Annotated in this window: 194 protein-coding genes, 5 tRNA genes and 1 pseudogene (2 of these 200 running past the window's edge); 136 read left to right on the top strand and 64 right to left on the bottom strand. The window is 70.8% G+C overall.

All coding sequences use genetic code 11. From position 1 onward, the window contains the following. The 4 genes from tig to clpX form a co-directional block, all read left to right on the top strand. A protein-coding gene (gene tig / locus ACZ3ZD_RS07465; RefSeq protein ID WP_467394511.1) for a trigger factor crosses the window boundary here: on the top strand, positions 1 to 855 show its 3' portion. It extends 522 nt beyond the left edge of the window; the window shows 855 of its 1,377 coding nt (coding positions 523-1,377); its start codon lies beyond the left edge, outside the window; the stop codon is at positions 853 to 855. Between the two features lie 332 nt (positions 856 to 1,187). Next, the gene (locus ACZ3ZD_RS07460; RefSeq protein WP_143632556.1) at positions 1,188 to 1,793 is read left to right on the top strand and encodes an ATP-dependent Clp protease proteolytic subunit; all 606 of its coding nucleotides are present in this window, start codon (positions 1,188 to 1,190) and stop codon (positions 1,791 to 1,793) included. Between the two features lie 67 nt (positions 1,794 to 1,860). Further along, positions 1,861 to 2,526, top strand: coding sequence for an ATP-dependent Clp protease proteolytic subunit (locus ACZ3ZD_RS07455; protein ID WP_467394509.1), 666 nt, complete (start codon positions 1,861 to 1,863; stop codon positions 2,524 to 2,526). A gap of 171 nt (positions 2,527 to 2,697) precedes the next feature. Beyond that, positions 2,698 to 3,984 carry an ATP-dependent Clp protease ATP-binding subunit ClpX gene (gene clpX, locus ACZ3ZD_RS07450; RefSeq protein WP_014672712.1) on the top strand — a complete coding sequence of 429 codons (1,287 nt, stop codon included), beginning with the start codon at positions 2,698 to 2,700 and terminating at the stop codon, positions 3,982 to 3,984. A 73-nt stretch (positions 3,985 to 4,057) separates the two neighbouring features. On the opposite strand, the gene ACZ3ZD_RS07445 is transcribed toward clpX, so the two are convergent. Beyond that, the gene (locus ACZ3ZD_RS07445) at positions 4,058 to 5,032 is read right to left on the bottom strand and encodes a hypothetical protein (protein ID WP_467394507.1); all 975 of its coding nucleotides are present in this window, start codon (positions 5,030 to 5,032) and stop codon (positions 4,058 to 4,060) included. Between the two features lie 138 nt (positions 5,033 to 5,170). Here ACZ3ZD_RS07445 and ACZ3ZD_RS07440 point away from each other — a divergent pair, with 138 nt between their 5' ends. The 11 genes from ACZ3ZD_RS07440 (at position 5,171) to ACZ3ZD_RS07390 (ending at position 20,603) form a co-directional block, all read left to right on the top strand. After that, a complete protein-coding gene (locus ACZ3ZD_RS07440; RefSeq protein ID WP_467394505.1) occupies positions 5,171 to 7,795 on the top strand; it encodes a valine--tRNA ligase in 2,625 nt (874 codons plus the stop codon). 103 nt (positions 7,796 to 7,898) lie between these two features. Beyond that, positions 7,899 to 9,410 (top strand): bifunctional tetrahydrofolate synthase/dihydrofolate synthase, encoded by a 1,512-nt coding sequence (folC, locus tag ACZ3ZD_RS07435; RefSeq protein ID WP_467394503.1) that lies wholly within the window; start codon positions 7,899 to 7,901, stop codon positions 9,408 to 9,410. Between the two features lie 9 nt (positions 9,411 to 9,419). Further along, positions 9,420 to 9,782: a DUF4233 domain-containing protein gene (locus ACZ3ZD_RS07430; RefSeq protein WP_467394501.1), complete on the top strand. Its 363-nt coding sequence runs from the start codon at positions 9,420 to 9,422 to the stop codon at positions 9,780 to 9,782. Positions 9,783 to 9,847: 65 nt separating this feature from the next. Further along, positions 9,848 to 10,261, top strand: a complete 414-nt coding sequence (gene ndk, locus ACZ3ZD_RS07425) for a nucleoside-diphosphate kinase (RefSeq protein ID WP_104780585.1) — start codon at positions 9,848 to 9,850, stop codon at positions 10,259 to 10,261. A 270-nt stretch (positions 10,262 to 10,531) separates the two neighbouring features. Further along, on the top strand, positions 10,532 to 11,551 hold the full coding sequence (locus ACZ3ZD_RS07420) for a rod shape-determining protein (protein WP_020940056.1): 1,020 nt from the start codon (positions 10,532 to 10,534) through the stop codon (positions 11,549 to 11,551). A gap of 167 nt (positions 11,552 to 11,718) precedes the next feature. Next, positions 11,719 to 12,654 (top strand): rod shape-determining protein MreC, encoded by a 936-nt coding sequence (gene mreC, locus ACZ3ZD_RS07415; protein ID WP_467394498.1) that lies wholly within the window; start codon positions 11,719 to 11,721, stop codon positions 12,652 to 12,654. A gap of 12 nt (positions 12,655 to 12,666) precedes the next feature. Next, the gene (gene mreD, locus ACZ3ZD_RS07410) at positions 12,667 to 13,344 is read left to right on the top strand and encodes a rod shape-determining protein MreD (protein ID WP_467394496.1); all 678 of its coding nucleotides are present in this window, start codon (positions 12,667 to 12,669) and stop codon (positions 13,342 to 13,344) included. A gap of 161 nt (positions 13,345 to 13,505) precedes the next feature. Continuing rightward, positions 13,506 to 15,758, top strand: coding sequence for a penicillin-binding protein 2 (gene mrdA / locus ACZ3ZD_RS07405; RefSeq protein ID WP_467394494.1), 2,253 nt, complete (start codon positions 13,506 to 13,508; stop codon positions 15,756 to 15,758). Then, positions 15,755 to 16,951 carry a rod shape-determining protein RodA gene (gene rodA / locus ACZ3ZD_RS07400; protein ID WP_467394492.1) on the top strand — a complete coding sequence of 399 codons (1,197 nt, stop codon included), beginning with the start codon at positions 15,755 to 15,757 and terminating at the stop codon, positions 16,949 to 16,951. The genes mrdA and rodA overlap by 4 nt, the downstream gene beginning before the upstream one ends. A 52-nt stretch (positions 16,952 to 17,003) precedes the next feature. Beyond that, complete coding sequence (locus tag ACZ3ZD_RS07395) at positions 17,004 to 18,542, top strand: CYTH and CHAD domain-containing protein (RefSeq protein ID WP_467394490.1); 1,539 nt, start codon at positions 17,004 to 17,006, stop codon at positions 18,540 to 18,542. Positions 18,543 to 18,641: 99 nt separating this feature from the next. After that, a complete protein-coding gene (locus tag ACZ3ZD_RS07390; RefSeq protein WP_467394488.1) occupies positions 18,642 to 20,603 on the top strand; it encodes a TIGR03960 family B12-binding radical SAM protein in 1,962 nt (653 codons plus the stop codon). Between the two features lie 216 nt (positions 20,604 to 20,819). Here the strand turns inward: ACZ3ZD_RS07390 and ACZ3ZD_RS07385 are convergent, their stop codons facing one another. The 3 genes from ACZ3ZD_RS07385 to ACZ3ZD_RS07375 form a co-directional block, all read right to left on the bottom strand. Continuing rightward, positions 20,820 to 21,050 carry a hypothetical protein gene (locus ACZ3ZD_RS07385; protein ID WP_467394486.1) on the bottom strand — a complete coding sequence of 77 codons (231 nt, stop codon included), beginning with the start codon at positions 21,048 to 21,050 and terminating at the stop codon, positions 20,820 to 20,822. A gap of 96 nt (positions 21,051 to 21,146) precedes the next feature. Further along, positions 21,147 to 21,788 carry a hypothetical protein gene (locus ACZ3ZD_RS07380; RefSeq protein ID WP_467394484.1) on the bottom strand — a complete coding sequence of 214 codons (642 nt, stop codon included), beginning with the start codon at positions 21,786 to 21,788 and terminating at the stop codon, positions 21,147 to 21,149. Positions 21,789 to 22,002: 214 nt separating this feature from the next. Next, complete coding sequence (locus ACZ3ZD_RS07375) at positions 22,003 to 23,247, bottom strand: alpha/beta hydrolase family protein (protein ID WP_467394482.1); 1,245 nt, start codon at positions 23,245 to 23,247, stop codon at positions 22,003 to 22,005. Between the two features lie 233 nt (positions 23,248 to 23,480). Between ACZ3ZD_RS07375 and ACZ3ZD_RS07370 the strand changes: the two genes are divergently transcribed. The 16 genes from ACZ3ZD_RS07370 (at position 23,481) to ACZ3ZD_RS07295 (ending at position 46,199) form a co-directional block, all read left to right on the top strand. Next, positions 23,481 to 24,092, top strand: coding sequence for a DUF3159 domain-containing protein (locus tag ACZ3ZD_RS07370; protein ID WP_467394480.1), 612 nt, complete (start codon positions 23,481 to 23,483; stop codon positions 24,090 to 24,092). Between the two features lie 64 nt (positions 24,093 to 24,156). After that, a complete protein-coding gene (locus ACZ3ZD_RS07365) occupies positions 24,157 to 25,248 on the top strand; it encodes a hypothetical protein (protein WP_467394478.1) in 1,092 nt (363 codons plus the stop codon). Positions 25,249 to 25,294: 46 nt separating this feature from the next. Further along, complete coding sequence (locus ACZ3ZD_RS07360; protein WP_467394476.1) at positions 25,295 to 26,071, top strand: TIGR03936 family radical SAM-associated protein; 777 nt, start codon at positions 25,295 to 25,297, stop codon at positions 26,069 to 26,071. Between the two features lie 262 nt (positions 26,072 to 26,333). Further along, complete coding sequence (locus ACZ3ZD_RS07355; RefSeq protein WP_467394474.1) at positions 26,334 to 30,926, top strand: Rne/Rng family ribonuclease; 4,593 nt, start codon at positions 26,334 to 26,336, stop codon at positions 30,924 to 30,926. 265 nt (positions 30,927 to 31,191) lie between these two features. Beyond that, the gene (rplU, locus tag ACZ3ZD_RS07350; protein WP_009188585.1) at positions 31,192 to 31,512 is read left to right on the top strand and encodes a 50S ribosomal protein L21; all 321 of its coding nucleotides are present in this window, start codon (positions 31,192 to 31,194) and stop codon (positions 31,510 to 31,512) included. A 14-nt stretch (positions 31,513 to 31,526) separates the two neighbouring features. Further along, a complete protein-coding gene (rpmA, locus tag ACZ3ZD_RS07345) occupies positions 31,527 to 31,781 on the top strand; it encodes a 50S ribosomal protein L27 (protein ID WP_023550764.1) in 255 nt (84 codons plus the stop codon). A 143-nt stretch (positions 31,782 to 31,924) separates the two neighbouring features. Then, the gene (gene obgE / locus ACZ3ZD_RS07340) at positions 31,925 to 33,373 is read left to right on the top strand and encodes a GTPase ObgE (RefSeq protein WP_467394471.1); all 1,449 of its coding nucleotides are present in this window, start codon (positions 31,925 to 31,927) and stop codon (positions 33,371 to 33,373) included. 528 nt (positions 33,374 to 33,901) lie between these two features. Next, positions 33,902 to 35,449 carry an alkaline phosphatase D family protein gene (locus tag ACZ3ZD_RS07335; RefSeq protein ID WP_467394469.1) on the top strand — a complete coding sequence of 516 codons (1,548 nt, stop codon included), beginning with the start codon at positions 33,902 to 33,904 and terminating at the stop codon, positions 35,447 to 35,449. Between the two features lie 440 nt (positions 35,450 to 35,889). After that, positions 35,890 to 37,386, top strand: coding sequence for a D-ribitol-5-phosphate cytidylyltransferase (locus ACZ3ZD_RS07330; protein ID WP_467394467.1), 1,497 nt, complete (start codon positions 35,890 to 35,892; stop codon positions 37,384 to 37,386). 191 nt (positions 37,387 to 37,577) lie between these two features. Further along, a complete protein-coding gene (locus tag ACZ3ZD_RS07325; protein ID WP_467394569.1) occupies positions 37,578 to 39,668 on the top strand; it encodes a hypothetical protein in 2,091 nt (696 codons plus the stop codon). A gap of 243 nt (positions 39,669 to 39,911) precedes the next feature. Further along, positions 39,912 to 41,084 (top strand): glycosyltransferase family 2 protein, encoded by a 1,173-nt coding sequence (locus tag ACZ3ZD_RS07320; protein WP_467394567.1) that lies wholly within the window; start codon positions 39,912 to 39,914, stop codon positions 41,082 to 41,084. A gap of 153 nt (positions 41,085 to 41,237) precedes the next feature. Then, positions 41,238 to 42,344 (top strand): glutamate 5-kinase, encoded by a 1,107-nt coding sequence (gene proB, locus ACZ3ZD_RS07315; protein ID WP_467394565.1) that lies wholly within the window; start codon positions 41,238 to 41,240, stop codon positions 42,342 to 42,344. A gap of 169 nt (positions 42,345 to 42,513) precedes the next feature. Next, the gene (locus ACZ3ZD_RS07310) at positions 42,514 to 42,939 is read left to right on the top strand and encodes a hypothetical protein (protein WP_467394465.1); all 426 of its coding nucleotides are present in this window, start codon (positions 42,514 to 42,516) and stop codon (positions 42,937 to 42,939) included. Positions 42,940 to 43,060: 121 nt separating this feature from the next. After that, a complete protein-coding gene (locus ACZ3ZD_RS07305; RefSeq protein ID WP_467394463.1) occupies positions 43,061 to 44,347 on the top strand; it encodes a glutamate-5-semialdehyde dehydrogenase in 1,287 nt (428 codons plus the stop codon). A gap of 120 nt (positions 44,348 to 44,467) precedes the next feature. Next, entirely contained in the window at positions 44,468 to 45,040 is a 573-nt protein-coding gene (locus tag ACZ3ZD_RS07300) for an SCO2584 family spore wall biosynthesis protein (RefSeq protein ID WP_467394461.1), read from the top strand. Positions 45,041 to 45,128: 88 nt separating this feature from the next. Continuing rightward, the gene (locus ACZ3ZD_RS07295) at positions 45,129 to 46,199 is read left to right on the top strand and encodes an SCO2583 family membrane protein (protein ID WP_467394459.1); all 1,071 of its coding nucleotides are present in this window, start codon (positions 45,129 to 45,131) and stop codon (positions 46,197 to 46,199) included. 51 nt (positions 46,200 to 46,250) lie between these two features. Here the strand turns inward: ACZ3ZD_RS07295 and ACZ3ZD_RS07290 are convergent, their stop codons facing one another. Beyond that, a complete protein-coding gene (locus ACZ3ZD_RS07290; RefSeq protein ID WP_467394457.1) occupies positions 46,251 to 47,336 on the bottom strand; it encodes a M48 family metallopeptidase in 1,086 nt (361 codons plus the stop codon). A 100-nt stretch (positions 47,337 to 47,436) separates the two neighbouring features. Here ACZ3ZD_RS07290 and ACZ3ZD_RS07285 point away from each other — a divergent pair, with 100 nt between their 5' ends. From ACZ3ZD_RS07285 to ACZ3ZD_RS07245, 9 genes are all read left to right on the top strand, one after another. After that, entirely contained in the window at positions 47,437 to 47,601 is a 165-nt protein-coding gene (locus ACZ3ZD_RS07285; RefSeq protein ID WP_467394455.1) for a hypothetical protein, read from the top strand. Between the two features lie 167 nt (positions 47,602 to 47,768). After that, positions 47,769 to 47,933 (top strand): hypothetical protein, encoded by a 165-nt coding sequence (locus ACZ3ZD_RS07280; RefSeq protein WP_030345028.1) that lies wholly within the window; start codon positions 47,769 to 47,771, stop codon positions 47,931 to 47,933. A gap of 56 nt (positions 47,934 to 47,989) precedes the next feature. Next, positions 47,990 to 48,679: a nicotinate-nucleotide adenylyltransferase gene (gene nadD / locus ACZ3ZD_RS07275; protein ID WP_467394452.1), complete on the top strand. Its 690-nt coding sequence runs from the start codon at positions 47,990 to 47,992 to the stop codon at positions 48,677 to 48,679. 16 nt (positions 48,680 to 48,695) lie between these two features. Further along, complete coding sequence (locus ACZ3ZD_RS07270; RefSeq protein WP_467394450.1) at positions 48,696 to 50,456, top strand: LCP family protein; 1,761 nt, start codon at positions 48,696 to 48,698, stop codon at positions 50,454 to 50,456. A 129-nt stretch (positions 50,457 to 50,585) separates the two neighbouring features. Continuing rightward, the gene (gene rsfS, locus ACZ3ZD_RS07265) at positions 50,586 to 51,029 is read left to right on the top strand and encodes a ribosome silencing factor (RefSeq protein WP_467394448.1); all 444 of its coding nucleotides are present in this window, start codon (positions 50,586 to 50,588) and stop codon (positions 51,027 to 51,029) included. Further along, on the top strand, positions 51,029 to 51,697 hold the full coding sequence (locus tag ACZ3ZD_RS07260; protein WP_467394446.1) for a histidine phosphatase family protein: 669 nt from the start codon (positions 51,029 to 51,031) through the stop codon (positions 51,695 to 51,697). Before rsfS ends, ACZ3ZD_RS07260 begins: the two co-directional genes overlap by 1 nt. Positions 51,698 to 51,789: 92 nt before the next feature. Further along, positions 51,790 to 51,862: transfer RNA gene (locus ACZ3ZD_RS07255), tRNA-Ala, on the top strand. A 333-nt stretch (positions 51,863 to 52,195) separates the two neighbouring features. Continuing rightward, entirely contained in the window at positions 52,196 to 52,369 is a 174-nt protein-coding gene (locus ACZ3ZD_RS07250) for a hypothetical protein (protein ID WP_014672673.1), read from the top strand. Positions 52,370 to 52,372: 3 nt separating this feature from the next. Further along, positions 52,373 to 52,606: a hypothetical protein gene (locus ACZ3ZD_RS07245; RefSeq protein WP_030653820.1), complete on the top strand. Its 234-nt coding sequence runs from the start codon at positions 52,373 to 52,375 to the stop codon at positions 52,604 to 52,606. On the opposite strand, the gene ACZ3ZD_RS07240 is transcribed toward ACZ3ZD_RS07245, so the two are convergent. Continuing rightward, positions 52,596 to 53,798: a glycosyltransferase 87 family protein gene (locus tag ACZ3ZD_RS07240; protein WP_467394444.1), complete on the bottom strand. Its 1,203-nt coding sequence runs from the start codon at positions 53,796 to 53,798 to the stop codon at positions 52,596 to 52,598. The genes ACZ3ZD_RS07245 and ACZ3ZD_RS07240 overlap by 11 nt on opposite strands. Before the next feature lie 117 nt (positions 53,799 to 53,915). Here ACZ3ZD_RS07240 and ACZ3ZD_RS07235 point away from each other — a divergent pair. Next, positions 53,916 to 53,988: transfer RNA gene (locus ACZ3ZD_RS07235), tRNA-Ala, on the top strand. 150 nt (positions 53,989 to 54,138) lie between these two features. On the opposite strand, the gene ACZ3ZD_RS07230 is transcribed toward ACZ3ZD_RS07235, so the two are convergent. Further along, positions 54,139 to 55,749, bottom strand: a complete 1,611-nt coding sequence (locus ACZ3ZD_RS07230; RefSeq protein WP_467394442.1) for an NADH-ubiquinone oxidoreductase-F iron-sulfur binding region domain-containing protein — start codon at positions 55,747 to 55,749, stop codon at positions 54,139 to 54,141. After that, the gene (locus ACZ3ZD_RS07225; protein WP_467394440.1) at positions 55,746 to 57,029 is read right to left on the bottom strand and encodes a cytochrome b/b6 domain-containing protein; all 1,284 of its coding nucleotides are present in this window, start codon (positions 57,027 to 57,029) and stop codon (positions 55,746 to 55,748) included. Before ACZ3ZD_RS07225 ends, ACZ3ZD_RS07230 begins: the two co-directional genes overlap by 4 nt. A 413-nt stretch (positions 57,030 to 57,442) precedes the next feature. Here ACZ3ZD_RS07225 and leuS point away from each other — a divergent pair, with 413 nt between their 5' ends. The 7 genes from leuS (at position 57,443) to holA (ending at position 67,760) form a co-directional block, all read left to right on the top strand. Next, complete coding sequence (leuS, locus tag ACZ3ZD_RS07220) at positions 57,443 to 60,325, top strand: leucine--tRNA ligase (RefSeq protein WP_467394438.1); 2,883 nt, start codon at positions 57,443 to 57,445, stop codon at positions 60,323 to 60,325. A gap of 137 nt (positions 60,326 to 60,462) precedes the next feature. Further along, positions 60,463 to 61,140, top strand: a complete 678-nt coding sequence (locus ACZ3ZD_RS07215) for a hypothetical protein (RefSeq protein ID WP_467394436.1) — start codon at positions 60,463 to 60,465, stop codon at positions 61,138 to 61,140. A gap of 72 nt (positions 61,141 to 61,212) precedes the next feature. Beyond that, positions 61,213 to 62,058, top strand: a complete 846-nt coding sequence (locus ACZ3ZD_RS07210; protein ID WP_467394434.1) for a DegV family protein — start codon at positions 61,213 to 61,215, stop codon at positions 62,056 to 62,058. A 151-nt stretch (positions 62,059 to 62,209) separates the two neighbouring features. Then, entirely contained in the window at positions 62,210 to 63,337 is a 1,128-nt protein-coding gene (locus tag ACZ3ZD_RS07205) for a ComEA family DNA-binding protein (RefSeq protein ID WP_467394432.1), read from the top strand. Next, positions 63,334 to 66,084 carry a ComEC/Rec2 family competence protein gene (locus ACZ3ZD_RS07200; protein WP_467394430.1) on the top strand — a complete coding sequence of 917 codons (2,751 nt, stop codon included), beginning with the start codon at positions 63,334 to 63,336 and terminating at the stop codon, positions 66,082 to 66,084. The genes ACZ3ZD_RS07205 and ACZ3ZD_RS07200 overlap by 4 nt, the downstream gene beginning before the upstream one ends. 243 nt (positions 66,085 to 66,327) lie before the next feature. Beyond that, positions 66,328 to 66,573, top strand: coding sequence for a hypothetical protein (locus tag ACZ3ZD_RS07195; RefSeq protein WP_467394428.1), 246 nt, complete (start codon positions 66,328 to 66,330; stop codon positions 66,571 to 66,573). Between the two features lie 197 nt (positions 66,574 to 66,770). Further along, on the top strand, positions 66,771 to 67,760 hold the full coding sequence (holA, locus tag ACZ3ZD_RS07190) for a DNA polymerase III subunit delta (protein ID WP_467394426.1): 990 nt from the start codon (positions 66,771 to 66,773) through the stop codon (positions 67,758 to 67,760). Positions 67,761 to 68,219: 459 nt separating this feature from the next. Here holA and rpsT read toward each other — a convergent pair whose 3' ends face one another. Next, a complete protein-coding gene (rpsT, locus tag ACZ3ZD_RS07185) occupies positions 68,220 to 68,486 on the bottom strand; it encodes a 30S ribosomal protein S20 (RefSeq protein ID WP_467394425.1) in 267 nt (88 codons plus the stop codon). Between the two features lie 225 nt (positions 68,487 to 68,711). Between rpsT and lepA the strand changes: the two genes are divergently transcribed. The 4 genes from lepA (at position 68,712) to hemW (ending at position 75,946) form a co-directional block, all read left to right on the top strand. Next, positions 68,712 to 70,586 carry a translation elongation factor 4 gene (gene lepA / locus ACZ3ZD_RS07180; protein WP_467394424.1) on the top strand — a complete coding sequence of 625 codons (1,875 nt, stop codon included), beginning with the start codon at positions 68,712 to 68,714 and terminating at the stop codon, positions 70,584 to 70,586. A gap of 261 nt (positions 70,587 to 70,847) precedes the next feature. Continuing rightward, entirely contained in the window at positions 70,848 to 72,722 is a 1,875-nt protein-coding gene (locus ACZ3ZD_RS07175) for an AMP-dependent synthetase/ligase (RefSeq protein WP_467394422.1), read from the top strand. Between the two features lie 115 nt (positions 72,723 to 72,837). Then, positions 72,838 to 74,658: a SpoIIE family protein phosphatase gene (locus ACZ3ZD_RS07170; protein WP_467394563.1), complete on the top strand. Its 1,821-nt coding sequence runs from the start codon at positions 72,838 to 72,840 to the stop codon at positions 74,656 to 74,658. Positions 74,659 to 74,713: 55 nt separating this feature from the next. Beyond that, the gene (gene hemW / locus ACZ3ZD_RS07165; protein WP_467394420.1) at positions 74,714 to 75,946 is read left to right on the top strand and encodes a radical SAM family heme chaperone HemW; all 1,233 of its coding nucleotides are present in this window, start codon (positions 74,714 to 74,716) and stop codon (positions 75,944 to 75,946) included. Positions 75,947 to 76,047: 101 nt separating this feature from the next. On the opposite strand, the gene ACZ3ZD_RS07160 is transcribed toward hemW, so the two are convergent. Further along, positions 76,048 to 76,863 carry a DUF3097 domain-containing protein gene (locus tag ACZ3ZD_RS07160; protein WP_467394418.1) on the bottom strand — a complete coding sequence of 272 codons (816 nt, stop codon included), beginning with the start codon at positions 76,861 to 76,863 and terminating at the stop codon, positions 76,048 to 76,050. Between the two features lie 68 nt (positions 76,864 to 76,931). After that, the gene (locus ACZ3ZD_RS07155; protein ID WP_467394416.1) at positions 76,932 to 77,654 is read right to left on the bottom strand and encodes an MBL fold metallo-hydrolase; all 723 of its coding nucleotides are present in this window, start codon (positions 77,652 to 77,654) and stop codon (positions 76,932 to 76,934) included. 163 nt (positions 77,655 to 77,817) lie between these two features. Here ACZ3ZD_RS07155 and hrcA point away from each other — a divergent pair, with 163 nt between their 5' ends. The 17 genes from hrcA to ACZ3ZD_RS07070 all read left to right on the top strand — a co-directional run bounded on the left by hrcA (position 77,818) and on the right by ACZ3ZD_RS07070 (position 95,595). Continuing rightward, a complete protein-coding gene (gene hrcA / locus ACZ3ZD_RS07150) occupies positions 77,818 to 78,834 on the top strand; it encodes a heat-inducible transcriptional repressor HrcA (RefSeq protein ID WP_467394414.1) in 1,017 nt (338 codons plus the stop codon). Then, on the top strand, positions 78,835 to 79,971 hold the full coding sequence (dnaJ, locus tag ACZ3ZD_RS07145) for a molecular chaperone DnaJ (protein ID WP_030344981.1): 1,137 nt from the start codon (positions 78,835 to 78,837) through the stop codon (positions 79,969 to 79,971). It begins immediately after the preceding gene. Between the two features lie 99 nt (positions 79,972 to 80,070). Beyond that, positions 80,071 to 81,201: a nitronate monooxygenase gene (locus ACZ3ZD_RS07140; protein WP_467394411.1), complete on the top strand. Its 1,131-nt coding sequence runs from the start codon at positions 80,071 to 80,073 to the stop codon at positions 81,199 to 81,201. Next, positions 81,198 to 81,944 (top strand): 16S rRNA (uracil(1498)-N(3))-methyltransferase, encoded by a 747-nt coding sequence (locus tag ACZ3ZD_RS07135; RefSeq protein ID WP_467394409.1) that lies wholly within the window; start codon positions 81,198 to 81,200, stop codon positions 81,942 to 81,944. The genes ACZ3ZD_RS07140 and ACZ3ZD_RS07135 overlap by 4 nt, the downstream gene beginning before the upstream one ends. 16 nt (positions 81,945 to 81,960) lie before the next feature. Then, positions 81,961 to 82,353 (top strand): VOC family protein, encoded by a 393-nt coding sequence (locus ACZ3ZD_RS07130; protein WP_467394407.1) that lies wholly within the window; start codon positions 81,961 to 81,963, stop codon positions 82,351 to 82,353. A gap of 69 nt (positions 82,354 to 82,422) precedes the next feature. Continuing rightward, positions 82,423 to 82,959 carry a hypothetical protein gene (locus tag ACZ3ZD_RS07125; protein WP_467394406.1) on the top strand — a complete coding sequence of 179 codons (537 nt, stop codon included), beginning with the start codon at positions 82,423 to 82,425 and terminating at the stop codon, positions 82,957 to 82,959. Positions 82,960 to 83,006: 47 nt separating this feature from the next. Further along, the gene (locus ACZ3ZD_RS07120) at positions 83,007 to 86,225 is read left to right on the top strand and encodes a S41 family peptidase (protein ID WP_467394404.1); all 3,219 of its coding nucleotides are present in this window, start codon (positions 83,007 to 83,009) and stop codon (positions 86,223 to 86,225) included. 97 nt (positions 86,226 to 86,322) lie between these two features. Continuing rightward, positions 86,323 to 86,676, top strand: a complete 354-nt coding sequence (locus ACZ3ZD_RS07115) for a histidine triad nucleotide-binding protein (RefSeq protein WP_467394402.1) — start codon at positions 86,323 to 86,325, stop codon at positions 86,674 to 86,676. Between the two features lie 6 nt (positions 86,677 to 86,682). Further along, complete coding sequence (locus tag ACZ3ZD_RS07110; RefSeq protein WP_467394400.1) at positions 86,683 to 87,588, top strand: ribonuclease Z; 906 nt, start codon at positions 86,683 to 86,685, stop codon at positions 87,586 to 87,588. Between the two features lie 20 nt (positions 87,589 to 87,608). Beyond that, entirely contained in the window at positions 87,609 to 88,613 is a 1,005-nt protein-coding gene (locus tag ACZ3ZD_RS07105; protein WP_467394398.1) for an adenosine deaminase, read from the top strand. Positions 88,614 to 88,718: 105 nt separating this feature from the next. After that, positions 88,719 to 89,675 (top strand): 5-dehydro-4-deoxyglucarate dehydratase, encoded by a 957-nt coding sequence (locus tag ACZ3ZD_RS07100; RefSeq protein WP_467394396.1) that lies wholly within the window; start codon positions 88,719 to 88,721, stop codon positions 89,673 to 89,675. Then, a complete protein-coding gene (locus ACZ3ZD_RS07095; RefSeq protein WP_467394394.1) occupies positions 89,672 to 90,961 on the top strand; it encodes a glucarate dehydratase family protein in 1,290 nt (429 codons plus the stop codon). The genes ACZ3ZD_RS07100 and ACZ3ZD_RS07095 overlap by 4 nt, the downstream gene beginning before the upstream one ends. 74 nt (positions 90,962 to 91,035) lie before the next feature. Then, complete coding sequence (locus ACZ3ZD_RS07090; RefSeq protein ID WP_467394392.1) at positions 91,036 to 92,193, top strand: carbohydrate kinase family protein; 1,158 nt, start codon at positions 91,036 to 91,038, stop codon at positions 92,191 to 92,193. A gap of 154 nt (positions 92,194 to 92,347) precedes the next feature. Further along, entirely contained in the window at positions 92,348 to 93,427 is a 1,080-nt protein-coding gene (locus ACZ3ZD_RS07085) for a PhoH family protein (protein WP_467394390.1), read from the top strand. 12 nt (positions 93,428 to 93,439) lie between these two features. Next, on the top strand, positions 93,440 to 93,937 hold the full coding sequence (gene ybeY / locus ACZ3ZD_RS07080; protein ID WP_270083898.1) for an rRNA maturation RNase YbeY: 498 nt from the start codon (positions 93,440 to 93,442) through the stop codon (positions 93,935 to 93,937). Between the two features lie 9 nt (positions 93,938 to 93,946). Continuing rightward, positions 93,947 to 95,239: a hemolysin family protein gene (locus tag ACZ3ZD_RS07075; RefSeq protein ID WP_467394387.1), complete on the top strand. Its 1,293-nt coding sequence runs from the start codon at positions 93,947 to 93,949 to the stop codon at positions 95,237 to 95,239. Beyond that, on the top strand, positions 95,236 to 95,595 hold the full coding sequence (locus ACZ3ZD_RS07070) for an MmcQ/YjbR family DNA-binding protein (protein WP_467394385.1): 360 nt from the start codon (positions 95,236 to 95,238) through the stop codon (positions 95,593 to 95,595). The genes ACZ3ZD_RS07075 and ACZ3ZD_RS07070 overlap by 4 nt, the downstream gene beginning before the upstream one ends. A 91-nt stretch (positions 95,596 to 95,686) precedes the next feature. Here ACZ3ZD_RS07070 and ACZ3ZD_RS07065 read toward each other — a convergent pair whose 3' ends face one another. Then, positions 95,687 to 97,117 carry an MFS transporter gene (locus tag ACZ3ZD_RS07065; RefSeq protein WP_467394383.1) on the bottom strand — a complete coding sequence of 477 codons (1,431 nt, stop codon included), beginning with the start codon at positions 97,115 to 97,117 and terminating at the stop codon, positions 95,687 to 95,689. Positions 97,118 to 97,265: 148 nt separating this feature from the next. Between ACZ3ZD_RS07065 and ACZ3ZD_RS07060 the strand changes: the two genes are divergently transcribed. The 5 genes from ACZ3ZD_RS07060 to ACZ3ZD_RS07040 all read left to right on the top strand — a co-directional run bounded on the left by ACZ3ZD_RS07060 (position 97,266) and on the right by ACZ3ZD_RS07040 (position 101,820). Beyond that, the gene (locus ACZ3ZD_RS07060) at positions 97,266 to 98,087 is read left to right on the top strand and encodes a helix-turn-helix transcriptional regulator (RefSeq protein ID WP_467394561.1); all 822 of its coding nucleotides are present in this window, start codon (positions 97,266 to 97,268) and stop codon (positions 98,085 to 98,087) included. Positions 98,088 to 98,115: 28 nt separating this feature from the next. Next, positions 98,116 to 98,469, top strand: coding sequence for a cytidine deaminase (locus tag ACZ3ZD_RS07055; RefSeq protein ID WP_467394381.1), 354 nt, complete (start codon positions 98,116 to 98,118; stop codon positions 98,467 to 98,469). Between the two features lie 281 nt (positions 98,470 to 98,750). Continuing rightward, positions 98,751 to 99,227, top strand: coding sequence for a hypothetical protein (locus tag ACZ3ZD_RS07050; RefSeq protein ID WP_467394379.1), 477 nt, complete (start codon positions 98,751 to 98,753; stop codon positions 99,225 to 99,227). A 171-nt stretch (positions 99,228 to 99,398) separates the two neighbouring features. Beyond that, positions 99,399 to 100,727: a beta-xylosidase gene (locus tag ACZ3ZD_RS07045; protein ID WP_467394377.1), complete on the top strand. Its 1,329-nt coding sequence runs from the start codon at positions 99,399 to 99,401 to the stop codon at positions 100,725 to 100,727. A 58-nt stretch (positions 100,728 to 100,785) separates the two neighbouring features. Continuing rightward, complete coding sequence (locus ACZ3ZD_RS07040) at positions 100,786 to 101,820, top strand: DUF916 domain-containing protein (RefSeq protein WP_467394375.1); 1,035 nt, start codon at positions 100,786 to 100,788, stop codon at positions 101,818 to 101,820. On the opposite strand, the gene ACZ3ZD_RS07035 is transcribed toward ACZ3ZD_RS07040, so the two are convergent. Beyond that, entirely contained in the window at positions 101,714 to 102,052 is a 339-nt protein-coding gene (locus ACZ3ZD_RS07035) for a P-II family nitrogen regulator (protein WP_467394373.1), read from the bottom strand. The genes ACZ3ZD_RS07040 and ACZ3ZD_RS07035 overlap by 107 nt on opposite strands. Further along, positions 102,049 to 103,359 (bottom strand): ammonium transporter, encoded by a 1,311-nt coding sequence (locus ACZ3ZD_RS07030; RefSeq protein WP_467394371.1) that lies wholly within the window; start codon positions 103,357 to 103,359, stop codon positions 102,049 to 102,051. Before ACZ3ZD_RS07030 ends, ACZ3ZD_RS07035 begins: the two co-directional genes overlap by 4 nt. 175 nt (positions 103,360 to 103,534) lie before the next feature. Between ACZ3ZD_RS07030 and era the strand changes: the two genes are divergently transcribed. After that, the gene (era, locus tag ACZ3ZD_RS07025; RefSeq protein WP_467394369.1) at positions 103,535 to 104,488 is read left to right on the top strand and encodes a GTPase Era; all 954 of its coding nucleotides are present in this window, start codon (positions 103,535 to 103,537) and stop codon (positions 104,486 to 104,488) included. Positions 104,489 to 104,513: 25 nt separating this feature from the next. Here era and ACZ3ZD_RS07020 read toward each other — a convergent pair whose 3' ends face one another. Then, on the bottom strand, positions 104,514 to 105,368 hold the full coding sequence (locus tag ACZ3ZD_RS07020) for a helix-turn-helix transcriptional regulator (protein WP_467394367.1): 855 nt from the start codon (positions 105,366 to 105,368) through the stop codon (positions 104,514 to 104,516). Between the two features lie 154 nt (positions 105,369 to 105,522). Here ACZ3ZD_RS07020 and ACZ3ZD_RS07015 point away from each other — a divergent pair, with 154 nt between their 5' ends. Continuing rightward, positions 105,523 to 106,371: an NAD-dependent epimerase/dehydratase family protein gene (locus ACZ3ZD_RS07015; protein ID WP_467394365.1), complete on the top strand. Its 849-nt coding sequence runs from the start codon at positions 105,523 to 105,525 to the stop codon at positions 106,369 to 106,371. Positions 106,372 to 106,393: 22 nt separating this feature from the next. On the opposite strand, the gene ACZ3ZD_RS07010 is transcribed toward ACZ3ZD_RS07015, so the two are convergent. Genes ACZ3ZD_RS07010 through ACZ3ZD_RS06995 form a run of 4 tightly spaced genes read right to left on the bottom strand, consistent with a single transcriptional unit; the run spans position 106,394 to position 110,377 of the window. Beyond that, positions 106,394 to 107,650 carry an MFS transporter gene (locus ACZ3ZD_RS07010; RefSeq protein WP_467394363.1) on the bottom strand — a complete coding sequence of 419 codons (1,257 nt, stop codon included), beginning with the start codon at positions 107,648 to 107,650 and terminating at the stop codon, positions 106,394 to 106,396. Further along, positions 107,647 to 108,960, bottom strand: coding sequence for a GH1 family beta-glucosidase (locus ACZ3ZD_RS07005; protein ID WP_467394361.1), 1,314 nt, complete (start codon positions 108,958 to 108,960; stop codon positions 107,647 to 107,649). Before ACZ3ZD_RS07005 ends, ACZ3ZD_RS07010 begins: the two co-directional genes overlap by 4 nt. Before the next feature lie 57 nt (positions 108,961 to 109,017). Then, positions 109,018 to 109,284, bottom strand: a complete 267-nt coding sequence (locus ACZ3ZD_RS07000) for a protealysin inhibitor emfourin (protein WP_467394360.1) — start codon at positions 109,282 to 109,284, stop codon at positions 109,018 to 109,020. Between the two features lie 22 nt (positions 109,285 to 109,306). Next, positions 109,307 to 110,377, bottom strand: coding sequence for a M4 family metallopeptidase (locus ACZ3ZD_RS06995; RefSeq protein WP_467394559.1), 1,071 nt, complete (start codon positions 110,375 to 110,377; stop codon positions 109,307 to 109,309). 340 nt (positions 110,378 to 110,717) lie between these two features. Between ACZ3ZD_RS06995 and leuA the strand changes: the two genes are divergently transcribed. The 3 genes from leuA (at position 110,718) to ACZ3ZD_RS06980 (ending at position 114,575) form a co-directional block, all read left to right on the top strand. Beyond that, positions 110,718 to 112,439, top strand: coding sequence for a 2-isopropylmalate synthase (gene leuA, locus ACZ3ZD_RS06990; protein WP_467394358.1), 1,722 nt, complete (start codon positions 110,718 to 110,720; stop codon positions 112,437 to 112,439). 186 nt (positions 112,440 to 112,625) lie between these two features. After that, on the top strand, positions 112,626 to 113,321 hold the full coding sequence (locus ACZ3ZD_RS06985; RefSeq protein ID WP_467394356.1) for a TerB family tellurite resistance protein: 696 nt from the start codon (positions 112,626 to 112,628) through the stop codon (positions 113,319 to 113,321). A 78-nt stretch (positions 113,322 to 113,399) separates the two neighbouring features. After that, positions 113,400 to 114,575: a sialidase family protein gene (locus tag ACZ3ZD_RS06980; protein ID WP_467394354.1), complete on the top strand. Its 1,176-nt coding sequence runs from the start codon at positions 113,400 to 113,402 to the stop codon at positions 114,573 to 114,575. Here ACZ3ZD_RS06980 and ACZ3ZD_RS06975 read toward each other — a convergent pair. The 6 genes and pseudogenes from ACZ3ZD_RS06975 to ACZ3ZD_RS06950 all read right to left on the bottom strand — a co-directional run bounded on the left by ACZ3ZD_RS06975 (position 114,536) and on the right by ACZ3ZD_RS06950 (position 119,885). After that, positions 114,536 to 115,516: a dihydrodipicolinate synthase family protein gene (locus tag ACZ3ZD_RS06975; RefSeq protein WP_467394352.1), complete on the bottom strand. Its 981-nt coding sequence runs from the start codon at positions 115,514 to 115,516 to the stop codon at positions 114,536 to 114,538. The genes ACZ3ZD_RS06980 and ACZ3ZD_RS06975 overlap by 40 nt on opposite strands. Continuing rightward, positions 115,517 to 115,723 (bottom strand): annotated as a pseudogene (locus tag ACZ3ZD_RS06970) (hypothetical protein); the annotation flags it as partial. Between the two features lie 192 nt (positions 115,724 to 115,915). Then, positions 115,916 to 117,070: an LLM class flavin-dependent oxidoreductase gene (locus ACZ3ZD_RS06965; protein ID WP_467394350.1), complete on the bottom strand. Its 1,155-nt coding sequence runs from the start codon at positions 117,068 to 117,070 to the stop codon at positions 115,916 to 115,918. Positions 117,071 to 117,224: 154 nt separating this feature from the next. Continuing rightward, positions 117,225 to 117,824 (bottom strand): AAA family ATPase, encoded by a 600-nt coding sequence (locus tag ACZ3ZD_RS06960; protein ID WP_467394348.1) that lies wholly within the window; start codon positions 117,822 to 117,824, stop codon positions 117,225 to 117,227. Positions 117,825 to 117,900: 76 nt separating this feature from the next. Next, positions 117,901 to 118,605: an AAA family ATPase gene (locus ACZ3ZD_RS06955; RefSeq protein ID WP_467394346.1), complete on the bottom strand. Its 705-nt coding sequence runs from the start codon at positions 118,603 to 118,605 to the stop codon at positions 117,901 to 117,903. 278 nt (positions 118,606 to 118,883) lie between these two features. Continuing rightward, complete coding sequence (locus tag ACZ3ZD_RS06950) at positions 118,884 to 119,885, bottom strand: ScbA/BarX family gamma-butyrolactone biosynthesis protein (protein WP_467394344.1); 1,002 nt, start codon at positions 119,883 to 119,885, stop codon at positions 118,884 to 118,886. A gap of 134 nt (positions 119,886 to 120,019) precedes the next feature. On the opposite strand from ACZ3ZD_RS06950, the gene ACZ3ZD_RS06945 reads away from it, so the two are divergent. From ACZ3ZD_RS06945 to ACZ3ZD_RS06935, 3 genes are all read left to right on the top strand, one after another. Further along, positions 120,020 to 120,661, top strand: a complete 642-nt coding sequence (locus ACZ3ZD_RS06945; RefSeq protein ID WP_467394342.1) for a ScbR family autoregulator-binding transcription factor — start codon at positions 120,020 to 120,022, stop codon at positions 120,659 to 120,661. A gap of 32 nt (positions 120,662 to 120,693) precedes the next feature. Further along, positions 120,694 to 121,077, top strand: a complete 384-nt coding sequence (locus ACZ3ZD_RS06940; protein ID WP_467394340.1) for a hypothetical protein — start codon at positions 120,694 to 120,696, stop codon at positions 121,075 to 121,077. 75 nt (positions 121,078 to 121,152) lie between these two features. Then, positions 121,153 to 121,905: an SDR family NAD(P)-dependent oxidoreductase gene (locus ACZ3ZD_RS06935; RefSeq protein WP_467394338.1), complete on the top strand. Its 753-nt coding sequence runs from the start codon at positions 121,153 to 121,155 to the stop codon at positions 121,903 to 121,905. 400 nt (positions 121,906 to 122,305) lie between these two features. On the opposite strand, the gene ACZ3ZD_RS06930 is transcribed toward ACZ3ZD_RS06935, so the two are convergent. Beyond that, entirely contained in the window at positions 122,306 to 122,908 is a 603-nt protein-coding gene (locus ACZ3ZD_RS06930) for a TetR family transcriptional regulator (protein WP_467394336.1), read from the bottom strand. 339 nt (positions 122,909 to 123,247) lie between these two features. Here ACZ3ZD_RS06930 and ACZ3ZD_RS06925 point away from each other — a divergent pair, with 339 nt between their 5' ends. After that, complete coding sequence (locus tag ACZ3ZD_RS06925; protein WP_467394334.1) at positions 123,248 to 124,213, top strand: helix-turn-helix domain-containing protein; 966 nt, start codon at positions 123,248 to 123,250, stop codon at positions 124,211 to 124,213. Between the two features lie 18 nt (positions 124,214 to 124,231). On the opposite strand, the gene ACZ3ZD_RS06920 is transcribed toward ACZ3ZD_RS06925, so the two are convergent. Continuing rightward, positions 124,232 to 124,654, bottom strand: a complete 423-nt coding sequence (locus tag ACZ3ZD_RS06920; RefSeq protein WP_467394332.1) for a MarR family winged helix-turn-helix transcriptional regulator — start codon at positions 124,652 to 124,654, stop codon at positions 124,232 to 124,234. Between the two features lie 243 nt (positions 124,655 to 124,897). Here ACZ3ZD_RS06920 and ACZ3ZD_RS06915 point away from each other — a divergent pair, with 243 nt between their 5' ends. The 11 genes from ACZ3ZD_RS06915 (at position 124,898) to ACZ3ZD_RS06865 (ending at position 134,545) form a co-directional block, all read left to right on the top strand. Further along, complete coding sequence (locus ACZ3ZD_RS06915; RefSeq protein ID WP_467394330.1) at positions 124,898 to 126,340, top strand: MFS transporter; 1,443 nt, start codon at positions 124,898 to 124,900, stop codon at positions 126,338 to 126,340. Between the two features lie 204 nt (positions 126,341 to 126,544). Next, a complete protein-coding gene (locus ACZ3ZD_RS06910; RefSeq protein ID WP_467394328.1) occupies positions 126,545 to 127,405 on the top strand; it encodes an MBL fold metallo-hydrolase in 861 nt (286 codons plus the stop codon). 203 nt (positions 127,406 to 127,608) lie between these two features. Next, positions 127,609 to 128,256 (top strand): AAA family ATPase, encoded by a 648-nt coding sequence (locus ACZ3ZD_RS06905; RefSeq protein WP_467394326.1) that lies wholly within the window; start codon positions 127,609 to 127,611, stop codon positions 128,254 to 128,256. A 53-nt stretch (positions 128,257 to 128,309) separates the two neighbouring features. Then, a complete protein-coding gene (locus tag ACZ3ZD_RS06900) occupies positions 128,310 to 129,125 on the top strand; it encodes an HAD family hydrolase (protein ID WP_467394324.1) in 816 nt (271 codons plus the stop codon). Further along, positions 129,122 to 130,468, top strand: a complete 1,347-nt coding sequence (locus tag ACZ3ZD_RS06895) for a class I adenylate-forming enzyme family protein (RefSeq protein ID WP_467394322.1) — start codon at positions 129,122 to 129,124, stop codon at positions 130,466 to 130,468. Before ACZ3ZD_RS06900 ends, ACZ3ZD_RS06895 begins: the two co-directional genes overlap by 4 nt. Further along, positions 130,465 to 131,226, top strand: a complete 762-nt coding sequence (locus ACZ3ZD_RS06890) for an SDR family NAD(P)-dependent oxidoreductase (RefSeq protein ID WP_467394320.1) — start codon at positions 130,465 to 130,467, stop codon at positions 131,224 to 131,226. The genes ACZ3ZD_RS06895 and ACZ3ZD_RS06890 overlap by 4 nt, the downstream gene beginning before the upstream one ends. Then, positions 131,220 to 131,507, top strand: a complete 288-nt coding sequence (locus ACZ3ZD_RS06885) for a phosphopantetheine-binding protein (protein WP_467394318.1) — start codon at positions 131,220 to 131,222, stop codon at positions 131,505 to 131,507. Before ACZ3ZD_RS06890 ends, ACZ3ZD_RS06885 begins: the two co-directional genes overlap by 7 nt. Before the next feature lie 2 nt (positions 131,508 to 131,509). Next, on the top strand, positions 131,510 to 132,538 hold the full coding sequence (locus ACZ3ZD_RS06880) for an AvrD family protein (RefSeq protein ID WP_467394316.1): 1,029 nt from the start codon (positions 131,510 to 131,512) through the stop codon (positions 132,536 to 132,538). A 102-nt stretch (positions 132,539 to 132,640) separates the two neighbouring features. Then, positions 132,641 to 133,033, top strand: a complete 393-nt coding sequence (locus ACZ3ZD_RS06875) for an acyl carrier protein (protein ID WP_467394314.1) — start codon at positions 132,641 to 132,643, stop codon at positions 133,031 to 133,033. Next, entirely contained in the window at positions 133,030 to 133,791 is a 762-nt protein-coding gene (locus tag ACZ3ZD_RS06870; RefSeq protein ID WP_467394312.1) for a 4'-phosphopantetheinyl transferase family protein, read from the top strand. The genes ACZ3ZD_RS06875 and ACZ3ZD_RS06870 overlap by 4 nt, the downstream gene beginning before the upstream one ends. Before the next feature lies 1 nt (position 133,792). Further along, positions 133,793 to 134,545: a thioesterase II family protein gene (locus tag ACZ3ZD_RS06865; RefSeq protein ID WP_467394310.1), complete on the top strand. Its 753-nt coding sequence runs from the start codon at positions 133,793 to 133,795 to the stop codon at positions 134,543 to 134,545. A gap of 64 nt (positions 134,546 to 134,609) precedes the next feature. Here the strand turns inward: ACZ3ZD_RS06865 and ACZ3ZD_RS06860 are convergent, their stop codons facing one another. Continuing rightward, a complete protein-coding gene (locus ACZ3ZD_RS06860; RefSeq protein ID WP_467394308.1) occupies positions 134,610 to 135,713 on the bottom strand; it encodes a Gfo/Idh/MocA family protein in 1,104 nt (367 codons plus the stop codon). Between the two features lie 40 nt (positions 135,714 to 135,753). After that, positions 135,754 to 136,260, bottom strand: coding sequence for a flavin reductase family protein (locus tag ACZ3ZD_RS06855; protein ID WP_467394306.1), 507 nt, complete (start codon positions 136,258 to 136,260; stop codon positions 135,754 to 135,756). A 199-nt stretch (positions 136,261 to 136,459) separates the two neighbouring features. On the opposite strand from ACZ3ZD_RS06855, the gene ACZ3ZD_RS06850 reads away from it, so the two are divergent. The 3 genes from ACZ3ZD_RS06850 to ACZ3ZD_RS06840 are packed head-to-tail and all read left to right on the top strand — an operon-like array spanning position 136,460 to position 138,343. Next, entirely contained in the window at positions 136,460 to 136,675 is a 216-nt protein-coding gene (locus ACZ3ZD_RS06850; RefSeq protein ID WP_467394304.1) for a hypothetical protein, read from the top strand. A gap of 29 nt (positions 136,676 to 136,704) precedes the next feature. Further along, entirely contained in the window at positions 136,705 to 137,451 is a 747-nt protein-coding gene (gene recO / locus ACZ3ZD_RS06845) for a DNA repair protein RecO (RefSeq protein ID WP_467394302.1), read from the top strand. A gap of 43 nt (positions 137,452 to 137,494) precedes the next feature. Beyond that, positions 137,495 to 138,343: an isoprenyl transferase gene (locus ACZ3ZD_RS06840; protein ID WP_467394300.1), complete on the top strand. Its 849-nt coding sequence runs from the start codon at positions 137,495 to 137,497 to the stop codon at positions 138,341 to 138,343. 39 nt (positions 138,344 to 138,382) lie between these two features. Here the strand turns inward: ACZ3ZD_RS06840 and ACZ3ZD_RS06835 are convergent, their stop codons facing one another. The 4 genes from ACZ3ZD_RS06835 to ACZ3ZD_RS06820 form a co-directional block, all read right to left on the bottom strand. Then, a complete protein-coding gene (locus tag ACZ3ZD_RS06835; RefSeq protein ID WP_467394298.1) occupies positions 138,383 to 138,793 on the bottom strand; it encodes a Fur family transcriptional regulator in 411 nt (136 codons plus the stop codon). Between the two features lie 62 nt (positions 138,794 to 138,855). Next, positions 138,856 to 139,758, bottom strand: coding sequence for a metal ABC transporter permease (locus ACZ3ZD_RS06830; RefSeq protein ID WP_467394296.1), 903 nt, complete (start codon positions 139,756 to 139,758; stop codon positions 138,856 to 138,858). Further along, complete coding sequence (locus ACZ3ZD_RS06825) at positions 139,758 to 140,528, bottom strand: metal ABC transporter ATP-binding protein (protein WP_467394294.1); 771 nt, start codon at positions 140,526 to 140,528, stop codon at positions 139,758 to 139,760. The genes ACZ3ZD_RS06830 and ACZ3ZD_RS06825 overlap by 1 nt, the downstream gene beginning before the upstream one ends. A gap of 11 nt (positions 140,529 to 140,539) precedes the next feature. Continuing rightward, positions 140,540 to 141,517, bottom strand: coding sequence for a metal ABC transporter substrate-binding protein (locus ACZ3ZD_RS06820; RefSeq protein WP_467394292.1), 978 nt, complete (start codon positions 141,515 to 141,517; stop codon positions 140,540 to 140,542). Positions 141,518 to 141,677: 160 nt separating this feature from the next. Between ACZ3ZD_RS06820 and ACZ3ZD_RS06815 the strand changes: the two genes are divergently transcribed. Beyond that, on the top strand, positions 141,678 to 143,060 hold the full coding sequence (locus ACZ3ZD_RS06815) for a glycine--tRNA ligase (protein ID WP_467394290.1): 1,383 nt from the start codon (positions 141,678 to 141,680) through the stop codon (positions 143,058 to 143,060). Positions 143,061 to 143,145: 85 nt separating this feature from the next. On the opposite strand, the gene ACZ3ZD_RS06810 is transcribed toward ACZ3ZD_RS06815, so the two are convergent. After that, entirely contained in the window at positions 143,146 to 144,189 is a 1,044-nt protein-coding gene (locus tag ACZ3ZD_RS06810; protein WP_467394288.1) for a chitinase, read from the bottom strand. A 184-nt stretch (positions 144,190 to 144,373) separates the two neighbouring features. Between ACZ3ZD_RS06810 and ACZ3ZD_RS06805 the strand changes: the two genes are divergently transcribed. Together ACZ3ZD_RS06805 and ACZ3ZD_RS06800 are read left to right on the top strand one after the other, a co-directional pair. After that, positions 144,374 to 145,384, top strand: coding sequence for an aldo/keto reductase (locus ACZ3ZD_RS06805; RefSeq protein WP_467394286.1), 1,011 nt, complete (start codon positions 144,374 to 144,376; stop codon positions 145,382 to 145,384). A 25-nt stretch (positions 145,385 to 145,409) separates the two neighbouring features. Then, positions 145,410 to 146,009 (top strand): TetR/AcrR family transcriptional regulator, encoded by a 600-nt coding sequence (locus ACZ3ZD_RS06800; protein ID WP_467394284.1) that lies wholly within the window; start codon positions 145,410 to 145,412, stop codon positions 146,007 to 146,009. Between the two features lie 69 nt (positions 146,010 to 146,078). Here the strand turns inward: ACZ3ZD_RS06800 and ACZ3ZD_RS06795 are convergent, their stop codons facing one another. After that, positions 146,079 to 147,233 (bottom strand): serine hydrolase domain-containing protein, encoded by a 1,155-nt coding sequence (locus ACZ3ZD_RS06795; RefSeq protein ID WP_467394282.1) that lies wholly within the window; start codon positions 147,231 to 147,233, stop codon positions 146,079 to 146,081. 128 nt (positions 147,234 to 147,361) lie between these two features. After that, complete coding sequence (locus tag ACZ3ZD_RS06790; protein ID WP_467394280.1) at positions 147,362 to 148,789, bottom strand: MFS transporter; 1,428 nt, start codon at positions 148,787 to 148,789, stop codon at positions 147,362 to 147,364. A gap of 175 nt (positions 148,790 to 148,964) precedes the next feature. Here ACZ3ZD_RS06790 and ACZ3ZD_RS06785 point away from each other — a divergent pair, with 175 nt between their 5' ends. Further along, positions 148,965 to 149,849: a helix-turn-helix transcriptional regulator gene (locus tag ACZ3ZD_RS06785; RefSeq protein ID WP_467394278.1), complete on the top strand. Its 885-nt coding sequence runs from the start codon at positions 148,965 to 148,967 to the stop codon at positions 149,847 to 149,849. 92 nt (positions 149,850 to 149,941) lie between these two features. Here the strand turns inward: ACZ3ZD_RS06785 and ACZ3ZD_RS06780 are convergent, their stop codons facing one another. Then, positions 149,942 to 151,393, bottom strand: coding sequence for an MFS transporter (locus tag ACZ3ZD_RS06780; RefSeq protein WP_467394276.1), 1,452 nt, complete (start codon positions 151,391 to 151,393; stop codon positions 149,942 to 149,944). A gap of 141 nt (positions 151,394 to 151,534) precedes the next feature. Between ACZ3ZD_RS06780 and dusB the strand changes: the two genes are divergently transcribed. Continuing rightward, a complete protein-coding gene (gene dusB / locus ACZ3ZD_RS06775) occupies positions 151,535 to 152,668 on the top strand; it encodes a tRNA dihydrouridine synthase DusB (RefSeq protein ID WP_467394274.1) in 1,134 nt (377 codons plus the stop codon). 89 nt (positions 152,669 to 152,757) lie between these two features. Here the strand turns inward: dusB and ACZ3ZD_RS06770 are convergent, their stop codons facing one another. The 3 genes from ACZ3ZD_RS06770 to ACZ3ZD_RS06760 all read right to left on the bottom strand — a co-directional run bounded on the left by ACZ3ZD_RS06770 (position 152,758) and on the right by ACZ3ZD_RS06760 (position 158,269). Then, a complete protein-coding gene (locus ACZ3ZD_RS06770) occupies positions 152,758 to 154,542 on the bottom strand; it encodes an alkaline phosphatase family protein (RefSeq protein ID WP_467394272.1) in 1,785 nt (594 codons plus the stop codon). Between the two features lie 80 nt (positions 154,543 to 154,622). Beyond that, on the bottom strand, positions 154,623 to 156,560 hold the full coding sequence (locus tag ACZ3ZD_RS06765; protein WP_467394270.1) for an amylo-alpha-1,6-glucosidase: 1,938 nt from the start codon (positions 156,558 to 156,560) through the stop codon (positions 154,623 to 154,625). Next, positions 156,557 to 158,269: an MGH1-like glycoside hydrolase domain-containing protein gene (locus ACZ3ZD_RS06760; RefSeq protein WP_467394268.1), complete on the bottom strand. Its 1,713-nt coding sequence runs from the start codon at positions 158,267 to 158,269 to the stop codon at positions 156,557 to 156,559. Before ACZ3ZD_RS06760 ends, ACZ3ZD_RS06765 begins: the two co-directional genes overlap by 4 nt. A gap of 132 nt (positions 158,270 to 158,401) precedes the next feature. Between ACZ3ZD_RS06760 and ACZ3ZD_RS06755 the strand changes: the two genes are divergently transcribed. Both ACZ3ZD_RS06755 and ppdK read left to right on the top strand, forming a co-directional pair. Next, a complete protein-coding gene (locus ACZ3ZD_RS06755) occupies positions 158,402 to 159,622 on the top strand; it encodes an ROK family transcriptional regulator (protein ID WP_467394266.1) in 1,221 nt (406 codons plus the stop codon). A 419-nt stretch (positions 159,623 to 160,041) separates the two neighbouring features. Then, positions 160,042 to 162,762 carry a pyruvate, phosphate dikinase gene (gene ppdK / locus ACZ3ZD_RS06750; RefSeq protein WP_467394264.1) on the top strand — a complete coding sequence of 907 codons (2,721 nt, stop codon included), beginning with the start codon at positions 160,042 to 160,044 and terminating at the stop codon, positions 162,760 to 162,762. Between the two features lie 304 nt (positions 162,763 to 163,066). On the opposite strand, the gene ACZ3ZD_RS06745 is transcribed toward ppdK, so the two are convergent. The 8 genes from ACZ3ZD_RS06745 to ACZ3ZD_RS06710 all read right to left on the bottom strand — a co-directional run bounded on the left by ACZ3ZD_RS06745 (position 163,067) and on the right by ACZ3ZD_RS06710 (position 171,215). Next, positions 163,067 to 163,834: an SDR family NAD(P)-dependent oxidoreductase gene (locus ACZ3ZD_RS06745; RefSeq protein ID WP_467394262.1), complete on the bottom strand. Its 768-nt coding sequence runs from the start codon at positions 163,832 to 163,834 to the stop codon at positions 163,067 to 163,069. Positions 163,835 to 163,922: 88 nt separating this feature from the next. Continuing rightward, on the bottom strand, positions 163,923 to 164,510 hold the full coding sequence (locus ACZ3ZD_RS06740) for a TetR/AcrR family transcriptional regulator (RefSeq protein WP_467394260.1): 588 nt from the start codon (positions 164,508 to 164,510) through the stop codon (positions 163,923 to 163,925). A gap of 50 nt (positions 164,511 to 164,560) precedes the next feature. Further along, entirely contained in the window at positions 164,561 to 164,911 is a 351-nt protein-coding gene (gene nirD, locus ACZ3ZD_RS06735) for a nitrite reductase small subunit NirD (protein WP_467394258.1), read from the bottom strand. Further along, complete coding sequence (nirB, locus tag ACZ3ZD_RS06730) at positions 164,908 to 167,517, bottom strand: nitrite reductase large subunit NirB (RefSeq protein WP_467394256.1); 2,610 nt, start codon at positions 167,515 to 167,517, stop codon at positions 164,908 to 164,910. Before nirB ends, nirD begins: the two co-directional genes overlap by 4 nt. Further along, complete coding sequence (locus ACZ3ZD_RS06725; protein WP_467394571.1) at positions 167,518 to 167,817, bottom strand: hypothetical protein; 300 nt, start codon at positions 167,815 to 167,817, stop codon at positions 167,518 to 167,520. Between the two features lie 142 nt (positions 167,818 to 167,959). Continuing rightward, on the bottom strand, positions 167,960 to 168,667 hold the full coding sequence (locus tag ACZ3ZD_RS06720; protein ID WP_467394254.1) for a class F sortase: 708 nt from the start codon (positions 168,665 to 168,667) through the stop codon (positions 167,960 to 167,962). A gap of 120 nt (positions 168,668 to 168,787) precedes the next feature. Next, positions 168,788 to 169,297 carry a hypothetical protein gene (locus ACZ3ZD_RS06715; protein ID WP_467394252.1) on the bottom strand — a complete coding sequence of 170 codons (510 nt, stop codon included), beginning with the start codon at positions 169,295 to 169,297 and terminating at the stop codon, positions 168,788 to 168,790. 268 nt (positions 169,298 to 169,565) lie between these two features. Next, positions 169,566 to 171,215, bottom strand: a complete 1,650-nt coding sequence (locus ACZ3ZD_RS06710; RefSeq protein WP_467394250.1) for a M4 family metallopeptidase — start codon at positions 171,213 to 171,215, stop codon at positions 169,566 to 169,568. Positions 171,216 to 171,354: 139 nt separating this feature from the next. On the opposite strand from ACZ3ZD_RS06710, the gene ACZ3ZD_RS06705 reads away from it, so the two are divergent. Further along, positions 171,355 to 171,795: a gamma-glutamylcyclotransferase family protein gene (locus ACZ3ZD_RS06705; RefSeq protein ID WP_467394248.1), complete on the top strand. Its 441-nt coding sequence runs from the start codon at positions 171,355 to 171,357 to the stop codon at positions 171,793 to 171,795. 1 nt (position 171,796) lies between these two features. Here the strand turns inward: ACZ3ZD_RS06705 and ACZ3ZD_RS06700 are convergent, their stop codons facing one another. Together ACZ3ZD_RS06700 and ACZ3ZD_RS06695 are read right to left on the bottom strand one after the other, a co-directional pair. Next, positions 171,797 to 172,660, bottom strand: coding sequence for an arylamine N-acetyltransferase family protein (locus tag ACZ3ZD_RS06700; protein ID WP_467394246.1), 864 nt, complete (start codon positions 172,658 to 172,660; stop codon positions 171,797 to 171,799). A gap of 88 nt (positions 172,661 to 172,748) precedes the next feature. Further along, complete coding sequence (locus ACZ3ZD_RS06695; RefSeq protein ID WP_467394244.1) at positions 172,749 to 173,426, bottom strand: SanA/YdcF family protein; 678 nt, start codon at positions 173,424 to 173,426, stop codon at positions 172,749 to 172,751. A 168-nt stretch (positions 173,427 to 173,594) separates the two neighbouring features. On the opposite strand from ACZ3ZD_RS06695, the gene ACZ3ZD_RS06690 reads away from it, so the two are divergent. The 5 genes from ACZ3ZD_RS06690 (at position 173,595) to ACZ3ZD_RS06670 (ending at position 180,355) form a co-directional block, all read left to right on the top strand. Beyond that, positions 173,595 to 174,380, top strand: coding sequence for a sirohydrochlorin chelatase (locus ACZ3ZD_RS06690; protein WP_467394242.1), 786 nt, complete (start codon positions 173,595 to 173,597; stop codon positions 174,378 to 174,380). 59 nt (positions 174,381 to 174,439) lie between these two features. Next, positions 174,440 to 175,714 (top strand): deoxyguanosinetriphosphate triphosphohydrolase, encoded by a 1,275-nt coding sequence (locus ACZ3ZD_RS06685; RefSeq protein WP_467394240.1) that lies wholly within the window; start codon positions 174,440 to 174,442, stop codon positions 175,712 to 175,714. A gap of 103 nt (positions 175,715 to 175,817) precedes the next feature. Then, positions 175,818 to 177,089, top strand: coding sequence for an NAD(P)/FAD-dependent oxidoreductase (locus tag ACZ3ZD_RS06680; RefSeq protein ID WP_467394238.1), 1,272 nt, complete (start codon positions 175,818 to 175,820; stop codon positions 177,087 to 177,089). 40 nt (positions 177,090 to 177,129) lie between these two features. Further along, a complete protein-coding gene (gene dnaG / locus ACZ3ZD_RS06675) occupies positions 177,130 to 179,034 on the top strand; it encodes a DNA primase (protein ID WP_467394236.1) in 1,905 nt (634 codons plus the stop codon). Between the two features lie 133 nt (positions 179,035 to 179,167). After that, a complete protein-coding gene (locus ACZ3ZD_RS06670) occupies positions 179,168 to 180,355 on the top strand; it encodes an RNA polymerase sigma factor (protein ID WP_467394557.1) in 1,188 nt (395 codons plus the stop codon). A gap of 32 nt (positions 180,356 to 180,387) precedes the next feature. On the opposite strand, the gene ACZ3ZD_RS06665 is transcribed toward ACZ3ZD_RS06670, so the two are convergent. The 4 genes from ACZ3ZD_RS06665 to ACZ3ZD_RS06650 all read right to left on the bottom strand — a co-directional run bounded on the left by ACZ3ZD_RS06665 (position 180,388) and on the right by ACZ3ZD_RS06650 (position 185,994). Beyond that, positions 180,388 to 182,316 carry an ABC transporter ATP-binding protein gene (locus tag ACZ3ZD_RS06665; RefSeq protein ID WP_467394234.1) on the bottom strand — a complete coding sequence of 643 codons (1,929 nt, stop codon included), beginning with the start codon at positions 182,314 to 182,316 and terminating at the stop codon, positions 180,388 to 180,390. Further along, positions 182,316 to 184,049, bottom strand: a complete 1,734-nt coding sequence (locus ACZ3ZD_RS06660) for an ABC transporter ATP-binding protein (protein WP_467394232.1) — start codon at positions 184,047 to 184,049, stop codon at positions 182,316 to 182,318. The genes ACZ3ZD_RS06665 and ACZ3ZD_RS06660 overlap by 1 nt, the downstream gene beginning before the upstream one ends. Before the next feature lie 114 nt (positions 184,050 to 184,163). After that, the gene (locus ACZ3ZD_RS06655) at positions 184,164 to 185,603 is read right to left on the bottom strand and encodes an FGGY family carbohydrate kinase (protein WP_467394230.1); all 1,440 of its coding nucleotides are present in this window, start codon (positions 185,601 to 185,603) and stop codon (positions 184,164 to 184,166) included. A gap of 85 nt (positions 185,604 to 185,688) precedes the next feature. Then, positions 185,689 to 185,994 carry a YtxH domain-containing protein gene (locus tag ACZ3ZD_RS06650; RefSeq protein ID WP_467394228.1) on the bottom strand — a complete coding sequence of 102 codons (306 nt, stop codon included), beginning with the start codon at positions 185,992 to 185,994 and terminating at the stop codon, positions 185,689 to 185,691. 159 nt (positions 185,995 to 186,153) lie between these two features. Between ACZ3ZD_RS06650 and ACZ3ZD_RS06645 the strand changes: the two genes are divergently transcribed. The 3 genes from ACZ3ZD_RS06645 (at position 186,154) to ACZ3ZD_RS06635 (ending at position 186,569) form a co-directional block, all read left to right on the top strand. Further along, a tRNA-Asn gene (locus ACZ3ZD_RS06645) sits at positions 186,154 to 186,226 on the top strand. A gap of 6 nt (positions 186,227 to 186,232) precedes the next feature. After that, positions 186,233 to 186,305 (top strand) — tRNA-Asn (locus ACZ3ZD_RS06640). Positions 186,306 to 186,492: 187 nt separating this feature from the next. Then, positions 186,493 to 186,569, top strand: a tRNA-Ile gene (locus ACZ3ZD_RS06635). Here ACZ3ZD_RS06635 and ACZ3ZD_RS06630 read toward each other — a convergent pair. Next, positions 186,526 to 188,559: a tyrosine-type recombinase/integrase gene (locus ACZ3ZD_RS06630; protein WP_467394555.1), complete on the bottom strand. Its 2,034-nt coding sequence runs from the start codon at positions 188,557 to 188,559 to the stop codon at positions 186,526 to 186,528. The two genes, ACZ3ZD_RS06635 and ACZ3ZD_RS06630, sit on opposite strands and share 44 nt — an antisense overlap. A gap of 560 nt (positions 188,560 to 189,119) precedes the next feature. On the opposite strand from ACZ3ZD_RS06630, the gene ACZ3ZD_RS06625 reads away from it, so the two are divergent. Continuing rightward, positions 189,120 to 190,097, top strand: a complete 978-nt coding sequence (locus ACZ3ZD_RS06625; protein ID WP_467394227.1) for a recombinase family protein — start codon at positions 189,120 to 189,122, stop codon at positions 190,095 to 190,097. Here the strand turns inward: ACZ3ZD_RS06625 and ACZ3ZD_RS06620 are convergent. Continuing rightward, a complete protein-coding gene (locus tag ACZ3ZD_RS06620) occupies positions 190,048 to 190,863 on the bottom strand; it encodes a hypothetical protein (RefSeq protein ID WP_467394226.1) in 816 nt (271 codons plus the stop codon). The two genes, ACZ3ZD_RS06625 and ACZ3ZD_RS06620, sit on opposite strands and share 50 nt — an antisense overlap. A 1-nt stretch (position 190,864) precedes the next feature. Continuing rightward, positions 190,865 to 191,398, bottom strand: coding sequence for a hypothetical protein (locus ACZ3ZD_RS06615; protein ID WP_467394224.1), 534 nt, complete (start codon positions 191,396 to 191,398; stop codon positions 190,865 to 190,867). Between the two features lie 857 nt (positions 191,399 to 192,255). Here ACZ3ZD_RS06615 and ACZ3ZD_RS06610 point away from each other — a divergent pair. From ACZ3ZD_RS06610 to ACZ3ZD_RS06585, 6 genes are all read left to right on the top strand, one after another. After that, complete coding sequence (locus ACZ3ZD_RS06610) at positions 192,256 to 193,404, top strand: ParB/RepB/Spo0J family partition protein (RefSeq protein WP_467394222.1); 1,149 nt, start codon at positions 192,256 to 192,258, stop codon at positions 193,402 to 193,404. Between the two features lie 208 nt (positions 193,405 to 193,612). Then, complete coding sequence (locus tag ACZ3ZD_RS06605; protein WP_467394220.1) at positions 193,613 to 194,026, top strand: DUF488 family protein; 414 nt, start codon at positions 193,613 to 193,615, stop codon at positions 194,024 to 194,026. A 31-nt stretch (positions 194,027 to 194,057) separates the two neighbouring features. Beyond that, complete coding sequence (locus tag ACZ3ZD_RS06600; protein ID WP_467394218.1) at positions 194,058 to 195,494, top strand: putative antirestriction adenine methyltransferase; 1,437 nt, start codon at positions 194,058 to 194,060, stop codon at positions 195,492 to 195,494. A gap of 2 nt (positions 195,495 to 195,496) precedes the next feature. Further along, on the top strand, positions 195,497 to 196,399 hold the full coding sequence (locus ACZ3ZD_RS06595) for a ParB N-terminal domain-containing protein (protein ID WP_467394216.1): 903 nt from the start codon (positions 195,497 to 195,499) through the stop codon (positions 196,397 to 196,399). Positions 196,400 to 196,424: 25 nt separating this feature from the next. Beyond that, positions 196,425 to 196,958, top strand: a complete 534-nt coding sequence (locus tag ACZ3ZD_RS06590) for a hypothetical protein (protein ID WP_467394214.1) — start codon at positions 196,425 to 196,427, stop codon at positions 196,956 to 196,958. Then, the gene (locus tag ACZ3ZD_RS06585; RefSeq protein WP_467394212.1) at positions 196,955 to 198,448 is read left to right on the top strand and encodes a terminase large subunit domain-containing protein; all 1,494 of its coding nucleotides are present in this window, start codon (positions 196,955 to 196,957) and stop codon (positions 198,446 to 198,448) included. Before ACZ3ZD_RS06590 ends, ACZ3ZD_RS06585 begins: the two co-directional genes overlap by 4 nt. 116 nt (positions 198,449 to 198,564) lie before the next feature. Here ACZ3ZD_RS06585 and ACZ3ZD_RS06580 read toward each other — a convergent pair whose 3' ends face one another. Together ACZ3ZD_RS06580 and ACZ3ZD_RS06575 are read right to left on the bottom strand one after the other, a co-directional pair. Continuing rightward, positions 198,565 to 199,032 (bottom strand): hypothetical protein, encoded by a 468-nt coding sequence (locus ACZ3ZD_RS06580; protein ID WP_467394210.1) that lies wholly within the window; start codon positions 199,030 to 199,032, stop codon positions 198,565 to 198,567. A gap of 416 nt (positions 199,033 to 199,448) precedes the next feature. After that, positions 199,449 to 200,219, bottom strand: a complete 771-nt coding sequence (locus ACZ3ZD_RS06575; protein WP_467394209.1) for an uL30 family ribosomal protein — start codon at positions 200,217 to 200,219, stop codon at positions 199,449 to 199,451. 536 nt (positions 200,220 to 200,755) lie between these two features. Here ACZ3ZD_RS06575 and ACZ3ZD_RS06570 point away from each other — a divergent pair. The 6 genes from ACZ3ZD_RS06570 (at position 200,756) to ACZ3ZD_RS06545 (ending at position 205,607) form a co-directional block, all read left to right on the top strand. After that, the gene (locus ACZ3ZD_RS06570; protein ID WP_467394207.1) at positions 200,756 to 202,525 is read left to right on the top strand and encodes a hypothetical protein; all 1,770 of its coding nucleotides are present in this window, start codon (positions 200,756 to 200,758) and stop codon (positions 202,523 to 202,525) included. A gap of 90 nt (positions 202,526 to 202,615) precedes the next feature. Further along, on the top strand, positions 202,616 to 203,320 hold the full coding sequence (locus ACZ3ZD_RS06565; RefSeq protein WP_467394205.1) for a hypothetical protein: 705 nt from the start codon (positions 202,616 to 202,618) through the stop codon (positions 203,318 to 203,320). A gap of 107 nt (positions 203,321 to 203,427) precedes the next feature. Next, positions 203,428 to 203,844 carry a head decoration protein gene (locus ACZ3ZD_RS06560; protein ID WP_467394203.1) on the top strand — a complete coding sequence of 139 codons (417 nt, stop codon included), beginning with the start codon at positions 203,428 to 203,430 and terminating at the stop codon, positions 203,842 to 203,844. A 15-nt stretch (positions 203,845 to 203,859) separates the two neighbouring features. Beyond that, the gene (locus ACZ3ZD_RS06555) at positions 203,860 to 204,909 is read left to right on the top strand and encodes a major capsid protein (RefSeq protein ID WP_467394201.1); all 1,050 of its coding nucleotides are present in this window, start codon (positions 203,860 to 203,862) and stop codon (positions 204,907 to 204,909) included. Continuing rightward, the gene (locus ACZ3ZD_RS06550; protein ID WP_467394199.1) at positions 204,909 to 205,196 is read left to right on the top strand and encodes a hypothetical protein; all 288 of its coding nucleotides are present in this window, start codon (positions 204,909 to 204,911) and stop codon (positions 205,194 to 205,196) included. Before ACZ3ZD_RS06555 ends, ACZ3ZD_RS06550 begins: the two co-directional genes overlap by 1 nt. 69 nt (positions 205,197 to 205,265) lie before the next feature. Beyond that, entirely contained in the window at positions 205,266 to 205,607 is a 342-nt protein-coding gene (locus ACZ3ZD_RS06545) for a hypothetical protein (RefSeq protein ID WP_467394197.1), read from the top strand. A 667-nt stretch (positions 205,608 to 206,274) separates the two neighbouring features. On the opposite strand, the gene ACZ3ZD_RS06540 is transcribed toward ACZ3ZD_RS06545, so the two are convergent. Then, on the bottom strand, positions 206,275 to 206,790 hold the full coding sequence (locus ACZ3ZD_RS06540) for a VUT family protein (protein WP_467394195.1): 516 nt from the start codon (positions 206,788 to 206,790) through the stop codon (positions 206,275 to 206,277). 540 nt (positions 206,791 to 207,330) lie between these two features. Between ACZ3ZD_RS06540 and dpdE the strand changes: the two genes are divergently transcribed. Genes dpdE through dpdD form a run of 8 tightly spaced genes read left to right on the top strand, consistent with a single transcriptional unit; the run spans position 207,331 to position 225,042 of the window. Next, on the top strand, positions 207,331 to 210,642 hold the full coding sequence (gene dpdE, locus ACZ3ZD_RS06535; protein ID WP_467394193.1) for a protein DpdE: 3,312 nt from the start codon (positions 207,331 to 207,333) through the stop codon (positions 210,640 to 210,642). Further along, a complete protein-coding gene (gene dpdF, locus ACZ3ZD_RS06530) occupies positions 210,632 to 213,268 on the top strand; it encodes a protein DpdF (RefSeq protein WP_467394191.1) in 2,637 nt (878 codons plus the stop codon). The genes dpdE and dpdF overlap by 11 nt, the downstream gene beginning before the upstream one ends. Continuing rightward, positions 213,268 to 214,176: a protein DpdG gene (gene dpdG, locus ACZ3ZD_RS06525; protein WP_467394189.1), complete on the top strand. Its 909-nt coding sequence runs from the start codon at positions 213,268 to 213,270 to the stop codon at positions 214,174 to 214,176. The genes dpdF and dpdG overlap by 1 nt, the downstream gene beginning before the upstream one ends. Beyond that, positions 214,169 to 217,303, top strand: a complete 3,135-nt coding sequence (gene dpdH / locus ACZ3ZD_RS06520; protein WP_467394187.1) for a protein DpdH — start codon at positions 214,169 to 214,171, stop codon at positions 217,301 to 217,303. Before dpdG ends, dpdH begins: the two co-directional genes overlap by 8 nt. Positions 217,304 to 217,323: 20 nt before the next feature. After that, entirely contained in the window at positions 217,324 to 217,986 is a 663-nt protein-coding gene (locus tag ACZ3ZD_RS06515; RefSeq protein WP_467394185.1) for a hypothetical protein, read from the top strand. Further along, positions 217,983 to 222,479, top strand: a complete 4,497-nt coding sequence (gene dpdJ / locus ACZ3ZD_RS06510; protein ID WP_467394183.1) for a protein DpdJ — start codon at positions 217,983 to 217,985, stop codon at positions 222,477 to 222,479. The genes ACZ3ZD_RS06515 and dpdJ overlap by 4 nt, the downstream gene beginning before the upstream one ends. Further along, positions 222,476 to 222,997: a phospholipase D-like domain-containing protein DpdK gene (gene dpdK / locus ACZ3ZD_RS06505; protein WP_467394182.1), complete on the top strand. Its 522-nt coding sequence runs from the start codon at positions 222,476 to 222,478 to the stop codon at positions 222,995 to 222,997. Before dpdJ ends, dpdK begins: the two co-directional genes overlap by 4 nt. Beyond that, positions 222,994 to 225,042, top strand: a complete 2,049-nt coding sequence (gene dpdD / locus ACZ3ZD_RS06500; RefSeq protein WP_467394180.1) for a protein DpdD — start codon at positions 222,994 to 222,996, stop codon at positions 225,040 to 225,042. The genes dpdK and dpdD overlap by 4 nt, the downstream gene beginning before the upstream one ends. Positions 225,043 to 225,101: 59 nt before the next feature. On the opposite strand, the gene dbpB (ACZ3ZD_RS06495) is transcribed toward dpdD, so the two are convergent. Genes dbpB (ACZ3ZD_RS06495) through ACZ3ZD_RS06480 form a run of 4 tightly spaced genes read right to left on the bottom strand, consistent with a single transcriptional unit; the run spans position 225,102 to position 229,435 of the window. Beyond that, positions 225,102 to 226,196 carry a DGQHR domain-containing protein DpdB gene (gene dbpB, locus ACZ3ZD_RS06495; protein WP_397948894.1) on the bottom strand — a complete coding sequence of 365 codons (1,095 nt, stop codon included), beginning with the start codon at positions 226,194 to 226,196 and terminating at the stop codon, positions 225,102 to 225,104. A gap of 48 nt (positions 226,197 to 226,244) precedes the next feature. Further along, entirely contained in the window at positions 226,245 to 227,501 is a 1,257-nt protein-coding gene (gene dpdA, locus ACZ3ZD_RS06490; protein ID WP_467394178.1) for a tRNA-guanine transglycosylase DpdA, read from the bottom strand. Next, entirely contained in the window at positions 227,498 to 228,640 is a 1,143-nt protein-coding gene (dbpB, locus tag ACZ3ZD_RS06485; RefSeq protein WP_467394176.1) for a DGQHR domain-containing protein DpdB, read from the bottom strand. Before dbpB (ACZ3ZD_RS06485) ends, dpdA begins: the two co-directional genes overlap by 4 nt. A gap of 3 nt (positions 228,641 to 228,643) precedes the next feature. Next, positions 228,644 to 229,435 carry a hypothetical protein gene (locus ACZ3ZD_RS06480; protein ID WP_397948890.1) on the bottom strand — a complete coding sequence of 264 codons (792 nt, stop codon included), beginning with the start codon at positions 229,433 to 229,435 and terminating at the stop codon, positions 228,644 to 228,646. 204 nt (positions 229,436 to 229,639) lie between these two features. Between ACZ3ZD_RS06480 and queC the strand changes: the two genes are divergently transcribed. Then, positions 229,640 to 230,350 (top strand): 7-cyano-7-deazaguanine synthase QueC, encoded by a 711-nt coding sequence (gene queC / locus ACZ3ZD_RS06475; protein WP_467394174.1) that lies wholly within the window; start codon positions 229,640 to 229,642, stop codon positions 230,348 to 230,350. Positions 230,351 to 230,352: 2 nt separating this feature from the next. After that, on the top strand, positions 230,353 to 230,686 hold the 5' portion of the coding sequence (gene queE, locus ACZ3ZD_RS06470; protein ID WP_467394172.1) for a 7-carboxy-7-deazaguanine synthase. Its footprint extends 302 nt past the window's final position; the window shows 334 of its 636 coding nt (coding positions 1-334); it begins with the start codon at positions 230,353 to 230,355; the stop codon falls past the right edge of the window.

The following is a 230,686-nucleotide window of genomic DNA, read 5'->3' as shown; positions in this document are numbered from 1 at the left end:
GGCGAGGTCCTGGAGGACGGCATCGCCAACGGTGTCTCGTACACCATCGGTTCCGGCGAGCTGCTGGACGGCATCGACGACGCCGTGAAGGGCCTGTCCGCCGGCGAGGAGGCCACCTTCACCTCCGAGCTGAAGGGCGGCTCCGCCGCGGGCAAGGAGGCCGAGGTCACCGTCAAGGTCTCCCAGGTCGCCGCCCGCGAACTGCCCGAGCTGGACGACGACTTCGCGCAGCTCGCCTCCGAGTTCGACACCCTGGAGGAGCTGAAGGCCGACAGCCGCAAGCGCCTCGCGAACATGAAGCAGTTCGACCAGGCCACCCAGGCCCAGGAGCGCGTCCTGGAGAAGCTGCTGGAGCTGGTCGAGGTCCCGGTCCCCGAGAAGCTGCTCGAGGACGAGATCAACACCCGCAAGCACAACCTGGAGCACCACCAGCTCGGCCAGATGGGCCTCACCCTCGACAAGTACCTGGAGATCCAGGGCAAGACCGCCGAGGAGTTCGAGACCGAGACCCGCGAGGCCGCGGTCAAGGGCATCAAGACCCAGTTCGTCCTGGACGAGCTGGTCAAGAAGGAGAACCTCAACGTCAACCAGGAGGAGCTCACCGAGCACCTCATGCGGCGTGCGGCCTCCTCCGGCATGTCCCCCGACCAGTTCGCCCAGGCCGTCGTCGAGGGCGGCCAGGTGCCGCTCCTGGTCGGCGAGGTCGCCCGCGGCAAGGCCCTGGCCGTCGTGGTCGAGGCCGCCACGGTCAAGGACACCAACGGCGAGATCGTCGACCTGGACGACGAGGAGGAGACCGAGGCCGCCCAGGCGTCGGAGACCTCCGAGGAGAACGCCGAGAACGCCGAGGGCTGAGCGGTCCCACGGCGCCGGTAAGGCACGTACGACGGGCCCCGGGGAACTTTCCCCGGGGCCCGTTTGCCGTACCGGAAGAGGGCAACGAGCCTGAGGGGGCGCGGGGAACCGCGGGAGCGGCCACGGCCGATCCGCACCCGCCCGCGCACCGCACCCGCCGACGGCGACCGGCCACCCGCCCCCGAGCGGAGCGCTACGCCCCCGGCGAACACCCCCATCTCCGGGATTCCCCGAAGGGACCCTCGCGTTAGGGTCCATGAAAGGCAGAACAAGCAGAACTGAGACGGCCCGGCGCCGTCGTAAGACGAGCAGGTGGATACGTGACGAATCTGATGCCCTCAGCCGCCGGCGAGCCTTCCATCGGTGGTGGCCTCGGCGACCAGGTCTACAACCGGCTGCTCAACGAGCGGATCATCTTCCTCGGCCAGCAGGTTGACGACGACATCGCCAACAAGATCACCGCACAGCTGCTGCTCCTTGCCGCCGATCCGGACAAGGACATCTACCTCTACATCAACAGCCCCGGCGGCTCGGTGACGGCCGGCATGGCGATCTACGACACCATGCAGTTCATCCCGAACGACGTGGTGACGATCGGCATGGGCATGGCGGCCTCGATGGGCCAGTTCCTGCTCACCGGCGGCACCGCCGGCAAGCGCTTCGCCCTGCCGCACACGGACATCATGATGCACCAGGGCTCCGCGGGCCTCGGCGGTACGGTCTCGGACATCAAGATCCAGGCCCAGTACCTGCTGCGCACCAAGAAGACCATGACCGAGCTGACCGCGTTCCACTCCGGTCAGTCCGTCGAGACGATCCTGCGCGACGCCGACCGCGACCGCTGGTTCACCCCGGAAGAGGCCAAGGAGTACGGTCTCATTGACGAGATCATCAGGAACGCCTCGGGTGTTCCGGGAGGCGGCGGCACCGGTGCCTGACCGGCCCGACCACGCCACGCACCGCCGAGACACCAGCCCCCCGAACGCCACCAGGACGGTGAACCCCATGAGCAACTTCCCCGGCGCCGCCAACGGCATGTACGAAGGGCCCCGCCCCGACAGCCGCTACGTCATCCCGCGCTTCGTCGAGCGCACCTCCCAGGGCATCCGCGAGTACGACCCGTACGCGAAGCTCTTCGAGGAGCGCGTGATCTTCCTGGGCGTCCAGATCGACGACGCCTCCGCCAACGACGTCATGGCGCAGCTGCTGTGCCTGGAGTCGATGGACCCCGACCGGGACATCTCGATCTACATCAACAGCCCCGGTGGCGACATGACCGCCCTGACGGCGATCTACGACACGATGCAGTTCGTCAAGCCCGACATCCAGACGGTCTGCATGGGCCAGGCGGCCTCCGCCGCGGCCATCCTGCTCGCCGCCGGTACGCCCGGCAAGCGCATGGCGCTGCCGAACTCCCGCGTGCTGATCCACCAGCCGGCGGGCTCCACCGGCCGCGGCCAGCTCTCCGACCTGGAGATCATCGCCAACGAGTTCACCCGGATGCGTGAGCAGCTGGAGAACATGCTGGCCAAGCACTCGAACCGGCCGATCGAGCAGGTCCGCGAGGACATCGAGCGCGACAAGATCCTCACGGCCGAGGAAGCGCTGGAGTACGGCCTGGTCGACCAGATCATCTCCACCCGCAAGCTGAACAACAGCGAGGTCCGCTGACAGCGGATCCGCACACGTCCGGCCCCTCTTGGCTTGATTCACTCCCAAGTGAACCCTGCCAAGGGGGGCCCGGACACCGGGCCCGGCAAGGTACCGTCGGACATAAGGCAGCACCAGGAGCCGCTGGACTCGTAGCGTCCAGGCGTCTCCCAGGCGAAGGGGAAGCACACCGTGGCACGCATCGGTGACGGCGGCGATCTGCTCAAGTGCTCGTTCTGCGGCAAGAGCCAGAAGCAGGTCAAGAAGCTCATCGCAGGGCCCGGTGTGTACATCTGCGACGAGTGCATCGATCTCTGCAACGAGATCATCGAGGAAGAGCTGGCGGAGACCAGCGAGGTGCGCTGGGAGGAACTGCCCAAGCCCCGCGAGATCTACGAGTTCCTCGAGGGGTACGTGGTCGGCCAGGAGGCCGCCAAGAAGGCGCTCTCCGTCGCGGTGTACAACCACTACAAGCGGGTCCAGGCGGGCGAGAACGGCGGCGCGAGCGGCCGTGACGACGCCATCGAGCTGGCGAAGTCCAACATCCTGCTGCTCGGCCCCACGGGCTCCGGCAAGACCCTGCTCGCGCAGACGCTGGCGCGGATGCTGAACGTCCCGTTCGCCATCGCCGACGCGACGGCGCTCACCGAGGCGGGGTACGTCGGCGAGGACGTCGAGAACATCCTGCTGAAGCTGATCCAGGCGGCGGACTACGACGTCAAGAAGGCCGAGACCGGGATCATCTACATCGACGAGATCGACAAGGTCGCCCGCAAGAGCGAGAACCCGTCGATCACCCGTGACGTCTCGGGCGAGGGCGTGCAGCAGGCCCTGCTGAAGATCCTGGAGGGCACGACGGCCTCGGTCCCGCCCCAGGGCGGCCGCAAGCACCCCCACCAGGAGTTCATCCAGATCGACACGACGAACGTGCTGTTCATCGTGGGCGGTGCCTTCGCAGGCCTGGAGAAGATCATCGAGGCCCGGGCCGGCGCCAAGGGCATCGGCTTCGGCGCGACGATTTTGTCCAAGCGGGAGCTGGAGGCCAAGGACGTCTTCGAGGACGTCATGCCGGAGGACCTGGTCAAGTTCGGCATGATCCCCGAGTTCATCGGCCGCCTGCCCGTGATCACGAGCGTGCACAACCTGGACCGCGAGGCCCTGCTCAAGATCCTGGTGGAGCCGCGCAACGCCCTGGTCAAGCAGTACCAGCGGCTCTTCGAACTCGACGGCGTGGAGCTGGACTTCGAGCGCGAGGCCCTGGAGGCCATCGCCGACCAGGCCATCCTCCGCCAGACCGGCGCCCGCGGCCTGCGCGCCATCATGGAGGAGGTCCTCCAGGGCGTGATGTACGAGGTCCCGTCCCGCAAGGACGTCGCCCGGGTCGTCATCACCGCCGACGTGGTCCTCTCCAACGTCAACCCGACCCTGATCCCCCGCGACGCCCGCGGCCGGGGTTCGGGGGAGCAGAAGACGGCGTAGGCACGAGCGACGCACGAAGGGCCCCGGTCGACCGACCGGGGCCCTTCGCCGCTTGGAGTGCCGGGCGGGCGCGTCAGGCCTTGACGCGGACCTCGGCGCGGAGCTTGGCGGTCAGCTCGGCGTCGGCGGCGGGGTCGCTGCTGCGGCCCGCGACGAGGTTGGCGTAGTCCATCGGCATGACGAACCCGATGGTGCTGTGGTCGCCCCAGACGCAGATCGAGAGCGTCACGTTTTTCGGGCCCCCCTTGTTCGCGCCGGTGGGGGCGCTGGCCTGCTGGCACTTGAGGACCGCGCCGTCGAGCCCGGCCGGCGTGTACGTCTTCGGCTCGCCCTTCAGGGACGTCTGGGAGTCGGCCCCGTTCTTCTGCGACTCGGACTTGAAGTACGCGAACATCGCGTCCACGGTCTTCTCGGGGTCGTCGATCGTGCCGTAGACACCACCGAAGTTGATCTGCTTCTTGCTCAGCGGATTGTCCGGGTCCCCGGACTCGTACGCGGCGCTGACGTCCTTGGGGTCGTGCACGCCCCACTTCTCGGCGTCCTTCAGGTCGCTCGGCGTCATGGTGCCGCTGTCACTCTTGGACTTCTTGTACTCGGACAGCACCGTCGCCGGAGTCGTCAGCTTGTGCGGCCCGTCGTCCGCGACGCTGCTGCCGCCGCCACCCAGTGCGAAGTAGGCGCCCACCGCCACGACGGCCACCACGGCCACCGCGCCGATGATCAGACCCGTCTTCTTCTTCCCGCCGGCCGGCTGCGGAGCCTGCGGCATGCCGTAGGGCTGCGGCTGGCCGTAGGGGGCCGGCTGCTGGCCGTACGGGTTCTGCTGCTGCGGGACGCCCTGCTGCGGGTGGCCGTAGCCCTGCGGCGGGGGCGGAGGGGCCTGCTGGGGGTAGCCGTAGCCGGGCTGCGGGGCCTGCGGCTGCTGGCCGTAGGGGCCCGGCTGGCCGTAGGGCCCCGGCTGGCCGTACGGACCGGGCTGCCCCTGCTGGCCGTACGGTCCCGGCTGCTGGGGCGGTCCGCCGTACGGGCCCGGCTGGTTGTTGCTCATTTCTGGGTTCCCCTCCAGATGCCTTATGTGTTCCTGACATCCTGGCCCAGGCCCGGGAACCGCACGGCACCGGGGGCCGCACCGTTACACAACAAACGCGTTTCGGGACCGCCCCGTGACACCCCTAAACTGACCCCCGTGACCGAGAACGCTCAGCAGCAGCCACCCGCGCCCGACACCGAACTGCCGACCCAGTACGCGCCGGCCGATGTAGAGGGGCCGCTGTACGAGCGCTGGGTAGAGCGGGGTTACTTCGAGGCGGACGCGAAGAGCGACAAGCCCGCGTACACGGTCGTCATCCCGCCGCCGAACGTCACGGGCAGCCTGCACCTCGGGCACGCCTTCGAGCACACCCTCATCGACGCCCTGACCCGCCGTAAGCGCATGCAGGGTCACGAGACGCTGTGGCAGCCCGGCATGGACCACGCCGGCATCGCCACGCAGAACGTCGTCGAGCGTGAGCTGGGCAAGGAGGGCAAGTCCCGCCACGACCTGGGCCGCGAGGCCTTCGTCGACCGTGTCTGGCAGTGGAAGGCCGAGTCCGGCGGGCAGATCTCCGGGCAGATGCGCCGCCTCGGTGACGGCGTCGCCTGGTCGCGTGAGCGCTTCACCATGGACGAGGGCCTGTCCCAGGCCGTCCAGACCATCTTCAAGAAGCTCTACGACGACGAGCTGATCTACCGCGCCGAGCGCATCATCAACTGGTGCCCGCGCTGCCTGACCGCGATCTCGGACATCGAGGTCGAGTACCAGGACGACGACGGCGAGCTGGTCTCCATGCGCTACGGCGACGGGGACGAGTCCATCGTCGTCGCCACCACCCGCGCCGAGACGATGCTCGGTGACACGGCCGTCGCCGTCCACCCCGACGACGAGCGCTACCGGCACCTCGTCGGCAAGCTCATCCGGCTCCCGCTCACCGACCGCTCCATCCCGGTCGTCGCCGACGCCCACGTCGACCCCGAGTTCGGCACCGGCGCCGTCAAGGTCACCCCGGCCCACGACCCGAACGACTTCGAGATCGGCCAGCGGCACGACCTGCCGTCCATCACCGTGATGGACGAGCACGCGGTCATCACGGTCCACGGCCCCTTCCAGGGCATGGACCGGCTGGAGGCCCGCTCGGCGATCGTCGCAGCGCTGCGCGCCGAGGGCCGGATCGTCGCCGAGAAGCGGCCGTACGTCCACTCCGTCGGCCACTGCTCGCGCTGCAAGACCACGATCGAGCCGCGCCTGTCCATGCAGTGGTGGGTCAAGGTCGGCCCGCTGGCGAAGGCCGCGGGTGACGCCGTCCGCGACGGCCGCGTCAGGATCCACCCGCAGGAGATGGAGAAGCGGTACTTCGACTGGGTCGACAACCTCCACGACTGGTGCATCTCGCGCCAGCTGTGGTGGGGCCACCGCATCCCCGTCTGGTACGGCCCGAACGGCGAGGTCGTCTGCGTCGGCCCCGACGAGGAAGCGCCCACCGGCGAGGGCTGGCACCAGGACACCGACGTCCTCGACACCTGGTTCTCCTCCGGCCTGTGGCCGTTCTCCACCCTCGGCTGGCCCGAGCAGACCGAGTCGCTCGCGAAGTTCTACCCGAACTCCGTCCTGGTCACCGGCTACGACATCCTCTTCTTCTGGGTCGCCCGGATGATGATGTTCGGGCTCTACGCGATGGACGGCACCCCGCCGTTCCACACCATCGCCCTGCACGGCATGGTCCGCGACCAGTTCGGCAAGAAGATGTCGAAGTCCTTCGGCAACGCGGTCAACCCGCTGGACTGGATGGACAAGTACGGCTCCGACGCCCTGCGCTTCACCCTGGCCCGCGGCGCCAACCCGGGCGTCGACGTCCCGATCGGCGAGGACTGGGTCCAGGGCTCCCGCAACTTCGCCAACAAGATCTGGAACGCGACCCGCTTCGCGCTGATGAACGGCGCGACGGTCCAGGGCCCGCTGCCGGACCCGTCCGCGATGTCCGCGACCGACCGCTGGATCCTCTCCCGCCTCAACTCGGTGGTCGCCGAGGTCGACGCGTACTACGAGGACTTCCAGTTCGCCAAGCTCTCCGACGCCCTCTTCCACTTCGCCTGGGACGAGGTCTTCGACTGGTACGTCGAGCTGTCCAAGACCGTCTTCCAGGCGGGCGGCGAGCCGGCCGAGGTCTCCAAGCGGGTCCTCGGCGAGGTCCTGGACGTCACCCTCAAGCTGCTGCACCCGGTCGTCCCGTTCGTCACGGAGGCCCTGTGGACCACCCTGACCGGCGGCGAGTCCGTCGTGATCGCCGAGTGGCCGACGGACAGCGGCTTCCGTGACACGGCGGCCGAGCAGGAGATCGAGACCCTCCAGTCCGTCATCACCGAAGTCCGCCGCTTCCGCGCCGACCAGGGTCTCCAGCCCGGTCAGCGCGTCCCGGCGCGCCTGACGCTGGACGGTACGGCCCTCGCCCCGCACGAGACCGCCATCCGCCAGCTGCTGCGCCTCCAGCCGGAGGGCGACTCCTTCACGGCCACGGCCACCCTGCCGGTCGCCGGCGCCGAGGTCGCCCTCGACCTGTCCGGCACGATCGACGTCGCCGCGGAGCGCAAGCGCCTCGCGAAGGACCTCGCCGCCGCCGAGAAGGAGAAGGCCCAGGCCACGGCCAAGCTCGGGAACGAGGCGTTCCTGGCGAAGGCCCCGGAGAACGTGGTGGACAAGATCCGCACGCGCCTGGCCAAGGCCGACGAGGACATCGCGCGCATCACCGCCCAGCTGGAGCGGCTGCCGCAGGCGTAGGCGTACGCGGTGAAGGCCCCGGTGCCGCACGGCACCGGGGCCTTCGTCCGGGCGCAGCCAAGCCACCGCACGCGTTGTCGGTCCCGCTCCGTAGACTGGCCCCGTGAGCGACATCCCCGGCAACGAGCAGCCCGACCCCCTCGACGCCTTCGAAGAGCTGATCGCGGAGGAGACGGACCGCGACCCCGACCTCGCGGTGATCGAGGCCGGCAGCCGTACCCTGCGCACCCAGGGCGGCCGGCCGCAGCCCGACGTACCCGCGCGCCCCGAGGACCCCGAGGTCGACAGGGCGTTGCGCGAGGTCGAGGCGGAGCTGGCCACCCGCTGGGGCGAGACCAAGCTGGAGCCCTCGGTCAGCAGGATCTCCGCCCTGATGGACGTGCTCGGCGAGCCCCAGCGGTCGTACCCCTCGATCCACATCACGGGCACCAACGGCAAGACCTCCACCGCCCGCATGATCGAGGCCCTGCTCGGCGCGTTCGAGCTGCGCACCGGCCGTTACACGAGCCCGCACGTGCAGTCGATCACCGAGCGGATCAGCTTGGACGGCGCCGCGATCTCCGCCGAGCGGTTCATCGAGACGTACCAGGACATCAAGCCCTACGTCGAGATGGTCGACGGACAGCAGGAGTACCGGCTGTCCTTCTTCGAGGTGCTCACCGGCATGGCGTACGCGGCCTTCGCGGACGCCCCCGTGGACGTCGCCGTGGTCGAGGTCGGCATGGGCGGCTCCTGGGACGCCACGAACGTGATCGACGGCGATGTCGCCGTCGTGACCCCCATCGACCTCGACCACACCGACCGGCTCGGCGGGACGACCGCGGAGATCGCCGGCGAGAAGAGCGGCATCATCAAGCAGGACGCGACCGTCATCCTGGCCCAGCAGCCGGTGGACGCGGCGCAGGTGCTGCTGAAGAAGGCCGTCGAGGTGGACGCCACCGTGGCCCGCGAGGGCCTGGAGTTCGGCGTCGTCGCCCGGCAGGTCGCCGTCGGCGGGCAGCTGGTCACGCTGCGCGGCCTCGGCGGCGAGTACCCCGAGGTGTACCTGCCGCTGCACGGCGCTCACCAGGCGCACAACGCGGCCGTCGCGCTCGCCGCCGTGGAGGCGTTCTTCGGCGTGGGCGCGCAGCGCGCGGAGCCGCTGGACATCGACACCGTCCGCAAGGCCTTCGCGGCCGTGTCGTCCCCGGGCCGGCTGGAGGTCGTACGGCGCTCTCCCACCGTCGTCCTGGACGCCGCGCACAACCCGGCGGGCGCGCGGGCCACCGCCGAGGCCGTGCGGGAGGCGTTCGACTTCACCCGGCTGATCGGGGTCGTCGGCGCGAGCGCGGACAAGAACGTGCGCGGGGTGCTGGAGGCCTTCGAGCCGATCTTCGCCGAGGTCGTCGTCACACAGAACTCCAGCCACCGCGCCATGGACGCGGACGAGCTGGCCGCGATCGCCGTCGAGGTGTTCGGCGACGAGCGGGTCCAGGTGGAGCCGCGGCTGCCGGACGCCCTGGAGGCCGCGATCACGCTGGCCGAGGAGGAGGGCGAGTTCGCCGGCGGCGGGGTGCTGGTCACCGGTTCGGTCATCACGGTCGGCGAGGCCCGGCTGCTGCTGGGGAAGGGCTGAGAGTCGAGGATGCGTACGCTCTGTGCATCGACCCTGATCGGCGAGTTCTTCGTCATCGGGTTCGCCGGGCTGGTCGCCATGAAGGACCCGGACCTGGCGACCTCCACGGTGTGGCTGGTCAGCGGTGTCGCCATGCTGCTGTGCGTGCTGCTGTGCGGCATGGTGACCCGGCCCGGCGGGGTGGCCCTCGGCTGGGCCCTGCAGCTCGCCCTGATCGCCTCCGGGGTGTTCGTCCCGACCATGTACTTCATGGGTGCGGTGTTCGCGGCGCTGTGGTGGGCGTCGGTGCACTTCGGGAGAAAGGTGGACGAGGCGAAGGCGAGATTCGCCGCCCAGGCCCAGTCCCCCTCCTCCACGGCTGACGCTGCGTAACAAGGGCCCCGACACGCCCTGTAACCTCGTCCCACCGCACCCGTAAGTCGTGTAAGGAGCCCCTCGTGAGCCAGCGCACCCTCGTCCTCCTCAAGCCCGACGCCGTCCGTCGAGGCCTGACCGGCGAGATCATCAGCCGTATCGAGCGCAAGGCCGGCTGGCAGATCACCGCGCTGGAGCTGCGCACCCTGGACCAGGACACGCTGGAGCAGCACTACGGCGAGCACAAGGGCAAGCCGTTCTACGAGCCGCTGGTGGAGTTCATGGCCTCCGGTCCGGTCGTGGCGCTGATCGTCGAGGGCGAGCGGGTCATCGAGGGACTGCGCGCGCTGGCCGGCCCCACCGACCCGATCGCCGCCGCGCCCGGTTCGATCCGCGGTGACTACGGTGTGATCGTGCGCGAGAACCTGATCCACGCCTCGGACTCCGAGGAGTCCGCCGAGCGCGAGGTGAAGATCTTCTTCCCGGGGCGTGCGTAACCTCCGTGGCCGCGGTGGAGGGTTCGGGGGCACGCCCCCGGACCTCGGTTTTCCTGGCATGAGTACCGGCGATCGAGGGAACGGGCATCCCCGAACGCCCGTCTCCACAAGCGAGGCGGCACGCCATCTGGTGACAATGGCGGAGACCCTCGCGCAGTGTTCGTGCAGGCGCGTTTACGATGGAAGCCTTCACGTCACAGCACCCGCCTCGCCGACCTGACATGCCCTCAAAAGCTCGGGAAGGCCAGATGAATCCGGATGGGGAACTCAATGTCGTTCATCGGCCGTGACATGGCTGTCGACCTCGGGACCGCCAACACGCTGGTGTACGTCAGGGGTCGCGGAATCGTACTGAACGAGCCGTCCGTCGTGGCGATCAACACCAACACGGGTGGGATCCTCGCGGTCGGTGCCGAAGCGAAGAAGATGATCGGTCGGACGCCGGGCAACATCGTGGCCGTCCGCCCGCTGAAGGACGGCGTGATCGCCGACTTCGAGATCACCGAGCGGATGCTCCGCTACTTCATTCTGAAGATCCACAAGCGGCGGTACCTGGCCCGGCCGCGGGTCGTCGTCTGTGTGCCCTCCGGTATCACGGGCGTCGAGCGCCGCGCGGTCATCGAGGCGTCCTCGCAGGCGGGCGCCCGCCAGGTGCACATCATCGAGGAGCCCATGGCCGCCGCCATCGGCTCCGGCCTGCCGGTCCACGAGGCCACGGGCAACATGGTGGTGGACATCGGCGGCGGCACCACGGAGGTCGCGGTCATCTCGCTGGGCGGGATCGTCACCGCCCAGTCCATCCGCGTCGCCGGCGACGAACTGGACAACGCGATCATCCAGTACATCAAGAAGGAGTACAGCCTCCTGCTGGGTGAGCGCACGGCGGAGCAGATCAAGATCACGATCGGTTCGGCGTACGACCTCGACAGCGACGAGCACACCGAGGTGCGCGGCCGGGACCTGGTGTCCGGGCTGCCGAAGACCGTCGTCATCTCGGCGGCCGAGGTCCGCAAGGCGATCGAGGAACCGGTCAACGCGATCGTGGACGCCGTGAAGACCACCCTCGACAAGTGTCCGCCGGAGCTGTCCGGCGACATCATGGACCGAGGAATCGTCCTGACCGGCGGCGGAGCCCTGCTGCGCGGGCTGGACGAGCGGCTGCGGCGGGAGACCGGCATGCCGATCCACATCGCCGAGGACCCGCTGGACAGCGTCGCACTCGGCTCCGGCAAGTGCGTCGAGGAGTTCGAGGCGCTGCAGCAGGTCCTCGACGCCCAGCCGCGCAGATGACACAACGCTTCGATTCCGCCGTACGAGACGTTCTCCTCTCGTGCGGCGGATCGTTGATATAGAGGCATAAGCTCCCACAAACGGTCCTTTTGGGGCGCGTCGCAGCATGCGCGTTTTCCCAGGGGGCCTGACGAATTCCTACTTGAGGAAGGGCACGGCCGCCGCACGTGAGGGACACGAAAGAGAGCCGGCTGCTCCTGGTCCTGCTGGTCGCCATCGCGTTCGCGCTGATCACGGTGGACATCCGGGGAGGCCGGAACTCCCCGGTCGACGGTGCCCGGCACGCCGCCGCGGCGGCGTTCGGCCCGGTCGAGAACGGGCTGTCCTCCGCGGTCGACCCGGTCGGAGAGGCCGTCTCCGCGGTCCGTGACTCCGGCAGCCGGCACGACCGGCTCGCCGTACTGGAGCAGCAGAACGCGGCCCTCAAGGCCAAGCTCGGCAGCGACGACCGCAACCGCAGCCGCCTCAAGCAGCTGGACAAGCTGCTGAAGATCGCCGGCGAGGGGCAGTACGGCATCAAGGGCGCCCAGGTCATCGCCATAGGGTCGGCCCAGGGCTTCTCCTGGACCATCACCATCGACGCCGGCGCCGACGACGGCATCCAGCGGGACATGACCGTCCTCAACGGCGACGGCCTGGTCGGCCGGGTCACCACCGTCGGCCCCAGCACCTCCACCGTGCTGCTCGCCAACGACCCCGACTTCACCGTCGGGACCCGGATGGAGGGCGACGACGAACTGGGCTTCGCCTCCGGACAGGGCGACCGCCCGCTGCGCGTGGAACTGCTCAACGGCAAGGCGGAGGTGAAGAAGGGCGACCGGCTCGTCACGTTCGGCTCGCAGGCCGACAAGCCGTTCGTGCCCGGCGTCCCGGTCGGCGTGGTCTCCCGCGTGGACCCCTCCGGCGGCGGCCTGACCCGCACCCTCTACGTCACCCCGTACGTCAGCTTCACCAAGCTCGACATCGTCGGCGTGGTCGTCCAGGCACCGAAGAAGGACCCGCGGGACACGGTGCTCCCGGCCCAGCCGAAACCGGTCCCGACACCGACGGTGACCGTCACGGTCACCCCGTCGGCCGACGCCTCCGCCACAGCCGAGCAGTAGGAGCCGAATCCCATGCGTGTCAACCGGATCCTGCTCTCCACCGCGCTGGTCGTCGTGGCCCTGGTCATCCAGGTGAGCGTCCTCGCCCGGCTGCACCTGCCGGGTGCCGTCCCCGACCTGCTGCTGCTCACCGTCCTTGGCCTGGCGATGGTGTACGGCCATGTCGGCGGCGCCCTCGTCGGTTTCGGCGCCGGTCTCCTCGCCGACCTGGCCCCGCCCGCCGACCACGCGGCCGGACGGTACGCGCTCGTGCTGTGCGTCACGGGCTATTTCGCCGGGCTCATCCGGCCGGAGAACGGCCGGCTGAAGTCGGCGACCGGCCCCATGGCCGTCGTGGTCGCCGCCGCCATCGGCTCCACCCTGCTCTACGCCGGGGTGGGCGCCCTGGTCGGTGACACCGCCGCCCGCCATGTCGGCCTGCCCGGGCTGCTGTTCTCGGCCGCCCTGTACGACCTGCTGCTCGCCCCGTTCGTGGTGCCCGGCGTGATGTGGCTGGCCCGCCGCTCCGACAACGACCCGCTCACCGACAGCGGGGCCGCCGCCAAGGCCGGGGACATCTCCTCCGGCTGGCTCTCCTCCGGCACCGGGCTGCGCATCGGCGGCCAGCGCGGCGGCCTCGGCGCGCTGAAGGCCAAGGCGCGCACCCGCTCCGCCAAGGTCGGCCGTATCAAGGGGGTCAAGCGGCTGTGAGCGGCGGCGAGTTCCACCCCGGCGAGTTCACTCGAACGGGTCAGCCGTCCCGGAACGCGGGCGCACAGGCTGGTCGTTCATCATTCGTACACGCACAGGCGGTTCGCACAGACGACCGCCGCGCCCAGACGTCCGCACACTGAGAGGGGGAGGCAGCCGCAGTGACCAACATCCCCGAGACCGGTCGGACGCCACGCGTCCAGATCCGGCTCGTCGTGATCCAGATCCTCGTCCTCTCCCTCCTCGGCACGCTCGGCGGCCGGCTGTGGTACCTGCAGATCCGCGAGGGCGCCGCGTACCAGAAGGAGGCGTCCGGCAACCACGTGCAGCAGGTCGTCGACCCCGCCGTGCGCGGCGACATCCTGGACGCCCGCGGTGTGCCCCTCGCGGACAACGAGACGCGCCTGGTCGTCTCCGCCTCCCGCACCGACCTGCTGAAGCAGAAGGACGACGGCAGGGCCGTCCTGACCAAGCTGGCCGGCGTCCTCGGCATGAGCCCCGAGGACGTCCTGCAGAAGGTCCGGCTGTGCGACGCCAAGACCCCCCAGCCCTGCTGGAACGGCTCGCCGTACCAGCCGATCCCCATCACCGACGAGGCCACGCCCAAGCAGGCCCTGCAGATCCGCGAGCGCTCCGAGGACTTCCCCGGCATCACCGCCGAACCCGAGGCCGTCCGTCGGTACGCGGCCCCGGGCAAGTCCAACACCGCGCAGGTGCTCGGCTATCTCTCGCCCGTCACCGACGACGAGATCCAGAAGGCCAAGGACACCGACTCGCCCTACCTGCGCTCCGACATGGTCGGCCGCTCCGGCCTGGAGCGGACCTACGACAAGGTGCTGCGCGGCAAGGCCGGCGTCACCCGCTACGAGGTGGACAACCTCGGCCGGGTCATCGGCAAGGCCAAGTCGGACGCGGCCGAGCCGGGTTCGAACCTGGTCACCAGCATCGACTCCCGCGTCCAGCGGGTCGCCGAGTACGAGCTGGACAAGGCGATGAAGGCCGCCCGCCAGCAGTACGACAAGATCACCGGCATGAACTACAAGGCCGACTCCGGCGCCGTCGTCGTGATGGAGGCCAAGACCGGCCGGATCGTCGCCATGGCCTCGGCGCCGACGTACGACCCGAACGTCTGGGTCGGCGGCATCTCGGCCAGGGACTACAAGGCCCTCACCGGCAAGAACTCGGACTACCCGCTGCTCAACCGGGCCATACAGGGCCAGGCAGCGCCCGGCTCGACCTTCAAGGTGGTCTCCACGGCCGCCGCGGTCGAGGCCGGCTACCCCTTCGACGGCCGCTACCCGTGCACCAGCTCCTACTCGGTGGGCAGCCAGGTCTTCAAGAACTTCGAGGGCGAGAACTTCGGCCCCATCTCCCTCGGCCGCGCCCTGGAGGTCTCCTGCGACACCGTCTTCTACGGTCTCGCCGACCGGGAGTGGAAGAAGGACGGCGGCATCAACCCCAAGAAGGGCCGCCCGAAGGACTACTTCTACAAGGCCGCCCACCAGTTCGGCCTCGGCAAGGAGACCGGCATCGACCTGCCCAACGAGGTCACCGGCCGCGTCCCCGACCGCCAGTGGAAGGAGGCCTACTGGAAGGCCAACAAGGACGCCTGGTGCAAGAGCGGCAAGAAGGACGGCTCCTACGTCGAGAAGATCGCCTACGAGAACTGCCTCGAAGGCAACAAGATGCGCGAAGGTGACTCGATCAACTACTCCATCGGCCAGGGCGACACGCTCGTCACGCCGATCCAGGAGGCCGTGATCTACGGCGCCGTCGCCAACGGCGGCACGATGTACCAGCCGACCATCGGCAAGGCGGTCATCAGCGCCGACGGCAAGAGCGTGCAGGAGATCAAGCCGAAGAAGCGCGGAAAGCTCCCGGTCAGCCAGGCCACCCTCAGCGGCATGAACGACGCCTTCGCCGGCGTCGTCACCCGCGGTACGGCGGCCTGGAAGTTCGGCGGCTGGCCGCAGAACAAGATCCCGCTGCACGCCAAGACCGGCACGGCCGAGGTCTACGGCAAGCAGACCACGTCCTGGCTCGCCACCTACTCCAAGGACTACACGGTGATCATGACGATCGCCCAGGCCGGTACGGGTTCCGGAGCCTCCGGTGAGGCCGTGCGCAACATCTACAGCGCGCTCTACGGCGTCCGCGCCGACGGCTCCATCGACAACAAGAAGGCGCTGCTGCCCCAGCCGCAGACGGGCCTGCCCAAGGTCCGCACGGACGGCACCATCGCCGCCCCCAAGATCACCGGTGACCCGGCCAAGGAGGCCGAGGCCGCCCAGAAGGACAACCCCACCAACGGCGACAACCAGCAGCCCGCGGGGACCACCCCCTCGCCCACGACGGGCAACCGCAACACCCGCAGGCGGCCGCGCAGGCGGGGGAGCCGGAGGATGCCCTCATGACCGGCGCGAACAGCTTCTCCGTCTCCGGGTACGGCCCCGAGCGGGCCGGCTGGACCAGGATCTTCGCCCGCGACTCGCTCACCCGTCGGCTGGACTGGCCCATCCTGTTCGCGGCCACCGCCCTGTCCCTGCTGGGCTCGCTGCTGGTGTACTCGGCGACCCGCAACCGCACCGAGCTGAACCAGGGCGACCCGTACTTCTTCCTGGTCCGGCACCTGATCAACCTCGGTATCGGCATCGCCCTGATGGTCGCCACGGTCTGGCTCGGCCACCGCGCCCTGCGCAACGCCGTGCCGATCCTCTACGGCCTGTCGGTGCTCCTCGCCCTGGTGGTCCTCACCCCCCTCGGCGCGACGATCAACGGCCAGCGCAACTGGCTGGTCATCGGCGGCTTCTCGCTGCAGCCCGCCGAATTCCTCAAGGTCACGATCATCCTGGGCATGGCCATGATGCTGGCCGCCCGGGTGGACGCGGGCGACAAGCCCCACCCCGACCACCGGACGGTGTTCCAGTCCCTGTGCCTGGCCGCCGTACCGATCCTGATCCTGCTGCTCATGCCCGACCTCGGTTCGGTGCTGGCCATGGTGGCGATCATCCTCGGCGTGCTGCTCGCCTCCGGCGCCTCCAACCGCTGGGTCTTCGGCCTGCTCATCGCCGGGGTGATCGGCTGCATCGCGATCTGGCAGCTGCACATCCTGGACCAGTACCAGATCAACCGGTTCGCCGCCTTCGCCAACCCGGACCTGGACCCGGCCGGCGTCGGCTACAACACCAACCAGGCCCGCATCGCCATCGGCTCCGGCGGCCTCACCGGGGCCGGGCTCTTCCACGGCTCGCAGACCACCGGCCAGTTCGTGCCCGAGCAGCAGACCGACTTCGTGTTCACGGTCGCGGGGGAGGAGCTGGGCTTCGTCGGCGCGGGCTTCATCATCTTCCTGATCGGAGTCGTCCTGTGGCGCGCCTGCCGGATAGCGCGTGACTCCACCGAGCTGTACGGGACGACCGTCGCCGCCGGGATCGTCGCCTGGTTCGCCTTCCAGTCCTTCGAGAACATCGGCATGACCCTCGGCATCATGCCGGTCACGGGCCTGCCCCTGCCGTTCGTGTCGTACGGCGGCTCCTCGATGTTCGCGGTATGGGTCGCGGTCGGCCTGCTCCAGTCGATCAAGGTGCAGCGCCCGATGTCGGCGTGAGCCACCCGGGCGCCCTCTGCCGTGGCGGAGCCCCGGAGACTAGATTCGGTGCATGGCGGAGACGAAACGCGAGATCGAGCGCAAGTACGAATCCGACGCCGGCGGGCTGCCCGACCTGACCGGCGCCGGCGGGGTCGCGGCCGTCCTCGACAGAGGCCTCGTCGAGCTGGACGCCACGTACTACGACACCGCCGACGAGCGACTGGCCGCCGCCTCGCTCACGCTGCGCCGCCGCACCGGCGGCGCGGACGCCGGCTGGCACCTGAAGCTCCCGGTCGCCCCGGGAGTCCGCGACGAGATCCGGGCCCCGCTCTCCGACACCGTCCCCGAGGAGCTCGCCGCCCTGGTCCGCTCCCGCGTCCGGGACGCCGAGCTGATCCCCCTGGTCCGGCTGCGCTCCACCCGCGATGTCCGGCACCTGGCCGACGCCGACGGCGGCCTGCTGGCCGAGGCGAGCCTCGACACCGTGACCGCCCAGCGGCTCACCGGCGAGAAGCGGACCGCCCAGTGGACCGAGATCGAGGTGGAACTCGCCGACGACGGGGACCCCGCCGTCCTCGACCAGCTGGAGAAACGGCTGCGCAAGGCGGGCGTCCGCCCGGCCGCCTCGCCGTCGAAACTGGCCCGCGCCCTGGAACTGACGGCCGACCGCCGCCCCGCCGGGAAGTCCGGCCCGACGCGGCCGGTGACGGCGGGCGATCATGTCCTCGCCTATCTCCGCGCCCAGCGCGACGCCCTGGTCGAGCTGGATCCCGCCGTCCGCCGGGGCCTGCCCGACACGGTCCACCGTATGCGGGTCGCCACCCGCCGAGCCCGCACCACCCTGCGCACCTTCGGCACCGTCCTGGACCGCGCCGTCACCGACCCCGTCGGCGCCGAGCTGAAGTGGCTCGCCGGCGAGCTGGGCGTCCACCGCGACCAGGAGGTGCTGGCCGACCGGCTGAGGACCGCCCTCGCCGCGCTCCCGCCCGCCCTGGTCACCGGGCCCGTCCGCGAACGGATCACCGCCTGGGCCGAGGCCCGGCAGCACGGCGCCCACGGCCACCTCACCGGTGTCCTGGACTCCCGCCGCTATCTCACCCTGCTGGACACCCTGGACGCCCTGCTCGCGGACCCGCCGCTGCGCGAGGCGGCCGCCAAGAAGCCGGGCAGCAAACCGGGGAAGAAACCGGGCAGGAAACCTCAGAAGGCGCTCGGCAAGGCCGTTCGCAAGGCTGAGAAGAAGCTGACGGCTGTCATGGAGCACGCGCTGGAGCTGCCACCGGGCCGGGACCGCGACCTCGCCCTGCACGAGGCCCGCAAGAAGGCCAAGCGCACCCGCTACGCGGCCGAAGCCGTCACCCCCGCCCTCGGCGCCCCCGCCCGCGGCCTCACCAAGGCCATGAAGTCCCTCACCACCCTCCTCGGCGACCACCAAGACAGCGTCATGGCCCGCCGCACCCTCCTGGAACTGTCGGCGGTGGCCCACGCGGCCGGCGAGAGCACGTTCACGTACGGGGTGCTGTACGGCAGGGAGGAGGCGCGGGCGGCCGCGCTGGAGGCCGAGCTGCCCGCCCGCTGGAAGAAGGCCGGGGGCGGGGCGACCGGCTGAGCGTTCGGGGGAGGCCGCCGGTCGGGTTACGCTTGATGGTCACCCCGCCCCCAGCCTCCGGCCGGGGGTACCCCCAGTCAGCTCATGAAGGTTCGCGAGATGCCTGTCGAGTCGGTTTTCCCGCAGCTCGAAGCTCTGCTCCCGCACGTGCAGAAGCCGATCCAGTACGTCGGCGGAGAGCTCAACTCCACGGTCAAGCCGTGGGACGAGTGCGATGTCCGCTGGGCGCTCATGTACCCGGACGCGTACGAGGTCGGACTGCCCAACCAGGGCGTGATGATCCTCTACGAGGTCCTCAACGAGCAGCAGGGCGTCCTCGCCGAGCGCACCTACAGCGTGTGGCCGGACCTGGAGGCGCTGATGCGCGAGCACGGCGTCCCGCAGTTCACGGTGGACAGCCACCGCCCGGTGAAGGCCTTCGACGTGTTCGGCCTCAGCTTCTCCACCGAGCTCGGTTACACCAACATGCTCACGGCCCTGGACCTGGCGGGCATCCCGCTGGAGTCGAAGGACCGGGGGCTGGACGACCCGATCGTCCTGGCCGGCGGCCACGCGGCCTTCAACCCGGAGCCGATCGCCGACTTCATCGACGCGGCCGTGATCGGCGACGGCGAGCAGGCCGTGCTCGACATGACCCGGATCATCCGCGAGTGGAAGGCTGAGGGCCGCCCCGGCGGCCGCGAGGAGGTCCTCTTCCGCCTGGCGAAGACGGGCGGGGTCTACATCCCGGCGTTCTACGACGTCGAGTACCTCTCCGACGGCCGTATCGCCCGCGTGGTCCCCAACAGGTCGGGCGTGCCGTGGCGCGTCTCCAAGCACACGGTCATGGACCTGGACGAGTGGCCGTACCCCAAGCAGCCCCTCGTGCCGCTCGCCGAGACGGTCCACGAGCGGATGTCCGTGGAGATCTTCCGCGGCTGCACCCGCGGCTGCCGCTTCTGCCAGGCCGGCATGATCACCCGTCCGGTGCGCGAGCGCTCCATCACCGGCATCGGCGAGATGGTCGACAAGGGCCTGAAGGCCACGGGCTTCGAGGAGGTCGGCCTCCTCTCCCTCTCCTCCGCGGACCACTCGGAGATCGGCGACATCGCCCAGGGCCTCGCGGACCGCTACGAGGACGACAAGATCGGTCTCTCCCTGCCGTCCACCCGCGTCGACGCCTTCAACGTCGACCTGGCGAACGAGCTGACCCGCAACGGCCGCCGCTCCGGCCTGACCTTCGCGCCCGAGGGCGGCTCGGAGCGCATGCGCAAGGTCATCAACAAGATGGTCTCGGAAGAGGACCTGATCCGCACGGTCGCCACGGCCTACGGCAACGGCTGGCGCCAGGTGAAGCTGTACTTCATGTGCGGCCTGCCCACGGAGACCGACGACGACGTCCTCCAGATCGCCGACATGGCGACGCGGGTGATCGCGAAGGGCCGCGAGGTCTCGGGCTCGAACGACATCCGCTGCACGGTCTCGATCGGCGGCTTCGTCCCCAAGCCCCACACCCCCTTCCAGTGGGCCCCGCAGCTCTCGGCGGAGGAGACGGACGCCCGCCTGGCGAAGCTGCGCGACAAGATCCGCGGCGACAAGAAGTACGGCCGCTCCATCGGCTTCCGCTACCACGACGGCAAGCCCGGCATCGTCGAGGGCCTCCTCTCCCGCGGCGACCGTCGCATCGGCGCCGTCATCCGCGCGGTCTACGACGACGGAGGGCGCTTCGACGGCTGGCGCGAGCACTTCTCCTACGACCGCTGGATGGCCTGCGCGGACAAGGCGCTGGCCCCGTTCGGCGTGGACGTCGACTGGTACACCACCCGCGAGCGCACCTACGAGGAGGTCCTCCCGTGGGACCACCTCGACTCCGGCCTGGACAAGGACTGGCTCTGGGAGGACTGGCAGGACGCCCTCGACGAGACGGAGGTCGAGGACTGCCGCTGGACCCCGTGCTTCGACTGCGGTGTGTGCCCCCAGATGGACACGTCCATCCAAATCGGCCCGACCGGCAAGAAGCTGCTGCCTCTGACCGTCAAGAACGGTGGCCCGACACCGGCTGCGAGCGGTCACACGCACTGAGGTGAGCGAGGAGGCCGGCGGCCTGCACCTGGGACGGTGGCAAGAAGTCGCCCCCGCTGACCGTCAACTACGCGGGCCCGGCACCGGCTTGGGGTGGGCACGCACACTGAGTGGGCGGTCGGGGTGAGGGTTCTGCCCTCTTGCCGACCGCCCTGGGTGGATATGTGCGGTTGTGTGGTTGAGCCGTTCATGGGCTGGACCGCCGGTCTCTGCCCGTCAGTTGCAGAAGTTGAGGATGGGCAGGAGGCCGTTGCCGCACTGTTCGCCGCCTCCTCCGCCGCCGTGGGCGGGGGTGGCCTTGGTGGCGAGGTGCGTGGCGGGCGTCGCGGCCACGGCGGAGGTGGCGGTCGCCATCCCCGCCACACAGGCGATGCTCACGACTGCGCTGACCGCGAGGACGCGCGGGATCCGGGAAACGACCCTCTTGGGGTGCGGTGTTGTGTTCATGAACTCACCTTGCACACTCCCGCGACCAGTTGCCCGCCGAGCGCATCCAAGGGGGTGAGTCGCCCCCAGGGTTGGTCCGACGCGGGCTGACGGCGGTCAGTGCAGGATGCTCACGGCGCGCGCGATCACGAGGAGCGAGGTCAGCAGGGCCGAGATGCTCTGCACGGCCATCAGGAGCTTGGCTCGGGTCGACAGCGGCATGGTGTCGGTCGGGCTGAAGGCCGTGGAGTTGGTGACGGACACGTACAGGTAGTCGATCAGGGTGGGAACCCAGTCCGAGGCGCCGCTGGCGCCGTCGGCGACCTCCTGTACGGCGTCGTCGTTCTCGTCCTGCGAGAAGCGGAAGTCCGCCAGCGGCAGGGCGGAGCGGGGTGACTGGGTGCGGCTGACCGGGCCGCCCCGGTCCAGCTCCCAGTAGGCCAGGCCGAAGACGATGATGTTGGTGAGCCAGACCTGCAGCGCCGCCACCAGCAGCGAGCGGCCGTCCTTCACCCCGGCGTACACCAGCTCGTGGACCAGGATGACCAGCGACGCGAGGTTGCTGACCGCGATGACGGCCACGAGCGTCAGCGACAGCACCCGGAAGGCCTTCGTCTGCCGGGTCAGGCGCTTGGGGTTGATCGCGATGAGCGGGACGAGCAGCAGGCACTCCAGGGCGGGCAGCACGTAACGAGGAGCGATCAGCAGCTTCTGCGGCAGGAGCAGGTACAGGGCGATCGCCACGAGCGTGGCGATCACCGCCGGCAGCCGTGCCTCCCCCCTGCGCTCATGCCGAGGATGCCTGGTCCTCGCCTCCGCACGCGTACGCGCCATACCCCGGCCTTCCGGTCGCCCGCCACCGACAACGCACGGCACCCTCGCATCCGTGAGCGATGCGGGCCGCCGGGCACCTCCAGCATGTACCCCCGGACACGCGGGTCAGCCGGAGGCGCACCCCGTGGGCAGCGCGCTCCTACGACCGGTTCGGCGGGGCAAAGTCCCCCGAGGCGCCGTCCGGCCGGGCCAGGCGGTCGTCCAGCCAGTCGAAGACCCGCTGCTCGAACAGCGCGCGGCCCATCGGCTCGCAGTGCAGGTGCGCCCCCTCCGTTTCGGTGAAGCGCACGAGTTGCTTCGGGCCGGGCAGGAGGTCGTACAGCTCCCGTGCGGCGCCCGGCCAGAAGTGTTCGCCGTCCGGATCGGTGATCAGCAGCGGGGTGGTGATCCGGCCGGCGACCGGCGTGACGTCGTACCGGGAGACCTCCGTCAGCAGGTCGAACGGCGAGGCGATGCCGTACGGCTTGGCGCGCCAGCGCCACGTCGCGGCCAGTGCCGGTTCCCGGCGCAGGCCCTCCGCCATGAAGCCGTCGAAGGCGGCCCGGTCGCCGGACTCCCACAGGGCGCGCAGGTCGGGGCCGAGGTGGTGCCACCAGCTGTCCACCACCCGGACCACCCCCGGGTCGGCCACCGCCGCGGCGATCCGGTGCTCGAAGGCGAGCGCCCGCGGAACCCAGTACCCGGCCTGGCTGATGCCGGCCAGGGCGAGCCGCCGGGGGTCGACGTCGGGGCGGGCGAGGAGGAAGTCGACGACCGGTGTGATCACGTTCTCCCAGTCCGGCCGGAAGGGCACGCCCCGCTCGAAGAGCATCGACTGCTGGCCGGGGCCGTCGAAGAGCAGGACGCGGTAGCCGCGGGCCACCGCGGGGGCGCCGAGCAGCGTCCAGGCGGAGCTGATCGGGCCGTCGCTGCCGTTGTTGACGATCAGCGTGGGCAGCGGGCCGGATCCGCCCGCCGGGCCGATCAGGTAGCCGGGCAGGGACGTGTCCTCGTACGGGATCGACACCGGCCCGGCGGGCGGGTCCCAGGCCCCGAGGAAGCGGTCGAAGCACGCGCGGTGCTCGGGGAACACCTCGGCCAGCCGTCGGTCGGGATCGGCGGTCGCGTCCACGCCCACCAGCGCGGTGCCGGCGTACCCGGCGGCGCGCAGCCAGCCGTCCCGCGCGCTCACCGTCCGCCCCTCGGCCGCGGCGCGTTCGGCCCGCTCGCGGACCCCGCGGGCCAGCTCCACCCAGGCAGTGCACCAGGCCTCGCCGTCCCCGTCCGCCACGACGGAGGCGGTGGCCAGCACCTCGCCCACGTCGGCGCCCTGCCGCCAGGCCGAGCCCAGGGCGAGCCGGATCTCGTAGTCGAACTGGACGTTCGTGCTGAAACGGTAGGTCATGGCGGCTCCCGGACACATCCCGGTCAGGCTCCGGACAGGTCGTACGCCCCCTTCGACCGCCCGCACCGCACCGAACGCACCGCACCGCACCGCACCGCACCGCACCGCACGTTCACGCTAGGCGGCCTCCGCCTGCCCCGCACGTCCGCCCGCCCCCTACGACAGGCGGCACCGGGCCCCGCGGCGGCACGATGGGAGAGGAGCCGGCGTGCGAGCCGACGGGAGGAGCTGCCATGGCTCAGCGGACGGAGACGAGGGCACCCACGCGGAGGCCCGCCCGCACCGGCGGTGTCTTCCTGTCGTTCGCACCGTGGATCATCTTCGGGGTGGTCGCGAGCCCCAGTACCTGGGAGTACGCGGCGCTCGCCGCCCTGGTCGCCTTGATCGTCCTGTCGGGGCAGGACATGCTGCACGGCAGGATCCGCGTCCTGGACGTGACCGGCATCGTGTTCTTCGCCGTGATCTCCGTGCTCGCGCTGGCCCTCGGCCGCGGGCAGCTCCTCTGGCTGGAGACGTACGCCCAGGTCATCTCCAACGGGCTGGTCGCCGTCGTGGCGCTCGGCTCGCTCTTCGCCGACCCGTTCACCGCGCAGTACGCCCGCGAGCAGACGCGCCGCGAGCTGTGGGACTCACCCGTCTTCCGGCACGTCAACCAGGTGCTGACGGCCGTGTGGGGGCTGGCGTTCGCCCTGATGACGGTCTCGACCTGGCTGGCCGTCCGGTACCCCGGCCAGGACGACTGGTTCAACTGGGTCGTCCCCGTCGCCCTGCTGGTCCTGGCCGTGAAGTTCACCGAGCGCTACCCGGAGTCGTACAAGGAGCGCGTAGCGCCGACGCGCGCGTGACGGCGGGAACACGTCGGCGCGGCGGGCCGGGATCCGGACGGGCGTCCCGTGCGTCCAGCACGGTATGGACCTCAGGAAACCGCCACCCGCGCCGCCCCCGCCCGAGGGCTGCCTCGTCGTCGCCGTCCGCCTGCCGGTGCGGATCGTCATCCTGGTGCTGGTCGTGCCGGTGCGGATGGTCTGGGACGCGCTCGTCGTCACCGGGCGGTTCCTGCGGGACACCGTTCTCCGGCCGCTCGGGCGGGCACTGCTGTGGGCCGCCGAGGCCGTGTTCGTGTGGCCGTTCGCGGGGCTGTGGCGGTACGTCCTGGTCCCCGCCGGCACCGTGCTCCTCGTCGTACCGGCCGTGTGGCTGTACCGGTACGTGCTCACCCCCGCCGGACACGCCCTCGCCCGGCTGGCGCGCGGGGCGGGCGCAGGGTGCGGGTGGGTGTGGGCGCGCGTGCTCACCCCGGTCGGGCTCGCGCTGGCCTGGCTGCTGAGAGGCGCCGGCACGGTGCTGGCCGCCGTCGGGCTCGGCGTGTACACCGCCGTCGCCTGGCTGGCGAGGTATCTGCTCGTCGTGCCCGCGCGGTGGCTGCACGCCTGGTTCCTCGCGCCCGTCGGCCGGGCCGTCGCCCGGTGCGTACGGGGACTCGGGTGGCTGCTGGGCGTGCTCGGCACCGGCGTCGGCGTCGCCCTGTACCGGACGGGCCGCGTCCTGCTCGTGCTGCCCGCGCTCGCGCTGTGGCGCCGGGTGCTGGTGCCCGTCGGCCGGTTCCTCGCGGTCGTCGCGCGCGAGGCCGGCGACGCGCTCGGACACGCCTGGCGGGTCGCCGGGCGGATCTCCCGGGCCGTGGGGCGGGTGCTCGGGACCCTCTTCCGGTGGATCCTCGTGGAGCCGGTGCGCCGGGTGTACCGGACCGTCCTCACCCCCCTCGGACACGTCGTACGGGACACGGTCCTGCGGCCCGTCGCCGACGGTGTGCGCGCGGTGCGCCGGATCGCGCGCGAGGCCCTGGCCTCGGCCCGCGACACGGTGCGGCAGACCCGCGCCGACGTGCGGCGCGTGCTGTTCGGCGAGACCCGGCAGCAGGTGCCGGTGGACCGGCGGGAACCCTCGGGCCGCGACACACGTACTCTTGGTAGGAGTACGACCGCTCTCACGAAGGACTAGGACACTGGGCAAGCGACAGCCCGAAGGCCCGCCGCCCGCACCCGCGGTGCAGCGCATCCGACTGCGCTACACCAAGCGCGGCCGCCTGAGGTTCACCAGCCACCGAGACTTCCAGCGCGCCTTCGAGCGGGCGCTGCGCCGCGCCGAGGTGCCCATGGCGTACTCGGCCGGGTTCACGCCCCATCCGAAGGTGTCCTACGCCAATGCCGCACCCACCGGCACGGGCAGTGAGGCGGAGTACCTGGAGATCGCGCTCACCGAAGCGCGTGACCCCGAGACCCTGCGCGTCCTCCTCGACGAGTCGCTGCCCGCCGGGCTCGACGTCGTCGACGCGGTCGAGGCGCGGACCTCGGGCCTCGCCGACCGGCTGACGGCCTCCGTGTGGGAGCTGCGGCTGGACGGCGTCGACCCGGCCGACGCCCGGCGCGCGGTCGAGGCGTTCACCGGAGCCGGCACCGTCGAGGTGCAGCGCACCACCAAGAACGGCGTCCGCACCTTCGACGCCCGCCCGGCCGTGGTGAGCCTGGAAACGCACGGTTCGCCGGCTGATAGGCCGAGCGACCAGCCCTGTGCGATACTGCGGCTGGTTGTTCGGCACGTGACGCCTGCCGTACGACCCGACGACGTCCTGTCCGGTCTCCGCGCCGTGGCCGACCTGGCGCCGCCGGTCCCCGCTGCGGTGACCAGGCTGGCGCAGGGGCTGTTCGATGAAGAGACCGGCACGGTGACCGACCCGCTCGCGCCCGACCGCGAGGCTGCCGGGGCCCTGACGGCCCAGCCGGCCGCCGCCGCGACGGCGCCGATGCCGGAAGGTCCCGCGTAGGGACGGACGTCGTAGCGCCGCCCTGGTACTCGGGAGCCACCTGGGTCGGGCAGCGCACCCACCAGAAGACTTTCGCCAGGCCGTACCGACAAGGCGTACGGAACCGGCGAGACAGGACACAGAGTGCTCCCGTGCGGCGCCCGCGCCCCGGACGGCGGCCATCGCGCATCGCGCGGGCCGCGGACGTCAACGGCGGACGGTCCCCAGAGACCGTCGCCGGACCAGGTGCGGCGCCCGGGAGCCTGACGGGAGAAACGCCCGCATGCTCGAGCCGACCGAACCCACCGAGGGTTCCGAACTCAACACCCCCAGCGACACCCTGCCGCCGCGCAGGCGTCGCCGTGCCGCCTCCCGCCCGGCGGGGCCGCCCTCCGCGGCCGCCGAGGCGCCCGCCGAGGTCACCGTGCCGGCCATACCGGCCGCCGACGCCGACGAGGTCGCCGACGTGACCGAGGAACCGGCCGCGGAAGCGCCTGCCGCCGCCGAGACCGCTGTGGCCGAAGCGCCTGCCGCCGAGGAGGCCGCCCCGGCCGCGCGTCCGCGTCGCCGTGCCGCCCGCCGGGCCTCCGCGCCCGCCGGTGCGCCCACGTCCGCCGAGGCCGCCGAGACCGTCGTACCGGCCGCGTCCGCCGCCGAGCCGGAGAAGACCGCCGTGGCCGAGGCCGGCGCGGTCGTCACCGGCGAGGAGGCCGCACCCCGCCGCACCCGGCGCCGGGCCACGCGCAGCGTCGCCGCGCCGACCGAGGCCGCCACCGCCGAGAGGGGTGCGACTGCCGAGGCCGCGGAAGCGCCTGCCGCCGCCGAGACCGCTGTGGAGACCGCTGTGGCCGAAGCGCCCGCCGCCGAGGAGGCCGCCCCGGCCGCGCGTCCGCGTCGCCGTGCCGCCCGCCGGGCCTCCGCGCCCGCCGGTGCGCCCACGTCCGCCGAGGCCACCGAGACCGTCGTACCGGCTGCCGCCGCGTCCGCTCCGCAGGACCAGGCCGCCACCCCGGCGCCTGCTGCCGAGTCCGCCACGACGGCCGAAGAGGTCGAGGCCGCGCGTCCGCGTCGCCGTGCCACCCGCCGGGCCTCCGCGCCCGCCGGGGCACCGAAGGCCACGGAGGAGGCCCCGGCCGCTGTTCCGGGCGCCGCGCCGAAGGCCGCCGACGAAGCTCCCGCCGCCGCCGCTGCCGTCGCCGCGGAGCCCGAGGCGCCCGCTGCCGAGGAGGAGGCCGCTCCGCGTCGTACGCGTCGTCGTGCCACCCGGCAGGTGGCCGCGCCCGTGGCCGGTGAGGGCGAGCAGGCCCCTGCCGCCGCTCCCGAGCCCGAGGAGGCGCCGGCCGAGGCTGCCACTGAGGAGGCCACTCCGCGTCGTACGCGCCGTCGTGCCACCCGGCAGGCGGCCGCGCCCGGTACCGAGGAGGCCGTGGCCGCCGAGGCCGAGGAGGCGCCGGCCGAGGCTGCCACTGAGGAGGCCACTCCGCGTCGTACGCGTCGTCGTGCCACCCGGCAGGTGGCCGCGCCCGGTACCGAGGAAGCCGTGGCCGCCGAGGCCGGGCAGGAAGAGGAGGCCGCGGTGACCCCCACCCCGGAGGTCCCCGCGACCACGACCACCGAGCCGGCCGCCGAGGCCGCCGCGCCGCGCCGGGGCCGCCGCCGGGCCGTCCGCGCCGCGTCCGGGTTCGCCGAGCCCGCCCGCCCGGCCCGGTCCGCCGCCGCGGAGGCCGACGAGGCCGACGCCCCGCGCCGGCCGGCCCGCCCCGCCGTCGCCGTCTTCCAGCCGCCGGTCTTCACCGAGCCCAGGTTCCAGACCCCCGAGCGGGCCGCGGCCGAGGCCGCCGCCTCCACCACCGAGGCGGAGGAGCCCGAGGAGCAGGCGGAGTACGCGGAGGAGCGCGCCGAGGCCGGTGGCCGCCGGCGCCGGCGCCGCCGTGCCGCCGCCGAGGAGACCCGCCCGGTCGAGGTCGCGGCCGAGGAAGAGGAGGAGGCCGAGGAGGCCCCCGAGTCCGCCGAGGACCTCGCCGAGGGCGAGGAGGGCGACGACACCGAGGGCGCCGAGGGTTACGAGGAGGGCGGCTCGCGCCGCCGGCGCCGCCGTGGCGGACGCCGTCGCCGGCGCGGTGACGCGGCCGACGGCGAGTCCGGCGAGGGCGCGGACGCCGAGGCCGACGACCTGGCCGCCGAGCAGGCCGCGCAGGACGCCGAGGACACCGCCGAGCAGGACGAGGAGGACACCGAGGAGGGCCGCTCCGAGGACTCCGGCGCCTCCAGCACCAGCAGCCGCCGGCGTCGCCGCCGCCGGCGCCGGGCCGGTGACACCGGTGGCGAGGCCGAGTCGTCCGAGGACGACCCGGAGCGCACGGTCGTCAAGGTCCGCGAGCCGCGCAAGCCCAGCGAGCCGTCCGACGAGGTGCAGTCCATCAAGGGCTCGACCCGTCTGGAGGCCAAGAAGCAGCGCCGCCGGGAAGGCCGGGAGCAGGGGCGCCGGCGCGTTCCGATCATCACCGAGGCCGAGTTCCTGGCCCGCCGCGAGGCCGTCGAGCGCGTGATGGTGGTCCGCCAGCACGGCGACCGTACGCAGATCGGCGTCCTGGAGGACGGCGTGCTCGTCGAGCACTACGTCAACAAGGAGCAGTCGACCTCGTACGTCGGCAACGTCTACCTGGGCAAGGTCCAGAACGTGCTGCCGTCGATGGAGGCCGCCTTCATCGACATCGGCAAGGGCCGCAACGCGGTGCTGTACGCCGGTGAGGTCAACTTCGAGGCGCTCGGCATGGCCAACGGACCGCGCCGGATCGAGTCCGCCCTGAAGTCCGGCCAGTCCGTCCTCGTGCAGGTCACGAAGGACCCGATCGGGCACAAGGGCGCGCGTCTGACCAGCCAGGTCTCCCTGCCGGGCCGTTACCTCGTGTACGTCCCCGAGGGCTCGATGACCGGCATCAGCCGCAAGCTGCCCGACACCGAGCGGGCCCGGCTGAAGACCATCCTCAAGAAGATCGTCCCCGAGGACGCGGGCGTCATCGTGCGCACCGCCGCCGAGGGCGCGAGCGAGGACGAGCTGCGCCGTGACGTCGAACGGCTCCAGGCGCAGTGGGAGGACATCCAGAAGAAGGCCAAGAACGGCGGCAACGCGCCCACGCTGCTGTACGGCGAGCCGGACATGACCGTCCGGGTCGTGCGGGACATCTTCAACGAGGACTTCTCCAAGGTCATCGTCAGCGGTGACGAGGCCTGGCAGACGATCCACGGCTACGTCTCGCACGTCGCCCCGGACCTGGCCGGCCGGCTGTCCCGGTGGACGAGCGAGGTCGACGTCTTCGCCACCTACCGGATCGACGAGCAGCTCGCCAAGGCGCTGGACCGCAAGGTCTGGCTGCCCAGCGGCGGTTCGCTGGTGATCGACCGGACCGAGGCGATGGTCGTCATCGACGTCAACACCGGCAAGTTCACCGGCCAGGGCGGCAACCTGGAGGAGACGGTCACCAGGAACAACCTGGAGGCGGCCGAGGAGATCGTGCGCCAGCTGCGGCTGCGCGACCTCGGCGGCATCATCGTGATCGACTTCATCGACATGGTGCTGGAGTCCAACCGGGACCTGGTGCTGCGCCGGCTGCTGGAGTGCCTGGGCCGCGACCGTACGAAGCACCAGGTGGCCGAGGTGACCTCGCTGGGCCTGGTGCAGATGACCCGCAAGCGGGTCGGCCAGGGCCTGCTGGAGTCCTTCTCCGAGACCTGCGTCCACTGCAACGGCCGCGGTGTCATCGTCCACCTCGAGCAGGCCACCGCCAACGGTGGCGGCGGCAAGCGCAAGAAGCGCGGTGGCCGCGGCGAGGCGTCGGAGCCCGCGCACGAGCATGTGCACGAGACCGCCGCCGTGGCCGTGGAGACCGGCGAGGCCGTCGAGCCCGAGGTGGAGACCGCAGCGGAGGTGGCCGCCGAGGTCGCCGAGCCGGTGTCCCTGCCGGCGCCCGAGTTCACGCCGGACGAGGAGCTGTACAGCAGCGTCGCCGAGGCGGAGGCGGCGGCCGGCCGTGGCCGCACGCGGCGCCGGGCGAGCCGCCGGGCGTCGGCTCCGGCGGGCGCGCCGAAGGCGGAGCGTGCGTCCCGGGCCGACCGGGCAGCCAGGGCGGAGCAGGCTCCGGTGGCCGAGCAGGCCCAGGTGCCGACCGCCCAGGACGTCACCGCCGAGGAGGCGGCGACGCGCCCGGTGCGGCCGGAGCCGGCCGCACAGGCGCTGGCCGAGCCGACGGCCGCCGAGGACCAGGTGGTTCCGGCGCCGCAGGCCGAGGCACCGGCCGAGGAGGCCGCGCCCAGGGGCCGTACGCGCCGTCGGGCCACCCGGAAGGTGTCGGCCCCGGCCGGCTCTCCCGAGGGCGCCGAGGCGGCCGTGGTGACGGTGCCGGAGACCGCGCACGCGGCCGAGGCACCGGCGGAGCAGCCCGCTCCGGCCGCCGAGGCCCCGGCCGAGCAGCCGGCGCAGGCCGACAGCGCCGCCGCCCCGGCCCGCCCGCGCCGCCGTGCGGTGCGCAAGGCCACCGCGCCGACCGCGTCCGAGGAGGCGGCCGTCGTGGTCGTCCCGTCGGCCGCGCCGGAGGCCGCCGAGGCGGCCCCGTCCGAGGCGGCCGCGCAGGCCCCGGCGGACGAGGTGACGGCCGAGGAGGTGGCCGAGGCGACGGCTCCGGCCAAGAAGGCGGCCCGTAAGACCGCCGCGAAGAAGACGGCGGCGAAGAAGACGGCCGCCAAGAAGACCGCGGCCAAGAAGACGACCGCGAAGAAGACGACGGCCAAGAAGGCGGCCAAGACCGCCAAGACGGCCGCCGCGAAGTCGACGGCGAAGAAGACCACCACGGTCTCCACCGCCGGCGACGAGGGCTGACACCCGCGGTGTGCGGCCGGTTCACGTGACCGGCCGCACACCGGTGGGGCCGGTCCGAGTGACCGGCCGCACACCCCCGGGGCCCGGTTTGACCCCCTCGCCCGTGGCCCCGTAACCTTGACCGTCGGCGTGTCCACTGAACACGCCACATCCCCGTAAACCTCTTCCTCCCGGGCGCAAGGCGGGCCGGGAGAGGTCGCCCGCGGTCTTTCCTGGGTGACTGGCCTGCGGGGGTGCCGTTTCTTCGAGCGAAAGTGAGATCCGCGTGTACGCCATCGTGCGCAGCGGTGGTCGCCAGCACAAGGTTGCTGTCGGCGACATCGTTGAGGTTGACAAGATTTCCACCGCCAAGGTTGGCGACACGGTCGAGCTCTCGACCCTGCTCGTTGTCGACGGCGACGCTGTGACCAGCGACCCGTGGGTGCTGGCCGGCATCAAGGTCCAGGCCGAGGTCGTGGACCACCACAAGGGCCAGAAGATCGACATTCTGCGCTACAAGAACAAGACCGGCTACCGCCGTCGGCAGGGCCACCGCCAGCAGTACACGGCGATCAAGGTCACGTCGATCCCCACGGCTGCGAAGTAAGGGACTGAGGAGAAATGGCACACAAGAAGGGCGCATCGTCCACCCGGAACGGTCGCGACTCCAATGCCCAGCGGCTCGGCGTGAAGCGCTTCGGCGGTCAGGTCGTGAACGCGGGTGAGATCCTGGTCCGCCAGCGCGGCACCCACTTCCACCCCGGCGCCGGTGTCGGTCGCGGCGGCGACGACACGCTGTTCGCGCTGCAGGCCGGTGCGGTGGAGTTCGGTACCCACCGCGGCCGCAAGGTCGTGAACATCGTTCCGGTCGCCTGAATCGCCTGATTCACGCGCCGAACGCTTTCGCGAGGCGGACCTCACTTCCCGTTCGGGAAGGCGGGTCCGCCTTTCGCGCGTTATCCCCACAGCACATACCCGTACGCCCCCGGTCCCGGGGGAACCACCAGGAGGCACCCACCATGACCACCTTCGTGGACCGCGTCGAGCTGCATGTCGCCGCGGGTAGCGGAGGCCACGGCTGTGCCTCCGTCCACCGTGAGAAGTTCAAGCCGCTCGGCGGCCCCGACGGCGGCAACGGCGGCCGGGGCGGCGACGTCATCCTGACCGTCGACCAGTCGGTCACGACGCTGCTGGACTACCACCACTCCCCGCACCGCAAGGCCACCAACGGCAAGCCCGGCGAGGGCGGCAACCGCTCCGGCAAGGACGGCCAGGACCTGATCCTGCCGGTGCCGGACGGCACGGTCGTCCTGGACAAGGCGGGCAACGTGCTCGCCGACCTGGTCGGCCACGGCACCTCGTTCATCGCCGCGCAGGGCGGCCGGGGCGGTCTCGGCAACGCGGCGCTGGCCTCCGCCCGGCGCAAGGCGCCCGGTTTCGCGCTGCTCGGCGTGCCCGGGGACGTGCAGGACATCGTCCTGGAGCTGAAGACCGTCGCCGACGTGGCCCTCGTCGGCTACCCGAGCGCCGGCAAGTCCTCGCTCATCTCCGTGCTGAGCGCGGCCAAGCCGAAGATCGCCGACTACCCGTTCACCACGCTGGTGCCGAACCTGGGCGTGGTGACCGCCGGCTCCACCGTCTACACCATCGCCGACGTGCCCGGTCTGATCCCGGGTGCCAGCCAGGGCAGGGGCCTGGGCCTGGAGTTCCTGCGGCACGTGGAGCGGTGCAGCGTGCTGGTGCACGTGCTGGACACGGCGACGCTGGAGTCCGACCGCGACCCGGTCTCCGACCTCGACATCATCGAGGAGGAGCTGCGGCAGTACGGCGGGCTCGACAACCGTCCCCGGATCGTCGTCCTGAACAAGGTGGACGTGCCGGACGGCAAGGACCTCGCCGAGATGGTCCGCCCCGACCTGGAGGCCCGCGGTTACCGGGTCTTCGAGGTGTCGGCCGTGGCGCACATCGGGCTGCGCGAGCTGTCCTTCGCCCTCGCCGAGCTGATCGCCGCCGCGCGCGCCGCCAAGCCGAAGGAGGAGGCGACCCGGATCGTCATCCGGCCCAAGGCCGTGGACGACGCGGGCTTCACCGTCGTACGCGAGGAGGCCGGCGGCGAGCCGCTGTTCCGGGTGCGCGGCGAGAAGCCCGAGCGCTGGGTGCGCCAGACCGACTTCAACAACGACGAGGCCGTCGGCTATCTCGCCGACCGGCTCAACCGCCTCGGGGTGGAGGAGCAGTTGATGAAGGCGGGCGCCCGCTCCGGCGACGGCGTCGCCATCGGCCCCGAGGAGAACGCGGTCGTCTTCGACTGGGAGCCGACGGTCATGGCCGGCGCCGAGATGCTGGGCCGCCGCGGCGAGGACCACCGCTTCGACGCGCCCCGGCCCGCGGCCCAGCGCCGCCGGGACAAGGACGCGGAGCGGGACGAGGCGCTGCGGGAGTACGGCGACTTCGACCCGTTCGAGTAGGAACCGGCGGGCGCCTGCCCGGCCGGGATGTTCCGACGGCGCGGCGCGGAGAGGACCCCGGTCCTCTTCGCGCCGCGTTGTCGTGGTGGGGGAGCGGCCGGTCATCGGCGGCTGCGGGCGGCCCTTCCCCGGCCGGCTCGCTTTCACTCGCCTTTTCCGGACAACCGGTGACCCGGCCACAGGCGGGGGTTCGCTGGGGGCCGGCGGGGGGTCGCTCGTCGCTCGGGCCGGGTCGGGTGCCGATCCGCTCGCCGCTCGCGCCGAATCACAGACTCCGCCCGGTGGCTGACGGTCCCTCGGGAAGGTGTGCGACACGCCGGTGGGCTTCCGCGATGGGGCGGATTCCGGCCTACCGTCGGATCCGTTGCGGCGGGACGGTTTTCTCGTGCCGCGACCGGTCTTCTGTTGTCTCCCCATTTGTCATGCCCGCGATGGGCTTGGTTCAGCAGGCGGACCGTCCGGCCGTGGGAGCTTCCGACTGTCCGCTCCACCTGTCCAAGTGGCCACTGTGGCAAAGGGAGTCAGCGCATGACCGCACCATCGCCCGACCGCCGCCGCTTTCTGACCGCCGGGACCGCCGTCCTCGGGGCCGCGGCCTCCGCCCAGTTGTGGCTGCCCGGCACCGCCCGCGCCGCCGGCACCCCGCTCCCCGACGGCGTCTTCACCCTGGGCGTCGCCTCCGGCGATCCGCTGCCCGACGGGATCGTGCTGTGGACCAGACTCGCGCCCGACCCGCTGAACGGCGGCGGCATGCCCGACGCCGTCTTCCCCGTGGAGTGGGAGATCGCCGAGGACGAGCGGTTCCGCAGGACCGCCCGCCGGGGCACCGCCGAGGCCCGCCCGGAACTCGGCCACAGCGTCCACGTCGACGTCCGCGGCCTGCGCCCGGACCGCCCGTACTGGTACCGCTTCCGGGCCGGCGGCCGGCTCTCGCCCACCGGCCGCACCCGCACCGCGCCCCACCCGCACCAGCGGGGCGGCTCGCTGCGCGTCGCCCTCGCCTCCTGCCAGAACTGGCAGCACGGCTACTTCACGCCGTACGCCGACATGCTCGCCCAGGACCCCGACGTCGTGCTGTTCGTCGGCGACTACATCTACGAGTCCGCGCCCACGGCGACGGCCGTACGGCGGCACGAGGGCAAGGGCGAGCCGTACACCCTGGTGCAGTACCGCAACCGGTACGCGCAGTACAAGACCGATCCCGACCTCGCCGCGATGCACGCGAGCGTCCCCTGGGTGGTCACCTTCGACGACCACGAGGTGGACAACGACTGGGCCGGCGAGATCCCGCAGGACCCCGACAAGCAGCCGCACGACGCGTTCGTGGCCCGGCTGACCGCGGCCTTCCAGGCGTACTACGAGCACATGCCGGTGCGCGCCACCGCGATCCCGAACGGCCCGCACATCCGGATGTACCGCCGCCTGGAGTTCGGCCGGCTGGCCCGGCTCAACGTGCTCGACACCCGGCAGTTCCGCAGCGACCAGGCCACCACGCAGGAGGGCGCCGAGGCACCGACGCAGACCATGCTCGGCGCCGGGCAGAAGGCGTGGCTGCTCGACGGGCTGCGGGACTCCCCGGCCCGCTGGAACCTCGTCGCCTCGCAGATCATGATGGCCGAGACCGACCTGCTGCCCGGTGACGGCAAGCTCTGGTACTACGACGCCTGGGACGGCTACCAGGTCGAACGCAACGCCCTGCTCCGGGACTTCGCCGACGTCCGCAACCCGGTCGTGCTGAGCGGCGACCGCCACCTGACGATGATCAGCGACCTGAGGACGGACTACGCCGACCCGGACTCGGAGGTGGTCGGCGCCGAGTTCGTCGGCACCTCCGTCTCCAGCAGCGGCGACCAGGACCAGGACGCCTTCCACCGGCAGTGGGACCCGCTGAAGGCGGACAACCCGCACTGGAAGTTCATCGACGCCCACCGCGGCTACCACCTGTTCGACATCCGCCGCGACGGCATCGACGCGCGGGTCCGGGCCGTCGACACGGTGCTGAAGCCGCAGGCGACGGCGAGCACGCTGGCCCGGCTGCGGGTGGAGTCGGACGAACCGGGCGTCCGGCTGGTGTGAGGTTCCCGAGCCCGGGACCCGTCCGGGTCCCGGGCTCCGCCATGACCCGCTTCGGGTGAGACTCTTACCGTCCTTTAATGATGCGGAATCCCGACGCGGAATTCCGCGGCAATGGACCGCCGGACGATCGGTATTCCCGTCCCGTCCGCACCGGTGCCGTGCCGCATATGCCGTGCCGCATATGAAGAACACGTGCAGCCCCGCGCCCCGGGACGTGAAGATCCTGCCCCCCCCCCGCCGGTCACCCCGCCTCCACGGGCACCTGTGGACTTACTCACAGCAAATTCACGGGCGTTCATGCGACCTGCTGCCAATCACCGGGAGTGCAAGGTGAATGACAGGTTGCGCGCACATATGCAGCGAAGGTCACTCACCTTGCACTGCGGTAACCGGAAGTGGGACCATTTCCCGGTTCCCTGTCGCCCCAAGGTAGGTCACCTGTGTCCCAGCACATAGCCAAGCCCCGTACCACCGCAGTGATCCTGGCCGGTGGCACCGGTCAGCGGGTGGGTCTGTCGATCCCCAAGCAGCTGCTGAAGATCGCCGGCAAGGCAGTCATCGAGCACACCCTGACCACCTTCGAGAACGCCGACTCGATCGACGACATCATCGTGCTGATGGCGCCGGGCTATGTGCCGGACGTCGAGAAGATCGTCGCCAAGGCGGGCTTCACCAAGGTGAAGAAGGTCATCGAAGGTGGCTCGACGCGGAACGAGACCACCGAGCGCGCCATCTCCGCGCTCGGCGAGGGGCTGGCCGAGGGCGAGGACCTGAACGTCCTGTTCCACGACGCGGTACGCCCGCTGCTCTCGCAGCGCGTCATCGACGACTGCGTGGCCGCGCTGGAGCGCTACCAGGCCGTGGACGTGGCCATCCCGTCCGCCGACACCATCATCGTCACGCGTACGCACGGCGAGGACGGCGAGTTCATCACCGAGATCCCGGACCGCTCCCGGCTGCGCCGCGGCCAGACCCCGCAGGCCTTCAAGCTGTCCACGGTCCGCCGCGCCTACGAGGTCGCCGCCGGCGACCCCAACTTCCAGGCCACGGACGACTGCTCGGTGGTCCTCAAGTACCTGCCGGACGTGCCGATCCACGTCGTCGCGGGCGACGAGTACAACATGAAGGTGACCCAGCCGGTCGACGTCTTCATCGCCGACAAGCTGTTCCAGCTCGCCTCCACCGCCGCGCCCGAGCAGAACGGCGAGGAGGCCTACCGCGAACTCCTCACCGGCAAGACCGTCGTCATCTTCGGCGGCTCCTACGGCATCGGCAAGGACATCGCCGAACTCGCCGAGTCCTACGGCGCGAACGTCTACGCGCTGGGCCGCTCCACCACCGGCACCCACGTGGAGAACCCGGAGGAGGTCGACGACGCGCTGTCCAAGGCGTACGCGGAGACCGGCCGGATCGACTACGTCGTCAACACCGCGGGCGTGCTGCGCATCGGCAAGCTCGCCGAGACCGACAACGCCACCATCGAGGAGGCGCTGAAGGTCAACTACCTGGCCCCGGTGCAGATCGCGCGCTCCTCCTACAAGTACCTCGCGGAGACCAACGGCCAGCTGCTGCTCTACACCTCCAGCAGCTACACCCGCGGCCGCGCCGAGTACTCCCTGTACTCCTCCACCAAGGCCGCCATGGTGAACCTCACCCAGGCGCTGTCCGACGAGTGGGCCGGTGACGGCATCCGGGTCAACTGCATCAACCCCGAGCGCACCGCGACCCCGATGCGCACCAAGGCCTTCGGGCAGGAGCCCTCGGGCTCCCTTCTCTCCTCCGAGGCCGTCGCCCGTACCTCCCTCGACGTGCTGCTCTCCGAGCTGACCGGGCACGTCATCGACGTCCGCCAGCAGGACCCCACCGCGGGGGCCGCCACAGCGTCCGGCTTCGAGCAGGCGCTGGCGACGGTGCTGGACCGTCAGGACGGCGTGTAATAATCAGAGGTAATCAAGCTTTTGGGAATTCAGGCCTCTGCGGGTGCCCGTTCACCGGGTATTCGCGGGGGCCTGTATCCGTAACCCCCACAGGAATTACCGGCCTCTCCCGACATTCCTGAACAAAACCGGCACTCCCCCCTCCCAGAGCAGGTTTCTCCGTGATATCCACCGCTATTCGCGTCGCCCGGGTGGGCAGCGCGGCCGAGCTGGCCGCGGCGGCCCTCGTGATGCTGGGCTTCCCGGCCCTCATGCTGGCCGCGCTCGTCCCGAGCGTTCCCGCCTTCGCGGCCCTGGCCGCCGTGACGTACCTGGCGGACCACTATCTGCACCGCAAGGGCAGCTACCTGATCAACCGCCTCAGCAAGGTCCGGGCGGGCCTGTCGATCCGCTTCCTGATCCGCCAGCTGCTCCTGATCCTGCTGCTGGCCCGCCTGTCCCTCTCGGACAACCTGATCTTCTACGGCGCGGTCGCCTGCTTCATCGCCTTCTACGGCCTTCAGGCCCCGCACGGCGCCCTGGTCACCCTGATCCGCAACCGGCGCCGGATGCCGGTCGCCACCCGCAACATCGACCTCAAGTCCCGCATCCGCATCCCCGACGCCCCGCCGCGCGTGCTGCTGCACCGCTCCGCGGAGAAGATGCTCCACCTCGACCTGTTCGCGGTCGTCGGCATCCTCGTCTCCGCGCAGCTGGGGTCGGCCGGGTTCGCCTTCCTCGGCATCGGTCTCACCGTCGGCCTGGGCACGGGGTACATCCTGCGCCTGCTGCCGTACCTGCGCGGGCGGCGGACCCCGCCGAAGGCCGAGACCGTCCTCGCCGCCGTCGACGACTGGCTGACCGCCTACAAGCCCGAGACGGTCCTGTACTTCTCCGGCTCCAAGGACTCCGCGTACCAGGTCAACATGTGGCTGGAGACGATGGAGCAGCTGGAGACCCGGCCGCTGATCATCCTCCGCGAGCGCGTCATCCTCGGCAACCTCGCGCCCACCACGGTCCCCGTCATCTGCGTGCCCGGAGGGGTGCACCTGATGAACCTGGACCTGTCCACCGTGCGGGTCGCCCTGTACGCGGCCAACGTCGGCAAGAACATCCACCTGCTGCGCGTGCCCACCATGAAGCACGTCTTCATCGGCCACGGCGACAGCGACAAGCTGGCCAGCGTCAACCCGTACAGCAAGGTCTACGACGAGGTGTGGACCGCCGGCCGGGCCGGCCGCGACCGGTACGCCATCGCCGACGTCGGCGTCCGCGACGAGGACATCGTGGAGGTCGGCCGCCCGCAGCTCGCCCCCATCCAGGGCCGGCGGGACCTGCCCGCGGACGGCGTCCCCACCGTCCTGTACGCGCCCACCTGGGAGGGCTGGGACGGCAACCCCGGCAACACCTCGATCGTGCTCGCCGGCGAGAACATCGTGAAGAAGCTGGTCGCGGCCGACCCGCCGGTGCGCGTCCTGTACAAGCCGCATCCGTTCACCGGCACCGTCAGCCGGGACGCCAAGGCCGCCCACGAGCGCATCACCGCCCTGGTCGAGAAGGCCGCCACCGAGCGCGCCGCCGACTCCCGGTTCACCGCCGACAGCGCCGCCATGGAGCGGGCCAAGGCCGAGCTGGCCCGCATCGAGGCCAGGCTCGACGAGCTGACCGTCGCCGGTGGCACCAGGGGTGACGAGGCCGAGGCCACCCGCGACGGCGTCGTGGACGTCCAGCGGCACGAGGAGATCGCCCGGCTGCGCGGCGAGTGGAACGACGCCTACTGGCGCTCCTTCCCGTCGTACGAGCACCGCGTCATCACGGGCGCCGAGCCGCGCCTGTACGACTGCTTCAACGTCTCCGACGCGATGGTCTCCGACATCTCCTCCGTGGTGTCCGACTTCATCGCGAGCGGCAAGCCCTACGCCGTCACCGACTCCGGCGAGCTGGGAGCCGAGGAGTTCAAGCAGCAGAACACGGCCGTGCGCGCCGCGGTGATCCTGTCCAACAGCGCGGCCGAGCTGGGCGGCCTGCTGGACGCCGTGCGCGACCCGGCGGGCGACCCGCTGGCGGCGGACCGCGTGGAGCTGAAGCAGTACCTGCTCGGCCCGGACGAGCCGACGTCGATCGACCAGTTCAACGCCGCGGTCGCCGGCCTCGCCCTCAAGGCCGAGGTCCGCAACGTCGGCCAGCAGTCCCGGGTGGGCGCGGCGAACGCCGACCCCGCCGAGGCGGCCGAGCTGACCAACGCGGTACCGGGCCAGCGCACCGCGTCGGCCGGCGAGACGGACGGCATCGCCGCGGGCTGACCCGCCCCGGCGCGCGCACCAGGCCCCCGAGGAACCCCCTTCGGGGGCCTTTGTGCGCCTCAATCCCGGGTACGCGTGTGAGGTGAAGCACTCTTTACCGACCCCAGGGCAACCGCTTCCCCCGATCGCCCGTCTAACACCTTGCGATTGAGGTGATACGGGGGAAATATTCCGTGACTAGGGGGAAGAGTGACCGTCGTGACGCAGCCTGATGTGAGCGTGATCACCGGGGCGTACGAAGCGATGCCGTACCTGGTCGAGTGCCTGGCATCCGTCGAGGCGCAGACCATCGATCCGGCGCGCCTTGAGGTCATCGCGGTCGACGACGGCTCCACCGACGGCACCGGCGAGTGCCTGGAGGAGTTCGCCGCCCGCGCTCCCATGCGGGTCACCGTGATCCGCCAGGAGAACTCCGGCGGCCCCAGCGGCCCGCGCAACGTCGGCCTCGGCAAGGCGGCCGGACGCTTCGTCTTCTTCCTCGACGCCGACGACCGGCTCGGCCCCGAGGCCCTGGAACGCATGGTCGCCATGGCCGACAGGAACGGCACGGACGTCGTCCTCGGCCGGGTCGAGGGCGTCAACCGCACCGCGCCGAAGTCCATGTGGGGCAAGAACCTCGACCGGGCCGACGTCTTCACCTCGAACATCAAGTTCACGCTCAGCGCGCAGAAGCTGTTCCGCCGCTCCCTGCTGGAGCAGCACGGCATGCGGTTCGACGAGTCGCTGTTCACCGGCGAGGACGCCCTGTTCACGCTGGAGGCGTACCTGCGCGCGGCCGGTGTCTCCGTCCTCGCCGACTACACCTGCTACTACCTGGTCGGCCGCGACGACGGCAAGCACGTCACCAAGAGCGGCAGCTACACCCTGCGCTTCGACTCCGCGCGCGCCCTGATGAAGCTGATCGCCGACATGGTCCCGGCCGGCGACAAGCGCGACCTGCTCATGGTCCGGCCGTTCCTCATCACGCTGCTGCCGCAGTTCGGGCCCAAGTTCCTCACCGACAGCGAAGAGGTCCGCCGGCACAAGTTCGAGCTGGCCAAGCCGCTGATGGACGCCTACTGGACGCCCGGCGTGGCCCGCCGTCTCAAGGTGCACGAGCGACTGCGGCTGCACCTGGTCGCCGTGCAGCGCGCCGACCTGCTGCTGGACGTCGTCACGTTCGTCAAGGCGAAGAAGCAGGCCGCGGCCGTGCTGGAGAAGCGCGGCACCCGCCTGTACCTGATCTACCCGCACTTCCGGTCCAGGACGGCCCGCATCCCCGACGAGATGTACCTCGCCGACCCCCGCGAGGCCCGCGCCTTCGAGGGCTACCGCGAGGCGGCCGCCAACTCCGTCCCGCGCCGCGCCCTGCGCAAGGCCCGCCGGACCCTGCGCCGGGTGCTGCCCCGCAAGCCCTTCGGCGCGGCGGCGGCCTGAGTCCGCCGCTCGCCGAGGGTGAGCGGATGACCACGCCCGCAGTCCGGGGGCTGGACCGGTGCGCACCACCCGATCCCCTTCGCGTAGATTGCCGGACAGGCAGCCGGTGACGCGCGAGGGGACCAGGGCAAGGTGGCAAGGGCAAGGCAGGCCGTGGGCGAGGCCCGCAGGATCGTCGTCAAGGTGGGCTCCTCCTCGCTGACCACCGCCACGGGCGGTCTGGACGCCGACCGCGTCGACGCCCTCGTCGACGTCCTCGCCAAGTTCCGCGGCGGCGGCGACAAGGAGATCGTGCTCGTCTCCTCCGGCGCCATCGCCGCCGGTCTCGCCCCGCTCGGCCTGCGCCGCCGCCCCAAGGACCTGGCCCGCCAGCAGGCCGCCGCCAGCGTCGGCCAGGGCCTGCTCGTCGCCCGCTACACCGCCTCCTTCGCCCGCTACGGCGTCCGCGTCGGCCAAGTCCTGCTCACCAGCGACGACATGAGCCGCCGCGCCCACCACCGCAACGCCTCCCGCACCCTCGACAAGCTGCTCGCCATGGGTGCCTTCCCGATCGTCAACGAGAACGACACCGTCGCCACCGACGAGATCCGCTTCGGCGACAACGACCGCCTCGCCGCCCTCGTCGCCCACCTCGTCCACGCCGACCTCCTCGTCCTCCTCTCCGACGTCGACGGCGTGTACGACGGCGATCCCGGCAAGCCCGGAACCTCCCGGATAGCTGAGGTGCGCGGCCCGGAGGACCTCGCCGGCGTCGAGATCGGCAGCGCGGGCAAGGCCGGCGTCGGCACCGGCGGCATGGTCACCAAGGTGGAGGCCGCCCGGATCGCCGCCGCCGCCGGCATCCCGGTGGTGCTGACCAGCGCCGTCCACGCGGCCGAGGCCCTGGCCGGCGGCGACACCGGCACCTACTTCCACCCCGCCGGCAAGCGCTCCGCCGACCGGCTCCTCTGGCTCCAGCACGCCTCCACCCCGCAGGGCGCCCTGACCCTGGACGACGGCGCGGTGGACGCCGTGGTGAAGCGGCGCACCTCGCTGCTGCCCGCCGGAATCGCCGCCGTGGAGGGCGACTTCAGCGCCGGTGACCCCGTGGAGCTGCGGGACACCGCCGGCCGCGCGGTGGCCCGCGGACTCGTCAACTTCGACGCCAAGGAGATCCCCCGGCTGATCGGACGGTCGACCCGGGAGCTGGCGCGTGAGCTGGGACCGGCGTACGAACGCGAGGTCGTACACAGGGACGACCTCGTGCTCCTGCACGCCTGACGCCCGCGGAACAGCTCGTAAAACAGGGCGTAAGGAACGCCCCCGGTGGGGGACGTTCCGTAAAAGCACCACGCGGAGCCCTGCGGCCTGCTCAACTTTCTCTCGGGGACATGTTGAAAGGACACGTTCCGTCAAGGGGTCAAGCGAGCCATGCGTGAAGGAGGCCGTCGTGAGACGAGTGCGCCCTGGGGCGGCGTCCCGCGGTGCTCTGACGAGCGTCGCGGCCGGGGACACCTATGAGGAGCCCGACGACCTGCCCAGGCTGTGGCACGTCACCCTCAGCGTCTCCGGGAAGAAGGTCCCCCTGCCCGACCTGCGGCGGGCCCTGGAACAGCTCGCCCACGACCACCCCTTCCTGCTGACCAGCAGATACGCGACCGACCACGCCGAGATCCGGTACTGGGAAGAGGCCCGCGACCTGCACGACGCCGCCGCGGTGGCGCTGCGTCTGTGGGGCGAGCACCGGCAGACCGCCGGCCTGCCGGCCTGGGAGATCGTCGGTCTGGAGGTCATCGACCGCGAGACCTACCACCACCGCATCGCCGAGGGCTACGGCCCGGCACCGGCGACACCGGTGGGAGTGCATCCGTTCTGAGACGGCGGTGCGCCCGAGGCGCGCGCCGCGCGCCGGGGCGGTGCGGGTTCACCCGTTCCGGGATGTCTCGGGGTGTGGGACGACCGCTGAACCGCCGTGCCCCGCGCACTACCCTTCCCCCATGACCACGCTCTCGCCGTACGACTCGATGTCCCCGGTCACCCAGGCCGCCTACCGGGCCAAGGCCGCCGCCGCCGACCTCGCGCCGCTCCCGCGCGCCGTGAAGGACGACGCGCTGCTCGCCATCGCCGACGCCCTGGAGGTCCGGACCGCCGAGATCGTCGAGGCCAACGCCAAGGACGTGGTCAAGGCCCGGGAGAGCGGCACCAGCGAGGCCATCGTCGACCGGCTCACCCTCACCCCCGAGCGGATCCGCGCCATCGCCTCCGACGTCCGTGACGTCGTGAAGCTGCCCGACCCGGTCGGCGAGGTCGTCCGCGGCTCCACCCTCCCCAACGGCATCGACCTGCGCCAGGTCCGCGTCCCGCTCGGCGTCGTCGGCATCATCTACGAGGCCCGCCCGAACGTCACCGTCGACGCCGCCGCCCTCTGCCTGAAGTCCGGCAACGCCGTCCTGCTGCGCGGCTCCGGCTCCGCCTACGAGTCCAACACCGCCCTCGTCCGGGTGATCCGCGACGCCGTCGGCGGCGCCGGCCTGCCCGCCGACGCCGTCCAGCTGGTGCCGGGGGAGAGCCGCGACTCCGTCCGCGAGCTGATGCGCGCCCGCGGCCTGGTCGACGTCCTCATCCCGCGCGGCGGCGCCTCCCTGATCCAGACCGTGGTCAACGAGTCCACGGTCCCCGTGATCGAGACCGGCACCGGCAACTGCCACGTCTACGTCGACGCCCAGGCCGACATCGACACGGCCGTCGAGATCCTGATCAACTCCAAGGCCCAGCGGGTCAGCGTCTGCAACGCCGCCGAGACCCTCCTCGTCCACCAGGACATCGCCCCCGAGTTCCTGCCGCGCGCCCTGGACGCCCTCGCCGAGGCCGGTGTCACCGTCCACGCCGACGAGCGGGTCATGGCCTACGCCAAGGACTCCCAGGCCACCGTGGTCGAGGCGACCGCCGAGGACTGGGAGACCGAGTACCTCTCCTACGACATCGCCGCCGCGGTGGTGGACTCGCTGGACCGGGCCGTCGAGCACATCCGGCTGTGGACCTCCGGCCACACCGAGGCCATCGTCACCACCTCCCAGCAGGCCGCCCGCCGCTTCACCCAGCTGGTCGACTCCACCACCGTCGCCGTGAACGCCTCCACCCGCTTCACCGACGGCGGCCAGTTCGGCTTCGGCGCCGAGATCGGCATCTCCACCCAGAAACTGCACGCCCGCGGCCCGATGGGCCTGCCGGAACTGACCAGCACGAAGTACATCGTCACCGGCGACGGGCACGTACGCCGCTGAAGTTCACCCGTCCGGCCGAGCGCCCAGCTGTCCGCAGGGCGTGGCCGGAAGGCGTCTCGCCAGGCAGACGAATTTCCATACCGTCTGCCCAAATTGACCCCCCAGGTCTACTCTGGACCCGTGCCGGAGGACGTGGGGGGCACGCCGTTCCCTGACGGCTGGGAGCCCGACGACGACCACGACCGCGGGGTGTCGGACGAAGAGTTCGCCTCCGTGGTCTTCGACGAGGCCTTCGTACGGGCGGCCACGGTGCACGAGCCGACCGCCGTCGAACGCCTCCTCGCCGCCGCCCAGGCCAGAGCCGAGGCCTCCGAGGCGGAGGCCCGCCGCGCCCACGCCCGAGGCGAGCGCTACGACGACGGCTACGGCGCCGACGGCCTGGGATTCGGCCAAGATCACGACGATGACGGGCCGGACGACGCCTACGTCCTCGGCGACCGCCACGGCGTATTCGGGCCCTACGGCAAGCAGGTCCGCTGGCACCGGCCCGTGGCCTGGGTCCTCGCCGTCGTGATGGGCGTCGGCATGGTCGCCCTGGCCTTCGCCGCCGTCTACCGGGGAGGCTCCTCGGGTACCCGCGACCGGATGCCCGCCCCCGCCTCGACCGGCCTCGAACAGGGCGGAGCCTCCGCGTACCAGGTCCCCGCCCACCCCTCCCGGCCGGCCGTCCCGGCCATCCCGCCCTCCCCCTGAAAACCCCCGCCCGAACCTGGTGAGAACCTGTCAAAACTGTCGGGCGGCGGGGCGTTTACCCGAGCCCCACGAGACCTACCCTGAAAGTATGGGCGGGCCTGGAGACCCACCGGAGGGGACACCCGAGGGCGGCCCCGGCGGTGCGGAGGACGAATACCGATCCGTCGTCTTCGACGAGTCGTTCGTCCGCGCTGCCCGCCTCCAGGAGTTCTCCGCCGAGGAGCGGATGACCGACCACGCGCCCGCCGTCCGCCGCCGCCCGCCCCCGCACCGCGGACTCACCCGGCAGGCCCTGATCCTCGTCATGCTGATCGCCGTCGCCTTCGGCACCGCGATCTACATGGGCGTCCGCCATCCCTACGGCTCCCCGCCGGCCCGCCGGCCCGCGCAGGCCCTGCGGATGACGGTCATCCCGCTCGTCCCCCAGGACAAGGTGCCCGGCGCCGCCGACGCCGAGAGCCTGTACGCGCGCAGCCCCGCCGCCCCGTTCGACGTCGGCGCCGAGGGGATACCGCTGCCGGCCGCGCGCGGCACCGCCCACTTCTCCGACAGCCAGGTGGTGACCGCCCTCACCACCGTCAAGGACTACCTCGTGCGCTCCTCGCTCTACCCCGAGGTGCTCACCGGCCGCGAGGTGCGTCCCGCCCGGGCCCTGATCGACGCCGACCAGCTCGACCAGTTCGACCGGAGCTTCGACCACCCGGCGGCGGACGGCCGGCACGCGCCCACGGGCTGGGTGGTCCGCATCGACCCGGCCCGGGCCAGGCTGGCCGACGACAGGATCCGCGTCTCCGGCAGCCTGGAGGCCACCGAGGCCGACGCGGCGACGCTGGAGGTCACCGCCGACCACACCTTCGTCTACGCCCTGCGCCCCACCGGCGCCGCCTCCGACGCCCCCGCCTCCCTCTTCACGGTCCGCCGCGCGCTCACCTTCCACCTCGACCGTGACGACCTGCGGACCCACCAGGTCCAGCTGATCACGTCCTCCGTCCAGGCGGGCCCCCTCGCCTGCGCCGAGGACTCCTCCGCCTACCTCCGCCCCCTCCTGGCCGGCCAGACGGCCAGGCCGGGCGGCCCCGCCGGCACCGACCCCTACGACACGGACAGCGCCCCGGCCCTGTGCGGAACACTCGCCACCGGGGCCCAGCCGAAGGTCTGAGCCCGCGCGCCGGCCCGAGCCCGCCCGCCCGGGCCCGGTGATGCTGCTCGCCTACTCCTCGGCGCCGCCCGGGGTGTCCCCCTTGGCCGGCGGCGGGCTCCGGAAGCCGTCGAAGCCCCGGCGGACCCGGTCGCCCAGGTCGCCCGCGCCGCCCGCGAGGTCCGTGACCAGCTTCATCAGCGGGTCCTTGGAACCCTTCACATCGCTCGCGTAGCTGGCCGCCGACTCGCGGAAGGAGTCGCCGACGGAGGTGTCCTTGTCCTCACTGCGCCGCGCGTAGTGGCCGTCCATGATCCGCTGGTAGTCCCGGGACTCGGCCCACTTCTTCAGCTCGGCGGCCCGCACCGTGGTGAACGGGTGCGAGCGGGGCAGCACGTTGAGGATCTTCAGCACCGAGTCGCGCAGATCGCCCCCCGACTCGTACTCCTCGGCCTGCTCCAGGAACGCGTCCACGTTCATCTCGTGCAGATGGTTGCCGCCCGCGATCTTCATCAGGCCCCGCATCGAGGCCCGGACGTCCTGGCCGACCAGCAGGCCCGCCCGGTCGGCGGACAGCTCCGACTTGCGGAACCACTCCCGCAGCGCCGTGACGATCGCCATGACCGCGAGGTTGCCCAGCGGGATCCAGGCGACCTTCAGCGCGAGGCTCGTCAGGAACAGCAGGACGGTCCGGTAGACCGCGTGTCCGGACAGCGCGTGCCCCACCTCGTGCCCGACGACCGCCCGCATCTCCTCCTCGTCGAGCAGCTCCACCAGGCCCGTGCTGATCACGATGATCGGCTCGTCCAGGCCGATGCACATCGCGTTCGGCTGCGGGTCCTGGGTGACGTACATCGGCGGGACCTTCTCCAGGTCCAGGATGTAGCAGGCGTCCAGCAGCATGGCGTGCAGGTGCGAGAACTGCCGCTCGGAGACCCGCACCGAGTCCGACAGGAACAGCAGCCTGAGACTCCGCTCCGGAAGGAGCCCGCTGAGCGCCTTGAAGACCGTGTCGAACCCGCTCAGCCTGCGCAGCGCCACCAGGGCCGAGCGGTCGGCCGGGTGCTCGTACGCCCGCGTGGAGATCCCGGGGAAGCGCCTGCGCTGCCTGCTCGGCACCGACTCGTGCCCCGTGTCCCGCCGGCCGTCGTCGGACATGTCTTCCCCCATGTGTGTATGAGTGCCCACCGTGCCCCCGAGGCGAGGCCCAGCCTAGGCGGAGATACCGTGGACGGGCAGTACACCCGAAGGAGTCCACATGGAGCACCACCCCGCAGCCGCATGGCTGACCGAGGCCGCCTCGAGCGCCGTCCAGCAGCACGGAACGGGAAACCTGCTCCGGATCGTGCTGATCGTGATGGTCCTCGGCTGTGTACTGACCGCGTGGTTCCTGCTGCGCGGCTACAAGCGGAAAGACGACTGACGCGCGGGGAAAGTTCCCCTCCGGCACACGGCCGGTGATCTCCGCCGCGGCCGGGCCGCCGGCGTCCCCGGTCCCCAACGGCGGAGTCGGCGTGATCGCCGTACGACCGCCCGCTTACGATGAGCCGACATTCTTGTTCCGCCCACACGCGATAGGTCCTGCCGAAGATGAGCTTCCACAGCGCCGCAGCCCAGTTGGTCACCCTCGCCGCCGAGGGCGGGGAGCACGGCGGAAACCACAACAGCCTGAACCCGGCCGTCACCGGCGGCGGCGCCCTGGTCATCCTGCTCCTGCTGCTGTGGATCACCACGCGCTTCAACCGCGACCGCTGACCGGGGACCCCGTCCCCGGCCGGACGCCCGAGACCGGGCCGGTAGGGTCTGCACGCATGGGAGAGCAGGACATGCCTACCGGTCCGGCGCACGAGACGCCCGACGACACGGTGACGCACCCGCAGTACGGCCCGGGCAACGGCCCCGCCCACACGGGCAAACGGCGCCTGGGCGTCATGGGCGGAACGTTCGACCCGATCCACCACGGGCACCTCGTGGCGGCCAGCGAGGTCGCCGCGCAGTTCCAGCTGGACGAGGTGGTGTTCGTCCCCACCGGCCAGCCCTGGCAGAAGTCCCACCGCAAGGTCTCCCCGGCCGAGGACCGCTACCTGATGACGGTCATCGCGACCGCCGAGAACCCGCAGTTCTCCGTCAGCCGCATCGACATCGACCGCGGCGGCCCCACCTACACCGTCGACACCCTGCGCGACCTGCGTGCCCTCAACCCGGACACCGACCTCTTCTTCATCACCGGCGCCGACGCCCTCGCCCAGCTGCTGACCTGGCGCGACTCGGCGGAACTGTTCTCCCTCGCGCACTTCATCGGCGTCACCCGCCCCGGCCACCACCTGACCGACCCCGGCCTGCCGGAAGGCGGCGTCTCGCTCGTGGAGGTGCCGGCGCTCGCCATCTCCTCCACGGACTGCCGGGCGAGAGTCGCCAAGGGAGACCCCATCTGGTACATGGTGCCGGACGGAGTCGTGCGCTACATCGACAAGCGCGAGCTGTACCGCGGCGGCGAGTGAGCCGAGAGGGGCACCGGTGAACGACCGATACGACGCGGGTGACGCAGGCTACGGCGCCGGCCCGTACGAAGTCGTCGGCTACGACGAGTACGGGCAGCCCGTGTACCGGCAGGTCCCGGCACAGCAGGCTCCCCAGGCCCAGCAGGCCGCCTACGACCCGTACACCCAGCAGCAGGGCTACGGCTACGACCCCTACACCACCGGCCAGCAGCCGTCGGACTCCCCCTACACCACCGGCCAGCAGCAGGCCGCCGCCTACGACTCCGGCCGGCCCGCCTACGACCCCTACGGCGCGCAGGCCCCGTACGACCCGTACGCCACCGGCGCCCAGGACACCACGGCCTACGACCCCTACGGGCAGGCCGCGAACAGCGGACAGCAGCCCCGGGTCGCCGAGCAGACCGCCTACATCCCGCAGCAGGCCGGCCCGCCCGCGGACACCCGGGCCCCGCAGGACACCGAGCCCCCGCAGGACACCGGGCCGGCGTCGGGCGAGGCGGACTACCGCACCGAGCAGTTCGCCTTCGTCGAGGAGCCGGACGGCGACTCCGAGGACGTCATCGACTGGCTGAAGTTCACCGAGAACCGCACCGAGCGCCGCGAGGAGGCCCGCCGCCGCGCCCGCAGCCGGATCGTCGCCCTCCTTGTCGTCGTCGCCCTCGTCGCGGTCGGCGGTGCCGGCTACCTCTGGTTCGCGGGAAAGCTGCCCGGCCTGTCCTCCTCCGGCAGCAAGGCCGGCAGCGCCACACCCGTCGCCGCCCAGAAACGCGACGTACTCGTCGTCCACCTGCACAACACCGGCAAGGGCGGCACCTCCACGGCGCTGCTGGTCGACAACACCACCACCAAGCAGGGCACCACGGTCCTGCTGCCCAACTCCCTCGCGCTGACCGACGACGACGGCTCCACCACCACCCTCGCCAAGTCCGTGGACGACGACGGCACCTCCGGCACCCGCGACCAGCTCGACACCGTCCTCGGCACCAGCATCCAGGGCACCTGGCGCCTCGACACCCCCTACCTGCAGAACCTCGTCGAACTCGTCGGCAACATCGAGATCGACACCAACACGGACGTGCCCGACCCGGACGCCGGGAAGAAGGGCGCCGCACCGCTCGTCCACCAGGGCCGGGACCAGACCCTCAGCGGCAAGATGGCCGTCGCCTACGCCACCTACCGCGCCGCCGGCGAGTCCCAGAACGCCCAGCTGGAGCGGTTCGGCCAGGTCATGCAGGGCGTGCTGCGCAAGATGTCCTCCGACCCGTCGTCCGCCACCACCACCGTGCAGACCCTCGCGCAGATCCTCGACCCACCGCTCACCGACAAGGACCTCGGCGCCTTCCTCGCCAAGCTCGCCGACCTCGCCAAGAGCGGCGACTACAGGACCGCCCTGCTGCCCGTGCAGTCCGACGGCACCCTCAGCGCGCGGACCAGCGACAGCGTGGTGAAGGACATCCTCGGCGGCACCGCCAGGAGCCCCGCCGCCGGCTCCGCGGTCCGGGTCTCCGTGCAGAACGCCACCGGGGTGAAGGACGACACCGAGAAGGCCCGCGTCGTGCTCCTCAACGGCGGCTTCACCTTCCTGGAGGGCGGCAGCGCCCCCGGCACCCGGGCCACCTCGAAGGTGCTCTACGCGGACACCGCCGACAAGGCGAACGCCACCGAGGTCGCCAAGACCCTCGGCCTGCCCGCCGGCTCCGTGGCCAGGGGCAGCGTCTCCTCCGGCGCCGACGTCTCGGTGGTCCTCGGCAGCGACTACAAGCCGTCCTCCTCCTGACCCCGAGCCGCCTCCCCACGCGGGAGCGCGGCCGGGGGGCACCCCACGTGCCCGGTGTATTCACGTGGGGTGCGCCGTGCGGGCCGTGAGACCCTTGATGTCAAACGACCGCCGACGGAAAGCCATGTAGTGACCGCCACCGACCGTTCCCTTGAGCTCATCACCACCGCCGCCCAGGCGGCGGCCGACAAGCTCGCCCACGACGTCATCGCCTACGACGTGAGCGACGTACTGTCGATCACGGACGCCTTCCTGCTGGCCTCCGCGCCGAACGACCGCCAGGTCAAGGCCATCGTCGACGAGATCGAGGAGCGCCTGCAGAAGGAGCTCGGCGCCAAGCCGGTCCGCCGCGAGGGCGACCGCGAATCCCGCTGGATCCTGCTCGACTACGTCGACATCGTCGTCCACGTCCAGCACAGCGAGGAGCGGGTCTTCTACGCCCTGGAGCGGCTGTGGAAGGACTGCCCCGAGCTGGACCTGCCCGCCGACGCCAAGGCCACCCGCGGCAAGGCCGAGGAGCACGCCAGGACGCAGGCCGCCGAGGCCGACCAGGAGCCGGACGGGGAGTGGTGATGAGCGCCACCGGCGAGGTGACCGACCGCAGGGGCCGGGGCCGCCGCATCATCCTCTGGCGGCACGGCCAGACCTCGTGGAACGTTCAGCGCCGCTTCCAGGGCACCACGGACGTCGAGCTGACCGAGACGGGCCTGGGCCAGGCCCGCCGCGCCGCGCGGCTGCTCGCCTCCCTGCGGCCCGACGCGATCATCTCCTCGGACCTGCAGCGGGCCGCGGACACGGCTGCCGAGCTGGCCGCCCTCACCGGGCTGGAGGTCACCCGCGACGAGGGCCTGCGGGAGACCTACGCGGGCGTCTGGCAGGGGCTGACGCACGAGGAGATCATCGCCCGCTTCGGCGGGGAGTACGCCGCCTGGAAGCGCGGCGAGGCCGTCCGCCGCGGCGGCGGCGAACTGGAGACCGAGGTCGCCGACCGCGCCGCCCCTGTCGTGCTGCGGCACGTCGACAAGCTGCCCGAGGACGGCACCCTCGTCGTCGTCAGCCACGGCGGCACCATCCGCACCACCATCGGCCGCCTCCTCGGCCTGGAGGCCGGGCACTGGGAGAGCCTCGGCGGCCTCTCCAACTGCTGCTGGTCCGTGCTCGGCGAGGGCGCCCGCGGCTGGCGCCTGCTGGAGCACAACGCGGGCACCCTCCCCGAGCCGGTCCTCGGCGACGACGACTGAGCGTCCCGCGGCTCCCGACCCCGGATTTCACTTTCCGGCAGGTCACAGGCTAAAGTTCTTCTTGTTCGCCCCGCCGAGCGGGAAGAACGCGAGGGGCTATAGCTCAGTTGGTAGAGCGCCTGCATGGCATGCAGGAGGTCAGGAGTTCAATTCTCCTTAGCTCCACTGATCGACACTCTGTCGAGTTGTCAAGGATCGGTGATGAAGATCCCGTCCCCGCAGGGGGCGGGATCTTCTGTGTTCGGCCGGCGGCGGTCGCCCGACTCGGGCGGCTGATCGGGGTGGCGGCCTCCGGCACACTGTTCCCGAACCGTCTTGAGTCGTTCGGCGTCCGGCACGCGTATACGTCCGCGGAGGCGTTCCCGGCAAGCGCCTGGGCGCCGGCTGCGACGGGGGCCGTGTCCGGACTGGTACTGAGGCGTCGCTGACCGTATTGGTCCGGCCGTGGCAGAATCAAACGGCCGGAAGGGGACGCGGCCCGACGGGAGGGAGTAAGCGATGCCTGCGAGCATCCTCGAGGAGGTCGGCCACCTCCTCGGTGCGGCTTTGATACGGGATACGACCACCCGGCTCAGCTGCCCTTCCTGCGGTTCCGCGCACGTGGCGCAAGTCCTCGGCGACAACGGCGGAATCTCCTACGTGTGCACGGCCTGCGGCCACAGCTGGAGCTGATCGATGGGTGCACACAGGCGAAAGTGCGACTGGTGCGGGAGCGGTACTCCGATCGTCCGCGACATGGAGCCGATCAATCCCGACTACCAGTACTGGTGCGAGGAGTGCGCGCGGGCGCTGATCATAAAAGGCGACCCGATCGAGACGTACCGGGAGCTGGAGGGCGAGCCGATCTACGGCCGCCTCCTGGAGGAGCACTGCACGCTCAAGAGGTTCTACCAGTTCGTCACGGCCTGACACGGACCTCGCCGTCGGTCCTCGGCAACGATGTCCGGGCCAGCGCGAGGAAGAGCGCACCGATCCCTCCGTAGACGGCCGAGAGCCCCAACTCCGCCCCCGTGAGGTGCAGTTCCGGCCGGTCGGGGCCGTGCGGCACCCACCACGGGGCGTACGAGCAGAAGACCAGCAGGGTGCACAGGGCCGCCGTCCGGTGCCCGCGCGTCCACAGCAGCGGCACCAGCGGTACGCACCACACCCAGTGGTGGGTCCAGGACACCGGGCTGATCAGCAGGGCGGTGACCGCGCACGCGCACACCGCCCAGGGCCGCCGCCCGCACAACTCCGCCCGCACGGCCACGCCGAGCCCCAGGACGGCCGTCAGGGCCGCGCAGACCCCCCAGAGGGCTCCCGGGTCGGGCGTGTGCAGGAGGCGGGCCAGAACGCCGCGCAGAGCCTGGTTGGCGGTCTCCTCGGCGTATCCGGCCCGGTCCGCGCGGAACACCATGTCCGTCCAGAACCGCCAGGAGTCGTACGGCAGTACGGCCGCCGCCAGCAGCGTGGCCCCGGTGAACGCGACGGCCGCCCCGCGCGCGTGGCGCAGCCACGGCCTGCCGTCGCCGCCCCCGAGGCGGGCCGTGACACCCGTGGCGAGCAGGAACACCGGGAACAGCGCGGGCGTCAGCTTGACCGCCGCGGCGAGTCCGAGACCGGCCCCCGACCAGCGGTCGTACCCGCCGGCGGGGCGGCGGGTCAGGTCCCACAGCACCAGGACGGCCAGCAGCAGGTTGATCTGGCCGTAGCGCAGGGTCGTCCACACCGGTTCGCACCACACGGCCGACGCCGCGACCCACCAGGCGGCCTCCCCGCGCGCGTGGCCGACGAGTTTCAGCGACAGCCGTACGAAGACCACCAGCAGCGCCAGGTTCCCGGCCGTCGCCAGCACGCGCAGGAGCGCGGTGTCCAGCAGGGGCAGCGGGGTGAACAGCAGGGCGGCGAACGGCGGGTAGGTGGTGGGCAGGTGCGCGGCCGTCGCGCGCAGCGCGTACAGGTCGCCGCCCGCGCGCACGGCGGCTCCCTCGGCCCGGTAGACCATCAGGTCGACCATCGACACGCGTGCTGCCCGCTGAGCGGCGCAGAACGCCGTGAACGACAGCAGGCACGCCCCCAGGGCGACCGGCGTCCGGCGGAGGGCGGCGGGGAACGCGATCATGGGCACGAAAGGTGACATTAGCGCCCTGATCGGGGCGAGGAGGGAATCGATTTGGTGCTGCACTGGAGGCCCTGTAATGTTTACGTCGTCGCCGGGGGAACCCGGGGGACACAACGAGGGGCTATAGCTCAGTTGGTAGAGCGCCTGCATGGCATGCAGGAGGTCAGGAGTTCAATTCTCCTTAGCTCCACAGACATCGAAGGCGGATCATCCTGCGGATGGTCCGCCTTCGGCGTGTTGCGGGACAGTGTTGCGGGCGACGCCTCCGGAACGCGTGCCACGCGCGCGTGAGCGGAACGGCGGGCCACCCGAAACCGGGTGGCCCGCCGCGTCCTCGCGTTCAGCGGCCCAGGGCCCGCCGGCCGCGGCCCTGGGAGAGGACCGGCAGGTTGCGCGACGGCGCCTGGCCGCGCGTGTCCTCCTCGAGCCGCAGGGCGAGCGCCGGGCAGCGGCGCACCGCGCGCAGCGCCTTCGCCTCCGCGTACCGCGGCACCTGCGCCTGGGCGACGGTCGGGAAGCCGTCGGCGCCGAGCTCGAACACCTCCGGCAGGATGTCCGCGCACAGCCCGTGGCCCCGGCACAGCGTCCAGTCGACGTGGATCTTCTGGCGGCTCGCGCCGCTCTGCTCGGGCTCCGCGCCGCCCGGGACGCCCGTGGGTGCCCTGCCCCCCTCGAAGAGCGGCAGAACGCCCTCCACGGGCCGTCCGCAGCCGTTTCCGAGGACGTGTGCGGCCAGGTCGTCGGTGAACGCCTTGATGGTCGACTCCAGGAACATCGCCGAGCCGTCCGGGTGCGAACACGCCCCGCGCCGCTTCACGTTCTTCGCGACCTGCTTCAGCGCCTCCAGGGCGGCCGGTCCGCCGCCGCCCAGGATGTCCTCCAGGCCGCGCGCGGCGGCGGGCAGGCCGAGGTAGCAGGGCCCGCACTGGCCGGCGCTCTCCTCCGCCAGCCACTGCGCGACCCGCAGCGACTCGCCCAGCGGGCACGTCTCCTGGCTGATCGGCAGGATCGCGCCCGCGCCCAGCGAACCGCCCACCGCGTCCAGCGAGTTGCGGGAGACGATCGCCTCGTTGACGGTCGCCGCGTCGATCCACTTGCCGTGGTAGCCGCCGGTCAGCACGCCCTGCGGCACCGGCGGGGCGCCCGCCAGCTGCAGTACGTAGCGCAGCGGCACGCCCGTGGGGACCTCGATCACCATCGGGCGGGCGACCGCGCCGGACACGGTCAGCATCACGGTGCCCGGCTCGTCGTACAGGCCGGTGTTGCCGTAGCGCTCCGGGCCGATGCGGGCGGCGATGGCCAGCTGCGCGAACGTCTCCGCGTTCGACAGCAGCGTGGGCGCGCCGCCGACGCCGCTCTGCGAGGCGCTGATCTTGCGGCCGGGCGGGATCGCGGGGCCGCCGTCGACGGAGCGGATCAGCGAGGCGGCGGCGCCGGTGACCATGCGCACCGGATTGCGCTGCACCCACGCGCGGAGCGCCGACCTACGGCTGTTGCTCAGACCTCGCTCGGCGAGCGCGGCCTCCATCGAGCGCTGGGTGGACTCCCGGGTGACGCCGATGACGAGGGTGCGCGCGCCGAGCGCCTCGGCGCACAGCAGCGCGCCGTCCAGGATGAGGTGCGGGGCACGGTTGATCAGCACCGTGTCCTTGCGGCAGGCGGGCTCGTCCTCGCTGCCGTTGACCACGACGACCGGCCGTACCCCGCGCTTGATCGCCGACTCGGCGACCGAGCGCAGCTTCCTGTGGAAGGGGAAGCCGGCGCCGCCGCGGCCCTTGAGGTTGATGCTTTCGGCGAGCTGGGCGAGCTGTTCGCCGCCCAGCGGGTCGAGCGGCCCGTGCACCTTCAGGTGCATGGGCAGATCGAGCCGCTCCACAAGGTCGAAGCCCGACGTGAGCTGGGGAAGTCCGACGACGCGGACTTCGGGGACGTCGGGCAGGGCCTCGTTCACTTAAAGCCTCCGGAAGGCGTGTTCCAAGGTTCGCCCGAGCCCGGTGCCTCGTAGGACGAGCCGGGCAGCGTTTCGGTGGCGGGACCGCTGTTGAACGTGTCAGTCGGGTTGTACGTGCCATAGAGGCCGTTTGTCTCACCGGTGTCGTACACGTCACTTCCGCCGTATCCGGCGGCGCCCGGATTGCCATAGACCGGGATGGTGTATCCGGTGTCCTGGAGCGGGTCGTACGCGGACGGCGGGGCCTCGCCGACCGGCGGCGGGGACGGGATCGGCCAGCTGCCCGAGGTGCTGGAGGGGCCGTCCACGCGCGGGAGGGCCTCGGTGGCCAGCAGATCCGTCGTGAGGTCCATGCGGGCGGTCTGGTCGGGCGCGAAGGGCTGCTGCGGGCGGCCCGGCGTGGAGACCGCGCGGTAGGCCGCCGCGAAGCCGGAGGCGGGCTCGCCGGCCGGGGCGGCCGGGGTCTGGTAGAGCGGGGCCACCCGTGTGTCCGCCGGGGCCTGCCTGGGCTCGCGCCGGCTCTCGAAGCCGGGCAGCGCCGACTCGGCCACCCGGGAGCGGCTCGCGTCCAGGTCGTCCAGCACGGACCGCTCCGAGCTGCCGAACAGGGCCACCAGGCGGTCGGCGACCCTGCGCTTGACCGGGCGCGGTGCGGCCCGCAGCGCGAGGGCGCCCATCACGCCGAGCAGGGACAGGCTGTAGAGGATCACGAAGACCGGCTTGGCGGAGCGACCCGCGTAGAGTCCGTGGATCAACGCCGCGCACCAGGCCGGGTAGGCCAGCATGTGCATGGCCCGCCAGCGGGCGGCGACCGGGGCCGGGGTGGCGAAGTTGCTGCGCAGGGCGCCGGTGATGCCGACGAAGACCATCAGCAGGCCCGCGAGCGAGCCCAGTCCGATCAGGCCGGCGATCCCGGTGACGCCGAGCGAGAACGGGATGATCGCGGCGATCAGCTGCGTGTGCCCGAGCGCGATCTTGGTGGTGATGTGCAGCAGCAGGAACGCGATCGAGGCGACCGCGGTCGTCCGGTGCACCGCCTGACCGATGATCCGCTGCCGCGTGTTCAGGAAGATCCGGTCCTGTGCGAACAGGCCCCAGATCACCGAGCAGCTGAGCGAGACGAGGGACAGCACGCCCGCGCCGAAGTTCAGGAAGTCGCGGAACTGGCTGCCTCCGACCAGGACGGCCACGGGTATGAGCAGCAGGATGACAGCGGACGCCACCCCATAGGCCGAGCGGCCGGGTTTGGGGAGCGAGCTGGTACTACGACGAGGGTTCATGGGGGCAACTCCGAGCAGTTTCGGGAAAGCGGTCCCGCTGCCGCACTCTAAGTGGAGCCATACCGATCAGTACGGGGTTTGAGTTATTGCGTTGTTATCAACGGACAATGCGACTGAGGGCGGTGTCCCGTTAGGGGACGGTACGCGAAGTAATTGCTGACCTCTGTTCAGTTCCGGGCGGGCTTCGTGACATGTCCATCAGGGATACGGAAGCGCGTCGCCGCTTGCTCAAGGGCTGCGGTACCCTAGCGCCATGCGTGCCGTACGCCTTCTGCTTAGCGGGCCGCGCTGATCAGTACCGACCCCGGTCCAGCCGTGAGGTCGACATCGGCGCGGCGTCCCCTCCTGTGCGAGGGGATTTTTCGTTTCTTCGACAGCCGCAGGCAGAGACGATCGATGGAGCTTTGAGGATCATGAGCGAGACGAACCCCGCTGCCACCGCCGCCACGTCGGCGGAGGCCGCGCCGCACCGCTACACGGCCGCCATGGCAGCCCAGATCGAGGCACGCTGGCAGGACTTCTGGGACGCCGACGGCACCTACGCGGCGCCGAACCCCAAGGGTGACCTGGCGGGCGACCCCGAGCTGGTCGCCAAGCCCAAGAAGTTCATCATGGACATGTTCCCGTACCCCTCGGGCGCGGGTCTGCACGTCGGCCACCCGCTGGGCTACATCGCCACCGACGTCTACGCCCGCTTCCAGCGCATGACCGGCCACAACGTCCTGCACACCCTGGGCTTCGACGCCTTCGGCCTGCCCGCCGAGCAGTACGCCGTGCAGACCGGCACGCACCCGCGCGTGTCCACCGAGGCCAACATCGAGAACATGAAGTCCCAGCTGCGCCGGCTGGGCCTGGGCCACGACAAGCGCCGGTCGTTCGCCACGATCGACCCGGAGTACTACAAGTGGACCCAGTGGATCTTCCTGCAGATCTTCAACTCCTGGTACGACGAGGAGGCCCGCCGGGCCCGCCCGATCTCCGAGCTGATCGCCCGGTTCGAGTCCGGTGAGCGCGCGATTCCGGGCACCACGCGCGCGTGGAGCGAGCTGACCGCCGCCGAGCGCGCCGACGTCCTGGGCGAGTACCGCCTGGCCTACGCCTCCGACGCGCCCGTCAACTGGTGCCCGGGCCTGGGCACCGTGCTGGCCAACGAGGAGGTCACCGCCGACGGCCGTTCCGAGCGCGGGAACTACCCGGTCTTCAAGGCCAAGCTGCGCCAGTGGAACATGCGCATCACCGCCTACGCCGACCGGCTGCTGGAGGACCTGGAGGAGCTGGACTGGCCCGAGGCCATCAAGCTGCAGCAGCGCAACTGGATCGGCCGCAGCGAGGGCGCCCGCGTCGACTTCCCGATCGACGGCGAGCGCATCACGGTCTTCACCACCCGCCCCGACACCCTGTTCGGCGCGACCTACATGGTGCTGGCGCCCGAGCACCCGCTGGTCGACAAGTTCACCCCCGAGGCGTGGCCCGAGGGCACGCACCAGGTGTGGACCGGCGGCCACGCCACCCCGGCCGAGGCCGTCGCCGCCTACCGCGCGCAGGCCGCCTCGAAGTCCGACGTCGAGCGGCAGGCCGAGGCCAAGGACAAGACCGGCGTCTTCACCGGCGCCTACGCGACCAACCCGGTCAACGGCGAGCAGGTCCCGGTCTTCATCGCCGACTACGTCCTGATGGGCTACGGCACCGGCGCGATCATGGCCGTCCCGGGTCACGACTCCCGCGACTTCGCCTTCGCGCGCGCCTTCGAGCTGCCGATCCGCTGCGTGGTCGAGCCGACCGACGGCCGCGGCACCGACCCGGCCACCTGGGACGACGCCTTCGTCTCCTACGATGCGAAGATCGTCAACTCCGACAGCGACGATGTACGGCTGAACGGCCTGGGCGTGGTCGAGGCCAAGGCGCGCATCACCGAGTGGCTGGAGCGCCGGGGCATCGGCGAGGGCACCGTCAACTTCCGGCTGCGCGACTGGCTGTTCAGCCGTCAGCGGTACTGGGGCGAGCCCTTCCCGATCGTCTACGACGAGGAGGGCACCGCCCACGCGCTGCCCGAGTCGATGCTGCCGCTGGAGCTGCCCGAGGTCGAGGACTACAGCCCGCGCACCTTCGACCCCGACGACGCCGACACCCAGCCCGAGACGCCGCTGTCGCGCAACGAGGAATGGGTCAACGTCACCCTGGACCTGGGCGACGGCCCCCGCAAGTACCGCCGCGAGACCAACACCATGCCCAACTGGGCCGGGTCCTGCTGGTACGAGTTCCGGTACCTGGACCCGCACAACGACCGCAAGCTGGTCGACCCGGAGGTCGAGCGGTACTGGATGGGCCCGCGCGAGGGCCTGCCGCACGGCGGTGTCGACCTGTACGTCGGCGGTGCCGAGCACGCCGTGCTGCACCTGCTGTACGCGCGTTTCTGGTCCAAGGTCCTGTACGACCTGGGGCACGTCTCCTCCGCGGAGCCGTTCCACAAGCTGTTCAACCAGGGCATGATCCAGGCCTACGTCTACCGCGACAGCCGTGGCATCGCGGTGCCGGCCGCCGAGGTGGAGGAGCGCGACGGCGCCTACCACCACCAGGGCGAGCAGGTCTCCCGGCTGCTGGGCAAGATGGGCAAGTCCCTGAAGAACGCGGTGACTCCGGACGAGATCGCCGCCGAGTACGGCGCCGACACGCTGCGCCTGTACGAGATGGCCATGGGCCCGCTCGACGTCTCCCGCCCGTGGGACACGCGCGCGGTGGTCGGCCAGTTCCGGCTGCTGCAGCGGCTGTGGCGCAACATCGTCGACGAGGCCACCGGCGAGGTCACCGTGACCGACGCCGAGCCCGACGAGGAGACCCTGCGCGCCCTGCACAAGGCGATCGACGGCGTGCGCCAGGACCTGGAGGGCCTGCGCTTCAACACCGCCATCGCCAAGGTCACCGAGCTGAACAACCACCTGACCAAGGCCGGCGGTGCGCTGCCGCGGTCCGTGGCCGAGCCGCTGGTGCTGATGGTGGCCCCGCTGGCCCCGCACATCGCCGAGGAGCTGTGGCGCAGGCTGGGCCACACCGACTCGGTCGTCCACCGGGACTTCCCGGTCGCCGACCCGGCCTACGTCGTGGACGAGACCGTGACCTGCGTCGTCCAGATCAAGGGCAAGGTCAAGGCCCGGCTGGAGGTGCCGCCGGCCATCTCCGAGAAGGAGCTGGAGAAGGTGGCGCTGGCCGACGAGAAGGTCGTCGCGGCACTGGACGGCGCGGGCATCCGCAAGGTGATCGTGCGGGCGCCCAAGCTGGTCAACATCGTTCCCGCATAGGAACCGGCTGCTTTCCACCGGCTCGGGGTAGTCCCCTACGGGCAGGTTCGGGGTTCTTCCGGAACTCCGGGCCTGCCCGCAGCGTTTACCGTGGAGAGCACAGCGGCTTGTGCCGTACCGGCCGGAGGAGGAGCGTCATGGACGTAGTGTTGGCCGTCTTCGCCTTGCTCTTCCTGCTCTTCGTCGGGCTCGGCGCGTACGCCACGGTCAAGGCCGTCGGCGCCGCCAAGCGCAATGTGGACCGGACCATCGCGCAGGCCCGCCGCACGGTCGAGGACCACACCCTGCGAGCCAGGTCCTTCGCGCAGACCGGGCCGGCCGGCGAGATCGCCCAGCTGCGGCTCGCGCTGCGGACCTCCATGCGCGCCACACAGGACGCGCTGCACGCGGGCGCGGCCGAGGACGAGTCGCTGAAGGAGTCCCTCGCCCTCTTCGAGCGCCTCAGCGCGCACGGCCACGAGCTGGACGCCGACCTCAAGCGCCTGGAGTCCGAGCCGGACCGGGCCACGCTCGCCGAACGCCTGCCCGGGCTGCGCGGCCGCACCGAGCGGATCACCTCATCCGCGGACTCCCTGCGCTGGGCCGTCCACGACCGGGCCCGCCGCTTCGCCGACGACGATCTCGGCTCCCTCAGCGCCCAGATCGACATCGAGGCCGGCGCCCTGCGCCACTGGACGCGGGCCGACGCCGGCCAGACCCGGCCCGGGACTTCCGGGCCCGGCGCCGCGCAGCCCGCTCCCGACGCGATCGCCCCGCCCGCCTGGCGCCCCGCGTATCCGTGGCAGAAGAAACCCCGTCCCGAGAGCACCACATGAGCGGGTCGCTCCTCCACCACGGCGCAGGGGCCGGGCTGCCGCACGGGTACTACGCCAGGTAACCTCCAGCTCATGTCCCGCCATGTCGCGATCATTACCGATTCAACGGCCTACCTGCCGCCCCGGACGATGGAACGCCATGGCATCACCGCGGTCCCGTTGACCGTGGTCCTCGGCGATCAAGCCCTCGAAGAGGGCACCGAGATCTCCACCCGCTCCCTGGCCCAGGCGCTGCAGAAGCGGCGCTCCGTCACCACCTCCCGCCCCAGCCCGCAGGTGTTCGCGGAGACCTACCGCAGGGTCGCCGAGTCCGGCGCGGAGGGCATCGTCTCCCTGCACCTGTCCGCCGAGCTGTCCGGCACCTACGACGCCGCGGTCCTCGCGGCGCGCGACGCACCGGTGCCCGTGCGGGTCGTGGACACCGGGATGGTCGCCATGGCGCTCGGCTTCTGCGCGCTCGCCGCGGCCGAGACCGCCGAGGCGGGCGGCACGATCGACGAGGCCGTCGCGGCCGCCGAGAAACGGGCGGCGGGCACGTCCGCCTACTTCTACGTCGACACCCTCGACTATCTGCGCCGCGGGGGCCGCATCGGCGCCGCGCAGGCGCTGCTGGGTTCCGCGCTCGCCGTCAAGCCGCTGCTCCAGCTGGAGGGCGGCCGGATCGAGCTGCTCGAGAAGGTCCGTACGGCGTCCAGGGCGATCGCCCGCCTGGAGGAGCTGGCCGCGGAGCGGGCGGGCAGCGCCGGGGTCGACATCGCCGTCCACCACCTCGCCGCCCCCGACCGCGCCACCGCACTCGCCGACCGTCTGCGGGCACGTGTCCCGGGCCTGGCCGACCTGCACGTCAGCGAGGTCGGAGCGGTGATCGGGGCGCACACCGGGCCCGGACTGCTGGGCGCGGTCGTCTCGCCCCGCTGACACCGGCAATCCCCGGCCCGGCCCGGCCACTTGGTCCCCGGCGTCCACGGGCTTCACTCGTACGGGTGGCGGAGTTTTCCGCAACCGGCCGGTCATCCACGGAAATCCACCAAGATCATCGCGATGTGGCGACATGTTCCATCCTCGTCGCATGGCACTTCGATCCCGCTCACGCACGGCAACGCCGACCAGTGGCCCCGGCCGTGGCATCACCTCCGACGGCCGCCTCCGTCACCACAGGCACACCCCCCGCCCGCGCGGTGCCCGCCACCGCCCGCCCGCACCGGCGGAGGAACTGCGCCGCCGCGCGGACCTCCTCTTCGGTGAACGCGCCGTGCAGTGGCGGGAGTCCGGGAACGCACCGCCGGTCCCGGAGCGGCCGGCGAGCACACCGACGGCGACGGTGACGGACCCGGCACCGGGGCCGAGCACGACGAGGACGCTGACCACGGCACCGCCGACCGCGCCCCCGGGCGGGGCAACGACCGCGAGTGCCCCGGATCCGGACGGCATCGCGCGGTCCGAACCGGCCGGCACGGTGCGGCCGTCGGATCCGGAGGCACCCGCGAGTCCGGACTGGCGGGAGCGGGCCGGGCTGGCGCTGCGCGAGCGCATGCCGGTGTGGCTGCAGGCACGGTACGGGGTCGAGCGGCGCTCAGTCGTGGCGCTCGCGGTGGTCCTCGTGGCCGCCGCCGTCCTCGCCGTGCAGCACTTCTGGGCCGCTCGGCCCCAGTCGGTGAGCGCCCCCCAGGCGGTGCACGCCCAGACGCCGTTCGCCGGGAAGGGCAAGGGGGCGAAGACCGGACCGGCCGTGAGCACGCCGGCGACACCGGGCGCGGAGATCGTCGTGGACGTCAGCGGAAAGGTCCGCGAACCGGGGATCCGACGGCTGCCGGCCGGTGCCCGGGTGGCCGACGCGCTCCGGGCGGCGGGCGGGGTCCGGCCGGGCGTGAACACGGAAGGGCTCAACCGCGCCCGGTTCCTGGTCGACGGCGAACAGGTCGTCGTCGGCACCCCCGCCGGGGCCGCCGCTCCGCCCGGCCCGGCGGCGGCCCCGCTCTCCGGATCCACCGGCACCGGTCCGGCAGCGCCGGTCTCCCTCAACACGGCCACCGTGGACCAGCTCGACACCCTGCCCGGAGTGGGACCGGTACTGGCCCGGCACATCATCGACTACCGCACCCAGCACGGCGGTTTCCGCTCGGTGGACGAGCTGCGCGAGGTGAACGGCATCGGCGACCGCCGGTTCACCGACCTGCGCGAACTGGTACGGCCATGAGCCGCGCGCTCGACCACGCCGAACCGCGCTCCTCAGCCGGGCAGGGCGGGCCACCGCACACCGGCGCGGACGGCCCCATGGACCTGCGCCTGGTGCCACCCGCGCTCGCGGCCTGGGCCACGGCGGCCCTGACCCTGGACACCTCCGCGACCTGGACCGCCGCGACCGCCGTCGGCTGCCTGGTCAGCGGGCTGGCCCTGCTGTCGGTGCGGCGACCGGCAGGGGGCGGGCAGGGTGTGCGGGGCGGGTGGCCGGGCCGGTCGAGACGCCCTGCTCGCCAGGGCGCGGTGAGCGCCGGGCAGGCCGTGACCGGACCCGGGGTAGCCGTCGGAGGCGTGCGGCGAGAGGGCTGGCCGGGACGGCCCGGGTGGGCGCGTGGTCGCTTCCGGTGGGCGCGGCCCGCCGTCGCCGCGGTGCTGCTCTGCGTCGCCGCCGCAGCCGCCTCCGCCGGACTGCACGGGGCCGACGTCCGGCGCGGGCCGGTGCCCGAGCTGGCCCGGCGGTTCGCGACCGTGACCGCCGAGATCGAGATGACCGGTGATCCCTGGCTGAGCAGGCCCCACGTGAGCGGCGATCACGCGGCGCCCGTGGCGGTGCTGGCGCGGGCCGAGGTGCGGAACGTCGAAGAGGCCGACGGAAGGCGGATGCGGACCCGCACGCCCGTGCTGCTGATCGTCGACCCGGACGTCCCGGCCCCGGAAGAGAGGGGAACGGCTGGAAGCCCCGGGGGTCCGCCGGCCCCCGCCGGACAGGGACCGACGGCCGGGCGGGCCGCCTGGCTCGGGCTGCTGCCGTCCACACGGCTGAGGGTGGCCGGTCGGCTGGCCCCCGCGCTGACGGGCGGTGACCGGACCGCGGCCGTGCTGCGGGTGCGCGGCCGGCCGGAGCCACGGATCGTGGCGGGACCGAGCGGACCGCAACGGCTGGCGGGACGGCTCAGAGCGGGCCTGCGGGAAGCGACCGAAGACCTGCCCGGCGACGCACGGGCGCTGCTTCCCGGCTTGGTCGTCGGGGACACCTCGCGGATCACGCCCGAGCTGGACCACGCCTTCGAGGAGACGGACCTGGCGCACACACTGGCCGTCTCCGGCAGCAACCTCACCGTCCTGCTCGCGCTGCTCATCGGGCCGCCCGGCCTGGCCCAGCGGGTCGAGCGCCGGGGCCTGGCCCCCCGCCTGGGACTCTCCCTACGGGCGACGGCGCTGCTCGCGGGCGCGCTGACGCTGGGCTTCGTGATCGTCTGCCGGCCCGACCCCAGCGTGCTGCGGGCCGCCGCCTGCGGTGCGGTGGCGCTGCTCGCCCTGGCCACCGGACGCCGCAGGTCCCTGGTACCGGCACTGGCCACGGCCGTCCTGCTGCTGGTGCTGTACGACCCGTGGCTGGCCCGCAGTTACGGCTTCCTGCTGTCCGTGCTGGCCACCGGCGCGCTGCTGGTGATCGCGCCGGGCTGGAGCGAGGCGCTGAGGCGGCGCCGGGTGCCCCCGCGGCTCGCTGAGGCACTGGCGGCGGCCGCAGCCGCGCAGGTGGTGTGCGCGCCGGTTGTGGCGGTGCTGTCGGCCCGGGTGAGCCTGGTGGCGGTGCCGTGCAACCTGCTGGCCGAGGTGGCGGTGGCACCGGCGACGGTGCTGGGGTTCGCGGCGCTCGCGACGGCACCGTGGGCGATGCCGGCGGCCAAGGGGCTCGCCTGGTGCGCGAGTTGGCCGGCCGGGTGGATCGCCGGGGTCGCCCGGGCCGGCGCGGCGCTGCCCGGCGCGGGAGTGGACTGGCCCGGGAGCTGGCCGGGGGCGCTGGCGCTCGCGGTGGTCACCGTGGCCGTCGTCCTGACCGGCCGGAGACTGCTGCGGCGCCCGGTGTGGTGCGGGTTGCTCGGTGTGCTGGTCGTGCTGCTGGTGACACGGCCGGCGCCGCTGACGCGGGTGATCACGGGCTGGCCGCCACCGGGCTGGCGGTTCGCGATGTGCGACGTCGGTCAGGGGGACGCGACCGTGCTGGCGGCGGGTGAGGGCGCCGGGGTGGTCGTGGACGCCGGACCCGATCCGGCGCTGGTCGACCACTGCCTGCACCGGCTGGGCATCACCCGCATCCCCCTCCTCGTCCTCACCCACTTCCACGCCGACCATGTAGCGGGTCTGCCCGGTGTCCTGCGGGGCCGCTCGGTGGCCGCGATCGAGACGACGGGACTCGCGGAGCCGGCGGACCAGGCGGAGTCCGTCCGCAGGCAGGCGGCCGCACGGCACATCCCGGTCACGACGGCCGTAGCGGGCGAGGAGCGGCGCACCGGACCCCTGACCTGGCGTGTCCTGTGGCCCCCGCGGCAGCGCACCCAGCCGGGTGCCCTCCACCAGCCTGGTGCCCTGTACGAGCCGGACGGTCCGAACGATGCCAGCGTCGCGCTGCTCGTCCGCACCGGTGGGCTGCGGCTGCTGCTGCTCGGGGACCTCGAACCACCGGCCCAGGAGGCGCTGTTGCGGACCCCGGCGGCGGCCGACCTGGCCGGAGTGGACGTTCTGAAGGTGGCCCATCACGGCTCGGCCTTCCAGAGCCCGGAGCTGATACACCTCGCGGCACCCCGGGTGGCACTCGTCTCCGCCGGCGCCGGCAACCCCTATGGCCACCCGGCACCGGCGACCATGGCCGCGCTGCGGGCCGACGGCGCGACGGTCCTGAGCACCGACCGCGACGGCGCCCTCGCGGTCACCGGGACGGGAGGGAGCGGGGGCCGGATACAGGTGACGAGGGAGGACTAGGTCCCGCGACGCCGGCCGGAGCCGAAAGAGGGAGCTGCTCGCGGGACGGTGCCCGGGAGACACGGGAGCCGGAGACGGACGACGAGGTACTGACGGCCTACCGGGAGAACTTCGGGACCGGGCTGAGCCGTGTGCCCACGGTGCGCAGCCCCGACGTGCCCGGCTGATACGGCCTGGTCCCGGCGTGGCCTCCGGCTCTGCGACGGCTGCTTCGCCGTGTTCCCGGTGCCGGAGAATGGGCCCGTGAGCGATGTGAGACATGTGCTGGTGCTGCCCGACCGCGATGCCGCCGAGGAGGCGGCCGAGGCGCTCCGGGAGCGGTTCGGGGTCGACGAGGAACCCCGGCTCGTCCGGGACGCCCTGGCCGGTGAGGACGACGCCGAGGACGCCCAGTGGCTCGTGGTCCTGCGGGACGAGGACGAGCGGCTGGACCCCGCCGAGCTGGACGCGTTCGCGGGGGAGTGGGACGGCTGGCGCGAGGAGCCGTGACCCCCGAGCCCGATCTGCGCCCGTGCTGGGTCCTGTGACCCGACCTCAGCCCGATCCTCGTCCCCTGAACTCGGGCTCGCGCCCGCCGGTCCAGGGCTCGCGCCCGCCCGTCTGCCCGCCCCCTAAGGCCCACCTCAGGGACCGGTCAGGGTGCCGGGGCCGCTTCGATGTCAGTGTCGCGTGGGATGCTGTAGGCGATGGCCAGGAAGACTGCGAATGACGACCCTCTCGCCCCGGTGACGCTCGCCGTGGGCCAGGAGGACCTCCTGCTCGACCGTGCCGTGCAGGAGGTGGTGGCCGCCGCCAAGGCCGCCGACGCCGACACGGACGTACGTGACCTGACCCCGGACCAGCTGCAGCCCGGCACCCTCGCCGAGCTGACCAGCCCGTCGCTCTTCGCGGAGCGCAAGGTCGTGGTCGTACGCAACGCGCAGGACCTGTCCGCCGACACGGTCAAGGACGTGAAGGCGTACCTCGGTTCGCCCGCCGAGGAGATCACGCTGGTGCTGCTGCACGCCGGCGGTGCCAAGGGCAAGGGGCTGCTCGATGCCGCGCGCAAGGCGGGGGCGCGGGAGGTGGCCTGCCCGAAGATGACCAAGCCGGCGGACCGGCTGGCCTTCGTGCGGGGGGAGTTCCGCTCCTCCGGGCGGTCGGCCACACCCGAGGCGTGCCAGGCGCTCTGCGACGCCATCGGCAGCGACCTGCGGGAGTTGGCCTCGGCGGTCTCGCAGCTCGTCGCCGACGTGGAGGGGACGATCGACGAGGCGATCGTCGGGCGGTACTACACGGGCCGGGCCGAGGCCTCTAGCTTCACGGTCGCCGACCGGGCCGTGGAGGGGCGCACCGCGGAGGCGCTGGAGGCGCTCAGATGGTCGCTGGCGACGGGCGTGGCGCCGGTGCTGATCACCAGCGCGCTGGCGCAGGGCGTGCGGGCGATCGGGAAGCTGTCCTCGGCCCGGGGCGGCAGGCCGGCCGATCTGGCACGCGAGCTGGGCATGCCGCCCTGGAAGATCGACCGGGTGCGGCAGCAGATGCGGGGATGGACTCCGGACGGGGTCGCGGTGGCGCTCAGGGCCGTCGCCGAGGCGGACGCGGGAGTGAAGGGAGGGGGCGACGACCCGGAGTACGCCCTGGAGAAGGCGGTCGTGACGATCGCCCGGGCCGCGCGGTCCAGAGGCCGGGGCTGATCGAGGGCCGTGGCGGCGGGGCCGCCGACGAGGCGAAGCCCAGGCGGCGGTCGTACGGGGCCGACGGATCGGCGCGGGGTTGATCACCGTGGCCGCACCCGCACCCGCACCCGCACCCGCACGCGACCCTCGTCCGCCACGCGTCTCCTGCCCGGCACACGCACCGGCTGCCGGGTGACTTCAAGGGGCTGGACGCGATCACCGACACGCGCCAGCGCCGTCGAGCAGGCGTCGGTCTCTTCGCGCAGGCGTCGGCGTCTTGGAGCAGGCGTCGGGGCCGGTCATGCCGAAGGCCCCGCCGCCCACCCTGGGGAAGGGAGGGCGCCGGGGCCTCGGACCAAGCTGGTGAGCCCGTTCCCGCGTGGCGAACGCAGGCCGCGAACAGGCTCGTGGGCGCCGGACGGGAGCGGATGAGAGAGGGCCCGCTCTGGGTCCTTCCGGCGATCAGATCAGAGAGGTTCAGCCCTTGAGGGAAGCGACCTTGGAAGCAAGCGCCGACTTCTTGTTGGCGGCCTGGTTCTTGTGGATGACGCCCTTGGAGACGGCCTTGTCGAGCGCACGCGCGGCAGCGCGCTGCAGCTCGGTGGCCTTCTCGAGGTCACCCGCGGCAGCGGCCTCACGGGCCTTGCGGACCGCGGTCTTCAGGGAGGACTTGACGGCCTTGTTGCGCAGCCGGGCCTTCTCGTTGGTCTTGATCCGCTTGATCTGGGACTTGATGTTCGCCACGAAGGAGCCTTTTCAGGTTCAGGCACGGGGCCGCTCGGGTCCCGTACCGGTGATTCAGACTTTTCTGTCGCGCCTCGCGCTGAGAGGGCATGAGGCACAGCCATCTACAGTACCAGTGGCCCTCCGGACGGCCCAAAACGGCCCCCGGTCCCTGCCCGTGGGACCATGGAGACTACGTAACGATCCGACCCGAGGCATAAGGCGCCTCAAGAGACAGGACCCTGCGTGCCCGCGACCCCTAACCATGTGCCCGAGCCGAGCCGTACCGACCCGGCTCTGATCCGCAACTTCTGCATCATCGCGCACATCGACCACGGCAAGTCCACGCTCGCCGACCGGATGCTCCAGCTGACCGGTGTGGTCGAGCAGCGGCAGATGCGTGCTCAGTACCTCGACCGGATGGACATCGAGCGCGAGCGCGGTATCACGATCAAGTCCCAGGCGGTGCGTCTGCCCTGGGCCCCGTCCGAGGGCCCCGACCAGGGCACGACCCACATCCTCAACATGATCGACACCCCGGGGCACGTCGACTTCACCTACGAGGTCTCGCGGTCGCTCGCCGCCTGCGAGGGGACCATCCTCCTCGTCGACGCCGCCCAGGGCATCGAGGCGCAGACCCTCGCCAACCTCTACCTGGCGATGGAGAACGACCTCACGATCATCCCGGTGCTGAACAAGATCGACCTTCCGGCCGCCCAGCCGGAGAAGTTCGCCGAGGAGCTGGCGAACCTGGTCGGCTGTGACCCGGAGGACGTGCTCAAGGTCTCCGCGAAGACCGGTCTCGGTGTGGACGCGCTGCTGAACAAGGTCGTCAAGGAGATCCCGGCGCCGGTCGGGGTCGCCGACGCGCCCGCCCGCGCGATGATCTTCGACTCGGTGTACGACTCCTACCGCGGTGTGGTGACGTACGTCCGTGTCATCGACGGCCAGCTCAACAGGCGCGAGCGCATCCGGATGATGTCGACCAACGCCACCCACGAGCTGCTGGAGATCGGCGTCAGCTCGCCCGAGATGCTGCCGGCGGACGGCCTCGGCGTGGGTGAGGTGGGATACCTCATCACCGGTGTGAAGGACGTCCGCCAGTCCAAGGTCGGTGACACCGTCACCAGCCAGCACAAGGGCGCCACCGAGGCGCTCGGCGGTTACAAGGACCCGAAGCCGATGGTCTTCTCGGGCCTGTACCCGCTGGACGGCTCGGACTATCCGGAGCTGCGCGAGGCGCTGGACAAGCTGCAGCTCAACGACGCCGCGCTGGTCTACGAGCCGGAGACCTCCGCCGCCCTCGGCTTCGGTTTCCGCGTCGGCTTCCTCGGCCTGCTGCACCTGGACGTGATCCGGGAGCGGTTGGAGCGCGAGTTCGGCCTCGACCTGATCGCCACCGCCCCCAACGTGGTCTACCGCGTGATCATGGAGGACGGCACGGAGGCCACGGTCACCAACCCGAGCGAGTTCCCCGAGGGGAAGATCGACGAGGTGTACGAGCCGGTCGTGCGGGCGACGATCCTGGCGCCCACCGAGTTCATCGGCGCGATCATGGAGCTGTGCCAGACCCGGCGCGGCACGCTGCTCGGCATGGACTACCTCTCCGAGGACCGCGTCGAGATCCGCTACACGCTGCCGCTCGCGGAGATCGTCTTCGACTTCTTCGACCAGCTGAAGTCCAAGACGCGCGGATACGCCTCGCTGGACTACGAGCCGACGGGCGAGCAGTCCTCCAGCCTCGTGAAGGTCGACATCCTGCTGCACGGCGACAAGGTGGACGCCTTCTCGGCGATCACCCACAAGGACCAGGCGTACGCGTACGGCGTGCGGCTCGTCGCCAAGCTCAAGGAGCTGATCCCGCGGCAGAACTTCGAGGTGCCGGTGCAGGCCGCCATCGGCTCCCGGGTGATCGCCCGCGAGACCATCCGCGCCATCCGCAAGGACGTCCTCGCCAAGTGCTACGGCGGTGACATCTCCCGTAAGCGGAAGCTGCTGGAGAAGCAGAAGGAAGGCAAGAAGCGGATGAAGATGGTGGGTTCCGTGGAGGTTCCGCAGGAGGCCTTCATCGCGGTGCTCTCCAGCGATGACAGCGCGGGGTCGGTCAAGGGCAAGAAGTAACCGGAGGTAACAACCGGTCACGCCCGCAAACCGGGCATGTGGGGGCCCGTCGTGCGAAAGTGCGGCGGGCCCCCGCGCGTACGCGGCGTCACGCTGAGGGGAAAGTGACAGGCGGAAGCCCCTTACGCAGCGGCCGGCCGGCCCTTACCCTGATCCCTGCTCGTTAGTTACTCGCGAGTTAAACAACTGCCTGAGTCCCCACCGTGAGTGAACCCAGCCGCACCGAGTCATCCGCACCGTCGCGGGCCCCCGGAGGATGTCGTGAGCGACACACAGACCCTGATCGAGAACCGTCCGCCGTCCGTGGCCGCCCTCTTCCTGGAGCGCGTGGCGGCCACACCGGACGCCGAGGCCTACCGCCACCCCGTGCCGCCGGCCTCGGGGCAGGGCCCTGACGACTGGAGGTCGCTCACCTGGGGCCAGGCGGCCGAGCGGGTGTACGCGATCGCGGCCGGACTCATCGAGCTGGGCGTCCAGCCCGAGCAGCGGGTGGCGCTCGCCTCCTCCACCCGGGTGGAGTGGATCCTCGCCGACCTCGGCATCATGTGCGCGGGCGGCGCCACCACGACCGTCTACCCGCAGACCAACGCGGACGAGTCGGCGTACATCCTCTCCGACTCCGAGAGCCGGGTGCTGATCGCCGAGGACGCGGCCCAGCTCGCCAAGGCCGTGGAGAAGCGTGCCGAGCTGCCCGCGCTGACCAAGGTCGTGGTCATCGACCCGGCCGGCGTCGAGAGCGGCGACTGGGTGCTCACCCTCGCCGAGCTGGAGGAGCGCGGCGCCGCCTACCTGGAGCGGCACCCGCAGCTGATCAAGGAGCGGGTCGGCGCGATCACCCGGGACCAGCTCGCCACCCTCATCTACACCTCCGGCACCACCGGCCGCCCCAAGGGCGTGCGCCTGCCGCACGACAACTGGGCCTACATGGCGAGGGCTATCGCCTCGACCGGCCTGATCAGCACCGAGGACGTGCAGTACCTGTGGCTGCCGCTGGCGCACGTCTTCGGCAAGGTGCTCACCTCCGGGCAGATCGAGGTCGGGCACGTCACCGCCGTGGACGGCCGGGTCGACAAGATCATCGAGAACCTGCCGGTGGTCCGGCCGACGTACATGGCGGCCGTCCCGCGCATCTTCGAGAAGGTCTACAACGGCGTCGCCGCCAAGGCCCGCGAAGGCGGCGCGGCGAAGTACAGGATCTTCCAGTGGGCCGCCGAGGTCGCCCGCGAGTACGCCAAGGCGAGCCAGGACAACTTCCGGCGCACCGGCACCGCCTCCGTGCCGTTCGGGCTCGCCACCCGGCACAAGGTCGCCGACACCCTCGTCTACGGCAAGCTCCGGGACGCCTTCGGCGGCCGGCTGCGCGCCTGCGTCTCCGGCGCCTCCGCGCTCGCCCCGGAGATCGGCTACTTCTTCGCCGGCGCCGGCATCCACATCCTGGAGGGCTACGGCCTCACCGAGACCTCCGCGGCCTCCTTCGTCAACCCCGGCGAGGCCTACCGCACCGGCACGGTCGGCAAGCCGCTGCCCGGCACCGAGGTCCGCATCGCCGACGACGGCGAGATCCTGCTGCGCGGCCCCGGCGTCATGGAGGGCTACCACCAGCAGCCCGAGAAGACCGCGGAGGTGCTGGAGTCCGACGGCTGGTTCCACACCGGCGACATCGGCGAGCTGTCGCCCGACGGCTACCTGCGCATCACCGACCGCAAGAAGGACCTCATCAAGACCTCCGGCGGCAAGTACGTCGCCCCGGCCGAGGTGGAGGGCCAGTTCAAGGCGGTGTGCCCGTACGTCTCCAACATCCTGGTGCACGGCGCCGACCGGAACTACTGCACCGCCCTCATCGCCCTGGACGAGCCGACCATCCTCGACTGGGCGAAGGAGAACGGGCTGGAGGGGAAGTCGTACGCCGAGGTCGTCGCCGCGCCGCAGACGGTCGAGATGGTCGACGGGTACGTGCGGGAGCTCAACGCCGGGCTGCAGAAGTGGCAGACGATCAAGAAGTTCCGGCTGCTGCCGCGGGACCTCGACGTGGAGCACGGCGAGATCACGCCGAGCCTGAAGCTGAAGCGTCCCGTCGTCGAGCGGGAGTACCGGCACCTCATCGACGAGATGTACGCGGGGACCAGGGAGAAGTAGGCCCGGGAAAAACCTCACTTCCTGCTCGCCCCTGCCCGAAAGGTTGCCTCTTCTGGTCACTTCGGTAACTCAACGCTGGTAGTCGCCTGCGGTCTGTCACCCTGGCCGCATGGACATGGCGGCCATACCGACGCAGCGGGAGAGCGGCGGCACCCACCCCGGTGAACCGCGGGGGTGGGCCACGCTGCCCGGCAGTCCCCTCGCCCCGGGTTCGGCCCGCGCGCTGGTGCGGGCCGCGCTGGCCGAGGCGCCCGGGGTCCCCGCCCGGCTCGCCGACGACGCCATGGCCGTCGTCAGCGAGCTGGTCACCAACGCCGTCGTGCACGCCGGTACGGATGTGCGCGTCGAGTGGCGGCTGGAGCAGACCGGCGCGTTCGTGGTCGAGGTGCACGACCAGCACCCCTCCCGGGCCCCGCGAGACGCCACGGCCGGCGAGGGGACGTACGACACGCCCGAGTACGGGCGCGGTCTGCGCCTGGTCGCCACGCTCGCCGAGTCCTGGGGCGTCACCTACCGTGCCGGCACCAAGACCGTCTGGGCGCGGCTGCCCCCCGGCGGCAGCGAGGCCCTGGACGGCCCCGGCCCCGAGCCCGCCCTGGGGATCGCCGAGCACCTCGCCCCGCAGCCGCAGCGCGCCGAGGGCGACCGGGACTGGCTCGGCCGGGGCGCCCTGTCCTTCCTCGCCGAGGCCTCCGACCTGCTCGCCGGACAGCTGGACGAGAACCTGGTCGCCGCGCTCACCGGCCAGCTGATCGTGCCCCGGCTCGCCGACTGGTGCGCGGTCTGGCTGGAGGACGAGGCGACCGTACGCGGCGGCGCCGGCGGCGCGCCCGCCCGGGTCTGGCACGCCAGTGAGGCCCGGACGGAGGAACTGCGGTGCGCGCTGGAGAAGGAGCCGCCGTGCCCGCCGGACGGACCGCGCTCCGGCCCCGAGCCCTACCCCTGGCCCGGCCACGCCCTCGGCCCGCAGGGCGCCCACGGGACGGCGCTGTCGTACCGGCTGATCGCGGGCGGCCGTCCGCTCGGCACGCTGGTCATCGGCCGGTGCGGGATCAGCGGCTTCCCCGACGAGGTCACCGGGCTGGTGGAGGACCTCGGCCGGCGGGTCGCCCTCGCCATCGGAGCGGCCCGCCAGTACGCCCGCCAGGCCACCATCAGCGCCGTCCTGCAGCGCGGCCTGCTGCCCGGCGCGGTCGCCGAGATCCCCGGCGTGCGCAGCGCACTCGTCTACGAGCCCTGCGACAAGGGCGGCCCGAGCGGCGACTTCTACGACCTGTTCCCGGCGGGCGACGGCCGCTGGTGCTTCGCCGTCGGCGACGTCCAGGGCAAGGGCCCTGAGGCCGCCGTGGTGATCGGCCTGGCCCGTCCCTGGCTGCGCCTCCTGGCCCGTGAGGGCTACCGGGTCGCCGACGTCCTGGACCGCCTCAACCAGCTCCTGCTGGACGACGCCACCGAGGCCGCCGACGCCGCCGCCCGCGCCCTGGTCGCCGGCGGCCGGCCGATGGCCGCCGGGGACGGCCCGCAGACCCGGTTCCTCTCCCTCCTCTACGGCGAGCTGAGGCCGTACGACGGCGGGGTCCGCTGCACGCTGGCCTCCGCCGGCCACCCGCTGCCGCTCGTCCTCGGCCCCGACGGCACCGTGCGCACCGCGGCCCGCCCGCAGACCCTGCTGGGCGTGGTCGAGGACGAGACCTACACCAGCGAGACCCTCGACCTGCGGCCCGGCGACAGCCTGCTGTGCGTCACCGACGGGGTCACCGAGCGGCGCTCCGGCTCCCGCCAGTTCGACGACGGCGACGGGCTCGCCCGCGCCCTGTCCGGATGCGTCGGGCTGAGCGCCGAGCTGATCGCGGAAAGGATCCGCCGCCTGGTGCACGACTTCGGCGGGGGCCTGCCGGAGGACGACCTGGCGCTGCTGGTGCTCCAGGCGGAGTGACCGCCGTCGTACGGGGCAGGCGGAGTGACCGCCGTCGTACGGGACAATGGAGTACATGCCTTCCGCACTCCCCGACGGCGAGCCCGTCCCCGCCGACGGCGCGCTGCCCGCGTCCGCGCTCGCCGGGGCCGCCGAGCGCCCCCTCGGCTTCTACCTGCACGTCCCGTACTGCGCGACCCGCTGCGGGTACTGCGACTTCAACACCTACACCGCGACCGAGCTGCGCGGCACGGGGGGCGTCCTGGCCTCCCGCGACAACTACGCGGACACGCTGACGGACGAGGTCCGCCTCGCCCGGAAGGTGCTCGGCGACGACCCGCGCCCGGTCCGCACGGTGTTCGTCGGGGGCGGTACGCCGACGCTGCTGGCCGCGGACGATCTCGTACGGATGCTGGGGGCGATCAGGGACGAGTTCGGCCTGGCGGAGGACGCCGAGATCACCACGGAGGCGAACCCGGAGTCCGTCGACCCGGCCTACCTCGCCACCCTCCGGGAGGGCGGCTTCAACCGGATCAGCTTCGGTATGCAGAGCGCGCGGCAGCACGTGCTGCGCGTCCTCGACCGGACGCACACGCCGGGCCGCCCCGAGGCGTGCGTGGCGGAGGCGCGGGCGGCGGGATTCGCGCACGTGAACCTGGACCTGATCTACGGCACCCCGGGCGAGAGCGACGACGACTGGCGGGCCTCGCTGGACGCGGCGATCGGGGCGGGGCCGGACCACGTCAGCGCGTACGCGCTGATCGTCGAGGAGGGCACGCAGCTGGCCCGCCGGATCCGCCGGGGCGAGGTCCCGATGACCGACGACGACGTCCACGCCGACCGCTACCTGATCGCCGAGGAGACGCTGGGCGCGGCGGGCTTCGACTGGTACGAGGTCTCCAACTGGGCCACCTCCGAGGCGGGCCGCTGCCTGCACAACGAGCTGTACTGGCGCGGCGCCGACTGGTGGGGCGCCGGCCCCGGGGCGCACTCGCACGTGGGCGGGGTGCGGTGGTGGAACGTCAAGCATCCGGGGGCGTACGCGGCGGCGCTGGCCTCCGGCCGTTCGCCGGGGGCCGGGCGTGAACTGCTGTCCGACGAGGACCGTCGGGTGGAACGGATCCTGCTGGAGCTGCGGCTGCGCGAGGGGGTGCCGCTGTCGCTCCTGAAGGAGCGGGGGCTTGCGGCTTCGCGTCGGGCGCTGGGGGAGGGGCTGCTCCAGGAGGGACCGTACGGGCAGGGGCGGGCGGTGCTCACGCTGCGGGGCCGGCTGCTGGCGGACGCGGTGGTCAGGGACCTGGTGGACTGATCACCCGGGTGGGTGAATCCCGCTCCGGAACGCCGGTCCGGTCCCCGGCCGGGACCCCGTGGTCGAGGGCTCCCTCCAGGCGGGCGGGACCTTCCCCGGCGTCAGGCCCCACCGCTCCCCGTGACGAAGTCGATCAGTTCCTCCACGCGGCCCAGCAGCTCCGGCTCCAGGTCCTTGTAGGAGTGCACGCGCTTCAGGATCGCCTGCCACACCGCGCCGGTGTTCTCCGACGGCCAGCCCAGTGCCCGGCACACCCCGGTCTTCCAGTCCTGCCCGTGGGGGACGCGCGGCCACGCCTCGATGCCCAGTGCGGCCGGCTTCACCGCCTCCCAGACGTCGATGTACGGGTGGCCGACCACCAGCGCGTGCTCGCTGGTCACCGACTGCGCGATCCGCCACTCCTTCGTGCCCGGCACCAGGTGGTCCACGAGCACGCCCAGCCGCGCGTCCGGGCCCGGCGCGAAGGAGGACACGATCGACGGCAGGTCGTCCACGCCCTCCAGGTACTCCACGACCACGCCCTCGACGCGCAGGTCGTCACCCCACACCTTCTCGACCAGCTCGGCGTCGTGCCGTCCCTCCACGTAGATCCGGCCGGCGCGGGCCACGCGCGCGCGTGCCTGGGGGACGGCGACCGAACCGGAGGCCGTACGGGTGGGCCGTACCGGGGCCGTCGCGGACGGCCGGACCAGGGTCACCACCCGCCCCTCCAGCAGGAAGCCCCGCGGCTCCAGCGGGAACACCCGGTGCTTGCCGAAGCGGTCCTCCAGCGTCACCGTGCCGGCCTCGCAGCGGATCACCGCCCCGCAGAACCCGGTGCCGGGCTCCTCCACCACCAGGCCGGGATCGGCCGGGACCTCGGGCACCGGCTTCGGCTTCTTCCACGGCGGGGTCAGGTCGGCGGAGTACTGGCGCATTCGGATGACGATAGGAGAAGCCGCGCGCCGAGGCGTCCGACACGCCGGGACCGGCCGGGAAGAGCCGCTCAGCTCACGCCGAACCGCCGTGCGAGGGCGTCCCGTTGGCGCCGTACGAACCCCGCGTCCACCACCGCTCCGTGCCCGGGCACGTACAGCGCGTCCTCGCCGCCCAGGGCCAGCAGCCGGTCGAGGGCGTCCGGCCAGCGGGCCGGGACCGCGTCCGCGCCCGCCTGGGGCTCGCCGGACTCCTCCACCAGGTCGCCGCAGAAGACCACCTCCGGATCCCCCGGCACCAGGACCGCGAGGTCGTACGCGGTGTGGCCGGGGCCCACGTTGGCCAGCAGCGCCTGCCGGCCGCCGCCGAGGTCGAGGGTCCACTCGCCGGACACCAGGTGGCCGGGCGCCACCAGCGCGTCCACCGCCTCGTCCGCGTCCGCCACCGGCAGCCCGTTCCTGACCGCGTCCAGGCGCAGCTCCTCGCGCTCGTACGCCAGCGCCGCGTCCAGGCCGACCGCCCCGTACACCTCCGCCCCGGCGAACGCGGCCGCGCCGAACACGTGGTCGAAATGGGGGTGGGTGAGCGCGAGATGGGTCACACGGCCGCCCGCCGCCCGTTCGGCCCGCGCGCGCAGCCGGGCCCCCTCCGCCAGGCTCGACCCGGCGTCCACGAGGAGCGCCGTGCCCTCCCCGACGACCAGCCCCGCCGTGCAGTCCCAGCCGGGCAGCCGGCACCGCCCCACCCCCGCGGTCAGCCGTTCCCACCCCGGCTCTTCCCAAGTCACGCTCATACCGGCGACGCTAGCGGTACGACCCGGTGCGGCGGCCCGACCTTGCCCAGTGTGCACCCGACAGCCGTACACTGGGCCGGGGAACGTTGGCACTCCCATGCGAAGAGTGCCAGGCCGATCACCCGAAGGGACGATGGGGACGACATGCTGGAGGTGCGCGCGGATGCTGAGTGAACGCAGGCTTCAGGTGCTGCGCGCCATCGTCCAGGACTATGTCGGCACCGAGGAGCCGGTCGGGTCGAAGGCCCTGACCGAGCGGCACAACCTCGGGGTCTCCCCGGCGACCGTCCGCAACGACATGGCGGCCCTGGAGGACGAGGGGTACATCGCCCAGCCGCACACCAGCGCCGGGCGGATCCCCACCGACAAGGGCTACCGGCTGTTCGTCGACAAGCTCGCGGGCGTGAAGCCGATGACCGCGCCCGAGCGGAGGGCCATCCAGAACTTCCTGGAGGGCGCCGTCGACCTCGACGACGTCGTGGCCCGCACGGTACGGCTGCTCGCGCAGCTGACCCGGCAGGTCGCCGTGGTGCAGTACCCGTCGCTGACCCGGTCCACGGTCCGGCACGTGGAGCTGCTCTCGCTGGCCCCCGCGCGGGTGATGCTCGTGCTGATCACGGACACCGGCCGGGTCGAGCAGCGGATGGTCGACTGCCCGGCGCCGTTCGGCGAGTCCTCGCTGGCGGATCTGCGGGCGCGGCTGAACAGCCGGGTCGCGGGCCGCCGGTTCGCCGATGTGCCCAAGCTGGTCGAGGACCTCCCGGACGCCTTCGACCCGGAGGACCGCGGTACGGTCTCCACGGTGCTCTCCACTCTGCTGGAGACACTGGTGGAGGAGAACGAGGAGCGGCTGATGATCGGCGGTACGGCCAATCTCACCCGCTTCGGGCACGACTTCCCCCTCACGATCCGGCCCGTCCTGGAGGCCCTGGAGGAGCAGGTCGTGCTCCTCAAGCTCCTCGGCGAGGCGAAGGACCCGGGCGTGACCGTGCGCATCGGCCACGAGAACGCCCACGAGGGACTCAACTCCACCTCCGTCGTGTCGGTCGGCTACGGTTCGGGCGGCGAGGCGGTTGCCAAGCTCGGCGTGGTCGGACCGACCCGCATGGACTACCCGGGAACGATGGGAGCGGTACGCGCAGTGGCACGGTACGTCGGACAGATCCTGGCGGAGTCGTAAGTGGCCACGGACTACTACGCCGTTCTCGGCGTGCGCCGCGACGCGTCGCAGGATGAGATCAAGAAGGCGTTCCGTCGGCTCGCGCGCGAGCTGCACCCGGACGTCAACCCCGATCCGAAGACCCAGGAGCGGTTCAAGGAGATCAACGCCGCTTACGAGGTGCTGTCGGACCCGCAGAAGAAGCAGGTCTACGACCTCGGCGGCGACCCGCTGTCCCAGTCGGGCGGCGCGGGCGCGGGCGGTTTCGGCGCCGGCGGCTTCGGCAACTTCTCCGACATCATGGACGCGTTCTTCGGTACGGCGTCGCAGCGCGGGCCGCGCTCGCGCACCCGGCGCGGCCAGGACGCGATGATCCGCATCGAGATCGAGCTGGACGAGGCGGCCTTCGGGACGACCAAGGACATCCAGGTCGACACCGCGGTCGTCTGCAACACCTGCAACGGCGAGGGCGCGGCGCCCGGCACGTCCGCGCAAACGTGTGACATGTGCCGCGGCCGCGGCGAGGTCTCCCAGGTCACCCGGTCCTTCCTGGGCCAGGTCATGACCTCGCGCCCCTGCCCGCAGTGCCAGGGCTTCGGCACGGTCGTGCCGACGCCGTGCCCGGAGTGCGCCGGCGACGGCCGGGTCCGCTCGCGGCGCACGCTCACCGTGAAGATCCCGGCCGGTGTGGACAACGGCACCCGGATCCAGCTCGCCGGCGAGGGCGAGGTCGGCCCCGGCGGCGGTCCGGCCGGCGACCTGTACGTCGAGATCCACGAGCTGCCGCACCCGATGTTCCAGCGGCGCGGCGACGACCTGCACTGCACGGTGACGATCCCGATGACGGCGGCGGCCCTCGGCACGAAGGTGCCGCTGGAGACGCTGGACGGCATGGAGGAGGTCGACATCCGGCCCGGCACCCAGTCCGGCCAGTCGATCCCGCTGCACAACCGGGGCGTCACGCATCTGCGCGGCGGCGGCCGGGGCGACCTGATCGTGCACGTCGAGGTGACCACGCCGACCAAGCTGGACCCCGAGCAGGAGCGACTGCTGCGCGAGCTGGCCAAGCTCCGCGGCGAGGAGCGCCCGCAGGGCCAGTTCCAGCCGGGCCAGCAGGGCCTGTTCTCGCGGCTGAAGGACGCCTTCAACGGGCGCTGACACCGGGCGCGCGCGGGCCCAGGACCCCGGTATGCCGGGGGCCTATGCCGGGCGGCGCCCGGATTCGGACTTGTCCGGGGGACGTGACACCATGCCGTCATGTCCTCCGCGCTGACCGATCTCTTCCCTCACCCGATCGTGCAGGCCCCCATGGCGGGCGGTGTCTCCGTCCCGCAGCTCGCCGCCGCCGTCTCCGAGGCCGGGGGCCTCGGGTTCCTCGCCGCCGGGTACAAGACCGCCGACGGCATGTACCAGGAGATCAAGCAGCTGCGCGGACTGACCGGCCGGCCCTTCGGGGTGAACGTGTTCATGCCGCAGCCGGAGCACCCCGGCGCGAGCACCGGCTCCACCGGAGCGGCCTGCGCCGCGCCCCCCTCCGGCGCGGTGGAGGTGTACGCGCACCAACTGGCCGGCGAGGCCTCCTGGTACGAGACCGAGCTGGGCGACCCGGACAGCGGCCGGGACGACGGCTACGACGCCAAGCTCGCCGTCCTCCTCGACAACCCGGTGCCGGTGGTCTCCTTCCACTTCGGGGTGCCCGCCCCCGAGGTGTTCGACAGGCTGCGCCGGGCCGGGACCTTCACCCTGGTCACCGCCACCACCGCCGAGGAGGCCCGCGCGGTCGAGCGGGCCGGCGCGGACGCGGTGATCGCCCAGGGCGTGGAGGCCGGCGGACACCAGGGCACCCACCGGGACCTCCCGGAGAACGACGGCTCCGGCATCGGACTGCTGTCGCTGGTCGCGCAGATCCGGGAGGCCGTCCGCATCCCCGTGGTCGCCGCCGGCGGCATCATGCGCGGCGGCCAGATCGCCGCCGTCCTCGCGGCGGGCGCGAGCGCCGCCCAGCTGGGCACCGCCTTCCTCGCCACCCCCGAGTCCGGCGCGCACGCCCTGCACAAGCAGGCGCTGACCAACCCCCTGTTCACGCGCACCGAGTTGACCCGCGCCTTCTCCGGCCGCCCGGCCCGCGGCCTGGTCAACCGCTTCCTGCGCGAACACGGCCCGTACGCCCCCGCCGCCTACCCGGAGGTCCACCACCTCACCGCGCCGCTGCGCAAGGCCGCCGCCAAGGCCGGGGACGCGCAGGGCATGGCGCTGTGGGCGGGGCAGGGCCACCGGATGGCCCGGGAGCTGCCCGCCGGGCGGCTGGTGGAGGTGCTGGCGGCCGAACTCGCCGCGGCCCGGACAGCGTTGTCGGACCTGCCGTGGCCCGGAGGTGACCCGCGATGACCGCGCCCGTCTTCGTCGTCGACCGTTTCGACCCGGACGGCCACCGGTACGTCCTGGACGGCCCCGAGGGCCGTCACGCCGTCTCCGTGAAGCGGCTCCAGCCCGGCGAGGAGGTCGTCCTCACCGACGGCTCCGGACGCTACGCGGTGTGCGAGGTGATCGGCAGCGAGGGCAAGGACCGGCTCATCGTCCACATGAGCGGGATCCGCGAGGAGCCGGCGCCCAGCCCGCGCATCACCGTCGTCCAGGCCCTTCCCAAGGGCGACCGGGGCGAACTCGCCGTCGAGACCATGACCGAGGTCGGCGTCGACGCGATCGTGCCCTGGCAGGCCGCCCGGTGCATCACCCAGTGGAAGGGCGACCGCGGGCTGAAGGCCCTCGGCAAGTGGCGGTCCACCGCCCGCGAGGCCGGCAAGCAGTCCCGCCGGGTCCGCTTCCCCGAGGTCGCCGACGCGGCGACCACCAAGCAGGTGGCCGCGCTCCTCGCCGAGGCGGACTTCGCCGCCGTGCTGCACTCCGACTTCGAGCACGGCAGCGAGCCGCTGGCCACCGCCGGACTGCCCGCCGAGGGCGAGATCGTGCTCGTCGTCGGCCCCGAAGGAGGCGTCTCCCGGGACGAGTTGGCGCTGTTCGAGCAGGCCGGCGCCGGGACGTACGTCCTCGGGCCCACCGTGTTGCGCACATCCACCGCCGGCACCGCCGCCGCGGCCCTGCTGCTGGGCCGTACCGGCCGCTGGTCCTGACTCCCCGGGGGACACCGTGGAACTCGCCCAAGTACGGCTGCTCGTCACCGACTTCGCCGCCTGCTACCGCTTCTACGCCGACGTCCTCGGCCTCAAGCCGCAGTCCGGGGCGAGCGGGGGACCGTACGAGAAGTTCAGCCCGCACACCGGTTCCGCCGGGATCGCGCTGCAGGACCGGGCGATGATGGCCGAGGTCCTGGACGAACTCGGCGACACCGCCACCGGCCACCGCTCCCTGGTCGTCCTGCGCGTCGACGACCTCGACGCCTACTGCGCCGAGATCACCGGCCGGGGCGCGGTCCTGCTGCACGGCCCGGCCCCCATGACCGACCGGATGCGGGTGGCCCACCTCAAGGACCCCGAGGGCAACCTGGTCGAACTCCAGGAGTGGCTGCTGCTGCGCGGCTGATGCCGCCGAACGGGTGAGTGGCCGTAACCGGGCTTCCCCGCGAGGGGGGCCGGTGGCACGCTGCCCGGTATGGGGGCTTCGAGGCGGACACGGCGGTGGGCGCGGCTGGTCGCCCTCACGGGATCGGTCGCGGTGGCCGGCGGGGCCCTCGCGGCCTGCCGGCCCGGAGGGGGACTCGGGTCGGCGAGCGTCGCGTACACCACCGACCGGACCGCGACCGCCGCGCTGGAGCACCGGCACGTGCACGTCGACTGGCTCTCCTGCACCGGCGGTGACGGCCGCGACGCCACGCGCGCGGGCTCGCCCGCGCCGTCCCGGAGCACCGTCGTCTCCGTCGACTGCCGGGGCGAGACGGACGACGGACGGAAGATCGTCGTCACCGGGCGGGTGACCAAGGCCGTCGACGGCGCCTGCGTGCGCGGTGACCTGACGGCGGAGGTCGGCGGCCGGCGGGTGTTCCGCGTCGACGGGCTCGGCGACTGCTCGGCCACGCGCGGGCCGACGTACCGGCCGTCGTACCGGCTGCCGACCGCCGGGCAGCCGAAGCCGGGCGTCACCGTGACCGTGACCGTGACGCGGACCGTCCGGCCCGTGCAGGGCAAGTGATCCCAAACCGGGAGCGGGGCACGCCGGTCGCTGCGTAGAGTGACGGCGTGACTCAGGGTGCTTCGACGGGAACCACGGAAACCGGAACGTCCGCCTACCTCCGATTCCCCCATCTGCACGGCGACTTGGTGGCCTTCGTCGCCGAGGACGACGTGTGGCTCGCCCCGCTGGACGGCGGCCGGGCCTGGCGGGTCAGCGCCGACAACACGCCGGTGACCCGGCCCCGGATATCGCCGGACGGACGACACCTCGCCTGGACCTCCACCCGGGACGGCGCCCCCGAGGTGCATGTCGCCCCGGTCGACGGGGGCCCCGCCCGGCGGCTGACGTACTGGGGCAACCGCCGTACCGAGGTGCTCGGTTGGACCCCGGACGGACGGGTGCTCGCGCTCGGCGCGCAGGGCCGGCCCAGCTTCCGGCAGAGCTGGGCGCACGCCGTCCCGCTGGACGGCGGACCGGCCGAGACCCTGCCGTACGGCCCGGTCGGCGACGTGGCGCCCGGCCCGGCCACCGTGCTGCTGTCCGCGCCGATGGGCCGCGAGGCCGCCCACTGGAAACGCTACCGGGGCGGCACGGCGGGCAGGTTGTGGATCGACCGCGACGGCGACGGCGGGTTCGTGCGGCTGCACGACGACGTCGACGGCAACATCGAGTGCCCGGTGTGGGCGGGGGACCGGATCGCGTTCCTCTCCGACCACGAGGGCACCGGCGCCCTGTACTCCTCCCTCGCCGACGGCTCCGACCTGCGCCGGCACAGCCCGCTCGGCCGCTTCTACGCCCGGCACGCCTCCGGCGACGGCACCCGGGTCGTCCACGCCTCGGGCGGTGAACTGTGGCTGCTGGACGACCTGGAGGGCGCCGAGCCGCGCCGGCTGGACGTACGGCTCGGCGGGCCGCGGACCGATCTGCGGGCCCGCCCGGTGAACGCCGCCCGCTGGTTCGACGCGGCCTCCCCCGACCACACCGCGCGCGGCAGCGCCGTCTGCGTGCGCGGCGGCATCCACTGGGTCACCCACCGCTCCGGCCCCGCCCGTGCCCTGGCCGCCGCCCCCGGCGTCCGCGCCCGGATGCCGCGCGCCTTCCGCGCCGACGGTGAGGAGTGGGCGGTGTGGGTCACGGACGCCGAGGGCGAGGACGCCCTGGAGTTCGCGCCCGCCACCGGCACCGTGCCCGGCGCCCCACCGCGCCGGCTCGCCGCGGGACAGCTGGGCCGGGTCCTGGAGCTGGCCATGGCCCCCGACGGCGGCCGGGCCGCCGTGGCCACGCACGACGGCAGGCTGCTGCTGGTCGAACGCGAGACCGGCGAGGTCCGCGAGGTCGACCGCGGCGACGACGGCGAGGTCTCCGGCCTCGCCTTCTCACCCGACTCCGCCTGGCTCGCCTGGGCCCACCCCGGCCCCCGCCCGCTCTCGCAGCTGCGCATCGCCCACACCACCGACCTCTCGGTCACCGAGGCGACCCCGCTGCGCTTCCAGGACTACGCGCCCGCCTTCACCCTCGACGGCAAGCACCTCGCGTTCCTCTCCCACCGCGCCTTCGACCCGGTCTACGACGAGCACGTCTTCGACCTCGCGTTCGTGGCCGGCGCCCGCCCGCACCTGATCACCCTGGCCGCCACCACCCCCTCGCCGTTCGGCCCGCAGCGCCACGGCCGCCCCTTCGAGGCCCCCGACAAGGACGAGACCCCCGACAGCGAGGGCACCCCGGCCACCCGGATCGACCTCGAAGGACTCGCCGACCGGATCGTGCCCTTCCCGGTGGAGGCCGGCCGCTACACCACCCTGCGGGCCGCCAAGGACGGCGTCCTCTGGCTGCGCCACCCCGTCGAGGGCGTCCTCGGCGCCTCCCGCGCCCACCCCGACGACCCCCACCCGCACAGCGAGCTGGAGCGCTACGACCTGGCCCAGCGCCGCCTGGAACACCTCGCCGCCGCCGACCACTTCGAGGTCAGCGGCGACGGCAGACGCGTCCTGCTGTGGAGCGACGGCCGGCTGCGGGTCGTCCCGAGCGACCGCCGCACCGGCACCGACGACGACGGCGACACCAGCGTCACCGTCGACCTCGCCCGCGTCCGGCAGACCGTCGACCCGGCCGCCGAGTGGCGGCAGATGTACGACGAGACCGGCCGGCTCATGCGCGACCACTTCTGGCGCCCCGACCTCGGCGGCACCGACTGGACCGGCGTCCTCGACCGCTACCGCCCGCTGCTCGCCCGGCTCGCCACCCACAGCGACCTGGTCGACGTGCTGTGGGAACTGCACGGCGAACTCGGCACCTCGCACGCCTACGTCATCCCGCGCGGCGGCTCCGGCGGCCCCCGCCAGGGCCTGCTCGGCGCCGACATCTCCCGCCACCCGGACGGCAGTTGGCGCATCGACCGGATCCTCCCCTCGGAGACCTCCGACCCCGACGCCCGCTCCCCGCTCGCCGCGCCGGGGGTCGCGGTCCGCCCCGGGGACGCGATCATCGCGGTCGCCGGCCACCCCGTCGACCCGGTGACCGGCCCCGGCCCGCTGCTCGTCGGCACCGCGGGCCACCCCGTCGAGCTGACCGTCTCCCCGGCCGCCGGCGGCGAACCCCGGCACACCGTCGTCGTCCCGCTCGCCGACGAGGAGCCCCTGCGCTACCACGCCTGGGTCGCGGACCGCCGCGCCCACGTCCACGCGGCCTCCGCCGGCCGGCTCGGCTACCTCCACGTCCCCGACATGCAGGCACCCGGCTGGGCCCAGATCCACCGCGACCTGCGCGTCGAGGTGGCCCGGGAGGGTCTCGTGGTCGACGTCCGGGAGAACCGAGGCGGCCACACCTCCCAGCTCGTGATCGAGAAGCTGGCCCGCCGGATCATCGGCTGGGACCTCCCGCGCGGCATGCGCCCCACCAGCTACCCCCTCGACGCGCCGCGCGGTCCGGTCGTCGCCGTCGCCAACGAGTTCTCCGGATCCGACGGCGACATCGTCAACGCGGCCATCAAGGCCCTCCGCATCGGCCCGGTCGTCGGCACCCGCACCTGGGGCGGTGTCATCGGCATCGACAGCCGCTACCACCTGGTCGACGGCACCCTGGTCACCCAGCCGAAGTACGCGATGTGGCTGGAGGGCGTCGGCTGGGACGTGGAGAACCACGGGGTGGACCCCGACGTGGAGGTCGTACAGACCCCCCGGGACTGGGCGGAGGGCCGCGACGCCCAGCTGGACGCGGCCGTCCGGATCGCCCTGGAGGCGCTGGAGACCAGCCCCGCGAAAACCCCGCCGGGCCTGCCCGCGTAAGGGGTGCGGGGAACGGCGTGACGGGCCGCGGACCCAGCCGCGGCCGAGCGACTACCATGCGAACCGTATTGATCATCGGTGAAAGCGAGTGCAGCGTATGGCCGGAGAACCGCAGGACGACTGCCTGTTCTGCAAGATCGTCAAGGGTGAGATCCCGGCGACGATCGTCCGCGAGACCGAGACCACCGTGGCCTTCCGGGACATAAACCCCCAGGCCCCGACCCACGTCCTGGTGATCCCCAGGGCCCACTACGAGAACGCGGCCGAACTCGCCGCGGGCGCCCCGCGGATCGCGGCGGACGTGCTCGCCGAGACGAAGGCCGTCGCCGACGAGGAGAAGCTCGACAGCTACCGCCTCGTCTTCAACACGGGCGGCGGCGCCGGCCAGACCGTCTGGCACGCCCACGCCCACGTCATCGGTGGTCGTGACCTCCAGTGGCCCCCCGGGTGAGTCACCGTGTCCGTCCGTGAACTGGTGGTCCTCGGCACCGCCAGCCAGGTCCCGACCCGGCATCGCAACCACAACGGCTACCTGCTGAGGTGGGACGGCGAGGGCATCCTGTTCGACCCCGGCGAGGGCACGCAGCGGCAGATGCTGCGCGCCGGGGTCGCCGCCCACGACCTGAACCGGATCTGCGTCACGCACTTCCACGGCGACCACAGCCTCGGCCTCGCCGGTGTCATCCAGCGGATCAACCTGGACCGGGTGCCGCACGAGGTCACCGCGCACTACCCGCGTTCCGGGCGGCGCTTCTTCGACCGCCTGCGCTACGCGACCGCCTACCGGGAGACGGTCGGCCTCACCGAGGCCCCGGTCGCCGCCGACGGCGTCCTCGCGGTGACCCGGTCGTACACCCTCGAAGCCCGCCGGCTCTCGCACCCCGTCGAGTCCTACGGCTACCGGCTGACCGAACCCGACGGCCGCCGCATGCTGCCCGACCGGCTCGCCGCGCACGGAGTCACCGGCCCGGACGTGGGCCGTCTCCAGCGCGAGGGCCGGCTCGGGAACGTGACCCTGGAGGACGTCAGCGAGGTGCGGCGCGGACAGCGGTTCGCGTTCGTCATGGACACCCGGCTCTGCGACGGCGTGCACGCGCTCGCGGAGGGGTGCGACCTGCTCGTCATCGAGTCCACGTTCCTCGACGAGGACATCGAACTCGCCGAGGAGCACGGCCACCTGACGGCCGGTCAGGCAGCCGCCGCGGCCCGGGACGCCGGTGTGCGGCACCTGGTCCTCACCCACTTCAGCCAGCGCTACACCGAACCCGAGGAGTTCGAGCGGCAGGCGCGGGCGGCCGGGTTCGAGGGCGAGCTGACCGTGGCGTACGACCTGCTGCGGGTGCCGGTTCCGAAACGGCGGTAAAGCACCCGTACCATTCTTCGATGCCCCTCCCGAAAGCAGAACTGCACCTCCACATCGAAGGCACCCTGGAACCCGAGCTGGCTTTCGAGCTGGCCGCCCGCAACGGTGTGACCCTTCCCTGCGCGGACACCGACGCCCTCCGCGAGGCCTACCGTTTCCAGGACCTCCAGTCCTTCCTGGATCTGTACTACGAGCTGATGACCGTCCTGCGCACCGAGCAGGACTTCGCCGACCTGGCCGACGCCTACCTCGCCCGGGCCGCCGCACAGGGCGTCCGGCACGCGGAGATCTTCTTCGACCCGCAGGCGCACCTGTCCCGGGGTGTGCCCATGGGCGTGATCGTGGAGGGGCTGTGGCGGGCGCTGGGCCGCTCCGAGGCGAACCACGGCGTCTCCACCCGGCTCATCATGTGCTTCCTGCGGGACGAGTCCGCCGACTCGGCCCGGCTGACCCTGGAGATGGCGGAGCCGTACCTGGACCGGATCACCGGTGTCGGCCTGGACTCCGCCGAGGTCGGGCACCCGCCGGTGAAGTTCCGGGAGGTGTACGAGGCCGCCGCCGCGCTCGGGCTGCGCCGGGTCGCGCACGCCGGTGAGGAGGGCCCGCCGGAGTACATCACCGAGGCGCTGGACGTGCTCGGCGTGGAGCGCGTCGACCACGGCCTGCGCTGCATGGAGGACCCCGCGCTGGTGGAGCGGCTGGTCCGGGAGCGGATCCCGCTGACCCTGTGCCCGCTGTCCAACGTACGGCTGCGGACCGTCGACACCCTCGCCGACCACCCCCTGCCCGCCATGCTCGACGCCGGCCTGCTGTGCACGGTCAACTCCGACGACCCGGCGTACTTCGGCGGGTACGTGGGCGACAACTTCGACGCGGTGCGCGCGACGCTGGGCCTCGGCGAGGACCGGCTGCGCGAGCTGGCCCGCAACTCCTTCCTCGCCTCCTTCCTGGAGGACGACGAGGAGCTGAGGGCCCGTTACCTGGCCGAGGTCGAGGCGTACGAGTTCGGGCCGGGGGTGTCGTAACGCCGCTACGGCAGGACGCGGCCCCGCGGACGGGGCGGCCATTGACGTCGCCCGCCCACGCCTCTAGCCTCGATTCTCATATGTAGACGTGATTCACAAGAGGAGATGGTCAGGGTGGGCGGCGACCCGGCTCCGCAGGGTGTGGCGCGGCGGCTGCGGGAGGGGATGGCGCGGGGCGTGCTCTCCTTCCCGCTCACCGCCTTCCACGACGACGGCACCCTCGACCCCGACGGCACCCGCGCCCACATCGCCGGCCGTCTCGCCGCCGCGCCCGGCGCCGTCTTCCCGGCCTGCGGCACCGGCGAGTTCTTCTCGCTGGACGAGGACGAGTACCGCACGGTCGTCACCATCGCCGTCGAGGAGGCGGCCGGCCGGGTGCCCGTCGTCGCCGGCACCGGATACGGCTGGGCGCAGGCCGCCCGCTTCGCGCGGATCGCCGAGGACGCCGGCGCCGACGCCCTGCTCGTCCTGCCGCACTACCTGACCGAGGCCCCGCAGGACGGCCTCGCCGCCCAGCTGGAACAGCTCGCCGCCCGCACCCGGCTGCCGCTGATCGCCTACCAGCGGGGCCAGGTCGCCTACACCGCCGGCACCCTGCGGCGCATCGCGCGCATCCCGCACCTCGTCGGGCTCAAGGACGGCCACGGCGACCTCGACCGGCTCCAGCGCCTCACCCTCGCCGCCCCCGAGGGCTTCCTCTTCTTCAACGGCGCCGCCACCGCCGAGATCCAGGCCCGCGCCTACGCCACCGTCGGCGTCCCCGCCTACTCCTCCGCCGTGCACGCCTTCGCCCCCGAGATCGCCGGCGCCTTCTTCGCCGCGCTCCAGGGCGGCGACCACGCCACCGTCGACACCCTGCTGCGCGCCTTCTACGTCCCCTTCGTCGAACTCCGCGACCGCGTACCCGGCTACGCCGTCTCCCTGGTGAAGGCGGCGGCCCGGCTGCGCGGCCGGCCCGTCGGGCCCGTGCGCGCCCCGCTCACCGACCCCTCTCCCGCCGACCTCGCCGACCTGAAGGCCCTCCTCACCGCCGGACTCGACCTCGTAGGAGCCTCCCTGTGACCCGTGACCTGACCATCGCCGAGGTGCGGCTGACCCCGATCCTGGTCGCCGACCCGCCGCTGCTCAACACCCAGGGCGTGCACCAGCCGTACACCCCCCGGCTGATCGTGGAGATCGTCACCGCCGACGGGGTCTCCGGGCTCGGCGAGACCTACGGCGACACCAGGTACCTGGAGCTGGCCCGGCCGCTGGCCGAGTGGCTCACCGGACGCTCGGTCATGGATGTGAACGCCCTGTTCGCCCTCGACCTCGGCGTCGACGCCTCCCGGGTCCAGGGGGAGGTGGACGCCGGCGGGCTGCGCGGGGTGCAGAGCGCCGACAAACTGCGGCTGTCCGTGCTGTCCGCCTTCGAGGTCGCCTGCCTCGACGCCCAGGGCAGGGTGCTCGGGCTGCCCGTGCACGCGCTGCTCGGCGGCAGGGTGCGCGACGCCGTCGAGTACAGCGCCTACCTCTTCTACAAGTGGGACCGGCACCCGGCGGGCGTCCGGGCCGAGCCCGACCCGTGGGGCGCCGCGCTCGAGCCGGCCGGCGTGGTGGCACAGGCCCGCCGGCTCCGGGAACTGCACGGATTCGGCTCGTTCAAGCTCAAGGGCGGGGTCTTCCCGCCCGACGAGGAGATCGCCGCCGTCCGCGCCCTCGCCGAGGCCTTCCCCGGCCACCCGCTGCGGCTCGACCCCAACGGCGCCTGGTCGGTGCCGACCTCGCTGAAGGTCGCGGAGGAACTCGGCGACGTCCTGGAGTACCTGGAGGACCCCACGCTCGGCACGCCCGCCATGGCGGAGGTCGCCGCCGGGACCGACGTCCCCCTGGCCACCAACATGTGCGTGACCACCTTCGGCGAGATCAGGGAGGCGTTCACGAAGGACGCCGTCCAGGTCGTCCTCTCCGACCACCACTACTGGGGCGGGCTGCGCAACACCCGCCACCTCGCCGCGATCTGCGCCGCCTTCGGAGTCGGGGTGTCCATGCACTCCAACACCCATCTCGGCATCAGCCTCGCCGCGATGACCCAGGTCGCGGCCACGGTCCCGGAGCTGCACCACGCCTGCGACTCCCACTACCCCTGGCAGTCCGAGGACGTCCTCACCGAGCGGCTCGTCTTCCGGGGCGGCCGGGTCGCCGTGTCCGACGCGCCCGGCCTCGGCGTCGAGCTGGACCGCGGTGAACTGGCCCGGCTGCACCGGCGGTGGGCCGAGGACGACGGCTCGCTGCGCGACCGCGACGACGCGGCGGCCATGCGCGCGGCCGAACCGGACTGGCGGACACCGGTGATGCCCCGCTGGTGACCGGCGCCGCACGGGATACCGGTGCGCGGCCTGGTGCACACTGGCCAGAACCGCACCACGCCAGGGAGCGCCCCGTGACGCCGTCGCACACCCTCACCGGAGAGGAACCGGAACACCTCACCCAGGCAGCGCGCTGCCAGACCCAGGTCGACCCGCTCGCCGCGCTGCGCGCCCCCGGCGACCCGCCCTGGGACGTCTACCTCACCGGCACGGTCTTCCTCGACATCATCTTCACCGGCCTGGACTCGGCACCGGTGCGCGGCACCGAGTCCTGGGCCCGGGGCATGGGCTCCAGCCCCGGCGGGGTCGCCAACATGGCCACCGCCCTGGCCCGGCTCGGCCTGCGCACCGCCCTCGCCGCGGCCTTCGGCGACGACCACTACGGCGAGTACTGCTGGGACGCGCTGGAACAGGGCGAGGGCATCGACCTCTCCGCCTCCCGGACCGTGCCCGGCTGGCACTCCCCGGTCACCGTCTCCATGGCCTACGAGGGCGAACGGACCATGGTCTCCCACGGGCACGAGCCACCCCCCGAGGCCGTCCTCCTCCAGGAGGGCGCCGCCGACCGGCCGCACCGCTCGCGGGCCGCCGTGGCCTCCCTCACCCCCGGGCGCGGCGCGCCGTGGATCGCGCAGGCCGCCCGCGCCGGCACCCGCGTCTTCGCCGACGTCGGCTGGGACGAGACCGGCGCGTGGGACCTGGCCGGCCTGCCCGACCTGGAGCACTGCGAGGCGTTCCTGCCCAACGCGGAGGAGGCCAAGCGGTACACCGGGACCGACTGCCCGCGGCTGGCCGCGCACGCCCTGACCGCGTACGTGCCGGTGGCCGTGGTGACGCTGGGCTCGGAGGGCGCGTACGCGGTGGACCGGCGGACCGGGGAGACCGCGGAGGTGCCGGCGATCGCCGTGGAGGCGCTGGATCCGACGGGGGCCGGGGACGTGTTCGTCGCCGGGTTCGTGACGGGCTCCCTGGCGGGGTGGCCGCTGGCGGACCGGCTGGCCTTCGCCGGGCTCACGGCCGCGCTGTCGGTGCAGGAGTTCGGGGGGTCGCTGTCGGCGCCGGGGTGGTCGGAGATCGGGGCGTGGTGGCGGCGCGTGCAGTCCCTGCCGGGGCAGTCGCCCGCGGCGCTGCGCCGGTACGAGTTCCTGGAGGGCCTGGTCCCGCGGCGACTGGACCGGCCGTGGCCGCTCCGGCGGGCCGTGCCGACCATCGGCTTCCGGCGCTCGGGCTGACACCGGCCGGGGCCGCGGCCGGTGTCAGCCCGGAAGCGGCCGTGCGAAAAGCCCTACGGCGTTGTCAGCCCCGCGTCGTACCCTGGACATGCGAGGCCGCCCCTCAGCTGTGCGGCCGTGACGAGGAGGAAGCGCAGGCCTTCAGCGCCGGCCCATGACACAGACACCCACAGCTCACACCCCCGCGCAGGAGCAGGCGAGAGTGCAGTTCACCGTCCCCGCCCAGCACCCCATGGTGACCGTGCTGGGTTCCGGCGACTCCCTCCTGCGCGTGATCGAGAGGGCCTTCCCGGCGGCCGACATCCACGTCCGGGGCAATGAGATCAGCGCGGTCGGCGACCCGGGGGACGTCGCCCTGATCTCGCGCGTGTTCGACGAGATGATGCTGGTGCTCCGCACCGGGCAGCCGATGACGGAGGACGCAGTGGAACGCTCGATCGCCATGCTCAAGTCGAGCGAGAACGGGACGAGCGACGGGGCGGAGACCCCGGCGCAGGTGCTGACGCAGAACATCCTGTCCTCGCGCGGCCGCACCATCCGCCCCAAGACGCTCAACCAGAAGCGGTACGTGGACGCGATCGACCGGCACACGATCGTCTTCGGCATCGGCCCCGCAGGCACCGGCAAGACCTACCTGGCCATGGCCAAGGCCGTGCAGGCCCTGCAGTCCAAGCAGGTCAACCGGATCATCCTGACCCGTCCGGCGGTGGAGGCGGGCGAGCGGCTCGGCTTCCTGCCCGGCACGCTCTACGAGAAGATCGACCCGTACCTGCGCCCGCTGTACGACGCGCTGCACGACATGATCGACCCGGACTCCATCCCGCGGCTGATGGCGGCGGGCACGATCGAGGTCGCACCGCTCGCCTACATGCGCGGCCGGACGCTCAACGACGCCTTCATCATCCTGGACGAGGCCCAGAACACCAGCCCCGAGCAGATGAAGATGTTCCTCACCCGCCTCGGCTTCGACTCGAAGATCGTGATCACCGGTGACGTCACGCAGGTCGACCTGCCGAACGGCACCAAGAGCGGTCTGCGGCAGGTGCAGGAGATCCTGGAGGGCGTCGAGGACGTCCACTTCTCCCGGCTGTCGTCCCACGATGTCGTACGGCACAAGCTGGTGGGCCGTATCGTCGACGCGTACGAGAAGTACGACAGCGACCACGGCACGGATAACGGCGCTCCCAAGGGCGGCCGGGGCAGGTCCGGCGCCGCGGGAACCAAGGGGAAGTAGACCAGCACGACCATGTCGATCGACGTCAACAACGAGTCCGGCACCGAGGTAGACGAGCAGGCGATCCTCGACATCGCCCGCTACGCGCTCGCGCGGATGCGCATCCACCCGCTCTCCGAACTCTCGGTGATCGTCGTGGACGCCGACGCCATGGAGCAGCTGCACATCCAGTGGATGGACCTGCCGGGTCCGACCGATGTCATGTCGTTCCCGATGGACGAGCTGCGGCCGCCGTCCAAGGACGACGACGAGCCGCCGCAGGGGCTGCTCGGCGACATCGTGCTGTGCCCCGAGGTCGCCGCCAAGCAGGGGGCCGAGGCGCCCACGCAGCACTCCATGGACGAGGAGCTCCAGCTGCTCACCGTCCACGGCGTGCTGCACCTGCTCGGGTACGACCACGAGGAGCCCGACGAGAAGGCCGAGATGTTCGGCCTCCAGGCCGCCATCGTGGACGGATGGCGGGCCGAGCACGGCCTGACCGGGCCGTCCCCGGCGCCGACCGTCTCGTAAGCGGGCCGGATGTCTCCGCAGATCGTGGCCGGCGCGATCGCGCTGGTCGTCGTGGCCTGGCTCGCCGCCTGCGCGGAGGCGGGCCTCGCGCGCGTCTCCAGCTTCCGCGCCGAGGAGGCCGTCAAGTCCGGCCGGCGGGGCGGCGCCAAGCTCGCCCAGATCGCCGCCGACCCCACCCGCTACCTGAACGTGGCCCTGCTGGTCCGCGTGGCCTGCGAGATGGCCGCCGCGGCCCTGGTCACCTACGCCTGCCTCCAGCAGTTCGCCGCCACCTGGCAGGCCCTGCTGGTCGCCATCGGTGTCATGGTGCTCGTGTCCTACGTCGCCGTCGGCGTCTCCCCGCGCACCATCGGCCGCCAGCACCCGCTGAACACGGCCACCGTGGCGGCGTACGTGCTGCTGCCGCTGGCCCGGATCATGGGGCCCATCCCGTCCCTGCTGATCCTCATCGGCAACGCGCTCACCCCCGGCAAGGGCTTCCGGCGCGGCCCCTTCGCCTCCGAGGCGGAGCTGCGCGCGCTGGTGGACCTCGCGGAGAAGGAGTCGCTGATCGAGGACGACGAGCGCCGGATGGTGCACTCGGTGTTCGAGTTGGGCGACACCCTCGTACGCGAGGTCATGGTGCCGCGCACCGACCTCGTCACCATCGAGCGCTTCAAGACCATCCGCCAGGCCCTCACCCTGGCCCTGCGCTCCGGCTTCTCGCGGATCCCGGTCACCGGCGAGAGCGAGGACGACATCGTCGGGATCGTGTATCTGAAGGACCTGGTCCGCAAGACGCACATCAGCCGGGAGGCGGAGGGCGACCTGGTGTCCACGGCGATGCGGCCGGCCGTGTTCGTGCCCGACACCAAGAACGCCGGCGACCTGCTGCGCGAGATGCAGAAGGACCGCAACCACGTCGCCGTCGTCATCGACGAGTACGGCGGCACCGCCGGCATCGTCACCATCGAGGACATCCTGGAGGAGATCGTCGGCGAGATCACCGACGAGTACGACCGGGAACTCCCGCCCGTCGAGGACCTCGGCGACGACCGCTTCCGGGTCACCGCCCGCCTGGACATCACCGACCTCGGCGAGCTGTACGGCCTGGAGGAGTACGACGACGAGGACGTGGAGACCGTCGGCGGACTGCTCGCCAAGGCGCTCGGCCGCGTCCCCATCGCCGGCGCCTCCGCCGAGGTCGAACTGCCCGACGAGCGCCGGCTGAAGCTGACCGCCGAGGCGGCGGCCGGCCGCCGCAACAAGATCGTGACGGTGCTGGTCGAGCCCGCCGGGAAGAACGGGGAGGAACCCGAGTGACGCCCCGGGAACTGCGAGCCCTGTGCCTGTCGTTCAACGCGGCCGTGGAGGACTTCCCGTTCAACCCGGAGACCTCGGTCTTCAAGGTGCTGGGCAGGATGTTCGCGCTGACGAACCTGGACGCGCGGCCCCTGACGGTCAACCTCAAGTGCGACCCGGAGGACGCGCTGCGGCTGCGCCGCGAGCACGAGGGGCTGATCGTCCCCGGCTGGCACATGAACAAGCGGCACTGGAACACCGTGACCGCGGACGGCGACCTCCCCGACCGGCTGCTGCGCGAGCTGGTCGAGGACTCGTACGACCTCGTCGTCGCCGGCCTGCCGAGGGCGGAGCGCCTGCGGCTGGACCGGCCGTAGCCGCCCCGCCCCCCGGCCGCCGTCGGTGAACGGCGCGCGGCCGTGCGGTGTGCACGGCCGCGCGGAGCGCAGGGGGGCAGAGGCGGGGTGGTCAGACCCCGGACCGGCCACGGCCGAGACCCAGGCCGACCGCGACGGCCGCGGCGAGGACGACCACCGCGTCCAGGGCGAGCACCGTGTGCGTCCCGGTCAGCAGGTCGTCGGAGGTGGTGGCCAGGACGCCCAGCAGCGGGATGCCGACCGTGATGCCGACCTGCTGGGTGGAGGTCACCAGGCCGGTGGCCAGGCCCTGCTCCTCGTCCGGGACACCGGAGGTCACGGTGATGCCGTACGAGACGATCGCGCCCAGGTGGCACATGCTCGCCAGGGACACGGCGGCCGTGGCGAGCCAGACCGACCAGGTGTGGGCGTTCAGCAGCAGCAGCGTCGCCACCAGCGCGCCCTGGCCGGCCAGCGAGCCGACCAGGGTGCGCCGGGCGCCGAAGCGGCCGACGACCCTGGCCGCGAGGGAGCCGGCGACGACCGACAGGATGCCCTGCGCGCCGAAGACCAGGCCCGTCTCGAAGGCCGACAGGTGCAGGACGTCCTGCAGGTACAGGCTCAGCACGAAGACCACCGTCGACATCATCGAGAAGGTGACCAGACCGCCCAGGTTGCCCCACGCCACCGTGCGGCGGCGCAGCATCGGCAGCGAGACGAGCGGGGCCGGCGAGCGGGACTCGATCAGGGTGAACGCGGCCAGCAGCAGAACCCCGGCGACCAGCGCCGCGATGACGTCCGCCCGGCCGAAGCCGTGGTCGGCGGCGGTGGACAGGGCGTAGATCAGCGACAGCAGACCGGTGGTGACGGTGGCCGCCCCCGGCACGTCGAGGCGCGGGCGCCGCGGGGTGCGGGACTCCGGCAGCAGGCCGGGCGCGAGCGGCAGCACGATCAGCGCGAAGACGGTGAGCAGCGCCATGGTGGAACGCCAGCCGAGCGCGTCCGTCAGCACACCGCCCGCGACCATGCCGACGGTGAAGCCCAGCGACAGCAGGGTGCCGGAGATGCCGAGGGCGCGGTCCCGGGCCGGGCCCTCCGGGAAGGTGGTGGTCAGCAGGGACATCCCGGTCGGCACGATCGCCGCCGCGCCGACACCCTGGAGCGCGCGCCCGGCGAGGAAGGACGCCGGGTCCCAGGCCAGCGTCGCCAGCAGCGAGGCCGCGCCGAACAGGGCCAGCCCGGACAGGAAGAGCCGGCGGCGGCCGTAGAGGTCGCCCATGCGGCCGAACAGCAGCAGGAAGCCGCCGGAGGGCAGCGCGAACGCGGTGATCGCCCACTGCAGGGCGGCCCGGCTCATGCCGAGGTCGGTACCGAGCGCGGGCAGGGCCACGTTGAGGACGGAGAAGTCCAGCGCGACCATGAACTGGGCCGCGCACAGGACGAACAGGACCAGCTTGTCGCGCGTCGACAGCCGGGGGGTGCCGAGCGGTGCGTCCGCGGGGGTGGTGGGCGGTGCGGGGGATGTGGTGGTGTCGATCGCCATGGCACGAGCCTGCGGCGGCCGGAACAATCGTGGGGAGTCGGAACTTATGGTGGTGGTGGAACCACCAGACACCACGGGGGAGGAGCGGTCCGTGCACGCTGCGGAGGCGACGAGGAGTGAACGGGGCAGGGAGCTGCGCGAGTTCCTGATGAACCGGCGCGCCCGGGTCAGTCCCCAGGAGGCCGGACTGCCGGGCGGTGGCGGCCGGCGCCGTACGCCGGGGCTGCGGCGCGAGGAGGTCGCCGTACTCGCCGGCGTGGGCGTCTCCTGGTACCAGTGGCTGGAGCAGGGGCGGGACATCTCCGTCTCGCCCCAGGTCCTCGACGCCGTCGCCCGGGTGCTCCGGCTCAGCGACGCCGAACGCCGGCACCTGTACCTGCTGGCCGGGCTGAACCCGCCCGCGCCGCAGGTCGCCCCGGACCGCCGGGACATGTGCGAGGGGCTGCGGCGGCTGATCGACACCTGGATGCCGTACCCGGCGCACATCATGGACGCGTACTACAACTGCGTGATGTACAACGACGCGGCGGCGATCGTGCTCGGGATGCGGCCGGACATCACCCAGAACTGCCTGATCGACTTCTTCGTCGACCCGCTGTACCGGTCGCGCAGCAACAGCTGGGAGCGCAACGCCCGCACGGTCGTGGCGCAGTTCCGGGCCGCGTGCGCGGCCCGGCCGGACGACGAGGGGTTCCAGGCGGTGCTCGCCGAGGCGTCGGCCCGCAGCCCCGAGTTCCTGAAGCTGTGGGCCGAGCGGGACATCGAGGACCACGGGCAGATCCGCAAGGAGCTGCACCATCCGCTGGTGGGCGTGCTGGCGGTGGAGTCCACCGTGATGAAGGTGCCGGCCCGGCCGGACCTGATGATCGTGCTGCACACCCCGCTGGACGAGGCGAACACCGCGGCCAAGCTGGAGTGGCTGGCCTCGCCGGAGGGCCGCCGGGGTGCCATGTACCCCGTGGCGGGCTGAGCGTCCGGTGGCTTCGTATGCTCGGGGCATGACCGACAGCAACGCGCTCGACCCCGAGGACCGCAAGATCGTCACCCTGGCCCGTTCCGCGCGGGCCCGCAACGCAGTGCCCGAGGGGGCGGCCGTACGGGACGACACCGGGCGGACGTATGTCGCCGGGTCGGTGGGGCTCGCCTCGCTGAAGCTGAGCGCGCTGCGGACGGCGGTCGCCATGGCCGTGGCGTCGGGGGCCGCCTCCCTGGAGGCGGCGGCCGTCGTCAGCGAGGCGGAGTCGGTGCCGGCCGAGGACCTGGCCGCCGTCGCCGACCTGGGCGGTGCCGGGACGCCGGTGCTGCTCGCCGCGCCCGACGGCACCGTGCGGGCCACCGTCACCGCCCCCTGAACCGACCGGCCGACAGGAGTGAGCGGGGCTGTCGGCCCCGCCCTCCGAACCGGTCGGCCGGGACCGTGCGGACCGTCACCGCTCCCTGAACCGACCGACCAGCAGGTCGGCTGGAATTCAACCTTGCCGTGGTCCGGTGTGCGCGCGTCAATGGTCCCGTACCATCCGACGGACCGTCAGATCCGCACCGCCGCGCAGGTGCCCGCACCCGCCCGCGCAGCCTCCCGTCCGTCGGCCGTCCCCACATGGCACTCCCCACCAGGGAAGGGAAGCGGATCCCCATGAGAGGCAAGCGCACGGCAACAGGTGCGGCACTGGCGGCCGGGGCCCTCGCGGTCACCGGACTGGCCTTCGCGCCCACCGCGGCCGCCGTCACTCCCCAGTCGGCGACCATCACCGCGAACTGTGGCATCTTCGGCGGCGGTGCGGCCACACTCACCGCCACCCAGAGCGGCGGCTCGGCCACTCTCACCCTCACCTCCACCGCCATCAAGACGCCGGTCGCGGTGGCCCAGGACACGATCGCCTCCACGCTCACCATGGTCAAGGCGAGCGGCGGCACCACCGTCTTCAGCGGGACGAAGAACCCGGCCATGGCCAGCGGCTCGGCGGTCACCGTCGGCCCGCTGCCCGGCACCGTGGCCTCCGGCGACAGCCTGGAGGCGTACGGCGGCTCGCTGAAGATGGTCATCTTCGGGGTCACCGTGACCTGTACGGCCACGGCCAAGCAGTCGCCGGGCCCCTTCGTCTTCAGCTGACGCCCCTGAGCGATCCCTTCCGGATCATGCCGCAACCACCCCGGATGCCGCGGAAACTGATGAGCCGTCAGCTTTCTGCGGCATCTCCATTGACTTCTCACCCCCGCTCCACATCAATGCCCCCTGTCGGCGCAGAGGAGCCGCTGCGCCCGCAACCCTCAGGAGGGGGACATGGGTCCGACATCCCGAAGAGCCCGACGGTGGCGCTGGGCGTCACTGCTCGGCTCGACCGCGCTCGCGGTCACCGCGGGCGGCGCGCTGGCCTGTCCGGCCGGCGCCGCCGGTACGAACGTGGACTTCGCCACGCACTGCATCCCGCCGGCCGTCGCGGGCATCCCGCCGATCGACGGCACCACCACCGCCAACGTGTCGGCGGACAACACCAGCCCCAAGGTCGGCGACACGGTCACCGTGACCTACACCGTGGTCACGGCCGCCGCCAGCAACCCCACCGACCTGGCCCTGCCGGCCGACATCATGACCCCGACCGGCAAGGTCACCCTCGGTGGCGCCCAGAGCGGTGACATCACCGTCGCCGGGCCGAAGAAGAACCCCCCGGTGCCGGGGAAGGCCGCCTTCCCGTCGTTCTCCATGACCGGCACCTTCACCGTCACCAAGCCCGGACGGATCACCCTCTCGCCCGGGGACTACAACATCCACACCAGTTACATCCTGGAGCTGGACACCCCCTGCACCGTCACCAACCCGCCCGCCCCGGTCTCCCAGACCGTCACCGCGACCGACGGCACCCCGGCCAACACCCGGGCCGTCACGCTCGGTTCGGCCTCCGGTGCCCCCGGGGCCGGTGTGACCGTGAGCGGGACCGGCTTCACGCCCGGCGCGACCGTCACCCTGGCCGGGCGGGCCGGCGACAAGCAGACCGCGGACACCGCGACCGTGACCGCGAACGCCCAGGGCTCCTTCAGCGGCTCCCTGGTCGTCAACGACAAGACGACGACCGGGATCGTGGCCTACGAGGGCGCCTCCTGGAACCCGGACAAGGGCGCCGGCCCCGCGGCCTACGTCGTCAACGACGACACGCCCGTCCCGGCCGGCAGCCAGAAGCTGACCACCACCGTCAAGGCGGGCACCCTGTCGATGTCCCAGGCCGGGGACTCCGTCGCCCTGTCAGGCGTCGACTTCGGCCAGGGCGGCGCCTCCACCGGGAGCCTGAACACGGTGACCGTCAAGGACTTCCGCGGCGGGCCCGCGGGCTGGTCGCTGACCGGCAAGGTCACCGACTTCACCGGCCCGGGCGCCAAGATCGGCGCCGGGGCGCTGAGCTGGACCCCGGCCTGCGCGACCAAGGCGGGCAGCCCCAGCACCTGCAAGGCCGGTTCGGCGGGCACCGTGGGCAGCGCGGGCGCGACCCTCGCCTCCACCGCCGACGGGACGCTCACCGGCGGCGAGTTCACCGTGGACGCCCGGCTCTCCCTGGACGTACCGGCGTTCACCCCACCCGGCGCGTACTCCGGCGTGCTCACGCTGACGCTCACCTGAGCGTACGGGCGTCCGCACCCGCCCGTCCCTCGTCCCTCGTCCGTGGGGGTCCGCACCCATGCGCAAGCCGTACGTCCTCCTCCAGGGCCTGCTCCTGGGCCTCCTCCTGGGCCTGGCACCGGCATGGCAGGCCGCGCCCGCCCACGCCGCCGACAACGGCAGCTGGTCCGTCTACCCGGTCGCCTCGAAGATCGCCGCGCGGCCCTACTTCGCCCTCTCCGCCGAGCCCGGCCAGACCCTCACCGACAAGGTCGCCGTACGCAACGAGACCGGCCGGCCGCTCACCTTCCGGCTGTACGCGGCCGACGCCTACAACACCGCCCGGGACGGCGGTTTCGCCGTACGCACCGCCGGGGAACGCATGCACGGGGTCGGCGCCTGGGCCAGGACCGCCAGGTCCCGGATCACCGTGCCGGGGCACCGGACCGTCACCGTGCCCTTCACCCTGAAGGTGCCCGAGGACGCCGGACCCGGCGACCACCCCGGCGCCATCGTCGCCCTCGACGAGCGGGTCGACCCGGGCAGCGGCAGACTGGCCCTCGGCGTCCGGCGGGCCGTGGGCGCCCGCGTCTACCTCCGGGTCGACGGGCCCGCACTGGCCGCGCTCGCCGTCGAGCACCTGCGGATCAGCCACCACCAGCCGCTCGTGCCGGGCCTCGGCGACAGCACGGCCACCGTCTCCTACACCCTGCGCAACACCGGGAACGTCACGCTGAGCCCCAGGGTGGAGCTGACGGCGCGCGGGCTGTTCGGCCGGGCGCTGCTCGACCGGCGGCTGACCCGGGTCCCCGCCGAGCTGCTGCCCGGTCAGCGGGTGCGGCTCACCGAGACCTGGCGCGGGGCGCCCCAGTTCGACCGGGCGGACGTGACGCTCACCGCGAGCGCCCAGGACACCCGGGAGACGGCGAGCGCCGGCTTCCTCGCGCTGCCCTGGCTCGTGGTCACCCTCGTGTTCACCGCCGGCGTGCTGACCGGGGCGCTGCTGGTCAGAGCGCGTCGGGTCCGCGCTCGCCGGTCCGCACCCGGACGACCGTCTCCACCGGCACGGACCACACCTTCCCGTCCCCGATCTTCCCCGTCTGCGCGGCCCTGACGACCGCGTCGATCACGTCGTCGGCGGCGGCGTCCTCCACCACGACCTCGATGCGCACCTTCGGCACCAGGTCGACCCGGTACTCGGCCCCCCGGTACACCTCGGTGTGGCCGCGCTGCCGGCCGTAGCCGCTCGCCTCGGTCACGGTCAGACCGTGCACCCCCAGCTCCTGCAGGGCGGTCTTGACCTCGTCCAGACGGTACGGCTTGACGATCGCGGTGATGAGCTTCATGCCTGGGACTTGACCTTCTGGGCGGAGGAGAGGGCGGACGAGCTGACCGGGGCGCCGTGGCCCAGGACGCCGTGATCGTATGCGGTCTCGGCGTGCACCGTAAGGTCCAGGCCGGTGTACTCCTGCTCCTCGCTCGCCCGCAGGCCCAGCACCTTGTCGAGCAGCTTGCCGAGCCCGTACGTCACCGCGAAGGCGTACCCGGCCACGGCCACCACGGCGAGCGCCTGCCTGCCGAGCGGGGCGAGCCCGCCGCCGTAGAGGAGGCCCTCGGCGCCGCCGGTCATCGCCTTCTCCGCGAACAGGCCGATCAGCAGGGTGCCGATGACCCCGCCGACCAGGTGGACACCGACGACGTCCAGGGAGTCGTCGTAGTTCAGCCGGAACTTCCAGCCGACGGCGTAGCTGCACACGACACCGGCGGCGAGGCCCACGACCAGGGCACCGAGCAGGGAGACCGTGCCGCAGGACGGGGTGATCGCGACCAGGCCGGCCACCGCGCCGGAGGCCGCGCCCAGGGTGGTCGGGTGGCCGTCGCGCCTCTGCTCGACGAAGAGCCAGCCGAGCAGGCCGGTGCAGCCGGCGGCGAGCGTGTTCAGGAACGCGGCGGCGGCCAGGCCGTTCGCGCCGAGCGCGGAGCCGGCGTTGAAGCCGAACCAGCCGAACCAGAGCAGGCCGGCGCCGAGGATCACCATGGGCAGGTTGTGCGGGCGCATGGCGTCCTTCTTGAAGCCCAGGCGGGGGCCGAGGACCAGGCAGAGCGCCAGCCCGGAGGCGCCGGAGGTGATCTCGACGGGCAGCCCGCCCGCGAAGTCCAGGGCGCCGAGCCTCTCCAGGATCCAGCCGCCCGGCCCCCACACCCAGTGGGCGACCGGAACGTATACGAGGAGCGTCCACAGCGGTACGAAGACCAGCCATGCCGAGAACTTCGTACGGTCCGCGACCGCGCCGCTGACCAGCGCGGCCGTGATGATCGCGAAGGTCAGCTGGAAGGTGGCGAAGAGGACGGTGGGGACCGTGCCGTGCACGCTGTCCGGGCCGAGGCCGCGCATGCCGGCGTGCTCCAGGCCGCCGAGCAGTCCGCCGCCGAGGTCGTCGCCGAAGGCGAGGGAGTAGCCCGCGGCCAGCCACACGACCGTGACCAGGGCGATCGACACGAAGCTCATCATCAGCATGTTGAGGACGCTCTTCGTGCGGACCATGCCGCCGTAGAACAGGGCGAGGCCCGGGGTCATCAGCAGGACGAGGGCGGTCGCGGCGAGCAGCCAGGCGGTGTCGCCGGTGTTCACGTGGGCGGCGGCGAGGGTCACGGACGTCTCCAACGGTGTGGGGGCTGCGTCAGAGGGTCACCGGTGCGCGTTTCCGGTCGCGTACGGGTGTGTTTCCGTGACGTTTCGTTGCGGGCGGGTTTCCGGAAGCTCACCGGGCGGGGCGGTGGGCCGGGGCTGTGCGGCGGAGCCTCGTGGATCAGGGACAATGAACGCCATGAGCGTGCGTACCCAGTCTTCCGAGCAGCCGGCCGAGGCCGCCCACCGCGCCGGCTTCGCCTGCTTCGTGGGCCGCCCCAACGCGGGCAAGTCCACCCTCACGAACGCTCTGGTCGGGCAGAAGGTGGCGATCACCTCCAACCGCCCGCAGACGACCCGGCACACGGTACGGGGCATCGTGCACCGGCCCGACGCCCAGCTGATCCTGGTCGACACCCCCGGGCTGCACAAGCCGCGCACGCTGCTCGGCGAGCGGCTCAACGACGTCGTCCGCGCGACCTGGGCCGAGGTCGACGTGATCGGCTTCTGCCTGCCGGCGAACGAGAAGATCGGCCCCGGTGACCGCTTCATCGCCAAGGAGCTGGCGGGGATCAGGAAGACCCCGAAGGTCGCGATCGTCACCAAGACGGACCTGGTCGACTCCAAGACCCTCGCCGAGCAGCTGATCGCCATCGACCAGCTGGGCAAGGAGCTGGGCATCGAGTGGGCGGAGATCGTGCCGGTGTCGGCGGTCGGCGCCCAGCAGGTCGACCTCCTGGCCGACCTGCTGATCCCGCTGCTGCCCGAGGGCCCCGCGCTCTACCCCGAGGGCGACCTCACGGACGAGCCCGAGCAGGTGATGGTGGCCGAGCTGATCCGCGAGGCGGCCCTGGAGGGCGTCCGCGACGAGCTGCCGCACTCCATCGCCGTCGTCGTGGAGGAGATGCTCCCGCGCGAGGACCGCCCTGCCGACCGCCCCCTGCTGGACATCCACGCCAACGTCTACATCGAGCGCCCCAGCCAGAAGGGCATCATCATCGGCCCCAAGGGCAAGCGCCTGAAGGAGGTCGGCATCAAGTCCCGCAAGCACATCGAGGCCCTCCTGGGTACACCGGTCTTCCTGGACCTGCACGTGAAGGTCGCGAAGGACTGGCAGCGCGACCCGAAGCAGCTGCGGCGGCTGGGGTTCTAGGTCCTCACCTGTCCGAACAGCACACCTAGCGCGGGGCCGGCCGGGGGCTCAGGTCCTGCAGGCCTATCACTCTCAGCAGCTGGAGCCTCTCGTGTGACGCGGTGCCGGGGCGGGCCGTGTGGATGATGAGGTGGTGGTGGCCGTGGTGGCTCATCAGGACCTCGCACTCCAGCTCCAGCAGGCCCACCACCGGATGCAGGAAGCGCTTCACGCCCGGGCGGCGCAGGGACACCCGGTGTTCCTCCCAGAGCCGGGCGAACTCCTCGCTCTCGGCGCGGAGTTCGGCCACGAGCGCCGCCGCTTCCGGATCGTCGGGGCGGGCCGCGGCCACCGCGCGGAGGTTGGCCACGTGGTCCCGGGCGTGGGCCGGGAGGTCCTCGGGCGGGAACAGGGCGCGGGCCGTCGGGTCCAGGAAGAACCGCCGGGTCAGGTTCCGCTCGCGCGGCGGACGCGCGGACACGTCCCCCACCAGCGCCCTGGCCAGCGCGTTCTGTTCCAGTACCTCGCCGCAGTCCGTGACCACCTGCGCCGGTGAGTCGTACAGCCGGTCCAGGACCAGCAGCAGACCGGGCCGGACGTGCGCCGACGCCGCGTCCCGCCGCGGCGGCTCCTCGCCCACCAGGTGGAACAGGTGGTCCCGCTCGTCGTCGGTCAGCCGCAGCGCACGCGCCAGCGCCGTCAGCATCTGACGGGACGGCCGCGGGCCCCGGCGCTGCTCCAGCCGCGTGTAGTAGTCCACCGACATCCCGGCCAGCGCCGCCACCTCCTCCCGGCGCAGTCCGGGCGTACGGCGGCGGGCGCCGGCCGTGAGGCCCACGTCGGACGGTTCCAGCCGGGCGCGGCCACGGCGCAGGAAGTCGGCGAGTTCGGGTCGGTCCACCCGTCCAGCGTGCGGCAGCGCGGCCGGCTTATCCAGGGACTGCCGATCCCCCGATCAGGAGGTCTCTCCCGCCGCCCCGGCCCCCGGGCGAGGCTGATCGCACCCCACGGAACCGAGCGGATCCGTATGGGGCCCGATCGAGAGGAGCACCACCATGCTGACCCTGGTCACCGGCGCCACCGGACAGGTGGGACGCGGTTTCGTCCCCCGGCTGCTCGCCCAGGCCCGCCCCGGCGAGCGGGTCCGGGTGATCGTGCGGGACGCGTCCCGTGCCGACGGCCTCGCCGACCGCGGTGCCGAGGTCGTCGTCGGCGACCTGCGCGACACCGACGTCCTCGGCAAGGCGCTCGCCGGGGCGGACGCCGTCGTCAACATCGCGGCCGCCTTCCGGGGCGTGCCCGACGAGGAGATGCGGGCCGTCAACCGCGACGCCGCCGTGGAGCTGGGCCGGGCGGCCGTCGCCTCGGGGGTACGGCGGTTCGTGCAGACCAGCACCATCCTGGTGTACGGCACCGGCCGCGACCGGCCGCTCGTCGAGGACGACCCGAGCGTGCCGGGCGGCCCGCTGTGGATGACGTACCCGGAGTCCAAGCTGGAGGCCGAGCGCGCCCTGCTGGCGCTGGACGGGCTGGACGTGCGGATCGGCCGCCTCGCCTTCGTCTACGGCGAGGGCGACCCGCACCTGGCCAACGCCGCCCGGCAGATCGCCGGCTGGCCCGCCTCCAAGCGCCTCTTCCAGCTCGTGCACGTCGCCGACGCCGCCCAGGGCCTGCTGCGCCTGCTGTACGCCCCCGGCGCCGACGGCCGTGCCTACAACATCGGCGACGACGCCACGGTCAGCGTGCTGGAACTGCACCAGCTCCTCGGCCTGGAGCCGCCGGCGGACGGCCCCGACCCGGACCCCTGGTACGGCGTCGCCTCCACCGACCGCATCCGCCGCGAACTGGGCTACCGGCCCCGCTTCCCCACCCTGTGGAGCGCCCGCGACGCCGGCGCCCTGTGAGGCCGCGCCCCCTCGCGCCCCCTCACTCCACCCCTCTGATCCGCCCCACCAGTACCGCCCCGGCCAGCCCGATCGCCGCCGCCACCAGGTACAGCACCCGGTAGCCGCCGAGGTGGGTGACGATGGGCGCCGCCAACGCGGGGGCGGCGACCTGGGGGAGGGCGTTGGCCACATTGATCACGCCGAGGTCCTTGCCCCGGTCCCGCGCCGCCGGCAGGACGTCCGTCATCAGCGCGAAGTCGACGGACGTGAACACCCCGAAACCCACCCCGAGCACGGCCGCCGCCACGATCGCCCCGGGCCAGGTCTGCCAGCCGGTCAGGACCGCCGTGGCGAGCGCCATCAGCACGCCCGACCACACCACGAACGGCTTGCGCCGGCCCACCCGGTCCGACCACACCCCACCGGCCACGACGGTCGCCAGCAGCGTCAGGCCGTTGACGGCCGTCAGGATCAGCACGCCCTGCTCGGGGTCGGGGCGGTGCAGGCCGTCGCGCAGGTAGTACAGGAGGTACAGCAGCACCAGCGAGTTGCCGAGGTTGATCAGGAACCGGGTCAGCCAGGCCCAGCCCAGGTCGGGATGGCGGCGCGGGCTCAGCCAGAACCCGGCGAGGAACCCCCGCCAGGACCAGGCCGGCCGGTCCTGGCGGGCGAGCGGCAGATCCGCGTACCGCAGGACGTACGGCGCCACGCCCACCACCGTGAACACCGCGCAGGCCGCGTACCCGGCACCGGTCCCGCCCGCGACCGTGGCCAGGGCGGTGCCGCCGACCACGCCGAGGATCTGGGCCGCGCCCAGCCAGCCGCCCACCGCGCCCCGCTGCCGCCGGGGCACCCGGTCCGGGACGGCCGCCGTGACGGCCGCGAAGGCCGCGTTCAGCGTGAGCTGCGCCAGGCACCAGCCCGCCGCCATCGACCACACCCCGCCCGCGCCCGCGAGCAGCAGCAACGACAGCGCGCCGCCCGCCGACCCGGCCACGATCCACGGGGTACGGCGGCCCCGGCGGGCGGTCGTCCGGTCGGACAGCGCGCCGAAGAGCGGGTTCGCGAGCAGCGAGACCACCGCGCCGGCGCCCGTCACCCACGCCAGCAGCGTCTCCTTCGACATCCCGGAGCCGGGCGCGAAGTCCTTCGCCTGGGCGGCGAGCAGGATCTGCAGCGGGCCGAACCAGCCCACCCAGATCGCCCCGTTGGCCAGCGCCAGCGACGCCGTCCAGCCCCGGCCCACCGGTTCGGCCGGCTCGGCGAGGGCGGCGGCCGAGGGGCGGACGGTGGTCATCCCCGCGCCCGCAGCAGCTCCCGGAACCAGTGGTAGGAGGCCTTGGGCGTGCGCTCCAGCGTCGCGTAGTCGACGTGCACCAGGCCGAACCGGCGGGCGTAGCCCTCGGCCCACTCGAAGTTGTCCAGCAGGGACCACACGAAGTAGCCGCGCACGTCGACGCCGGCCTCGACCGCCCGGTGCAGGGCGCGGATGTGGGCGTCGAGGTAGGCGATCCTCTCCTGGTCGTCGATGCCCTCGTAGGAGCAGCCGTTCTCGGTGATGACGATGGGCGGGAGCCGGTCGCCGTACCGGTCGCGGAAGCCGGTGAGCAGTTCCGTCAGCCCCTCGGGGACCACCGGCCAGCCGAAGTCGGTCACCGGCCGGTCCTCGATCTCCCGGACGGAGAAGGGGAGTTCGGCGGGCAGCGCCAGCCCCCCGTACTCGGTGTCGGTGCCGCCGGGGGCGCCGACGCGGGTCGGGGCGTAGTAGTTGACGCCGTACCAGTCGACCGGTTCGGAGATGACCTCGAGGTCGGCCTCGACGTCCCCCGGCATCAGGTCGCCCATGCCCTCGGGGTACTCGCCCAGGATGACCGGCTCGGCGAACAGCCGGTTCAGCAGGACGTCGTGGAAACCGGCCGCCTCCAGGTCCGGCTGCTCCCGCGAGGCGGGCCAGGTCGGGCCGTGGGAGTTGGCGATGCCGATGTCGCTCGCACCGGCCGCGCGCAGCGCCCGTACGGCCAGCCCGTGGGCCAGCAGCTGGTGGTGGGCGACCGGGAGCGCGTCGAAGAGCAGCCGCCGGCCGGGGGCGTGGGCGCCCAGGGCGTGCCCCAGCAGGGTGTGTTCCGCCGGCTCGTTGAGGGTGATCCACTTGTGCACTCGGTCGCCGAGCCGCTCGGCGACCACGGCCGCGTACGCGGCGAACCGGGCGGCCGTGTCGCGGTCCAGCCAGTCCAGCGAGGCGGGCAGGTCCCAGTGGAAGAGGGTCGGGACGGGCCGTACGCCCGCCGCGCACAGCTCGTCCACCAGGCGGTCGTAGAAGTCCAGTCCGCCGGGGGAGTTCACCCGGGGCCAGGAGACCGAGAAGCGGTAGGCGTCCACGCCGAGGCCGGCGAGGAGGGCCACGTCCTCGGGGTAGCGGTGGTAGTGGTCGCAGGCCACCGCCGCCGTCGAGCCGTCCTTCACCCGCCCGGGCTCGGCCGTGAACACGTCCCAGACGGACGGCTCCCGCTGCCCGGCCGCCCCCTCGATCTGATGGGCCGAGGTCGACACGCCCCACAGGAAACCGGGCGGGAACCGGGGGATCACAGCACCTGCGTCAGTCGCCATGACCGGATCATCCTTACCCCCGGTAACAGAAGTCAACGCCCTGGCGTGAACCGGCCGTTACGCCCCCTCCTTCAGCAGTCGTGACACCAACGCGCGTTCGGCCTCCGTCAGCCGGGGATCCGCCGCGTAGACCGTCCGGTCGTCCACCGTGATCTCGTAGGCGAAGCCGTCCGGGACGCCGGGCGCAGGGGTGGTCCGGCCGGCGGCCAGGACGTGTTCGGCCAGGGTCTGCCACTCGCCGGCGTCGGGCCGGCCCGAGGTGTCCACCTCGGCCCGGCGCTCGATGCCCGCGAAGCCGCCCGTGCGCCGTACTCGAATCCGCATGGGTCGATGTTCCCCCACGGACCTAGGACGTGTGCACCCCGACCTGTTCCCACGCCTTGCCCACGGCCCGGAGTTCGTCGCCGGCGCCGAACCGCTGACGGGCCGCCTTCACCGTCAGCGTGGCGAACTCGGCGAAGTCGGCGTCCTCCTTCAGCTCGCCGCCGGTGAGCACGTCGTACCAGACCTGCCCGGCCCGCTCCCAGGCGTGGCCGCCGAGGGCGGTGGCGGCCAGGTAGAAGGCGTGGTTCGGGATGCCGGAGTTGATGTGCACCCCGCCGTTGTCGCGGCCGGTGCGGACGTAGTCGGCCATCTTCGCCGGCTGCGGGTCCTTGCCGAGGACGTCGTCGTCGTACGCCGTGCCCGGGGCCTTCATCGAGCGCAGGGCGGTGCCGGTGACGCGCGGGGCGAGCAGCCCGGCGCCGATCAGCCAGTCGGCCTCGGCGGCGGTCTGGCCCAGCGTGTACTGCTTGATCAGCGAGCCGAACACGTCGGAGAGCGACTCGTTGAGCGCGCCGGGCTGCCCGAAGTAGGTCAGGTTGGCGGTGTGCTGGGTGACGCCGTGGGTCAGCTCGTGCCCGATGACGTCGACCGGGATGGTGAAGTCGAGGAAGACCTCGCCGTCGCCGTCGCCGAAGACCATCTGCTCGCCGTTCCAGAAGGCGTTGTCGTAGCCCTCGCCGAAGTGCACCGTGGCGTCCAGCGGCAGCCCGCTGCCGTCGATGGAGTGCCGGCCGTACGCCTTCAGGTACAGCTCGAAGGTGGCGCCGAGGCCCGCGTAGGCGCGGTTGACGGTGGCGTCCGGGCCGGGCCCGGAGCCCTCCGCGCGGACCTTGGTGCCGGGCAGGTCCTGGGTGTGCCGGGCGTCGTAGATGGTGCGGTGCGGCTGGTCGGCGGCGGCGCCGGCGGGCGCGGCGACGGTGGGCGCGCCGATCACCGTGGTCAGGCGGCGCCGGGTGCGCTGGTAGGCGTCGTGCTCCAGGGACCGGCGGGCCGGTCCGGAGAGCGCGGGGTCCTCGCTGCGGGCGAGCCGGTCGAGGACGTGCGGCGGCACGATCGTGCAGAAGACGGGCTGACAGCCCCCGTGGGTGGTCATGTCGGCACCCTTGCACTGGGTGACGTCGATGTCACTACCTGCCACCATGATTGGTGAAATACCCGGACAGGGAGCGCGACGGTCCGTGACGATGTGCTACACCGATGTGGTGCCGCGCACTTTTTGTCCGATTTTGCCGTGCGGTCCCGCATACTGGGACAGGCCCCCGCACCCGGAACGGCTCGGCTAGGCTGCGGAGCATCATGCGATTCTGGCTGCTTCTTCTTAGCTGCCGCGGCGAGGGCCTGTAGTCGAGGCCGACTCCCTCCCCGCGGAGCTCGGCGTTGCGTCGTCGGCCGTCCACTCGGATATCCGGACATCCTGAGGAGCCCACGCCATCATGGCCAACCGCCAGCAGCCCAGCCCCATGCCGATCCACAAGTACGGCCGCTACGAGCAGGTCGACATCCCGGACCGCACCTGGCCCGACCAGCGCGTCACCACCGCCCCCCGCTGGCTCTCCACCGACCTGCGCGACGGCAACCAGGCCCTGATCGACCCGATGTCGCCCGAGCGCAAGCGCCGGATGTTCGACCAGCTGGTGAAGATGGGCTACAAGGAGATCGAGGTCGGCTTCCCCGCCTCCGGCCAGACCGACTTCGACTTCGTGCGCTCCATCATCGAGGAAGAGGGCGCGATTCCCGACGACGTCACGATCTCCGTGCTGACCCAGGCCCGCGAGGACCTGATCGAGCGGACCGTGGAGTCCCTGAAGGGCGCCAGGCGGGCCACCGTCCACCTGTACAACGCGACGGCCCCGGTGTTCCGCCGGGTCGTCTTCCGCGGCTCCAGGGACGACATCAGGCAGATCGCGGTCGACGGTACCCGCCTGGTGATGGAGTACGCCGAGAAACTGCTGGGCCCCGAGACCGAGTTCGGCTACCAGTACAGCCCCGAGATCTTCACCGACACCGAGCTGGACTTCGCGCTGGAGGTCTGCGAGGCGGTCATGGACGTCTGGCAGCCCGGCCCGGGCCGCGAGATCATCCTCAACCTGCCCGCCACGGTGGAGCGTTCGACGCCGTCCACGCACGCGGACCGCTTCGAGTGGATGCACCGCAACCTGTCCCGCCGCGAGCACGTCTGCCTGTCCGTCCACCCGCACAACGACCGCGGCACGGCCGTGGCCGCCGCCGAACTGGCGCTGATGGCCGGCGCCGACCGCGTCGAGGGCTGCCTGTTCGGGCAGGGCGAGCGCACCGGCAACGTCGACCTGGTCACCCTCGGCATGAACCTGTTCTCGCAGGGCGTCGACCCGCAGATCGACTTCTCCGACATCGACGAGATCCGCCGTGTGTGGGAGTACTGCAACCAGATGGAGGTCCACCCGCGCCACCCGTACGTGGGCGACCTGGTCTACACGTCCTTCTCCGGCTCCCACCAGGACGCCATCAAGAAGGGCTTCGACGCCATGGAGGCCGACGCCCGGGCCAAGGGCGTCACGGTGGACGACATCGAGTGGGCGGTGCCGTACCTGCCGATCGACCCCAAGGACGTCGGCCGCTCCTACGAGGCCGTCATCCGCGTCAACTCGCAGTCCGGCAAGGGCGGTATCTCCTACGTCCTGAAGAACGACCACAAGCTGGAGCTGCCGCGCCGGATGCAGATCGAGTTCTCGCGGCTGATCCAGGCCAAGACCGACGCCGAGGGCGGCGAGATCACGCCGAAGGAGATCTGGGCGGTCTTCCAGGACGAGTACCTGCCCAACCCGGACAACCCCTGGGGCCGCGTCCAGGTCCGCACCGGCCAGTCGACCACCGACACCGACGGCGTGGACACCCTGACCGTCGAGGCCACCGTCGACGGCCAGGACACCGTCCTGACCGGCTCCGGCAACGGCCCGATCTCGGCCTTCTTCGACGCCCTGCAGTCCATCGGCATCGACGTACGCCTGCTGGACTACCAGGAGCACACGATGAGCGAGGGCGCCTCCGCGCAGGCCGCCTCCTACATCGAATGCGCGATCGACGGCAAGGTCCTGTGGGGCATCGGCATCGACGCGAACACGACGCGTGCGTCGCTGAAGGCGGTCGTCTCCGCGGTGAACCGCGCGGCCCGCTGACCCCGCCCCGACCGGCCCTTTCGGCGCCCCGACCGCTGTGTACGGCGGTCGGGGCGCCGTCACTTATCGGCCACCGCGCCCCTCAGGTCACGGAAAGGTCTCTTACGGGGTACTGACTCCACCTCGGTGATGTGGCTAACATCACGCCAGCGCGGCGATGATGCCGTGCGGTTACGGAGGTGCGACGTGCTGCCAGTACGGGGACGAGACGGCCGTGCCGCCAGGGCTGTGCGCATCCTGGGCACCCGCACCGCATGGACACCCGTGGGAGACGGCGAGTTCTACTGCCCCGGCTGCGGCGGCGACCGCAACTACCAGCGGCTGACCGGGCGGCGCCGGCTCACCCTGCTCGGCGTGCCCGTGCTGTCGCGCGGGGCCACCGGACCGGTGGTGGAGTGCGCGGCCTGCTCACTCCACTTCGGCACCGAGGTGCTGGACCACCCCACCACCCGCCGCTTCTCCGCGATGCTCCGCGACGCCGTGCACACCGTCGCCCTCGCCGTGCTCGCCGCGGGCGGCACCGGTTCCCGTACGGCCCTGGAGACGGCCGCCTCCGCCGTCCGCGCGGCCGGCTTCGCCGACTGCACCGAGGACCAGCTGGCGGCCCTGGTCGAGGCCCTCGCCGCCGACACCGGCCGGTACGCCGAGCGGCCGTGCGGCGCCGGGCTGACCATAGAGCTGCACGAGGCCCTGGACCCGCTGGCCCCGCACCTGGCCCCGGCCGGCCGCGAGTCCCTGCTCCTCCAGGCCGCCCGTATCGCCCTCGCCGACGGCCCCTACACCCCCGCCGAACGCGACGCCCTCGCCACCGTCGGCGCCGCCCTCACCATCTGTTCCGACGATGTGAACCGGCTGCTGGCCGCCGCCCGGACCCCCTCCTGAACCAGCGGAACGACTCACGCCGGCGCGTCACCCGGACGGAGGTGACGCCGCCCCGGTGGATCCGGGGAGCATCAGGGGGTGACCCCGCGCAGCCGCTCCGTCCTCGCCTGCCTGGCACTGCTCGGCTCGCTCACCGCCCGGCTGCCCGCGCACGCCGCGCCCGGCGGCTGCGCCTCCTCCGTGCCCTACGTCTCCGGGCAGGGCGGTTACGCCGTCTTCCGCATCCCGGCCGTGGTCACGACCCGGCGGGGCACCGTCCTGGCCTTCGCCGAGGGCCGCCGGTCCTCCCCCGCCGACAGCGGTGACATCGACGTCGTCCTGCGCCGCTCCACCGACGGCGGCTGCACCTGGGGCCCACTCACCGTGGTGACCGTCGGACGGGGGCACACCCGGGGCAACCCGGCGCCCGTCGTCGACCCGCGCACCGGTGTGATCGTCCTGGTGACCTGCGCGAACAGCGGCACCGTGACCGAGGCGCAGATCATGCGCGGCGAGGCCGGACCGGGACAGGGCCGCCGGGTCCTGGTGCAGCGCAGCGCGGACGACGGCCGGCACTTCACCGCACCCAGGGACATCACCGCCCAGGTCGGCCGGCCGGGCTGGCGCTGGTACGCCACCGGTCCCGGCCACGCGCTCGCCCTCACCCGGGGTCCGCGTGCCGGCCGCCTCCTCGTCCCCGCCGACCACTCCGCCGCCCCGCCCGCCGGTTCCCGCGACACCGGCCAGGAGGCCCGGTACTACGGCGGCCACGCCCTCTACAGCGACGACGCCGGCCACAGCTGGCACCTGGGCTTCGTGGACGACACCTACGACGGCCGGACCAACACCAACGAGACCGGCGCCGCCCAGCTCCCGGACGGTCGCGTCTACTTCAGCGCCCGCGACCAGAACGGCACGGCCCCCGGCAACCGCCTCGACGCCACCTCCCGCGACGGCGGCCGCACCCTGGAACGCCCCTTCACCGTCCAGCCGTCCCTGAACGCCGTCCCCGTGGTCCAGGGCAGCGTCCTCCAGGCCGGCGGCCCGGGCGCGCCCCTGCTGTTCTCCGCGCCCTCCGTGCCGACCGCCCGCCGCGCCCTGGCCCTGTGGGCCGGCACCGGCCGCACCTTCACCCGGCTCCGCGTCCTCACCAACCGCCCGGCCGCCTACTCCGACCTGGTCCGGCTCGCCCCCGGCACCGTCGGCGTCCTCTACGAGACCGGCGTCCACGGCCCCTACGAGTCGCTGGAGTTCCGCCGGCTCCGCGTGCCGTAGGCGTCGGGGCCCCCGTCGGGGCCCAGCAGCCCGGCCGCCGCCAGGAACTTGCCGACCTGCTCGACCTCCGCGCCGGACAGCGGCACCTGCGGCTCCGCCGTCACCGGGCAGTCGATGATCCCGCGCAGGTGCAGCGCCGCCTTGAACGCGCCCAGCGCCGCCGAGCTGCCGCCCATCCGCGCCGGATCGCCGGCGCGGACCATCCCGAACAGCGCGTACAGCCGCTCCTGTTCGGCCCGCGCACCCTCCTGGTCGCCCGCCCGGCACCGGCGGTACAGGCGGACGTAGCCGTGCGGGTCGACGTTGGCCAGGCCCGGAACCGCCCCGTCCGCGCCCAGCGCCAGCGCCGCGTCCGCGATCAGCTCCGAGCCGGTCAGCACGCTGAACCCGGGGTGCGCGCGGGCGCCCATGACGACCTGCCGGAAGGCGGCCAGGTCCCCGCTGGAGTCCTTGAGCCCGGCGAGCACGCCGTCCCCGGCGAGCCCCAGCACCAGGTCGGCGGGGAGCTTGGTGTGCACGGCGACGGGGATGTCGTAGGCGATCACCGGGACCGGGCTGGCGGCGGCGATCCGCCGGTAGTGGCGGACGATCTCCGAGGGGTGGGTGCGGGCGTAGAACGGCGCGGTGACGACGACGGCCTGCGCGCCGGCCGCGGTGACCGCCGCGACATGCTCCAGGACCCGGGGCGTCGTCATGTCGATGGCGCCCGCGAGGACGGGCAGCCGGCCGCCCACGTGAGCGGTCACGGCCGCCACCACCCGCCGGCGCTGCGCGTCCGTGAGGAAGGCCGCCTCCGACGTGGAGCCGAGCAGGAACAGCCCGTGCACCCCGGCCTCCACCAGGAAGTCGACCAGGCGCAGCAGAGACGGCTCGTCCACCTCCCGCTCCGGTGTCAGGGGCGTGCAGACGGGCGGTACGACACCGGTGAGCTGGAAGGTCATTCAGGGCTCCTGGCGCGCTGGGTCTCGGGTCGGCGTGTCCCCCTGCACAGGATGGTGGCACCGGAAGCGGTGTCCGGGGCGTGACGTGGCCGGGAACTCCGGCATCGACGCGGCGCAGACGTCGTCCGCCTTCCCACCGCGGCGCCGTACCGTCTGGATGTCGTGCGAGACGAACACCAGGGCGAGCCCGAGGCGTTCCCTGAGGTTGGGAGGAGCGCGACGGAAGAGGAGTGCGGCGGGGAGATACGACGTCCTACGTCCTACGTGGTCGGTGGCGCGACCATAGGAGGGGCACAGGGGGCGGTCGGGACAGCACACACGAATGGCCGTCAACGCGAGAGACCGACAGCGACGGGGGTGGGTCGCTGTCGGTCCGGGCGGGGGACGCGTGGGGCTGGGTCAGGCCTGCTGGGCCTCCCGTGCCGCGCGGGCGCGCCGGGCCTCGGTGTGCGGGAAGATGTGGCGGTTGTCGACGCTCCACTGGATGGACTCGTCACCGCGCGCCGTGCTGCCGGAGAAGCGCGGTGCCACCTGCTCGGCCAGCAGCGCGTAACTGCGCTTCGTCTTCTCGAAGGACGCCCAGTTCATGGCGTAGACGAGGAACGTGCCGAAGCCGCCCGTCTGCTCCTGGAGCCGCTCCAGCGCGGCGACCGCGTCCTCGGGGGAGCCGATGATCGCCAGCCCCTGCTCGATGCCCGCCTCCAGCTCCTGCGAGGACTTGACGCCCTCCATACTGGCAGCCACGTCGAAGCCGGCGGCCGTGCCCCAGTAGTTCCACAGCCAGTCGGAGAAGCCCTCCCGTACGTCCCGGTAGGCCTCCTCCCGCGTCTCCGCTATGTACAGCGGTACGACGACCCGCCACTTGGCCCGGTCCATCGTGTTGCCGTGCTCCTCGGCGGACTCCTCGGCGTAGCGCCACTGCTGGGCCAGGTCCACGGCCGGCAGTCCGGGCGGCGGCGCGCCCCAGGACACCAGGCTCAGGCCGTACTGGCCCGCCACCTTGGGGCTGTTGGGCGTGCCGATGCTGGAGATCGCCATCTCGATGCCCGGCTTGCTGTAGCGGGGCAGCTGCATCTTGGCGTCCTGGACGACGAACCAGTCGGTCTTGGCGCTCACCCGCTCCTCGCCGTTGACCAGTTCCCGCACGACGGGGATGGCCTCGCTCGCCATGCGCTTCAGCTCGTCCTGCGGGACCCCGAACTGGTGGGAGTCGTTCGGGGTGGCGCCCGGGCCGATGCCGAGGATGTAGCGGCCCCGCGTGAGGTGGTCGAGCATCAGGGCGCGGGTGGCCACGTTGTACGGGTGGTGGAAGGGCAGCGGGACCACGCCGTTGGCCAGCTTGATCTGCCGGGTCCGCTCGGCGGCGGCCGCGATGATCGTCTCGGGGGCGCCGATCGTCGGCCAGGCCAGGGAGTGGTGCTCGCCGAACCAGCACTCGTCGTAGTTCAGCTCGTCCAGGTGCTCGACGAGCTGGAGGTCACGCCGGATGGTCAGGTGGGGGTCCTGACCGGGGGCGTGCAGGGGGGAAAGGAACACTCCGATTCCGGTGTGCACGGTCTCTCCTTGCCGTGAACTGGGCTGCTGATGGGGGGAATGGGGGGAATGGCGGGGAGGGGGTGGAGGGGAGTGAAGGGGAACGAAGGGTGGACGAAGGGGAAGGAAGGGGGGGTGGGGGCGTCGCCCCGGGGGTGGACGACGCCCGGCCCGGTTACGCGGTCTGCGGGAGGCCGGTGATCTTGAGGATCTGCTCGATGCGCTCCTCCAGGCTGCCCGTGACGATGTGCAGCGGGACGTCGAGCGTCCTGACGATGTCGAGCATCACCTCGTCCGACAGCGTGCGGAAACGCTCGCTGATCGGGTCGATGCCCTCGCCCAGCGGGAACTCCACCGGGCAGTGGATGATGACGTCGTAGTTCGCCTGCGCGTACTCCTTGGCCAGCAGCCCGAGCTGGTCCACGACCTCCACGTACGGGCCGGTCGCCTTCTGCACGTCGGCCAGGGTGACCGACGGCTCCGGGTAACGGCCCACCGCGAGCCGCACCTTGCTGTAGACCCACTCGTGGAGCACCGAGCCGTCCGAGAGGAAACCGCCCTGGAGAGCGGCCTCGTCGACCGCGCGCTCCGTGTAGCGGCGCACCGCGAGCTGGACCAGCTCGGGCTCGTTGGTCTCCTCCAGCGCCTTCGGGGTGCCACCGGCCGGGTCGCGCATGGCGCTGCCGTGGACCCGCTCCAGACCGAGCCGCTTCGACAGTTCGGTGGTGAGGGTCGTCTTGCCGTTTCCGTAGGCGCCGACGAATGCGATTCTCACGTGGTCTCTCTCCTTCTTCTGTGATGCCCTGCGCGCTGCCCTGGACCGGGCGGCCGGCTCGGGGCCGGCCGGCCGCTCACGCGGCGACGTCGGCCAGGCGCTCCAGCTCGTTGCGGGTGTCGATCTTGGAGTACTCGTCCTCGGCCCGGTCGATGGCCTCCTCGATGCTCATCACGGGCGTGAACCCGAAGATGTCCACGATCTTGGCCAGGCGCTCCGGAATGGTGCCGCCGACGACGTGGACCGGGATTTCCAGCTCTTCCAGCGTCTTCAGCAGCAGCTCTTCCGCGAGCTGCCGGAAACGCTCGTTCACCGGGCGGTGGCCGTCCTCGACAATGGGGAATTCGATCGGCAGGTGCACGAAAGCGTCGTACGACTGCTTGGTGTGCTGCTTCGCCGGAACGGCGATCTGCTTCATCACCTCGGCGTAGAACCGGACCTCGTCGGTCATCTCGACGGTGTCGAGGTCCACGGAGTCGTTCGGGTTGATGCCGACCTTGACGCGCACGGTGGCGTACGACCACTCGTGGAGCGCGGACCCGTCGGAGATGAATCCGTTCGGCAGGTGGCTCTCGGCGACCGCCCGGCCCTGGATCCGCCGCGTGATCAGCATGATGAGCTCGGCGCCGTTGCACTCCTCCAGCGTCTTGCCGGGGAGCGAGATGGGGAGCAGCTCGCGCATCGTCGGGGCGGAGGTGCGCGGGATGCCGGTCAGGTGCGCGAGCGCCATGCTGGTGAGCGTCTTGCCGACGGAATAGGTACCGGAAATGGACAGATTCATCTCTGTCTCCTCGTGGGAATTCGTGTCGGACTGAGCGGGACGGAATAATCATGGCGTCCGCCGCGGGAGTTACCCAGACTCCAAATTCAACAGCGTCGCCGAGCCCATCACCACAGACACGATTGCTGTCACCAACAAGGTGCGGGGCAGCCCTTTCGTCCGGCCCCGGACACGGCCCCGGACACGAAAAAGCGGCGGGCCGCGGTGGCTTGGTGCCACCGCGGCCCGCCGGAGGGGGGCACGCCGAGAGGAAACGTTCCTTCGGTCGCCTGGGGTGCTCAGCCCGCCGTCGCCTGAAGGGTCCGGCCTGCGGACGGCACCGCCGGGTCCTGGACGACGCTGGTGATCAGTGTGGTGAAGACGGGCTCCCCGTCCTGGATGCCGCTGACGCGCCGGCGGTCCAGTCCGGGCGCGAGACCCGACGCCTCGGGCCCGGCGTCGTCCGCGACGATGGCGCACGGCAGGTCCAGCTCGACGTAGCGGTGGAAGACCGTGTCGAGTTCCACCGGGACGATCCGCAGCGGAGCCGCGTCGGCCTGGGCGGCCTGGCTCACGGCCTCCAGCAGGACCATGCCGGGTATGTGGTCGTGGGGGTGGTCGAAGAGGATGCGGTGCGTGGTGTCGGAGCGCAGGACCCACCGGCGCGGTGTGCCCTCGGGGCCCGCGGAGGTGTCCGGGGCCAGGGTCACGTCGCGCGCGTCGCCACGGCCCACCAGCGCGGGCTCGACGGCGGGCCCCGGTGGCAGGGCGCGGGCGAAGACCGCCCGCGCGTCGGCGCGGGCGCCGCGCAGCCTGTCGTACAGGGCCGGCGGGTAGGCGGTGTAGCCGACCCGGGCGGTGCCGAGCCGCCGGCCGTCCCGGGTGGCCTGGATGTGGGCGGTGAGCCGGAACACGCCCGACTTGCGGCGGACGACCGCGTCGTGCGTGATCGTCAGTTCCACCACGGACGGGTCCGGGCCGGTGGCCAGGGCCTCCGGCGAGGCCGTGCAGCTCAGCCGCTCCCAGCCCATGCGGTAGCCCTGGGGGACCCCGATGCCCAGGTGGCTCGCCACGGCCAGGGCCTGGCGGACGCTCTCGGTGAAGAACAGCAGGTCGTGCCGGTGTGCGGTGGCGGTGTAGAACGGGTGCCGGGCGGGCCAGTCGACGGTCACCACGTGGGTGAGATCCGTCAGCGGGCGCCAGTCGGAGACCAGCACTTCCGTGAGGTCGACCTTGCCTGCGTAGTGCTTGACGTCGGCGGCAGCGGAGCCGGAAGAAGCGGTTCTCTGCCTGGTGAGCATAGCCATCAGATCCCCCGAACAAGGTGTGTGTTGTCGCAACGGTGTGGGTGACAGCGTGGTACCGGCCGGAGCCAGGTCGTAAGATAGAGATAGTTCTTTTTTTTGTCGAGGGTGTTACTTCGGAGGGTCGATCGATGGCTGAGCTCACGGGCAAACGGGAGGTCAAGCAGGAGCGTGCGATCCGGACCCGGGCGCTGGTCGCGCGTGCCGCGGCCGAGGTGTTCGCGGAGTGCGGGTTCTCCGGCGCCAGCGTCACGAAGATCACGCAGCGCGCCGGGCTGACCCTCGGGGCGATGTACTTCCACTTCGAGAACAAGGAGGCCCTGGCCCGGGAGATCGTGCGCAGTCAGCCGGACCGGGTGACACCGCCGTACGAGTCCCGTGGGCTCCAGCATGCGATCGACGTCACATTGACATGGGCTCACGCGCTCCTTGACGATCCCTTTCTGCTCGCTGGTGCCCGCCTCGTCATGGAACAGGACCTGTTCATCGGTCCGGAGGAGAACTCGCACCAGCAGTGGACCGAGGTGATGGCCCAGGACCTGGCCCTCGCCCAGGCCGAGCGTGAGGTGCGCGTCAACGTCGACGTCAACGCGGTGGCACGGTTGCTCGTCAACGCGTGCACCGGTGCACAGATGCATGCCCACCTTGAGAGTGGTCGCCGTGACCTGCCGGAGCGAGTGAGGGAGATGTGGAACGTGCTGCTGCCGACCATCGCCACCCCGAGCGCGCTGAACCGGATGCAACTCGACGACTCCCGCGGGCAGTCCACGTGACCCCGCCGGGCCCGCCGACCGCTGCCGGAGCCGTGGGGCGCCACGGGGTACGGCTCCTCGCGCGGCACGCGCGGCTCGCCCGGTGCGCGGGCGCCGGTGACCTGCGCGCCTGCCGGTACCGGCGCAGTGAGGGCCTGCCGTGGGGCAGTGGTCCGTCCGGGGCCGGGCCCCGGTGCGTCGGGCGCGCGTACGCGGATGCCGGCCCGGAGGCGCTCGCGCCGCGCGAGCGGACCGCCGTACGCGGCGAAGTCATCGGCCGACGGCCGGAGTTCGAGGAGACCATCGAGGCGGAGGCACGACGGTGGGCCGGGGGAGCGGCCGCCGGGCGTGCGGAGAGGACCCTGGCGGAGCCGCTCGGACGGCCGCCGGGGGCATTCACCGAGTGGACCACTGATCACGCCGGGGAGTTCAGCTGACTCCGGCATGACAGGGAGGGGCCGGTTCGGTGGGGACCGAACCGGTTGTCCGGAGACAACGGGGAGGGGAACAACGTGTTCACGGACAAGACGGTCATGATCACAGGGGCGTCCAGCGGCATCGGTGCCGCCACGGCCCGCCATCTCGCGGCGCAGGGCGCGGCGGTCGTGCTCATGGCAAGACGCGAGGAGAAGCTGGAGAAACTGGCGGCGGAGATCGCCGCGGACGGGGGGCGGGCGCTGCCGTGCCCGGGGGACGTGACGTCGGCGGAGGACGTGCGCCGCGTCGTCGACACCGCCGTCTCCGCCTACGGCTCCCTGGACGCGGCGTTCAACAACGCCGGCTGGGGCACGGCGGGTGCGCGGCTGCACGAGCTGTCCGACGACGTCTACGACCAGATCATGGACGTCAATGTGCGCGGTGGCTGGAACTGCATGCGCTACCAGATACCGGCGATGCTCGCCCACCACGGCGGCACCATCCTCAACACCTCCAGCACGGCAGGGCAGTTCGCCACGGGCGCGGTGGCCCCGTACGTCGCCGCCAAGCACGCGCTGATCGGTCTGACGCGCGCGGCGGCGGCCGAGTACGGCGCCCAGGGCATCCGGGTCAACGCCCTGGTCGTGGGCACCACGCGGACGGAGCTGATGGAGGCGGTGGTCGAGCAGTACCCGGAGGTGGAGACCAACGGCGTGTCCCGCGCGATCCAGCGGCGCATGGCCGACCCCCTCGAGATAGCCCGGGCCGCCGCCTGGCTCCTGAGCGACCAGTCCTCCTTCGTCACCGGCGCGGCCGTCCCGGTGGACGGGGGATGCAGCGCGGTGTGAGGGAGGGACGGGGGTAGGCACAGGGGCCGGGGCCGGGCAGTGGTGGTGGCGTGCGGGGCGGTGTGAGGTAGGGGTACGGCGTCGGCGGTGGCGTGCGGGGCGGTGTGCGCACGGCGCCGGCGCCGCCCCGGGTTCTGGGCCGCACCCGGTTCCGCCCGTACAGGTTCTGGACCGCACTCGGTTCGGGGCCTGCACGGGTTCCGGGCCGTACTCGGTTCCGGGCCTCCACGGGTTCTGGGCCGCACTCAGTTCTGCGCCGACCCCGGCTCTGTTTCTCCTGCGTCGCCTCCGGTTCCCGATCGCGCCCCGGCCTCGCGGTGTCCGGGCCATCCGGCCCACCAGGGGCGGGTGGCGGCCGTACACGCGCCCGCCCACAACCCCCGGCATCCCGCTCCCACCCTCACCCGTCGACAAGCCCCGGCAGCAACACGTCCCACACCGCCGTGAGTTGGGGCAGATGGGAGGCCGCGGCCTCCAGGGGACGGGTCGAGTCCAGCATGCCCAGGACCAGGTAGCGCAGCAGCAGGGTCACGGTCTCGGGGTCGACGCCGGTCCGGAGTTCCTTCTCGTGGCTCGCCTGGTCCAGCAGCCGGCGCACCTCGGGCAGCCAGGAGTCGTTCCAGTCGTCCAGACCCGGCGCCTGTTCCCGGGTCAGCCGGGCGGCCGCCCGTACCGTCGGCTCCTCGTACAGCAGGGCCGCCACCGTGTGCGAGATGCGCATGACCCGTCGGAGCAGCGGGCATTCCCGGTCGTCCTCGCCCCCCGTGTGCCCGGTGTCGGTCTGGGCCACCGCGTCGCCGGTGACGGTGAACCCCTGGGCGTGGATGGCCGCCGCCAGGGCCGGTTTGGTGGGGAAGTGGAAGGTCAGGGCCCCCAGGGTGACCCCGGCGGACCTGCTGATGCGCTGGAGTGACGTACCGCTGTACCCGTGCAGCGAGAACTCCCGCGCGGCGGCCTGGAGAAGACGCCCCCGCGTCCGCTCGGCCCGCTCCTGACTGACCATGCTCCGTGGCCTCCGCATGTTCGGTGGGGCTGGTCCCGCACCCGTGAGTCGCGGCTCGCACTCTGCCCGGAAGCAGCCCAGGGACGGTTGCGGAGACCCGCCCGTCCATCAACAATGATAGCGCTCGTTATCTTTATAGGTGAGGCGACACCTCGCAACCCCTGGTCAGGAAGGTGGCGCGATCCGAGTGTGCCCCACCCGCCCCTCGGATAGTCAAGGAACGGCAAAAATAAAAAAAGTTACTCTCTTGGCGGCACAAGAAAAATAACGGTACCTATTATGTTCAGTGCGCGCCGTAACGGGGGGCGCGAGCGTTGTACACGGAGGAGGAGCACCACGATGACTGGTACTGGATCTCCGGCATCCGGCGTCGCGTTGTCAGTGATCCGCCGCGAGCGCCGGGAGGCGGGACCCGCCCCACGGCGCGCTGCCGTCCAGGCTGTCGCGGCGGCCAAGCCGGCCGACCTGAGGTTCGCCGAACTCGGCAGCTTCCTGGCGGCCAGGCGGGCGGAGGTCACTCCGGAACAGGTCGGACTGCCCGGCGGAGGATCCCGCCGGCTGAGCGGTCTACGCCGCGAGGAGGTGGCCATGCTGGCGGGTATCGGGGCGTCCTGGTACGCGTGGATCGAGCAGGGGAGGGCGAAGAACGTCTCCCCGGAGATCCTCGCGGCCATAGCCGGTGTCCTGAGGCTGGACGAGGCGCAGTGTCTGTACGTGATGCGGCTGGCGGGTTACACCGCGCCGCGCCGGCCCCGGGCCGCCATGGAGGAGGACGAACTGCTGGGCGCGAGGATCGTCGACGACTTCCTGCCCAGCCCGGCGTACTTCATGGACCGCTACTGGGACATCACGGCGGCCAACGCCGCCGCCGAGCGCCTGCTGGGTGTCGAAGGGGGGCACTCCAACTACCTGGAGACGCTCTTCCTCGACCAGGGCGCCCGGAGCCGGTTCCCGCTGTGGGAGCGGGACGCGGCCGACGCGGTGGCCCGGTTCCGTACGCAGAGCGGCGAGTTCCTGGGGGACCCCCGGCTCGCCGCCCTGGTGGGGTACCTGCGCGAGTGCAGCCCGGTCTTCGCCGACCTGTGGGACCAGCACCGCATCAGCGACGGTGCGGGCATCACCCAGGTGGTGCGCCAACCGGGGCTCGGGCAGGTGACGTTGACCCAGGTCTGTCTGGATCTGTCGTGCCGGCCCGGGCACCAGCTGATCCTGCTCAGGCCGCAACCGGGCGGTGACGCCGAACGGATCGGCCGCTGGATCGGGGAGGCCGCGCCGGCCTTCTCGGTCTCGAAGGTGCCCGCCTGACGGCCGGCGCGCGCACCCTCAGTCGGTGGCGCGGGCGAGCAGGTCGCGCAGTGTCGTCTGCTCCTCGCCGGTGAGCCGGCCGATCGGCGAGTCCACGCCGAGCTGCTTGACCACCTTCCTGCGCAGGGCGGCCCCCTCGGGCGTGAGGTGCAGCAGCTTGGCGCGCCGGTCGGTGGGGTGCGGGCGCCGCTCCAGCAGGCCCATGGCCTCCAGGCGGTCGGCGACGAACGTCGCGTTCGACGCCTCGCAGTGCATCCGCTGGGCCAGCTCCCGCAGGGTGCGCGGCTCGGGCAGCTCCCGCAGGGCGACGGCCTGGGCCGAGGTGAGGCCGAAGCGGTCGGAGACCTGCCGGGTGTGCCGTTCGATCGCCTGTGCCAGCGCGTTGACGAGGCTGCACACGTCGCTGTCCGCGATCCGGCCGGGGGTGTTCGAGGGCGCCATGTCGACATGGTACCGGGCGGACCTTCGAAACCGGCCGACCCGTTCGTACGAGTTCAAAACATTCGAAGTCGATCTTCCCTTGCGGAAGCTCGTCACCAAGCCTTAGCTTCGAATCAATTAGTTCGAGCTAGTAGTTTCCGAGCTAGAATCAACACTGGCTCGGTGGCCGGCCGGGTGGCTCACCACCCGGTCCGGCCCGTCCCTTCCCTGCCTTCCGCTCTACTCAGAGAGGTACAGAGAGCCATGACTTCGTCTGGTTCCGCGCGTCACAAAGGGCTCATCCTGGCGGCCCTGGCGCTGGCCCAGCTGATCATCGCCCTGGACTACAGCATCGTGTTCGTCGCCCTCCCGGACATCGGTTCCGGCGTGGGCTTCTCGGACCAGCAGCTCCAGTGGGTGATCGGCGCGTACGCCGTCGCGTTCGGCGGCTTCCTGCTGCTCGGCGGGCGCATGTCCGACCTGCTCGGCAAGCGCCGCATGTTCCTGACCGGCCTCGCGCTCTACGCGCTGGCCTCGGTGCTCGGCGGCCTCGCCGAGGACCCGTGGGTCCTGGTCGCCGCGCGAGCGGTACAGGGTGTCGGCGGCGCCTTCCTCGCGCCCGCCACCCTGTCCCTGCTCACCGGCAACTTCGAGGAGGGGCCCGAGCGCAACCGCGCCCTCGGCATCTGGGGTGCCACCGGCAGCAGCGGCATGGTCGTCGGCTCGCTGCTGGGCGGTGTGCTGACCCAGGCCTTCGGCTGGGCCGCGGTGTTCTTCGTCAATGTCCCGCTGGCCCTGGGCGTCGCCCTGCTCGGCCTGCGCGCGATCCCCGCCGACGAGCGCACCGAGCGCCGCCAGGGCTTCGACCTGCCGGGCGGTGTCACCGTCACCGGCGGTGCCCTGCTGCTGGTCTTCGGCCTGGTGCAGGGCCCCGAGATCGGCTGGGCCGCGCCCGTCACCCTGGTCAGCTTCGTCGCCGCGGCGGCCCTGATCATCGGCTTCGTCGTCATCGAGTCGCGCACCGCCGACCCGCTGGTCCCGCTGCGGGTGTTCTCCTTCCGCAGCCTGCGCCTGGGCTCCATGATCACGTTCGCGTTCATGGCGACCTTCGGGGCGAGCGCCTACTTCATCACGCTCGCGCTGCAGACCGTGCGCGGCTGGAGCGCCCTGTCCACCGGCCTGGCCTTCATCCTGCCGTGCGCCTGCATCCTGGTCGGCACCGTCATCGGCGGCAGGATGTCCACCGCGATCGGCGTGCGCAGCACCCTGGTCATCGGCCTGCTCGTCGGCGCCGTCGGCACGGCCGTGTTCGCCGCCTACCTCGGCAGCGGCTCGTCGTACGCCCAGATGGTCCCCGGCATCGTGATCTTCAGCATCGCGCAGGGCGTGATCTGGACCGCCATGTTCTCCGCGGCCACCTCGGGTGTCGAGGCGAAGCTGCAGGGTCTGGCGTCCGGCCTGGCCACCAGCGGCCAGCAGGTCGGTGCCGCCGTGGGCCTGGCCGTCCTGGTCGCCGTCTCCAACGCGGCCAGCGGTTCCGACCCCTCCCCGGCGAAGCTGTCCGACGGGCTCCAGGCGGCGACCTTCACCTCCGCCGTCCTGATCCTGCTCACCGTCGGACTGGCGCTCGCGCTGCCCAAGCCGGCGGCCGCCGCCGAGGAGGCCGTACCGGTCGAGGCCCCCGTCAAGGCCGGCGAGGCGGTCTGACCGTCCGCCCGGGGAAGCCGGAGGCCCTCCGGCTTCCCCGGCCAGGCCCTTTCCTTCGGATCAGGCCGGCTTCGGGCGCGGCGGTGCCCCGCGACGCCGGCAGGATCCGGAAGAAAGGGCCTGGGCCACGGCCGGCGCGCCGAGCGCCCACGCGTGCCCGGCGCGCCGGCCGGCCCCACGTCCGACATCCACCGAAGGATCACCATGCCGCTCCCCACGGGGCTCGATCCCCGGCCCGGCGCGCTGCGTTCACTGCGCCTGGGCGAACTCACCGTCACGGTCGTCCCCGACGGCGCGGTCCAGCTCCACCCGCGGCGCTGGCTGCCCGACTCGACGGACCACGACTGGGCGGGCGACCACGCCGGCGTCCTGGACGAACAGGGCTACATCGGCACGTCCGTGGCCGGCCTGCTCGTGGAGTACGACGGCCGCGCCCTGCTCCTCGACGCCGGGTTCGGACCGCACGACATCCCGGCCGAGCAGACCATCGACACCATCGGCGCCCTGCACGGCGGACGGCTCCCCGAGGCCCTCGCGCAGACCGGGCGCGACCCCGCCGACATCGAGGCCGTGGCCTTCACCCACCTGCACGACGACCACATCGGGTGGGCGTTCCGGCCCGGCCCGGACCGCACCTCCCCGTTCGCCGGGGCCGCGCTGCTGGCGTCCGCCGGCGAGTGGGACGGCTGGCCGGTGCCCCCGGACGCCGTCTCCCGCGTCCGCCGGGTGAGCCCGGGCGAGGAGATCTTCCCCGGCGTCACCGCCTGGGCCACCCCCGGACACACACGCGGCCACCTGTCGTACGTCGTCTCCGGCGGCGGGCGGCGGCTGATCGCGTTCGGGGACGTGTTCCACACCCCCGCCCAACTGGCCCGCCCCGACTGGCGGGTGTCGATGGACGCCCTGCCGGAGCAGGCGGTGCGCACCCGTCACGAGACGCTGGCCGAACTGACCCGCCCGGACACCCTGGCCTTCGCCAACCACTTCGCGCAGGGCCAGCTGGGCCGCGTCACGCACAGCGGCGGCACGGCGCGCTGGGAGCCGCTGACCGAAGACCCCGCGTAGGCGAGACCCCGTGAAGAGCGGGCCCGGCACGGCAACCCCCGTGCCGGGCCCGCTCTTTCGCTGTCCGGGGCCGCCCGGAACGCGCCGCGGGTGGCAATGCCGAACATGTTGGTGGGGGCGGCAGCATCTTCGGTGCTGTCGTCGGGGAAGCCGGTGACATTGAAGTCTGGGGACCGGCGGCCACCGATGGAATGATTTCTGCCATGAGCCAGAACATCGCCGTGGTCGGCGCTTATGGATCCGGCAAAACCCTGCTCTCCCGGGCTCTTTCCCACGCCACCGGACTTCCCTACACCCAGGGAACCCCCATGCGGGAGCCCATCGGGGGCGAAGGCAAACACATCTGGAAGTGGACGCCGGGCGAACTCCTCCAGCTGACCGTGAAGCGGTACACCGAACGGGTCGTCAACGAGGGCCGCCTGACCGGCGGTTTCGTCTCCGACGGCTCCATCCTCCACGAGTACGTTTTCGCCAGACTCCGGCTCGTCGTCGGCCCCGTCCCGGAATCCGACGCGTCTTTGGACACCCGAATCCGCGACGAAGTCACCGCCGCCCTCGAAGAAGTCGCCGACAACATCGGCCGCCTTGCCCGGCAGCACGCCACAACGGCGTACGACGTCTTCTTCCACCTGCCGATCGAATTCGGACTCGCCGAGGACAACCGGCCCGTCAACGAGCACTTCCGCTCGCTGTCCGACCAGGTGATGCTGCCCGTTCTCGACCAACTCGGCATACCGGTCCACTCCGTGACCGGAAGCCCCGAGGAACGGCTGGAGAAGGTCCTCGCGGTCACCGGCCTGCCCACCGTCATGGATGCCGGCAGGGCCGTCGCCCTCAGCCGGCGCCGGTAGGAGCGGCGACCGCGGCCGACCCACCGCCCCTCGACCCCAGGAGCGTACGCCCCATGAACCGCACGCGAGTCGCCTTCTTCGACGTGGACGGCACCCTGACCACGTCCGGCAGCATGTTCCGGCTGCTTGCCTACTACCTCGCCGCCATGGGCCACCCACCGCGCGTGTACGAGGAGCGGCGCCGCGAACTCAAGGCCATGGCCGCGATCGGCTGCCCCAGGGAGGCCACCAACCGGGCCTACTTCGCGGGCCTCCAAGGCGTGGACGCCGCCGTGCTCGACGGTGTGGCGGACCGCTGGTTCGCGGCCGAACTGGCCACCGGCGGCTACTGGCACCAGCCGGCCCTGGCCGCGCTGCGCGCCCACCAGGACCGCGGCGACCACGTGGTCATCGTGTCCGGGTCGTTCCCGGCAGCGCTGCGCCCGATCGCCGCCGACCTGGGCGTCTCCGAGGTCTGGTGCACCCGGCCCGGCCTGGCCCAGGGACGCTACACCGGCGAACTGACCGGCCCGCCGATGATCGGCACCGCCAAGGCCGAGGCGGTCGCGCACGTCCTCACCGTGCGCGGTGCCGAACCGGCCGACTGCGTCGCCTACGGCGACCACGTCTCCGACCTGCCGATGCTCCGGGCCGTCGGCTCGGCCGTGGTCGTCGGCGGCGACGAGCGGCTGCGCACCTCGGCCCGCGTCCACGGCTGGCCCCTGCTGCCCGGCCCCCTTCCGCCGCCCGAGCTGCCGCTGCCGCGCACCCCCGACACCTCCGCCTCCCGTACCCGTACGTCCTTCCACTCCCCCTACTCGTCCTTCCCGTCCTTCCCGTCCTTCCCCCAGTCCTCAACCGCCCGATACGAGATGCCGGAGACCGCATGACTGCCTGGTTCTTCGAACGGATGCACAACTTCGGTGACGCCGACGCGATCATCTTCGACGGCCGGAGCCACAGCTACGCACAGCTGCTGAAACTGACCGACCAGTGGAAGGGCTTCCTCGACGCCCACCGGGTGCGGGCCGGCCAGGTGGTCGCCCTGGAGGGACCCAGCAGCGTCGAGGCCTGCGCCGGGCTGCTCGCCCTGATCGACCGCGGCGCCATCGTCGTACCCCTGACCCGGCTGCCACCCGCCAAGCGTGCCGAGTTCCTGGACATCGCCGAGGTGGAGGCCGCCATCACCGTCGACGCACGCGAGGGGCGGCACCGGTTCGAGGCCACCGGCCGCACGGCCGACCACGAACTGTACGGCCGGCTGCGCGCCGCGCGGACCCCCGGGCTCGTGCTGTTCAGCTCCGGCACCACCGGCCGCAGCAAGGCGACCGTCCTCGACTTCGCCAAGGTGCTCGGCAAGTACGGGGAGGCCCGCAAGCCCAAGCGGACGCTCGGCTTCCTGAACCTGGACCACATCGGCGGCATCAACACCCTGCTGCACACGCTCAGTCAGGGCGGTGCGCTCGCCACCATCGACGACCGCACACCCGACACCGTGTGCGCCGCGATCGCCGCCCACCGGATCCAGGTGCTGCCCACCACGCCCACGTTCCTCAACATGCTGCTCATCTCGCGCGCCTACACGCGCCACGACCTCAGCTCCCTGCAACTGATCACCTACGGCACCGAGCCCATGCCGCTCGGCGTGCTCCAGCGGCTCGACGCGAACCTGCCCGGTGTCCGCCTCAAGCAGACCTACGGCCTGTCCGAACTGGGCATCCTGTCCACCCGGTCCCGGGACAACGACAGCCTCTGGGTGAAGCTCGGCGGCGAGGGGTTCGACTACCAGATCCGCGACGGCATCCTCTGGATCCGCTCCGACATGGCCATGCTCGGCTACCTCAACGCACCCGCGCCCTTCGACGAGGAGGGCTACTTCAACACCCAGGACGCGGTGGAGACCGACGGCGACTACGTCCGCATCCTCGGCCGCAAGTCGGAGATCATCAACGTCGCCGGCGAGAAGGTCTACCCCAGCGAGGTGGAGAACGTCCTGCTGGAGATGGACATCATCGCCGACGCCACCGTCTCCGGCCGCAGCAGCCACATCACCGGCCAGGTCGTGCAGGCCACGGTGAAGCTCACCGAGCCGGCCGACCCGCGGGAGGTGGCCCGCCGCATCCGCAGGTACTGCAGCGCGCGGCTGGAGGCGTACAAGGTGCCGCTGCTGGTCGAGGTCACCGACGACGACCAGCACTCCGACCGGTTCAAGAAGATCCGGAGCGCGGCGTGAGCGCGGCCGCGGACCCCGCCGGGGCCGCGCCCGAGGGCCCGGTCGCCGTCGTCAGCGGCGGCAGCCGGGGACTGGGCCGGGTCCTGGTCGAACGGCTCCTCGCCGACGGCTGGCGCGTGGCCACCTTCAGCCGCACGCCCAACGAGTTCACCGAGGCGATGGCCGGGAAGCACCCGGACGCCTTCCACTGGGCGCCCGTCGACCTGACGGACTTCCCCGCGCTACGGCAGTTCGCCCGGGACGCCGTCCAGCGCTTCGGCCGGATCGACCTGCTGGTGAACAACGCGGGCGTGCTCCACCAGGAGCTGTTCCTGACCGCCGCCCCGGCCCGGATGAACGACCTCGTCGGCGCCAACCTGCTGGCGCCCCTGCACCTGGCCCAGGCCTGCGCCCGGGCCATGGTGCGCGGGGGCGGCGGCACCATCGTCAACGTCTCGTCCATCAACGCCATCCGCGGCTACCGGGGCGTCGCGGTGTACGCCGCCGCCAAGGCCGGCCTCGAAGGCCTCGGCCGCAGCCTGGCCCGGGAACTCGGCCCCCTGGGCATCCGGGTCAACACCCTCACGCCCGGGTTCTTCGACAGCGACATGACCGCGGACGTCACCTCCGGCAACCGCGAGAAGATCCAGCGCCGCACTCCGCTGGGCCGCCTGGGAACCGTGGGCGAGATCGCCGACGCGGTCCTCTTCCTCGCCTCGCCCGAGGCCCGGTTCATCACCGGACACACCCTTGTCATCGATGGAGGCATCACATGCTGAACGACACGCAGACCCCGGCGACCGACGTCCGGGCGGCCATCCAGCGCGAGATCGACAGCGTCCTGCTGGACGAGGACGGCGGCGCCGGCTACACGCTGGACGACCCGCTGCTGACCGCCGGCCTCAACTCCCTGCTGCTGGCCCAGCTGCTGCTCACGCTGGAGGCCGAGCTGGGCGTCGACCCGTTCGCCGAGGAGCGGTCCATCACCGACATCCGCACCGTCGGCGAGCTGATCGACGTCTACGAAGAGGCGATACGCGCCGCGTCGGCGGGGGTGTGACCGTGGCCGGCGAACAGCACCTGGCGCTCGACTCCATCGACGACTACCTCGGCCCGAGCGAGACCCGCTTCTTCTCGCGCGGCTACCAGCGGGCCGCGTACCGGGTCGCGGACGTCGTCGTCACCCCGGCCGACGCGCCCGACGCGGGCGTACGGGCCACGGTGGACGTCACCTACCCCGCCGACTGGTCCCGCAAGAAGGACGGCACCGACCTGCGGCCCCATCTGAGCACCGTCGACGCCCTCGTCCTCGGTGTCCAGCTCGCCGAACTCCACCTCGCGCACGGCTACGGGCTCGACGGCGCGGGCCGGGCGCGGATGCGGCTGCGCAAGGTCGTCCTGCGGGCCGGCGGGGCGCCGCAGGAGGAGCTGACGGGCATCCCGCTCGCGGCCCGTCTGGTGCGGACCGAGGAAGTGCCCGAGCCGACCGGGCGTTTCCTGTCCGTGCACGACTGCACGGTGGGCAACCTGCGCGTGCGGTGCGAGATCGAGCACGACATCGCCGTCCGCACGGTGGAGGAGGCGCGCCACGAGAGCCTGGAGAAGGCGCTCGGGCCCGGCACGGAGCGCTTCTGGGGCGAGGGGTTCAAGAACCGGCGGCACTTCATCCGCGACGTCGGCATCGACATGGACGCCCTCACCGCGCGCGCCGCGGTGCACTTCGCGCCGGAGCGGGACACGGGCCGGGAGGGCATCGACGGCGGCACCCAGCCGTCCGTCTCCCTCATCGACGCCTTCGTGGTCAACCTCCAGCTGGTCCAGGTCCTGATGTACGAGCTGGACTCGATCAGCCGGGCCGAGAGCAACACGCTGTGGATGATGCAGACGGTCCTGGAGGCGCCGTCGGCCGGCTCCCCGCTGGACGCCGACGCCCCGCTCGTCGCCGAGGCCGCCCTCACCGGCAAGCGCCTGCTGCCCCTGCGCGGCGGCATCTGGCGCAGCGTCGAGATCAAGGCCTCCCTGGCCGGTGCCCAGCTCCGCTGCGGCTTCGCCCACGAACTCCCGCCGCAGGCAGCCACCACGGCGGCCTGACCCGCACCGACACCGGCCCCCGCGTCCGCCAGGGACGCGGGGGCAGCGGGCCCTGCCCATGCAGGGGCACCCCCACCCACCCCGAACGGAGGTTGCAGCACAGTGGATCAGGCGCTGCTCGACTGGTTCCGGAGCGTGCCGGACGAAGCGGACGACGCCGGTGGCGGCGGGGCTCCGGCCGAGGTAACCCCGCCCACGCGAGCGGAGTTGGCGGCCGCCGGTGACGTACGGCGGGAGCGGATGGTCGGTGACTACCTGTCCCGGGAGATCGGCCGGGTGCTGAACTGCCCGGCGGAGAACGTCGACCACGACCAGACCATGACCGACCTCGGGATCGGTTCCATGGCGGGACTGGAGTTGCAGCGCAGGATCCGGGAGGCGCTCGGCACCGCGCCCACCCTCCCCGCGATCCTGCGCGCCGAGAACACCCACGCGCTGACCCGGCACCTCCTGGGCCTGCTCGGCGTACCCACGGCAGGAGTCCCGTCAGCGTGAGACTGCCCATACCCGCACCAGGCGACGCCGACCTGTGGCTGCTGCGCCAGCCCCGGCTCGGCACCTGCACCGGCGAACTCGACCTGACCGAACTGGACGAGGCCGAACAGAGCCGGGCCGGCACCTGCCGTCGCGAGGCAGGCCGGCTCCTGTACTCGTCGGCGCACATCGCCCTGCGCCGGCTGCTCGGCGCCTACCTGGGCGCCGAGCCGCGCGGGCTCCGCTTCGGCCGGGCGTCCTGCCCGTGCTGCGGGCAGCCGCACGGCCGGCCCGTCCTCGAAGCCCCCGCGTCCGACCTGCACTTCTCCCTGTCCCACAGCGCCGGCATGGCCCTGATCGGCGTCTCGACCCTGCCGATCGGCGTGGACGTCGAGAAGGTCCCCTCCCGGGAGACCGTCCGCGTGTGCACCCCCGCCCTGCACCCCGACGAGCGGAGCGAACTCCTCGCCACCGGCCCCGGCACCGTCGCGTTCGGGCAGCTGTGGACGCGCAAGGAGGCCTACCTCAAGGGCATCGGCACCGGCCTCGCCCGCGACCTGGCCGCCGACTACCTCGGGGCCGACAGCGGCCGCCACCCCCACCGCTGGACCCTCCACGACGTACCGTGCGGCCCCCGCCACACCGCCGCCGCCGCGCTGCGCGACCAGCCCGCGGGCGCCCGGCTGCGTGTGCACTGGCTCCCCATGGACTGCCTGTACAAGGAGAAACCGATGCCCCTGGGCAAGCAGAACACCTTCCTCGGCGAACTGGTCGCCTGAGATGCCCGTCTACGACGTCACCGGCACAGCCGGCCCCGAACCGCCCTTCACCCTGGTGCTGCTGCACCACGCCGGCGGCTCCGCCCGCGGCTTCGCGCCGCTGCTGCCCCATCTCCCGCGCGGGTGGCGGGTGCTCGGCGCCGACCTGCCGGGCCGGCTGCTGGACCGCACCCGCCCCTCCTGCCGTACCGCCGGCGAGGCCGTCGACCACCTGTGCCGGGCCCTGCGCCCCGAACTCGCCGGGCCGTACGGCGTGTTCGGCCACAGCATGGGCGCGCTGCTGGCGTTCGAACTGGTGCGACGGCTGGAGACCGAGGCCCGACCGCCCTGCTGGCTCGGGGTGTCGGCGGTCCTGCCGCCGCCGGCCCACGGCACCGGCCCGGCCGCCCGGCCGTCCCACCGCGTGCTCCGGTACCTGCACGGCCTGGGCGGCACCCCCGCCGGAACCGACAGCCGTACCGCCCTGGCCCGGCTGGTGGCCCGTACCGTCCGCCAGGACCTGGAGGTGGTCGACAGCTACGCCTACGTCGACGGCCCGCCGCTGCGCACGGCCCTGTCGGTGTTCGGCGGCGAGGACGACCCGCTGGCGCCCCCGGACCTGCTGCGCCGGTGGTCGGCGCACTCCCGCCGCCCGCTGGGCTGCCACCTCTGGCCCGGCGGCCACTTCTACCTCTTCGACCACGCCGAGGACGTCACCTCGCGCCTGGTGCACACCTGCCACTCGCTGCTCGCCGGCGACGCCACCCGGCCCTGACCCGCCCGGCCGCACGGCGGAAGCCCCCCGGAACCGACGTTTCCGGGGGACTTCCGGGCCGCGGCTACTGGCGGGTGCCGGTCGCGGCGGCGCGCACGATCCGGTCCAGGAGCCGGTGGTGCTCGACGGCGTGCGCGAAGTCGGGCACCGTCCGCGTGCCCTCCTCGATGTCCCGGCGCAGCTGGGCGTAGGCGTTGGCGACCGCCGTCGGCTCCCCGCTCACGCCCGGCACCAGCTGGTACCGCTCCGGCACGGGCAGCTCGGCGAGCTTCTCGTCGCCGCGCGCGCCCCGGAGGGTGAACCGGCCGAACTGGAGGTGCCCGGTGTCCCCGGTGACCACCAGGTCGCCCTCGGTGCCGTTGATCTCCCACAGCAGGTTGGTGGACCGGCTGGAGCCGCCGCGGTAGTGGAGGGAGGCGACCGCGCCGCTCTCCAGCACACCGGAGACGGCGATCTGGTCCTCGGCGGTCTGCGGCAGCCACTCCCCGGTCTCCGCGACCCGCACCCGGCCGCGCCGGGTGGCCGTGGTGGCGGTCAGCTCGGCGAAGCCCGACAGGCACATGGTCAGCGCGTCGAGGGTGTGCCCGAACGGGATGGTCATCAGCGTGGCCCCGGTGGCACGGTCAGCGGTGTACGCGCCGCGGGCGCCCACGACGGGACCCCAGCCGCCGCCGGAGCCCACCAGGGTGGTGGACAGCACCTCGCCCACGTACCCCTCGGCGATCAGGTCGCGCAGATAGCGCACGGCCGGGACCGAGCGGGCCTGCAGACCGACCGCGGTACGCACCCCGCGCCGCTCGGCGAGCGCCGCCAGCGCCTCCGCCTCCTGCAGGCCGACGGCCAGCGGCCACTCGCTGAGCACCATCGTGCCCGCCTCCAGCGCGGGCTCGATCAGCTCGCGGTGCCGGGGCACCTTGACCGACACGACGACGAGGTCGATGTCCTCGTGGGCGGCGAGCTCGGCGACATCGGTGAAGGCCAGCGGCACCCCGTACTTCTCGGCGGACCGCTGCGCGGACTCGGGCGAGGAGGCCGTCAGTCCGCGCAGCTCGAAGCCTTCCACCGCGGCGAGCGCGGGCAGGTGGCCGCGGGATCCCCAGCCGCCGTCGGCGCTCAGACCGACGATGCCGACGCCGAGGGTCCCCGGGGAACCGGTGCTCTGTGTCATGAAGGGTCAACCCACTCACTGTTGTTCGGAGAACTGTTCATCAGGCGGCCAGCCGCTCGTACGACCCGCGGTAGAACACCAGCGGTGCCCCGTCCCCACGGCTGCCGAGCCGGTGGACACGGGCGATGACGACGTCGTGGTCCCCGGCCGGGTACTCCGCCTCCACCGAGCATTCCAGCCAGCCGATGGCACCGTCCAGAACGGGCGTTCCGGCCGGTGTGGCATGCCACTTGACGCCCCGGAACTTCCCGGGGCCGCTCCTGGCCAGACGGCTGCTCAGTTCGCGCTGGTCCGCACCGAGGATGTTGACGCAGAAGCGTTCGGCGGCCCGGACCCGGGGCCAGCTCGTGCTCGTCCGCGCGATGCAGAAGAGGACGAGTGCCGGATCGAGGGAGACCGAGGTGAAGGAGTTCACCGCGAGGCCGACCGGTGCCGGTTCGCCTGCGCGAACCGCGGTCACCGCCACGACGCCGGTGGTGAACCGGCCCAGCGTGGCGCGGAATTCCTCGTGGCTGACGCGGGCGACGGAATCTGTCGACGAGGGCATGCCTCCATCCTTGGGCCGGCGCCCACCCGCAACAAGTGCGTACGCAAAGTAGTGGTGACACCAACACGCCCGGCGGCGGCAGCGGCATTCCGGCCGAGTGTAGACGCGCAGCGTCACTCTGGGTGTGCGAAGCGTGGAATTCGGAGCGGAGGGGGAGCACAGTCAGCGTGGGCGCAGAGGCGGACGAAAGGGTGGCGCGGTGAAGCCTGCCGTCGGCAGTCATGTGGTGGACACCCGTACCGGCAAGGTCGGCGTCGTGATGGGGCACGAGGGGCCGTACGTACAGCTCAGACCCTACGGCGGCGGGCGGGAGTGGGACGCGGAGCCGGGCGCGCTGCGCACCGCGACCCCGGCGGAGCGGCTGAGCGCGGCGACCGCCCACGCCAACGCCCGCAGCCGCGGGGAGGCGCTCTAGCGGCCCCCGGCATGGGCGAGAATGGTGTCATGAGTCTGTTCCGCGACGACGGCATCGTGCTGCGCACCCAGAAGCTGGGTGAGGCGGACCGGATCATCACGCTGCTCACCCGCGGACACGGACGGGTGCGGGCCGTGGCGCGCGGGGTGCGGCGCACCAAGTCGAAGTTCGGGGCCCGGCTGGAGCCCTTCTCCCACGTCGACGTGCAGTTCTTCGCGCGCGGGAGCGAGCTGGTCGGGCGCGGACTGCCGCTGTGCACCCAGAGCGAGACGATCGCTCCGTACGGCGGCGGGATCGTCACCGACTACGCCCGGTACACCGCCGGGACCGCCATGCTGGAGACCGCCGAGCGGTTCACCGACCACGAGGGCGAGCCGGCCGTGCAGCAGTACCTGCTGCTCGTCGGGGCGCTGCGGACGCTCGCCCGGGGCGAGCACGCGCCGCACCTGGTCCTCGACGCCTTCCTGCTGCGCTCCCTCGCCGTGAACGGGTACGCGCCCAGCTTCGACGCCTGCGCGAAGTGCGGGATGCCCGGCCCGAACCGGTTCTTCTCCGTGGCCTCCGGCGGCTCCGTCTGCGTCGACTGCCGGGTGCCCGGCAGTGTCGTACCGTCCCCGCAGACCCTGGTGCTGCTGGGGGCGCTGCTTACGGGAGACTGGGAGACGGCGGACGCGTGCGAGGCGCGGCACGTCCGCGAGGGCAGCGGGCTGGTGTCCGCCTACCTGCACTGGCACCTGGAGCGCGGGCTGCGTTCCCTCAGGTACGTCGAGAAGTAAGCGCGAGAAGCACGAGCGAGAAGCAGAGGGAGACGAGAGGCACATGGTCGTACGCGGGATCCTGGGGCGCCAGCGGCGCGAGTACAGGGCGCCGGAGCCGCACCCGTCCGGGGCCCGCGCGCCCAAGCTCCCGGGTGAGCTGGTCCCGAACCACGTCGCGATCGTCATGGACGGCAACGGGCGGTGGGCCAAGGAGCGGGGGCTGCCGCGGACCGAGGGGCACAAGGTCGGCGCCGAGCGGGTGCTGGACGTGCTCCAGGGCTCCATCGAGATCGGTGTGCGCAACATCTCCCTGTACGCCTTCTCCACCGAGAACTGGAAGCGTTCGCCCGACGAGGTCCGCTTCCTGATGAACTTCAACCGCGACTTCATCCGCAAGACCCGCGACCAGCTCGACGAACTCGGCATCCGGGTGCGCTGGGTGGGCCGGATGCCCCGGCTGTGGAAGTCCGTCGCCAAGGAGTTGCAGGTCGCCCAGGAGCAGACCAAGGGCAACGACCTGCTCACCCTGTACTTCTGCATGAACTACGGCGGCCGCGCCGAGCTCGCCGACGCGGCCCAGGCCCTCGCCGAGGACGTGAAGGCGGGCCGGCTCGACCCGTCGAAGGTCACCGAGAAGACCATCCAGAAGTACCTGTACTACCCGGACATGCCGGACGTCGACCTGTTCCTGCGCCCCAGCGGTGAGCAGCGCACCTCCAACTACCTGCTCTGGCAGAGCGCGTACGCCGAGATGGTCTTCCAGGACGTCCTGTGGCCCGACTTCGACCGCCGTGACCTGTGGCGGGCCTGCATGGAGTTCGCCTCCCGCGACCGCCGCTTCGGCGGGGCCGTGCCGAACGAGGAACTGCTCGCCATGGAGGCCGCCATGAAGGGCGACCCCGCCTCCTAGGGCCCACCGGGCCCGGGCGCCGGCGCGGCCGGACGGCGCTCAGGCCGTGGCGCACTCCGCACACGTGCCGAAGATCTCCACGGTGTGCGCCACGTTCACGTACCCGTGCTCGGCCGCGATGGCCTCCGCCCACTTCTCCACGGCCGGCCCCTCCACCTCCACCGCCTTGCCGCAGGCGCGGCAGACCAGGTGGTGGTGGTGTTCGCCGGTGGAGCAGCGCCGGTAGACGGACTCGCCGTCGGAGGTGCGCAGCACGTCGACCTCGCCGGCCTCGGCGAGGGACTGCAGTGTGCGGTAGACCGTGGTGAGCCCGACCGAGTCGCCCTTGTGCTTGAGCATGTCGTGCAGGTCCTGCGCGCTGCGGAACTCGTCGACCTCGTCCAGGGCCGCCGCCACGGCTGCCCGCTGGCGGGTCGCGCGGCCCTTCACGGGCGGTCCAGCGGTCGTCACCGGTTGCCTCCTCCACGTCTGGCGTCTGCCCGGGCCATTGTGCCAGCCCGGACCGTCGGCGGTCAGACGCCGACCCCTTCGCCGGCTCCGCGCGCGGCCGGGATCGAGCACTCCGCCGGGTCGCCGGCGGGCTGTGCCGCGGCCGCGGCGCGGGCGCGTCGCCGGGCCACCGGGGTGGCCAGCGCGGTCAGTGCGAGGAACGCGGCGATGGTGAGCAGGACGATCGTGGCGCCGGGCGGGACGTCCTGGTAGTACGAGGTGATCGTGCCGCTGACGGTCACGGCCACGCCGATCGCCACCGCGATCACGAAGGTGACGGCGAAACTGCGGCTGAGCTGCTGCGCGGCCGCCACGGGCACGACCATCAGCGCGGACACCAGCAGCAGCCCGACGACCCGCATGGCGACGGTGACGGTGACGGCCGCGGTGACCGCCGTCAGCAGGTTCAGGGCGCGCACCGGCAGGCCCGTCACCCGGGCGAACTCCTCGTCCTGGCTGACCGCGAACAGCTGGCGGCGCAGGCCCAGCGTGACCACCAGGACGAACGCGGCGAGCACACAGATCGCGGTCACGTCGGACGGGGACACCGTCGACAGGGAGCCGAACAGGTACGAGGTCAGGTTGGCGTTGGAGCCGCCCGGCGCGAGGTTGATCAGCATCACACCGCCGGCCATACCGCCGTAGAAGAGCATGGCCAGGGCGATGTCGCCGCGGGTCCTGCCGTACCAGCGGATCAGTTCCATCAGGACCGCGCCGAGGACGGAGACGGCCGTGGCCATCCACACCGGGGAGGTGGACAGCAGGAAGCCGAGGCCGACGCCGGTCATGGCCACGTGTCCGATGCCGTCGCCCATCAGGGCCTGGCGGCGCTGGACCAGGTAGATGCCGATCGCGGGCGCGGTGACGCCGACCAGCACGGCGGCCAGCAGCGCCCGCTGCATGAAGGCGTAGTTCAGGAAGTACATCAGCTCAGCAGTCCCGTGCGGATCGGTTCGGCGCCCGCGGGTGCGTGCGGGTGTACGTGGTCGTGGCCGGGCAGGGCGTGCTGGCCTACCGCGCGCGGCGGCGGCCCGTCGTGCAGCACGCAGCCGTCGCGCAGGACGACCGCCCGGTCGATCAGGGGCTCCAGCGGGCCCAGTTCGTGCAGCACGAGCAGGACCGTCGCACCGGCCTCGACCTGCTGCCGCAGCGTCCGTGCCAGGACCTCCTGGCTGGCCAGGTCGACGCCGGCCATCGGCTCGTCCATGATCAGCAGTTCCGGTTCGGCGACGAGCGCGCGGGCGATCAGCACCCGCTGGTGCTGGCCGCCGGAGAGGGCGTTCACCGAGTCCTTGGCGCGGTCCGCCATGCCGACCAGCTCCAGGGCCCGGCGCACCGCCTCCCGGTCGCTGCGGCGGAAGACGCCGAAGCGGGTGCGGGACAGCCGGCCCGCGGAGACGATCTCGGTGACCGTCGCCGGGACGCCGCCCGCGGCGGTCGTGCGCTGCGGTACGTAGCCCACGCGCGCCCAGTCACGGAAGGACCGGCGCGGGGTGCCGAACAGCTCGACCGTGCCGCCGCTGACCGGCACCTGGCCGATGACCGTGCGGATCGCCGTGGACTTGCCGGAGCCGTTCGCGCCGAGCAGTGCGACGACCTCGCCGCGGCCGACGGTCAGGTCGATGCCGCGCAGGACGGGACGCGCCCCGAGCTCGGCGGTCACCCCCCGCAGGGCTATGACAGGTTCGCTGGTCATGTCGTCTCCCGTCACTTGGCGCCCAGCGCCTTTCGGAGTGCCTCGAGGTTGGCCTGCTGGACCGCGAAGTAGTCCCGGCCGCGGGACTTGGCGGTGATGCCCTCGATCGGGTCGAGGACGTCGGTCCTCAGGCCCGCGTCGTGGGCGATGGTCTTGGCGGTCTTGTCGCTGACCAGCGTCTCGTAGAACACGGTGGAGACGCCGTCGGCCCCGGCCATCCGCTCCAGGTCCCTGACCCGGGCGGCGCTCGGCTCCGACTCGGGGTCGAGGCCGTTGACGGCCTCCTCGGTGAGGCCGTAGCGCTCGGCGAGGTAGCCGAAGGCGGCGTGCGTGGTGATGAAGACCTTGCCGCGGGTGTGGGCGAGGCCCTGCCGGAACGCGGAGTCCAGGGCGTGCAGCCTTCCGACCAGCTTCCCGGTGTTCTCGCGGTAGTCGGCCGCGTGCTCGGGGTCGGCCTTCTCGAAGGCCTTGCCGACGCCCTCGGCGACCTGGGCGTAGCGCACCGGGTCGAGCCAGATGTGCGGGTCCCGGCCGGCGGACTCCTCGCCCTGGTGGGTGTCGTGCTCGGCCGCGTGGCCGCCGACCTCGTTGCCGTGGCTCTCCAGGGTGGTGAAGGAGGCAGCGTCGATCTTGGTCTTGAGCGGGGACTGGGCCACCGCGCTGTCGACGGACGGCTGGAGGTCGCTCAGGTACAGCACCGCGTCGGACTCCTCCAGCGCGGCGATCTGCTGCGGGCTGATCTCCAGGTCGTGCGGTTCCTGGCCGGGGGAGGTGAGGGTGGTGACGTGGACGTGGTCACCGCCGATCCGCTCGGCCAGGAACTGCATCGGGTAGAACGACGTGACGACGTCGAACCGGGAGGTGTTGGCCGACGCCGCGAGGTCGGAGCAGCCGGTGAGGGTGCCGGCTCCGAGGGCGGTGACCGCGGCGACGGCGGCGGCGGGTATGAGGCGCCGCGCGCCGGCGCGGGGGCGTCGTCGTGCGTTCATGACAGTCATTTTCAACAAATATGGAAACCGTTGTCAACAACGCTCACCAGATGGTCTTGGCAGGGGCCGATTTGGTCGTGGGGGAGGCTGCGCCGGTAACCTGAATCATTCGCTGGAAGCATCTCGCTTCAACGCCCGTCGTCGTAATGAAGAGAGCACCGTGGCCGCCGACAAGATCGACACCATCGTCAGCCTGAGCAAGCGCCGTGGCTTCGTTTTCCCCTGCAGTGAGATCTACGGCGGACAGCGTGCCGCCTGGGACTACGGACCGCTGGGTGTCGAGCTCAAGGAGAACCTCAAGCGCCAGTGGTGGCGCTACATGGTGACCTCGCGCGAGGACGTCGTCGGTATCGACTCGTCCGTGATCCTGGCCTCCGAGGTCTGGGTCGCCTCCGGCCACGTCGCCACCTTCACCGACCCGCTGACCGAGTGCACCTCGTGCCACAAGCGGTTCCGCGCCGACCACCTGGAGGAGGCGTACGAGGAGAAGAAGGGCCACGCCCCGGCGAACGGCCTTGCGGACGTCAACTGCCCCAACTGTGGCAACAAGGGCCAGTTCACCGAGCCCAAGCAGTTCTCCGGTCTGCTCTCCACCCACCTCGGCCCCACCCAGGACTCCGGCTCCGTCGCCTACCTGCGCCCCGAGACCGCCCAGGGCATCTTCACCAACTTCGCCCAGGTGCAGACCACTTCGCGCCGCAAGCCGCCGTTCGGCATCGCCCAGATGGGCAAGTCGTTCCGCAACGAGATCACGCCGGGCAACTTCATCTTCCGCACCCGCGAGTTCGAGCAGATGGAGATGGAGTTCTTCGTCAAGCCCGGCGAGGACGAGCAGTGGCAGGAATACTGGATGGAGCAGCGCTGGAACTGGTACCGGGGCCTCGGCCTGCGTGAGGAGAACATGCGCTGGTACGAGCACCCCAAGGAGAAGCTCTCCCACTACTCCAAGCGCACCGCCGACATCGAGTACCGCTTCCAGTTCGGCGGCTCGGAGTGGGGCGAGCTGGAGGGCGTCGCCAACCGCACCGACTACGACCTCTCCGCCCACGCCAAGGCCTCCGGCCAGGACCTCTCCTTCTACGACCAGGAGGCCGGCGAGCGCTGGACGCCGTACGTCATCGAGCCCGCGGCCGGTGTCGGCCGCGCGATGCTGGCCTTCCTGCTCGACGCCTACGTCGAGGACGAGGCGCCCAACGCCAAGGGCAAGATGGAGAAGCGGACCGTGCTGCGCCTCGACCACCGCCTCGCCCCGGTGAAGGTCGCCGTGCTCCCGCTGTCCCGCAACCCGGAGCTGTCCCCGAAGGCCAAGGGCCTCGCCCAGGCGCTGCGGCAGAACTGGAACATCGAGTTCGACGACGCCGGCGCCATCGGCCGCCGCTACCGCCGTCAGGACGAGATCGGTACGCCGTTCTGCGTGACCGTCGACTTCGACACGCTGGACGACAACGCGGTGACCGTGCGCGAGCGCGACTCGATGAAGCAGGAGCGGGTCTCGCTGGACCAGATCGAGGGCTACCTGGCCCAGCGCCTCGTCGGCTGCTGACCTCCCCGGGGGCACCGCCCCCGGACCCGGGCACGCGCCCGCCCTCCACCCGACCCGGTCGGCTGGAGGGCGGGCGTTCTCGCTGTCAGCGGCCCTGGAGCGCCCTGACGTTGTCGCCGAAGGTCCAGTTCTTCGCGCCGTCCCAGTTGATCGACCACGTCATCAGGCCCTTGAGCGACGTGCCGTAGTGCCTCCAGGCCTGGGAGACCAGCGACGGCGCCATGTATCCGCCGCCGGCGCCGGGCTGCGCGGGCAGACCGGGCACCTGCCTGTCGTACGGCACCCTGATCGTCGTGCCCTGCACCACCAGCCCCTTGTCGAGGCAGTCGGTCTGCGCGGTGAAGCCCTGGACCGTGCCGGCCTGGTAGGAGTCACCGGAGCAGCCGTACATGCTGCCGTTGTAGTACTGCATGTTCAGCCACCACAGGCGGCCGTTGTCCGCGTACTTCTTGACGATCGGCAGATAGGCGCCCCAGATCGAGCCGTAGGTGACGCTGCCGCCGGTGACGTACGCGGTCTCCGGGGCCATCGTCAGGCCGAAGCCGGCCGGCATCCGGGCCAGGATCCCGTCGATGATGCGGACCAGGTTCGCCTGGGACGTGGAGAGTTGGGCGATGTTCCCGCTGCCCACCAGGCCGGTCTCGATGTCTATGTCGATGCCGTCGAAGTTGTACTGCTTCAGGATCGGCACGATCGTGGCCACGAACCGGTCGGCCACGGCGGACGACGACAGGTCGATGCCGGCCGCCGCGCCGCCGATGGACAGCAGGATCGTCTGGCCGGACGCCTTGGCCGCGCACATCTCGGCGGGCGTGGCCACCTTCACGCCGGTGTCCATGCCGTCCTCCCACAGCGCGGTCCCGTCGGAGCGGATCACCGGGAAGGCCGCGTCGATCACGTTGTAGCCGTGCGCGGCGATGCGGGGGTCGGTGATCGGCGTCCAGCCGAAGGGCGGGTGGACGCCGTTGGCGGAACCGTCCCAGTTCTCCCAGTAGCCCTGGAGCACCTTGCCCGCCGGGCGTGACTTCACCGCACAGGTGTCGGCGGCGGAGGCGGCGGGCGCGGTGGCGATGCCGAGGGGGACGAGGAAAGCCGCGGTGAGCGCGGCGGCGAGCAGGCGTCTGACCATGCGGGGCCTCCCGGTGGGTGCGGTGAGGGGTCGGCGGGGTGTCGTAGCCATGACAGTGCGCTGGTCCAGACCTTCCGTCAAGAGGTCTGGACCAATCTGTTCAGCGCGGGTGGCCGGTGGCGGCAATAACAAGAATGGAATGACAGATATTGAAATCTGTCAGCTGTCATGTCACAGTGGAGCCATGACGATGCGAACCAGGAACCTCGGCACCACCGGCCCCCAGGTCTCCGCCCTCGGCCTCGGCTGCATGGGCATGTCCGGCATGTACGGCGAGGCGGACCGCGCCGAGTCGATCGCCACCGTGCACGCCGCCCTGGAGGCCGGCGTGACCCTGCTCGACACCGGCGACTTCTACGGCATGGGCCACAACGAACTGCTGATCGCCGAGGCGCTGCGCACCGCCCCGGCAGGCGCCCGCGACAACGCGCTGGTCAGCGTGAAGTTCGGCGCCCTGCGCGACCCGGGCGGCGGCTGGTCCGGCTTCGACGGGCGCCCGGCGGCCGTGAAGAACTTCGCCGCGTACTCCCTGCAGCGCCTCGGCGTCGACCACATCGACGTCTACCGCCCGGCCCGGCTCGACCCGGACGTGCCGATCGAGGAGACCGTCGGCGCGATCGCCGAACTGGTCGAGAAGGGCTGGGTCCGGCACATCGGCCTCAGCGAGGTCGGCGCCGGCACCATCCGCCGGGCCGCCGCCACCGCCCCGATCGCCGACCTCCAGATCGAGTACGCGCTCATCTCCCGCGGCCCCGAGCGGGAGATCCTGCCCACCCTGCGCGAACTGGGCATCGCCGTCACCGCGTACGGCGTGCTCTCGCGCGGCCTGATCTCCGGCCACGTCACGGCCGGCCGGCAGTACGCCGCGAACGACTTCCGCGCCCACTCGCCCCGCTTCCAGGGCGAGAACCTCCAGCACAACCTCACGCTCGTCGAGGCCCTGCGCAAGATCGCCGAACAGAAGGGCGTCACGGTCGCGCAGATCGCCATCGCCTGGGTGCTCTCCCGGGGCGAGGACATCGTGCCGCTGGTCGGCGCCCGCACCCGCGAGCGGCTCGGCGAGGCCCTCGGCGCCCTGGACGTGACGCTGGACGCGGACGACCTCGCCGCCGTCGAGAGCGCCGTACCGGCGGACGCGGCGGCCGGCGAGCGGTACGCGGCGGAACAGATGGCCATGCTCGACAGCGAGCGGTGACCGGCGCGCCGGGTACCGTCTAGGCATGCCACCGACCAGCGAGATCCTGACCGCCGAGCGCATCCTCGAAGCCACCGAGGAGGTGCTGCGCCGCCACGGCCCGGCCAAGGCCACCGTGGTCGACGTGGCCCGCGCGCTCGGCGTCAGCCACGGCAGCGTCTACCGGCACTTCCGTACCAAGGCGGCGCTGCGCGAGGCGGTCACCAAGCGCTGGCTGGACCGGACCTCGCAGCGGCTCGCCGGGATCGTCGGCGCCGAGGACCGGTCACCGGAGCAGCGGCTGCGGGACTGGCTCGCCGCCCTGTTCGCCGCGAAGCGGCACAAGGCCGGCGACGATCCCGAGCTGTTCGCCACCTACACCGTGCTGGTCGAGGAGCTCGGCGGCGTGGTCTCCGAGCACATAGCCGACCTCACCGGCCAGCTCACCCTGATCATCGCCGCCGGGGCGGAGACGGGCGCCTTCCGGGTGACCGACCCGGCCACCGCCGCCCGGGCCGTCTTCCAGGCCACCGGCCGCTTCCACGACCCCTGTTACGCCCGCGAGTGGCAAAGCCCGGGCATCGAGGAGGAGTTCACGGCGGTCGTGGACCTGCTGACCCGGGGCCTCGGCGCGGCTGCCCGGTGACGGCGGCTGTGGCTGTGGACGGCGCTGTGGCTGCGGACGGGGCTCTGGACGGGGCCGCGGGCGCCGGCCTCACGCCGTGGCCCGCCAGAACGCCCGCATCAGCGGGGTCGGTCGCGGGTCGGCCATGGCCACCTGCGTGAGCAGGATCGCGATGCCGCCGGTGGCCGGGACGAGGTGCGCGGTGGTGCCGGTGCCGCCGACCCAGCCGTAGCGGCCGGGCACGTTCCACGGCTCGGCCGGGGCGATGTCCACCTGGGCGCCGTACCCCCAGCCCTGCCCCTCCAGGAACAGCCGGCCGATCTCCCGCTGGCGGGCGCCGAGATGGTTGCTCGTCATCCGGCTCACGGAGGCCGGCGAGAGCAGCCGGCGGCCCCCCGCCTCGCCGCCGGCCAGCACCATCCGCGCGAAGCGCGCGTAGTCGTCGGCCGTGGACGCGAGTCCCCCGCCGCCCGACGGGAACGCGGGCACCCGGCTCCAGTCGCCGTCCGGGGCGTCCGCGAGCTCCAGCGTCCGGTCGGCGCCCCGCCGGTAGTACGAGGTGAACCTCTCCCGCTTCGCCGCCGGCACCATGAACCCGGTGTCGCGCATGCCCAGCGGCTCGAAGACCCGCTCCGCCAGGAACTCCGGGAGGGTACGGCCCGACACCCGCGCGACCAGCACACCCTGGAGGTCGGACGAGGTGCCGTACAGCCACGCCTCGCCCGGCTGGTACAGCAGCGGCACCCGGGCCAGGTCGGCGAGCCAGACGTCCGGCGCCGGGTAGGCGTGCGGGGCCCGGCCGTCCTTCTGCACCTCGAACAGCGCCTGCACGGCGGGCAGCGAGAAGTCCGACGGGAAGCCCCAGCCGGTGCGCGAGGTGAGCAGGTCCTCGACCGTGATCGGCCGGTCCGCGGGGACCACGTCGTCCACCGGCGCGGACGGGGTGCGGACCACCAGCGGCTTCGCCAGCTCCGGCAGCCACCGCTCCACCGGGTCCGTCAGGGCCAGCCGGCCGTCCTCCACCAGCATCAGCAGCGCCGCCGCCGTCACCGGCTTGGTCAGCGAGGCGATCCGGAACAGGGAGTCCCGGGCCATGGGCGCGGAACCGGCCGTGCCGTGCGGACCGACGGCGTGGTGACCGACGGCCACCACCTCCACGTCGTCCCCGCGGGCGACCAGGGCCACCGCGCCGGGCACGCTCCCGTCCTCGACGTACCGGCGCAGCGTCTCGTGCAGTGCGGTCATGGTCTGGGCCTTCCGTTCGGCGGTCGGGGTGGGGCGGTCGCAGAGGGGTACTGCCGCTCCGTGGCTCTGCTGTGACGACTCCGGCCGCCACCGGAACTCATCGGTCCCCGAACCGCCACCCTCCGCGCTCAGCCGACCGTCCGGGGCAGCCGCAGGCTCAGCAGGCCGGTCAGCACCGGACCGGCGAGTTGCACCAGCAGCGCCCCGACCAGCGCGTCCCGCATGCCGAGGTGGGGCACTAGGGTCAGGTACAGGGTGCCCAGCGTGGCCACGCCCAGGGCGAGCGCCGACTGCTGGGTGGTGACCATCACCCCGCCGCCGACTCCGGCGCGGGCCGCCGGCACCTCGGACAGCACGATCCGCATCACGTTGGGCAGTTGCAGCGCCTGACCGGCACCGGCCACGGCCGCGCCCGGCAGCAGGGAGACGACGTCCAGGTGCGGCCAGTCCCGCCAGGCGGCCAGCAGGATCAGCAGCAGGCCTACCCCCTGGACCCCGGCCCCGGCGGTGACCACCCGGGTGCCGTGGCGCGTGACCAGCCGGGGTCCGGCCAGGGAGACGAGCAGGTACGTCACGGCCATCGGCGCGAGCGCCAGCCCGGCCGGCACCGGACCGAGCCCGGCGCCCTGCTGCAACGCCAGCGCGATCACGAACATGAACCCGCTGAAGCCCATGGAGAACGGCAGCAGCAGCACCAGACCGTGCCGCATGGACGGCACGCGGAGCAGGCTCGGCGGCACCAACGGCGTCCGCCCGGACCGGTCCGCCCGCCGCTCCACCAGCCAGAACGCGGTCACCGCGAACGGGAACGCGGCCAGCGACAGCCAGGTCCACAGCGGCCAGCCGGCGGCCCGGCCCTCGGTGAGCGGCGCGAGCAGCGTCAGCAGGGACACCGCGAGCAGCACCGTGCCGGGGCCGTCCACCGGTTCCGGGTGCTGCGACCGGGTCTCCGGCACGTACCGCGCGCCGAGGACCAGGCCCGGCACGACCACCGGCACGTTGACGAGGAAGATCGCCCGCCATCCGGTCCCGGCGACGTCGGCGGCCACCAGCACCCCGCCGAGGATCTGCCCGACCACCATGGCCAGGCCGGCCGTGGCGCCGTACAGGCTCATGGCCTTCGCCCGGCGCGCGCCACTCGTGGCGGCCTGGATGGTGGCGAGGACCTGCGGCAGCATCGCGGCTGCCGAGGCGCCCTGCGCGATCCGGGCCGCGACCAGCATTCCGGCGCCGGGTGCGAGTCCGCAGGCCAGCGAGGTGAGCCCGAACGCGGCCATGCCGCCGAGGAACAGCCGACGGCGCCCGAACAGGTCCCCGAGCCGCCCGCCGAGCACGAGCAGCACGGCGTACGCGACGCCGTACCCGGCGACGACCAGTTCCAGCACGGCCTCGCCCGCGTCGAGATCGGCGCCGATGGTCGGCAGGGCCACGTTGACGATGAAGAAGTCGACCAGCGGCAGCGCCGCGGCGAGCAGGACGGTGAACAGCCCGGGGCCGCCGAGCGCGGGCGGCGCGGCCGTCGGCCGTACGGCAGGGGCGGTGACGGTTTCACTCATGGCCCCGAGCCTGCGGGACCGCCCAGAGGGGTACCAGAGTCTTCTCATCCCGGTAGCGGAAGTACCCGGCAACAGGATCGGAGGCCCCGCAGCGGCTCAGCCTGGTGGTGGGCCGCCGTCATCCTGGTAGTGGGAGCACCTGGAAACGGGCGGCCCGAGGCGGCACCCTGGGCCCATGACGACCACGGCCCAGGAGACCACCCGGCCGCAGCCGACCCGGGGGGCGGAGATCCGCCGGCACGAGCTGGCCGCCTTCCTGCGCAGCAGGCGGGAGCGCATCACACCGGAGCAGGTGGGCCTGCCGCGCGGGGCCCGCCGCCGCACGCCCGGGCTGCGCCGCGAGGAGGTCGCCCAGCTCTCCGCGGTCGGCGTCACCTGGTACACCTGGCTGGAACAGGCCCGCGACATCCAGGTCTCCGTGCAGGTCCTGGACGCCCTCGCCCGCGCCCTGCGCCTCGACGCCGGCGAACGCGCCCACCTCTTCCAGCTGGCCGGCGCGACCGACCCGACCCCGGCCGCGAACTGCCCCACCATCACACCCGCGCTGCGCGAGATGCTGACCCGGCTGGAACCGATCCCGGCCTGCATCCAGAACAGCCGGTACGACATCCTCGCCTACAACCGCACCTACGGCCGCCTCCTCGGCGACCTGGACGCCGTCCCGCCCGAGGACCGCAACTGCATGCTCCTCGTCCACACCAGCGAGGAGTGGCAGGCGGCGGTCGTCCACCTGGAACAGACCCAGCGGCTGATGGCCGCCCGGCTCCGCGCCTCCCTGGCCGGCCATCTGGGCGAGCCCGCCTGGAAGATGCTCCTGAAACGGCTGGAGGAGTCCCCGGCGTTCCGCGAGAACTGGCGGCGCTACGAGGTGGTCGCCGCCCGCTCCAAGACCAAGGAGTTCCTCAACCCCCACGTCGGCCTGCTCACCCTGGAACACACGGACCTCTGGCTGGGCCCCGCGGCAGGCGCCCGGATGGTGACCTACACCCCGATGAACCCGGAAACCCGGGAACGACTGGACCGGTTGTACGAGCTGGCGTGCGCGGCGGCGCCGGCCTGACGCTCGGCGTACTCGGCACGGACCCCGCTTCTCCGGACTTCGGTGCATCCCCGGATCAGCACCTCCACGGCCGCCCCGTTCACTCGCGCCCGCTACGCCCGCTCCCCGCTCCCCACCGGCTCCAGGATCTCCGGGGACCGCAGGCTCGCGGCGGTGGTCTCGGCCGTTCTGCGGGCCCAGTGGCCGCTGGTGAGGAGGCCGAGGAGGAGGACGGCCGCGCCGCAGGCGGTGAGGATCCACCAGCCGGGGCGGGCGGCCGGGACGAAGGTGTGGCGGTAGGGGGAGGAGCCGATGCCGGAGGCCAGGACCGCGCCGACCACCGCGACGCCGAGGGTCTGGCCCAGCTGCCGGCTGGTGGAGGCGACGGCGGCGGCGACGCCGGCCTGGGCGCGGGGCATGCCCGAGACCGCCGTGTTGGTGATCGGCGCGTTCACGAAGCCGAAGCCGACACCGAAGAGGACGTAGCCGAGGAGGAGCGTGGAGTTGGACGTCTCCGCCTCGAACACGGCGAACAGGACACCGCTCGCGGTCATCGCCGTACCCGCCACCAGCAGCGGCAGACGGGGGCCGCGGCTGCCGACCAGGCGGCCGGAGAGCGGGGCGCACAGGAACGTCGGCGCGGCCATCGGCAGCATCCACAGGCCCGCGTGCAGGGCGTCGAGGCCGCGCACGTTCTGCAGGTACAGGGTGGACAGGAACAGGAAGCCGCCCAGCGCCGCGAACGCGCTGATCGCTATCACCGTGGCGCCGCTGAACGGGGCCGAGCGGAAGAACCGCAGGTCGATGAGGGGTTCCGCGCGCCGGGGCTCGTACCGGAGCAGGGCCAGCAGGGCGGCCACGGCGAGCGCGGCGAACGGCGCGACCGGGCCGGCGCCCGAGGCCGGCGCCTCGATGATCGCGTACGTCAGCGCGCCGAACAGGACGATCACCAGCAGCTGGCCCACCGGGTCGGGGCGGCGGGCCCGCGGCGCGCGGGACTCCGGGACGAAGCGGAGGGTGAGCAGGAGGGCCGCCAGGCCGACCGGGAGGTTGACCCAGAAGATGGAGCGCCAGCTCACCGACTGCACCAGCAGCCCGCCGACCAGCGGGCCCGCCGCCATGGAGATGCCGACCACCGCCCCCCACACGCCGATCGCACGGGCGCGTTCCCGGGGGTCGGTGAAGGTGTTGGTGATGATCGACATGGCGACCGGGTTGAGCATCGAACCGCCCACCGCCTGGACCATGCGGAACACGATCAGCAGTTCCAGGTTCGGGGCCAGGGAGCACAGGGCCGAGCCGACCGTGAACACCACCAGCCCCGTCATGAAGACGCGTTTGCGTCCGATGCGGTCGGCCGTGGAGCCCGCGAGCATCAGCAGCGAGGCCAGGACGAGCGTGTACGCGTCGATCGTCCACTGCAGGCCCGAGGTGTCGGCGTGCAGATCGCGCTGCATGGAGGGCAGCGCCACGTTCAGGGCGGTGTTGTCGAGGCTGACGATCAGCAGGCTCATGCAGCAGGTCGCGAGCACGAGCAGGCGTCGGCGAGGGCTCAGCTCTGGCATGCGTTCCATCGTACGCCGTAATCAATAGTGCGTCTAACTAATGACCCGTACATGGGCTCGGGGCGGGCGGCCCGCCGGGTGGGGGACAATGGAGCCCTGTTCCGTGTCCCTGTGCCGTCCATCCGCTCCGGAGCCCTGACGATGACCCACCCGCTCTCCATCGGCCCGCACGCCGTGACACCGCCCGTCGTGCTCGCACCCATGGCGGGTATCACGAACGCGCCCTTCCGCACCCTGTGCCGGGAGTTCAGCGGCGGCAAGGGGCTGTTCGTCAGCGAGATGATCACCACCCGGGCGCTGGTCGAACGCAACGAGAAGACCATGCAGCTGATCAGGTTCGACGCGAGCGAGCGGCCGCGTTCGATCCAGCTGTACGGCGTCGACCCCGCGACCGTCGGCAAGGCCGTCCGCATGATCGCGGAGGAGGACCTGGCCGACCACATCGACCTGAACTTCGGCTGCCCGGTGCCGAAGGTGACGCGCAAGGGCGGCGGGTCCGCGCTGCCGTACAAGCGGAACCTGCTGCGGGCGATCCTGCGCGAGGCGGTCTCCGGCGCCGGCGACCTGCCGGTGACCATGAAGATGCGCAAGGGCATCGACGACGACCACATCACCTTCCTCGACGCCGGCCGGATCGCCGTCGAGGAGGGGGTGACGGCCATCGCCCTGCACGGTCGTACGGCCGCCCAGCACTACGGCGGCACCGCCGACTGGGACGCCATCGCCCGGCTGAAGGAGCACGTGCCGGAGATCCCCGTGCTCGGCAACGGCGACATCTGGTCGGCCGAGGACGCGCTGCGGATGGTGCGGGAGACCGGCTGCGACGGTGTCGTGGTGGGGCGCGGCTGCCTGGGGCGGCCGTGGCTGTTCGCGGACCTGGTCGCCGCGTTCGAGGGGCGGCTCCAGGACGTCGTACGGCCCTCGCTGCGGGAGGTCGCCGACGTGATGGTGCGGCACGCCACGCTGCTCGGTGAGTGGATCGGCGACGAGTCCAAGGGCGTGGTCGACTTCCGCAAGCACGTCGCCTGGTACCTGAAGGGCTTCGCGGTCGGTTCCGAGATGCGCAAGCGGCTGGCGGTCACCTCGTCCCTTCAGGAGCTGCGGGCCGGGCTGGACGAGCTGGACCTGGACCAGCCGTGGCCGGTCGGGGCGGAGGGGCCCCGGGGCCGTACGTCCGGGAACAACCGGGTCGTGCTGCCGGACGGGTGGCTGAAGGATCCGTACGACTGCGCCGGGGTCACCGAGGAAGCCGAGCTGGACACCTCGGGCGGCTGACCGCCGCCCGGCGCGAAGGGCCCCGCCCCCGCCCGGCCGGCTCGGGGGGGGCAGGGCCCCGGCCGGCTCGGCAGTAAGGGCCCCGGCCGTCAGCCCTTCTTCGGGTGGGGAGTCGAGCCGTAGGCCGTCAGGAAGCGGTCCCGGAAGGAACTCATCTTCCAGACCGGGGCGTCGTGAGCCGGCCGGAGGCCGTCCGTCCAGTTCCAGTCGGCGATCTTGTCGAGCATCCGGGGGTCCTTGGCGACGACCGACACCGGCACGTCACGGCTGGCGTGGTTGCCGCTGACCCGGGAGATGGGCTGGTGGTCGCCGAGGAAGACCAGCACGGTGTCCTTCGTGCCGTAGCGCTCCAGCCACTCGGTCAGCGCGGTCACCGAGTACTGGATCGACTTGCCGTACTCCTCGCGGGACCGGGTGGTGTCGGCGATGACGTCGGCCGCCTTGTTGCCCGCCGCCTCGATGCCCTTGAAGACCGAGCCGTCGCCGAGCCGGTCCCAGTCCACCATCTTCGGGATGGGCGCCCACGGCTGGTGGCTGGAGGTCAGGATGAGCAGCGACATGCGGGACTTCCCGGCGGGCGCCGGCTTGCTGTGCACCCGCTCCTGGTACTGCTGGAGCGCGTACTGGTCGGGCATCGTCGACCAGCTGAACTTCGGTCCCCGGTAGCCGAGTTGGAAGGCGTTGTAGACCTTTTCCAGGCCGTACCACTTCTGCTCCGGCCACCCCTTCTGCACGCCCGGCATGACGCCGACCGTGTCGAACGCGCCGGTCTTCTCGAACGCGTCCGTGAGGCTGAGGTGGTCGCTGGCCATGACCGTGCGGTAGCGCTGCTGGTTGCTGATCCACAGGCCGGACATGGTGGTGGAGTGGCCGAGCCAGCTGCTGCCGCCGTAGGTCGCCGAGGTCAGCCAGCCGCTCTTGGCGTGGAAGCCGGCCTTGGCCAGCGCCTTGGTGCGCACGTCGAGCGTCCGGTCCACGCCGGGCGCCATGACCGGGTCCTCGATCGCGCTGCGGCCGTAGCTCTCGATGAAGGTGAAGATCACGTCCTTGCCGCGCAGATCGGGCACCAGCTGACCGGCCGGCGTGTTCCCGAACGCGTCGACCCGGGCCACCTTCCGGAACTCCGCCTCGTCCCTCAGCGTGTCGGCGATCCGGCGGGCCTGGATCTTCAGCGCGCTCGTGGTCCGGTCGGCGGCGATCGGCACACCGGCGATCTGCAGGCCGAGGGAGGAGCAGGTGATCCAGACGACCCCGGCGACCAGGGTGGCGCGGGTCGCGGTGCCGGGATGGCGGGCGAGCAGCTCGCTCAGCCGGACCATGGCCAGCGCCAGCAGCACGAAGAGCAGCAGCACCACGGCGATCACCCCGGCCACGGCCGCGAGGGTCGCCGTACGCCCGAGGGAGTCCTCCAGGTACGACTCCGCGTCACCGAACAGGCTCCAGTCCAGGACGACGTTGAAATCACGGCCCAGGTACTGGTTGAACCCCATGTCGAACGCGTTCAGCACGGTCATGGCGCCGAGCAGCACCCCGGACACGGCCGCCACCACCACCCGGGGCCGCCGCGGGAGCGCCAGCAGCACGGCCGCCCCGATGACCGCCTCGGCCGGGAGCCGCAGGAACTTCGCGGGCCCGAGCCGCACCACCGTGTTGGGCATCACCAGTGCGGCGACCACGAGCAGGGCGGCCAGCACGGTGACGCTCACGGACAGGGACCGGGCGGCGGCCGGATGCCGTTCCCGCAGGCGCCGCCGCCACGCGGACCAGACGGCCCGGGGGCGGCGGGACGGACGCGGGGCGGGTTCGGTGGTCTCTGCGGCCGCGCCTTCGGTGGTCTCTTCGGCCGCGTCCTCGGCTGACTGGAGCGCACTCATGCCCTCCCGTACGACGCCCCGGGCGCCCCTGTTCACCCCGGCCGGGCAAACACCTGGTCAACACGGCCGGCCGTACGAACTCAGGCGCCCCCGACCGCCGTCAGCAGGGCGAGCGGTGCGGCGGCGGACCGCGCCTCCCGGCCGCACGCGTGCGGATACGGCACCGGTGGCGTGTGCGGCGCACGCTCGTACCCCGCCAGCACCTCCGGTAACCGGTGGCCGCCCATCGTCGCCGCGTCGACCAGCGCGTGGGCGACCGTACGGGCCTCGTCGTGCAGGCCGTACCGCGCGAGCCCCAGGGCGATCAGCGCGTTGTCGTGCGGCCAGACCGAGCCCCGGTGGTACGACAGCGGGTGGTACGCCGCCTGGCCCGAGGCCAGCGTGCGCACGCCCCAGCCGGAGAAGAAGTCCGGCTCCAGCAGCCGCCGGCCCACCACCTCGCCGTACTCCTTGTCCAGCAGCCCCGACCACAGCAGGTGCCCGGCGTCGGAGGCCAGCGCGTCGATCTGCCGGCCCCGCCCGTCCAGCGCCAGCGCCGGGAAGGACCGCTCGCGCATCCAGAAGTCCCGCTGGAAACGGTCCCGCAGGTCGGCCGCCGCCTGCTCCAGCAGCGCGGCGTACGTCTCGTCGGCCCACACCGTCCGCGCCAGCCCGGCCGTGCGGCGCAGCGCGTCGTACGCGTAGCCCTGGGCGCCCGCCGCCATCACCGCGCCGGTGGGCCGGGTGCCGTCGGCGCAGCAGATCGCGCCGGGGGAGTCCTTCCAGTTCTGGTTGGCGAGGCCGCCCTCGTCGGCGCGGTAGACGAGATAGCCGCGCGAGGTCAGGCCGCCGTGGTCGAGCATCCAGCCGATGGCGGCCCGGGCGTGCGGCTCCAGCCGGCGGGGCAGCTCCGTGTCCCCGGTCCGCTCGGTGTACGCGCCGAGCAGGATCAGAAACAGCGGGGTGGCGTCGACCGAGCCGTAGTAGCGGGCGAACGGCACCTGGCCGAAGTGGGCCAGCTCGCCGTGCCGCACCTCGTGCACGATCTTGCCGGGCTGGGCGACCGGGGAGCCGCCGGTGTCGGTGGCCTGGGTGGCGGCCAGGGCGAGCAGGGTGGCGGCGGCCGGCCGGGGGCGGTAGGGCAGCGTGAACAGCGAGGTGAGCAGCGCGTCGCGGCCGAGCAGGGTGAGGAACCAGGGGGCGCCGGCCGCCGGTACGCGCAGTTCCTCGCAGTCCGGTCCGGTGGCCGGCACCTGGAGCGCCGCCAGGTCGGCCAGGCCCCGGGCGCAGGCCGCCGACAGCTCCGGCCAGCCGGTCGGGAAGGCCACGCCCTCCATGAACTCGGCTTCCCTGGCGTGGAGTTGCGCGTGGACGGCGGCGGGGTCGCGGGGCACGCGGACGGCGCGCTTCTCGCCGTGCGGGCGGGCGATCACCCGCAGCAGCAGCTCGGTCGTCCCGTGCGGAGCGAGGTCGAGGGTCCACACCAGGCGGCGGGCGCCGGTGCCCGTCTCCTCCACGGCGTCCGGCGCCGGGTCGGCCGTGATCGTCGTACAGGACCGCCAATCGGCGCGCCGGTAGCTGAACTCGATGCCGTCGTCGAGGACTTCGCGGGAGCGTACGGCGCCGGACTTGAGGTAGGTGCGGTGGTCGCAGCGGAGTTCGAACTGGTCGGTGAAGTCGGCGTCCACGGTGAGCGCGAGCCGGACGGTGGTGGGCACCGGCCGGTTGCTGGTCACCTTCACCGACTCCACGAACGAGCCGTCCCCGACGGCCTGTTCACGGAACAGGGTGTGCGCCGGGGGCTCTTGCCGGCCGCCGCGCGGGACCAGCACGCAGCGGGTCTCGTCGCCGTCCGCCACCGGGGTGAGCACCTCGGGTACCGCGCCGTCGACGGTGAGCTGCCAGCGGCTGAGGTGCCGGGCGTCCCGGACGAACAACCCGTCCGGGGGGCCGCTGCCGCGCACTCCGCTGATGTCGCCATGGTCGCCCACGGCGGCGAAGGTGGCGCCGTGCACGAGCAGATGATGCCGGTCCGTCATCCCCGGTCCCCTCCTCTGTCACTCCAGTCGAACGGTGTGGTGTCCGTGGGGGGTGCGCCATTTTGTGGGCTCTTGTCCAGCTTTTGACGCTCCGGCGGGGTGGGTCGCCGGTGCAGCAGATCGAGCGCGAGGGCCGCCGTCCAGCTGAAGCGGGTGGCTCCGCAGGGCTCGCCGGTGTACGGGTCGACGTACTCGGCGAAGTCGGTGGCGCCGGCCAGTTCCAGCACCGACTCGCGCAGGGCGTCGGCCCGCTCCCGCTCACCGTGCGTGCGCAGCCCGCGCTCCACCAGCCAGCTCGTGTTGAACCAGGCCGGGCCCCGCCAGTAGCGGTGCGGGTCGAAGGCCTCACCGAGCAGGTCGTAACTCGGCACGAGCCGGGTACGCCCCCCGACCGAGAAGTGCGGCCCGCACAGGGCACGGACCAGCGCGGCGACGATCTCCCGGGGGAGCCCGGGCACCAGCAAGGGGACGAGCCCGGAGACGCTGCGGTCGGGGATGAGACGGCGGGCGGGGGCGGAGGTGTGGAGGGTGGCGGGGGCGGAGGTGTGGAGGGTGGCGGGTAAAGCGGTGTGGGACGCGTGGCCGGACGTGCCGGGGCCGGACGTGCCGCACCCGCATGCCCGGCCAGGATCGCCGGCGCCGCGCCCCGGCGCGCCCCCGGTGCCCGACACACCGCGGCCCCGCCCAGCCCCCGCACCCGGGCCGTCGTCTCCCGGGCGGGGATCCCCTCCCCGCAGGTCCCCGCACAGGAACATGCCCGCCTCCTCGTCCCACAGGCGGGTCACCAGTGCCGCCGTCAGGCGTTCCGCGCGGGCGCGGCGGGCGGTGGCGGGGGCGCCCAGTTCCTCGGCGATGCGGGCGAGGGCGTGCTCGGAGACGATGAGGAGGGCGTTGAACGCCGGGTCCTCCACGGCGAACTCCGACGCGCCGTCGGCGTACCCGGCGTCCCGGTAGTCCGCGGCCAGCCGCACGTACCGCCCGTAGTCCAGGTCCGTCGGCCGGTCCTCGGGCGCCCCGTGGTCGAGGTCGGCGCGGCGGAAGGAGCGCGCCGGGGCCGGGGTGATCCGGGCGAGCGGGGCGTCCCAGCAGGGGCTGTTGTCCATGCCCTGCTCCCAGGGGTGGACCACGCAGGCGAGGCCGCCGCCGCCCAGGTCGCGCCGGTGCAGCAGATACCGGTGCCAGGCGGCCAGCCGCGGATAGACCCGGGCCAGGAAGCCGCGGGCCGCGGACAGACCGGGGTCGGCGCGGTGCACCAGCCAGGCCGCGAGCGCGTGCACCGGTGGCTGCACGATCCCGGAGGTCTGTACGGTGCGCGGGGCGCCCGCGGCGCGCCCGGCGGTGGAGGAGCGCCAGAAGTCGGGGCTCGGGAAGTACGCGTCGAGCGGTACGGAGGAGTTGAAGACGATGTGCGGGACGCGACCGTCGGCCCACTGGGCGGCGAGCAGCGTCTCCAGCTCGGTCTGGGCCCGCAGCGGCGAGACGTGCCGCAGCCCGATGGCGATGAACGCGGAGTCCCAGGACCACTGGTGCGGGTACAGGTTCCGGGACGGCACCGTCGAGCCGCCCGTCCAGTTCGCCTCCAGCACCTCGGCCGCTCTGGCGTGCAGCGACGCCGTGGCCGTGGGGGCGGCCGGTGGATCGTACGCGGTCCCGTTCCTCGCGGGACGGGCGGTGGCGGGACGGGCAGTGAGCTGCGCGGTGCGATCCACTCGGGGCTCCCCGAAGACGTCCGGCCGCACGCCGATGCCGGCGGGTCCGGCCGCGACCATCGAAGGGTTACGTCTATTTAACACGCAGAACCCACTATGTAATGCAAGCTGGATGAACACAAGGGGGTGCGCATGACGGGACGTCCGGGAAGGACCGGCCGGAGCGGGAGCCAGGCGGGAGCCGGCGATCTGCTCGAACTGGTGCGCAGTGGACGGGCCGTGACGCGGGGCGCGCTCCAGCAGGCCACCGGGCTGTCCCGGGCCACCGTCGGCCAGCGCCTGGACCGGCTGTTCCGCGCGGGCTGGCTGCGCGAGGGCGCCGGCGGCCCGGTCGGCTCACCGCTCGGCGGCCGCCCCTCCATCACCCTGGAGTTCGACGGCTCCCACGCGGTGGTCCTCGCCGCCGACCTGGACACCCGGCACGCCCGCGCGGCCGTCCTCACCCTGACCGGCGAGATCCTCGCCGAGCACGCCGGCACGCTGGTGGTCGAGGACGGTCCGGACGCCGTCCTGGCCGAGCTGGGCCGCTGGTTCGGCGAACTGCTGACCAAGGCCGGGCACACGGGTGAGGAGGTGTGCGGGATCGGCCTCGCGGTGCCGGGCCCGGTGGACAGCGAGACCGGCCTGGTGGTGCAGCCGCCGATCATGCCGGGCTGGGACGGCTACGACATACGCGGCCGCCTCTCCCGCGCCTTCACCGAGCACACCGGCGCCCCCGCGGTCCCGGTCCTGGTCGACAACGACGCCAATCTCATGGCCTACGGCGAACAGCGCACCGGACACCCCGACTGCGCGGCCTTCGTGCTGGTCAAGGTGTCCACGGGTATCGGCGCCGGGATGGTCGTGAACGGCTCGATCTACCGGGGCGTCGACGGCGGCGCCGGTGACATCGGGCACATCCGGGTCGGCGCAGACGCGCTGTGCCGCTGCGGGTCGTACGGCTGTCTCGCGGCCGTCGCGAGCGGCGGTGCCGTGGCCCGGCGGCTGGCCGCGTCCGGCGTGCCGGCCGCCTCCGGCTCGGATGTGCGGGACCTGCTGGCCGCCGGCCACCCGGGGGCCGCCGCGCTGGCCCGGGAGGCCGGGCGCCAGGTCGGGGACGTACTGGCGACGGTCGTGACGCTGCTCAACCCGGGCGTGCTGATGGTCGCGGGCGACCTGGCCGGCACCCCGTTCCTGACCGGCGTGCGCGAGCTGCTCTACCAGCGGGCGCTGCCCCGCTCCACCGCTCACCTGGACGTCGTCACCTCCCGGCTGGGCGACCGGGCGGGGCTGGTCGGGGCCGGGGCGCTGGTGGTGGAGCACCTCTACGCGCCGGAGCGGGCGGAGGAACGCCTGTCCGAGATGGGCGTGTGACGGGACCGTTTCCGCTGCCGGCCGGCGTCCGTCAGGGGGTCCGCATGGTGGAACGGGGCACTCTGTGGCAGCGTGATTCTCGCCACCCTTGATAAGGGTTGCGCTCAGATGAGCGGATCAAGCGCGACTGCACTTCTCCAAGGGGTGGCACTGGGTGCCACCCCGTGATCGTTCATCGATCGAAATCAGATGTGGCATCCCTTCGCTCATCTGAGCGGAAAACCGCACCTGTGGGCGCGGTTGCGTTCAAGAAGTGAAAACATACGGCTGGCTTCGCTTGCCAAGCCTTGACTTTCGATCCGCTGGCGGACGGGTGGTTACAGGCGCATGACGGTCAAGTGGACGTACCCAGGAACCTTCGATCTGGGTATGTTCCTGCCCGTCAGGGCAGCCACCGTGGCCTCAAGGAGTCGAGACCCGTGTCGGAAAACAAAGAACCCCACGTAGCGAAGTTCGTTTACGACTTCACCGAGGGCAACAAGGACCTCAAGGACCTTCTCGGTGGCAAGGGTGCCAATCTCGCCGAGATGACCAACCTCGGCCTCCCCGTCCCTCCCGGCTTCACGATCACCACGGAGGCCTGCAAGGTCTACCTGGACAGCGGCGAGGAGCCCGCGGCACTGCGTGACGAGGTCAGTGCACACCTCGACGCCCTCGAAGCGAAGATGGGCAAGAAGCTCGGCCAGGCCGACGACCCGCTGCTGGTCTCCGTCCGCTCCGGCGCCAAGTTCTCCATGCCCGGCATGATGGACACGGTCCTCAACATCGGCCTGTCGGACAAGTCGGTGCAGGGCCTGGCCAAGCAGGCCGGCGACGACCGCTTCGCGTGGGACTCCTACCGCCGCCTTATCCAGATGTTCGGCAAGACCGTCCTCGGCGTCGACGGCGAGCTGTTCGAGGAGGCCCTCGAGGCGGCCAAGGAGGCCAAGAAGGTCACGGTCGACACCGAACTGGACGCGGCCGACCTGAAGAAGCTGGTCACCAGGTTCAAGAAGATCGTCAAGGCGGAGGCCGGCCGGGACTTCCCGCAGGACCCGCGCGAGCAGATGGACCTCGCCATCAAGGCGGTCTTCGACTCCTGGAACGGCGAGCGCGCCAAGCTCTACCGCCGCCAGGAGCGCATCCCGCACGACCTCGGCACGGCCGTCAACGTCTGCTCCATGGTCTTCGGCAACCTCGGCCCCGACTCCGGCACCGGCGTCGCCTTCACCCGCGACCCCGCCTCCGGCCACCAGGGCGTCTACGGCGACTACCTGCAGAACGCCCAGGGCGAGGACGTCGTCGCGGGCATCCGCAACACCGTCCCGCTCGCCGAGCTGGAGCGGATCGACAAGAAGTCGTACGACCAGCTCATGCAGATCATGGAGACGCTGGAGAACCACTACAAGGATCTCTGCGACATCGAGTTCACGATCGAGCGCGGTCAGCTGTGGATGCTCCAGACCCGCGTCGGCAAGCGCACCGCCGGCGCCGCCTTCCGCATCGCGACGCAGCTGGTGGACCAGGGCCTGATCGACGAGACGGAGGCTCTCCAGCGGGTCACCGGCGCCCAGCTGGCGCAGCTGATGTTCCCGCGCTTCGACGACAGCGCCAGGATCGAGCAGGTCGGCCGGGGCATCGCCGCCTCTCCGGGCGCGGCGGTCGGCAAGGCGGTCTTCGACTCGTACACGGCGGTGAAGTGGTCCCGCTCGGGCGAGAAGGTCATCCTGGTCCGCCGTGAGACCAACCCCGACGACCTCGACGGCATGATCGCGGCCGAGGGCATCCTCACCTCCCGCGGCGGCAAGACCTCGCACGCGGCCGTCGTCGCCCGGGGCATGGGCAAGACCTGTGTCTGCGGCGCGGAGGAGCTGGAGGTCGACACCAAGCGCCGCCGCATGACGGTCCCCGGCGGACACGTCGTGGAAGAGGGCGACCTGATCTCCATCGACGGCTCGTCCGGCAAGGTCTACCTGGGCGAGGTCCCGGTCGTCCCGTCCCCGGTGGTGGAGTACTTCGAGGGCCGGATGCACCCGGGCGCCGACGACGCCGACGAACTGGTCGAGGCCGTCCACCGCATGATGGCCTTCGCCGACCGCAAGCGCCGGCTGCGGGTGCGCGCCAACGCGGACAACGCCGAGGACGCGCTGCGCGCCCGCCGTTTCGGCGCCCAGGGCATCGGCCTGTGCCGCACCGAGCACATGTTCCTCGGCGAGCGCCGGGAGATGGTCGAGAAGCTGATCCTCGCCGACACGGAGGAGGAGCGCGAGGCCGCCCTGCGGGAGCTGCTGCCCCTGCAGAAGAAGGACTTCGTCGAGCTCTTCGAGGCGATGGACGGCCTGCCCGTCACCGTCCGCCTGCTCGACCCGCCGCTGCACGAGTTCCTCCCCGACATCACGGAACTCTCCGTCCGGGTGGCCCTCGCCGAGTCCCGGCAGGAGCCGCACGAGAACGACCTGCGCCTGCTCCAGGCCGTGCACCGGCTGCACGAGCAGAACCCGATGCTGGGCCTGCGCGGTGTGCGCCTCGGCCTGGTCATCCCCGGCCTGTTCACCATGCAGGTCCGCGCGATCGCGGAGGCGGCGGCCGAGCGCAGGGCGGCGAAGGGCGACCCGCGCGCCGAGATCATGATCCCGCTCGTCGGTACGGTCCAGGAGCTGGAGATCGTCCGCGAGGAGGCGGACCAGGTCATCGCCGAGGTCGAGGCGGCGACCGGGACGAAGCTCAAGCTGGCGATCGGCACGATGATCGAGCTGCCGCGCGCCGCCCTGACGGCGGGCCAGATCGCGGAGGCGGCGGAGTTCTTCTCCTTCGGCACGAACGACCTGACCCAGACGGTGTGGGGCTTCAGCCGGGACGACGTGGAGGCCTCGTTCTTCACCGCGTACCTGGAGAAGGGCATCTTCGGCGTCAGCCCGTTCGAGACGATCGACAAGGACGGCGTCGGCTCCCTGGTGAAGGCGGCCGCGGAGGCCGGCCGGCGCACCCGCCCCGACCTCAAGCTCGGTGTCTGCGGCGAGCACGGCGGCGACCCGGAGTCGGTCCACTTCTTCCACGAGGCGGGCCTGGACTACGTCTCCTGCTCCCCGTTCCGCATCCCGGTCGCCCGCCTGGAGGCCGGCCGCGCGGCCACCCAGTCGGCGGGCAGCGACCACCGCTGACCCACCCGGACCCCGGAGCCGCCGCCGGTCCCCGACCCTCACCGATCGGCGCGGCCCCGGCACACGAAAGAATGGGGCGGCACCCTGTGCGGGGGTGCCGCCCCTGGTGTGCGTTCCGCCCGGGGCACCCGCTCTCCTCGACGGCCTCGAAGACGCCGGCGTCCTCCACCGGGGCCCGGTGGTCTGCGTCCCCGGCTCGCCGCGCGGTCCGGCGATGTCCGGGTCTGCGCACCGCACCGGCCCCAGGGCCTCTTCCCGTACGAGGCGTCAGGGCGGGCCCGGGCCGGCTCACCGGGCGCGGGGATCAAGCCGTCGAGCCCCCGTCGACGACCAGGTCCGTGCCTACCGCCGACGCGGCGTCGTCCGAGGCCAGGTAGAGGACCGCGGCGGCCACTTCCGTGACGGTGGAGACCCGGCCGAGCGGTACCTCCGTGCGCATGCGCGCGGCTCGGCCGGCCTCGGTTTCGCCGTCGCCGTACGACATGTCGGTGGCGGTGGCGCCGGGGCTGACGGCGTTGATGCGTACTCCGTCGGCGATGTGGTCGAGGGCGGCGGCGCGGGTGAGGACCGAGACGGCCGCCTTGCTCACGGCGTAGCCGGCGGTGCCGGGCAGCCGGCTGTGCGCCCCGATCCGGGAGGCGATGTTGACGATCGCACCGCCGTTCGGCTGGGTGCGCATCCGGGCGATCTCGGCCTGGAGGGCGAGGAGGACACCGGTGACGTTGATGTCGAGCATCCGGCGCCAGTCCGCCTCGGCCAGGTCGCCGACCGCCTGCCCCCGGCCCGCCAGGACCCCGGCGTTGTTCACGGCCACGTCCAGCGAGCCGAACCGGTCCACGGCGGCGGCCACCAGGGCGTCGAGGTCGTCCGCGCGGGAGACGTCGGCGGTGACGGCGAGCCCCTTGCCGCCCTGGGCTTCGATGAGCGCCAGGGTCTCGTCGAGCGGGTCACGGCGCCGCCCGGCGACGACGACCTGGGCGCCCTCCCGGGCGAGGGCGAGCGCCACCCCGCGGCCGATGCCGGAGCCGGCGCCGGTGACGAGGGCGGTCCGGCCGGAGAAGCGGTGCGTCATGGTGGGGTCCTTTTCTTGACCGATCGGTTCAGTATGAAGCGAGAGAAAAGCGCGCCTCCTGCCGGAAGCGCGCCCCGTATCGCCGTGTTCAGGTGTCCAGCAGCGTCAGGGCCTGCTCGGCCGCGTCCCGCACCCGCGCCGGGTCCGCGGACGCCTTGCCCACCACCCGCAGCCCCTGGAGCAGCACCAGCAGCAGCCGGGCCAGGGCCAGGGGGTCGCGGTCCCCGGCCAGCTCGCCCTGCGCCCGGGCGCGCACCAGGGCGGAGTGCAGCAGGGTCTCCAGGGTGTCCCAGCTGTGCTCCACCCGGCGGGCGGCGTCCCGGTCGTGCGGGGCCAGTTCGACCGCGGTGTTGGTGACCAGGCAGCCCTGCTCCCGGGTCGCCTCGGCGGCGGCCTCGGCCGCGAACCGCCGCACCAGCGCGCGCACGGCCGGCAGTACCGGGCCGGACGGGGACAGCTCCCGCGTCAGCCGCGGGTTCTGCGCCTGCCCGTACCGGTCCAGCGCCCTCAGGTACAGCTCGTGCTTGCTGCCGAAGGTCGCGTACAGACTCGCCCTGCCGATGCCCAGGTGCTCGACCAGGTCGGCCATCGACGTCGCCTCGTAGCCGCGCTGCCAGAACAGCTCCAGGGCTGACTGCAGCGCGGCGTCCGGGTCGAATTCCTTGGTCCTGGCCACGTGCCCGAGCCTAGACTTATGGGAACGCTCGGTCAAGAAAGCCGGGGGTGTCAGAGGGCGCGTACCCGGTACGCGGTCAACCGCACCGACGCGTCGTCCAGGCACTCTCCGGTGACCAGGTCGAAGCGCTGCTTCAGCAGCGGGGACGCCACGAACGGGCGGCCCCGGTGGCTGCCGGTCAGGCCGCGGGACAGGACGGCCGCGCCGGTGAACGGGTCGCGGTTGTCGACGGCGTACAGCCGGTCCGCGCGGTCGCGGAACAGCGCCACCTGGCGGCCGTCCGGCAGCAGGGCGGCCACCCCGCGGCCGGGAACCAGCGTGCTCAGGTCGCAGACCGTGAACCACGCGTCCGCCAGCTGGAGCTGGACCTTCAGGTCGGTCGTCTCAACTGCCAGGGTCATCGCTGGGCGCTTCCTTCCAGGACGTCGTCGGCGGGCCGCAGGCCGATGTTCAGCAGCGGCAGGTCGGGCTTGATCTGGTCGCGCTCGGGGACGAAGGAGACGACCGGGTCCGGGGTGTCCGGGGCGTTCACGAAGGACACGAACCGGGACAGCTTCTCGGGGTCGTTCACCGTCTCCGCCCATTCGTCGCGGTAGTGGGCGACGTGCGCCCGCATCAGCTTCTCCAGCTCGTCGCAGATGCCGAGCGAGTCGTGCACCACCACGTCCCGTACGTGCTCCAGGCCGCCCGGGATGCGCTCCAGCCAGGTGCTGGTCCGCTCCAGGCGGTCCGCCGTGCGGATGTAGAACATCAGGAACCGGTCGATCAGCCGGACCAGTTCGGCGTCGGACAGGTCCTGGGCCAGCAGGTCGGCGTGGCGCGGGGTGGCGCCGCCGTTGCCGCCGACGTACAGGTTCCAGCCGTTCGCGGTGGCGATCACACCGAAGTCCTTCGACTGGGCCTCCGCGCACTCGCGGGCACACCCGGACACGGCCGACTTCAGCTTGTGCGGGGACCTCAGGCCCCGGTAGCGCAGCTCCAGGTCGATCGCCATCCGGACCGAGTCCTGCACGCCGTACCGGCACCAGGTGGAGCCCACACAGGACTTCACCGTGCGCAGCGACTTGCCGTAGGCGTGGCCGGACTCGAAGCCGGCGTCCACCAACCTGGCCCAGATCAGCGGGAGCTGCTCGACGCGGGCGCCGAACATGTCGATCCGCTGGCCGCCGGTGATCTTCGTGTAGAGGCCGAAGTCCCGGGCGATCTCCCCGATCACGATCAGCTTCTCGGGCGCGATCTCCCCGCCGGGGATCCGCGGCACCACCGAGTACGAGCCGTTCTTCTGGAGGTTGGCGAGGAAGTGGTCGTTGGTGTCCTGGAGCGCGGCCTGTTCGCCGTCCAGGACATAGCCGCTCGCGCCGATCGCCGGGGCGAGGGAGGCGATGATCGAGCCGACCGCCGGCTTGCACACCTCGCAGCCGTCGCCGCCCCGGACGCCCTCGCGGCCGTAGCGGTCCAGCAGTTCCCGGTACGACGTGAGGCGCAGCGCGAGGATGATCTCGTACAGCTCCTCGCGGGTCTGGGAGAAGCAGCCGCACAGGCCCTTGTCGACCTCGACACCGGACGCCTCGAGCTCGGCGTCGACCAGCTGGCCCAGCACCTTCACGCAACTGCCGCAGGTGGTACCGGCCTTGGTGCACTGCTTCACCTCGGGCACCGAGGTGCACCGGTGCTCGGTGACCGCCTCGCGGATCGTGCCCTTGCGGACGTTGTTGCAGGAGCAGATGATCGCGTCGTCCGGCAGCGCGGTCGGCCCGAGCTGGGCCCCCGCGTCCGCTCCGGCGGGCAGCACGAGCGCCTCGGGGGAGACGGGCGGCACCGAACCGGTCAGCGCGCGCAGGGTGCCGTACGCCTCCGCGTCGCCGACCAGGATGCCGCCGAGCAGCGTGCCGTCCCGGCCGATGACCAGCTTCTTGTACAGGCCGGCGCGGGAGTCGGAGTAGACGACGTCCAGGCAGTCCTCGGTGGTGCCGTGGGCGTCGCCGAAGGAGGCCACGTCCACGCCGAGCAGCTTCAGCTTGGTGGACAGGTCGGCTCCGGTGAAGGAGGCCTCGTCCTCGGCGATCGTCGCCGCCGCCGTCTCCGCCTGGTCGTAGCCCGGCGCCACCAGGCCGTACACCCGGCCGTCCGCGGCCAGCGCGCACTCGCCGATCGCGAACACGTGCGGGTCGCCGACCGACCGGCACTGCTCGTCCACCGCGATACCGCCGCGCTCGCCGACCGTGAGGCCGCAGTCACGGGCCAGCTGGTCGCGGGGGCGGACACCGGCGCTGAACACCACCATGTCGGTGGCGAGTTCGGAGCCGTCGGACAGCTTCATACCGGTGACGGCGCCGGTGGCGTCGACGACGATCTCCTGGGTGCCCACACCGGTGTGCACGGTCAGGCCCATGCCCTCGATGGTCCGCAGCAGCGCCGTGCCGCCACCGTCGTCCACCTGCACCGGCATCAGCCGCGGCGCGAACTCCACGATGTGCGCGTCGACTCCGAGCCCCTTGAGGGCGCCGGCCGCCTCCAGACCGAGCAGGCCGCCGCCGACGACGGCGCCCGTGGTGGCCCTCGTCCTCGCGTACTCCTCGATGGCCAGCAGGTCCTCGATGGTCCGGTAGACGAAGCAGCCGGTGGCGTCCTTGTGGGGGACCGGCGGGACGAACGGGTAGGAGCCGGTGGCCAGGACGAGGACGTCGTAGTCGACGGTGAGCCCCGAGCGGGCGGTCACCCGCTGCGCGGCGCGGTCGATCGTCTCGGCGGGGTCGCCGAGGTGCAGCTCGATGCCGTGGTCCTCGATGAACCGCATGTCGGTCACGGAGAGGTCCTCCGGCGTCTTCCCGGAGAAGTACGAGGTGAGCTGCACGCGGTCGTAGGCCGGACGCGGCTCCTCGCACAGCACGACCACGCGGTGCGTGGCGGTCAGGCCCCGCTCGGCGAGCGCTTCGAGGAAGCGCTGGCCGACCATGCCGTGGCCGACGAGCACGATCGTGGGGGTGGCCCCCAGGGTGGCGGACATTCAGGAGCCTCCATCGTTGGTGAGCAGGTGGAGCAGGGGGCCGTTCCCGGGGAGCGGCTCTGCTCCCTCCCGGGGCCGGGCGCCCGGCCGCGCCGCCCCGGCGGGGCGCAGGTCCCATCCCCTTCCCGGGCCCGGGCTCAGCACCCGGACCTGTGTGCCGCAGGCGACCGGCATGCCGTCGGCGCGGGCGACGGTCCGGGCGCCCCGGGCGACACCGGTGACCTCGGTGCGCGGCCGCCGGGCGGCCCGGGCGCCCGCGCGGCCGGCGCCGGTCACCGCCACACGCTTATTCGAGGTCATGCCACGAGCGTGCGGCCCGGACGTTACCCGGCAGCATCACCTCTGTTTCCCGGGAGGAACGCTGCCCTCAGCGAGGCGGCGCACCCGGTGTGAGGGGAGCGCGCGGCCTGGGGGGAGGTGTCCCGGGCGGGGTGACGGGCCTTCAGCGGCTGCCCGTGAGATGGGCGAACACCACCACGTTGCCCTGGTAGCCGGTGGTCCTGGAGTAGCCGCCGCCGCAGGTGATGACGCGCAGCTCGGGGCGGGGGGCCGCGCCGTACACCTTCTCGTCGGGGAAGGCGTGCGCCGAGTACACCTCCACCGCGTCCACGGTGAACACGGCCACCGTGCCGTCCCGGCGGTCCACCTCGATCCGGGCACCCCGCTTCAGCGCGCCCAGATCGTAGAAGACGGCGGGACCCTCGGTGTTGTCGACGTGCCCGGCGACGATCGCGGTGCCCGTCTCGCCCGGGGTGGTGCCGGCCTCGTACCAGCCGGCGAGGTTCTTCTCCTTGGCGGGCGGCGCGTCCAGGCTGCCGGAGCGGGTGATGGCCAGGCCGGTCAGGGGGGCGTTCACGTGGATCGCGGGGATGCGGATGCGCAGCGGCGGGGACGGGGCGAGCGCGGGGGCGCCGGCCCGTTCACCGGCCGGATCGGGCCGCCCCTCGGCGGCCGCCGGCTGCGGGGGCGCGTCGGGGCGTGTGCCGCCGCCCAGCAGCCACACACCGGAACCGAGCGCCACGACGGTGACGGCCGCTATGAGGGTGTCCCCCAGCCGGGCACCCCTGCCACGCCCCGCGCCCCGAACCCGGCCGCGCCGGTACCGGCCACCCCGGCCGTACCCGCTGACGCTGCCGCTGTTGCTGCGCATGGCGAACCCCTCTCCCGGGGACGGGCCCCCGACGTGCCCTCCCCCTCCGGGCCGCGAGGGGCGTCGGGCCCGGAGGGGGTGGGATGTGCGGTACCGCGGACGGACAGCGGAGGGTGTCCGTCAGATCCCGTCGCCTCTCGCCCGGCGATGCAGGAGCCAGGTACCGCCCGCGGCGGCGACGGCCAGCGCCGCCACACCCGCCGCGGTCTGCACGGGGTCGGGGCCGAGTCCGCCGCCGACCCCCGTCTTCATGCTTCCCCGCGGCTGCACCTGCTCGTGCGCCGCGCTCAGGGCCACCACCAGGTCGCCCGCCACCTGCCGGTCGCCCACGGCACACCGGGCGACGATCTCGTACGTCCCCGGCTGCGCGCTCGGCGGCACCCGGAACTGGCCGATCGCCTCGCCCTGGTGCGCGCTGGGCGCCAGCATGAACGTGCCGGCACCGACCGCGCCCGCGTCCCCGGTCGCGGCGCCCGCGTTCCCGCACGCGGCCGTGTTCACGGAGACCTGGCCACCGGGCGCCACGGTGGACGGGTACACGTCCAGACGGCCGGTCCCGGCGGCCTGGGCGGGTGCCGCGGCGACCACGGCGAGCGCGGTACCGGCCAGCAGACGGGCAGTGCGTCGCATGGTGCTCCCCAGGGCTTGTCCGACTCCTCCAGGGGTGCGCCCCTGCCCTTCCGAGGTAAGTCGCAGTCGGGGAGATCCGCTTCCCGAGGCGGGGCCGGGAATGCGGTGAACGGGTGGCGCGAACGGCCCCCCACACGGCCTAGCCGGGAAGGGTTCCGGCAGGTCAGGGCCGTGTGGAGGGCCGAGTACGAAGAGCACACGATTGGCCTCCACCCGCCGGCCGCACCCCGTGCGCGGGGCGGCCGTCCGGCGGGTGGCGCCGGTCGCGTCAGGTGACGTTGACCGCGCTCCAGGCGGCGGCCACCGCGTTGTACTCCGTGCTGTTCGCGCCGTAGAGGTCCTTGGCGGCGTTCAGCGTGGCCGTGCGGGCGCCCTTGTAGTTCGTGGAGGACGTCATGTAGACCGTCAGCGCCCGGTACCAGATCTTGCCGACCTTGTCCCGGCCGATGCCGGTGACCGTCGAGCCGTTGTACGTCGGCGAGTCGTAGCTGACGCCGTTGATGGTCTTCGCCCCGCTGCCCTCGGCGAGCAGGTAGGCGAAGTGGTTGGCGACGCCGGAGGAGTAGTGGACGTCGAGGTTGCCGACCGACGAGCTCCAGTAGTCGGCCGAGCTGCCGTCCTTGGAGGGCTTGTCCATGAAGCGCAGGGCCGCCTTGCCGAAGCCGGGCTTCACGATCTTCTCGCCGATGAGGTAGTCACCGGTGTCGGAGGAGTTGTTCGCGTACCACTCCACCATCGTGCCGAGGATGTCGGAGGTGGCCTCGTTCAGCCCGCCGGACTCGCCGGAGTAGGTCAGCGCGGCGGTCTTGGACGTGACGCCGTGGGTCATCTCGTGCCCGGCGACGTCGAGGGCGACCAGCGGTCCGAAGGTGGTCCCGTCACCGTCGCCGTAGGTCATGCAGAAGCAACTGTCGTCCCAGAAGGCGTTGTTGTAGTTGCTGCCGTAGTGCACGCGGTTGTACGAGCCCTTGCCGTCACCGGCGATGCCGTTGCGGCCGTGCACGTTCTTGTAGTAGTCCCAGGTCTCGTTGGTGCCGTACTGGGCGTCGACGGCGGCCGAGGAGCGGTCGGTGGTGCTGCCCGTGCCCCAGTGGTTGTCGGCGTCCGTGAACAGGGTCGCGGGGGCCCGGCTGAAGCAGATGCCGAAGAAGCACAGGTCGGTCTTGCCCTCGGCGTCACCGGTGTAGGTGTCGCCGCGTGTCGGGTCCTTCAGCTGGTACGTCGACCCGGACTGGGTCGACTCCAGCGCCACCGTCCCGCTGTACAGGGACTTGCCGTCGCCGGCGGCCGTCTCGATGGCGTCCCAGGCGTCGATCTGCGCGCCGGTGCGGGCGTCGGTCAGCACGGTGCGGGCGACGGGGTTGCCGAGCGAGTCCAGGCCGACCGCGTTGGTCCGCCAGGCCAGCCGGGGGGTGCCGTGCAGGGCGTCGACGACCAGCTCCGGCTTGGCCTTGACCTGCTTCAGCCTCTCTCCGGAGTTGGCCGCGCGCAGGGCGTTCACCGCGAGGCCGGCGGCGCGGGGGCCGGAGACCCGCGGGGTGACGGAGGGCAGGGAGATGGCCTGCCGGGTGGCGCGGTCGGCGCTGCGGTAGGCGCCGTCACGGGCCAGGTGGACGACGAAGTCGCCGCCCAGGACGGGGAGGTGCCGGTAGGTGCGGTCGTAGCGGACGTGCTGGGTGCCGTCCTTGTCCACGATCACGTCCCGGACGCTGGTGCCCTCGTTGGCGGTGAGTCCCAGGGTCGAGGCGTGGGCCAGCAGGGCCGACGCGGCGTTCTCGATCGCGGTGGCCCGTGTCGGTCTGCCGTCGGCGTGGGCGGCGGGGGAGAGGCTGACGGCCAGCAGGGTCGCGGTGGCGACGGCGACACCGGCGGTGGCTGTGCGACGGGTTCCTCGGACGTGCTGCCGTATCCGGCTCATCTGTCTCCTCGGGGAGGCGCCAGGCTAGGCGGGGGGTGTGGCGCTCGTGTCCCCGAGATTTAAGTGGCCATGACATGTCATGTCCATAGCCTTCGCATGGAGATGTGTGGGGAGCCGGCGGGGGTACAGGATTGGTTCCGTGATCGCCGACGACCCCCACGACGACGTCAGCCCGCTGCCCTTCTTCGTCTACGGCACCCTCCGCCCCGGCGAGGTCAACCACGACCTCCTCCTGCGCGGCCGCACCCTCGCGGAGGAACCGGGGCACCTCGTCGGCGCCGTGCTGTACGACGGCCCCGGCTACCCCTACGCCGTCGAGGAACCCGGCGCGAGGGTGCGCGGGGAACTGGTGACCGCCAAGCCGGAGGCGTACGAGGAACTGCTCGCCGACCTGGACCGGCTGGAGGAGTACGTGCCGGGGGACCCCCGCAACCTCTACGTCCGCGCCGCCCGGGACGTCCTGCGCGCCGCCGGCGGCACCGTCCGGGCCTGGGTGTACCTCGCCGCGCCGGGTGTCACCGCCCGGCTGCGGGCCACCGGCACCCGGATCGCGGACGGCGACTGGCTCTCCCGCCGCTGACTCAGCGCAGCAGGGTCAGGCCCTCGGGCACCTCGATCCCGAACTCCTCCGCCACCAGGCGGCGCGCCTCGGACTCGTCCGCCAGGGTGCGCGCGGTCACCGTGCCGTCGGCGAGAGTCACCGTCAACCGGGCCCCGTCCAGGGCGAGATGGCGGTCGACGGTGGTCCGCTGGAGGTAGGGGCGGCGGGTGAAGGGGGAGCGGGGGTGGGTGGCGACGAACCAGTTGAACACCTCGAAGTCGGCCGGGACGAAGGGTTCCTGCGTGAAGGCGTACTGACCGGCCCAGCCGCCGTCCGCGGTGTGCGCCTGCAACTCCCACAACTCCAGCGGACCCTGGTGCGGCAGCGGCACCAGCCGGTGCCGGCGCCCGGCGCCCTCGAACTCGGTGCCGGTCACCAGCGGCACCGGCAGCAGCAGCGCGCCGACCGTGCCGAAGCCGACGTCCGCCAGCCAGGGGTGCGGTTCGCCCGGGACCTCGACCCGGAGCATCGCGTGGGTGCGCGGCCGGCTCTCCGGCGTCTCGGCGCCCACCACCACCCGGCCGGCCAGCGGGGTCACCCGGAAACCGAGCGCCTCCAGCGCCAGCCGGAGCAGGGTGTTGTGCTCGTAGCAGTACCCACCGCGCCGGCCGTGGACCATCTTGGCCAGGAGATCGGCCGACGCCAGCGAGGGAGCCACCCCCCGCACCGGATCCAGGTTCTCGAACGGCAACGCCCGCGCATGCGCCAGATGCACCCCCCGCAGGACATCCGGATCGGCCCGCCGCTCACCCTTCCACCCGATGCGATCGAGATAGGCGTCGAGGTCGTACGGCCCACTCTGCCCGCGCTGCCCACTCTGCCCGCTCTGCCCGAAGTCACCCATACCCCGAACCTATGCGCCCCCGCCCACCCCCACAGCCCCCACCAGACCGAACCCCCCTACACCGTTGGCCCTAGTCCCACCCCACGCCTCACCGCTCACCGGCCAGCGCCCGTGCCACCCCCGGCTCCCTTCGTCCGAGGAAGCGGGGGTCCGGGTGGAACGCCGCGTCCAGTGCCGCCTTGCCCGCCGCGAGGATTTCGCGGGCGCCGCCGTAGTACCAGGTGGCGTCGTGCTTCGCCGTGACTCCGACGCCGTACGCGTCCACTCCCGCCGCCTCGCACAGGGCCACCGCCCGGCGGATGTGGAAGCCCTGGCTGATCAGGACCGCCCGGTGCACACCGAAGATCCTCCTGGCCCGGACGCACGAGTCCCAGGTGTCGAACCCGGCGTAGTCGCTGACGATCCGGGTGTCCGGCACGCCGTGGTGCGTGAGGTAGGCGCGCATGGCGTCGGGCTCGTCGTAGTCCTGCCGGCTGTTGTCCCCGGTGACCAGGACCACCCTGATCCGCCCCGCCCGGTACAGCTGCGCCGCCGCGTCCAGCCGGTGGGCGAGGTACGGCGACGGCTCGCCCCGCCACAACCCGGCCCCGAACACCACCGCGACATCGGTGCGCGGCGCGTTCGCCGTCGTACGCAGCCGGTCCGCCGTGGACACGTACAGCCAGGTCATCGGCAGCAGCGCGAGCACGCACCCGGCCATCACGGCCTGCACCAGCCGCCGCTGCCCGGTCCGCGTGCGCGGCCGGCGCGGTCCGCGGATCCTCATACGACCCCCTCGTCACAGCTCCCGGTCGGAAGCCCCCCGACCGGGGAGGACGCCGACGGCGCCGTTCCGGTTCGCCTCACAGCGCGCGTCCGCCCGAGGTGAACCCGCGGAAAGAACCCGTGACGGCCACGCAACGGGCGCGCAACGTCCCCGGGCCAGGATCGTCGCATGACGGCGTCGCCCCACCTCACCCCGCTCACCCTCCGCAGCCGGCCCGGCCGCCGCCGCCCGGCCCCGCCCGCCCTCGTGCTGGTCGCCCACGGCAGCCGTGACCCCCGGGCGCTCGCCACCGTACGCTCCCTCATGGCCCGGGTCGGCGCGCTGCGCCCCGGCCTCCCCGTCCACCTGGGCCACGTCGAGCTGAACGAGCCGCTGCTCACCGACACCCTCGCGGCCCTGGGCGCCGTCGACGCGGTCCTCGTGCCGCTCCTGCTGAGCCGCGGCTACCACGTCAAGCAGGACATCCCCGAGATGGCCGCCGCCGCACCCGCCCGCACCCGCCTGGCCGCCCCGCTCGGCCCGCACCCGCTGCTCGCCGAGACCCTGCACGCCCGCCTGCTCGAGGCCGGCTGGCCCGCCGCCCCGGACGGCTCCGCGCGCCGCGAGAGCGCCGTCGTCCTCGCCGCCGCCGGCTCCCGCGACCCCGACTCGGCCGCGGACACCCGCCACACCGCCCGGCTGCTCTCCGGCCGCCTGGGCGTCCCCGTCGTCCCGGCGTACGCCTCGGCGGCGACCCCCACCGTCCCCGCCGCCCTGCGCGCCCTGGCCGCGAGGGGCCGCCACCGGGTGGCCGTGGCCTCCTGCTTCACGGCCCCCGGCCGCTTCGCGACCCAGTGCGCGGCCCAGGCCCCCTGGATCGCCTCGGCCCCCCTCGGAGCCCACGAGACGATGGCCCGCCTGGTCCTCCACCGCTACGACCAGAGCCTGTCGGCAAGCTCCACCGAAGCCGCCTGATCCACCCGCGGCCACCCCCGCACCCCGTCCCGGCAGCCGGTGGGGCTTACTGTCGACCCATGGAAGGCACCGCACCCACCACCGCGTACGACCCGGCGTCAGTCGACCGCTGGGCCCCCGAACCCGACAAACGCCCCGGCCGCACCGCCTTCCAGCGCGACCGCGCCCGCATCCTCCACTCGGCCGCCCTGCGCCGCCTCGCCGGCAAGACGCAGGTGGTCACCCCCGGGACGCGCAACCAGGCATGGGACCCCAGCCCCCGCACCCGCCTCACCCACTCCCTGGAATGCGCCCAGGTGGGCCGGGAACTGGGCGCGGCCCTCGGCTGCGATCCCGACCTGGTGGAGGCGGCCTGTCTCGCCCACGACCTCGGCCACCCGCCCTTCGGTCACAACGGCGAGCACGCGCTGAACGAGTTCGCCGACGACTGCGGCGGCTTCGAGGGCAACGCCCAGTCCCTCCGGCTCCTCACCCGGATCGAGCCCAAACGGTTCACCGAGGACGGCTCCGTCGGTCTGAACCTCACCCGCGCCACCCTCGACGCCGCCACCAAGTACCCCTGGCCGCGCGGCACCCACCCCACCGACCCGGACTCGCGGAAGTTCGGCGTGTACGAGGACGACCGCCCGGTGTTCGACTGGGTCCGCGCCCACGCCCCCGGCACCCGCACCTGCTTCGAGGCGCAGGTCATGGACTGGGCCGACGACGTCGCCTACTCGGTGCACGACGTCGAGGACGGCCTGCACGCCGGGCACATCGACCCCAACTGCCTGCACGCCGAGCCGGAACGGCAGGAGGTGTTCCGGGTCGCCGTCGGCCGGTACGTCCCCGCGGACACCGACCCGGCCGAACTCGCCGCCGCCCTGGACCGCCTCCAGGAGGAGGAGTGGTGGCCGCACGGCTACGACGGCACCGCGGCCGCCCAGGCCCGGCTGAAGGACGCCACCAGCCAGCTCATCGGCCGGTTCTGCCTGGCCGCCGAGGGCGCCACCCGCACCGCGCACGGCACCGGCCCCCTCACCCGCTACGGCGCCGAACTCGTCGTACCCCGCGAGGCCCGCATGGAGTGCGCGGTGCTCAAGGCGGTCGCGGACCGGTACGTGATGCAGCGCGCCGAGCAGGAGCGGCTGCGCGCCGACCAGCGGGTGATCGTCGCCGAGCTGGCCGAGGCGCTGACCGCCCGGGCGCCCGACGGCCTGGACCCCCAGTTCCGGACGCTGTTCGACGCGGCGCAGGACGACCGGGCGCGCAAGCGGGTGATCGTGGACCAGATCGCCTCCCTCACCGACGCCTCCGCGCTCTCGCTGCACGCGAGACTTACGGGGCATATGTGAGAGGAACATGACCGTCCGTGGCCTGATCGGGTCACACCCTCTTCCCGCATCACGCTGCGTGCGGGACGCTCGCATGTGGCGGCACCCCTAGAGGAGGCAACAAGTGGTCGACGCGGATCAGACATTCGTCATCGTCGGAGGCGGTCTCGCCGGTGCGAAGGCGGCCGAGACGCTCCGCGCGGAGGGCTTCACCGGCCGGGTGATACTGATCTGCGACGAACGCGACCACCCGTACGAGCGCCCGCCGCTGTCCAAGGGCTATCTGCTCGGCAAGGAGGAGCGCGACAGCGTCTTCGTGCACGAGCCGGCCTGGTACGCGCGCAACGACATCGAACTGCACCTGGGCCAGACCGTGGACCGCATCGACCGCACGGCGAAGACCGTCCGGTTCGGTGACGACGGCACGCTCGTCCGCTACGACAAGCTGCTGCTGGTCACCGGCGCCGAGCCGCGCCGCCTGGACATCCCCGGCACCGGCCTGGCGGGCGTCCACCACCTGCGCCGCCTGGCGCACGCCGAGCGCCTCAAGGGCGTCCTGCACCATCTCGGCCGGGACAACGGGCACCTGGTGATCGCGGGCGCCGGCTGGATCGGCCTGGAGGTCGCGGCGGCGGCCCGCGGGTACGGCGCGGAGGTCACGGTGATCGAACCGGCGCCGACCCCGCTGTACGGCGTCCTCGGCCCCGAGCTGGGCAACGTCTTCGCCGAGCTGCACCGCGAGCACGGCGTCCGCTTCCACTTCGGGGTGCGGCTCACCGAGATCGTCGGCCAGGACGGCATGGTCCTCGCGGCCCGCACGGACGACGGCGAGGAGCACCCGGCGCACGACGTCCTCGCCGCGATCGGCGCGGCCCCGCGGGTCGCCCTCGCCGAGGCGGCGGGCCTGGAGATCGCCGGCCCGGAGCACGGCGGCGGCATCCTCGTCGACGGACGGCTGCGCACCTCCGACCCCGACATCCACGCGGCCGGTGACGTGGCCTCCTTCCCGCTCGGCCTGTTCGACGCCCGGCTGCGGGTGGAGCACTGGGCGAACGCCCTGAACGGCGGCCCGGCCGCGGCGCGCGCCATGCTCGGCCGGGACGTGCTCTACGACCGGGTGCCGTACTTCTTCACCGACCAGTACGACCTGGGCATGGAGTACAGCGGATGGGCGCCCCCGGGGTCGTACGACGAGGTGGTGATCCGGGGAGACGCCGGGAAGCGGGAGTTCATCGCGTTCTGGGTGCGCGAGGGGCGCGTGCTCGCCGGGATGAACGTGAACGTGTGGGATGTCACAGAGCACATCCAGCAGCTCATCCGTTCCGGGGCCCGGGTGAACGTGGAGGCGCTCTCCGACCCGCACGTCCCGCTCGACAGCCTCCTCCCGCGGCCCTGAGGCCGCCGGGAACGTCGCGGCACCCCCGTAGAATTCACGCGTGGCAGGACGGATCAACGGCGAGGACGTGAAGGCGGTTCGGGACGCGGTCCCGATCGACGCCGTGGTCTCCGAGTACCTCCAGCTGCGCAACGCGGGCGGCGGCAACCTGAAGGGGCTGTGCCCGTTCCACGACGAGAAGTCGCCGTCCTTCCAGGTCAGCCCGAGCAAGGGACTCTTCCACTGCTTCGGCTGCCAGGAGGGCGGCGACACCATCACCTTCGTGATGAAGGTGGACCACCTCTCCTTCTCGGAGGCGGTCGAGCGGCTGGCCGCCCAGGCCGGCATCACGCTGCGGTACGAGGAGGGCGGGTACAACCCGGCGCACCAGCGCGGCGAACGCATCCGCCTGGTCGAGGCCCACAAGATCGCCGCGCAGTGGTACGCCGAGCAGCTCGCCACCAGCCCCGAGGCCGAGACCGGCCGGGTCTTCCTCGCCGAGCGCGGCTTCGACCAGGCCGCCGCCGTCCACTTCGGCGTCGGCTACAGCCCCCAGGGCTGGGACCACCTCACCCGCTACCTGCGCGGCAAGGGCTTCACCGACAAGGAGCTGGTGCTCTCCGGCCTGTCCCAGGAGGGCCGCCGGGGGCCCATCGACCGGTTCCGCGGCCGCCTGATGTGGCCCATCCGGGACATCGGCGGCGAGGTCGTCGGCTTCGGCGCCCGCAAGCTGTACGAGGCGGACAACGGCCCGAAGTACCTCAACACACCCGAGACGGCGATCTACAAGAAGAGCCAGGTGCTGTACGGCATCGACCTGGCCAAGAAGGAGATCGCCAAGACCAGCCACGCGGTGGTGGTCGAGGGCTACACGGACGTCATGGCCTGCCACCTCGCCGGCGTGACCACCGCCATCGCCACCTGCGGTACGGCCTTCGGCGGCGACCACATCAAGATCCTGCGCCGCCTGCTGATGGACAACGGATCGGCCCGCGTGATCTTCACCTTCGACGGCGACGCGGCCGGGCAGAAGGCCGCCCTGCGCGCCTTCGAGGACGACCAGAAGTTCGCCGCCGAGACCTACATCGCGATCGCGCCCGACGGCATGGATCCCTGCGACCTGCGGCTGGCCAAGGGGGACGAGGCGGTCGCCGACCTGGTCGAACCCCGCACCCCGCTCTTCGAGTTCGCGCTCCGCCAGATCGTCGGCCGGTACGACCTGGACACCCCGGCCGGCCGGGCCGCCGCCCTGGACGAGGCCGCCCCGATCGTCGCCAAGATCAAGAACAGTGGCGCCCAGCACGAGGTCGCCGTCGAGCTGGCCGGCATGCTCGGCATCCTCGACACCCAGTTCGTGGTCCGCCGGGTCGCCCAGCTGGCCCGCTGGAACCGCGAGGGCAGGGGCCCGCAGCAGCAGGGCCTTCCCCGGCGGCCCGAGCCGCAGTGGACCGAGGCACCGCGCCCGGCCGGCTCCGGCCCGGCGCTGACCCTGCGCAACCCGGTCTTCGCCGCCGAACGCGAACTGCTCAAACTCGCCCTCCAGCGCCCCGAACTGGTCTCCCCGGCCTTCGACGCCTACGGCACGGACGAGTTCACGGCCCCGCCCTACGCCGCCGTACGCCGGGCCGTCGCGGAGGCGGGCGGCGCCGAGTACGGCGTCCCGGACCCGCAGGAGTACCTGGTCCGCGTCCGCGAGGCCGCACCGGACGACACGGTCCGCGCGATGGTCACCGAGCTGGCCGTCGAACCGATCCTGCGCCGCACGGTGGACGAGACGTACGCCGGTACGGTCCTGGTCCAGATCCGCCGCCGCGCCGTGGAGCGCCGCATCCGCGACATCCAGTCCCAGATGACCCGCCTCTCCACCACCGGCGACCCCGCCGGACTGGCCGCCGTGCAGAACGAGCTCTGGGTACTCCAGCAGTACGACCAGGCCCTGCGCGAACGGGGCGCGGAGGCGCTGTAACGGGGGCCGGCCGTCCTCGCGGGTCCGCAGTTGCCCCTCGCATAGTCCGACGGGCCGGGTCACCGGCCGGTGACGGAGCGGACGCAAAAAGTCACCGCACGACCCTCGTGGCGGGGTTGTGTCGTACTCCACACTGGGGGCGGTGCCCGAGCCTCGGAGCGCACGCTGCCGCACACCTTCAGCAGCGATCATCCTGGAGGTCGCCCCCGTGCAGACCCAGACCGTCAGCGCCACCAGCCCCACCAGCACCACCGCGGAAGAACCCGACGCGGAGACGGACGTCCTCATGGCCGTGCCCCCGCAGGGCCGTGCCGCCCTGCATCCCGAGGCGGAGCCCCCCGCCGACGCGCTCGTGGACGAACCCGGGGAACCCGTCGAGGTGCCGGTCCCCGCCCGGGCCGAGTCCGGCGGCCCCTCCGCCGACCTGTTCCGCCAGTACCTGCGCGAGATCGGCCGCATCCCGCTGCTCACCGCCGCCGAGGAGGTGGAACTCGCCCGCCGGGTGGAGGCCGGCCTGTTCGCGGAGGAGAAGCTCGTCAACACCCCCGACCTCGACAGCGAGTTGGCGCTCGACCTGGACCGGCTCGTCGTCCTGGGCCGGGTCGCCAAGCGCCGGCTGATCGAGGCCAACCTGCGGCTCGTCGTCTCCGTGGCCAAGAGGTACGTCGGCCGCGGGCTGACCATGCTCGACCTGGTCCAGGAGGGCAACCTCGGGCTCATCCGGGCCGTGGAGAAGTTCGACTACGCCCGCGGCTACAAGTTCTCCACCTACGCCACCTGGTGGATCCGGCAGGCCATGAGCCGGGCGCTGGCCGACCAGGCCCGCACCATCCGCGTCCCCGTCCACGTCGTGGAACTCATCAACCGGGTCGTCCGCGTCCAGCGCCGGATGCTCCAGGAACGCGGCTACGAGCCGACCGCCGAGGAGGTCGGCGCCCACCTGGACCTGCCGCCCGAGCGGGTCGGCGAGGTCCTGCGCCTCGCCCAGGAACCGGTCTCGCTGCACGCCCCGGTCGGCGAGGAGGACGACGTCGCCCTCGGCGACCTCATCGAGGACGGCGACGCCGCGAGCCCCGTCGAGTCGGCCGCGTTCCTGCTGCTGCGCGAGCACCTGGAAGCGGTGCTGTCCACGCTCGGGGAGCGCGAACGGAAGGTCGTCCAGCTCCGGTACGGCCTGGTCGACGGCCGCCCCCGCACCCTGGAGGAGATCGGCCGCATCTTCGGCGTGACGCGGGAGCGGATACGGCAGATCGAGTCCAAGACCCTCAACAAACTCCGCGACCACGCGTTCGCGGACCAGCTCAGGGGCTACCTGGACTGAGGGGCCGCCGCCGTGCGACGGCCCCCGCGCGTCTAGTCCACCTCGGCCACGGCCTGGGCGAACTGCGCCTTGTACAGCCGGGCGTACGCCCCGTCCGCCGCCAACAGCTCGGCGTGCGCGCCCTGTTCCACGATGGAGCCGTTCTCCATCACGAGGATCGTGTCGGCGTCCCGGATGGTCGACAGCCGGTGCGCGATCACGAACGACGTACGGCCCGCAGCCAGTTTGGCCATCGCCTTCTGGATCAGCACCTCGGTGCGGGTGTCGACCGAACTCGTCGCCTCGTCCAGCACCAGGATCACCGGGTCGGACAGGAACGCCCGCGCGATGGTGATCAGCTGCTTCTCACCGGCGCTGACACCCGTACCCTCGTCGTCGATCACCGTGTCGTACCCGTCGGGCAGCGTCCGGATGAAACGGTCCGCGTGCGCCGCCCGCGCCGCCTCCTCGATCTCGCCGCGCGTGACCTCGCGCGAGGCGCCGTACGCGATGTTCTCCGCGATGGTGCCGCCGAACAGCCACGTGTCCTGGAGCACCATGCCGATCCCGGACCGGAGTTCGTCCCGGGTCATCCTGCGGATGTCGACCCCGTCGAGGGTGATCCGGCCGCCCGACACGTCGTAGAACCGCATCAGCAGGTTGACCAGCGTGGTCTTGCCCGCGCCGGTCGGGCCGACGATCGCCACCGTGTGCCCCGGCTCCACCGTCAGCGACAGGTCCTCGATCAGCGGCTTCTCCGGGTCGTACCGGAACGACACGTGCTCCAGCCGCACCCGGCCGCGCAGCCGCGCCGGCCGCTCGCCCGGCACCGGATCCGCCTCCTGCTCCTCCGCGTCCAGGAGTTCGAAGATCCGCTCGGCCGAGGCGACACCGGACTGCACCAGGTTCGCCATCGACGCCACCTGCGTCAGCGGCATCGAGAACTGCCGCGAGTACTGGATGAAGGCCTGCACATCACCGATGGACAGCGCGCCGGACGCGACCCGCAGCCCGCCGACGACCGCCACCAGCACGTAGTTCAGGTTCGACACGAACATCATCAGCGGCTGCATGACACCGCTGTTGAACTGCGCCTTGAACGCGGCCTGGTACAGCGCCTCGTTCTGCTCGGCGAACTGCTGCGCCGACTCCTGCTGCCGCCCGAACACCTTCACCAGGGTGTGCCCGGTGTACATCTCCTCGATGTGCGCGTTCAGCTTGCCGGTGGAGCGCCACTGCTGCACGAAGTGCGGCTGCGACCGCTTGCCGACCCGGGTGGCGACCACGAACGACAGCGGCACGGTCACCAGCGCGACCAGCGCCAGCAGCCAGGACACCCAGAACATCATCGCGAGCACGCCGATGATGGTCAGCACCGAGTTGATCAGCTGGCCCATCGACTGCTGGAGCGTCTGCCCGATGTTGTCGATGTCGTTCGTCGCCCGGGACAGCACCTCACCGCGCTGGCGCTTGTCGAAGTACGACAGCGGCAGCCGCGACAGCTTCGTCTGCACGTCCTCGCGCAGCCGGTACATCGTGCGGTTCACGGCCCGGTTCACCAACCGGGTCGCGATCGCCATCAGCAGACCGGCGACCAGGAACGTGCCGAGCGCGAGCAGCAGGACACTGCCGACCGCGCCGAAGTCGATGCCCTTGCCGGGCGTGAAGTCCGTGCCGCCCAGCATGTCCGCGACCCGGCCCTGGCCGTGCGCGCGCATGGAGTCGAGCACCTGCTGCTTGGTGGCGCCGGCCGGCATCCGCCGGCCGATGATGCCGGCGAACACCAGGTCGGTGGCCCGGCCGAGGATCTTCGGGCCGACCACGTTGAGGCCCACGCTGACGACCACGCACAACAGCAGGCCGTAGATCGTGAACCGTTCCGGTCGGAACTGGGCGACGAGCCGTCTGCCCGACCCCTTGAAGTCCATCGAGCGCTGGTCGGGGCCGCCCCCGGCCATCATGCGTCCCATGGGCCCGGCCATCAGGCGGCCTCCGCTTCCGTCAGCTGGGAGAGCACGATCTCCCGGTAGGTCTCGTTGGATGCCATCAGCTCGGCGTGCCGGCCGGAGCCGACCACCAGGCCCTCGTCCAGCACGATGATCCGGTCCGCGTCCCGGATGGTCGCCACCCGCTGGGCGACGATGACGACGGTCGCCTCGGCGGTCTCCCGGGCGAGCGCGGCGCGCAGGGCCGCGTCGGTGGCGTAGTCGAGGGCGGAGAAGGAGTCGTCGAAGAGGTAGATCTCCGGGCGCTGCACCAGGGTGCGGGCGATGGCGAGGCGCTGGCGCTGACCACCGGAGACGTTGGTGCCGCCCTGGGCGATCGGCGCGTCCAGGCCGCCTTCCAGCCGGCTCACGAAGTCCTTGGCCTGCGCCACCTCCAGCGCGTGCCACAGCTCCTCGTCGGTGGCGTCCGGGTTGCCGTAGCGCAGGTTGGTGGCGACCGTGCCGGCGAACAGGTACGGCTTCTGGGGCACGAGTCCGACCGTCCTGGCGAGCAGTTCCGGGGCGACCTCGCGGACCTCCACGCCGTCGACCAGGACCTCGCCCTCGGTGGCGTCGAACAGCCGGGGGACGAGCCCGAGCAGCGTCGACTTGCCGCTGCCGGTGGAGCCGATCACGGCCGTGGTCTCGCCCGGCCGCGCCACCAGGTCGACGGACCTCAGCACCGGCTCCTCGGCACCCGGGTAGTGGAACCCGGCGCCCCGGATCTCCAGGTGCCCGTGCGCGCGCAGCTCGGTGACGGGGGCCGTCGGCGGTACGACGCTCGAATCGGTCTCCAGGACCTCCTGGATGCGCTCGGCGCACACCTCCGCGCGCGGCACCATCATGAACATGAAGGTGGCCATCATCACGGACATGACGATCTGCATCAGGTAGGCGAGGAACGCGGTGAGGTCGCCGATGTCCATCCCGCCGCTGTCGATCCGGTGGGCGCCGAACCACACCACCGCGATGGACGACAGGTTCACCACCGTCATGACGATCGGGAACATCAGGGCGAGCATCCGGCCGGTGGCCAGCTGCATGTCGGTCAGCTCCGCGTTGGCCTTCCCGAACCGGCCCTGCTCGTACTCGTCCCGGACGAAGGCGCGGATCACCCGGTTGCCGGTGATCTGCTCGCGCAGCACCCGGTTCACCGTGTCCAGCCGCACCTGCATCGACCGGAACAGCGGCCGCAGCCGGCGCACGATCAGTGTCACGGAGATCCCGAGCACCGGTACGACCGCGACCAGGACCCCCGACAGCGGCACGTCCAGACCGAGCGCCAGCACGATCCCGCCCACGCACATGATGGGCGCCGACACCATCAGGGTGAACGTCATCAGGGCCAGCATCTGGACCTGCTGCACGTCGTTCGTCGTACGGGTGATGAGCGAGGGCGCCCCGAAGTGGCCCACCTCACGCGCGGAGAAGGACTGGACCTGGTCGAAGACGGCCCCGCGCACGTCCCGGCCGAGCGCGGAGGCGGTCCGGGCGCCGTGGTATACGGCACCGATGTTGCACACGACCTGCACCAGCGAGATGCCGATCATCAGGGCGCCGAAGGTCAGGATGTAACCCGTGTCACCTTTCACGACACCGTTGTCGATGATGTCCGCGTTCAGGGTGGGCAGATAGAGGGTGGCGCAGGTCTGCAGGAACTGCAGCAGCACCAGCAGAGCGATGGGTTTCTTGTAGGGCCTGAGATAGGTCCGCAGAAGTCGTATGAGCACGCTACGTCTCTCGGAGTCGGCGACAGGGGCTGACTGGTTGCCCCTGGCCCCTATCGTCGTGCACTCCCGCCGCGTTACCCCAACCGATTTAACCCCACCGGGTCCCGGAACGGCTCACGGACGGAACGCCCCCGGATGGGTCTGCTCGCGCACCGCGGTGAACTGCTGCCGCACCGCCTGCCCCACGGCCAGCTCCTCACCGGGCTCCAGCACCTGCGCCGCCGCGCCCTGCCAGGCCGGCGGGGTCCGCGGATCGAGTGTGCCCTGCGACACACCGAGCGCCCACGCCGCCTGCCGGGCCGCGCCGATCGCCGTGTAGTCCGCGGGCTGCGGCACGACGACCTGCGCGCCGAACAGCGAGGGCGCCGAGGCCTGCACCGCCGGCAGCTCGGCGGCCGGCCCCAGCAGGAAGATCCGGCGCACCTCCACGCCCCGCCCGCGCAGCACGTCCAGCGCGTCGGCGAGCCCGCACAGCATGCCCTCGAACGCGGCCCGCGCCAGGTGCTCGGGCTTCATCGACTCCCGTCGCAGCCCCGCCAGGGTCCCCGCGGTGTGCGGCAGGTTCGGCGTCCGCTCGCCCTCCAGATAGGGCAGCAGCACCAGCCCGTGCGCCCCCGGCGTGGACTTCATCGCCAGCTCCGACAGGCCCTCCAGGTCCGCCAGGCCGAGCAGTTCGGCGGTGCCGCGCAGGGCGCGCACGGCGTTCAGGGTGGTGACGACCGGCAGGTGCATGCCGGTGGCGTCGGCGAGCGAGGTGATCATCCCGGACTGGTCGGCGAGCGCCTCCGGGTGCACGGCCATCACGGACCCGGACGCGCCGAGGGACACCACCGCGTCCCCGAGCCCGATGCCGAGCCCGAACGCGGCGGCCATGGTCTCCCCGGTGCCGGCGGAGATCAGCAGGCCCTCCGGGGTCGTACCGGCCGCGTCCGACGGGCCGATCACCTCCGGGAGCACCGCCTGGTGGCCGAGCGCCAGCTCGACCAGGTCGGGCCGGTAGGCGCCGGTGGCCGCCGACCAGTACCCGGTGCCGGAGGCCCCGCCACGGTCGGTGGTCCGGCGCACCGGGCGGCCGAGCAGCTGCCAGACCAGCCAGTCGTGGGCCTGGAGCAGGACGGCCGTGCGCAGCGCGTTCTCCGGCTCGTTCTTCGCGAGCCAGCGCAGTTTGGTGACCGGCTGGGCGGCCTGCGGGACACACCCGACCGCCTGCGCCCAGGCCTCCCTGCCGCCGAGCGCGTCCACGAGATCGGCCGCCGCGACCTGGGCGCGCTTGTCGCCGCCGACCAGGGCGGGGCGGACGGTGTTGCCCTGGGCGTCCAGCGGCACCACCGCGTTCTGCTGCGCCGACACCCCGATGGCCTGCACGCCCTCCAGGAGGCCGCCGCCGGCGGCCTCCCCGAGCGAGAGCAGCCAGGCCTGGGGGTCGACATCACTCGGGCGCCCCTCCACCGGGTGCGGGGCGTACCCCTGCCGTAGTACGGCACCGGTGTCCGCGTCACAGACCACGATGCGCGTGAACTCCGGTGAGCTGTCCAAGCCGGCGACTATCCCCATGCCTGAGGATTTTGCCGTATCGGCGGGGGTGGCCGTGCTGCACCGGGTGCGGGCGCGGGCTTCCCGGCCGTTGCTGGTGCCCCGGTCAGGTGTTGCTGGTGCCCCAGTCGTCCCCGCCCGCGCCGTTGACGTTGCGGTCCCGTAGGGAGCGGACCCGCTGGGCGACGGACTCCGGCACACGGTCGCCGACCTTGTCGCTGACCGTGTGGAAGGCCTTGCCGGCGTAGGAACGGCCCTGCTGGGCGGCCGTCTCGGCGGTGTTGCGGACCGCGGGGTTCTGCGCGATCCGCCGGGCCGACTTCTTCAGCTGCTCGTAGCGCTCGCGTCCGGCCCTCGTGCCGAGTACGTAACCGAGGGCCAGTCCGGCGAGGAACGTGAGCCGGTAGCGCATGGCTGCCACCCTTCCCGTGTGTAGGTGTCTGGTGCGGCGCTGGCGCCGAGGGATACCGATTGGCGGAGCACCCCCCTGCTTGCGCTAATGTATGTGTCGCAGCGAGCGCCCGCCCTCTGGCGAATACCCAGGTAGGCACGTTCGATGCAATCGAGGCGATCCTCCGTAGCTCAATTGGCAGAGCAGCCGGCTGTTAACCGGCAGGTTACTGGTTCGAGTCCAGTCGGGGGAGCTTCGGTCCTCCGTAGCTCAATTGGCAGAGCAGCCGGCTGTTAACCGGCAGGTTACTGGTTCGAGTCCAGTCGGGGGAGCGCTGAACGAGGACCCCTCAGGGGTCCTTTTTCATGTCCGCTTTCCTGCCCGCGGGAACCGTCGTGCCCGCCGCGCAGTCCTCAAGGTCATGAGCAGCGCGGAAGCCGACCCATCCGAGGCAGGAGATCGTATGAGCGGCTATGCTGCGGCAGACGGCGCGCACACGTGTACGCGACACGCCGCTATGGGGCGGTAGCTCAGCCGGTTAGAGCAGCGGACTCATAATCCGTCGGCCGTGGGTTCGAGTCCCACCCGCCCCACCAGACGCTGCAGATGCAGAAGCGTTTCTATCTGCGGAAACGTACGAAGGAGGGCTGCCACGCCAGCGTGGCGGCCCTCCTTCACTCCGCCAGACCAAGATCCAGGGACCCTACAGGGGCCCGGAGGTCCCCACTCGGGCCTGAGGCCCCCCTGTGCGGCCTCCTGGGAGCGTTCCTGATCTTCCTTGGAGGCCTCGGAGTCGCCTGGGGCGACAGGGACGGGCGCCCACGCTTCAGGGTCCATCTCCGTCCCGTCGTCGATGACGAAGCGGGCAAGGTGATGCTGGCCCTTCCCCAGCCCTGGAAGACGTGTAGTCACCTTGTCCGCCGACAAGATCCTCAGGCGGGTGTCCTTGCAGTGGTCGCGAACCCACTGGATCACGGTCCGGGTCGCGTTCTCCTGACTGGCGACGGCTGTCTTGATCTTGCCGAGCGGGCGGCTGTTGCGCGGAGTCTTTACGCTGATCGTCCAGGCGCCGTCGGCGTCTCGGGCAGCGTCGGCGTAGACGACGGCCGTGCCGTCGCTGAACAGCTTCTGGGGAAGGGTGAGCGGGCGGAGCACGTTGTAGGGGACGCTGCGCGGGATCACGGCCGTCATGGACTCGACCTCGCGGCGCGCGAGTTCGGGGAGGACGCTGGTGTAGGTGTCGGAGGTGATCTGGCGCGAGCTGTGGCCCAGCCGCTCCTGGACGACCTTGATGTCGTTCCCCTGGAGTAGCGACAGACTTGCCGAGATGTGCCGGAGATCATGGAGGCGGACCGGCGGCAGACCGGACAGCTCCACCAGGCGCTTGAAGCGTCGGCTCACCCAGTCGGGGTGAAGGGGCTCGCCGTTCTCCTGCGTGAAGACCCGGTCCGACTCGACCCAGGCTTCTACTCCAGACCACTCCTCACGCGCTTGGTCCTGCTTGGCTCGCCACTGAGCCAGGACCTCGGTCGACTCCTCGCTCAGGTCCAGCGTGCGGACGCTGTCGGCCTTGGGCGCTTCGTCGTACAGCCGGTAGGCCACTTCAACGATCTGGGCGGATATGCGAAGCCAGAAATTGTCGAGGCTGACTTCCGGCCATGGAAGGGCGCACATCTCGCCCCGTCGGGGGCCGAGGAAGATGAAGGAGTGCCATAGGGCGTAGAGCCAGTCGTCCCGGACGAAGTCGAGGAACTGGCCGGTCTGCTCGGGTGTCCAGACCATGACGGGGCTTGGCTTCTCCCCGGTCCGCTTCCAGTGCTCGACCCGCTCTGGCGTCCACACCAGGGGCTTGGGCCGGCTGACCGTCGGCAGCTCGACGAGCTGGGCCCAGTTCTTGCTGAACGCCTCTTCCCGCTTCATCCCCCAGGTGATGGCGGAGGAGATGGTGTCGTTGATCCGGTGCATCGTTGCGGGAGAGGTGACCTTGCGCAGTCCCTTGCGGCCCTCGCGCAGTGCGGCGTTGGCCTCCAGGTAGGCACGCCGGGTGCGTCGGCGTTCCTCCTTCTGGCCTGCGGCGCGGACCCACGCTGTGTGGGCGGCGTCGCGGGCCTGGGTCAGTTCCTCGACCCGCAGGCGGTGCAGCGTGCGCTCGGCGTTCTCACGCTCGATGGCCTTGTACATCTGGTCCAGGTGGCGCACGCGCAGGTCACGGCGCTTGACGTGGCCCAGGTGTGGGATGAGGTAGTTGTCGATGTGCTCCTGATAGCCGTGCTGGGTGGTTCGGGCGAGGGACTTTTTGGCGTCGATCCAGCGCCGCAGGTAGTCGGCCATCGTCTCGGTGGACAGAACGTCGGTGCCGCGGTCGGCTTCCTTGAAGACCTTCTCGGCCTCCTCTTCGGCCTTCTCCTTGGTGGGGAAGCCGCCGCGCTTGACGCGGCGCCGCTTGCCGTTCTCCCCGCGCTCCAACTCCAGGGAGAAGTACCACGTTCCGTGGCCCTTGCGGCCGAGCTTGGGGCACGTCAGCCCTATGTCTCCGGTCTTCGGGCTGTCGTCGTCGTTCAGGACGGGCTTGCCCGTCTTGTCCATGAGTGGACCCTTGCACTGGCATCGCCGGTAGAAGTTCGGCGAGTACATCCGACCCCCTGCTGACGGCTGGCTCCAGGCCAGCCGGGTTGTGCGTACGTATCCGTACGTGTCTGGCGTGATCTCTTTCGATCTTGCTGGGGCTGTCGGACACCGTTGTAAAGTTGCCAGCATGTTGGCGCGGGGGAGACAGGCGACCAACGACATGACTGCTCAGGAAGCGGGCGGGCCGACCGGAGCCATGGGGCTGGAGGAGCTACTTGCTCTCCCCGCCGCGGTCAATGTGACAACGGCTGGACGTGCCCTGGGCATTGGCCGCGACAAGGCGTACGAGTTGATCAGGACGGGCACGTTCCCCGTCAGGACGCTGCCCCTTGGGGGTACGGTCCGTGTACCGACGGCCGAGCTGTGGAGGGTGCTCGGTGTCGAGCCTCGTACGGAGGTGAGTCCATGATTACGAGCAATGCGCGATTCTGAGGTGTTCGGTGGTCTATCTAAACTGTGACCTATCTCGCTGGTAAATTAGTGGATGTTGGGAGGGGTCGGGTAGAGGGGTCGAGATCATGCCAAGGCTCTACGGTTTCTGGGACATGGCGTACCAGCGCGTACGCGAGGACGAGGCGGAAGGTATCCGAGCCGCCGCCTCGCGGCGGCTGGAGAAACAGAGCTGGCCGGCGATCACTGCATGGATGACCGAACACGGCTACCGCACCACCCAGGGCAACGAGTTCAAGCCGGATGTGCTGGCCGGCGTCCTCCATCACCCGGCCATCGCTGGTCTGAGGGAGACCGAAGACGGCGAGCTGGTCGACAGCGGCGGCCCTCGGATCATCCCGGTAGAGGACTTCCTCGCCATCCGTGCCCTGCGGCAGGTCAGCGACCCCGACAAGCAGCGCGGTGACCAGCGGGAGTACCTGCTCTCAGGTCCCATCAGTGTGTGCGGCCTCTGCGGTCATACGCTGGGCGCGTCGCCGTCGAACGCCGGAGCCCGAGGCCACCGCTGCCCTCCCAGCTCGGCACAGCACCCGGGCGGCTGCGGCAAAGTACGCATCAACGCCGACCTGTTCGAGACGTACGTCGCGGAACACGTCCTGGCCGAACTGGCCAAACCCGAGGTGGCAGAGCTGATCGCCGCCGTACGCGAGGACCTGCTCGCCCAGGCAGCGGACCTGGACAAGCAGGTCGCCTCGGCGCGTCGGCGGCAGAAGAAGTTGGGCGCGGATTATGCCAGGGGGTCAGGTATGTCGCTCGCCGCGTTCAAGGCGGCAGACAAGGAGTTGACCAACCTGATCCGGGAGAAGGCGACACAGGCCCGGTTCTTGAAGCAGGTGAAGCACGTCCCCGTCGGGGACGTCCCGGATCTCGTGCGTTGGTGGAAGCACGCGCCGTTGAAGGCCAAGAAGGGCCTGGTCGTTCTTCTCCTGGAGCAGATCGCCGTGTACCCAGCCGCGTCCAAGGGCTCGCGCACCGTGGACGCGGACCGGGTCGCCCTCACCTGGCGGCAGTGGGGTGCCGCCGAGCAGGAGCCTCGCTCCGCTTAGACGCTGACGATCCGGAGCGGCTGCTGCTGAGCACGGCCATCGACAAGCCGACCGCGATGCAGCCGCTGGACAGCCCCGCCAGTGTGGAGCTGATGACGTGTTCGAGCGTCGAAGGCCACGCGTGGCCGTCTTCGTAGGCAAGAACGTAGCCGCCTCGGCTCACGGCGTACAGGACGCCCAGCACCGCCCCCGCTGCCGCCACGGCCACTCCGGTGCTCGCCGCCCGGCCACGTTGCCGCATGCCTCGGGCAAGCCTGGTGGCGCGCATTGCCACCTCCGCACCAGCAGCAGCAAAAAAGCACAGATACGTCAGTAGATACGTGCGGACTTCCCTCACCTGTACATCTGCGGTGGACAGGTCCACGCCGAGCCGAGTGGGGTCGGTCCGGTGGAACTGCCAGATCAGCAGGCCGATCACCATGGCGACCAGGGCGATACGGCAGGCGACACTCGCGTAGTGCGGCAGTTCCCTGTAGTACTCCCAGTCGATGACGAGGATTTGAAGGCTGACGCAGAAGATCACCGCGGCGATGTCCGAGAGGAGCGTGGACAACTCGGCTACCGTGGCTCTGTCCGTGAAGTCCGCGAGAGCCGGGATCGCAAGCAGCGAGCCGAGGAAGCTACTCACCAGCGCCATGATGCGGGCGGACAGTGCCAGTCGGAACGTCTCGCCGCTGCTTCTTTCCTGCACGAGGCTCCGGCTGATGGCTATTGCGGCACCCACCAGGGTGAGTACCGAGCACAGGCCGAAGATCGGGCCGTCCACGTCAGCGTCCTTCCAAGTCATCCGCTGCCCGGTCAGCGGCTTCTTCCAAGCTCCGGCGGCGCGGACGCCCCTCGCGAGGCTGGTCGACGCCGGGAGGAGGTGGGGGGATCGTCGGGACGACTTCTGGCAGCCCCTCCCGACGACGGATCTCCCGGAGCCTTGAGCTGATTTCAAGAATGTCCTGCACCTCAAGACCCTGCATTAAACGCAGAACTTCACGGGCCTCGGGACTTGTTGCGTACATCGTGAGCGCGGTCAGGTCGTCCCACTCGGCTCCGGGGAGGAGGAAGCCGGCCGGCGCGCCGAGGGCTTCAGCCACGGAACTGATTGTGGACATCCGCGGATTGCCACTGGACCCGTTCAAGAGGCTGGTGACCTGGCCGTGGGAGATCGAGGCTCCTTGACCAGTTCGGGTGGCCTCCGAGACGTCTCGCGCACTCGGCGTGTAGCCATCGGGGTCGCGACGCAGCCTGAGCAGGGCGAGCAACTTCGCCGTCAGGCTGAGCGGTTGCTCGCTGTCGTGGGTGTCTGCCATGTCTGTCATCTCTGGCTGTGTCGTATGCTCCCGGCGGCGTGACCGGCCCCTGATCACCGCGCGTAGAGCTCAACACTACATGCAGGTGGCGGGGGTTATAAGGTTTGTCGCACAGTTTCTCGGCGGAGCGTCGACCGGTGAGGCGGCACCGGCTGAGCTCCCATGCGCCTGCCTCCGGGCTGGTGCCCCGAGGAGTCGCTTACAGGGCGGGCGAAGCGGGGCGCACGCCGTGCAACGGGAGGAACCGCATATCCATGTCCGAGGTTGACGAACGCCGGGTCGCCGAGATTGCGAAGGGGGCCCCGCGGGTCCTGCGCGGTGGGGTGAGTCGGTCGACGGGGGACGATGCGCGCAGGGTCGTGGAGGTGATGGCGCTCATGCGGAAGCGGAAGCCGAGTGCGGGAAGCGGCGGGGGTGAGACGTGACGTCTGTGAGGGCAGAGTGCGTCCTCTCCCTCCTCAAGATAGATGACATTTTTGACGAGCTGTTGTACGTTCTGATGTGCCGGGTGGATACAGCAGCCGCAGGAACGCACCCGGCAGCGTCGCGCAAGCGGCGTCCTTCCCTGCTCCTCGCCGGGCGGCCGACCCCCCGCGCCCCGCCTGGCGAGGAGTCGGCCGTCCGGTGCGGTCTCAGGGTGCGTGACGGGAGCAAGCCCGCCACTGACCGCTCGGTCGTGGCGGGCTCTCTCGTATCCGCACGCAAAATGAAATCCGGAAAGGCGGGAAATTTCCTTTCTGAATTCCCTTTGAATTAAAAGAGTTCTTCACTTGCTTTGGCGGTATTTGCCCTTAAGATATAAGTGCAAGAACAAATGGAAACACCCCCTAAAGGGAATTTACGAAAGGCGCGGGTAAATGGCCGACACCAACAAGGTCGCTTTCATCAACATCAAGATCAGCGAGATCGCCCCCAACCCGGAGCAGCCCCGCAAGTTCTTCTCCGACGAGGCGCAGGCGGAGCTGACCGCCAGTATCAAGGAGAACGGCCTCCTTCAGCCGGTCGTCGTCCGGCCGGTCGAGGGTGCCAAGGTTCCCTACATGCTGATCGCGGGCGAGCGGCGCTGGCGCTCCTGCAAGGCGGCCGGCCTGGACGTCATCCCTGCGAAGGTCGTCGAGGGCGCCTCCGAGGAGGAGGCGTACGTGCTCAGCATCGCGGAAAACGTGAACCGCGCAGACATGACCATCATGGAAGAGGCAGGTGCCTACGCCGACCTCAAGGCCGCTGGATGGACGCCGGCGAAGATTGCCAAGCAGTTCGGCAAGACGGAAACTCACATCACCTGGCGGCTGGGCCTGCTCACCCTGCGCCCCGAGGTTGCGGAAATGGTCGACAACGGCCAGATCAAGAACAACCTGGCCTGGCACATCGCTCAGCTCAGCCCGGCCAACCAGATGGTGGCCGCTATGCGGTACGTGCGCGGCGACTTCGACAGTGAGGCCGAGGCGCAGCACTTCGCCAACGGGCTCAAGCTGATGGAGCAGCAGACCTCCCTCACTGGCGAAGAGGCTCCGACAGCCGAGGAGCAGGAGACGCGGAAGAAGGCCAAGGCGAAGGCGAAGGACGGGCTCGGCAAGGCCGAGGAGGTCTTGATCCCGCTGCTGGAGGAGTTGGCCGAGAAGAAGCCCGAGGACCTGGCGGTCATCCTCGGTGACGACCTCAGCCGCCACGTGCGCGTCGTCGGCCGCCTGTACGCCAAGGTGCAGATGGTGCGGAACCTGCTGAGCAAGGCGCAGGGTATCCAGCGGGCCATGGAGGCGGAGTTCAACAAGGCCGCGGTCGAAGTCCAGCAGGAAGCCGCGGCGAAGAAGGCGGAGGCCGAGGCCAAGCCGGAGGCGGCCGAGGCAGAGAAGCCCAAGGCGAAGGAAGCGGCCAAGCCGCGGCCGACGGCGAAGAAGGCGACTGCGAAGACCACCACCGCCAAGCCTGCGGCACCTGCGGCTACGACGGCCAAGGTCCCGGCACCCCGGACGGCGGCCAAGAAGGCCGCAGCCGCGGCGAAGTAGAGCAAGGGGGAGGGGGCTCTCAGTCCGGGCCCCCTCCCCCTTGCTCGCGTGTACGGCCACTCGCCGGGTCCGCAGGGGGCTGCTCCCTGCGGACCCGGTGCCGCTCAGGTCCTCGGCGGCCTGAGCGGGGCGCCGACGACATCCGGGTGCGACGCCGGCGGCGCCGACGGGCGCGCCCGGCCGCTGAGCACAGATGAAAGGACGTTACGTGCTCACTCTGTTCACCAACCGGTTCCAGGCGTTCCAGGCCCCACAGGGGGTGCCGGTGCGCATCACCCTGGGCGCTCCCCGCTTCAAGCTCCCCTATTCCCTCACCCACTCGGTGCGGGAACTCGCGCCGCGTCGCGACTACCTCTCCAGCCCCGAACCCGAGTTCATCGTCGCCTACCGGGCGGACCTCGATCAGCTCGGGCCGGAGCGCATCGCGGCACGGCTGCGGCAGATCGCCCAGGCGGAAGGCGATCACCGTTTGGTTCTGCTCTGCTTCGAGGACCTGGCCAAGCCGGGCCTGTGGTGCCACCGTCGGGTGTTCGCCGCCTGGTGGAAGGACGTCACGGGAGATGACGTGCGGGAGCTGTCCCCGGTGGAGGGCGACCCCTACCAGCAGGGCACGTTGATGTGAGCGTTGAAACCGCGCGCGGCTGATAGGTGACATGATTTCAAGGGGCTGCGTGCTCCTTGTGTTAGGTTCCAGCGCAGCGCCCGGCCCGGCACCCCGCCTAGGCCGGGCGTTGTCGTACGTCGGGAGGCGAGAGATGTTCCAGGGCACCATCCCAGGCCCTATGCGCTCCATCGTGCGCGAGACCGCAAGCCTGTGGCCGAGCGGCCCGATGTACGTCCCGTGCTGCGGCAACTTCACCATCGAGCGCAGCGTGGCTGACATGGGCTTCGCCCTGCACTCCTCCGACGTGTCCATCTACACCAGCGCGGTCGGCAGGTGGCTCACCCACCAGCCGGTCGGCATCCAGCTCCGGGAGGAAAGCCGAGACGAACTCGGCTGGCTCGCCGACTCCTTGGACGACGGAGTCGGCACCGTGGCCACGCTCATGCTCGGCACCCGGTTCCTCGCCAGCGTCGGCCGCGAGGGGCTTTGGCACGAACGGGTGGTGCGCTCCTACCGGGAGCAGTGGAAGACCAAGCACACGGAGACGGTGGAGCGGCTCTCCGGCTCAGATATCGAACTCGCCTCCTACGAGGTCGAAGACGTGCGCTCCTGGCTCCAGAAGGTGCCCAGTGATGCCCCGGTGTGCTCGTTCCCTCCCTTCTACGGCGGCGGCTACGAGAAGCTGTACGAGCCGCTGGAGGCGCACTTCACCTGGGACGCGCCCGACTACGAGCCACTGTCCGATGGCGACGTGGTCAGTATGCTCGGCGCGATCACGGACCGGCCGTACTGGCTGACGGCCTCCAACCACGACGTGCCGGAGCTGCACCGCTACCTGCGCGGTGTGATCAAGGCGACCCCGCGCGCCGCTCCGTTCTACGTGTACGCCAGCGAGGCCAGGACGAGGATCGTCGCGCCGCGCCAGCCGATCGAGCCGGTGAAGGCCCCGCGCCTGTGCCAGGGCGATGCGCTGGTCGGCCCGCTCATCCTGTCGCTGCTGAAGCCGGGCCAGTTCAACGCGCTGCGCTCCCGGTACCTGAACCCGAAGATCGCGCCGGGGGCGGCGAACCTGGCCGTGGCGGTGAAGGATGGCAAGGGCCGGGTGCTCGGCGTGTTCGCGATGGCGCCGAGCTCGTACACGCCGGACGAGGCGTACGTGCTGTCGGACTTCGCGGTCGCGCCGACCGACTACCCGCGGCTGTCGAAGCTGATCGTGCTCGCAGCCACGAGCGCCGAGGCGCAGCTGCTGTGCCAGCGGGCGTTCTCGCGGCGCATCCGGCGGGTGTCCACGACGGCGTTCAGCAACAACCCGGTGTCGATGAAGTACCGCGGGCTGCTGCGGCTGACCAAGCGCGGCCCGTCGAACGAGGACGGCTGGAAGTACCAGCTCCAGTACCAGGGGGCGATGGGCGAGCACACGCTGGCCGGCGCCCTTGAGAAGTGGGCGAAGCGGTGGGGCGCCCCGACGACGAAGACGGGAGTCTGACTATGGAGGAGACCACTCGCCTCGCCCCGCCGCAGATGGTGCAGGGCGATCCGCGCACGCTGACGCTGCTCGACGTCAACGCCAGGTTCCTGCCGCACGAGCAGTTCCGGCAGCTCGTGGCGAACATCCAGCGCGACGGCTGCCTGACCTCGACGCCGCTGGTGTGGAACGACCGCGAAACGGGGCGGCTTGTGGTGCTGTCGGGTAACCACCGCACGCTTGCCGCGATCGAGGCCGGCCTGTCGCAGATCTGGTGGATGCAGATAGACGAGCCGCTGCCCCGCCAGCGGCAGATCGCGCTGCAGCTGTCGCACAACGCGATCACGGGTCAGGACGATCCGGCGATCCTCAAGGAGCTGTACGACGAGCTGGAGTCGGTGGAGTGGCGGCAGTACACGGGCTTGGATGACAAGGCGCTGGATCTGCTGGAGAAGGTGGACGTCGCCTCCCTGGGCGAGGCGAACCTGGACTTCGCCAGCGTGCAGTTCATGTTCCTGCCCGATGAGCTGGAGCGGGCGGAAGCCGCGTTCGATGCCGCCCGGTCGACGGCTGCGGCGGACCAGCGGTGGCTCGCCGGGCTGGAGCAGTACGAGCCGGTGCTCGATGCGCTGGAGACTTCCCGGGCCGCGTACAAGATCGGCAACAGCGCGACCGCGCTCGGCGTGATCCTCGCGGTGTTCGAGCGGCACCTGGGGGAGCTGGCCGAGGGCTGGTTCGACACGGCCTCTGGGGAGCCGACGCGGGCGGGCACGGCGCCGCTGGAGACGGTCTTCGGGGTGCGGGAGGTGCCGGTGGAGACGGCGGCCGTGGCGCGGGCGGCCATCGACCGGATGGTGCAGGACGGCACCGTGCCGGCCGACGAGCCGTGGAGGGCGCTGGAAGTCCTGGCCACGCAGAACAAATAGTCGGCCGTCGGCCAGGAGGTGAGCGGTGGCCGAGGGCACCGTGGAGTCCTGGGAGCGGCAGAGCGGGGAGTCGGTCCAGGCGTTCGAGGCGTTCGCCGTGTACCGAGATCTCGGCCCGGCACGCAGTGTCACGAAGGTGGCACGGGAGTTGGATAAATCCCGCGCGCTGGTGGGCCGCTGGTCGCGGCAATTCGCGTGGGTGGTGCGTGCTGCCGCGTATGACCGGGAGCAGGACCGGTTGTTCCTCGCGGAGCAGGCGCAGGCGCGGCGTGATCTGGCGCGTCGGCACGCGAAGTTGGCGCAGGCCGTGCAGAGCAAGGCGGTGGCCCGCCTTCAGATGCTCGACCCGCGGGAGCTGTCGCCGTCTGAGCTGCTGCGGTACATCCAGGTTGCGGCTGAGATCGAGCGGCGAGCCGTGGGTGAGGCACCGGAAGCCGGGGCGGTCGAGGACCGGCACCAGGGCGCGGATGTGGCTGCGCTGTCGGATGAGGAGCGCCGGGCCCGGATGGATCAGCTGCGCCGGGAGCTGGAGCGCCGGTTGTCGGAGGATGCGCAGTGAGCCGGGGCTGGGCCAAGCGCCGCATGGTTGAGGGGTTCGCGGACCCGTCGGTGATGAGCGAGGAGCAGATCCGGGCCGAGGTGGCTGCGCTGATCCGCGCGGATGAGTTGTCGGCGCGACGGTGGGCGTGCGAGGTCCCGGACTGTGACGGGCTGCCCCATGCGGGATGGCTGCACCACCATGCGCGTGCAGCGCAGCGTCAGCCGGTGTGGCTGTGGACGGTGTGGATGCTGCTCACCGGCCGTGGCTGGGGGAAGTCGCGGACGGCGGCGGAGACGGTGAGGCAGTGGGCGGAGACGCCGGGATTGCAGATCGCGGTGGTGGCCAAGAACGCGACGCTGGTGCGGGACATCTGCTTTGAGTCCCCCAAGAGCGGGCTGCTGTCAGTATTTCCGCCGGAGGAGGTGGCGAAGTACAACTCCAGCCTGGGCGAGACGACGCTCCGGTTGACGAACGGCACGCTGATCCGCGGGTTCGGTGCGGAGACGCCGGACAACCTGCGGGGCTGGGCGTTCGACAAGGCTTGGTGTGACGAGTACGCGGCCTGGTCACGGCACACGGCCCAGGAGGTCTACGACATGCTGTGGTTCTGCCTGCGTGAGGCGGACACCCCCCAGGTGGTGATCTCCACGACGCCGAAGCCGCTCCCGCACGTCAAGCGGCTCGTCGAGCGCGGCCGGGTCCAGGAGAAGGCGCACCGTGAGGGTGGGGCGCCGCCTCGGGTGGTGCTGACGCGCGGGCACATGCGGGAGAACGACGCGAACCTGTCGGCGGCGGCGCGCGAGGAGCTGGAGCAGGAGTACGCCGGCACCCGGCTGGGGCGGCAGGAGCTGTCCGGGGAGCTGCTCGAGGACGTGGAGGGCGCGCTGTGGAAGGGGTGGATGCTGGAGGTCGAGGGCTTCCGTTCCCGGCCTGAGCATCTGCCGGACCTCCAGCGGGTGGTGGTCGCGGTCGACCCGGCGACGAAGTCGCACGAGAACGCGGACATGACCGCGTTCACGGTTGCGGGGCGCGGGTTCCCGGTGGAGACGATGTTCGGGGACGACCGGCCCGGCGGGTATCTGCTGCACTGTGAGCAGGACCGGTACACGCCGACGCAGGCGATGAAGAGGGCCGCCGAGCTGTACCACGCGCACCGGGCGGACTGCGTGGTCATCGAGGCGAACAACGGCGGCGACTACCTGCCGGCGCTGCTGGAGCAGGTGGACCCGACGGTGAACTGGCGAATCGTTCACGCCACGCGGGGGAAGCGGGCGCGGGCGGCCCCGGCGGCGCAGCTGTATGAGCAGGCCCGGGTGCATCACGTGGGCTCCGCTCGGGTGTTCGCGGAGCTGGAGGAGCAGATGACGACGTTCGTCGGACAGGGGGAGACGGAGGATTCGCCGGACTTGCTGGACTCGGCGGTGTGGGCGCTGTGGGATCTGTTCCTTGACCCCACCATGCCGCCTCCGCATGCGAGGAACGATCAGAGACTGACTGGACGTCGGTGAAGGGGGCTGGGGATGGCAAGATCCCTTATGGGGGGAGAACGGCACCCATCGCCCCTTGGGAGCGCATGAATGGGATTCGGTGCAATGCGGTGATCTGCGGCGACCGTACCATCCATTTAGGTGATGCAAATATAGCTGGCCACCACGAAGAGAGCGGCGACAGCATTGGACAACGCCCCAGCGACAGCTACAGGGGAGTAGTGTCCTACCTTCCATCGGGATTTAAAATATCTCTCGGGATCTGGATCCCAAGACAACATCCTGTTGAATCCCAACAGCCCTGCGATCGCCATTGCGATGTAGAAGACGCACATCCATGCAGCCTGAGGTACCTCGGCAAGAGCGATCACGATCCCGACCGCAGGAGCGATGGTGGAGACAGCGAGTTGCGAAGCGTCAACCAGATAAACCGTCAGATTTGCAATGCTCTGCGGACTGGTCTCGGCTTTGAGGTCTAGATTAGGGAAATCCTTGTAATATTCCTTTTCGTAGTGTTCGATTGCTTTTGTGATGATCGGGTTGAAACCGATCAGGACGATCGCGGCGAGAAATGGGGAGCAGAGAATGAAGAGCTTCATGCTCATCCTAATCGGATGATTTCACTGAATCTGGACGTTGAAGATCAGTGGATCTGGCAACATTGACTCATTCCCCGCACGCCCATCGGAAAGGGGCTTGTGCCAACCCACCCGGACCTTCACCTGGGTTGGGCCGGGCGGAGCATCCGGGTTCTTCGTCAGGCGCCATTGATGGGTTGGCGGGGGCTGTGTGTTATCTCCCGAGGTGTCCAAGATGATGGGGTCGGGATAGTCGTACTTCATCACTACATGGCCGCTTACGCATTCCCAGTATAGGTGTACTCGGAGTGGAAATGTGTAAAGCGAGAAGACCCTCACCTCCTGAATGGTGATTCCGTCACCAATGAGACATTGAGCGCCGTCCAGGCTTGAATAAATCTGAATGGCGCGGGCCCGGCCAGGAGGGGAACATCCGTCTGGCATTACTCACCATCCGGCTTCTTGAGCGCCAAGAGATTTCGGAGTACATCATCAGCTCGTGCGCGAATCATGGGCGAGCCGGTCTCTTCCAGGACTTCGAGCATGCGCTTTTGGTCGGCTGCGGAAAAGAGGAAGTTCATCTGCAGGAGGGATAGTCCTACCTCGCGCTCCAGTGGAGAGTGGAGTGCGAATGCCTCCGAGTCTCCATTGACGCGAACGAAATCTACGCTCGGCTCTGACGTTAGAAGGGACTCGGCCCTTGGAACCTCGATCGCTACGTCAGGAGCCGTCACATCCGAGCCGATGAAGGCTGTCATTGTGTCGGCGTTGATCAGAAAACGTCTAGCGATGTTGAGTATTTGAGGGTAGGTGACCGATGAAGTCCAAGCGAGGACCGAGTAACTATCATAGTGCTCCAGTGATGCGTATTCCTTCGTCGTCTTGAAAGTGGCGATTCGTCCGACGTAATGACCGCTCCTATAGTTTCGAATGAACATGACCCTCGCTTTCTTTTGATTCAGTCTTTTCTGGGGATGTAGTGAGTCTGACGCGTACGTCTTAATGTAGGCGCGCGTCTTGATGAGCATTCCTTGGTTTCGTGAATTATCGGCGAGGATGGCCACATCGCCAATGCGTTTTAGGCCAATGGTTCGTAGGGTTGCCTTGACGCTCGTCGATGCATGTGCGCCTGACCTTGTTAGCTCGACAATGACGGACTTTTCGAGGAGATTGGTGCCGTAGAATGCCTGCCGGGGATTGTCTGGGGTTGCCAAGCTGTCTCCAGGTTCTGGATAACGATCTTTTCGTTAAGATTCCATGATGGCATCCCATTCCGATACGGCGAGTGGGACAGGCTGAGCGTCGCCCGGCAGATCATTCAGGTGGATCAAGTTGTTGGCCAGATGAGTGAATCACAGGTACCCAGACTCTGCTGTCGGTTACACCACTCCAGCACGTTGTTTGATCACCCTCGGCACGCTTTGACACCCCTGACTTCCTGATTCCGGCCCTGGCACGCCGGCGGGCTGCGAGTTCACGGATGGCATGGACCTGACGTGAGCGGCACAAGGGTGAGTTGACGGTGACGGAAGTGGAGACGACGACTGTGCGGGTCCGCCAGTTCAGGTTTTGACGGGGCTGCGGCAGTGCAGAGGTGCTTGATGCCCTTGCCGAGATCGCCGGATCCTCTCTCCCGATTCAGACGCCGCCCACCGTGTAGGTGCCGCTCCGCTCCCGCAGGATGGGCCTGCAGGGGTGCCGTTACGCTGATCACCGGCGCGGGGCCGTCAACGGGAGGGAACTGTTCCCGATGGGCCTGCGCCAATTCGTGATCGACGCCTGGTCGTGGCTGAATTACAAGCCGGTGATGGTGGACGCTGGGCGTCCGGGCAGCCGTGCGTTTCCGGAGCTGGCCAAGACATGGGTGCCCCCGCACGAGTTGCGAAGGCTGGCCGCGTACAAGGTGCTCGCGTCGTACGACAACAACCAGGCCGGGCAGCTCGCGGCGGCCGGGGGTGATGCGAGCGCGCTGGAGCGGCGGGAGCTGGGCGACGCGGCGAAGCTGGTGGACACCGCACTTGGTTACCTTCTCGGCTCGGAGCAGAAGGTCGTGGTCGAGGGTGCGGAGCACGCCGACGAGGAGACGCCGACGACTGGTGCGGTGGAGGCCGCAGTGGTGCAGGACCGGCTGCGGAAGTGGGCGGACAAGGAACTTCTGACGTTCCGGATCCAGCAGGCGGAGCGGGCGGCGGTGCTGCTCGGGGACAGCGTGATGGTGCTGGCCTGGAACCCGGACAAGCAGCGGCCGACGCTGCGGGTCTACGATCCGGGGTTCTTCTTCCCGCAGTGGGATGACGAGGACGAGGACTTTCCGAGCCGTGTTCACCTGGCGTGGGACCTGCCGGCGGACGACGACGCCGGGCTGAAGGCCCGGGTGCGTAGGGTGACGTACGAGCTGGGGCCGATTGCCGGGGACGGCGAGGATGACGGAGGCGCGGGCAGCACTGCGGCAATGCGCACGTACCCGTGGGAGCCGGGACGGGCGTCGAACGTGACGTGCTATCTGACGGACGCGGAGTGGCTGCTGGAGGACCTGAAGAACGGCGAGACCCTGGATTGGCTGCCGATGGACAAGGCGAGCTTCCGGGTGCGGCCGGACGGCACGGAGTTGAACCGGCTCGATCTGATGATCGACTTCGTGCCGGTGGTGCACCTCGCGAACACGATCCCGGACGGCGGGGAGCACTGGGGGCGTTCGGTACTCGCGCGGGTTCTGCAGGCGCTCGACGAGCTCGCGGCCACCGACTCTGACAGCTCGGCGGCGTCGGCGACGACGGGCACGCCGATCATCGGGCTCGCCGGAGCGCGGCTGCCGGTGGACCGGGCCACGGGCAAGCCGCAGGAGCTTCAGGTGAAGGCCGGTGCGGTGTGGCAACTCGGGGAGACGGGGCGGATGGATGCCTTGGACACGTCTCCGCAGTTGGCTGAGTTGCGGGCGCGGGTTGATCACCTGCTGGAGCGGATCGCGGCGAACAGCCGGGTGACGGCGGCCGGACTCGGGACGCTGGACGCCACGGAGGTGCCGTCGGGGTATGCGCTGAAGCTGGCGCTGGGACCGCTGGATGCGCTAGTCGGCATGATGCGGCTCGCGCGCGAGCACAAGTACCGGCTGTTGTTCAAGATGGTGCAGCGGCTGTACCAGGCTGGGCGAGCGGAGGGCTGGACGGCCGGGGAGACGCTGCGGGCGCGGCTGGCGTGGGCGCCGCATACCCCGACGGACCGTGCCGCTGTGCTGGAGGAGGCCGTCACGGCATACGGGGCCGGCGTGCTGTCGCTGGAGACAGCTGTGACGATGCTGTTGGAGGCCGGGTACCCGATCAAGGACGCATCGCAGGAGGTGGCCCGAATCCGGGCGAAGGCGGAGCAGGAGGCCGCGGTGCGGATGGCGGAGGCGGCTGCTCGGCGCGGGCGCGACGAGGGCGACGGGGACCAGGAGTCGAACGACGGGGACGGACCTGCCGCTGCCGGGAAGCCGGTGGGCACGGAGGGCGAGCGGGAGCCGGTGGCGGCAGATCGGTGAGGCAGCGCGCCTGCGGATGGATGTTCTTGGTCTGTCGACGGCGGTGGCTACACTGATCGGCAGCGCGGGGGCGCGCTCTGGAGGAAATGTATGGTCCGGCCCCTGCCGTCTCGCCGTCCTGTCGGCTTCCGCCGTGACGGGCGGCCGATCTACCCGATCCTCGGTGCCTCGGCAGAGGACGAGACGAACGACCAGCTCGACGACACCGCAGATGGCGGCCAGGAGCAGCAGGTCACGGTCACCCAGGACCGGTTGGGAAAGATGCTCACCCGGGAGAAGGCCCAGGGCGAACGGGTCGCGATCAAGCGGCTGTTGTCCACGCTCGGATTCGACTCCCCGAAGGCGCTGACCGAGTTCGTTACCGCGCAGCGGGAGGCGGAGCGGGCCGCGCTGTCGGAGGTGGAACGCCGGGAACAGATGGCGGCCGAAAGGGAGTTGCAGGCTGTTCGTCGGGAGGAGCTGGCGGCCGAGCGGGAGCGGGCGGCGCTTCGGCGGGCTGCTCTGGTGACGCTCGGCGCGGAGGGCGAGGACCTGGCGGACGCGGAGCGCCTGCTGGCTGTGGACGACGAGGACGCGGATGAGGCACAGATCCAGGCGGCGGCCGAGGCCCTGCAGGCGCGCCGTCCGGAGCTGTTCGGCGAGTTCCGTAAGCTGGTGCCGGCGGCTCCTGCGGGTGCACCGGCCGGGCGCGGCCCGACCCGTACGGCGCCGGTGTCCAAGCCTGGTGCGGCCGGGCTAGAGATGGCCAAGCGCCGTGGCGTGATAGCCGAGTTCAGCGACTCCGCTGCCCGGTAGTCCCGGGCCCCGAACGCGGGGGACCACGCCCCCTGAACTTCGTGGACGGCATCGCCTCCGTGGGCGGTGTGCGGATTCTCGACCGCAGCGTCCATGGAGACACCCATATGACCATCCAGCCCGTCTCGAAGTCCGAGTACACGACCGCCAACCGTGAGTGGCTGGCGTCCCTGCACGGCACCGACTCGACGGACACGATCACCCTCGACCTGAATCTGTTCTGCGAGGGCACACACTACGTCTGCGGCGACGGCTGCGAGCCGTACGGCCGGGTGCTGTCCGGTGTGCCGGTCGGCAGGGTCGCCGAGTCCGGCCTGTACGGGCCGTACGACCCGGAGGCGGTCTGTGGCCGCCAGATCCTGAGCGGGTTCATCGTCGCCGAGGCCCCGTTCGCTCCGGGGCAGACCCGTGTTCCAGCCGCGCTGCTGTGGCACGGCGCGGTGAAGGCGTCGAAGGTGCCGGGCGGCATCGACGTGTCCCAGCTCGTGGGGCACCCGCGTGCCGCGCAGATCCGCTTCGTGTGAGCGGGGGTGTGAACTGTGACGATTCAGGACCTGCTCAAGGACGTTTCGGTGATGGACCTGACGGCGTTCGCCAGGGCGATCCCGTCCCCGAAAGACTTCCTCCTCACCCAGACGGTCTTCCCGACGGTGGAGATGCGGGAGGTGAAGTGGCGTACGAAGGACTCCGGCCGGTACGTCAACGTCGCCAAGTACCGGGCGTTCAACGCGGCGGTGCCGTTCGCGACCCGTGAGGCGTGGCAGACGTCCCGCGAGGGTGCGCTGCCCGCGGTGGGGCAGAAGCTCGTCGTCTCCGAGCAGGAGCAGATCCTGCTGGAGGCGTCGCATGGCTCGGACCAGGACCGGCTGATCGAGCTGCTGTACGACGACGTGGAACGTCACGTGGAGGCGATCCGGTCCCGGCTGGAGCTGGCGGCCGGCGATGTGCTCGCGGACGGGAAGTTCTCGCTGGTGCAGGAGAACGGCCTGACGCTGGAGGTGGACTGGAACGTTCCCGCCGAGAACATGCCGGTCGCCGCGCGGCCGTGGTCGGACCCGGCCTCCGACCCGATCGCTGACGAGCTGCGGTGGATCCAGCACCTGGACGACATCGGCGCTCCCGAACCGGAGTTGGTGATCACCTCGCGGAAGGCGTTCAGCTACCTGGCGGCGAACAACGCCTACAGGGCGGCGTACTACGGCAGCGTGAACCCGTCGACCACGCCGACGGCCACGCTCACGCCGCAGCAGATCAACGTGGTGCGTGGCAACTACAACCTGCCGCCGATCCAGTTCTACAAGGCGCAGGTGCGGGTGGACGGCAAGCCCCGCAAGGTGCTGCCCGAGGACCTGTGGATTCTTGTCCCGCCGGAGCGGGAGAAGTGGGCGCAGACGATGTACGGGGTCACGGCGGAGGCGCTGGTGCTGTCCCGTGGTACGAACCCGGAGATCATCCGGGAGGACGCGCCGGGCCTGATCATCACCCGAGGCGTTCAGGATGACCCGGTCCAAATCTGGACCAAGGGCGCCGCTGTCGGAATGCCGGTGATGCACACCCCGGATGCGCACATCGTGGCGAAGGTGCTCTGATGCTGGTGCGCCGACTGATCGCCGCCGTGTACGTGAAGGACCCGACGACCCACGAGGACCTGGTCCTGCTGCCGGGCGAGAGCCCGGCGCCGGAGATCGCCGCGCTGGTGACGAACCCGGACGCCTGGGATGGGCCGATGCCGGAGGACGCTGAGACAGAGCCGATCGCTGTTGGTGAGCCGGATCCGACTGCGGGCGGTGCCGAGCCGGATTCTGGGCAGGGCGATGCCAGCAGGGGCGGCACGAAGAAGCCGCCGTCGCGGCGGACACGCTCGTCCTCCGCGTAATACGCTCACGCGTACGGCACGGAGCCAGCTTCCCCCGTCTGGCTTCGTGCCGTACCTCATGTTGGGGATGTGAACCAGGTGGACGATTTTCAGCGGTCCTGGCTGCTCGCCCAGCTCGGCCCGGACAGCGACCCCACCGACCTGGAGCGCCGGTTCTTCCGGCTGCGCTCGGTGCGGGCGGTCGCACTTGAGGTCCTGGGCGAGCGGCGGGCCAAGCTCCTCGCTGACCCCCTGAAGGTCACCGTTGACGGCGTGGTGACCATGGACCTGCAGGAGAACCTGCGCGGCATCGAGCGCCAGATTGAAGTCGTACGGCAGGTACCTGCGCCCGACGAACCGTCAGGGGACGGAGAGCAGGCGAGCGAGGATCTGGCTATGGCTTGGCTTGTGCCGGCCCGTCGTTACAGATAGTGCCTGCCCTCGAAGCGCCCCCTGCAGGCCGCAGGAGCAAGTGCCCCTGCGGCCTGCCTCAGGGCTCTACAGCCAAGGCCAGTGGCCCCAACTCACCACTCCAAGTACCAGGGATGCACCGGTTGCACCTGCCAGAATCGCGGGCGAGACGTACACCGCGAAGACGGTACGGCCGCCGATCAGCAGTTGTACGTTTGCTCGCCGTACGGACGAGGAGGTCGACGGTGGGGCCTCCGGAACCCATGGGCCGCCTGCGGGGCTCTCCCCGGGTGACTGCTGGCCGGGACCTGTGTCATGGTGTGTACTCACCAGTTGTCCTTTCGCATGAGCACGGCCGCCGTCTCCCTGGCCGGCAAACCTGAAGAAGACGGTGGCACGCGACACTCGGTCCCCCCGAAGCTCGAGAGGACACAAAAGGGCCCCACCAGACCTTAGGCATGGTGGGGCCCTCATTGATGAAGCGACCGTAGCGAAGGACCCAGGATCATGGCAAGTTGACCCAGGACCTGCCGTGGCTTCGTATAACCTGCCCTCTTCCCCGCAGAGTTGGTCGTAGCGAGTGCTGACCTGCATACCGATGCACCTGGGCGTCAGCGATCTTAAAGGTCCGGAAGAAGCTCGGTCGGTCGCTCGACCACGCCGCCGTAGGAGCCCATCGATGGGCCGCTCAGGCGGCTGCTTGCTTCCGGCGTCGAAGTACAGCGAGCACAGCGATGGCGGCGAGGGTCATCCACGCCTTGCCAAGAATCTGGCCGGGAAGGTATTCGAAGGAGCCGAAAGCGAGCTTGAGGAAGAGCAGGCTGTCCGCGAGAAGGCCCACCGCGTTCGAGGCGAGCATCGCGGTCAGCAGGCCCCGCTTCCGGAGCGGCTCGTAGACGACGAAGTCCATCGTCTCGGCCACCGCGAAGGCGGCAGCTGAGGCGCCAGCCAGCGCCGGATCAGCAAGGAAGTACGACAGGATGGTGCCGACGGCTATGGCCGCGAGAACAGCACCACGGCCAGCGGACTCACGGGCGAGGTCCCGAAGTACCAAGGCGAGTCCCACCATGTAGACGCCGGCAGGGGCGGCGTAGCCGAAGCCGACGGGGACGGCTCCGAAGTGGGTGACGGCGAGGTTGGCCGCAGGGATGGTGGCGACATAAGCGACGAGGGTCGCGACACCGGCAGGGGCGGGGACGTTCACGGTCTTCTTTCTGTCTCGGTGATGTGGTCGTTGCGCCGGTACCACGCCGCGGACGGACAGCGAGGTGAGCGCCCAGACAGTACAGCCCAAGCCACTGACACTGGTACCGGACCCAGATGTCGAGACTCTGGCTGGGATTGAGTGCACTGCCAGGGACATATGCGCGTGAGGGCCACCGGGAAGGCGCCTGCGGCATGACGAGACCGGTTAGGTCGTTGCAGGTCGCTGGGCACGCCGATCCCGGCGATGAGGCACAAACCGAATCGTTCTTTGCAGCACGTTCACGAGCCCGCTCTCGCGGCAAGGCTCCGATTCGGTCAATCTGGGCGGCACGTTGCACCCCACAGGGTCGTCCCTTCCGCGGGTTTCATCCTTATTGGTCCCGTGTGTCGCCTCGGTGACGCGTCACTAGCAACGCATCTCTACTCCACCTTCGAATCTATATGCGATTTTCCGTACTGCACCGTCGACCGTGTTGTCAGTGGGTGCCCCTATCCTCATGTCACTCGTTAAATCAGCAGGTGGGGGGCGAGCAGAAGGATGTCTTCGGGCTTCGCAGTCGGGCACCTTGTCACGTTCACGGGAGCGCCCGGCATCGGCCGAGTCGGGGCCGTGGACGGAGGCACTCTCCGCGTCGACTTCTTCGAGTCTGTCGCCGAGCCGCAAGTCGAGTCACGCACGGTGCTGGCAACTGCATGCCGACGGGCTGTCCTCAAGCGGGAGACCCGTGTTTTCTGCCACGACCCGAACACAGGTGCCTGGCTGGCTGGACGCGTACAGATGGCAGACGGAGACGTGTACTTCGTCCACTTCCCCAACACGAACTCCGAGTCTCGAGTCCCAGAGACCTGGCTTCGCGTCCGGTGGGACAAACCCGTGCGCGACCCACTCCAGGTACTGGTCTCGGGGGGCAACGAGTCTGGCTACTACCACAACACCCGGCTCCCGCTGCTTCACAACCTCATCGGCCAGCGGGCAGCCTGCGCTAGCACACCCGCCCTGCTGTCGTCGGCAGTGGAGATCTACCCTCACCAGGTAGACGCCGCTCTGACCGTCCTCTCCGATCCAGTCCAGCGGTATCTCCTCGCAGATGAAGTCGGCCTAGGGAAGACCATCCAGGCTGGTTACGTCATCCGACAGACCTTGATTGATAACCCTCGCGGCAGGATCACGGTCATCACGCCGGAGATCTTGCGACGCCAGTGGGCAACCGAGATGCGCGAGAAGTTCTTCATCGACGACTTCGTGGACGCTCGCGTGCGGTTCACATCCCACGAGACGCCGGAGAAATGGGCCTCCTACCACGACAGTGAACTCGTCGTCGTGGACGAGGCGCACGAACTGGTCCACGGTGTGGACGACACCGACCCCCGGTACCGCGAGCTTTGTGCGCTGGCCCACGCCGCACCGAAGCTCCTCCTCCTGTCGGCCACACCTATTACGGCGGGGCCGACAGCCCAACTGGCACTTCTGCACCTCCTCGACCGTGATCTCTACAGCTGGGAAAGCCAGCAGGCTTTCGAGCAGCGCCATGAGATGCGTGAGAAGCTCGCAGACCGGGTCTCCGGCCTCGACGAAAAGCTCCCGGATGTTCTGCCCTCCGCAATCGATCGCATCAGGGAAGTCATCCCCAAAGACCCGCTCTTCGAGGACCTGGCTCCCCGAATCCTTGCGCTCCTCGACGAGTACGACGAGCTCGCTGACCCAGCGGATGCGCCTGAACTGGCTCTGCGCGTCGAGGCGCTCCGAGCTCACATCAGCGAGACGTACCGACTCGACCGCAGGGTGATTCGTCACCGTCGGGCCCGTATCCTGCGCGACAACGAAGACTCCGACCTCATCCCCTACGCAGTACGCGGCCGCGCTCTCCCTCGGCTCATTGGCGACGGGACGCTGCACTCCATTGCCGCGGAGACTCTGCGGAGCTGGCAGCGTGAAACGTGGGACCGCCTGCTTGACGAGAACCTCGATGATCAGCAGCCCGGGTTTGGCCTCGCCCTGGGGATCTTCACCTCGCGGCTCGGCGGCCCGTCGAACGACTTCCTTGACGCAATGCGGTGGCGTGTACACCAAGACGCGCGGGCAGCAGACCGTGCTGGCCTGACAACCCAGGAGCGCGGTCTGCTGGCCGGCCCGCCCCTGCTGACGCACGAGGCGACTCTCCTGGAGCGTCTCGAGGCGAAGCTCGAACACGACGTTCTCAAGGAAGAAACGGACGAACTCGCTGCCGCCCTTCTACCGATCATCTCCCGTGGCGGAAGAACCGCAATCTTCGCAGGAGCCGGGTCACTCGCCTCGGCTCTGGCTCAAGACCTGCACAGTCATCTCCCCAACGTGCTCATCGCTGAGCACACCCGCCAGGCTGGCTCCGACAAGTCACACGAGGCTGTAGAGGACTGGCGGAAGCCCTACCCGAAGAACCCTCGGGCCGCGCGGAGGGCTGGGAAGCCGCCTCGCGTCCTCGTTATGGATGACTCGGCTGACGATGGCCTCAACCTGCAGAGCGCAGACATCGCGGTGCACCTGCGCCTTCCCTGGTCACCAAACCGCCTCGAGCAGCGGCTCGGTCGCATCGACCGATACCCCGACTTCGAGGAGACAGGGCAGGATCCTGCCACTCAGTTCGTCCTGGCCGAGACCGAGGAGTTCACCGGAGCCTGGCATGCTCTGCTGAGCGACGGCTATCAGATCTTCGCAGACTCGGTGTCCACCTTGCAGGACGCCATCGCACAGGATCTTTCCGGCGTGTGGTCCACCGCGCTCGCGGAAGGGCCGGACGGACTGGCCAACTCGGCGTCGCGGATCGCGGCTCAGCTGAAGGACGCGCGGGCTGCCATCGCGAAGTTCGAACGGGTTGAGTCCGTCCACGAGTCCTCTACCTATCAGTCAGACGTTGGCGCTGAGATCGCAAAGTTTGAGCAGCGGCGGCGCAAGATCGAGAACGCCCTGCTCAACTACGCCGGCGACGGATCCTCCGGCATCAGGCTGCCGCACTGGACCCGCTCGGTAAACGGCTGTATCCGGCACAAGTTCAACCTCGATGCTCAGCCTCTGGTCTCGCCGCACCTCTACAAGACGTTGAGCGCCAAGGTGCCACGCGAAGCTGCTGAAGGCGCGTTCTTCAGGGCCGACGCGCTGCGCGCCCCGGGCACGCGGCTGTTTCGGATGGGTAACCCGATGGTCGACATGTTGGCTTCGGTGATCTACACCGATGACCGCGGCCAGGCCACAGCCTTCTGGCGGCTCGACCCCAGCCATCACGGAGAACTGGAGCCGTACTTCGGCTTCGACTTCATAGCGGAAGCCGATATCAGCAGTGCCGAGCAGTTGGTCGGTGACTCGGAGAAGGCGCGCTTCGCGCTGCGGCGACAGGCGGACCGGATCCTTCCTCCCTTCGCTCTCAAGGTGTGGGTCGCCGCAGGAAGCACGAAAGCCATAACCGACGAGCAGACCCTGGCATGGCTGGAGAGGCCCTACGACAACAGCAAGGACCACAACTACAACTCGAAGCAGATTCGCGAGCTGACCGATCTCTTTGGCGGCTGGGACTACTACGCGACTACTGCGAGGGCGGCTAACACCGTGGCCCTTGGAGAACTTGCGCGTGTAACGGACCTCTCGGCCCAGTGCGCTCGTGCGCAGGATTCCGCTCGCCGTCGTCTCGCCGTGGCCGCGGCCCAAGCACAGTCTCGTCGGGCTGCCGGACACCTCTTGGGAGATACCGAGAGCTACTGGACGGACGTGGCCGTCGCGGATGCCCTGGTCGAAGGTTTGACTCAGCCGACGGTGCGACTCGTCGCGGCCACGTGCATCGTGAAGAGCGCGTACCGAAGGGTCCAGCATGACTCGTGACCCAAGCGGCACTGACCTCCGTAGCGCCGGTCTAGGGATCGACAGCTGGACCGGAGCCGACGAAATGCTTCGTGCCTGGCCGTCGGTCCCGCCCATGAATGACAGCCAGGGAACGCTGCGGCGACTCAGGGACGCCCTCGCCAGCCTGGACAACGGATTGTCCGATTGGAGGGACATCGCGGCCCTCCTCCGCCAAGTCCTGCTCGAGGCTCAGGCGCGCGGCAACAACAGAGGCCTCGTCGTTCCGAATCATCCGCTGCTGCCTTCCCGAGAGCAGTGGTCCCAAGTGCATTGCGACGCAATGCCGCATGAGCGGGGCTTGTATGTCACGGCGAAGCTCTGGCACCCTCCTGTAGCTGAGAGTGACGCGGCAGCAGTAGCTCGCGAAGACCTGCGGCAGGTTTATCTCGGGAAAGAGTCAGAGCATCAGCGCCGCCTTGAGCCCTACCCAGCGGATCCTTTCTGGACGGCGGCTCTCGGGATGAAGCACGATCGGTACTTGTCGATCGGGCAGAGGCAGGCTGCGCGGGCGGTTGCGCTCGCGCAGCCAGGCAGCACCGTGATCCTCTGCTTGCCCACGGGCCACGGCAAGACGGCAGTTGTTCAGGCGCCTGCACTTCTTGCAAGCCGAAGCGCCGGCGTCTCGGTAGTAGTGGTCCCCACGGTCGTTCTCGCCCTTGACATGGAGCGCCGCACCCGTCCCCTCGTGGAAGCACATGGACGGCCCAGCCCTACAGGTCGCTACGCGTATGTCGGTGGCTTGCCAGAGGACGTCAAGCGACAGATCCGCGACGATATCCGCACGGGACAGCAGCGCATCGTGTTCACCTCACCCGAGGCGCTCGTCTCAAGTCTGCGCAAGCCACTCGAAGACGCGGCAGAGGCTGGTCTGTTCAAGTACTTCGTCATTGACGAAGCTCACCTCGTGGAGCAGTGGGGCAACGGCTTTCGTCCAGAGTTCCAGACGATGTCCAGCCATCGCCGTACCTGGCTGAGCAAGGCTCGTGACGGACTGGCCCCGGTCACTGTCGCCATGAGTGCCACCCTGACCACACAACAGGTCGGAACGCTCGAAGGTCTTTTCTCCGGACCCGAAGAAGCTCAGATCGTCTGGGCTTCCCAACTGCGTCACGAACCTACCTACTACGTCTGCGCATCTGAGACGTCACAAAGTCGACGGAACTCGATTCTCGAGGCCGTTTCTCTCTTGCCCAAGCCCATGGCCTTGTATGTCTCCACGGTGAAGGACGCAAATGAGTGGGTGAACCTTCTTCGGGCTGCTGGGATTCGCCGTGTGACTCAGGTGACCGGCACCTCGAGCGACCAAGACCGTCGGGATGCCGTTGAGGGCTGGGGAGGGAAATCCACCGAGAATGACAGTAGGATCCCCACTCGCTACGACGTCGTAGTAGGCACCTCAGCATTCGGGTTGGGTGTCGATCTACCTGACGTTCGAACCGTGCTGCACGCCTGTCTACCCGAAACCGTCGACCGGTACTACCAAGAGATCGGTCGAGGTGGACGTGACGGAACTCCTTCTCTCGCCTACATGGTGACGGCACCCGGAGACCGTGGCATTGCTGAGACCCTCGGCAGCGAGCCAGTCATCACCTCCGAAAAGGCGCGCAAGCGTTGGGACGCCATGTTCCGACGAGAACAGCAACTCGACGGTCACCGTTACCGACTCGACCTTGACTCCCGTCCCAGCCATGTCAGCGAAGAATCCGAAGCCAACAGATCATGGAATGTACGTGTCCTGAACCTCATGGTCCGCGCCAAGCTGATCGACCTCCACGTACCTCAACCACCGAAGCGCGAAGAGGGAGAACCTGAATCCGTCTGGGAGGCGCGCGCAGAGGAGTTCAGGAAACGTGTGGGGGCCCAGGCTGAAGTCACGATCAAGGACCCCCAGGTCAACACTATTGAGCATTTCATATCCCGCGTCGAGGGAGAACGTAAGAAGCTCTTGGAAGACCAGAAGAAGTCGCTCGTGGGTCTTGAAGAGGCACTCGGCGGAGGCCAGTGCATCGGTGACGTACTCGGGGAGTACTACCGCCTGCGCCGAGGACGAGGATCCCTCCCCACTCGTATCACCTGCCGTGGCTGCCCGAACTGCAGAGCAGCCGGGCACCCAGACACCTCTGGCTTCTATCGACTCGCTGGTGAGCCCCGGCCGTCACTGCGGTTCCCCGTGCCTCCTGCCAACGATCCCCTGGCCCGATACCGTGACGGCTTGTCGTGCTTGAGTTTGTGGTGGGAGAACGAGGATGAGCAACGCCTCTACGTTCCCCGCCTTCTCGAACGACTGGTCCGGCGAGGCATGACCATCGTCGGCGGCCCAGGTGTCACGGCACGCTGCAGAGCGGTACTACATAAGGCAGCACGGACCCACTCCGTCGTGCTCGACGAGGATGCAGAGTTGCTGACGTCATGGGCCGGCCCTGTGCTGTGGGTGCTAGACGACTCGCCCTCACTGGATTACGACACAGCCGCACGATTCAGTTCGGAGGATGTCACGTATCTCCTCCACCCGCGCCACACTCGCCACCCAGACCGGACGAATGACCCACTGATCGATATCCACCGCGCCAAGCTTCCGGTCTTCCGCGCCTTGGAGGAACTCTAATGACGCTTCTTAACGTAAGCGCGGCACTGCCCTCTCAAGCATGGGCGGTCGTACGGCTGCTCGCCTACCTAGAAGAGGCCGTGCCCTTGGAGGAGGCGCGTTCGCTGCTTTCCCCGCCTTCGATCCGTGGTGAAAAGACACAGGATAAGCCGCCCTTTGATAAGGCAATCAGCACCTTGGAAGAGTTGGGTCTCATTCGGGCCGAGGGAGGAGATCAGCAACTCTCCCTGGCTGGCCCAGCCACTTCCCTCGATGGGCAGGACGTATCCGCGTTCGCCGGCGTCCTCCGTCATGCTGTGCTCGACCCTGCTAGGAACACATCGCTCGGCGACTCGCCTGACCAGACCGGACCTCGCGATCTCACCCGGGCTCTGGCCTGGCTGCTCACATTTGATCCAACAGTTCCGATGGACTGGCGTCGGGTGCAGAACGAGCAGAGAGACGCCTTGCGCCCAGAGGCGGGCCCCGTGTTCTCCAATCCCACTCGGTGGCTCCGGTTCAACTACTGGGCGCCGACTCTGGGTCTCGCAGCGGCGCCCCTCTTCCAGATCGAGGACGGCAACGCAAACCGGCTCGTTCCTGATTGCACTATCGCAGTGAGGCAAACCCTCGCTGAACTGCAGCAAATCGACGTGAGGATGAATGCGGTGGAGGTCCTGCGCATCCTCCGCGAGCGGATTCCTGTGCTGCCCGGTGGCGCGCACTCACGCGCCGTGGGACTCCGTTCACCAGGCGACACAGAAGCTGGTGCAGCACTCTCGTTCGCACTCTTGCGAGGCGAAGACGAGAAGTGGCTGCGGTTGGAGCACGAGGACGACGCACAGCACGTACTCCAGGTACACGACCCGGACAGGTCATCCGCGCGACCGGTCAGCGCCATCACCATCCTGGAGGCCGTCAATGGCTGATTTCCGCGAACTCTGCTGGGACCCGGCGACCGCAGCCGCCACGATCAACACCGAGGCCATCAGCCCACACCGGTCCGTCTTCCTTGCCACACACGCGCCACTGCGGATCAAGCGCGCCTCGGTCTCGGAGGACAAGCAGATTCAGCCCATTGGCGATCTGATCGATGAGCAGTCGGTAGTCAACGACTTCCTCACGAAGCAGTCCGACTCAGGCGCTCTCCTCATGTTGGTGCTCGGAGACTCTGGGTCTGGGAAGTCGCACCTCATCCGGTGGGTACGCGAGAAGATTCCCGAGTTCCTGCCCAACTCAGACGCCCACGAGGTCATCTACCTCGAACGCTCTATGACCAGCCTCAAAGCGGTAGTCAAGGCACTGATCGCCAAGGCGGACAGCAGTGAGCTGGCACAACTCAAGGGCGATATCGACAGGTTCACTTCCGACATTGACCAGGAATCGCTGAGCCGGCGAATTCTCAATGAACTGAGCGAACTCGTCTCTGCGACACCGCGGCAGGAGCTCCCTAGGGATGGAAGGGTACTTGCTGGCCCTGGCAGGCTCGCAGCAATGCTGCATGACCCGTTCATTCGGCAGCACATGCTGTCGGAAGGGAAGTTTGTTCCCCGGCTCGCGGCTCAACTCCTCAAGGATCGTCGTAGCGGGCAGGACGAGCGCCCTGAAAGCTTCACCGTCGACGACTTGCCGACGGACGTTGACTATGACAACGCTGCTTCGGACATGGTCGCCCGACTGCTTAACCAAATCGCCACGCAAGACTACCTTCAAGTTGCTGCCGTAGACCTGCTCAACAGGCACCTGGAGGCCGCCGTCAAAAACGCGGCTAATCTCGGTGCGGGGCGTCTCCTGGACGCCATGATGCAGGTGCGTAAGGAGTATCACCGCCTCGGGAAGGAAATTATTCTCCTCATCGAGGACTTTGCCCTAATCCAGGGTGTACAACAAGACCTTCTGGACGCAGTAATCGAGGCATCCAATCGGGACGGAATCACGTCTCTCGCCCCAATTCGCACGCTAATGGCCGTCACCCCAGGTTACCTGGCCCAAATTCCGGAGACGGCGCTGACCCGCATCCGGGCCACCGCAGGATACGTCTACAACCTCGATGTTCCGTTCAGTGAGACAGACACCGGAAGTCAGGAAATCTCCTCGTTCGTCGGGCGCTATCTCAACGCTGCCCGCGTGGGCCGCACTGCTCTGGAACAAGCACGCGACGGCGAGACACCTAACGCGTGCGAAGGGTGCTCTCTCCAGGAACGCTGCCACGAGGCCTTCGGTGCCACGCCGCAAGGCTACGGCCTGTTCCCCTTCAACGCTCCCGCGCTCGTCAGAGCCGTTCATTCAAAGGCTGACCCAACGAAACCATGGTCCTTCGTCCCTCGGACCGTCCTCGGCAGCGTCGTACGACCAGTACTGATTGATCACGCCGAACCCATCCGGCGAGGAGAATTCCCCGACGCTGAATTTCGACACCGATTCACGAGAGCTGACATCGACAAGGAATTGAGTCGCGATGTCCACGCTTTCATTGACGACCATGACCACGTCGACCCCGAACGCCGAAAGACCCTCCTGCTGTTCTGGGGAGACGCCCCCGAGGACGCCAACGAACTCGACGAAACAATCCTGGAAGCATTCTCCCTGCCATCCCTGGACGGGAAATCACGCAGGATCCCGGCAGCGGCGCCTGCGACCTCTACACAGGGTCGAGGCGCCGAGGATCAACGAGATGAGCCTGGGCCGCCCGGACCCGGTTCCAGCACAGATAACATCCCCCGCTCCCTGAAGCGGAAACTGGAGACGGTCAAGGTCTGGCTCACCAAGGAAGAGGTCCTCGACAACACCACAGCACTTAGCGTCCGCTCTATCATTGCGACGGCCGTGCTCCAGCGATACCGCTGGGAATCGCCTCTGATGCATGAGCAGACCAAGAAGGTGATGGATAAGGCCTGGCCCAATAATGCAACCGTGGTTTCAGTGACTGGCGCTGATGAGCGCCTGGCCGGCGCGGCCGCCGCACCCATCCGCTTCGGGCGCACAGCGAAGGACAGCTACTTCTTCGAGAGCTTGCTGTGTGCAGAGGCCGGCAGGGGGCAGGTGAGAAGCCAGGACATCCGGCGCCTCGCTGCTTGCGCTGATCAATACGGAGCAGCCCTTACCTCACGCGTTCAGCGTCACCTAGAGATCGCCGACGAGCAATTGGTACTCGGGCTACGCGCTTCCCTGCTCGGAGCGATGCTCGCCGGCCAGGCGCACCCGGGGATGGAAACCACCGCTCTACTCACCGCTGTTCTGGACGAAGGCCAGGGATGGGAGCGGGGAGACGTCGGGTTGCGGACGAAGCAGTGGAATGACGTCTTGAAGCGTCACCTCGATGCACGTCCTGATCTCATTGAGCGGTTGAGGGAGGCTGTTGGTGTCGCTCAGGGCGTGACCGGCGCGGTGAGGATGATTGACGCTGCCCGGATGCTTCCGCTCCTCAAGCAGGCGGCGGCTCAGTGGGAATGGACGGTCGACGGGACGCAGGTTCCCTCTTGGGTACAGAAGGCGGTGACGGGATTTGCCGCGCTGCCGACCCTGGTGGATGACCAACTCGCCCAACTTGAGGAACGGCTGGGTCAGGTCCGACGCCGTCACCCTCGTGGCACCAACAGTGCACACACCCTCTCGGCAATTGAGGGCGCTCTCACCGCAGCGAAGGAGGTTGGCGGGTTGATGCCCCTCGGAGTTGATCAGACACTCCGTTTCGAGGCACTCCTTGAGCAGGGCAAGCAGGCCGAATGGAGCACGGTCTCAGCACTCGAGGACGACATTGCCCGGGCATCAGACGACAGCAGGACTGACCGCGCCAGACAGGCCGCCCGCATCGCTGCTGCAGCGCAGGATCGGGGCACAGCCATCCAGGACATCCACCTCCTGCTCTCCGAGAGCGAATCATGGCTGGAGGCTGCGCTGAGAAGGGCTGAGGCGCGAGCGGGCACCACCGCAGTGGACAGTGTCTCGCTCGCTATGCAGACCGTCCTCGGCGAATGGAGTGAGGTAGCAGAACTGGCCTCCGGTGCGCCGAAGTCGATCGAGGATCCTGTCGTGCAGGAGGGAGAGAGCGAGTGACGCAAAGTCCCGTGTATGAGATGGCGCTGCAACTGCAAGATCGCGCCAGGCAGTTGGCTGAGGGAGAGGCTGGAGAGAAGGAAGCAGCCCGGGTTTCATCGCGTATCACCGAACTGAGTGCACGATTGGCAGAACTTCGCAAGGAAGTCACAGTGGCGCTCGCGTTGAAGGAGCAGGGTGCAGCCACGGGTCCCAGCCTGTCGGCTGCCAGCGACGGACTGGAGTCGTTCGCGAAGCGCGCACAGAGTGGATGGCCCGGGGACCAAGCGTTCAACACGGCCAAGCGCAAGGTCCAAGCAGCAGCCGTGGCAATCCGCGAGGAGAACCTCGCAGCATGGGCCGATTGGTCCGGTCGACGCCTCGCTTCTCTTCCCCTGGCACGGATTCCGATGCTGCCGCCGACAGAGCAGGCATCGGCTCGATCTCGTCGCTTGGACCTCGAACGGGCTGCGTCCGCCAAGGCGGTCACCACAGGAGACATCACCCTGTTCGTGACCAAATGTGAGGCTCTCGCGGAATCGCTGCGCGACGCGAAAGAGCCTCCAGTCGAACTCCTCGCGCTGCTGGAGCGGCTCGACACTCGGCCTGCCCCAACTCTCCTCGACATCACAGATCAGGAAATCGCCCTCCTGCGCGAATTCGCCATGGACGGCCAGGTCACACTGACAAGGAAGGGCGCGTGACACAGCTTTTCGATCAAGGGTTCGCCAATGCGCTCCTGAACCGGCTCGAAGATCGCGAACTCCCGCTGCTCTCATGGGGCGTGACGGAAGGCTCGCTTTCCGAGGCCGAGGTGCTGGAGACCATCGACGAGCTACTTCTCACACGGCAAGACGCACCATCCGGCGCCTCACCCGACGAGGTTCTTGAGGAGTGCCTCGAGCGAGCCCTGCTCCTCGAGGTACCGGTCCCCGTCGTCTCCCCACCGCGGTACCGCACCCGCATAGCAGAGACCTTGAGGCTGACAGCTGGGCTTCGGCAGCTCTTTGTACGCGGCGGTTGGTCCTCGCCGCCGGAACGAGGCTGGTGGCGGCAGCAGAAGCGACTGGTTGCCGACTACCGGCTCCACGTAGCCCCACGACGCTACCCCCGCCGTGACATCCCCGCGGATGTCGCCCTGGCCGAACTGGGCAATCTTGATCACTGGCGCGACCTCCAGCACTCTGTGGCAGCGGCCCACGTCGGGAGCTACAAGCTGGCACGCTTCCAGTTGAAAGCGACCCGTGCTGTATTTACGGCGCTCGGTGGTCGACGCTCAACAGGAATCATCGTCGGCGCCGGCACAGGTAGCGGCAAGACACTCGCCTTCTACCTGCCGGCGTTCGCCGCCATGGCAGAGCACGCACGCCCAGGCACAAAGCCGCGCGTGCATACCCTCGCGCTCTACCCGCGATTGGAACTGCTTCGCGATCAACTGCGAGAAGCAGTTCGTGCGGCTGAAGGCGTAGAGCCCGCCCTGCGTGCCCAAGGACGCCGTCCCCTGCGAATCGGCGCACTCTACGGCAGCACGCCATGGAACATCAGTGATCCGAAGTTGCAGCCCGGGAGCCAGGCCCGCGGAGCCTGGGCGCGAACCGCAGACGGGACCATCTGCCCGTACCTGCCCTGCCCCAACCCCGATTGCGGGACGGGCGACCTGGTGTGGTCAGACAGCGACCGGCTCCAGCGCCGCGAACGGCTCACCTGCGCGAAGTGCGGCTACACGATCAAGGACGGTTGCCTGGCACTGACGCGAGACTCGCTGAAGGACAAGGAGCCCGACCTCCTCTTCACCACCACGGAAACGCTCAACCAGGCCAGCGGCAACAGCAACCTTGAGCGGCTGCTTGGCTGGTGCGGCGCCAACCCCGGTCCCGCCCTTGTCCTGCTCGACGAGGTTCACACCTACACCGGTGTGCACGGTGCGCAGGTCGCTCTCCTCCTCCGCCGCTGGCGGGATGCGGTCGATCGGCCCGTCACGTTCGTCGGGCTGAGCGCCACGCTGCGAGACGCCAAGCACTTCTTCGCGCAGCTCACAGGACTTCGTCCGGGCGACATCGAGTCGATCGAGCCGGCCGAAGCTGAGTTGGAGGCCGAAGGCCGCGAATACGCCATCGCCCTCCGCGGGGACCCGGTCGCCGGGGCGAGCCTACTGTCGGCATCGATCCAGACAGCGATGCTCTACGGGCGGGTGCTGGACCTCGAAAGCGACCGCTTCCTATACGGCTCAAAGGGCTTCCTGTTCACGGATGACCTCGACGTCACCAACCGCTTCTACGACGACCTCCGTGATGCCGAAGGCGGCCAGACCCGGACCGGTCGCCGTAACGGTTGGGACCCGGTGCTCGCAGGCCTTCGCTCCCCGGATCGGGACGAGCACGGTGCCCGGTACCGCGAAGGACAGTCCTGGGATCTGGTCGAGAAGATCGGGCACGACCTCGATCCCAGCCTCCGCCTCCATCACCTGCGCATCGGCCGTACGTCATCGCAGGACGCGGGCGTCGACCACGACGCGGACCTCACAGTGGCCACTGCCTCGCTGGAGGTAGGCTTCAACGACCCACGCGTCGGACTGGTCTTGCAGCACAAGGCGCCTCGGGATGCCGCCGCGTTCATCCAGCGCCGCGGCCGGGCCGGACGTCAGCGCGGGACTCGTCCCATCACTGTGGTCACGCTGTCTGACTACGGTCGTGACCGCCTTGCCTACCAGGCTTACGAGACTCTGTTCGCCCCCGAGGTGCCGGCCCGAACACTGCCCGTGGGCAACCGGTTCGTCCTGAAGATCCAAGGTGCGCAGGCTCTTCTTGACTGGACGGCCCGTAAGCTCCGGCGTCGGAACCCATGGGCCGACCCTCGAAAGCTGCTGGAGGCCCCATACAGCAATGCCACGCAGAAGCGGGACCCGGCATCCGAAGACCTGCTCGCAGACCTGCTCCAGGCTCTCCTCGACGATTCCGGACTCCAGGATGACCTCGCCAACCATTTGGTAAAAGCCCTCCAGATCAGCGCAGACGAAGCTCAGGCACTGCTGTGGGAGCAGCCCCGCTCGCTGCTCCTAGCCGTAGTACCGACAGCCCTGCGTCGTTTGCGGAGCCGATGGCACCCGCTGCGTGAAGACTCGGGGGCAAGGGAAGGCGCTCTCCTGCCGGAGTTCGTCACCCAGTCGCTGTTCGCCCCTCTGAATCTGCCAGAAGTGGACCTACTGCTTCCGTTCTCCGAGGGCGACAGCGTCGAGCAGTTGCCCATCGCCCGGGCTCTGCGCGAGGCGGTGCCGGGGCGGGTCAGCCGCCGCTACGGATACCGTCGCGACGAGCATCGGACGTGGCTTCCGCTGCCTCCCGACGGTACGGACACCCTGCCGCTCACTGAAATCGTCCGCGGTCACGATCCCGAGGGGGCCTGGCACCCTCACGGACAAGACGCCTCTGTTGAGGTCTTCCGCCCCCATCAGCTCATCCTCGATCAGCCTCCGCAGGAGATCGACACCCGATCCCAGGGCATTCCTCGATGGGGCACGCAGATCGTTGCCTCCCAGGACGTGCCGCTAAGCCCGGCAGCCGTTCCCTACCCATCTCTGTGGTCTCAGCGCGTCGGGTCGGTGAATTTTGCGACGCATGCCGGCGGCAATCCCATCGAGGTTCGACGTATGACGATGGGTGCAGACTGCGAGGTCGTTCGTAAGCGCGGCGGAAGTGAGAAGCGCACCGTGCGCTACGAAGTGAACGGCCAGCCAGCGGCCCTCGGGTTCCGGCTTGATGTCGATGCGCTCCACGTCAGGCTGCGGCCGCTGGACCTCGCGGATCCCGCTCTCCGTGCGTATCTCGCCTCGCCTCAATGGCGATCGCTGGCGTTTTCGCAGGCAGTCTCCGAAGATCCAACACTCGCCGAAATCACGAACACGTTCCAGCGTGAGTGGCTGGCCCAGGTCTATATGACCGCGTTCGCCTTGGCCGGTCTCGACGGTATGCGTACCGGCGAGCAGGTGCGGGCTTCGCTCGCCAACGGATCATGGAGCCAAAATCTCGCTGAGATCTTCAAGGTCCTCTACCGGGACAACAGCGACTCCGAACAGCCCGTGGACGGTGATCGTCTCGTCGCTGCCCTCCTGGAGTTGTCCCACGACACCCGTGTAATCGCCGCCCTCGATAGGGCCGCGGAACTCCTGGTGGCGCCCGACGTGGCTGTGCTGACCGAAGAACTGGCTCAGCGGGCGTACCGAGACACCCTCGCAGCTGCAATAGCCAGCGCGGCGCAGCGCGCCTGCCCCGACGCACAGGAAGGCGACCTGATCGTCGACGTGCTCCCCGGAGACGGCCCGGGTGACCCGGCTACTGTGTGGCTGAGTGAGACGTCCATCGGGGGCCTGGGCGTCGTCGAGCACCTCGTGCAGTACTACACCGAAGACCCACGCCGCTTCTGGGGGCTTGTTGCCAGCGCGTTGGCTCCAAGCGATTACGAGTACGTCGACGCGACGCTGACTCGTCTCCTACAGCATCTCATTCAGGAACCCAGCGGCGAGGCCGCCGACGCGATAAGGGCTCTTCGCGGTGCTGATGATTCGACGGCAGCGGCTGCTGCGCTCCAAAGGCTTCGGTCAGCTTGGGAGCGTCTGGACGGTCCGCCCAGGCGCACGGCGGTGTCGGCCATGTCGACTCGGCTCCTGCGTCCGGGTTCAAGCCCTGATACAGACGCGGTGGCGCTGGGTCTTGTCGACGCCTGGAACGAGTTGGAGCGCCGGCTCGGCGTCGAGGTTGACGCCCGCGTTGTGGCATACGCAGCCGGGAAGGGCCGCCTCTTGTTGCCCAGTTCGCAGGTAACCGCCGACCAGGCGTTCAGCCTGCTGTGGCCTCGCGGACGACAGGCCCGAACCCAAGATCTCCAGCACTATCAGCCCTACGTAGGGGCGCCCGTGCTTGACCGGCTTCTCGTGCAGGTCGCGCACGACGAGCGCATCGCGCAGATCGACGTAACCGAGTCCGACTGGGCCCTGACGTATCAGAAAGCGATGTCTGAAGGCGCTGCGGTACATCTCGTGTGTCCCGCGCGCGAGGGTTCAGCGATGGCACAGGCCCTCGTACGCGTCCCAGCTCTGCCAGTAGACCGGGACGTCCTGCGGGTGTACGGCGAGGTCCGCGGCTTCGCCCGCCAAGGTGATCAACTTCAAGTTCGAGTGGAACTTCGGGAGGCAGCGCAGTGAGCGTCCTGGAACGGACGGTCCGCATCGGAGCGGGTACGGGTCTTCGGGTCGATGCAATGCTGTCGTCCGCTTTGATCGCCGAAGTGGTGAACCCAAGCAGTGAGATTTGGCTGGTCTCACCGTGGATCACGGATATTCAGGTTCTGGACAACAGCCAAGGCGCATACGACTCGTTCTTCGGCGATGTGCCTCCGCTGGACTGGCGGTTGTCCGAGGCCTTGATTCAGATCGCGAGCCGAGGGACACGCGTTCACGTGGTGACGCGACCAGACCCCCACAACGCACCCTTCCTACGAAGGCTGGAGTCGGCAACGGAGCGCGACTTCATCCGCATTGTGCTGAACCCGGATGTGCATGAGAAGACACTCTGTGGTGATGAATGGATTCTGACTGGATCGATGAACTACACCGTCCGTGGCATGGCAGTCAACGATGAATCGGTCACGTACAAAGTCGGCGGTCCAGAGGCAAGCCAGGCCCGGCTGGACCTGAGGCAGAGGTGGGGTGCCGGCGCGTGAATCAGATCCAGCAGCGCACGCGCGAGCAGTCCGAGCACTTCTTGCAGACGTTCTTCGGGGCAGGAAACGGGGTCTGGCCGGACCTCGACCCGGACTACCGGCACGGCCACCGGACCCTACCCTTCGTGCAGGCGTTTCGGCGCGGTGACGATGCTCCCATCGTGCTGCCCCGCACGTACCCCAGCGGGGATCGTCGGTTCGTGATGTACGTCATCGCGAGAGACACAGTGGACGCGGCGAAGACGGCTGAGTTGATCCGTGCTTTCGCTGGCCCGACGTACATCGCCTACAACCCGTTGTGGGGCCTGCGTCCCGCCGAACTCGACCCCGACGATCCCATCGAGAAGGCCATCCTGGACCACTTCGGGCTCGGGGTAACCTTCCGTCTCACCACCGGCAAGACCCCTCAGCACCGCACGAACCTAGCTGAGGCACTCCAACTGATGCAGCGGACAGTCGCAAACCGGCCGCCCAGGTTGTGGCGACTCGCCAAGCCCATGGGACGGCTCTTGGCCGAGTTCGAAGCGTCGCTGTCGGCAGGTGGCGAGTCGGCATCTCTTGATGTGCTGGAGCAGTTGGCCGCAACCGGCGGCATTACTGCAACCAATCTGGCCAACTTGCATATCAAGAGGCTGGACCGGTTGGGGCGCAGTGCAGATGTACTTGCATTCCCCGGGCTACTTGACATTGTTCGCCAGAACCCGCCTGCTCCAGTCCGGGAAGCGATTCTTAATGCCATCTATTCGGTGGCGTTGGAGAAGCCGCTAACGGAGAACGATCTAGATGCCGCGAAGAGCAGCCTGATCGAAGCTGGCAGGGTGATCCCAGATCTACTCTCCGGCGAGTTCAGCACTTTCGGACCCCAGGCCATGACAGTGCTATTGCTTGCAGCCAGAGTCCGTGAGGACATGGCGGTCTTGCAACGCCTTGTAGCCGCCACCCAGCACAGCGGCCATGACAGCGCAATCCCGTCGTCCGTGTGGAAGCACGTCGTGGAACTGCTGGAGCAGGAGAAGACGACCGAGGCGTCAGCAGACCTGCTCCCCGAACAGCAGCCAACGTTGGTCGAGTCGACAGTCGCGCTTGCGCTGGAACCTCACGTACCGGTCGAGTCCTGGGGCGATCTCTTGAAGGCGATCGCAGAGGGGAGTCCCGAGGGCCAGGCCGTCCTGGAGGACCGCAGATGGGTGGACTGGCCCAGTCCGGCGACCGAAGATGCGACGTTCGCTGAGTTCCTGGACGGCTTGCAGGACCATGAGGCAGACCGTGTGTGGAGCGGGGTAGGCGCCTTCATCGATGCCATTGGGTATGAAGCACCCGCAGGGCAGACGGCCCACGCCTTCATTCGCAATGCACTGACCTTCGACCGGTTCGGCCCGGGGGATCTCGTCGTCCTCCAGGCCCTGATGGAGATTGCTCTACGAGCGGCACCCACCGAGGCCGAGTACAGGGACCTGTTGGAGGAGATTGGGGCGGAGCGGAGCAGGTGGGTGGCTGCCGAGCGGGCAGCGATCGCCCTCGACTTCGTCGACCGGCTCTTCCTTGCGGCATGTCCCAGCGAGGATGCTCGCAGCAACCTGGCGTATGCCCTGCTGGAGCCACTGTGGCTGCATCAGCAACGCCTTGACGCAGCCGACTTGGCGTTCGCCAAGCGTCTCTCCCAAGAACTCGGCATCGAGTTTGCGTGGGAGTCTCCTGCCGGTGATGAAGCCGATGACGAGCTGGCGACCCTACCGCCGCTGACACTCCTGCTGTACTCGTTGGATGAGTCCGTCCTCGCCCGCTGCCAGGAAGAGGTCAAGCAGCTCGCGCCGGCGGTGAAGGTCGTGACGGCCTCGGATCATGTCGGTTCGCCGCAACTCCGGCAGAAGGCCCGTTCAGCGGATGTGATCGTCCTGGCGACTCGCTGTGCGAAGCACGCTGCAACCGGCTTCATCGATCAGAACGCGGAGACAAAGCACATCGGGTACGCGAACGGCAGTGGCTCGGCTTCTCTTCTTCGGGCTGCCATCGACACGCTTCGCGCTGCTGCTGCGGCGTCTTGACGACATGGCGGCCGCCCCACAAAGGTGGGGCGGCCGCCATCGGGGAGTGCCGTCGGGCACTACTTCGTGACCAGAGCCTGCAGGTGGCTGCTGAGCAGACGTACGTGGCTCATGGTGTTCTGGAGGCTGTTCCAGCCGTACTCCTGGCCATCCGAGAACTTCCAGGTGCCGGAGGTCCAGGCCACGTGGTCCTCCAGGGCTCGGAGGGTGCGCCGAACCTTGTCCCATTTGACCTTTTCAACCGGGGTGCCCGAAGTCAGCCGGTCCATAACGAAGCCCATGGCCTGAATGCCGACACCGTGGGTCAGCCTCGACTCCTTGGGAGGCTTCCCCCACGCGTCCTCGAAGATGTCTGCCACTGGCGTCCAGAAGGCCGTCAGGTGAGCCAGCATCCGCTCTTCGTCGCCCGTACCGTCGGTGGCGTTCCGGTACTGGTACAAAGCGCCTTCGTAGATGCTGTATTCCAGCATCTTGAGGACGCTGTTGTCCTTGATGTTGCCGTTGGGCGACGTGGGGCTGCTGATCCTTCCACTGAAGGGGCCGTCCCCCATGTTCAGCAGGACCATGAGCTGCGCGGCGAGTTGGCGGCGGGCATACGAGCGCGGCAACTGGCCGGTGGTCTCGGGAAGAAGCTCGTACACAAGCCCCTTGGGGAGCGGCTTGGTCGAGTTGACCAGGATGAACTGCGACCGCTGCTCCTCCTGCGACGCGATGAAGCCGACGGCTGCGACTGGGAACTCTGCGAGGTCGGCGTCCCTGATGGCGGCACTGCGCTGCTGTCCGTCCACCAACCAGGCCGGCTTCTGGTCATCAGCAAGTGACTCATCGACTGGGATGATCAGCTCGCCGGGGATGGAGTACTTCACATCGCCGCCGCGGACTGCCGGTTCGAACGTCACCCGCTCGTCGAAGGCCAGCACTACAGCGTTGGGAAGCATCGCTCCCTCTGACTCGAGGTAGCGGCGGATCGAGCGGATGTGGCTGAGGACCTCTGGCCGCTGGTATCCCTGCAACTGCTTCTTGCCGTCGCGGCGGATGCGCGAGACGGAGGCGAAGTCGTGCAGTTTTTTGCCATCGACAGCGAAGCAGTAGATCTCCTTGCTGCCTTGGAGCACCTTGAGCGCGGGAACCTTCAACACGTAGCGGTCGGCCACATCATCTCCTGTTTGAGTTGCTTTGAGTACTATGCGCGGTCTGGGCGATTATGTGAGCGGCAGCTTGCGCATCTTGGCTTCGAGTACCGTCATGTTATGGAATCCGCGGCGCTTGTTTCGCTCCGTTCCACGGAAAATAACCATCTCGATCTTGTGCTTCCTGCACAGATCGCATGAGCAGTGCGTCCAGGGGCGGTCAGCGAGGGTGGCCTCGTACTTTTCGACCTTCTTCAGCTTCTTCTCGTCGCCGAGGAGGGACTGGTACGCGCGCAGCGCATCCATGACTTCCTGAACTTCGACGCCGTCGTCTGCGTCGTACCGGCGAAGCAACTTGAGGCATTCTCGTTCAGCCTTCATGGCCTCGGATTGCGAAACCACCCCCGCCAGAATCAGCCGCTTGAGGGCGAGATTTCCATCGACCTGGGGAACCCTGATCGCCATGTATGCGCGGTCGGCTGTGTGATAGTTGTTCCGCTCGTCCATGAAGGCTTGACGGAACGCCGACGTGCTGTCGAAGCTGGTCACATGGTATTTAACGAACCGTTCCATGCTATCGACGCGAGTGATTCCGAGCAGATGAAATTCAACGCCGTCCTGGCGAACGTCAGAGATTCGCTCGAGGCATGCGATGATTTCCGGTGTCTTCAGCGGGACCATGCCACCTAGCGCGATCCTCTTGTATCCCATCTCTTGAAGCCTGGAGACACTGTCCGCGTAACTGTCCGGACTCCAGCCCTGAGCCGCACCCACTGGCTCAAGTCTCTTCTTCCCCTCCGGCATCAGCTTATTGCGGCTCGTGACAGCCTTGATGAACTTTTCCGCCAAATCAAGTGAAATCTCGCGACGCTTAACCCATGCCGGATCGGCGTCCTTCTCGGGAAGGTCGGGCTTGTAACCAAAGATCACGTGGTCAATGCTGATTCCCGAGTCGAATCCGCATTTATAGTAGAAGTCGAGGACTTCATCGATACTGTACGGCGGGTACTCTTGATCAATGTAGTTGAATGCCCCGCAGTCGCCGAGGCTTCTCATCGTGTCGGGCAGCCCAAAGAAGTGACTCACTCCGTCTCGGTAGAGTCGGTCCCGCTGTCCAGTAGTGTACTTTCCGGCGTATTTTCCGGCCCCGTTTACCGTTCCGTCTACGATGGCCTTGCTGACCAGTATCCCGTCGTACGGCGCTGGGTTAACCGCTTGGTGGGCGTACAGATCGTCCCTCTGCCGGACTCGATGATACGGGTATTCGTCGTTGATGAAATCGTACCCCGGGCTGATTTGGTCCTGACTGTCTGGGAAATAGAACTTCACGACGCGCTCATCCTCGACTGAAGGTAGATCCGGATCAAGACGTTTGACAGAGTGCTAATATGGCGGGGTGTGTTTTGCAAGTCGTTCCATGGGATGTTGAGTTCTGGCCAGCGCCCCTTGGTCCAGTGACAGTGAGGCTTGACCAGTTCCAGCTCTGCCATGGCCTTGTCGTAGGCGTCTTTCGACCCGACTTCTGCACTCAACAGCACACGGTCCATTATCCGGTCCATGAGGCGCCCCATTGACCTAATTCCGACACCATGCATGAGGCGACTCTTTGCCGGCGAGAGACCCCAAGCCTCTGGGAAGGTATCCCTGACCGCAGTCCAGTAGACGACGAGAATATCTCTCATCGCTGCGGTGTCGGTCGTCCCGTTAGAGAGGTTCTTGTACGGAAAGAGGACTCCGGAGGGAGAGAGTGACTCCTCGATCGCGGAGATGAGGCTGTTGTCCTTGACGACGGCCTCAGATCTTCTGTCCCCGGTCGTCGAGGCCTGTTTGATCAGCCCCTTGAACGGAGAGTCGCTGTCCTGGTTTAGAGCATTGACAAGTGCGGAGGGAAGTTTCCGAGCGGACAGCCTGGTGGGTAGCTTGGTGTTGACCTCTGGCAAGAGTTCTGACACCAGATTGCTGGGAAGCGGCGACACGGTGTTGACCCGAAGGAACTGGTCGCGTTGCACTTCGAGGTCCTCAGCGACAAATCCTGCAACGGTGATAGGAAGCTTCGACCGCTTCGTGCGTGCGAGGGCAAGGCTTCGTTGTTGCCCATCCACGATCAGGGCAGGGCGGGGTGCGTCATCGGAATCCGGTAGCGGAATCTCGATGGTCCCGATGGTCGCCAAGCCATCGGTGGTGTTGGGCCCTCGGCTGCCCTTGAAGCGGACCGAGGAGGGAAGGGCGAGGATGAGACCGTTCGGGAAGAGGACGTCTTCGCCGTCCAGGTAATCAAGAATCTGCTTGACGTGGTGCTTCTTCTCAGGGCGCTGGTAGCCGAGCAACTTCCCGGCCTCGTCACGGGAGATTCGGGCGACGTCAGCCACACGATCTACCTCTCCGGCTTCAAGGGCGAAGAGGTAGAGGGGGATGCTGGGGTTCTGCTCGATGCGCAGGGCTCTGCGCCGGATAAGGTTCTCGGTCACGGCTCACCCCATGGTCTTGATGTACAGGTTGGCGAAGCGGCTCTGTTCACAGGCCTGGCCGCCGTCTCGAAGCAGACGAAGGAGTCGCGTCCGAGAGATGCCGGGATGGGACGAAGTCTCCTTCCGGATGAAGGCGATCACTTGGTCATCGGTCATCGGTCGGCGGTTGTGTTGCTCGGGCCTCGACTCACTGGCGGCCCATTTGTTCCAGGAGTCGCTGGTGGCCGTTGAGGTGAGTTGACCTTCCTGGCAGTGCTGGAACCACGTCGCGGCCATGCGCACGTTCAGGCTCGTCAGTGTTCCGCCCAAGGTGCGCCTCAGCCCTGCGTCGGCGGGGACTCTTTGGATGCCGGCGATTTCTTCCACTCCGCCGAAGAGGAGGGCCTCGCTGGCGACGTCGGCCAAGGCACGAAGTTCCGCATCCATGGCCTTTGCGTAGGTTTCAGAGAGGACCAAGAGGACAGGGCTGGCCTTGCCAAGCTCCTGCAGCGTTGCCCGACCGGTTCCCTCTTGGAGTTGGCTCCACCACAGGGCGCCGTCTTCTGGAGTGGTCGCTACTGAGTCGGCATGTCGGGTGCTGAAGGTTGCCGCGTAAGAGGGGGCGAAGGCAGATACCGGCTGAAGGCCTAGGCCAGCGGAGGCCACCCAGAGGTCGGCCTTGAATCCGGCCTGAGCAGCCGCCTCACTGAGCCGGCGCGCCTGGGTCCAATGGTCGCCGCGGTAGAGCTCGGCGAGCGAGTGCGTGTGAGCCGCACTGTTGATGCGCTCGCTCCAGAGCGCGGCGCGCTCCTTCACGGGCCCTGCGGGAAGCTGCCTCGCCTGCAGTTCGGTCTCTGGCACAGCAGCCTTGCGGTCCGTGCATGTGACGACCAGCGTTAGTTGCCTCACGCAGCCCCTACTCCCCGACGCCTCTAACTGGAAGATTGTTGTCGTTACTCTACCTGTCAGTTTTCACGCTAGGGTTCACCCGTACACATGAGACCTAGATAGGGAGCAGGCATGGCGGAGCGTCCCGCGATCGTTCTTCTGAGTGGCGGGCTGGACTCGACGACTGTTCTGGCAATCGCCAAGGACCAGGGCTACACGCCGTACGCGCTGAGCTTCCGCTACGGCCAGCGGCACAGTGTGGAACTTGAGGCTGCGAAGCGCGTAGCCGCGGCGCAGGGGGTTGCGCGTCACGTGATCGCGGACATCGATCTGCGAGTTTTCGGTGGCTCCGCGCTCACGTCGGACATCGAGGTTCCGAAGCACGAGTCCCTGGATACCGCTGACGACAAGGGCATCGACAGCAGCGTGCCGATCACCTACGTTCCGGCGCGCAACACGATCTTCCTGTCCTTCGCGCTGGCCTTCGCGGAGACGGTCGGGGCGAGTGACGTCTTCACCGGCGTGACTGCCGTCGACTACAGCGGCTACCCGGACTGCCGGCCTGAGTACATGCAGGCGTACGAGCAGATGGCCAACCTGGCCACCCGCGCCGGAGTCGAGGGCACGCAGAAGCTCAAGCTGCACTCCCCGCTCATGACCATGTCGAAGGCTGACATCGTCCGTGAAGGGCTGCGCCTCGGCGTGGACTACTCCCTGACGTCCTCGTGCTACGACCCGGACGAGCAGGGACGGGCCTGCGGGCACTGCGAGACCTGTCTGCTCCGACTCAAGGGCTTCGCCGAGGCTGGCGTCACCGACCCCGTGCAGTACCAAGGCGCGTGAGAATGACCTACCAGGTCAAGGAGATCTTCTACACCCTGCAAGGCGAAGGGAGCCACGCAGGCCGGCCGGCCGTCTTCTGCCGCTTCTCCCGGTGCAACCTGTGGACGGGTCTGGAGAAGGATCGTCACCGTGCGATCTGCCAGTTCTGCGACACAGATTTCGTCGGAACTGACGGAGAAGGTGGCGGCAAGTTTCGGAGCCCGGACGACCTCGCTCAAGCAGTCGAAAACGCGTGGCCTTCGTCCTCCAGAGAGCACCGCTTTGTGGTGTGCACGGGTGGTGAGCCGCTCCTGCAACTCGACGAAGCAGCGATCGATGCGCTGCATGCCCGCGGCT

This window comes from Streptomyces sp. NPDC023481, assembly GCF_055560195.1.
This window is presented reverse-complemented; position numbering and strand designations above follow the sequence as displayed.

Coding starts and splice junctions, on each gene's coding strand:
- dpdE (WP_467394193.1), top strand. CDS start 207,331: ATGTCTTCGGGCTTCGCAGTCGGGCACCTTGTCACGTTCACGGGAGCG.
- ACZ3ZD_RS06790 (WP_467394280.1), bottom strand. CDS start 148,789: ATGAGTGAAACCGTCACCGCCCCTGCCGTACGGCCGACGGCCGCGCCG.
- ACZ3ZD_RS07045 (WP_467394377.1), top strand. CDS start 99,399: ATGGGTCCGACATCCCGAAGAGCCCGACGGTGGCGCTGGGCGTCACTG.
- ACZ3ZD_RS07160 (WP_467394418.1), bottom strand. CDS start 76,863: ATGCGCCAGTACTCCGCCGACCTGACCCCGCCGTGGAAGAAGCCGAAG.
- ACZ3ZD_RS07155 (WP_467394416.1), bottom strand. CDS start 77,654: ATGAGCGTGACTTGGGAAGAGCCGGGGTGGGAACGGCTGACCGCGGGG.
- ACZ3ZD_RS06715 (WP_467394252.1), bottom strand. CDS start 169,297: ATGCGACGCACTGCCCGTCTGCTGGCCGGTACCGCGCTCGCCGTGGTC.
- ACZ3ZD_RS06655 (WP_467394230.1), bottom strand. CDS start 185,603: ATGGGGATAGTCGCCGGCTTGGACAGCTCACCGGAGTTCACGCGCATC.
- ACZ3ZD_RS06625 (WP_467394227.1), top strand. CDS start 189,120: ATGCCAAGGCTCTACGGTTTCTGGGACATGGCGTACCAGCGCGTACGC.
- ACZ3ZD_RS07285 (WP_467394455.1), top strand. CDS start 47,437: ATGGAGCACCACCCCGCAGCCGCATGGCTGACCGAGGCCGCCTCGAGC.
- ybeY (WP_270083898.1), top strand. CDS start 93,440: ATGTCGATCGACGTCAACAACGAGTCCGGCACCGAGGTAGACGAGCAG.
- nadD (WP_467394452.1), top strand. CDS start 47,990: ATGGGAGAGCAGGACATGCCTACCGGTCCGGCGCACGAGACGCCCGAC.
- ACZ3ZD_RS07000 (WP_467394360.1), bottom strand. CDS start 109,284: ATGCGGATTCGAGTACGGCGCACGGGCGGCTTCGCGGGCATCGAGCGC.
- hemW (WP_467394420.1), top strand. CDS start 74,714: ATGCCTTCCGCACTCCCCGACGGCGAGCCCGTCCCCGCCGACGGCGCG.
- ACZ3ZD_RS06905 (WP_467394326.1), top strand. CDS start 127,609: ATGAGCCAGAACATCGCCGTGGTCGGCGCTTATGGATCCGGCAAAACC.
- ACZ3ZD_RS06780 (WP_467394276.1), bottom strand. CDS start 151,393: ATGCCAGAGCTGAGCCCTCGCCGACGCCTGCTCGTGCTCGCGACCTGC.
- ACZ3ZD_RS07370 (WP_467394480.1), top strand. CDS start 23,481: ATGGCTCAGCGGACGGAGACGAGGGCACCCACGCGGAGGCCCGCCCGC.
- dpdH (WP_467394187.1), top strand. CDS start 214,169: ATGGCTGATTTCCGCGAACTCTGCTGGGACCCGGCGACCGCAGCCGCC.
- ACZ3ZD_RS06785 (WP_467394278.1), top strand. CDS start 148,965: ATGACGACCACGGCCCAGGAGACCACCCGGCCGCAGCCGACCCGGGGG.
- ACZ3ZD_RS06825 (WP_467394294.1), bottom strand. CDS start 140,528: ATGACCAGCGAACCTGTCATAGCCCTGCGGGGGGTGACCGCCGAGCTC.
- ACZ3ZD_RS07075 (WP_467394387.1), top strand. CDS start 93,947: ATGTCTCCGCAGATCGTGGCCGGCGCGATCGCGCTGGTCGTCGTGGCC.
- ACZ3ZD_RS06755 (WP_467394266.1), top strand. CDS start 158,402: ATGACGGGACGTCCGGGAAGGACCGGCCGGAGCGGGAGCCAGGCGGGA.
- ACZ3ZD_RS06995 (WP_467394559.1), bottom strand. CDS start 110,377: ATGACCACCCACGGGGGCTGTCAGCCCGTCTTCTGCACGATCGTGCCG.
- ACZ3ZD_RS06925 (WP_467394334.1), top strand. CDS start 123,248: ATGACTGGTACTGGATCTCCGGCATCCGGCGTCGCGTTGTCAGTGATC.
- era (WP_467394369.1), top strand. CDS start 103,535: ATGAGCGTGCGTACCCAGTCTTCCGAGCAGCCGGCCGAGGCCGCCCAC.
- ACZ3ZD_RS06700 (WP_467394246.1), bottom strand. CDS start 172,660: ATGGGTGACTTCGGGCAGAGCGGGCAGAGTGGGCAGCGCGGGCAGAGT.
- ACZ3ZD_RS07225 (WP_467394440.1), bottom strand. CDS start 57,029: ATGAACCCTCGTCGTAGTACCAGCTCGCTCCCCAAACCCGGCCGCTCG.
- hrcA (WP_467394414.1), top strand. CDS start 77,818: ATGCTGAGTGAACGCAGGCTTCAGGTGCTGCGCGCCATCGTCCAGGAC.
- ACZ3ZD_RS07170 (WP_467394563.1), top strand. CDS start 72,838: ATGGCGGCCATACCGACGCAGCGGGAGAGCGGCGGCACCCACCCCGGT.
- ACZ3ZD_RS07430 (WP_467394501.1), top strand. CDS start 9,420: ATGCGTACGCTCTGTGCATCGACCCTGATCGGCGAGTTCTTCGTCATC.
- mreD (WP_467394496.1), top strand. CDS start 12,667: ATGCGTGTCAACCGGATCCTGCTCTCCACCGCGCTGGTCGTCGTGGCC.
- ACZ3ZD_RS07335 (WP_467394469.1), top strand. CDS start 33,902: ATGACCGCACCATCGCCCGACCGCCGCCGCTTTCTGACCGCCGGGACC.
- ACZ3ZD_RS06710 (WP_467394250.1), bottom strand. CDS start 171,215: ATGAGCCGGATACGGCAGCACGTCCGAGGAACCCGTCGCACAGCCACC.
- ACZ3ZD_RS06615 (WP_467394224.1), bottom strand. CDS start 191,398: ATGGCAGACACCCACGACAGCGAGCAACCGCTCAGCCTGACGGCGAAG.
- ACZ3ZD_RS07390 (WP_467394488.1), top strand. CDS start 18,642: ATGCCTGTCGAGTCGGTTTTCCCGCAGCTCGAAGCTCTGCTCCCGCAC.
- holA (WP_467394426.1), top strand. CDS start 66,771: ATGGCCAGGAAGACTGCGAATGACGACCCTCTCGCCCCGGTGACGCTC.
- ACZ3ZD_RS06830 (WP_467394296.1), bottom strand. CDS start 139,758: ATGTACTTCCTGAACTACGCCTTCATGCAGCGGGCGCTGCTGGCCGCC.
- ACZ3ZD_RS07355 (WP_467394474.1), top strand. CDS start 26,334: ATGCTCGAGCCGACCGAACCCACCGAGGGTTCCGAACTCAACACCCCC.
- leuS (WP_467394438.1), top strand. CDS start 57,443: ATGAGCGAGACGAACCCCGCTGCCACCGCCGCCACGTCGGCGGAGGCC.
- ACZ3ZD_RS07260 (WP_467394446.1), top strand. CDS start 51,029: ATGAGCGCCACCGGCGAGGTGACCGACCGCAGGGGCCGGGGCCGCCGC.
- ACZ3ZD_RS07100 (WP_467394396.1), top strand. CDS start 88,719: ATGGTCAGGGTGGGCGGCGACCCGGCTCCGCAGGGTGTGGCGCGGCGG.
- ACZ3ZD_RS06595 (WP_467394216.1), top strand. CDS start 195,497: ATGGAGGAGACCACTCGCCTCGCCCCGCCGCAGATGGTGCAGGGCGAT.
- ACZ3ZD_RS07005 (WP_467394361.1), bottom strand. CDS start 108,960: ATGGCGACTGACGCAGGTGCTGTGATCCCCCGGTTCCCGCCCGGTTTC.
- ACZ3ZD_RS06600 (WP_467394218.1), top strand. CDS start 194,058: ATGATTTCAAGGGGCTGCGTGCTCCTTGTGTTAGGTTCCAGCGCAGCG.
- ACZ3ZD_RS07445 (WP_467394507.1), bottom strand. CDS start 5,032: ATGAGCAACAACCAGCCGGGCCCGTACGGCGGACCGCCCCAGCAGCCG.
- ACZ3ZD_RS06570 (WP_467394207.1), top strand. CDS start 200,756: ATGGGCCTGCGCCAATTCGTGATCGACGCCTGGTCGTGGCTGAATTAC.
- ACZ3ZD_RS06855 (WP_467394306.1), bottom strand. CDS start 136,260: ATGCCCTCGTCGACAGATTCCGTCGCCCGCGTCAGCCACGAGGAATTC.
- ACZ3ZD_RS07280 (WP_030345028.1), top strand. CDS start 47,769: ATGAGCTTCCACAGCGCCGCAGCCCAGTTGGTCACCCTCGCCGCCGAG.
- ACZ3ZD_RS06565 (WP_467394205.1), top strand. CDS start 202,616: ATGGTCCGGCCCCTGCCGTCTCGCCGTCCTGTCGGCTTCCGCCGTGAC.
- ACZ3ZD_RS07240 (WP_467394444.1), bottom strand. CDS start 53,798: ATGATCGCGTTCCCCGCCGCCCTCCGCCGGACGCCGGTCGCCCTGGGG.
- dusB (WP_467394274.1), top strand. CDS start 151,535: ATGACCCACCCGCTCTCCATCGGCCCGCACGCCGTGACACCGCCCGTC.
- ACZ3ZD_RS07085 (WP_467394390.1), top strand. CDS start 92,348: ATGACACAGACACCCACAGCTCACACCCCCGCGCAGGAGCAGGCGAGA.
- ACZ3ZD_RS06865 (WP_467394310.1), top strand. CDS start 133,793: ATGCCCGTCTACGACGTCACCGGCACAGCCGGCCCCGAACCGCCCTTC.
- ACZ3ZD_RS06690 (WP_467394242.1), top strand. CDS start 173,595: ATGACGGCGTCGCCCCACCTCACCCCGCTCACCCTCCGCAGCCGGCCC.
- ACZ3ZD_RS07460 (WP_143632556.1), top strand. CDS start 1,188: ATGCCCTCAGCCGCCGGCGAGCCTTCCATCGGTGGTGGCCTCGGCGAC.
- ACZ3ZD_RS07245 (WP_030653820.1), top strand. CDS start 52,373: ATGGGTGCACACAGGCGAAAGTGCGACTGGTGCGGGAGCGGTACTCCG.
- ACZ3ZD_RS07290 (WP_467394457.1), bottom strand. CDS start 47,336: ATGTCCGACGACGGCCGGCGGGACACGGGGCACGAGTCGGTGCCGAGC.
- ACZ3ZD_RS06515 (WP_467394185.1), top strand. CDS start 217,324: ATGGCGCTGCAACTGCAAGATCGCGCCAGGCAGTTGGCTGAGGGAGAG.
- ACZ3ZD_RS07010 (WP_467394363.1), bottom strand. CDS start 107,650: ATGACCACCGTCCGCCCCTCGGCCGCCGCCCTCGCCGAGCCGGCCGAA.
- nirB (WP_467394256.1), bottom strand. CDS start 167,517: ATGTCCGCCACCCTGGGGGCCACCCCCACGATCGTGCTCGTCGGCCAC.
- ACZ3ZD_RS06930 (WP_467394336.1), bottom strand. CDS start 122,908: ATGGTCAGTCAGGAGCGGGCCGAGCGGACGCGGGGGCGTCTTCTCCAG.
- recO (WP_467394302.1), top strand. CDS start 136,705: ATGAGTCTGTTCCGCGACGACGGCATCGTGCTGCGCACCCAGAAGCTG.
- ACZ3ZD_RS06920 (WP_467394332.1), bottom strand. CDS start 124,654: ATGGCGCCCTCGAACACCCCCGGCCGGATCGCGGACAGCGACGTGTGC.
- ACZ3ZD_RS07125 (WP_467394406.1), top strand. CDS start 82,423: ATGGGGGCTTCGAGGCGGACACGGCGGTGGGCGCGGCTGGTCGCCCTC.
- obgE (WP_467394471.1), top strand. CDS start 31,925: ATGACCACCTTCGTGGACCGCGTCGAGCTGCATGTCGCCGCGGGTAGC.
- ACZ3ZD_RS07035 (WP_467394373.1), bottom strand. CDS start 102,052: ATGAAGCTCATCACCGCGATCGTCAAGCCGTACCGTCTGGACGAGGTC.
- ACZ3ZD_RS06955 (WP_467394346.1), bottom strand. CDS start 118,605: ATGAATCTGTCCATTTCCGGTACCTATTCCGTCGGCAAGACGCTCACC.
- ACZ3ZD_RS06885 (WP_467394318.1), top strand. CDS start 131,220: ATGCTGAACGACACGCAGACCCCGGCGACCGACGTCCGGGCGGCCATC.
- ACZ3ZD_RS07015 (WP_467394365.1), top strand. CDS start 105,523: ATGCTGACCCTGGTCACCGGCGCCACCGGACAGGTGGGACGCGGTTTC.
- ACZ3ZD_RS06945 (WP_467394342.1), top strand. CDS start 120,020: ATGGCTGAGCTCACGGGCAAACGGGAGGTCAAGCAGGAGCGTGCGATC.
- ACZ3ZD_RS06580 (WP_467394210.1), bottom strand. CDS start 199,032: ATGAGCATGAAGCTCTTCATTCTCTGCTCCCCATTTCTCGCCGCGATC.
- dpdG (WP_467394189.1), top strand. CDS start 213,268: ATGACGCTTCTTAACGTAAGCGCGGCACTGCCCTCTCAAGCATGGGCG.
- ACZ3ZD_RS06910 (WP_467394328.1), top strand. CDS start 126,545: ATGCCGCTCCCCACGGGGCTCGATCCCCGGCCCGGCGCGCTGCGTTCA.
- ACZ3ZD_RS06800 (WP_467394284.1), top strand. CDS start 145,410: ATGCCACCGACCAGCGAGATCCTGACCGCCGAGCGCATCCTCGAAGCC.
- ACZ3ZD_RS07365 (WP_467394478.1), top strand. CDS start 24,157: ATGGACCTCAGGAAACCGCCACCCGCGCCGCCCCCGCCCGAGGGCTGC.
- dpdF (WP_467394191.1), top strand. CDS start 210,632: ATGACTCGTGACCCAAGCGGCACTGACCTCCGTAGCGCCGGTCTAGGG.
- ACZ3ZD_RS06950 (WP_467394344.1), bottom strand. CDS start 119,885: ATGCTCACCAGGCAGAGAACCGCTTCTTCCGGCTCCGCTGCCGCCGAC.
- ACZ3ZD_RS06765 (WP_467394270.1), bottom strand. CDS start 156,560: ATGACGGACCGGCATCATCTGCTCGTGCACGGCGCCACCTTCGCCGCC.
- ACZ3ZD_RS07040 (WP_467394375.1), top strand. CDS start 100,786: ATGCGCAAGCCGTACGTCCTCCTCCAGGGCCTGCTCCTGGGCCTCCTC.
- ACZ3ZD_RS06550 (WP_467394199.1), top strand. CDS start 204,909: ATGCTGGTGCGCCGACTGATCGCCGCCGTGTACGTGAAGGACCCGACG.
- ACZ3ZD_RS07395 (WP_467394490.1), top strand. CDS start 17,004: ATGGCGGAGACGAAACGCGAGATCGAGCGCAAGTACGAATCCGACGCC.
- nirD (WP_467394258.1), bottom strand. CDS start 164,911: ATGACCCTGGCAGTTGAGACGACCGACCTGAAGGTCCAGCTCCAGCTG.
- ACZ3ZD_RS06650 (WP_467394228.1), bottom strand. CDS start 185,994: ATGCGCTACCGGCTCACGTTCCTCGCCGGACTGGCCCTCGGTTACGTA.
- ACZ3ZD_RS06745 (WP_467394262.1), bottom strand. CDS start 163,834: ATGACGCACCGCTTCTCCGGCCGGACCGCCCTCGTCACCGGCGCCGGC.
- ACZ3ZD_RS07455 (WP_467394509.1), top strand. CDS start 1,861: ATGAGCAACTTCCCCGGCGCCGCCAACGGCATGTACGAAGGGCCCCGC.
- ACZ3ZD_RS06915 (WP_467394330.1), top strand. CDS start 124,898: ATGACTTCGTCTGGTTCCGCGCGTCACAAAGGGCTCATCCTGGCGGCC.
- ACZ3ZD_RS06810 (WP_467394288.1), bottom strand. CDS start 144,189: ATGGTCAGACGCCTGCTCGCCGCCGCGCTCACCGCGGCTTTCCTCGTC.
- ACZ3ZD_RS07420 (WP_020940056.1), top strand. CDS start 10,532: ATGTCGTTCATCGGCCGTGACATGGCTGTCGACCTCGGGACCGCCAAC.
- ACZ3ZD_RS06630 (WP_467394555.1), bottom strand. CDS start 188,559: ATGGACAAGACGGGCAAGCCCGTCCTGAACGACGACGACAGCCCGAAG.
- ACZ3ZD_RS07215 (WP_467394436.1), top strand. CDS start 60,463: ATGGACGTAGTGTTGGCCGTCTTCGCCTTGCTCTTCCTGCTCTTCGTC.
- ACZ3ZD_RS07115 (WP_467394402.1), top strand. CDS start 86,323: ATGGCCGGAGAACCGCAGGACGACTGCCTGTTCTGCAAGATCGTCAAG.
- rodA (WP_467394492.1), top strand. CDS start 15,755: ATGACCGGCGCGAACAGCTTCTCCGTCTCCGGGTACGGCCCCGAGCGG.
- ACZ3ZD_RS06860 (WP_467394308.1), bottom strand. CDS start 135,713: ATGACACAGAGCACCGGTTCCCCGGGGACCCTCGGCGTCGGCATCGTC.
- ACZ3ZD_RS06840 (WP_467394300.1), top strand. CDS start 137,495: ATGGTCGTACGCGGGATCCTGGGGCGCCAGCGGCGCGAGTACAGGGCG.
- ACZ3ZD_RS07305 (WP_467394463.1), top strand. CDS start 43,061: ATGACCACGCTCTCGCCGTACGACTCGATGTCCCCGGTCACCCAGGCC.
- ACZ3ZD_RS07295 (WP_467394459.1), top strand. CDS start 45,129: ATGGGCGGGCCTGGAGACCCACCGGAGGGGACACCCGAGGGCGGCCCC.
- ACZ3ZD_RS07205 (WP_467394432.1), top strand. CDS start 62,210: ATGGCACTTCGATCCCGCTCACGCACGGCAACGCCGACCAGTGGCCCC.
- queC (WP_467394174.1), top strand. CDS start 229,640: ATGGCGGAGCGTCCCGCGATCGTTCTTCTGAGTGGCGGGCTGGACTCG.
- ACZ3ZD_RS07385 (WP_467394486.1), bottom strand. CDS start 21,050: ATGAACACAACACCGCACCCCAAGAGGGTCGTTTCCCGGATCCCGCGC.
- ACZ3ZD_RS07050 (WP_467394379.1), top strand. CDS start 98,751: ATGAGAGGCAAGCGCACGGCAACAGGTGCGGCACTGGCGGCCGGGGCC.
- ACZ3ZD_RS07250 (WP_014672673.1), top strand. CDS start 52,196: ATGCCTGCGAGCATCCTCGAGGAGGTCGGCCACCTCCTCGGTGCGGCT.
- ACZ3ZD_RS07065 (WP_467394383.1), bottom strand. CDS start 97,117: ATGGCGATCGACACCACCACATCCCCCGCACCGCCCACCACCCCCGCG.
- ACZ3ZD_RS07210 (WP_467394434.1), top strand. CDS start 61,213: ATGTCCCGCCATGTCGCGATCATTACCGATTCAACGGCCTACCTGCCG.
- ACZ3ZD_RS06695 (WP_467394244.1), bottom strand. CDS start 173,426: ATGAGGATCCGCGGACCGCGCCGGCCGCGCACGCGGACCGGGCAGCGG.
- ACZ3ZD_RS06560 (WP_467394203.1), top strand. CDS start 203,428: ATGACCATCCAGCCCGTCTCGAAGTCCGAGTACACGACCGCCAACCGT.
- ACZ3ZD_RS06770 (WP_467394272.1), bottom strand. CDS start 154,542: ATGAGTGCGCTCCAGTCAGCCGAGGACGCGGCCGAAGAGACCACCGAA.
- ACZ3ZD_RS06665 (WP_467394234.1), bottom strand. CDS start 182,316: ATGGCCGGGCCCATGGGACGCATGATGGCCGGGGGCGGCCCCGACCAG.
- ACZ3ZD_RS06720 (WP_467394254.1), bottom strand. CDS start 168,667: ATGCGCAGCAACAGCGGCAGCGTCAGCGGGTACGGCCGGGGTGGCCGG.
- ACZ3ZD_RS06725 (WP_467394571.1), bottom strand. CDS start 167,817: ATGACCTCGAATAAGCGTGTGGCGGTGACCGGCGCCGGCCGCGCGGGC.
- ACZ3ZD_RS06820 (WP_467394292.1), bottom strand. CDS start 141,517: ATGAACGCACGACGACGCCCCCGCGCCGGCGCGCGGCGCCTCATACCC.
- ACZ3ZD_RS06975 (WP_467394352.1), bottom strand. CDS start 115,516: ATGACCTTCCAGCTCACCGGTGTCGTACCGCCCGTCTGCACGCCCCTG.
- ACZ3ZD_RS07105 (WP_467394398.1), top strand. CDS start 87,609: ATGCCCCTCCCGAAAGCAGAACTGCACCTCCACATCGAAGGCACCCTG.
- leuA (WP_467394358.1), top strand. CDS start 110,718: ATGGCCAACCGCCAGCAGCCCAGCCCCATGCCGATCCACAAGTACGGC.
- ACZ3ZD_RS07060 (WP_467394561.1), top strand. CDS start 97,266: ATGAACCGGCGCGCCCGGGTCAGTCCCCAGGAGGCCGGACTGCCGGGC.
- ACZ3ZD_RS07375 (WP_467394482.1), bottom strand. CDS start 23,247: ATGACCTACCGTTTCAGCACGAACGTCCAGTTCGACTACGAGATCCGG.
- ACZ3ZD_RS06795 (WP_467394282.1), bottom strand. CDS start 147,233: ATGACCGCACTGCACGAGACGCTGCGCCGGTACGTCGAGGACGGGAGC.
- rpmA (WP_023550764.1), top strand. CDS start 31,527: ATGGCACACAAGAAGGGCGCATCGTCCACCCGGAACGGTCGCGACTCC.
- ACZ3ZD_RS07200 (WP_467394430.1), top strand. CDS start 63,334: ATGAGCCGCGCGCTCGACCACGCCGAACCGCGCTCCTCAGCCGGGCAG.
- ACZ3ZD_RS07320 (WP_467394567.1), top strand. CDS start 39,912: ATGCCGTACCTGGTCGAGTGCCTGGCATCCGTCGAGGCGCAGACCATC.
- ACZ3ZD_RS07140 (WP_467394411.1), top strand. CDS start 80,071: ATGTCCTCCGCGCTGACCGATCTCTTCCCTCACCCGATCGTGCAGGCC.
- ACZ3ZD_RS06900 (WP_467394324.1), top strand. CDS start 128,310: ATGAACCGCACGCGAGTCGCCTTCTTCGACGTGGACGGCACCCTGACC.
- ACZ3ZD_RS06895 (WP_467394322.1), top strand. CDS start 129,122: ATGACTGCCTGGTTCTTCGAACGGATGCACAACTTCGGTGACGCCGAC.
- ACZ3ZD_RS07135 (WP_467394409.1), top strand. CDS start 81,198: ATGACCGCGCCCGTCTTCGTCGTCGACCGTTTCGACCCGGACGGCCAC.
- ACZ3ZD_RS06805 (WP_467394286.1), top strand. CDS start 144,374: ATGACGATGCGAACCAGGAACCTCGGCACCACCGGCCCCCAGGTCTCC.
- ACZ3ZD_RS07055 (WP_467394381.1), top strand. CDS start 98,116: ATGACCGACAGCAACGCGCTCGACCCCGAGGACCGCAAGATCGTCACC.
- ACZ3ZD_RS06610 (WP_467394222.1), top strand. CDS start 192,256: ATGGCCGACACCAACAAGGTCGCTTTCATCAACATCAAGATCAGCGAG.
- ACZ3ZD_RS06685 (WP_467394240.1), top strand. CDS start 174,440: ATGGAAGGCACCGCACCCACCACCGCGTACGACCCGGCGTCAGTCGAC.